Genomic DNA, 227,125 nt, shown 5'->3' with positions numbered 1-227,125 from the left:
ATCGGTCACGTTCCTCCGTCGCTAGGTGTCGTATGGGTGACCCCTCTGATCCCTTTGATGTGACAAGGAGACAGATCAAAGCCCATGAGCGACATACAGACCATCGTGGACCGCGTCGAGATCGAGGCGCTGCGCGGCGAGTTCACCGACGCGGGAATGATGCGCGACTACGACCGTTTCGCGGCGCTGTTCACCCAGGACGGCGCGTGGCGGATGCCCCACATCAATGTCGAGTTCGTCAGCCGGGAGGAGATCCGCGCCGCGATCGAGCGGCTGCAGGGTCTCTGGGAGTTCTTTGTGCAAACCGTGCACCCGGGCACGATCCGGCTTGAGGGCGACACGGCGGTCGGCCGTGCCTACACCGCGGAGTTCGGACGCATGCACGACGGACGCTCCAACCTGAACTACGCCATTTACCACGACCGCTACCAGCGCACCTCGGACGGCTGGAAGTTCGCGGAGCGCGTGTATGAGGTCAGATACCTCGACGCCACTCCGCTGGCCGGCTCGGCGCCGGGTCCGGTGCGCGAAGCATGACGACCACGACCGAGCTCGGCGAGCTGACCGGGGACTACCTCCTCGACACCGCCCACACGCGGATCGGGTTCGTCGCCAGGCACACGATGGCCACGAGGGTGCGCGGGCAGTTCGAGGAGTTCGAGGGCAGCGCACGCCTGGACGGCGACGACCCGTCGAAGTCGAGCGCCCGGCTCACGATCCAGGCGAAGAGCCTCCAGACCCGCAACCGGCAGCGCGACGACCAGTTGCGCAGCACGTTCCTGGACACCGACGACCACCCGGCCATCACCTTCACCTCGACACAGGTGAGGCAGGTCGACGGCACCGCCTTCAAGGTCACCGGTGACCTGACCATCCGCGGCGTGACCAAGCCCGTCACCGTGGACTTCGAGCTGACCCTCGCCGCGAACGATCCGCGGGGCGCCTTCCGGGTCGGCTTCCAGGGCAGCGTCACGATCAACCGCATGGACTGGGGCGTGAACTGGAACGCCGCCACCGGGGTCCTGGTCAGCCAGAAGGTAACGCTGGAGTTCGACGTCGCCGCGATCCGGCGGTCCTGACCGATGGCCGGGTGACGGCCGCCCGGCCGCGGGATGGGTCGCTGCCCGCGGCCGGGCCCGGCTCTGCGGCGCTCGCGGAGCGGGGCGTAGAGAGCGCGTCAATATTCAGGTTGCGGCCGTATGAAAGCCGTCAAGAACGGCAAAACCGCCTAACTCTCGGGATTTGCTTGCCTCGAGGCCGCCTGTTCGGGCGGCACATCATCATGTCCCGGAGTTGAGGAGTGGGGATGACCGACGTCATCTTCGTGGCCCTGACCATCGCGATTTTCGTGGTCTTGGGGCTGGTCGTCAAGGCGGTGGAGGGCCTGTGAGCGCTGTCAATGCCGCAGGTCTGGTCGTGGTCACCGGCCTGGTGGTCTTCATGGTGGCGGCGCTACTGTTCCCGGAACGGTTCTGATGTCCCCTGCCTTGGCCGGAATCCTGTTCATCGCGTCCCTGCTGGTGGCCCTGGCCGTGTGTTACAGGCCGCTGGGCGACTACATGTACCGCGTCTACACCGCCACCAGGCATAACGCCGTCGAACGGGTGACCTACCGCCTGGTCGGCGTGCAGCCCGGCAGCGAGCAGCGCTGGGGCGTCTACGCGCGGAGCGTGCTGGCGTTCTCGGTGATCTCGATCCTGTTCCTGTACGGCCTGCAGCGGCTGCAGAGCCATCTGTTCCTGTCCCTGGGCATGGAGCCGGTGGAGCCGGCGCTGGCCTGGAACACCGCGGTCAGCTTCGTCACCAACACCAACTGGCAGGCCTATTCGGGCGAGTCGACGATGGGGCACCTGGTGCAGACCGCGGGTCTGGCCGTGCAGAACTTCGTCTCCTCCGCCGTCGGCATGGCGGTGGCCATCGCCCTGGTCCGCGGGTTCGCCCGCAGCAAGACCGACACGCTGGGCAACTTCTGGGTCGACCTGGTCCGCGGCACTGTCCGCATCCTGCTGCCGATCTCCTTCGTGGCGGCGCTGGCGCTGGTGGCAGGTGGAGCGATCCAGACCCTCGGTGACCACCATGTGTGGTCGACGCTGACCGGCGGCGAGCAGACGTTCACACCGGGCGCGGTCGCGTCGCAGGAGGCGATCAAGGACCTGGGCACGAACGGCGGCGGCATCTTCAACGTCAACTCGGCCCACCCGTTCGAGAACCCCACGTCGTGGACGAACTGGGTGGAGATCTTCCTGCTCCTGGTGATCGCGTTCAGCCTGCCGCGCACGTTCGGCCGCATGGTGGGCGACAACCGGCAGGGGTACGCGATCGTGAGCGTGATGGCCATCATCGCCATCATCAGCATCGGCGCGACCCAGTGGGCCGAACTGTCCGCCGGCGGCACCGTGCCCCAGGCCATCGGGGCGGCGATGGAAGGCCGCGAAACACGCTTCGGCACCTCGAACTCGGCCATGTTCGCCAGCTCCACCACGCTGACGAGCACCGGCTCGGTGAACTCCTTCCACGACTCCTACACCGCGCTCGGCGGCGGCATGCTGATCTTCAACATGCTGCTCGGCGAGGTCGCGCCCGGCGGGGTCGGCGCCGGCTTGTACGGCATGCTGATCCTGGCCGTGATCACGGTGTTCGTGGCGGGCCTGATGGTCGGTCGCACCCCCGAATACCTGGGCAAGAAGATCGGCGCCCGCGAGATCAAGCTCGCCTCGCTGTACTTCCTCATCACCCCGATGCTGGTGCTGATCGGCACGGCGGTGGCGATGGCCACCGAGGTCGGCCGCTCGGCGATGCTGAACAGCGGCCCGCACGGCCTGTCGGAGATCCTGTACGCCTACACCAGCGCCTCCAACAACAACGGCTCGGCGTTCGCCGGCGTCAGCGTCAACACCGCCTTCCACAACACCACGCTCGGGCTGTGCATGGCCTTCGGCCGGTTCGTGCCGATCGTGCTGGTGCTGGCGCTGGCCGGTTCGCTGGCCCAGCAGGCGCCGGTGCCCGCCTCCGCCGGCACCCTGCCCACCCACCGGCCGCAGTTCGTCGGCATGGTGGTCGGCGTGACGATCATCCTGGTGGCGCTCACGTTCCTCCCGGCGCTGGCGCTCGGACCGCTCGCAGAAGGAATCCACTAGAACATGTCCACCCAGACACTGAAGGCACCGGGCCGTACCCCGTCCGGCCAGGGCGGGAAGGTCGGCGGCGGGCTGCTCGACCCCAAGCAGATGATCAAGTCGCTGCCGGACGCGCTGAAGAAGCTCAACCCGGTGACCATGTGGCGTAACCCGGTGATGTTCATCGTGGAGATCGGCGCGGTGTTCACCACCCTGCTGGCGATCGGTGACCCGTCGTGGTTCGCCTGGGCGATCGTGGTGTGGCTGTGGCTGACCGTGGTGTTCGCGAACCTGGCCGAGGCCGTGGCCGAGGGCCGCGGCAAGGCGCAGGCCGCCACGCTGCGTGCGGCCAAGCGGGAGACCACCGCCCGCCGGCTGAAGAGCCCGACGTCGCGTGAGTGGGACGTGGTCGGCGCACCGGAGCTCCAGCAGGGCGATGTCGTGATCGTCGAGGCCGGGGAGATCATCCCCGGGGACGGCGACGTCATCGACGGCATCGCGAGCGTGGACGAGTCGGCCATCACCGGCGAGTCCGCCCCCGTGATCCGCGAGTCCGGCGGCGACCGGTCCGCGGTGACCAGCGGCACCAAGGTGCTCTCCGACAAGATCATCGTGCAGATCACCCAGAAGCCCGGCGAGAGCTTCGTGGACCGGATGATCGCCCTGGTGGAGGGCGCGAATCGGCAGAGGACGCCGAACGAGATCGCGCTCAACATCCTGCTCGCCGCGCTGACCATCATCTTCCTGGTGGCCACCGCGACGATGCAGCCGCTGGCGATCTTCTCCAAGTCCATCAACCCGGGCGTGCCGGACTCGCTCGCCCTGACCGGCGACGGTGTCACCGGGATCGTGCTGGTGTCGCTGATCGTCTGCCTGATCCCGACCACGATCGGGGCGCTGCTGTCGGCCATCGGCATCGCCGGCATGGACCGCCTGGTGCAACGCAACGTGCTGGCCATGTCCGGCCGCGCGGTCGAGGCCGCCGGGGACGTGTCCACGTTACTGCTGGACAAGACCGGCACGATCACCCTGGGCAACCGGCAGGCGAGCGAGTTCGTCCCCGTGAACGGCGTGAGCCAGGCCGCGCTCGCCGAGGCCGCGCAGCTGTCCAGCCTGGCCGACGAGACACCCGAGGGCCGCTCCATCGTCGTCTACGCCAAGCAGGCGCACGGGCTGCGCGAACGCCGGCCGGGCGAGCTGGCGCATGCCGCGTGGGTGCCCTTCACCGCGCAGACCCGCATGTCGGGTGTCGACTTGGCGCCGGACTCGGGCGCGTTGGGTACTGCGCCGGACTCGGGCGCATCGCATACTGCGCCGGACTCGGGCGCCGCCGGCCGCAAGGTCCGCAAGGGCGCCGCGACCGCGGTGATGAAGTGGGTACGCGATCACGGCGGCCACCCCACCGACGAGGTCGGCCACCTGGTCGACGGCATCTCCGGCTCCGGCGGCACGCCGCTGGTGGTCGGCGAGATCAAGGACGGCGTCGCGCATGTCCTGGGCGTCATCCACCTCAAGGACGTGGTCAAGGCGGGCATGCGGGAACGCTTCGACGAGATGCGCCGCATGGGCATCCGCACCGTCATGATCACCGGTGACAACCCGCTGACCGCCAAGGCCATCGCCGACGAGGCGGGGGTGGACGACTTCCTGGCCGAGGCCACGCCCGAGGACAAGCTCGCGCTCATCAGGAAGGAGCAGGAGGGCGGCCGCCTGGTCGCGATGACCGGCGACGGCACCAACGACGCCCCCGCCCTGGCCCAATCCGACGTCGGCGTGGCCATGAACACCGGCACCAGCGCCGCCAAGGAAGCCGGGAACATGGTCGACCTGGACTCCAACCCGACCAAGCTGATCGAGATCGTCGAGATCGGCAAACAGCTGCTCATCACCCGGGGCGCGCTGACGACGTTCTCCATCGCCAACGACATCGCCAAATACTTCGCGATCATCCCGGCGATGTTCGCGGCGGTCTATCCGGGCCTGGACGCGCTCAACATCATGCGCCTGGCCAGCCCGCAGTCCGCGGTCCTGTCGGCGGTGATCTTCAACGCGCTGGTGATCATCGCGCTGATCCCGCTCGCCCTGCGCGGGGTGCGCTACCGGCCCTCCAGCGCCTCCAAGCTGCTGTCGCGCAACCTGTACGTCTACGGCCTGGGCGGGATCATCGTCCCGTTCATCGGCATCAAAATCATCGACCTGCTGATCCAGTTCCTTCCGGGGATGTCATAAATGAACCGCATGCCCAGCTGGGTCCGCCAGCACCTGGCCGCGCTACGGGCGCTGCTCGTGCTCACGATGGTCACCGGCGTCATCTACCCGCTCCTGGCCACCGGGGTGGCTCAGGCGCTGTTCACCGGCAAGGCCAACGGCTCGCTGGTGGAAAAGGACGGCAAGACCGTCGGCAGCGCGATCGTCGGCCAGTCGTTCACCGACGCCGGCGGCAACCCGGTCAGGACGTACTTCCAGTCCCGCCCGTCGGCCGCCGGCGACGGCTACGACCTGACCTCCACCGCGGCCAGCAACCTCGGCCCCGAGGACATCATCGACACGCTGCCGGACCCCGGCGGCGCCGATGAGGCCGCCAAGGAAGGCAAGCAGTCGCTGCTCACCCAGGTCTGCGCCCGCTCCAAGGCGGTCGGCGAGCTGGAGGGCGTCAGCGGCGCCCGCCCGTACTGCACCCCGGACGGGGTCGGCGCGGTGCTCAAGGTCTTCCCCGACCACGCCGTCAGCGTCAACCAGGCCTGCCCCGCCGCCCCCTTCATCGCCACCTACCAGGGGCTGAAGGTGGAGTGCGCCCAGCCCGGCGCGGACTACGCGGCCGGCAGGACCGTGCCGATCCGCGGAAACGTGACCACGGTGCAGGTGCCGGCGGACGCGGTCACGGCCAGCGGCTCCGGCCTGGACCCGCACATCTCCTCCGCCTACGCCGAGCTCCAGGCGCCGCGCGTGGCCAAGGAGCGCAGGCTACCGCTGGAGCGGGTGAAGGCGCTGATCGCCGAGCACACCACGGCCCGCGCCCTCGGCTTCATGGGCGAGCCCGCCGTCAACGTGCTGGAGCTCAACCTGGCGCTGGACCGCTCATGAGAAGGGGCCGCCTGCGGGTCTACCTCGGGGCGGCCCCCGGGGTGGGCAAGACCTACGCGATGCTCTGCGAGGGCCGCCGTGGCCTGGAGCGCGGCCGGGACGTGGTCGTGGGGTTCGTCGAGACCCACGGCCGCCCCCGCACGGCCGCCCTGCTGGAGGACATGGAGATCATCCCCCGCGAGACGCTGACCTACCGGGGAGCGACCTTCACCGAGCTCGACACCGATGCCGTCATCGCGCGCAAGCCGAAGGTGGCGCTGGTGGACGAGCTGGCGCACACCAACGTGCCCGGCTCGAAGAACGCCAAGCGCTGGCAGGACATCGAGGAGATCCTGGACGCCGGCATCGATGTGATCTCCACCGTGAACGTCCAGCATCTGGAGTCCGTCAACGACGTCGTCCAGCAGATCACCGGCATCCCGCAGCGCGAGACCGTGCCGGATGAGGTGGTGCGGCGGGCGAACCAGATCGAGCTGGTCGACATGTCCCCCGAGGCGCTGCGCCGCCGCATGGCGCACGGCAACGTCTACGGCCCCGAGAAGGTCGACGCGGCGCTGTCGAACTACTTCCGGGTCGGCAACCTCACCGCGCTGCGCGAGCTGGCCCTGCTGTGGGTCGCGGGCAAGGTCGACGACCAGCTCGACCGCTACCGGGCCGAGCACGGCATCGCGGGCACGTGGGAGGCGCGCGAGCGCGTCGTCGTCGCGCTGACCGGCGGTCCGGAAGGCGACACCCTCGTCCGCCGGGCCGCCCGCATCGCCGCCCGCACCAAGGGCGCCGACCTGCTGGCCGTCCACGTCACCAGCGCCGACGGACTGGCCGGTGGCGACCCGGCCAGTCTGGCCCGCCAGCGCTCGCTCGTGGAGAGCATGGGCGGCAGCTATCACCAGGTGGTCGGCGACGACGTCCCGCGGGCGCTGCTCGACTTCGCCCGCGGCGTCAACGCCACCCAGCTCGTCCTCGGCGCTTCCCGGCGCGGCCGCTTCGCGCAGATCCTCTCCCGTGGGGTGGGCGTGGAGACCACCGCCCTGTCCGGCCCCATCGACGTGCACCTGGTCACTCATGAGGAGGCCAAGAAGGGCCGCCGCCCCGAACGCTCCCGGGCGGCGCTCACGAGAAAACGCCGGCTGACCGGCTGGGCGACCGCGGCTATGGGGCTGCCGCTGCTGACCGCCGCGCTCGCCCCGTTCCGCGACGTGATCTCGCTGCCCAGCGAGATCCTGGTGTTCCTGTGCCTGGTCATCGCCGTCGCGCTGATCGGCGGCACCTGGCCGGCGATCAGCGCGGCGGTGGCCGGCTCGCTCCTGCTCAACTGGTTCTTCACCCCGCCGGTCGGACAGCTCACCATCGCCGACCCGGAGAACCTGCTGGCGTTGATCGTGTTCGTGCTGGTCGCCGCCGCGGTCAGCACGATCGTCGACCTGGCGGCACGGCGTACCAGGGAGGCGGCGCGGGCGCGCGCCGACGCCGAGGCGCTGTCCACGCTGGCCGGGCACGTGCTGCGCGGCGAGGCGGCGCTGCCCACGCTGCTCAGCCGCCTGCGTGAGACGTTCGCCCTGGAGTCCGTCACGCTGCTCGAACGCCTCGGCGAGCCCACCCCCGACGACACCTCCGAACCCGCCGCCTGGCGCATCATCGCCACCTCCGGCGCCGCCCCCTGCACCGCCCCCGCCACGGCCGACACCGACGTCGCCATCGACGACCGGCTCGTGCTCGCCGCCCGCGGCCGGCTGCTGGACGCCAGCGACCGGCGGGTGCTGGAGGCCTTCGCCGCCGAAGCCGCCGTCGCGCTCCGCCAGGAACGCCTCCAGCAGGAGGCCGACCAGGCCAAACCCCTGGCCGAAGCCGACAAGATGCGCACCGCGCTGCTCGCCGCCGTCAGCCATGACCTGCGCACCCCGCTGGCGGCCGCCAAGGCCGCCGTCGAGAGCCTGCGCAGCCGCGACATCACCTGGACCGCCGAGGACCGCGAGGAACTGCTGGAAACCGCCGACGAATCCCTTGACCGGCTCGACCGGCTGGTGGAGAACCTCCTCGACATGAGCCGCCTGCAGGCCGGCGTGCTCGGCCTGTCCCTCCAGCCCACCGCCCTGGACGAGATCATCCCCCGCGCCATCGACGACCTCGGCCCGCTCCGCGACCGCGTCGACGGCGACGTCCCCTTTGACCTCCCGGAGATCGTCGCCGACCCGGCGCTGCTCGAGCGCGTCCTGGTCAACCTCATGAGCAACGCCGCACGCTTCAGCCCGCCCGGCCAGAGGGCGCTGATCAGCGCCAGCCGGCACGACGACGTGGTGGAGATCCGCGTCGTCGACCGCGGCCCGGGCATCCCGCCCGAGGCCCACCAGCGGGTCTTCCAGCCGTTCCAGCGGCTCGGCGACCGCGATCCGCATTCCGGGGTCGGCCTCGGGCTTGCGCTGTCACGCGGGCTCGCCGAGGCCATGGGCGGGACCCTCACCCCCGACGAAACCCCGGGAGGCGGCCTCACCATGATCGTGACCATGCCGATCGCCTCGCTCGCGCGGTGACGGCACGCCAACCGGCGGGTCTATCCCTGAGGCAGGCCCGCGCACAGCTCGGCGAAGCGGCGGACGTCGATGTTGCCGCCGGAGACGATCAGGCCGATCCGGGGCGGCACGCGGTCCAGGCGGCCGGCCAGCAACGCGGCCAGCGGGGTGGCGCCGCTCGGCTCGATGACGATCTTCATGCGCTCGAACGCCATCCGCATCGCCTCCCGGATCTCGTCGTCGGAGACCAGCACGATCTCATCGACCAGATGCCTGTTGATCGAGAAGGTCAGCTCGCCCGGGATCTCCGCCGCCTGGCCGTCGGCGATCGTGCGCGGGACGGGGACCGACACCCGCCGGCCCGCGCTCAGCGACCGCTTGGTGTCGTCGCCCGCCTCGGGCTCGACGCCGATCATCCGGATGCCGGGGTGCAGGCCCTTGGCCGCCGTCGCGCTGCCCGCGATCAGGCCCCCGCCGCCGACGGGCACCAGCAGCGCGTCCAGCTCGCCGACCTCCTCGAGGAGCTCCAGCGTGGCGGTGCCCTGCCCGGCGATGACGTGCGGATGCTCGTAGGGAGGGATCAGCGCCAGCCCGCGCTCGGCGGCCAGCGCCTCACCGATGGCCACCCGGTCGCCGGTGTAGCGGTCATAGGTGACGATCTCGGCGCCGTACGCGGCGGTGGCCTCCACCTTGGAGCGGGGCGTGTCCTCGGGCATGACGATCACCGCGGTGCTGCCCAGCTCGCGGGCGGCCAGGGCGACGGCCTGGGCGTGGTTGCCGGAGGAGTAGGCGGCGATGCCCCTGGCCAGCTGCTCGGGTGAGAGCCGGGAGACGGCGTTGTAAGCGCCACGGAACTTGAACGCGCCGATGCGCTGGAAGTTCTCGCACTTGACGAAGACCTCCGCCCCGGCCAGGGCGTCCAGCGTGCGGGAGCGCAGGACGGGCGTGCGGTGGGCGACGCCCTTGAGCCGGGCGGCGGCGTCGTGGACGTCGTCCAGGGTGACCGGGAGTGCGGTGGTCATGCGTGCTCCTCGTGCGCGGTGTCTTCGGATGGGCGGTGACGGTCAGGCCCGGGCAGGATCACTCTGCCAGGCGCCGACGTCGTCGCCAAACGTCATGGGCGGCGCATTCCGAGCAGGTTCATGATCCGCCTCGGCCACCTCCGTACGCGTGCGCAGACGCGCGTCCCGCAGGAGCATGAGGGACTCTCGGCCGGTCCGCCTTGATGCCAGGAAGATCCCGGCTCGCGGGGTGGAGGCAGGTACCGGCGGTGATGGCGGTCCCCAGGCAATGGTGAAGGGCACGGTGGACGGCGGCGGCGCGGTCGGGCCCGGGGATCTCGTGGCCGGCCTGTTCGCGTGCGTACAGGCGGATGAGGTCGTGGAGCCGGTAGCGGCGGGAGCCTGCCGATTCGAGGAGGCCGGCGTTGCGGAGGCGGTCGAGGGCCGCCTCCGCCCGGTGTTCCGGCCAGCCGGCGAGCGCGGCGGCGGCCGCCGGTGTGTGCGTGGGCGTGTCGAGCAGGCCGAGCAGCGACAGCAGGCGCGCCGCGTCCCGGCCGGTGGGTTCCTCCCGCAGGTGCTGGTGGCTGAGCGCGATGCCCGCGCGTACGGCCAGGTCGGCGTACTGGAGCAGATCGAGGCGGCGCGGGGCGTCGGCCAGCCGCTCGGCCAGGCAGGCCAGGGTCCAGCCGGGACGGGAGGCCAGCCGGGCGCCCACGATGCGGACGGCGAGCGGCAGTCCACCGCAGAGCCGGACGATCTGGGCTGCCGGCTCCGGCTCGGCCTGGACGCGTGCCGGTCCCGCGGTGCGCGCCAGCAGGGTGGCGGCGTCGGCGTCGGCAAGGCCGGCGAGGTGCAGGTGGTGCGCGTTCTCCAGGGTCTCGAGGACATCGCGGCTGGTGATGACGACGGCGCAGTCCGCTCCGGTCGGGATCAACGGGCGCACCTGTGCGGCGTTGCGCGCGTTGTCGAGAATGACGAGCAGGTTGCAGGCCGCGGTGAGCGAGCGGTAGCGAGCCGCGGCCTCGTCCGGCTCCGCTGGTACGGCGGCGCCGTCGAGCCCCAGCGAGCGCAGCAGCCGCCGCAGCGCCTCGATCGAGGAGAGCGGCGTGAGCCCCGTGGTGGCTCCCTGCAGGTTGACGTAGACGACTCCGTCGGTGAACCGGTCGGCGATGGCGTGTGTGGCATGGACGGCCAGCGCGGACTTGCCGATGCCGCCGGGACCGTCGATGGCGGCCACGGCGGGCATCCCCTGGGCGGGTCGGGTGAGCACCTCGCGCAGCCAGGCGACCTCGTCGGTGCGGGCGGTGAACGCCTGCGTGTCAGCGGGCAGTTCGGCCGGGATGATCGGATCTCCGAGCACGGTCTCCTGCGCGGGCGAGGCCAGGTCGAGCACGGGATCGCCGGCCAGCACGGCGCGATGCAGCCTCTGCAGCTCGGCACCCGGCTCTATGCCCAGTTCGGCGACGGCGACGCGCCGGGCCTCCTGATAGACCTCGAGCGCTTCCGACGGACGGGCCGCCCGATACAGCGCCAGCATGAGCTGAGCACGTGGACGCTCCCGCAAGGGATTGGCCTCGACGTGGGGCACGAGGTCGGGCACCGCCGTGTGGTGACCGCCGGTGGCCAGGCGCAGGTCGACGTGGTCCTCGAAGGCCGCCAGGCGTTCCTCTTCCAGCCGGACGGACTCGATCTGGGCCCACGGCGCGCTCACCTCGGCGAGCGCCGTGCCCCGCCACAGGGCGAGGGCCTGCCGGAACAGGCTGTCCGCGGCGGCCGTACCCTCCTGTGTCCTGGCGGCACGTGCCCGCCGGACCAGGCGAGTGAACAGGTGAGCGTCGATGTTGTCGCGGGGCAGGGTGAGGACATATCCACCGGGAACGGTCTCGATGATCTCGTTGCCCGCGTGGGGCGCGAGCAGTTCCCGGAGTTTCGACACCACGATATGGAGCTGCTTGTCGGCGGTCGCGGCCCAGCTCTCCGCCCACACGTCAGTGATGAGTTGTTTCGCGGTGACCGGCTGCCCGGCGCTGATCGCGAGCCTGGCCAGCACCCCGATCCGCCGCTGCCCGGTCAGCCGCAGCGGCTCCCCGCCGGCCAGCACCTGCCACGGGCCGAGAATCTTGATGTCCAGCTCCATCGGGAGCGCTCCCCTTGTTCTCCTGCGCGGCAAAGGCATCTCCCTGCCCTGTGAACCGCCGCGGAGCTGCGCCGAGGTGTCATCGCCCGCCACCCCTGGCGGGCACGCGCGCGGCTTGGCCGCGACCGATCGCCACTCTACGAAGACCAAGGGCCCGCCGGTGTCCGGTGAACGCCCTACAACGGGGACGCCGTCTCGTTGAGCTCAGCGAGCGTGATGAGTCCGTCGTCAAGGGCACGCCCGACGAGCTCGCTCTTGGTACGGGCCGCCCGCCCCACATTGGCGTACTTCACCCGTACACGCGCGATATAGGTGTCAACGGTCTTGACGGTGATGTTGAGCTTCGCGGCGACCAGGTCCTTCGACGAGGACACGAACCACGCCCGCAGCACCTCGGTCTCGCGCTGGGACAGCCGCGGCCGGCCGGGGGTGTCGTCGGCGATGAGCGCGCCGGACAGCGACGGCGCGGTGTAGGGCTCGCCCCGCGCGGCCGCCCGGATGGCCGGTACGAGATGGTCGGGTCCCTCGCGCTTGGTCAGGTAGGCGAGCGCGCCGAGATCGACGCATTTGATCGCGATCGCATCGTCGGTGTGCTGCGAATACACGATCACGCGCCTGCCGTTGTCGACCAGCCTGCGAAGCTCGCCGAAGTCCGGTCTGCGCGGCACCAGCTCCAAGTCGAAGATCACCACGTCGGCGGCGGCGCCCGGTCCGGTCCAGACGTCGCCGAGCCGGTCCCCCGCGTCGATGAGATGGATCGGCGGCACGGCTTCAGAGCACCAGGAGCGGACGCCGGCGGCGATGGCCGCGTGATCATCCACGATCACCGCAGTGATCAATTCGTCCGCTGCAGCGTCGGCTGCCATGTGACCTCCATCCAGACCGTGTCGTCGTTGGTCAACGCCTCGACCCGTACGCCCGGTGTCGCCGGGCTCGGCACGTCCACCTCGCCGCAGTCCGCGACGACACTGACCGACACCAGGTCCGCACCGCCCACGACGGTGACCCGCGCCCGTGAGGCGGCGGTGGCGAGCACGGTGAGCACCGCCTCGGTGAGATCGCGCCGTACGGCCACGGGCGGCGCGGGCCATCGGCCGCGCGCGTCCAGTTCCACCACGACGCCCTTGCGGTCGGCCACGTCGGCGCAGTGGCGCAGCTCGTGGAGCAGGGGATTCTCGACGGTGTCGGACTCGGCGAACAGCCGCCGCATCCTGGCCGCCTCGATGGCGCAGCGCCGCTGAACCTCCGGGTCCTCCGGGCACAGCGAGCCGTCGGCGAGTCCTTCGAGCAGCGGAACGGTGGCCACGGACAGCTCGGCGAAGCGCTGCCGCCTGCGGCGGTGGGACTCCGCCGCGACGGCCTCGGCGACGCGTACCCGCTCGATCTCCCTGCGGGAGGTCGCAGCGGCCGCGCTGAGGCGGCGCAGGACGGCCGCCACCACGGCCATGCACAGCGGGAAGCCGACCACGCTCACCGAGCCCGTGGCGAACCGGGCCAGCGCCGGCCGGCTGGGGTCGTCGAACAGGAGCAGGTGCAGCAGGGCCGTGAGCTCGTGGGCGATCAGGAAGGCCGCCGCAGACCGCAGTGGACGGTCGAGCAGCACGACGACGCCCACCCAGTTGGCGGCACCGAAGATCCAGTCCGTGCCGCTCGAGGTGCGCCCGTCCGGCAGGGTCGCATACGACAGCGCGGACGCGGCGAGCACCACGGCGATGGCGGGCCCGCGCAGCCGGCCCCATGCCCGCCCCCGGACGAGGAGCACAGCCTCGCCGACGATCACGGACCCCAGCGCGGCGAAGGCGGCCAGCTGCGCCGGCGCCGACTCATAGACGTCCAGGCGGGGCAGCAGGTTAGCCAGGCCGAGCACGAACACGGTCGCCGCGGCGACGAGCAGCGTCGCGATCCGCAGCCCGTGCCCCAGCTGCGCCCGCGCCCGCTCCTCCACGACGTCAGTCATCGGCGGCGCTCCACTCCAGCCGTACGAGGGTGCCCTGGCCCTCGGCCGACGTGATCGTAGCCGTGCCGCCGAGGCGGCTCATCCTGCCGCGCACGGACTCGCGCAGGCCGCGCCGGGTGGCCGATACGTCTTCCGGCGAGAATCCCCTGCCCTGGTCGGCGATGTCGAGCCGCAGCGACCGGGCGTCCCCGCGCAGCCGGACCGTCGCCCGGGTCGTGCCCGCGTGGCGGCGCACGTTGGTGAGGGACTCCCGCGCCGCGTCGGCGATCGCCCTGGCGACCTCGAACGGAAGCCGCAGCCGCGCCGGGGCGTCGAACTCCACGGTCAGCTGCACGGCGTCGAGGTCGGCCCGTAATAGGTCGACGAGGTCGGCGTGCCGGGGCGCGCGCCCGTCGTCGGAGCGCAGCCTGTCCAGATCGCGGCGTGCCTGCGGCGCCAGCCAGTCCGCGTCCGACCGCACCTGCCCGATCCCGACCATCAGCAGGGTCGTCGCCGCGGTGTCGTGCAACGCGTTGGCGAGCTCACGCTCCTCGGCACGGACGGCCGCGGCCACCAGCGACTCGGCATGTGCCCGCGCGGCCTCGGCCGCCATCCGGTCGGCCCGTTGCGCGGCGCGGTGAACGAGCACCCAGGCCGCTCTGGACAGCGCGGCGGCCGGTATCGCCCACATCACCCCTGTGACCAGGGTGCTGTCCGCCTGCACCGCTCCCGCCGCGGTGAGGAGGGCCACCGCACCGCCTCCTGCCGCCACCGCCGCCACGCCGCCCGCGAGCGGCGAGGTGTGCCACTGGCACGTCACGCAGGCGAAAGTGATCAGGAGCCGCAGCCACCCGGTGTTGCGGTCCTCGACGGCGTCAGTCCAGAAGATGCTCGCGCACAGACCCAGCAGGACGACCACGTCGAGGGCGACCGGCGCGGTCCCCTGGCCCGCCCGCAGCCACCACGCATATCCGCAGGTCCAGGCCGCCGCGACGCCGGCAGCCACCGCGGTGGCCGTCAAATGCTCGGGCGGGGCGCGGAACAGGGCGATCGCGCAGATGGGGACGAGCGTCGCCAGGCGCACGGCGGCCGCGTACCGGCGGCCGAACCGCACCAGCAGCCGCGCCGCCTCTCCCGCCACCCCGTCACCTCGCAGTCGCCCGCTCGCGATCTCACCGTGACGCAGCTTAACCACTCACCGTAAGATGATCGACTCCACGGTGACGCTCTTCGCCACGTGGAGGCGCCAGGTCGCCGTGATCAGTGGACGTGGGGTTCAGGCCTGATCTCTGAGCCGGGCGTAGGCCGCGGGTGGCATGCCGACCGCGGCGGTGAAGTCGCGCGTCAAGTGAGCCTGGTCGGTGTAGCCGAGCTCGGCGGCCAGCGTGGCGAGGTCGAGGCCCTGGTAGACCCGCTCCGCGGCCTCGTGCAGCCGGAAGCGGCGGATCACCCACTTGGGGCCGATGCCGACATACTCCCGGAACAGCCGCTGCAGCGAGCGCACCGACCGCCCTGATCGGGCGGCCAGCTCATCGACCCTGGTCATGGACACGTCGTTCTCCGCCATCGCCACCAGTGCCGCGACCTCGTCCGTCAGCGGATCCTGCTCCGGCCCGAGACTCAGCAGGAACGTCTCGACGTGCGCGATGGCGGCCCTGGCGTCGGGTTCGGCCACGACCTGTTCGACCAGGGTCGCGCCCGCCGCGCCGTACATCTCGCCGATTTCCGTGAAGCGGCCGGTCAGCTCGGACACCGGGCCGCCGAGGAACGGCCGGAAGCCGCCGGGGCGGAAGCGCGTGCCGAGCGCGCGGCCGCTGCCCCGCATCGTGTAGGAGAACCCTCCCTTGATCACTCCCGCGACTTGGTGGAAGTCCTCGGTGATGGTCAGGTTGACGGTGGGGTGCGAGACGATGCGCTGTTCGTACGGCTCGGCGAGGTCGGTCCACGTGACAACCCAGAAGTGCTCCACATACGCCGAAATCTCGGGCGATGGCGCCTGCCGGACGTAATCGAAGGCCCTGAGCCCCGCATATGGGTTGACCCAGCCGCGCTGTCGCGTTTTTACAAGCCGCCCCGAGGGCTGGCGGGACACGATGGCTGCCATGGAAGACATGATGCCGCTGATGACGCGCGCCGCCGAACGGACCGCGGGAGTGGTGCGCGCGGTGCGTCCGGAGCAGTTCGGGCTCTCGACGCCCTGCGCCAAGTTCGACGTCAAGGACCTGATCAACCACCTCGAGTGGGTGGCGGAGATGTTCGAGTCGCTGGGTCGCAAAGGGCCGAGCATCGAGCAGGGGCCCTACGCGGGCGACTTCCCCGAGCGCGCGGAGCGCATGCTGAGCGCCTGGTCGCGGCGCGAGGCGTGGGAGGGCACCAGCCCCGCCATGGGCCTGCCGATGACCGCGCTGGCCCAGATGTACCTCGTCGACATGGTGGTGCACGCCTGGGATCTGGCCAGAGCCACGGGGCAGGAGTACGAGCCGGACCCGGCGGCGCTCTCCCAGGCTATGGACTTCACCGCGCAGATGGTGGAGATGGGCAGGCAACGCGGCGCCTTCGGCCCGCCGGTGGCCGTGGCGGACGACGCCCCGCAGTTCGACCGCCTGCTCGGCATGATCGGCCGCGATCCAGCCTGGACACCGTGACGGCCGTCCGGCGAGCCTGAAGCGCGCATGGCCACGCGCCGGCCCGCCGGATGAAGGTCATTCCCGGCACCCACACAGTGCTCACATCTTCCGGCCGACCCCGCCGTAGGCGTCGAGCTCACGGCCGTCCGAGCGCCAGTGGTTGACCGTCACCACGCCCGGCTCGACCAGCTCCAAGCCGTCGAAGAAGCGTGCGATCTCCGCGGGAGTGCGCTGAATGTAGGCCACGGCGCCGCTGTCGTTGTACTGCTCCTGAGCCTCCGCCCCCGCGGCGCTGTGGACGTTCGTGCCGTCGTTCAGTGCCAGATAGCTGCCCGGCGTCAAGGCGCCCATCAGCCGGGCGACGATCGACAAAGCCTCGTCCAGGTCGGCGATGTGGCCCATGATGCCGCTGAGGTTGAGCGCCACGGGCTTGCCGAAGTCCAGCGTCTTCGCGGCGGTCGTCAAGATGGTCTCGGTGTCGCGCACGTCCGCGTCGATGTAGTCGGTGGCGCCCTCCGGCGCGCCGACCAGCAGGGCACGGGCGTGGACCAGCACCAAAGGGTCGTTGTCGACATAGACGATCCGCGACTCGGGGGCGATGCGCTGGGCGATCTCGTGGGTGTTGTCCACCGTCGGCAGGCCGGTGCCGATGTCCAGGAACTGCCTGATGCCCGCCTCCTCGGTCAGGTAGGTGACGGACCGGGCAAGGAACGCCCTGGACGCCCGGGCGAGCTCGACGACCTCGGGGAAGATCTTCTTGTACTCCTCCCCCGCGATCCGGTCGACCTCATAGTTGTCCTTGCCACCCAGCCAGTAGTTCCAGATGCGAGCGGAGTGCGGCACGTCAGTGTCGATCATGAAGTTCTCCTTCCGGGGGAGCTGCCGTTCAGGCACCTGATTCTCGCCTGGGATCCATCTGCCCAAGGAGACGTTGCGCTTCTTCGAGACGCGATGGAGACGGCATGGTGATCATGCTAGCCCGTGAAGCGTGGGATTCTCGTGCTCGTCCTCGTACGTCGCATGCTTCTCGTGCTTGTGCCCCTGCGGCGCTCCGCCGGCGTCGGCGTCTCCGTCGCGGCCACCGTCGTCGGTATCGGGGGACGTGAGCGTGGAAATGTGGTTGAGGGTCGCCGAGTTGATGTTCAGCACATTCTGAGCCCTTGGCGTCAAGCGGATCTTGACAGTGCTGCCCGGCGGAATGGCGCCTTGATCGGGGAAGGGAAATTCGTTTCCGTCCAGCAGGGTGACGTCGTTCGGGCACGCGGCCAGGCCGGTGCTGCGCTCGCGGAATTGGTCGAAGACGATCACCTGGACGGGGCCGACGGAATCCTCCGGCTGGCTCACCGACAGCTCGACCCTCGGGGTCGTGTCGCGTGAATCAACGTCTGAATCCGCGGATTTCACGCGTTCACGGGCGGCTCATGCGTGCCGGTGTCACGGCGCTCACCAGCTCACCGGAAGTGCGGTCAGCCCGGCGGTGAGCACCCGCGGGTCGACATGCACCTCCTCCACGCCTACGGCCAGAGTCAGCGTGGGGAAGCGGGCGATGAGCTGGGAGAACACGACGCCCAGCTCCAGCCGGGCCAGCGGGGCGCCGATGCAATATCGGGCGCCGTGGCCGAAGCTGAGATGACCGGCCTCCCGGCGGGCGATGTCGAACCGGTAAGGCTCGGTGTAGACCCCGGCGTCGTGATTGGCCGCGCCGGTGTCCAGCAGCACCAGGTCTCCCTCGTGAATGCGCACACCCGCGATTTCCATGCTGGTGCGGGCGTAGCGGGGAATGCCACCGCCGCCCAGCCTTGGGGCCCGCAGAATCTCCTCCACGGCCACGTCGATCCCGGACGGGTCGGCTATGAGCGCCTGCCACTGGTCAGGGTTGGCGAGGAGCCACAGCACACCCATGCCGATCGCGACCACCGTGGTCTCGTGGCCGGCGAACAGGAGGAACATGCCCATCATGGCCGCCTCGTCGTCGCTCACCCCTTCGGTCATGGCCAGGCGGCTGATCACATCCGTTTCGCCGTCGTTGATCCGGCCTTCGCGCCGCCTGCGTGCCACCAGCCGCTGGCCATAACCGAAGAGCTCGGCCAGCCCCTGCTCGGAGCGCGCCTGATCGGTGACGTCGGCCGCGGCCTGGGTCCACGTGCGAAACTGCGCCCGGTCGTCGTACGGGACCCCGAGCAGCTCACAGATCACCGCGATCGGCAGCGGCACCGCCAGCGCCCCGTGCAGGTCGGCGGGCGGCTCCTGGGCTGCCAGCTCATCCAGGAGCGCGCTGGTCAGGGCCTCCACCCGGGGGCGCAGTGCCCGCATCCGCTTGGGAGAGAAGTGCGGCTGCAGCAACGCTCGCATCCGCCGATGATCGGCCTGTTCGGTGTCGAAGCCGCCCAGCGCCCCGCCGAAGAGAGCCGACTTGCCCGTACGGGACGCCGTTTCGGGCGTGCGGTGGGAGCGGCCGAGGCGGTCGTCGTCCAGCAGTGCCTGCACCAGCTCGTATCCGGTGACCAGCCAGGCCGGATCACCGACGGCGGTGCGGATGGGGTGGATCGGCCCTTGTTCCTGCAGCCGGCGCAGGAGCGGTGCCGGCTGCAACGGTCCCGGCTGTTCGAAGGGCAGCTGGAAAGCAGTCGTCATGCTGATCTCCTTGGTAGACGGAGGTTTGTAGACTTCTATGTATACAAAGCTACTTGTAGACTGTGGATTCGACAAGAAAGGACGAGATGACGTCGACCAGCGGGCAGACACCGGTGCGCCGGCTGCGCAGGACAGAGCGGCGGGAGCAGATTCTCGATGCGGCCACGCAGGCCTTCGCCCGCTCCGGTTATGCCGCCACGAGCCTTGACGACGTCGCCAGGGAGGCGAGCCTGACGCGGGCGCTGCTGTATCGGCACTTCGACTCGAAGGCCGACCTTTACCGCGCCGTGCTGGATCGCGCGTGCCAGCGGCTGGTCGAGACCGTGGGCGAAGACGACTTCGACGAGACCTCGATTCCGTCGCTCCTGCGTGCCGCCGCAGCCGACCCGGACGCCTTCCGGCTGCTGTTCCATCACGCGGCGCGGGAGCCGGAGTTCCGCGAGCTGATCGACTCGATCACGACGGCCTCGGCCGAGATCGCCCGGAGCAACCTGGCCAAACGCGTCCCCGCGGGTCCTTGGCTGGAGTGGGCCTCCCGTCTGATCCCCACGCTGACGATCGAGGCCGTGATCGCCTGGCTCGACTCCGGTCAGCCGGATCCGGAACAGGCCGCCGCACGGGTCGACCAGGCCGTGAAGGGCGTCATCGCGGCCGCTCAGCCGCGTTGACGCAGAGCTCCCCGCAGCCTGCGGTCCGCTGAAGCTCCAAATGTCCCTGAAAAAAGCGCATGGGCAGACGGTCCAGGAAGCCCGCCGGTGGGCTAATTTAGTTGCTAGATAGCAACCAGTGTGGGTGAGCACATGAATTTCCGGCAACGCCTGATCGAGGTGACCACCTCGATGCAGCGCGACCTGCTGCCGTCGCTGACGCGGATGTACGAGGGCGACGACCTGCGGGTGCTGGATCGCGTCGTGCTTCAGGTGCTCGACCGGGACACCGCGCCGACCGTCAAGGAGCTGGCCGCCCTGATCGGGCGTTCGGTCTCGTGGACCAGCCGCCTCGTTGACTCGCTTGTCCGGCGCGGGCTGGCCGAGCGGCACGAGGACGAGGCGGACCGCCGGGTGCGCAGGGTTCGCCAGAGCGAGAAGGGGGCAGCGCTGCTGCGCAGGAGCTTGGAGATCCGGGTCGACGTGCAGATGGCGCTCTGGAATCACTTCACGGAGGAGGAGCGGGAGGTCGTCCTCCGCTCACTGGAGATCTACGCAGAGGCCGCGAGGAGGATACGGGATGAAACTCATCCATCTATCTGAGATCGACTCTTCCATGATCGATCTCGTGGGTGGCAAGGCCGCCGGGCTCGGCGAGATGATCAAGGCGGGTGAGCGGGTTCCGGACGGCTTCTGCCTGACCGTCGAGTCCTACACCTCCAGAGATCTCCCGGAGAGTGAGCTGATCGCCGCCTACGCGCGGCTCGGCGGCGGGCGCGTGGCCGTGCGTTCCAGCGCCACCGCCGAGGACCTGCCGGACGCCAGCTTCGCCGGCCAGCAGGACACCTATCTCAACGTCGAAGGCGCCGATGCGCTCATCGATGCGGTCCGCAGGTGCTGGGACTCCCTGCACACCGAACGGGCCGTGGCCTACCGCGCCACGGCGGGCGTCGCGGACGCCTCCATGGCCGTGGTGGTCCAGCGCATGATCGACCCCGTGGTCGCGGGTGTGCTGTTCACCGCCAACCCGATCAGCGGCTGCCGCACCGAGATGGTCGTCGACGCCGCCCCCGGGCTGGGCACCGCCATCGTCGAGGGCACGGTCGTCCCCGACCACTACGTCTTCGGTCACCAGGCGCCGGCCGTGCCGAACGGCGACGGATGCCTCGGCGAGGCGCAACTCGACGAGCTGCGGGACGCCGGGCGGCGGTTGGGAGAGCACTTCGGCTCGCCGCAGGACATCGAGTGGGCGATCGATGCGGACGGCACGCTGTGGCTGCTGCAGTCCCGGCCGATCACCACCCTGTTCCCGGCCCCGCCTGACACCGGCGACATGCGGCTCTACCTCGAGTTCGGCCACCTCCAAGGGATGCTCAGGCCGACCACGCCGATGGGGGTGTCGCTGCTCAAGACGGGGTCGGGCATGTGGTTCACGGAGATGGGCGCCTCCATCGATCCGCGCGATCCGCTGCCTCGGCTGATCCCCATCGGCGGGCGGCTCTACTTCGATCTGACCGACTTCATGCGCAACACGTCGATGCGGAGGCGGCTGGGGACTTCTCTGCAGGTGTACGGCCCGCGGGTGCAGGGCGCCGTGGAGCGCATGCTGGACGATCCGCGGTTCGCCCCGCGGCCCGGCCTGCCGTTCCATCTCGGCAATGCCGTGAAGATGACGGCACGGCTGGCGCCCCGCGCGATCGCCGGCATCGTCAGGAGCCTGGCGCGTCCGGACACGGCCCGGGCCAGGGCCTATCGCGCCGTGGCGGAGATCAGGCGCCAGATCACGCCGCCGGCCGAGCCGGCCACGTCGGCCGAGCGGCTCCGCTGGGTGATCGAGGACTCCCACAAGCCGGTCATGGGTCCCGGCATGCTGCGGCTGGTGTGGCCGCTGATAGCCGGGATGATCGCCGGCACGGCGCCCTCAGGGCTGCTCGACGGCGTCGCCGCCGACGACGAGCTGGACGTCGTCCTCGGCGGGATGCCCTACAACGTGACCACGGAGATGGACCTCGCCCTCTGGAGGATCGCGGTTCACGCGCGGGACCACCGCGACCTGTTCCTCGGCACCCCGCCGGCGGAACTCGCCGCGAGGTATCACGCGGAGGACCTCCCCGACATCGGGATGGCCGGCTTTCTCGACAGATACGGCATACGCGCGGCCGCCGAGATCGACGTCGGCATGCCCCGCTGGGAGGAGGACCCCGCTCCCCTCTTCGCCACGATCGCCAACTACCTTCGCGTGGACGACCCCGAACAGGCGCCCGACCGGCGGTTCGAGCAGGCCGCCCAGAAGGCGGAGCAGATGATCGACACGCTGTCGCGGCGAGCGCGGCGCACGCGACCGGTACGCGGGCGGCTCGCGACGTTCCTGATGCGCCGCTCGCGCAAGCTCACCGGGCTCCGGGAGATCGGGAAGTTCGCCTGGCTGCCGGCGATCCAGGGCGCGCGGCGGCAACTCCTGCTCATCGGAACCGACCTGGCCGCGCGCGGCCTGCTGGAGCGCGCCGGCGACATCATGTTCCTCGACCTCTTCGAGGCCCGCGCCGCCGTACACGAGGGAGCCGACCATCGGGATCTGGTCGCGGCGCGCCGCGCCGAGTACGAGCGGGAGCTGCGGCGACCCACCGTCCCGGGAGCCCTCCTGTCGGACGGGACCGACGTGGAGGCGCTCGCCCCGCAGGGACCCGTGGAAGAGGGGGTGCTGACCGGGATGGCAGGGGCCGCCGGCAGGGCGACCGGCAGGGCGCGGGTGATCCGCGACCCGGCCGGCGCGCACATCGAGCCGGGCGAGATCCTCGTGGCCCCCACGACGGATCCCGGCTGGACCCCGTTGTTCATGACGACGGCGGGACTGGTGACCGAGACGGGCTCGCCGGTGGCACACGGTCCCACCGTGGCCAGGGAGTACGGCATCCCAGCGGTCATCTGCGTCCGCAACGCCACACACGAGATCAAGACGGGTCAGCTGATCACGATCGACGGGACCGCGGGCACGGTGCGGGTGGAGGAGAACGGCTGACGGCTGACGGCTCAGTCGGATAGCCGGCGCGTTTTCGGGATAGGGGGTGTGTGGGGGATGATGCGAGATGGCACGCACCAACGACGACGTGGCCGCCGTGCTGGAGGAGTACGCTGATCTGCTCGCCATCACCGGTCATGAGGATTTCAAGGTCCGCGTTTACCAGAAGGCGGCCCGGTCCGTGGGCGCCTATCCGGACGACATCGCCGGCTACGACGCCGGCGCGCTGCGGCGGATCCCTAACGTAGGCGAGTCGATCGCCGCCAAAGTGGCCGAATACCTGCGCTCCGGCACTATGCCGAAGCTCGAGGAGCTGCGCACCCGCATTCCCGCCGGGGTCCGCGCACTCACCCATATCCCCGCGCTCGGCCCCAAGCGGGCGATGGTGCTGCACGAGAGCCTGGGCGTGGACTCCCCGGAAAGCCTGGAGTCCGCGATCACCGCGGGCGCCCTGCGGGACCTGCCGGGATTCGGCGCCAAGACCGAGGAGAACCTGCTGCACGGCATCGCCCTGCTGCGTGAGGCGGGCCGGCGGGTCCACATCGGCGTGGCCATGCCGCTGGCCGAGGACATCGTGGCGGCGCTGCAGGACGTAGGGGGCTGCCGGCGCTGCGGCTACGCCGGGTCACTGCGCCGCATGAAGGACACCATCGGCGACATCGACGTCCTGGCCACGTCCAACCGGCCGAAGGTGCTGATGGACGCCTTTGCCGGGCTACCGTGCGTGACCGAGGTCATCGTACGCGGCGACAAGAAGACCTCGCTCCGCACGGACCAGGGGCTGCAGGTGGACCTCCGCGTCGTGCCGCCGGACGCGTGGGGCGCGGCCGTGCAGTACTTCACCGGCGCCAAGGCGCACAACATCCGCACCCGCGAGATCGCCCAGCACCACAAGCTCAAGCTGTCGGAGTACGGCCTGTTCGACGCCGTCACCGATGAGAAGATCGTCTCCCGCACCGAGGAGGAGGTCTACCAGCGGCTCGGCCTGCCGTGGATCCCGCCGACCCTGCGCGAGGACACCGGCGAGATCGAGGTCGCGCTGGCCGGAGACCTGCCCGAGCTGGTCACCGAGGAGGACCTGCGCGGGGACCTGCACACCCACACCGACCTCACCGACGGCCACGCCTCGCTCGAGGACATGGTCGCCGCCGCGGCCGCACGCGGGTACGCCTACTACGCCGTCACCGACCACGGGCCCGACCTGTACATGCAGCGCATGACTCTGGACAAGGCCCTCGCGCAACGCGAGCGGCTGCGCGCGCTGGAGGGCACGTCCGGGCTGCGGCTGCTGCACGGCGTCGAGCTCAACATCGGCCCCGACGGCCAGGTGGACTGGCCGTCCGACGTGCTGGCCGGGTTCGACGTGTGCGTGGCCTCGGTGCACTCCCACTTCGACCTGCCGCGGGCCAAGATGACCCGGCGGCTGGTACGCGCCGCGCGGAACCCGCACGTCCACATCATCGGCCATCCCAGCGCCCGCCTGATCGGCCACCGCCCGCCGATCGAGGTGGACTGGGATCAGGTCTTCCAGGCCTGCGCGCGCTCCGGTACCGCGCTGGAGATCAATGCCTTCCCCGACCGCCTGGACCTGGCCGCCGACCTGATCCGGCAGGCGCATGGGTACGGCGTGAAGTTCGCCGTCGACAGCGACTCTCATGCGGTCGGTCACCTGGCCAACATGCGCTACGGCATCGGGACGGCCCAGCGCGGCTGGCTCACCGCGGAGGACGTGATCAACACGTGGCCGTGGGACCGCCTGACCGCCTTCCTCCACAAGGGCCGCTAGGCGTGCCGGCGCCTCCCCCTTCGCGGGCAAGGGCGGGTTGTGCCGGCCGTCAGTCAGCGATGTAGGTGATCGAGCCGACCTCGTAGCCGGTGGTCTTGGAGCCGCGCACGTGCATCACCATCGCACCGCCGTCGTAGGAGTAGGCGCACGAGTAGCCCTTCGGCTCCTTGCTGCAGCCCTGGAAGTAGTGGGTGACGCCGTGCGGGTCGTACTTCACCTTGAACAGCGTCTTCACCGCCCCCACGCTGCCGACCTCGAGCCCGCTGTACCGGTCGCCCCGCTTCCAGGCGGCGAGCAGGTGCGCGGCCACCTTGGACGGCGTGACGACGTGCCGCGACAGGTAGACCTTGGTGACCTTCGAGCCGGTCACGACCATCGCGATGCCGTCGAGCCCGCCGGGCACCCGCACGCTGGTGTGGACGAACCGGCACACGTTGCCGGAGCAGCCGCCGAAACGGTCGGGGGCGCGATAGGCATAGGTGAAGATCGTGTTCACCGCCGCGGGGGTGGCCGCCTTGGCGGCAGCCGTGCGGTCCGCGGCCAGCCAGGCGCGCAACAGCTTGTTCGCCACCTTGCCGGGCGCGGGCGCCCCGGCCGCGGCAGGAGCGCCGGAAGCAGCGGAGGCGGGATTGACGGAGGCGAGCGTCAGGCTTGCGACCGCCGCGAGGGCGGCGCCGCCGAGAAGAATCAGTCGTTTGGACACACCCCGACGCTAAAGACGGCGCCTTGCGCGGGAATTGACCTCGGCTTGCAGCGGTCCGGCGCCGGCATCTCAGTCCTTGGGGAAGGTGAGACGGATCAGGCTCCAGGACGCGGCCGGGAGCACGGCACGCAACTCTCCCCCGTCGAGCCGTGCGTTGGTCAGGGGGACGACGGCCACCTCGGTCGCATGCGGGTCGGCGCCGGCCGCCAGCAGGTGTGTCTCCGCCACCCGGAGCGGACCGGCGGAGCGCAGGTCGGCGGTCAGGTCGAGTTCCTCGTGGGCGCTTCGGTTGACCGCGATCACCGTCACACCCTCCTCGTCGAGGGTGGCGACGCTGGACAGCTGCGCCGCTTCGCCATACCTGGAGGTGTCCAGCAGGGGCGAGCGCGGCTCCACCCGTAGCACGGTGCCACGAGCGTGGCGGGCGGTCAGCGCGAACGGGTGGAAGATCGTCTGCCGCCAGGCCGGACCTCCTGGTGAGGTGCGGATCGGCGCGATGATGTTGGCCAGCTGCGCTTGGCAGGCCACGCTCACCCGGTCGGCGTGGCGCAGCAGCGTGATGAGGAAGTCACCGACCACCACGGCGTCGGCGCCCGTGAAGGTGTCCTCGATGAGCTCTGGCGCCTCGTCGAAGTCGCCCTGCTCACGTCCTTCGAAGCGGGACTGGTTCCAGACGTTCCACTCGTCGAACGACAACTTGATCGACTTGTTCCTGCGCAGCTTGGCCCGGACGTGGTCGGCGGTCGCGACCACCGACGAGATGAAGCGGTCCATGTCGACCGCCGCCGCGAGGAAGCTGTCGAGGTCGCCGTTCTCCTCGTAGTAGGCGTGCAGCGAGAGGTAGTCGACCGCGTCGTAGGCGTGCTCCAGCACGGTCGCCTCCCACGCCCCGAACGTGGGCATCTGGCTGTTGGAACTGCCGCACAACACCAGCTCGACCCCCGGATCCACCAGGCGCATGGCCCTGGCGGTCTCGTTGGCCAGCCGGCCGTACTCCTCCGCGGTCTTGTGCCCGATCTGCCAGGGCCCGTCCATCTCGTTGCCCAGACACCAGAGCTTGATCCCGTACGGCTCCGCGACGCCGTGCTTGACGCGCAGGTCCGACCAGTGCGTGCCGGACGCGTGGTTGGCGTACTCCAGCAGGTCGCACGCCTCCTGGATGCCCCTGGTGCCGAGGTTGACGGCCATCATCGGCTCGACCCCGGCCCTCCTGGTCCAGGTCATGAACTCGTTGAGCCCGAACCGGTTCGTCTCGATCTGCCGCCAGGCCAGGTCGAGCCGGGTGGGCCGGTCGGGGCCGACGCCGTCCTCCCAGCGGTAGCCGGAGACGAAGTTGCCGCCCGGGTAACGCACCACGCTGACGCCCATTTCGCGGGTCAGCTCCAGGACGTCGGTGCGGAAGCCGTGCTCGTCGGCGCGCGGGTGTCCCGGCTCGAAGATCCCGGTGTAGACGCAGCGGCCCATGTGCTCCACGAATGAGCCGAACAGCCGCCGGTTCACGGGAGCGATCTCGAAGGCCGGATCGAGGGTCAGTCGTGCGTTCTTCACAGGGCGGCTCCTCACGCGTGCGGGTCCCACCACTTCTACAACGTCGTATGCAACGTTGTAAATGGCCATTGTTCTATCGTTGGAAATCTGGCTGTAGAGTGCTTTCCGAGCTGGAGAGGGGGGATCATGCGGCCACGGCTGAAGGACGTCGCCGAGCACGCCGGAGTGTCCGTCAAAACCGTCTCCAACGTCGTGAACGGCTACCCGCACGTCAGCCACGACACCCGTACCAAGGTCGAGGCGGCGATCGCCGAGCTGGCCTACCGGCCCAACCTGTCGGCGCGCAACCTGCGCCAGGGCCGATCAGGCGTGATCGCGCTGGCCGTCCCCGACCTGTCCATCCCCTACTTCGCCGAGCTCGCCACCCGGGTGATCGAGGCGGCCGACCGGCACGGGTGGACCGTGCTCATCGACCAGACCCAGGGCGAGCGGGCCAAGGAGCTGCTGGTGGTGTCGGGCATCAGGGCCCAGCTCATCGACGGCCTGCTGTTCAGCCCGCTCGCGCTCACCCGCGCCGATCTGGCGGCCAGGACGGACCACACGCCGATGGTCCTGCTCGGCGAGCGGGTCGGCCGCTCGCGGCTCGACCACATCGCGGTGGACAACATCGCGGCGGCGCGGCTGGCCACGACACACCTGATCGAGCTCGGCCGCCGCCGCATCGCCGCCATCGGGGCCCAGCGCTCGGCTTCGGCCATGACGGCCAAGCAGCGGTTGCGCGGGTTCCAGAGCGCGCTGGCCGACTCCTCGCTGACGGCGCACGCGGTGGCGTACGTGCGCGACTTCCACCGCTCGGACGGGGCGGCCGCGATGGCGCGGCTGCTCGAGTCGGGTTCGCCGCCCGACGCGGTCTTCTGTTTCAACGACACGCTGGCGCTGGGCGCGCTGCGCACGCTGCTGTCCAGAGGGGTGCGGGTGCCACAGGACGTGGCGCTGATCGGGTTCGACGACATCGAGGACGGCCGCTTCTCCACTCCCAGCCTGTCGACGATCGCGCCGGACAAGACCCACATCGCCGAATCCGCCGTCGATCTCCTCGCCACCCGCCTGGCCGGCATCTCCGGGCCACCGCCCCAGGAGCTCTGCGCCCCTCACCGCCTCCTCGCCCGCGAAACCACCTCCCCCTAGCCACTCGCCCGGCCTCTCGTGCCCCCTGGCGGCACGTCCCCGCCCCCGATGGGCTGCTCACGGCGGTGTCCGGCATGCGCGCGGGCAGAGGACGGGCCCGGTTTACAACGCTGTAACGAACCCCGGCGGCGCTGTTTACAACGTTAGATACAACGATGTAGAACGAGGCATCACCATATGGGTCAGGAGTGTGATGCAGATGTCCCTGGACAACCTCACCCGGCGACGCGCGCTCGGCCTCGGCCTCGGAGCCCTCGTTCTCACCGGTTGCGGCGGGGGCGGCGGGCCGAGACAGGCCGCTCAGCAGCCGGCGACGACGGCGGCCCCGACGACGTACACGGGCCCGGCGGTCTCCCTCTCGTTCTGGAACGGCTTCACCGGCGGCGACGGCCCGTTCATGAAGCGGTTGATCGAGCAGTTCAACGCCGCCCACCCCACCATCAAAGTGACCATGAACGTCTACCAGTGGGCGGACTACTACGCGAAGGTCCCCGCGGCGGTGGCCGCCGGCCAGGGCCCCGACCTCGGCATCATGCACGTGGACAGCGTCGCCACCAACGCCGCTCGCCAGGTGGTGCTGCCCCTCGACGACGTGGCCACGGCACTCACGCTGACCGAGGCCGACTTCTCCCCGCCGGTCTGGCAGGCCGGCGTCTACAAGGGCGCTCGCTACTCCATTCCGCTCGACGTGCACCCGCTCGGCATGTTCTACAACAAGACCGTCCTGTCCAAGGCCGGGCTGGACCCCGACAACCCGCCCAAGACCGGCGAGGAATACCTGGCCGCGCTCGAAGCGCTGAAGAAGGCCGGCATCCAGGGGCACTGGGCGACGCCGTTCCCGTTCACCGGCAGCATGCAGTTCGGCAGCCTGCTCTACCAGCACGGCGGGCAGTTGTTCGCCGACGACGCCAGCGTCTCCCGCTTCGCCGAGGAGCCCGGTGTGCAGGCGCTGACCTGGCTGGTCGAGCTGGTCAACAAGGGCTACAGCCCCAAGAACGTGGGGCAGGACGCCGACCTCATCGCCCTCCAGAACGGCAAGAACGCCTTCAACTGGAACGGCATCTGGTCCATCAACACGCTGCGCGCGGTCAAGGACCTGGAGTGGGGCGTGGCGCCACTCCCCCAGATCGGCACGAAACCCGCCGCCTGGGCGGGCTCCCACCAGTTCGTGGTCTTCAAGCAGCGCACATCCGATCAGAACAAGCTGACCGCGGCCAAGGTCTTCATCAACTGGATCAGCGGACACTCCATCGAATGGGCCAAGGCGGGGCAGGTGCCGGCGCGCAAGTCCATCCGCGACGGCGCCGAGTTCCAGGCGCTCACGGAGCAGGCGGCCATCGGCTCCCAGATCGACAACCTGTACTTCCTGCCGTCCGTAGCCGGCATCGGCGACGCCTCCGCCGTCGTGGACCAGGCCATCAACGCGGCGATCCTGCTGAAGAAGAGCCCCAAGGACGCGCTCACCGAGGCGTCCGCCAAAGCGGACAAGATCCTCGAGCAGAACCGGAAGAAGTACGGCGCCTGATGGCCACGCTCACCGCGAAGGCCTCCACGGCCAGGGCGGCGACGCCCGTCGCCTGGTCGGGGTGGGCCACTCCGTATTTGTTCATGGCCCCGTACCTGGTGTTGTTCTGCGTGTTCGTCCTGGCGCCCGCGATCTACGGCGTATGGGTGAGCCTGCACGACTGGGACTTCCTGCTCGAGGGCAGGCCGTTCGTGGGGCTGGACAACTACACCGCGCTCTTCGATCCCGCCTCGGCCGTCTACGCCGACTTCTGGATGTCGATGCGGGCCACCGGCTTGTTCACGCTGTTCAGCGTGCCGTTTCTGGTGGTGCTGCCGCTCGGGGTCGCGTTGCTGCTCAACCGGTCCTTCCGGGGCAGGACGTTCTTCCGCGGGCTGTTCTTCGCGCCGTACGTGCTGGGGGTCGCGGTCGTCTGCCTGATGTGGCGGCTGCTGCTCGATCCGAACCTTGGACTCGTCGACTGGCTGCTCGGCACCGACATCGCGTGGACGACGTCGTTGCCGTGGGGGTGGGTCGCGCTGGTCGGCGTCACCGTGTGGTGGACGCTGGGGTTCAACGGCGTGATCTATCTGGCGGGCATGCAGGACATCCCGCGCGACCTGTACGACGCCGCCAAGGTGGACGGGGCCGGCCGGTGGGCCGAGTTCCGGAACGTGACGCTGCCCGGGCTGCGGCCCGTCATGTTGTTCGTGATCACCACGACCATCCTGGCCTCGGCGAACATGTTCGGCCAGTCGTATCTGCTCACCCAGGGCGCGCCGGGCGGCGAGACCAGGACCGCGATCGTGTACATTCTCGACCAGGGCCTCGGTCAGTACAAAATGGGCAGCGCCTCGGCCATGAGCTACGTGCTCACGCTCGCCCTGATCGTGGTCAGCGTGATCAACTTCCGGCTGTTCCGGGGGCGATCATGAGGCGGTACACCGTCCTGGTCGCGCTGGCGGTGGTATTCGTGGCGCCGCTGCTGTGGGCGCTCGGCACCTCGCTGAAGAGCCAGACCGAGGCCACCCGCGTCCCGCCCACGGTCTGGCCGGCCGAGCCGACCGCCCGGGCGTACGGCACCCTGTTCGAGGGCACGACGCAGACGCCGGTGCTGCGGTGGTTCGCCAACAGCCTCATCGCCGCGACCGGGCAGATGCTGCTCGTGCTGGTCGTGTCGTCGCTGGCCGCGTACGCGCTGGCCCGGCTGGAGTTCCGGGGCAAGCGGCTGATGTTCGGCGTCATCGTGGGGACGCTGCTGGTGCCGGGGTTCGTCTTTCTTATTCCGGCGTTCCTCATCGTGGACGCGCTGGGGTGGCTCGACAGCCTGACCGCGTTGATCGTGCCGGGGGCGGCGGGTGCGTTCGGGGTGTTCTTCCTGCGGCAGTTCTTCCTGGGGTTGCCGCGGGAGCTGGACGAGGCGGCGCTCATGGAAGGGGCCAACCACTGGCACATCTTCCTGCGGATCACGCTGCCGCTGTCGAAGCCCGCCCTGGCCACGCTCGCGGTGCTGAGCTTCCTGAGCAACTGGAACGACTTCATCTGGCCGATCTTCGTCATCTTCAGCCCGGACTACTTCACCTTGCCGCCCGGGCTGTCCATCCTGCAGGGCGCGTACACGATCGACTATCCGGTGATCATGGCGGGGGCCGTGCTGGCCAGTGTGCCGGTGCTGATCCTGTTCGCGCTGACGCAGCGCTACGTCATCGAAGGCATCTCCCGTAGTGGGCTGAAGGGCTGATACATGCGCATCACAGCGGTTGCCTCGCTGGTCCTGTCCTTACTGTCCGGTCCCTCCTCCTCGTACGCCAACCCCGTGTCGGCCGGCTTCGCCGACACCTTCGCCGATCCGGCGGTCATCCGCGGGCTCGACGGCTACTGGTACTCCTACGGAACCTCCGATCCGCTACGGGAAGGGGAGGGCAGGCACCACCGGCTGCCCATCGCCCGCTCCAGCGATCTCGTGGAGTGGACGTACGTGGGTGACGCGTTCGGGGAGGACAACCTGCCGCCGTACGCCGCGCCCGGCAGCCTGCTGTGGGCGCCGGAGGTCCGGTATCTCGACGGGCGGTACGTCATGTACTTCACCGTCACCAACACCGCGAGCACCCCGCATCCGTGGGACTTCTCGATCGGGGTCGCCACGGCGCCGTCGCCGACCGGGCCATGGACGCATCAGGCCGCTCCCGTGGTGCCGCCGCGGCCGGCCGGGGACTCGTACTGGAACACGATCGACCCGGCGCAGTTCACGGACGTGGATGGGCGAAAATATCTCTACTTTGGCGGATTTTTCGGGGGATTGTGGGTTACGGAGCTCACCCCTGACGGGCTGCGGACCGTGGGACAGCCGACCCACGTGGCCATCGACAACAAGTTCGAGGGCGCGTACGTCGTACGGCGTGACGGGTTCTACTACCTGCTGGCCTCGTCCGCGAACTGCTGCGCCGGACCCACGACCGGATACTCGGTCCTGGCCGGGCGAGCCACCAGCCCGCGCGGGCCGTTCGTCGATCGCGACGGGCAGCCGCTGCTCGCCTCCCGTGCCGGCGGCACCCCCGTCCTGGATCAGAACGGCAACCGCTGGATCGGGACCGGCCATCACTCGCAGCTGACGGACCTGTCCGGGCAGGACTGGATGTTGTACCACGCGATCGATCGGGCGGATCCGTTCCTGGACGAGCCCTACGGGATCAACGAGCGGCCCATGCTGCTGGACCGGCTGGACTGGATCGACGACTGGCCGGTGGTGCGGGCGGGCGCCGGGCCATCGGAGCGGTCGGGAGAAGCGCCGGTCACGCGCGGGACCGTGGACGAGCGTTTCACGGGTGATCTGTCGGGATGGCGTGGCTCCGACGGCTGGACCGTACAGGATGGATATGCCCGGCATGGCACCGGAAACGGCAAGGCTGCAACGCTGATTGCCCGCCGAGGCGTCAGCGGCGACCTGCGTGCCGAGACGGACCTCCGGGTGACCGGCCGGTCGGGAGGCCTGCGCATCGGCGGGGCGACCGTGCTGGTGTCCGGCGACGAGCTGGTCGTGACCGCAGGCGGGGCCCGGCGCACGGCCGCCCTGCCGGGTGGCGCGGCGACCTGGCGCAACCTGGCCGTCACGGTCAAGGGCCGGACGATCAGCGCTCAGGTCGGCTCGGCCGATCGGCTCGGCGACCCGCGCGCCACCGTGGCCCTCCACTCCCCCGTCCCGTTGTCCGGCACGTTCGGGCTGGTCGCCGAGGGCACGGCCGACTTCGACAACGTCAGCGTGGCGCGGCTCTTCACCCCGGTCACCCGCCCGGCGGCGGTCCCTCGCCCCGGCACGCTGCTCGACGCCGACGAGTTCGGCAGCGAGGACGGCAAGGGCTGGCAGTGGGTACGCGAGGACACCTCGGCCCGCGTCACCGGCGGCGTGCTCCGCTGGCCGGTCCAGGGATCTGACCTGGTCGGCACGGCCAACACCGCCGGCGTGCTGCTCCGCACCCCGCCCGAGGGCGACTACATCGTCGAGACCAAGGTGACCCTCGACCTGGGCGAGGACACGGTACGCAACTACCAGCAGGCCGGTCTGGTCGCGTACGTCTCCGACGACGACTTCGCCCGCCTCTGCCAGGTGGCCATCTGGAACACCCGCCAGGTGGAGTACGGCAGGGAGCTCCCGTTCGCCGGCCGCCTGTCGTACGGCGGCAACATCGCCGGCCCGCCCGCGAAGACCACGTGGCTCAGGCTCGCGCACCACGTCGACCCGGCGAACGGCGAGCACGAGTTCCGCGCCGGCTCCAGCCGCGACGGCAAGACGTGGACGTGGGCCGGCGTGTGGACGTTCCCGAAGGACACGGCGCCGCGGATCGGCCTGGTCGCCCATGGAGGCGCGCAGCCGGCCGTCAACGCCGAGTTCGACTACGTGCGCGTCTACCGGAGCAAGTGATCGTCCCGGAGCCCGTCACCGGGCTCCGGACCCGGTTCTTCCCGCCCGAACGGTCAATGCGCGGGCGAAGGTCGTGGCGGTGGCGTCCGCCCGGCTGACGGTGGGCACCATGCGCACGTCGGTGCGCCATTCGTGCTCGTCAAGCCGGCACGTGACGTAGCCGCGGCGGTCGCCGTCGAAGAACTTGATGTGCGGATTCCACTTGTTGATCATGGGCCCGTAGTAGGGCCCATAGCGATCACGTTCCACCGGGCCTTGGACGCGTACAGTCCGTCCAGGAGCCACCGCTCCTGCGTGGTGCCGAGCATGGTGCCCTTGGCCGGGTCGTTCCCGGCCGCGCACGCGGGGGCCTCGCCCCAGCCGCACGGCGGCGCGCTGCGGTACTGCCGGGTGTCCAGCAGGTCGTCGCGGTCTTGCGCATGCCGCCATCGGCGGGGACTGGCTGCAGCCCGTCCACCGGCACCGCACGGCTCGGCATGCCGCCGTCGGGGCTGAACGGATCAAGCACCAGGCGGGTCCACAACACCACGCCACCCGGCGTCGGGTCGCCCGAGGAATCCGTGACGCCGGAGGGCATCAGCCACGGCGGCCGACCAGCAGGTCGACGAACAGCGGCAGGTGGTCCGAGGCATCGCTCGCGACGACGGCGGCCGACTCGACCCGGACGTCGGCCGAGGCGAACACGTAGTCGATGCGCGCGTTCGGGCTCGCCACCGGGTAGGTGTAGCCCTCACCCGCGCCCGCCCGCGGCCAGGTGTCGGTCAGGGTGTCGGACAGGGCGCGGATCTCCGGCGCGTCGGGGCGGGCGTTGAGGTCCCCGGTGAGCACCACCGGCTCCTCGCGCGCGCCGACCAGGGGTTGGATGGCGCGCACCTGCTCCAGGCGCTCGTTGGCGTTGTTGTGCTGCAGGTGGGTGTTGAACACCTGCACGCGCACTCCGCGCACCTGAACCAGGGCCCGCAGGAGGCCACGCTGCTCGTGGCCGTCGTAACGCGGCAGCAGGGTGTTGTCCCAGTCGAGGATGGGGTAGCGGGACAGGATCGCGGTGCCGTACTGGCGGCGCGGCGCGCCGGGGGTGGCCGGGTCGAGGTCGAGGTTGGCGCCGTAGACCACGTGCATGTGCAGCCGCTCGGCCAGCCAGGACGCCTGGTCGGCGAACTCGCTCCGCTCGGACCAGTGCCGGTCGACCTCCTGCAGGCCCACGATGTCGGCCTCGCCGGTGCGGATCACATCGGCGACGCGCTCCAGGTTCAGCTTGTCGTCCACGCCCTGGGCGTGGTGGATGTTGAAGGTCGCGACCCTGATGCGACGATCGGGCACGTCCGAGGCGGCGTTCGCCGTGGTGGTGGCGGCCGTGATCACGAGGACGGCGGCCGCGGCGATTCCCGCGGTACGGCGGGCTACCTGTGCTAAGCGTGACGCGAACATGCCGAGATCATGACGGCCGGCCGTGACTTCCGCGTGGCGGATCGGTGACGGCGTGGCACCCGGCACATGACCGCCCTGCTCACGGCCACCCGGCTGCCGTGACGGTCAGCGGCCCGTTCGCGGATCTCCACGATGGATCGCGTTGTGAAGCTTTGCCATGGACATCGTCAGCGTGCGGGCGATAGAACCGCTTGCGGACTTCTCGGCGTACCTGGCTCCCGCCTGAGCGTCCCGATCAGAGCGGTGAAGAAAGACAGTAAAGGGCGGGAAAGAGTGCTGGTCAGGTTGGGTGCGGGGCTCGCGAGCGCGATCGTCGTCGGAGTGGCGGCAGGCGTGGCCTTCACCCGCCGCCGCCGCGGATTGATCCCGCTGGTGCTGTGCTCGGGCCTGCTGTGTGTCCTGGGGACCGGCGTCGCCATCCAGGATCTGAGCGCGGTCAGTGACCAGGCCATTCCGAGCACGTTCGAATGGACGCTCGCCGGCACCGCGGCCCTCGGTATCCTCGCGGCCGTGCTCGCCATGCCGGCGCTGATCGCCCGCCTCCTGCGCCGCGTCCGGCAGCCTGAGCGGGCCTGACCAAAGGACGGCCAAAGAACTTTGACCGTAGGCAGGGTCGTCTTCCGCGACCGGCGAGGGAAATGATAGCCGTGAGCTGCAAGATTGCCTTTCATAGGCACCACGGACAGGACAACGTGAGGTGGCGCGGGATCTGGCGCCTCTCAGCGGACGTCAGGTGCCAGGTGCCGGATGGACACGCCGACGGCAGGAAAGGCGGGAACATCGAGAGCTGAACGTGTCTGGCGCCTTCTCCGAGGCCGGCAGACACCGGAAAGGTCGCAAAGTGTCGTTTCCCCGTCGCCTTTCTGTCCAGGCGACGCTGACCTTGGCAACGGGGCTCTTGTCGCTGCTGGCTCTCAGCGCCGTGGGAATCGTCGCGGATTTCTCGATCCGCGTCGACGTGGAGCAGCGTGTCTTCGAAGACACCGAGCGGGCGGCGGTCGACTGGATCGGAGCGATGAACGAGGCACGGCCCCCGCCCCCGGTCACCGCCTCGGACGTCAACCTGATCCAGCTGGTCAACTCATCCGGCGAGGTCGAGTCGGCCAGCAGAGCAGTTGCCGGCCGCCCGGCGCTGAGCAAATATTGGCCCTCATCCGATGATCGCATCCAGCATCGCACGGAATGTTCCGCCACCCAGTGCGTGATGTTCACGGCCGTCAGGCCCTCGCCGCAAGAGGAGCAACTGCTGTGGGGCGGCGAATCCCACATCGTGTACGCCGGTCGCGCGCAACCCGCGATCCTGGCCACGCACACCTTGGAGCTTCTCCTCGGCGCCGCCGTCCTGCTGGCCAGCGGGTTGTTCGCGGGCGTGGCCTGGATTCTGGTCCGGCAGGCGTTGCGCCCGGTGGAGGCGATAAGCAGGCGGATCGCCCAGGTCACCGTGACTGACTTGAGCATGCGCGTGCCGCAGCCGTCCGGGCAGGACGCGATCGCACTGCTGGCCCGCACCGCCAACGAGACGCTGTCGCGGCTGCAGGAGGCGGTCGACCATCAGCGTCACTTCGCCTCGATGGTGTCTCACGAGTTGCGCACCCCGCTGACCGGACTGCGTACTCAGTTGGAAGAGGCTCAGCTGTATTCCGACGTGGACCCGCGTACGGCGATAGACGATGCGCTGGCCACGCTGGAGCGCTGCCAGCTGATCATCGATGAGATGCTGGCGCTGACCCGCGTGCGCACCTCGTCGCACACGCCCCAGCGGGTGGATCTCACCGCGTTGGCACGCGAGGAGGTCGCACGACGGGGCGGGAAGGTGCCGATCCGCATCCACGCCGACGAGAACGTGGCGGTGTTCGGCAACCCCGTCCAGATCGCCGAGGTGCTGGTGAACCTGCTCGTGAACGCCCAGCGTCACGCTCTGACCCGTGTCGAGGTGAGCGTGGTGCGCGCGGACGGGCACGCGACGGTCAGTGTGCTCGACGACGGCGCCGGCATCCCGCCGGCCGACCGCGAGCGGATCTTCACGCCCTTCGTCCGCCTGACCGAAGGGCGCCGGCGCGATCCGCACGGCAGTGGTCTCGGCCTCGCCATCTCGCGGGCCATCGCGCAGACGCATCAAGGCATGCTGACCGTGGAGGACTCGCCGCGGGGCGCCAACTTCGTCCTGCGCCTGCCACTGGCGCCGGACTGAAGCCGGCCCGGGATGGGCGGCCATCGACCTGTTGGGGTTGCGGATATACCGACATATGGCTCGTCGGCTTGATAAATTTCTTCAGCATGCCCCCTTCTCTGAAGCGACTGCGGCAAACCATCGCTATCGGGATGATGCGCGCGGCGAGGGCGGCGAACAGGAGCCGGCTGACCCGCACCGTGCTAGGGGGCCGGAGCATCCGGCGGTTCCCGCTGGTCAACCGGATTTACCACATGGTGTTCCGGGTAGGCGTGGCCGCCGGCGATCGAGATGTGAAGGTGCACTACCGAGGCATCGTGCTGACCGGTCCGGCGTGGGACGCGACGATCATGCCGTCGATCTCGGCGGGCTATTACGAGGAGTTCGAGGTCCGCGTCTTCGAGCGGCTGGCCTCGGTGAGCCGTTCGATCGTCGACGTCGGAGCGAACATCGGCGTCTACGCCTGTACGGGCGCTGTGCGGTTGCCGCGGGACGGACGGTTGATCGCTTTCGAGCCGGTTCCGGAGAACGTCGCCTACCTGCGGCGCAACGTCGAGGGCAACGAGCTGGCCGGCCGCGTGACCGTAGAAGAGATGGCCGTCGGGTCCGCACCCGGTGAGTTGACCCTCCACCTGTCAGGCGAGCAGTCCGGCAAACACTCGGCCGCCGTGGCGAATGTGGGAACGCCTGCCGGTGCCGTCACCGTACCCATGACATCGATCGACGCTTACCTCGACGGCAGCGGCCTCGGGCCGCCCGACGTCATCAAGATCGATGTCGAGGGGTACGAGGGCTTCGTGCTCCAAGGTGCGGCTCAGACCCTGGCCTCGTCGCCGACGCTGCTGTTCGAGCTGCATCCCGAGCTCCAGGCCAACTGCGGCGGCGACGCGGGTGCCCTGCTCGACCTCGTCTTCGGCCGCTATCGCTGGGTCTTGCTGGTGGACGAGCTGGACAATGTCCTGCGTTCGTGCACCCGAGCCGACCTCGACGCCCCTGGCACGATCGGCCTCTACCGCTCCAATCTCGTGGCCATCGGCCGCCAGGAGCACCTGGACGCAGTCCGGCAATGGCACGGCCTCTAGCCGGCGCTGCGCAGGAGGTCGGCGACCTCCTCGTCGTCGACCTGGCGGAAGTCGTGGTACCACTGGCTGATGCCGCCGAGATCGCCGGGTGTCTCCATGCAGATCACCTCGTCGGCGTCGGCGCGCAACTGCTCGGCCGCCTCGGGCGGGCACACCGGCACGGCCAGGACGACGCGGGAGGCCCCCTGGGCGCGGGCGACCTGGCATGCGGCGCGGGCGGTGGCTCCGGTGGCGATCCCGTCGTCGACGATGAGCGCGATCCGGCCGGTCAGGGGCAGCTTCGGCCGTCCGGCGCGGACCTGCTCCACCCGGCGGCCGAGCACCTCGCGTTCGTGCTCCTCCACCTGTTCCATGTCGCCGGCGGTCAGGCGGGCGGTATCCACGATCGCCGGGTTGATGACGCGTACGCCGTCCTCACCGATCGCCCCGAACCCCAGCTCGGGCTGGATCGGGACGCCCAGCTTGCGGACCAGGATGACATCCAGCGGCGCCCCGAGCTCCCGGGCCACCTCGAACGCCACCGCCACCCCGCCGCGCGGCAGGCCGAGGACCACGACGTCCTGCCCGCGCAGGTGCTGCAGGCGTGCCGCCAGACGGCGTCCGGCGTCCGTGCGGTCAGCGAACATGCTTGATCACCTCAGCTGGGATCCGGCGGAAGTCCTTGGTCGCGAGGAAGCCCATGAGGCCACCCTGCCCGCCGGCCGCAGCAGTCAACATCGAACCGTGGCCGGGCCTCCTGACCTGGGGTGATAGCCCGGCCCTGGCACGGGTAGCGGACTGATGACATCGGTCGAGATCATGGAGGCACATCATGTCCCCGTCCCCGCTCCCGGCCTGGAGCTACCCGCCGGACCGCTACTACTACGGCTGGCGGGACCAGCACCCGGCCGTGCCGACCGACCGCGAGATCAAGTCCCAGCTGGTCGATCGACTACGGGACAACCCGCACACCAAGGACGCCGACATCCGGGTGGACGTCAAGCAGCGGGTCGTCATTCTGGGTGGTGACGTGAGCACCTGGCTGGCCAAGCGCGCGGCCGGCGATGACGCCTGGGACACGCCGGGCGTGGTTGACGTCAGCAACCAGCTCGTGATCCGCCAGAGTGGCGCTCCCTAGGAAACGGTGAGCCCGGCCTATCGTCCGTACGTGCCGACCAGCGTGCCCGAGGCGAGCACGTTTCCCTTGGTAGCGCGCCGGAACTCCGCGGCGGAGAAGCCGTCGGCCAGGCCGGTCGGCGCGGGCAGGGCATAGAGGCGGAAGAAGTAGCGATGCGGAGCATCGCCCGGCGGCGGATGCGGCCCACCGTATCCCTGCGTGCCGAAGTCGTTACGGCCGACGGTGAAGGCCTTCAGCTCGTCACCTGCTTCCAGACCGGAGGCGTCCGGCGGGATGCCGGCGACCAGCCAGTGGGTGAAGGTGCCGCCGGGGGCGTCGGGATCCTCGCACAGCAGCGCCAGCTCGGCCGCCTCGTCCGGCACGCCGGCTCACTCCAACGCCGGGGAGACGTCGCCGGCCTCGTGGGAGTGTTCGCGTGGGATCATCGCATGATCACTGAATGCGCTGCTCCGCAGTGTTATTCCAGCCATGCCCACCCGTTGCCCCACGAATGAGGCTCCACACCTGCCTCAACCCCACCTCGGCGGCGGCGCAGGTGACCGGCGAGGCCTTCGGCGCGGTGGACACACAGCGGGCTCAGAGATGAGGCGGGGCTGCGTGGGCAGGGCTTTCCTCATGCCGGAACTTCCTGACGTGGAGGGCTTCCGCAGGGTGCTGTCCGAGCACACCGGCGAGCCGATCAGGGGCGTGCGCGTGCGCGACCCCGGGGTCCTTCGCGGCATCGGCGCGCGGCAACTGGCCGGGGCACTGCGGGGACACCGGTTCGAGCGGCCGCGACGGCACGGCAAGTGGCTGATCGCCCCGGCCGGCGGGCCGGTCCTGATGCTGCACTTCGGCATGACCGGCTCACTGTCCTGGCATCCGCCCGGCGAGCCGTTGCACCGGCATGACCGGGTCGTCTGGCAGTTCGACGACGGTGAGCTGCGCTTTCGTGACATGCGGAAACTCCAGGGCATCCGCCTTGCCGGCGACGAGACTCAGGTCGAGCGGGTGCTCGGCGAGCTCGGCCCGGACGCGCGCGAGGTGTCACGCGAGCGCTTCGACGAGCTGCTGTCGGGTCGCCGGGGGCGGCTCAAGTCGGTGCTGACCGACCAGACGTTCATCGCCGGCCTGGGCAACCTGCTCGCCGACGAAATTTGCTGGCATGCCCGGATCTATCCGCTGCGTGCCGTGGGAGATCTGGACGAAGGCGAACACGCCGCGTTGTACGAGGCGATGCGCCGGGTCCTGCGAGAGGCGATCAAGGCCGAATGCGTGCCCGCGCGTGACACCTGGCTCACCGGGATCCGCGACGAGCCCGATGGCCCCTGCCCGCGCTGCGGCACGCCCTTGTCCAGCCGCCGTATCGCGGGCCGTACAACCGTCTGGTGCCCCCGCTGCCAACCTTCCTGACCGGCCGCTGCCACGCCGGGAGCCTGCGCAAGATCGCTTGTGTTCACCTCTGAGCCACGTGCGTGCAATACCGCACCGCCGCACGTACGCCAGGATTTGAGCAGGATGGCGGAGCGAGCTCGGGGAGCAGGACTGTGACAATCGATCAGGAGCGCCGTGGCGCCGGCAGCGGTCGATTCCTGTGGGAATTCGTCAGGTCGCCGCTGCGCACGGCTTCCGTGCTGCCGAGCTCGGCGCGGCTGGCGGCGCAAATGGTGGTGGGCGTCCCGGAGCGCGGCGAGCCGGTGGTGGTCGAGCTCGGCGCGGGGACGGGCGCCTTCACCTCTGCCATCCAGCGACGGCTGGGCGGTTGCGGCAGGCACATCGTGGTCGAGCTCAACGACCGGTTCGCGGCGGAGATCGCGCGGGCGTACCCGTCGGTCGAGGTGGTGTGCGAGGACGCCGCACACCTGCCCGGCCTGCTCGCCAGGCTCGGCGTCGGGCCGGTGGACGTGGTGGTCAGCGGCCTGCCGTGGGTCGCCTACGCCGGGCAGCCCCCTCTGATCGAGTCGGTGGCCCGCGTGCTCTCCCCGGCGGGGGTCTATACGCAGTTCGCCTACAACTGGACGCGCTGGGCCGCCCCGGCGAGGCGGCTGCTCGGCGGCCTGCGGACAGAGTTCGAGGAGGTCGTGACGAGCACGACCGTCTGGCGCAACCTGCCACCCGCGGTGGTCTACCTAGCCCGCCGTCCCCGGGCGAGGCGGGCCGTCGGCGACGGTGACTAGTCGCGTATGAGCGGTGGCCACCCTCGCCCTGAGCCTGACCGCCCTGTCCGCGCCGGCCGGCGCCACCGCTGGTAGCGAGGTCATCCTGATCAACCGGCTGACCGGTAAATGCGTCACCGTCGCCGGCGGCGTCGCCACCTGGAACAACGTCGGTCTCGTCCAGTACGACTGCGACAGCGACCGGTCACGGCAGTGGTACATGCACGTGGTGACCGGCTAACCACCGACGGGTTAGTCGACGAAGGCAGCTCGGTGTTGCTCGGCCCATGAGGCGAAGGTGCGCGCGGGATGCCCGGTCAACTCTTCGACGACCGTGGTGAGCTCGGCCGGCCGGCCGTCGCAGCTCTGCCAGTAGTCCAGGAGCGCGTCGGCGACGGGCCCGTCGATGTACTGGGCCATCTCGGCCTTCCACTCCTGCCGGGTGACGTGCTTGACGGAAATGTCACGCCCGGTGACGCGGGACAGGATGCCGATCTGGTCGGTGAACGTGAGCGACTGCGGCCCGGTCAGCGTGTACGGCCGGCCGCCGAGCGCGGGGTCGGCGAGCACGGCGGCGGCCACCGCGGCGACGTCGGCCTCGTGGACGGCATCGATGTGCGCATCCGGGTACGGCAGGCTGATCGGCGTCCCGGATTTGACCGGCCACGACCATGCCATCGCGTTGCCGCAGAAGGTGCCGGGCCGCAGCGACGTGCTCCGCACCGGCGAGGCGGCCACGGCGCGTTCCGCGTCGATGTGGGACTTGGCCAGCGGGCCGGCGTCGGGATCGGGCGTGAGCACGGCCGATGAGGACAGCAGCACGATGTGCTCGACTCCGGCCGCGGCGGCCGTTTCGGCGAATTCGACGGCGTGCGAGGGCTCGGCGTACAGGAACACCGACGTCACGCCCGCGAGGGCGGCGGTGAAGGTGGACGGGTCGCTCAAGTCGCACTTGACGACCGACGGGTCGGCGGGGGCCTTGGAGGCCGGGCGGACGGGCCGCCCCTGCTCGCGCAGGAGGCCGATGAGCGCGCTGGCGACGGCACCGCGGGCGCCGGTGACAAGAGTGGTCATTTCTGTTGATATCCCTTCGAGTGGAGGGTCTGCGGTGTGCTCGGCAGGAGCCACACCAGGCAGGAGCGGGCGAGACGCGCGGACGAGCATGCGGGTCTCCCGCTAGGATGAAGGCGTGACGCACACTTTGATCCACGCAAAGTTTGCATGATGCAAATTATTAGAAGCATGGAGCGGCCTGTGTCAAACCGAGCCGAGACGTTGAAGCGCATCGCCGATGAGAGCCAGCGCCATTACGCGGCCTACACGCTGTTCAACCAGGCCATGGCCGACCGGCTCGGCATCCACCCCACCGACCTGCAGTGCGTGGCGCTGCTCGACCTGGAGTCGGGCCCCGTGAGCAGTGGCGAGATCGCCCGCCTCACCGGCCTGACCCCCAGCGCGGCCACCCGCCTGATCGACCGCCTGGACAAAGCAGGCCTCGTCGTGCGACAGGCCGACCCCGGCGACCGCAGGCGGGCCCTGGTCGCCCTCGCCCCCGAAGCCCGCGCGCAGATCGGCTCGGCTTGGGAGATCCCGGGCAGGGCGTTCGCCGAGGCGCTCGACCGCTACAACGACGCGGAGCTGGCCCTGATCGCCGACTTTCTCCACCGGGCGGCCGCGGTCGGCCGTGCGCAGGCGCAGCGGCTCACCGCGGACTCGTGAGCCCGGAACGCGACGAGCCCGCGCGACGATTCAGCCCGTGATGCGGGTCTGCCGTCACACGTTCCAGTCCTCATGTTTCGGCGTTCCGTACGGGTCGTGCGGCGTGTCGGCGTAGGCCCACTGGTGGTCGCGGGCGTGACGGCAGGCCATCTCGACGTCACCGGCGCGCATGACGTCCAGGAGCTCGCGGTGCTCATCGGCGACCCGCTCGAGCTCCGGCCTGGTGACCATCAGGGCGATGGCCGTGCGCGCCTCGATCTGCAGCGCCTCCCAGGCGCGGGTCAGCAGCCCGTTGCCGCCGGCCTGGACGACGTGCCGGTGAAACCGCGCGCTGGCAAGGCCGATGCCGTGCACGTCGTTGTCCCGGGCGCAGCGGTACATCTCCTCGACCGCCTCCCCCAGCCGGTCGAAGGGGAGGGTTCCGGCCAGCATGGCGAGCCGCGTCGCCGTCTCCTCCAGTGCCGCCCGTACGATGTACGCCTCGCGGATCGTCTGCTCGGCGAAGGGAAGCACCCGGCTGCCGTGACGAGGCTGGCCCTCGATGAGGCCGAGGCCCTCGAGCTGCCGAAGCGCCTCCCGGACCGGGGCCTGGCTGGTGCCGAACTCGATGGCGATCTTCGTCTCGATCAGCCGGTCCCCCTCGCCGAGCTCGCCGGCGACGATCCGCTGCAGCAGACCGTCGCGGATCTGCTGGCTCAGCGTCGGCCGCGCGGAGCGCGGGACGAGGTTTTCCGACAACAAGCCTCCTGTGACGTTGAGGGCCCAGAGCGCCCTTGACTCTTAGATCATGCCACCTATGCTCAAATTATCGATATCGATAATGGGAGTGCGCATGCTGATATCGGTTCAGATGCCGGAGAGCGCCGAGGCGGCTCATGCGGCGCTTCAGGCGGGGGCCCTGCCCCTCGGCGGCGGCACCCATCTGATGGCCCGGCTGAACGATCAAGCCGGCGGCGACCTGCGGCTGGTCAGCCTGCGCAGGGCGGGACTTTCCGGCATCGACGTCGCCGGCGCCACCGTGACCCTAGGGGCGGCCACCACACTCGCGGACATCGAGGACGACGCCCGGTTGAGCTACCTGTCCGGCTGTGTCCGCTCGATCGCCTCCCCGCCGGTCCGCAGCCTCGCCACCGTGGCCGGCAACCTTTTCGTGCCGCAGCCGTACGGCGACCTGGCGGCGGCTCTGCTGGCCCTGGACGCGGAGCTGGACGTGCTCGGCGCCGACGGCGCGCGCCGCGAGCCGCTCGAGCGGGTCGTCACCGACGGCCCGCGGCCGGGCGAGTTGGTGACCCGTGTCCGGTTCACCGCTCCGGCGAAGGACGCGTTCCGGTTTTACAAGGCGGCTCGGCGGCGTCTCAACTCGGGATCCATCGTCACGGTGGCGGCCCGGATCACGATCGAAGATGGCCTGGTCGGCGACGTGCGTCTCGTGCTCGGCGGCCTCGCGCGCCGCCTGGTGCGCGCGGTCGGCGCCGAGCGCGTTCTGCTGGGCGCGCCGCTGAACGCCGAAGTCATCGCCCGGGCGGCCGAAGCGGACGTCATCGAGCCGTTCGACGACGCCTACGCCTCCGCCTGGTACCGCGCTCGGGTCTACCCCGTCCACCTGCGTCGCGCCCTGCTCGGGGCATGAAAGGGAGTCGTATGCCCTCGACAATCGTCACGCTCAAGCTGAACGGCAGCGAGCGGGAGCTGATCGCCCGGCCGTCGACGACGTTGCTGAACGCCCTGCGCGAGACGTTCGGGCTGATGGGGGTCAAGCGCGGCTGCGCGCAAGGGGGCTGCGGCAGCTGCACGGTGCTGCTGGATGGCCGGCCCGTGGTCTCGTGCCTGATCCCCGTCGTGACGGTCGACGGCTCTGCCGTGGAGACGATCGAGGGCTTGGCCGACGGAGACCGGCTCAGCGACGTCCAGCAGGCGTTCGTCGACCTCTTCGCGACGCAGTGCGGGTTCTGCACCCCCGGGATGATCATGTCAGCCACGGCGCTGCTCAACCGGAAGCCGGATCCGACCCGTCAGGAGGTCACCGAGGCGATCTGCGGCAACGTCTGCCGCTGCACCGGATACGAGCCGATCATCTCCGCCGTCCTCACCGCCGCCGAGCGCCGCCGCGGCGCCCGAGTCGAGCCCGTGGAGGCCGAGGTCTGATGGCACGCCTCACCCCGATCGACGTCGCGTACTTCAGGGCCGAGCGTGCGGGCGACTTCGACGTCATCGGCTCCGCGGTCCAGCGCTCGGACGCCCGCGGTCACGTCACCGGCCGCACGGTCTTCTTCGAGGACATGACGCTGCCGGGGATGACACATGTCAAGATCCACCGGTCCACGCGGCACCACGCCCTCATCAATCGGGTCGACGTCTCCGGCGCCCTCGCGGTGCCGGGCGTGCTGCGCGTCATCACCCACGATGACGTGCCGGGCAACTGGTACGTCGTGCTGCGCCTGATCGGCGTGGGACCCGACGACGAGCCGGTGCTGGCCGAGGACCGGGTCCTCTATCGCGGCGAGCCGATCGTCGCCGTGGTCGCCGAGACCGAGGACGCCGCCCGCGAGGGAGCGGCCCGGGTCGTGGTCGACTACACCGACCTGCCCGCCGTTCTCGACGTCGAGGAGGCGCTGGCCGACGGCGCCCCGATCATCAAGCAGGCGGGCACCAACCACTTCGTGTACGAGGGACATCATTGCCGCCGGGTCCGCTTCGGCGACGTCGAGCGGGGCTTCGCGGAGGCGGACCGCATCATCGAGGGCGGCTACAGCTCCTCCCCGATCGAACACGCGCCGACCGAGCCGACCGGCTGCATCGTCGTCCCCCAGGGCGACGGCAGGCTGCGGATCCACAGCAACACCCAGGCCGCCTTCTTCACCCTCGACAACACCGCGCTCATCCTCGGCGTCCCGCCCACCAGCCTGCGCGTCGTCGGGGGCACCGTCGGGGGCGGGTTCGGAGGCAAGGTCGACGTCATCGTCGAGCCGCTCGCCTGCATCGCCGCCACGCTCACCGGCCGGCCCGCCAAGTACGTCTACAGCCGCGCCGAGGAGATGCAGGTGTCGTCCACACGCGCGGCCGAGCGCATCGTCATCAAGGACGGCGTCATGGACGACGGCCGGATCGTCGCCCGCAAGATCACGCTCTACGTGGACGCGGGCGCGTACTCCCGGCACAGCCCGTACGGCACCACCAAGGCGGCGGCGCACATGCCCGGCCCGTACACGATCCCGAACGTCCACGTCGACGCCTACTGCGTCTACACGAACCGGACACCGTCCAGCGCCATGCGCGGGTTCGGCGTCACGATCGGCGACTTCGCGCTGGAGTCGCACATGGACCGCATCGCCCGGGAGCTGAACATGGACCCGCTGCAGCTTCGGCTCAAGAACGCCTACCGGGACGGCGACATGAAAGCGCATCGCAAGATCGCGTCCGGCACGGCGCTGGTCGAGGTGATCCAGAGCGCCGCTGACCTGGTGGGGCACGACCTTCCGCCGGATTACCGGGCGATGTCGTCGACCGAGCGATCGGAGGGCTGAGCGATGGCGTTACATCATGGGCGCGGATACGCGGCGGTCAACTACCCGACCGGGATGAACCTCGGCGGCGACCCGTCGCAGGCACTCGTCCACGCCACCACGATGGGCGGATTCGTCGTCACGCTCTCCTCGGTGGATCTCGGCCAGGGGCTGCGGACGGTCGTCGCCCAATGCGCGGCGGAGACGCTCGGCATCCCGATCGAGAACATCATCGTCGACACCGCCGACACCGACACCGGCCCGCACTGCATGGGGACGTTCGCCAGCCGCGGCACCCACCGGGTCGGCAATGCCGTGATCATGGCGGCGCGCGAGGCCAGGGACGTCATGCTCCAGGTCGCCGCCGACGAGCTGGAAGTCGACGCGGAGGATCTGGAGACCGACGGCACGGGCTTCATCCGCCTCAAAGGATCATCGGAAAAGAAGATCCACATCAGCGAGGTCGCGCTCGCCGCGCACTTCCGGCAGGGCCGGACCATCTCCGGCCGGGGCATCTTCCTCAAGGAGCCGAGCACCCCGGTGCCGGAGACCGGCGAGATGGACCCGGACTCCTGCCAGGCGCACGCGTGCACGGTGGCCGAGGTCGAGGTCGACGATGAGACCGGCGTGATCGAGGTGCTGCGGCTCTACAACACCTACGAGATCGGCCGGGCGCTCAACCCGGCCATCGCGACGCAGCAGGTCGAGGGCGGCGCCTGGATGGGCCTGTCGCACGCGCTGTTCGAGTCGACCGAGCCGTACTATCCGGGCTCGCGCGAGCACGGCCCTGTCGATTTCACCGAATACCTGATGCCGGGGCCGGCCGACATCCCGGTGCAAACCAGCGTGTTCCTCGAACGGCCCGCCGACAACGGGCCGTTCGGCGCGAAGGGAATCGGTGAGATGACGGCGAACGCGCCGATCCCCGCGATCGCCAACGCCGTGTACGACGCGGTCGGCGTACGGCTGACGAGCATGCCGTTCACCCCGGAGAAGGTGCTGCGCGGACTCGACGAGCTGCGGGCCGGCCGTGCCGGCTGATCAGGACGTGCTGGATCGGCGGCTGGCCGCGGAGGGCTACCTCGCCGACGAGGGCTTGCTCACCGCCGTCCACCTGGCCGGCGTGCTCGGGCTGCCGCTCCTGCTGGAGGGTGAGCCGGGGGTCGGCAAGACCGAGGTCGCGAACGTCCTGGCCCGGGTCCTCGACCGCGAGCTGATCCGGCTGCAGTGCTACGAGGGGCTGGACGCCTCCCAGGCCCTGTACGAGTGGGACTATCCGAAGCAGCTGCTGTCCCTGCGGGCCGCCGAGGTGGAGGGGCGCGGCGTCGGCGACCTGTACCGCGAGGAGTTCCTGCTGCAGCGCCCGCTGCTGCGGTCGCTGCGGGCGGCATCCGGGGCGGTGCTGCTGATCGACGAGATCGATCGTGCGGACAGCGAGTTCGAGGCGTTTCTCCTGGAGTTCCTCGGCGACTTCCAGATCACCATCCCGGAGATCGGCACCATCAGGGCGGCGAGCGCTCCGTTCGTCATCCTCACCTCGAACCGGACGCGCGAACTGCACGACGCGCTCAAGCGCCGGTGCCTTTACCACTGGATCCCCTTCCCCGACGCCGAACGGGAGCGAGCGATCATCCGGGCACAGGCACCGGGTCTGGACGAAAGGAGCGCGGCCCGCCTGGTGGCCGCCGTGCATCACATCCGCGGACTGGCCTTGCTGAAGCGCCCCGGCATCGCGGAGTCGGTCTCCTGGGCCCGCGGCGTGCAGGCGCTGGCCCGCGAGGGCTCGAGCTGGCTGGAGGCGATGCGCCGGTCCGCGGGGCTGCTCGTCAAGCACGAGGAGGACCTGGCCCTCGTCGGCCGCCATGCCGCGGACGTGTTCCGTGACTGAGCGGTCCCTCGTCGCGCGCATCGGCGATCATGTGCACGGGTTCCTGCGGGACCTGCACGATCAGGGCCTGCGCGTGCCGGTGCACCGACAGCGGGTCTTCCTTCAGGCGATCGAGGCCGCCGGCCCGCGCGACGCCACGCACCTCTACTGGATCGGGGCGGCCACGCTCACCACCTCCAGCGAGGACCTGGAGGTCTACTCCCCCACGTTCGAGCGCTGGTTCGGGGAGGTCGCGGCACGGCCCGTCCGCGATCAGGAGTCCCCCGACGACGAGACCCCCGCGCCGGGCGGAGAGGGGGACGAAGCTCCTTTCACGGCGACGTTCGGCGGGGAGGCGGGCCTCAAGGCCGGCTCCTCGGAGCGCGAGAGACGCCCGGTGTTCGGCCCGGCGAGCGAGGACGACCGGGCAGTGCTCTCGCTGCTGCGGCGGAAACTGCCTGGGGCGGTGCCGACGGTCCGGTCACGCCGCCGCCGGCCAGCCCGGCGAGGTCCGTGGATCGACGTCGCCAGGGTCTGCCGTGAGTCCTGGCGCGGCCACGGCGAGATCGTGACGTTGCGGCGGCGGAGCCGTCCGCGGCGGCAGCGCCGCGTGCTGCTGCTCATCGACGTGTCCGGGTCGATGAAGCAGCACAGCTCCGACTACCTCCGCTTCGCCCACGCCGTGGTCGGACGCCTCGAACGCGCCGAGGTGTTCACCTTCGGCACCCGGCTGACCCGCGTCACCGGGCCGCTGCGCGCCCGGGACGTCGATGCGGCCGTGGGCTCGCTGAGCGACGTCGTCCTGGACGCCGAGGGCGGGACGCGGATCGGCGCCTCGCTCCAGGAGTTCCTCGGCAACGCCCGCTATGTCACCGTGGCGCGCGGCGCCCTCGTGATCGTGCTCTCGGACGGCCTGGAACGCGGCGACTGCGGGCCCATGCAGGCGGCCGTGCGGCGGTTGTCGCTGCTGAGCCACCGGTTGCTGTGGTGGTCGCCGCTCGCCTGCGACCCGGCGTACCGGCCGGTCACCCGCGGCATGTCGGCCGTGCTCGGCAGTGTGGACGCACTTGCCGGCGTACGCGACCTGCGTACGGCGTACGAGCAGGTACAGACCTTGGTCAGGGAGTGATCGTCATGTCGGAGACGACCCGCTACACGGGCGACATCGTCGACTCGCACCATCACATCTGGCGGGCCGGGGACCTGCCGTGGCTGTCCGGCCCGATGGTGCCGCGGATCTTCGGACCTTACGAGCCGATCAGGCGGGATTACCTGATCGACGAGTACATCGCCGACGCCACGGCCTCGGGCATCAGCGAGTCGGTCTACGTACAGACGAACTGGCCGCTCGACCGGGTCGTGGACGAAGTGCGATGGCTCCGCGAGGTTCATCAGGAGACGGGCTGGCCGATGGCCGTCATCGGGTCGGCCGACATGTTCGACGAGGCCGCTCCGGAGATCATGCGACGGCAGGCTGCGCTCACCCCGCTGATCCGGGGGATCCGGCAGCAACTGCACTGGCACGAGCGGCCGGAGTTCCGGTTCGCCACGGCGCCCGACCGCATGAAGGATCCGATCTTCCGTAAGAACATCGGCGCGCTCGCCGACCTCGGCTGGCTGTTCGAACTGCAGGTCTTTCCCGAACAGATGCCGGATGCGGTCGATTTGGCGGCCGCCTTCCCGGACGTCACCTTCGTCCTCGTGCACGCGGGCATGCTCATCGGTCACGAGTGGCTCGAGCCGTGGCGGGCCGGGATGGCCGCGCTGGCCGAGCGGCCGAACATCGTCGTCAAGCTCACCGGACAGGGCACCTTCGTCCACCGCGTGGATCCCGATCTCATCTCCATGGTCGCCGACCAGGTGATCGGCTGGTTCGGCACCGACCGGGCCATGTTCGGCACCAACTTCCCGGTCGAGAAGATCTGGACCACCATGCCGCAGTTGGTCGGCACGTGGAAGGACGCGCTGGCCCACCTCCCGCCCGCCGGCCAACGCGACGTCTTCGCCGGCAACGCACGACGGGTGTACGGGCTGGGAGGCCTCGACGGGCAACGTCAGACGGTCCCGGTCGTCCAACAGTAGAAACAGCGGAAAAGGAGCATCTCGGCATGGCACTGTTCGTCCTGACCTACGGCTACAACGACACCCCACTGAGAGCGGAGCGCCGCGAGGACCATCTCGCACACCTGAACAAGCTCCTGGAGCAGGGCAGCCTCGTCGCGGCCGGCCCTTACACGGACCTGACGGCCGGCATGATCGTCCTGCAGGCGGCGGACGAGACCGCGGCGCAGGCGCTCGTCGACCAGGACCCCTACACACAGCTGCAGGTCACCAAGGATCGCGAGCTGCGCGAGTGGCGTGTGACGGTCGGCTCGCTCGGCTCCGGCTAGAGCCGCTCAGGGCGAGGCACGCCTGCAGGGCGGAGTGCTGTTCGTTCAGAGAAGGCCTCGGGATGCGAAGGCCTCGCGGACTGCGGTGGCGGCGGCGGCGCCGTGGCGTTGCGCCGTGGCCACCGTCGCCTCAGCGGCGGCACGGAACGTGGTGTCCTTGGCGAAGTCGAACTGGGCATCAATGATGATCGTGCTGCCTAGGCTGTCACCCAGGCGGGCACGGATGTCGTACAGGGCCGCCGACCAGATCTCACCGTCGCGGTGGACCTCGCCCACCGCGTCCTGCGGGTAATGCTTGGTACCGTCGAGGCGGCGCAGGCAGTGTGGGGTGGTAGAGGTGTAGGAAACCGCATCCCAGTCGGCGACGCAGGCCTCCGGCGCGTTGGCGGGCACGCCGGTCTTCCAGCTCGTCACGGCGACGGCGAGGTAGTCGCTGAAGCCCTCGCCGATCGCGCCGGACTCCAGCGTGGTGCCGAAGCCAGGCACCTGACCGTCCTGCACCGAGTGACCGTACTCGTGGACGATCACCTCGGCGTCCTCCGCGTCGTCCACGCCTCCCTTACCGAGGGTGATGTTGGCCTTGTCCTCGCGGAAGAAGGAGTTGTCGGGACCGTACTGGTTGATCCGCAACTCGATCTGGCGCTGATTGACCGGGCGCAGCCGGGAGCCGAAGCCGAGCGACTGCAGGTAGTGCTGGGCGGTGGTGACCCAGTAGTACCCCATCACCTGCTCGAACTGGTCGGTGTCGCGGTGGAAGGAGAAGGTGCCCCTCGCCGGCTTGCCGGTCTCGCTCTTGACCCGGACGTAACGCCCGGTGAGGGTTCCGGAGCCGTCCAGGTCGGTGAGAGTGACGGTGCGGTAGGCGAGGGCGAAGGCCGCGCTGTCGCGGTCCTTGTCGTCCGTCAGTAACTGGTTGCCGAGGGTCTGGACCGGGTTGGGGTAGAAGACCGTCGCGGTGGGGTCGGTGCCGGCGTGGGCGGTGCCGGGGACGAGCAGCGCGGCGGCGGTAGCGACAGTGAGGCAGGCGGTGGTCCGGCGGTGCCGGGGGGTGAACATCAACACTCTCGTACTATGGCGCCAAGGGACTGCGCCGTCGACCAGCCGCGGCCTGCGGGCGAGCGGCGGCTTCGGCGTCCATGCCACGCGTCGGCCGCCGAGAAGCGGATGAGTATAGGACTTGGTCAGGCGGGGCCTCGGTAGCCAGGGGGCGGGTCTTGGCCCTCGTAGGCGGGCACCGCACGGCCGGACAGAAACGCCCGCAGCAGCCCGAGATACGCCTCGCTCTGATACGTGCCGCCGCCGAGGTAGGCGAGCCTGGCCGAGGGCAGCGCCCGCCGGAACTCCATGGCCGACGCCCAGCTCTGCTCATCGCACTGGCCCTTGACGATCAGCACGGGCACCGTCACCATCGCCAGGCTCGGCCGGAGCGAGCCCGGCGCGGCCCGCCCGGTCAGGCCGACATACCCACCAGAACCGGGTGCGGCCGCGGGGCACGGATGCGGGGCTCCCTCGCGGACGAGGTCGAGGTAGGCGTCCAGTTCCCGGTCGCCCGCGAACGCGTGTGCCGCCCGCGGGTCCACCCGCAACAGCGTGGAGACGGCGAGCAGGCGCGGGTCCGGTGTCCCGTCGCGTCCGAACACCGCCGCCACCTCGACCTTCCCGTCCGCCTCTCGCCCTTGGGGCTGCCAGGCGGGCGCTCCCCGGGACGGTCCGGCAGGGGAGAGTCCGGCCGGGGAGGAGAGCACCGCCCTCGCGACGCGGTCCGGGTGCGCAGTCAGGTAGGCGGCCGCGAGCTGGGCCCCATAATCCTGGGCGATCAGGTTCAGCCGCTCGGCGCCCACCGCCTGGCGGATGGCCTCCAGATCCGCCACGTCGCGCGTCAGGCCGTACCCCCCAGGGTCCCGCAGCCGCGCCGAGCGCCCGGCCCCGAGCTGGTCATAGACGTACACCTGGTAGCCGTCTGCCGCCAGCTTCCCGAAGAACGCCGAGGACGCCGCCAGATCGGCCACGCCCGGGCCGCCATGCAGGAACACCACGGGGTCGGGCCGGGTGACCCGCTTCGGCGCGAGCCGCGCGTACGCCAGCACCGAGCCCGTCGGCAGCCGCCACTCGCGCTGCCCGGCCACCGGCGCCGGTGAAGCATGAGACGGAGCCGGGCGCAAGGTGGCCACACTGACGTGCCAGACCACCGTCGCCTCCACCCCGAGGATCAAGACCGCGCGTAACCATCGCCCCCACGCCACCCTCGGCCTCGGCACGCACAGCAGCAGGCCCAGAAAGAACACCGACGCGAACACCGCCAGGCCCGTCACCGCGAACGCCGTCGGCTCCGCGCCCACCATCGCCATCCCGGCCAGCGTGGCCAGCCCCAGGACCGGCGACAGCGCCAGCACTCCGGCGCCCGCCACCGCCCGTCCGGTCAGCCTGGCGAAAGTAGCCATAAGGGGACGCTAGTGCACGCACCGCCCCCACTTCTCATGCTTGCGTAAGGCGTGCCACAGGTGGCGTGCGTTCCAGTGCAGGCAGCGACTGGGCCCCGGGCTTGGCTGGCGTGGGCCGCGCCCGGGGCGAGGGCGTGGTCCGGCCGGGGGGCGCCATTCCCGTCGGCCAGGCCGTGGCCCGCGGCCCTTTTCTTTCAGGGCCGTCGTCCGAGTGGCAGGATTCGAACCTGCGATGCTCCTGCTCCCAAGGCAGGCGGGCGACCACGCTACCCCACACTCGGATATGTGATGTCGTGCATGAAAAGAGCCGCCTCGGATATGGTCGAGACGGCTTTCCTGGTAGTCCTCGGGGACTATCCGGAAAACCTGCGCGGCGGCGGCTCGGGGCAGACCGCGAGCGGCCGGGAAGTGCTCAGGTCGCGCATTCTTCGCCGCCTTCCTCCGCTTGCTCTTCTTGGGTGGACGGTTACTACGGTAAACCGGTGATCGGCGCGCGGGCCACCCATTTATTTCTCCGCGTGTTCCCAGGGCAAACCGACCCTGGTCTCCGGGGATTCGACGCGGAAGCGGGGCAGGGATTCCGGGAAGTTGTCCCTGACGTAGTCGACGAGGAATTCTCGTACGTCGCACTTGAGGTCCCAGGAGGACGGCGAGTCGGCGGCGCTCATGAGGGCGCGGAGCTCGACCAGTCCGTTGGGCAGCACATCGGTGACCTGGAGCGTCCAGTCCTTCTGGTCCCACAGCGGGTTGCCCTGCAAGAACTTGTACAGGGCCTCGCGGAGCTTTTTCACCGGCACCGACCAGTCCACGCGCAGGAACACGACGGCGAGGACGCGGCTGCCGTGCCGGGTCCAGTTCTCGAACGGGGTCTGGGTGAAATAGCTGACCGGCAGGACGAGCCGGCGCTCGTCCCACAGGCGCAGCACGACGTACGTGAGGGTGAGCTCCTCGACCCTGCCCCATTCATCCTCCACCACGACGACGTCGTCGAGGCGGAGCGCGTCGCTGAAGGCGAGTTGGAGGCCGGCGAGCATGTTGCCGATGGTGGGCTGCGCGGCGATGCCGACGATGGCGCCCGCGATGCCGGCCGAGGCGAGCAGGCCGGCGCCGAGGGCCCGCACCTGCGGGAAGGAGAAGAGCATCGCGCCGACCGCGACCACGATGATGATCGCGCCGGCGACCCGGCGGACCAGCGCGATCTGGGTCATGATCCGCCGCGCCCGGCGGTTGCGCTCGCCCTCGACCTGCACCAGCCGGTCGAGGATGACGTCCGTCAGCGCGTACGTGGCCTGCACGATCAGCCAGGTGATCGCGGCGATCGAGACGAGGCCGAGCACCCGCTCGACCGTGCCGGCGAGGCTCCGCTCGGACGGCGAGTCGCCGAACATGCCGGGGCCGAACACCAGGTTGAACGCCAGGACGGCGGCCACCGTGAACGCGGGCCACGTGCAGTGCTCCACCAGATGCCGGGCGAGCGCGAATTTACGCCCGATCCTGTTCAGCGTCCGGCGGACCGCCTCGACCAGGATGATCGCCCCGATCACCGAGATTACGAGAATGGGCCAGTCCGACGGAGACTGCACGCTGAATGCCCCCTTTGTCTTAAAACGTCTCATCAAAGGTCACATTGCCCTCAACCGCCACTTGGTAAGCGGAGACACGCCGTTCGAAGAAGTTGGCCAGCTCCTGGACGTCCTGCAGCTCCATGAAGGCGAAGGGGTTGGCGGAGCCGTAGTGGCGGGGCAGGCCCAGCCTGGCCAGGCGCTGGTCGGCGACGTACTCCAGGTATTGGCGCATCTGGTCCACGCTCATGCCGGCCATGCCGTCGCCGCACAGGTCCTCGGCGAAGGCCAGCTCGGCCGCCACGGCCTCCTCCAGCATGGCGGTGACCTGCTTGCCCAGCTCGTCGTCGAACAACGACGGCTCTTCGGCCCGGACCGTGTCCACCACGCTGAAGGCGAACTCCATGTGCATGGACTCGTCCCTGAACACCCAGTTCGTGCCGGTGGCCAGGCCCCCGAGGAGGCCTCGGGAGCGGAACCAGTACACGTAGGCGAAGGCGCCGTAGAAGAACAGGCCCTCGATGCAGGCGGCGAAGCAGATGAGGTTGAGGAGGAATCGACGGCGCTCGGCAGCGGTTTCCAGGCGCTCCAGGCCGTTGATGGAGTCGATCCACTTGAAGCAGAATTCCGCCTTGTCGCGGATCGCCGGGATGTGCTCGATGGCGGCGAACGCCTTCACCCGCTCGTCGGGGTCGGGGAGGTAGGTGTCGAGCAGGGTCAGGTAAAACTGCACGTGGACGGCTTCCTCGAACAGTTGCCTGCTGAGATAGAGGCGGGCCTCGGGGGCGTTGACGTGCTGGTAGAGGTTGAGCACCAAGTTGTTGGCCACGATGGAGTCGCCGGTGGCGAAGAAGGCGACCAGGCGGTTGATGAGGTGCCGCTCCTGCTGCGTCATCTTCGTCAGGTCGGCGAGGTCGGAGTGCAGGTCCACCTCCTCCACCGTCCACGTGTTCCGGATGGCGGCGCGGTAGCGCTCGTAGAAGTCCGGATAGCGCATCGGGCGGAGTGTGAGGTCCATGCCGGGGTCGAGCAGCAACGTTTTCTCCTCAAAACATTTCTTCACGGGGTGCGCGCCGTGACGAGCGCATCGTTGGCCGCGTTCTTCGGTGAAGCGGTCACCGGATCACTGGCAGGCTTCGCAGACCTCTGGGTTCTCCAGTGAGCACGCGACGGCCTCCACCACGGCCTCCGGAGCGGAGGCGGCCACCGTGGTCTGGGCGATGCGGGTCGCGGGGCGCGAGCGCAGGTAATAGGTGGTCTTCAGGCCCTTTTTCCAGGCGTAGGCGTACATCGAGGAGAGCTTGCCGATGGTCGGGCTGGCCATGAAGAGGTTGAGCGACTGCGACTGGTCGATGTACGGCTGCCGCGCCGCCGCCAGGTCGATCAGCGCCTTCTGCGGCAGCTCCCAGGCGGTCCGGTAGAGCGACTTCAGGTCCTCGGGGATGCCGGGGACGTCCTGGATCGAGCCGTCGGCGCGCTTGATCGCGTCCCGCAGCTGCTGCGTCCACAGCCCTCGTGCCTGCAGGTCGGCCACCAGGTAGCGGTTGACCTGGAGGAACTCCCCGGACAGGGTCTCGCGCTTGAACACGTTGGACACCTGCGGCTCGATGCACTCGTAGCAGCCGGCGATGGAGGCGATCGTGGCGGTCGGCGCGATGGCGATCATGAGGGAGTTGCGGAGGCCGTTGATCGCGATCTTCTGACGCAGGGCGTCCCAGGGCGGCGTGCTCGCCACGTAGTGGTCCGGGTGCAGGACTCCCCCGGCCGCCCGGGTGTCGGCGTACGACGGGTGCCTGCCGCGCTCGGCGGCCAGGTCGGCCGAGGTGTCGTACGCGGCCAGCGCGATCTCCTCGGCGATCCGCGTGGACAGGGCGAGGGCCTGCGGGGAGTCGAACGGCAGCCGCAGGGTGAAGTAGACATCGGCCAGGCCCATCACGCCGAGGCCGATCGGCCGCCACCGCTTGTTGGCCGCCTCGGCCTCGGGCGTCGGGTAGAAGCCCAGGTCGATGGTGCGGTCAAGGAAGCGCACCGCGGTGCGGACGGTGCGGCGCAGCCGCTCCCAGTCCATGTCCCCGGCGGTCAGGTGGGCCGCCAGGTTGATCGAGCCGAGGTTGCACACGGCGGTCTCGCCGTCGCTGGTGACCTCGAGGATCTCGGTGCACAGGTTCGACAGGTGGATGACGTTCTCGGGGCGGGCGGTCTGGTTGGAGGTGCGGTTGGCGGCGTCCTTGAACGTCATCCAGCCGTTGCCGGTCTGGGCGAGGGTGCGCATCATGCGGCCGTACAGGGTGCGGGCAGGGATCTGCCGGACATATCGCCCGGCGGCCTCGTACGCCCGGTACGCGGCCGTGAACGCCTCCCCGTACAGGTCCGTGAGGTCGGGCACCTCCTTCGGGTCGAACAACGACCAGACCTCATCGGCCTCCACCCGGCGCATGAACTCGTCGGGCACCCAGTTGGCCAGGTTGAGGTTGTGGGTGCGGCGCGCGTCCTCGCCGGTGTTGTCGCGCAGCTCCAGGAACTCCTCGATGTCGGCGTGCCAGGTCTCCAGGTAGACGCAGGCCGCGCCCTTGCGCCGGCCGCCCTGGTTGACCGCCGCGACCGAGGAGTCGAGGGTACGCAGCCACGGGACGATGCCGTTGGAGTGGCCGTTCGTGCCCCTGATCAGGGAGCCGCGCGAGCGCACCCGGGTCCAGGAGATGCCGATGCCGCCGGCGTACTTCGACAGCCGCGCCACCTGGCCGTACCGGTCGTAGATCGACTCCAGCTCGTCGCGCGGCGAGTCGAGCAGGAAACACGACGACAGCTGCGGCCGTCGGGCGCCGGAGTTGAACAATGTGGGCGAGCTGGGCAGGTAGGACAGCGTGGACATCAGGGCATAGAGCTCGGCGGCCTCCCCCACCGTCTCCGACAGCCCGCAGGCCACGCGCAGAAAGAAGTGTTGCGGCCGCTCGAGCACGGCCCGCGTCTCGGGGTGGCGCAGCAGGTAGCGGTCGTAAACGGTGCGCAGGCCGAAGTACTCGAACCGGCCGTCGGCCTCCTCCGAGATCAGCGCGTCCAGCTCGGCGGCGTGCGTGGCGACGAACGTGGCCAGCCCGTCCTGGATCAGCCCGGCCGCGTGGGTGGCGGCGATGGACTCGGAGAACGTCCGCACCCCGTGCCCGGCCGCCTCGTCGGCGATCTCCTCGGCCAGCAGCCGGGCGGCGACCCTGGAGTTGGCCGGGTCGGTGATCACCCGGGCCGCGGCCTCCTCGATGGCCAGCCGGCGGTCGATCTCAATGACCTGCGTCACGTGCTCTCTCCTCGCGAGCTCATCCCCGTGAGGGCAGCGCGAGAGCACGGCGGGTCCCCGTCGCTCCGCGGCCCTCCCTCGAGGCCATGGACACTGCACGCCACTGGCAGGTCTTCGGGCTCGCGGGCGCGCTCAAAGGCTCCTAATGGCCGTCGCTTCCCAGATCGCTCCAGTGCTCATGACGGCGGTCGTTCCCGCTCACCGCTGCGGGGCAGCCCCGGAATCGCACCGGGTTCCCTTTTGCTTCGCCTCCGGGGAGGCGAACCAGCGACGATCAGGATCCTACATCTAGTGGCCGTTCCCGCAACTACCCCAGCATGTTGTGGCTTTGGTCGCGTCCACGAGGCCGAAGTCCCGCAGGACGGCGCGGGTGCGCTCCACCTCGGAGCCGAGCCATCGCGCGAAGTCGTCGCCGCTGAGCGGGATCGAGATCCAGCCGGCTGCCCGGCAGGCGGCCCGCCAGCCGGGCGAGGCGGTGACGTCCTCGCACATGCGAATGGCCGATGCGCGGCTCTCCTCCGGCATGTCGTCGGGCCCGAAGGCGGCCGTCCAGTCGGCGAAGTCCACGCGTACGCCGGACTCCAGCAACGTCGGCACGTCGAAGTCGGGCACCCGGACGGCGGAGGAGACCGCCAGCGCCCGCACCCGGCCCTGGCCGATGCTCCCACGCCAGTCCGGGAGCAGCCCGGCGGCGGCCGCGGCCTTGCCGGACAGCAGCGCGATCATGGCCTCCTGGCTGCTGGGATAGCCGGTGTAGTCGACCTGCCTGGTGTCCGCGCCGAGCCCCTTGGCGATCAGTCCGAACAGCAGGTGGTCGGGCGCCCCCTCCGGCCCGCCCGCCAGCGGCGTCTGACCCGGCCAGGCCAGCAGGTGGGCGCCGAAGTCGGCGAAGTCCTTGAAGCGGGAGTTCGCGGGCACGACCACGACCTCCACGTCGCCGGCCAGCCTGGACAGCGGCGTGGAGGTGTCGAGCAGCGTCTCGGCATTGTTCAACTCGGCGGCGGCCAGCGCGGGCAGGCCGGTCACGGTGACCCTCGTCCCGGTGCCGGTCTCGTACCCGGAGGTGCGGGCCGCGCCGGCGAACGCCTGCCCGACCCGGTCCCAGCGGCGCCCGCCCGGGTTGATCGAGAACTCGGCCCGCCGGCCCGCCCCGCCGCCGCCGCCGGGGACGTGCCCGGTCCCGCAGCCGGCCGCGATCGCGGCCACGCCCAGCCCCCATGCGACGAACCGCCGACGGCGCATGTGCCTCTCCTTCGCCCGACCCTCCTTACCCTAAGTTATTCACCCATTACAGAGAGATGCACACGTACGTGTTGAGATCACGCCAAAGACAGATGCCGAAATAGCAGGATTTATTCGGTCAAACAGCTACTTTTTCGCTGCTACCTTTTTCGCCACGCCCGCCATCAGTGACGACGGCAACGACCAGTCCCCCACCAGTTTGGGCCGGTCAGGACGCCAGTCGACGGCTTGCACCAGCCCCGGCGGCTCCAGTACGAAATCGCCGAAGAACGCGCGGATCTCGGCGGGCGTACGATCGCCGCCACTCGCCGCCGGGCCCTGCGCCCGCTCCTCCTCCAGCCGTCCTCGGGTGGTGGCGTGGGTGATCACGAGATGGCTGCCGGGGGGCATCCGCTCGCGCAGCGCGGCCACCGCCCGCTGCGGCTGCGCGGAGTCGGGCAGGAAGTGCAGGATCGACACCAGCAGCACCCCGACCGGCTCGGCCAGGTCGAGGAACCGCCCGGCCTGGGCCAGCACGTCGTCGGGGTCCAGCAGGTCGGCCTCGACCACGACGGCCCTGCCCGGAGCTCGCGGAGCTCGTGCTTCGGCGAGCTCCGCGAGCAGGGCCTTGGCGTGCGTGGCGACCACCGGGTCGCGGTCGACGTAGACGACCTGGGCCGCGGGTGCGACCTCGTGCGCGCTGCCCTGGGTCGGCAGCCCGCTGCCCAGGTCGAGGAACTGGCGTACCCCGGCGGCGGCCACGTACCGAACGGCACGCTGCAGGAAGGCCCGGTTGGCGCGGGCCAGCGGGACCGCCTCCGGGATCAGCTCCGCGAGCTGCTCAATGGCCTCCCGGTCGACCGCGTAGTTGGCCGACCCGCCGAGCATGTAGTCGTACATGCGTGCGGGATTGGGCCTGTGTTGGTCGAACGGCCGCACACCACTGAATTTATGTCGTTCGCAGCGGAATAACGAGGTTTGCGGCTGAATTAGAGCCGATTACTCGACAGTTACGCTCTTCGCAAGATTGCGTGGCTTGTCCACATCGCGTTCGAGCGCGACCGCGGCGTGGTAGGCGAGCAACTGGAGCGGGATCGTGAGCAGGATCGGGTCGAGCTCGATCTCGTTCTTGGGGATCACGATCACGTCGTCGGCCAGCTTGTGCTCGGGCTCGCGATGGCCCACCATCAGCACCCGGCCGCCGCGGGTGCGGATCTCTCCGAGCGTGGTGAGGTTCTTGTCGAGCAGCTCGTCGTCGGGGACGATCGCGACCGTCGGCATATCGGGGCCGATCAACGCGAGCGGGCCGTGCTTGAGCTCGCTGGCCGGGTAGGCCTCGGCGTGCACGTACGAGATCTCCTTGAGCTTCTGCGCGCCCTCCCTGGCCACCGGGTAGCCACGCACGCGGCCGACGAACATCATGCTCGGGTGCTTGGCGTATTTGCGCGCCAGCTCGGCGATCTTGTCGCCCTGGGTGAGGATCTCCTCGATCTGCCCTGGCAGCCGGCGCAGGCCCTCCACGATGCGCCGCCCGTCGGCCGGCGACAGGTCGCGCACTCGGCCCAGGTGCAGCGCGAGCAGCGCGAACGCGATCGCGGTCGAGGTGAACGCCTTGGTCGAGGCGACGGAGACCTCCGGCCCTGCGTGCAGGTAGATGCCGCCGTCCACCTCGCGGGCGATGGCGCTGCCCACGGCGTTGACGATGCCGATGACCCGGCCTCCCTTGCGCTTGAGCTCCTGCACGGCGGCGAGCGTGTCGTAGGTCTCGCCCGACTGGCTGATCGCGACGTAGAGCGTGTCGGGGTCGACGACCGGGTTGCGATAGCGGAACTCGCTGGCCGGCTCGGCGTCGGACGGGATGCGCGCCAGCTCCTCGATGAGCTGCGCGCCGATCTGCCCCGAGTAGTACGCCGACCCACAGCCGATGATCTTCACACGCCGGAAGCCGCGCGTCTCACGGGCGTCCATGTTGAGCCCGCCCAGGTGGGCCACGTGGAAGCGCTCGTCGAGCCGGCCGCTCATCGTGCGGGTGATCGTCTCGGGCTGCTCGGAGATCTCCTTGAGCAGGTAGTGCTCGTAGCCGCCGGTGTCGTAGTGGCCGGCGTCCCAGTCGACGGTCAGCGGCTCCTTGGCCGTCTCGCGGGCGTCGCTGGCGAAGGTGTGGAAGCCGTCGGCCTTGAGCACGGCCAGCTCGCCGTCCTCCAGGTGCACGACCTGGCGGGTGTAGCGGACCAGGGCGGCCACGTCGGAGGCGGCGAACATCTCCTTCTCGCCGATGCCGAGCACGATCGGGCTGCCGTTGCGCGCCACGACCACCTCGCCGGGCCGCTCGGCGTCGATGACCGCGATGCCGTAGGTGCCGACGATGCTCTTGAGCGTCTTCCTGACCGCCTCCTCCAGGGAGTCGTTCTCGTCGACGGCGTGGGCGATCAGGTGGGCGAGCACCTCGGTGTCGGTCTCCGAGGCGAACTCGACACCGTCGGCGATCAGCTTGGCGCGCAGCTCGCCGGCGTTTTCGATGATGCCGTTGTGCACGACCGCGATGCGCTGGTCGGCCGACAGGTGCGGGTGGGCGTTCTCGTCGCTGGGCACACCGTGCGTGGCCCATCGGGTGTGCCCGATGCCCAGGCCGCCCTTGAACCGCGTGGGCACGACCTTGGCCAGGTCGGCCACCCGGCCCTTGCACTTGCGGACCTTCAGCCCTTTGTTGGACACCACGATCCCCGCCGAATCGTAGCCCCGGTACTCAAGCCGCTGCATGCCCTCCAGCAGGATGGGCGCTGCGTCCTTGGGGCCTACGTAGGCCACGATTCCGCACATCGAGGTCCTCCTCTTTATCCGTAAACGATTCTGCGAAGCTGCCGGAGCGACAGCTCTGGGGCGGCCACGCGGCGGCCGCGTAACTCGGCGGCGATCCTGGGGAAGATCTCGTCGTTGGTGAGGCCGCGGGACTTCAGCTCGCCGTGGCGGCGGCGGACGTACTCCTCGACGGACTCGAAGAAGTACGACAGCACGTCGGCGACCACCCGAGCGGCCTCTCCAGGCCCCAGCGGGCTCGTCCTGGTGAGGTGCGCGATGAGATCTTCGTACGGATGTCGTGCCGTGGACACAGAGGAGGACACTACGGCTCTGGAACGAGACACGCCAACATCCTGCCCGATATCGGGCAGGATTTAACTCCGCCACGCGGTATGGAACAGCGACCTCATCCGTATCACCTGTCCCGTCTGACACATCCCTTTCTGGGAACAGTTACGCTGAGTAGTCAGATCGTGACGTTGCACGGGGGAGATGCCATGCAGATCTTGCTCGCCGCCATCCTTGCCGCCGGTGTGCTCACCGCGCCCGGGGAGGACCTCGCCTCGGAGCGGCAGCACGATTTCGTGGCCGCCGCCCGCGAATTCGGGGTGCCGGTGAGCGTGCTGCTCGGGGTCGCGTACCTGGGGTCCCGGTGGGACACGCACGGAGGGTGGCCGAGCACCGCCGGCGGTTACGGGCCGATGCACCTCGTGGACGCGATCCCCGCGGGCTCTACGATGATCGGCGACGCGCTGGGAGACGCCCGGGGGGACGAGGCCCGGCCGATGCCGCCACACCGGGGCCAGGCCACCGCAGCGCCGCCCGCCGCGGCGCTGCGGACCGCCCATGCGGCGCCACGGACGATCCAGACGACGCCGCGGACGGTCCAGGCGACGCTGCCGACCACACTGCCCGAGGCGGGGCGGCTGGCCGGCGTGGAGCCGGCCCGGCTGCGGACCGACCCTTCCGCGAACATCCGCGCCGGCGCCGCCCTGCTCGCCTCCTACCAGCACCGCCCCAGCACCGACCCGGCCGACTGGTACGACGCGGTCGCCCGATACTCGGGAGCGGAGGACCCGGCAGCGGCGCGGGAGTTCGCCGACGAGGTGTTCGCGGTGATCCAGGAGGGGATGCACCGCCGCACCGACGACGGGCACGTGGTGCGGCTGGACCCCGTGCCGGGCCTGCGCGTTCCGTACACCGGCACGGAGGCCCAGTCCTCCGGCGCCGGCGAGGGTGCCCAGCCGGCGGCGGGCAACCCTCCGCTGCCGGACGTCAATGACCAGCCGGCGGCAGGCTATCCACCGCTGCCAGACGTCGATGCCCAGCCGGCGGGAGGCGACGCCCCGCAGGCGGCAACCGGCACCCAGCCGGTCGGCAGCGCCGACGGGCAGACGGTCGGCGGGGCCGACGGGCAGACGGTCGGCGGGGCCGACGGGCAGCCCGTCCTCGGTGCGGACGGCGACGGACTGCCGTCCATGAACAGCGCTCCCCTGTCCCAGGATTGGTCTGCCGAGCAGGCGGAACCGCCGGTGGAAAGGCCCGCGACGGCGGAGTGCCCGGCCTCCCTCGCCTGCGCCTGGATGCCCGCCGCCTACCAGCGCTTCGGCAAGAAGAACAACAGGGACTACGGCAACCACGACCGCCTGCTGCGCCCCCGATCCGTCGACTACATCGTCATCCACGACACGGAAGGCACCTTCCAGGGCATCCCCGCCATGATCGGCGACCCGAAGTACGTGAGCTGGCACTACACGATCCGCTCCCGTGACGGCCATGTCGCCCAGCACGTGGCGACGAGGGACATCGCCTGGCATGCGGGCAACTGGGACGTCAACACCCGTTCCATCGGCATTGAGCACGAGGGGTACCTGGCGAAGGGAGGGACGTGGTACACGGAGGCGATGTACCGGGCGTCCGCCAAGCTCGTCCGTTATCTGGCCGACAAGTACGGCATCCCGCTCGATCGCGCCCACATCCTGGGCCACGACAACGTCCCGGGCACCACCCCGAAGTCCGTCGCCGGCATGCACAACGACCCCGGCCCTTACTGGGACTGGGCCCACTACTTCGATCTGATGGGCAGTCCGCTCACGGCCGTGAAGGGCGGCGACTCCGTCATGATCCGCCCGTCCTACGAGACCAACCGCCCTCGCTTCACCGGCTGCGTCGCCACCAAGAGCGACCAGGCCCCCGCCGCTAAAAGCGCCCAGGGCCGCACCGCCCAGAGCGCTCCGGGCCTCGTCGTTCCCATGAGCGACCAGGGCCCCGCCGCTCCCCGAGGCGGCCGAGGCATCGCCGCCCCTCAAGGCGGCCAGGGCCCCGCCACCACAAGCGGCCAGGACTGCCCGCCGCACGGCGCCGCAACCGTCTGGCTGCACACGGCGCCGAGCGAGACCGCCCCGCTGGTCACCGACGTGGGCAAGCACGGGGGCAAGCCCGGCTCCTACAGCGTGCACGACCACTCCGCCCGCGCCTCGACGGGTCAGCGCTTCGCCGTCGCCGAGCGGCAGGGCGATTGGACGGCCATCTGGTACCTGGGCCAGAAGGCGTGGTTCCACAACCCGGCCGCGAGCCCCACCGCTGTCCCGGCCAAGGGCCAACTGGTCACACCGTTGAAACCCAACACCAAGGTGTACGGCCGCGCATATCCCGAAAAGTCTGCCTATACGCGGGACCCTTCGTCGTACCAGCCCTTGACCCCACTCCAGTACACGATCTCCCCCGGGCAGACGTACGCGGTGGACGACACCATCACCGGCTCCTACTACGCCACCGGCGCGTTCCACCCGTCCAAGCACGTCACGACCACCGGCAAAACCCGCTACCACCAGATCCAGCTGGGCCATCGGGTGATGTTCGTGATGACGAAGGACGTCCGCCTGATCCCTTGAATTTCGCGGTGCGCACCTTCGAGTGCGCACGGGCACTCCGCGGAGACGATATGGTTTTCCCGTGGCCCGGCGCACGTCGCCGGGGGTTCACGCGGAAGTGGCTCAGTGGTAGAGCATCACCTTGCCAAGGTGAGGGTCGCGGGTTCGAATCCCGTCTTCCGCTCGGAGCGAGACTCCTGGTGGAGTGGCCGAGAGGCGAGGCAGCGGCCTGCAAAGCCGTCTACACGGGTTCGAATCCCGTCTCCACCTCGGCGACCGGCGGACCCTCCAGGATCCGCTAAAGTAAAGTGCAACGCCATGCGGAAGTGGCTCAGTGGTAGAGCATCACCTTGCCAAGGTGAGGGTCGCGGGTTCGAATCCCGTCTTCCGCTCTGAGTGATAACTCAATACGGACGATTAGCTCAGCGGGAGAGCGCTTCCCTGACACGGAAGAGGTCACTGGTTCAATCCCAGTATCGTCCACCACTCAAAGACCCCAGCTCACGGCACACCCGGAGCCTGGGGTTTCTTGTTGTTCAGGGGAGATCCTCTGAGCCCGCCCTGCTCAAAAGGTGCCGTACGCGCGGCGGCCGGCTCCCATCTGGTCGCCTGCCGTGAAGTTCGTCCCGCACGGCGTGACCAAGCTACTGCCGCCCTTCGTGCGCCGGCCTCAGGGCACATGGGGCAGGAAGAGGCGGCGCCAGGTGTGGCCTGACCATCACCGGCAAGCTGTCTGGCTCCTCCTGACCCACTGAAGGGCGCGGTCAGGGGATCTGGAGCAGGCCGTGGTAGGAGAGATCCTCGGTCACCTGCGCGTCCCGTTCCTTCGCCTTGAGCAGTTGGTGGCTGAGCGTCTCGTACAGCCATGCCTTGTATTCGGGCACGCTCCAGCCCGCGTCGCCGGTCAGGCCGAGGAAGGTCTCGTGGCTGCAGAGCACGACCATGATGTCGGTGGCACGTTGCGGGTCCAGCCCGGGGCGGAGGTGACCGTGGCCGGCGAGGCCGGCGATCAGCTGGTTCATGCCGGCGCGGCGAGACTGGGTGACACCTTGCCAGAAGACGTCGATGTCGGGGTCGGACGCCGCCGCGGTGTGGATAGTGGCGGTGAGCGGGGCGACACGGGCATAGATGTCCACGCCATGTTCGATGGTGAGAGCCAGGGCGCGGTGCCCGTCCGGCGATGCGAGGGCCTGCTTCATCCAGGACCGCTGTCCCACCGGTGGCGGGTCGTATTCGCCGGCGGCGGCGCTCTCGATGACCTCTCGCAGCAGTGCGGCCTTGGTACGGAACACGTAGTAGACGGTCTGCACTGCGACGTCGGCAGCGGCGGCGATCGCGTCCATCGTGGTCGATGGATAGCCGTTCTCGCAGAACAGACGGTAGGCGGTATCGATGATCTTGCACCGGGTGGCCTTGGCACGGTCGCGGCGGGCTTGTCCGGGTCGGGCATTGACATCGCTCATAGCGGAGTCCGAGACTACTAGATGTGCTTACTAGTGGTTACCACTAGTGGCTCACTACAAACCAAGCCTCGAGAGGCAGGCCGGACATGGTGGTACTGGAGAACTCGGTCGACATCGCGCTGCCACCGGCGAAGGTCTTCGACTACCTCAGCGACCTGCGCAACGAGAAGGAGTGGAACCCGAAGATGCGCTCCGTGCGGCTGTTGACCGGCGAGCCGATCGGGCCCGGGTCGAGGTATCAGGCCAGGTGGGCGGGCAGCCCGGACAACATCGTGGAATACACCCGGTTCGACCGGCCCCATGAGTGGGCATCGGTCGCCGAGTCGAAGATGATGACGGTCCGCTTCTCGGCACGCGTGACGCCGGCACCTGCCGGTGCCCATCTGGCAGTGCGGATGGAGCTGGTTCCGCATGGGCCGATGAGGCTGTTACAGCCGATCCTGCGCCACTGGATGCAAGCCCAAGAGGTCGACAACATGCGCTACATCAAAACCGCGATGGAATCGCTGGCCACGCGATGAGCAGACCCACGGCCGGCTACAAGCGTGCTCCCTGGATGGCGGCCGGAGGACCCGGGCCGCCTTCATCGCTGGATCGCGGCGGCGATGATCGTGTGGATCCAGCGCTCCCACTGCTCGGGCGTCCACCCGCGTACGCCGGTGAGCAACAGGTAGACCTCGAAGCTGACCAGGGTGAAGATAATGTCGGCCGCCTCCTCGGTCGAAAGGTCCGGGCGCAGGGCCTGCTTGTCGGCGAGGGTGCGGTGGCCGTCGGGCTTGTCGCGCACCTGCTCCACCCAAGGCCGGTCCAGCACCGGTATCGGCTCGTCATCGCCGACCGACAGCACGTCGATGATCTCTTTGAGAACCGTGGCCTTGTTGCCGAAGTGGAAGTACACCGTCTGCACCGCGCCTGGGCGGCGCGGCGGGTGCCGCGTCCGGCGCTCAACGGCTTCCACCACGTCAAACTCCCGGTGACGGACGTCCGGCGCAGCCGCGACTGGTACGAGCGTGTGTTAGGCCTGCGCCTGTACATCGAGTTCGTCGAAGACGGCACACTCATGGGCGTCGCCCTCCGCGATGCCAACAGCACCCTTGATGTGGCACTACGCCACGACCCGGTACGGGCCGCCGCGATGGCCAGATTCGACCCGATGGCCCTACGCGTACCAACCCTGCGCGACCTGAAGGCCTGGCAGCAGCGACTCGACGACCTGGCCGAGCCACACGACGGCATCATCACCGGCCACGTCGGCCAGGCGCTCATCGGCCTGAACGATCCCGACCCCATCGAGACCCGCTTCTACCACCCCGCCCACAGCCAGCCCGAGGACGCCCGATGAGCTTCGACCCCAGCGGCTACCCCCTCACCCCACCGACGGGCCGCACCTGTGATTCCTGGCACCCGGATGGCGGTGAAGACCGGCGCCGATCAGACCGGCGGCGCCTTCACCCTCATCGAGTGGTCCGCACCGGCCGGCTTCGGACTACCCCAGCACATCCACGACCGCGAAGACGAGGCGTTCTACATCCTCGAGGGAAAGATCGCCATCGACTGCGGCGACCACCACTGGACCGCCGGACCCGGCGACTTCGCCTTCCTGCCCCGCCACATCCCGCACTCCTTCATCGTCACCGACGAACCAGTACGCGGCCTGCAGATCCTCGGCCCGCCACCCACGTGACCCATACCAGGAACGTTCCAAACCACCGGGCTCACCACCGCCGCGAGCGCCCCCGACACCTGCATCTCGGGCTTCGTCTGGCGCGAGGCGCGCCCCAGCGACCACGTCTGCGTCACCCCGGCCGGCCGCCGCGCCTCCTCCAGCCCGCCGCGCACCTGAAGGCGGCGGGGCCTGAGAGCCGCCCCGTCACGGCCAGGTGTTGGCCTCGGCTTCGAACACCTCCCTGTCGCTCTCCACGGGCAGCACGCACAGCAGGTGCCCGCCGGGAGCGCGCAAGGTCCGGCACTCCATCCACTGCGACACCGGGGTCGCGCCGAGCGCCAGCAGGCGCGCCGTCTCGGCCTCCACGTCGTCGGTCTCGATGTCGAGGTGGAAGCGGGGCGCGTCGCCGACCGCCTGGACGGCCGTGACCAGGCCGGGAATGGCCTGGTGGAGCGAGATGAACTGTTCCTCGCCCTGGAGGGGACGGGCGGTGGCCCCGAGCGCGGCCGCCCAGAAGGCCGCGGCCTGGTCGGCTTCGGGCGAGGGGGTGTCGATGAGAAGGGCGTAGACGCGGCTGCGATGCACGACCGCTCACCCTAGCGAAGCCGTCGAGCGACCGTTTACGCATCCCTTGCCGTCCACATGCCAACCCCCGGTGAAATGTCGCCGAACGCGCAGTTTTGGTGTCGCTGCGTGCATAGACCGTTTCGGTACGGGTAGCGCCGTGGCATTGACTCCTCGGAGGAGGAAACCGTGGACATCAACATAGGCCAGGGCATCCAAGACGCCTGGCGGCAAATAGCGACGTTCGTTCCCAGGCTGGTCGCGTTCCTGGTGATTCTCTTCATCGGGTGGATCGTGGCCAAGGCCCTGGAGAAGATCGTCAACAAGATCCTGGACCGGGTGGGGTTCGAGCGGGCGGTGGAGCGCAGTGGCGTACGCCGCTGGCTGGAACGCAGCAGGTACGACGCCAGCAGCCTGCTGGCGAGAATCGTCTTCTACGCGATCATCCTGGTCACCCTGCAGATAGCGTTCAGCGTGTTCGGCCCGAACCCGATCTCGGCGCTGCTGACCGCCGTGGTGGCCTGGCTGCCCATGGCCCTCGTCGCCATCGTGATCATCGTGGTGGCGGGCGCCATCGCCAGGGGCGTCAGGGACATCCTGAACGGGGCGCTCGGCGGGCTGTCGTACGGCCGCTGGATCGCCACCGCCGCGGCGGTGTTCATCTGGGCGCTGGGCATCATCGCGGCGCTCAACCAGATCGGCGTGGCCACCACGGTCACGACTCCGGTGCTGATCACCGTGCTCGCCACCATAGGGGCCATCGCGGCCATCGGCGTCGGCGGCGGGCTCGTCCGGCCGATGCAGCAGCGCTGGGAGCGCTGGCTGGGCCGGATCGAGGAGGAGGCGCCGCAGGCCAAGGCGCACGCGGAGGCGTACCAGCGTGGGCGCCAGGACGCCGCGGCGATGACCGAGGAGACGGCGCCTATCCGTACCACTCCGGGCGCTCCGTCCCGGCCGGACATGCCGCCGACGTCGGGTCCGCCCCGCCCGGACATGCCGCCGTCCTCGGGTCCGCCCCGTTCGGACATGCCTCCCGAGTGACCCGCCGGCGGACGTGCCTTCCGGCTGACCCGGCGTCGGACCTGCCGCACGGCCGGCCCGGACGGCGACCCGCCCACTCGGCCCCCTCCGAGCCGAGCGGGGCGGGTGGCTCGCCGGTCGGCGGGGCAGGTGGGCCGCCGGTCAGGCGGGAAGTTCGTCGTTCAGGAAGCCGAGTTCGCGGGCGAGCCAGCAGACCGCCGTCAGCCGCAGGGCCGCGGCATCGGGCTCGCCGGTGAAGGCCCAGCCGCGGTGGCGGAGCTCGTCGAGGAAGCCGAGCAGGTAGTCGCCCAGGGTCTCGCGATCCATCGGGATCGCATCACGCAGCACCGCGGCATGCTGGTCCACGGCCGCGACGAGCCCGGGCTCGCTGCCCATCCGCGCGAGCTGGGTATCGCCCAGCTCACCCATCAACCACCGAAAGGGCGAAGTCGCCCAACCTTCCTCAAAGAACACCAAACAACCCTAAAGCATGTTCCAAGGTCAGCGGCCATATGGCAGGCCCACGTAGTTCTCCGCGAGCGTCGTGGCCGCCGCCTCCGACGAGGTGACGTAGTCCAGATACGACAACTGCAGCCGCCGCCCGTAGGCGTCGTCGTCCTCGAACGTGTGCAGCAACGTCGTCATCCACCACGAAAAGTGTTGCGCTCGCCACACCCGCTTCAGGCACGCCTCCGAGTACCCGTCCAGCAGCGCCGTGGAGCCCTCCGAGAAGTACGCGGCCAGCGCCTCGGTGAGCACGCGCACGTCGGCCACGGCCAGGTTGAGCCCCTTCGCCCCGGTGGGCGGCACGATGTGGGCGGCGTCCCCGGCCAGGTAGAGCCGCCCGTACTGCATGGGTTCGACCACGAAGGACCGCATCGGCGTGACGCCCTTCTCGGTGATCTCCCCGGTGGTCAGCGTGAAGCCGGGCACGCTCTCCAGCCGCTCCTTCAGCTCGTCCCAGATCCGCTCGTCCGGCCAGTCCTCGATCCGGGTGTCGGCGGGAACCTGCAGGTAGAAGCGGCTGACGGTGGGTGAGCGCATACTGTGCAGCGCGAAGCCGCGCTCGGTCCTCGTGTAGATCAGCTCCTCCGATGACGGCGTGACGTTGGCCAGGATGCCGAGCCAGGCGAAGGGATATTCGCGCTCGAAGACGCTCAGAACGCCCTCGGGGATGGACGGCCGGGTCACGCCGTGGAAGCCGTCGCAGCCGGCGATCACGTCGCAGTCGAGCCGCTCGCCACCGAAGGTCACGTACGGTTCGGAGTCCAGCCCGTGCACGGCCACGTCCTCCACCTCGAACCGCACGTCGCCGCCCGCCGCCAGCCTGGCTGCGATGAGGTCCTTGACCACCTCCTGCTGCCCGTACACGGTGATCGACCTGCCGGGGACGAGCTTCTCGAACGGGATGCGGTGACCGGAGCCGCCGTACCTGAGCTCGATGCCGTGGTGCGGCAGCCCTTCGCGCAGCATGCGCTCTCCGACGCCCGCCTCGACGAGCGTGTCGACCGTGCCCTGCTCCAGCACGCCGGCCCGCACCCGCCGCTCGACGTAGTCGCGGCTGCGCTTCTCCAGCACCACGGAGGAGATGCCGCGGAGGTGGAGCAAATGAGACAGCAGCAGGCCAGCGGGGCCCGCGCCGATGATCCCGACCTGAGTTCGCATGAGGGAAGCATCCTGCCTCGAGCGGGGTAAGCCGAGCGCCTGCTTCCACTGAGTGGAATAACTGTGTGGAATGATGACGGGCATGTCAGGCGGATCCCGTGAGCCAGGCCGCACCGTGACGTCCAAGGTGCTGGCCCTGCTCGGCGCGTTCGACGCCGCCCATCCTCAGCTCACGCTGACGGACCTGGCCCGGCGCAGCGGGGTGTCGCTGAGCACGGCGCACCGGCTGGTGGCCGAGCTGGAGGAGTGGCAGGCGCTCAGCCGCGACCCCGACGGGCGGCTGCGGGTGGGGCTGCGGCTGTGGGAGCTGGGCCAGCTCGCCCCGGACCGGCTGCTCGGCCTGGCGCATCCGTGGTTGCAGGAGCTGTTCGTCACCACGGGCGAGAACGTGCACCTGGCGGTCCGCGACGGGCTCGAGGTGCTGTACGTGGACAAGGTCTACGGCCGGCGCGCGGTGCCCATCGTCTCCAGGACCGGCGGCCGGCTGCCGATGCACCCGACGGGCGTGGGCAAGGCGCTGCTGGCGTACGAGCCGGACTGGTTCGTCAAGTCCTACCTGGCCCGCAAGCTCGAGCGTCCCACCCGGCACACGATCACGGAGCCGGGCCGGCTGGCCAGGGAGCTGGCGGCGGTCCGGGCCCAGGGCTACGCGCTCACGTACGAGGAGATGACGCTCGGCTCGTGCTCGGCCGCGGCCCCGATCCTGGTGGACGGCCGGCCCGTGGCGGCGGTGGGCATCGTGGTGGCCTCCCGGCGCGCCCGCGAGCTGCCCCGCCTCATCGATCCCCTGCTCAACGCCGCGGCCGGCATCGCGAAGGCTAGTCCCCCAGCTTCTGGATCCGGTCCTTGAACAACGTGGTGGCGATAGCGGCCCGGTGCGGCTGCCCCTTGAGGAACGCCTGGGCGAAGTTCCTGGCCTGCTCGTAGGAGACCTTGGCGGGCATGGGCGGCTCGTTGGGGTTGACGTCCACGTCCACCAGCGCCGGGCCGTCGTGCGCGAGCGCCTGCCCGATCGTCAGGGCCACGTCGTCCGACTTGGTCACTTTGGCCCCGAACCCGCCGCACGAGCGGGCCCAGGCCGAGAAGTCGGCCTCCGGCTCGGCGTAACGCACGCCGTGCTCCGGGTAGCCGAGCACCATCTGCTCCCACAGGATCTGGCCGAGCGAGTTGTTGTTGTTGACGATCACCTTGATCGGCAGCCGCTGCTGGACGGCCGTCAGGAACTCGGCCATCAGCATCGAGAAGCCGCCGTCGCCGACGTACGCGATGACCTGCCGGCCGGGGTGGGCGTGCTGCATCGCGATCGCGTACGGCAGCCCGTTCGCCATCGTGGCCAGCGTCCCCGACAGGTAGAACTCGCGCCCGCCGCGGATCGTCCAGTGCCGGGCCGCCCAGGTGGCGACGGTGCCGCTGTCGCACGTCATGATGGCGTCATCGGCGGCGAGCTCGTCGAGGACGGAGACGGGATACTGCGGCGCGATCGGGTCGCGCTCGGGGTTCTCCAGCGCGTCCATGTCGGCCCGCCACTGGGTCATCATGCGCTGATATTTCTCCAGATGAGCGGTGTCGTCCCGGCGGGACAGCAGCGGCAGCAGCGCCGCCAGCCCTTCCTTGGCGTCGCACACGACCGGCACGTCGGTCGCGATCCGTGCCCCCGCCCTGGCCGGCTCCGCCTCGAACTGCACTACGCGCGCCTTGCCGGGCTCCGGCAGGAACTTCGAATACGGGAAGTTCGTGCCCACCATGAGCAGCACGTCGGCGTCGTCCATCAGCTCCTCGCTCGGCCCGGTGCCGAGCAGCCCGATCCCGCCCGTCGTGTACGGCGAGTCGTCCGGGATGACGGCCTTGCCGGGCAGCGTCTTGACCACCGGCGCGCCGAGTTCCTCGGCCACGGCCAGCACCTCCTGCCTGGCGTGCAGCGCGCCCTGCCCGACCAGCATGGCCGGGCGCTCGGCGTGGTTGAGCACCTCGGCCGCCCACTCGACGTCCTCCTGCCGGGGGATGCCGGACGGCTGCAGGTAGACGGGCGTGGTCTGCGGCAGCCTGACCGGCGCGACGTGCTTGTACGGGTCCGCGTCCGCCTCGGCCACCTGGATGTCGTTGGGCAGGGTCAGATGGGAGACCCCGCGCCGCGCGTACGCCGTCCTGACCGCCTGGTCCACCAGCGACGGCAGCTGCGCGGGATTGCTGATCATCATGCTGTACTCGGCGACGTCGGCGAACACCTTGTCCAGGTGGACCTCCTGCTGGTAGCCGGTGCCGAGCACGGACGTCTCCTGCATGCCGGTGATCGCCAGCACGGGCACGTGGTCGAGCTTGGCGTCGTAGAGTCCGTTGAGCAGGTGGATGCCGCCTGGCCCCGAGGTGGCCAGGCAGACGCCGATGCGCCCGGTGGCCTTGGCGTAGCCGGTGGCCATGAAGGCCGCGGCCTCCTCGTGGTGGACGAGGACGAAGCGCACCCGGTCGCGATGGCGCCGCAGCCCCTCCATGATGCCGTTGATGCCGTCGCCCGGCAGGCCGAAGACGGTGTCCACGCCCCACTCGGCGAGCCGTTCGATCAGGGATTCCGATGCGATTCGAGCCATGCGAGCGGCCCTACCCCACTTCGCGGCACCCATGTCAAGGGTGCGGATTCGAGGGTAGAGGGGCGGCATGCGCATTTTGGTCACGGGAGCCACGGGCACGCTGGGCAGGGCCTTGGTGCCCGCGCTGGTCAAGGCGGGTCACCAGGTGCGGGCGCTGAGCCGTACCAAGAGGGAGAGCCGCGGGAACGTCGAGTGGATGTGGGGCGACCTGTTCTCCGGCCACGGCGTCACGGAGGCCGTCGCCGGCATGGAGGCGATCGCGCACCTGGCCACGAGCGGCCGCAAGGGGCGCGGCGCCGTAGACATCCCGGGCACTCGGCTGCTCATGATGGCCGCCCGCGACGCCGGGGTCGGGCACGTGCTGCTGACCTCGATGGTCGGCGCGGACCGCGCGCCTGTCGGCTATCTCCGGTACAAGCTGGAGGCCGAGCGCCTGGTCGAAGAGAGCGGCCTGGGCTGGACGATCCTCCGCTCCACCCCGTTCCATCAGTGGCTTCACCAGCGGCTGCGTGACTTCTCCGCGCTGCCGGTGCTGCCGGTCGACCCGACCGTGCCCTGGCAGCCGGTCCACACGGGCGAGGTCGCCGCACGAGCCGCGGACCTGCTCGCCGGCGGCCCGCAGGGCACAGAGATCGAGTACGGCGGCCCAGAGGTGCTCGACACCGCGGAGCTGACCAGGACCTGGCTGCGTGCCCAGCACCTGCGCCGCGCCTGCCTGCCGGTCCGCTACCCCGGCCGCCTGTACGCGTCCATGCGCGCCGATCTCCTGACCACGGACGCGACGCCCAAGGGCGAGATCACCTGGCAGGACTACCTGGCCCCGCCCCCGCCGGTGCCCTCGGACGACTTCGCCTCCGAGCACACCGCCTCCCCCACGAGCCCGGCCACCCAGCCTGAGATGGACCCGGACCGGCACGTCTACGGCGGCGACGAGGGTTACGAGCGCCCGACCCGCGGTTGACGCCGCTTCTACACGCTCGTTACGCCTTGCCCCCTTGATGGGTCGTCACTGGGTGCGCGCATCCGCGCCTACCGCGCCATGCGCCGCATGACCGTGCGCGCCCGCGTCCTCGGGCACCCGGGGCGCCCGCGTCCTCGAGCACCCGGGGGCGCGCCGTTAGCCGCCCGGGGCGGGCTCGTCGTCAGCCGCGGGGCGGGCCGGAGGCGCCGCCCCACGGGTCGTAGTCAACCTCCAGCGGCTCCTGCGGCGGCCGCTCCCCCTCCGGCACGTGCTGCAGGTTGACGCGGATGCGATACCACACGCTGCTGCGCCCCCGCATCCCGTCCACCAGCACGTCGGCGGGCTCCAGTTGGGCCGCCACCTCGGGATGCCTGGCCTTCCACCGCTCGAACCCCGCCATCGCCTCGTCCTTGTGCTCCGCCCGGGCGATCTCGATGACGGGCATCGTCTGCTGCCTGCGCCCGCTGCCCTTGGGCGGCTTGGGCGCGGGCCCGAGCTCCTCGGCGAGCGCCAGCAGCCCGTCCAGGGACCCGGCGTGCAGATCCATGTCCTCCCAGGGGTCGCCGATCTCGGCGAGCCGCCGGGGCACCGTGTCGATGGTGAAGAGCTCCGGCTGGCACCCGGGCACCTCGTCCCAGGTCAGCGGCGTGGACACGCGGGCGTCCTGGACGGCGCGCACCGAATAGGCGGAGGCCACGGTCCGGTCGTAAGCGTTTTGGTTGAAGTCCACGAACACGCCGTGCCGCTCCTCCTTCCACCACCGGCTCGTGGCCAGGTCGGGGGCCCGCCGCTCGACCTCCCGCGCGACCGTCTCGGCCGCCTTGCGCACCTTCGCGAACGGCCAGCGCCGCTCGATCCGCGCGTACACATGGAACCCGCGCGACCCGGACGTCTTGGGCCAGGCCACCAGCCCGTGGTCGGCCAGCACCTCCCGCGCGACCTGCGCGGTCTTCAACACATCGGCCCACTCGACGCCCGGCACCGGATCGAGATCGATCCGCAGCTCATCGGGCCTGGCGAGATCGTCGGAGCGCACCGGATGCGGGTTGAGGTCGACACACCCCAGGTTGACCACCCACAGCAGCTGCGCCAGGTCGGTGCACACGACCTCCTCGGCACTGAGCCCCGACCGGTATTTGAGCTCGGCCACCTCGATCCAGTCGGGCCGCTTGGCCGGGGCGCGCTTCTGGAAGAACGCCTCCTGCTCGATCCCGTGCACGAACCGCTTGAGCACCATCGGCCGCCCGTGCACGCCGCGCAGCACCGCCTCGCCGACGCTCTCGTAGTAGCGGATCAGGTCGAGCTTGGTGTGCCCGGCCTGGGAAAAGACCACCTTGTCGGGGCTGGTGATGCGGACCTCACGCCCGGCGACCTCGATGTCAGGCATAGGCTCACCCTACGCGGCGGCCCTCTCAATTCTTCGTGTCATCCGCGCCCGGCGGCACGCGGCAGGCTCAGCAGGGCTCCGCTCCTCCAGGTCAGCTGTCCCTCCGTACGGCTGCGATGACCTCATCCAGGTCGATGGGATGGCCGGGGGGCATCGCCCGCCTGGACACGGCACGATCGTTGATCTCCATGGTGAGTCCCAGCACGCCCAGCGTCCGCATGACCAGGCCGAGTTCCAGCGTGTTCCGGCCGGCCTCCAGCCGGACGATCCACTGACGGCTCACTCCGACCTCGTCAGCCACTGCCTGCTGGGTCCGGCCGAGCGCGCGGCGCCGCTCGCGTATGAGCGCGCCAAGCTCTATCGGAGTTCTCGCGTACACGGCACCTCACGGGTTGTCAGCGTTCGGCGACATCAGCCTACTTGTCGCCGTACGATGACACCAGCGCCGTGGCGGCCGACGCCCGGCGGCAAAGCGGGCCGCTCCCTCAGTGGCGTCGGGCAGGGAAATCAGGCCATGGCACAGCTCGTTCCGCATGGCCTCCTCCTCGCCGGGCCCATCCTGCTCCAGCACCGACAGCCGGTCGCCGCGCAGGCAGAGCTGCCGGAAGCGGGCGATCTCACGGGCCAGCTCCTCGGCGTGCCACCGGGCCGTCCCAGTGCCCGTATTGCCCTATATCGTTTGGTTTGTATTGGACTCATCGTCCAGTAGTGGTCTAACCTCATCCCAGCAGGGTGACCCTGGCGCTGACCGCCGTCCCATCGTGGACTCGCTCGCGGGGCATGCGGCCAAGTCGATCGGCTTGAAGGAACTACGCACGGAGGGCACGATCAGGATCGCGTTCGTCCGGCACGGCGGTGTGATCATCCTGCTGCTGGCCCACCGCGACAAGCGGCACAAGAACAGCGCCAAGTTCTACGCCCAGCTGATCGACGAGGCGGTGGAGCGGTTCGGCAAGTGGCTGGCCGACAGGGACGACAAGGAAGGCATGTGATGGCTGATCTTCTGGAGGAGCTGCTGACTCCCGAGGAATTGGCGGTGGTGAGACAGCGGGCGGCTCGCCGAGTGGCGGGGCTGCGGCTGGGCGAAATCCGTAAGCGGCTGGGTCTGACGCAGAAGGATGTGGCCGACCACATGGGTGTCACGCAGCGGCGAGTGTCGGCGATCGAGGGGGGAAACGTGAGGGACCTGAAGGTGTCCACGTTGCTGGCCTACGCCAAGGCTCTGGGCGGGCACGCCGAGGTGTCGGTGGACGTGGATGGCTTGCACCTGGAGTTGACGGCGGGCGAGACGTCGGCGGCGTAGTGGTGAGGCCTACAGCCGGACGATCCACTGACGGCTCACTCCGACCTTGTCAGCCACTGCCTGCTGGGTCCGGCCAAGCGCGCGCGACCACCAACCGGTCCCCCTACCACGCCCATCGGTCGAGCAACTACCGCTAGATCGCGCCGAAGTCGCCGTGGCGTCCGGCGCCGGCGGCGAAGCGGGCGGCTCCCTCAGCGGCGTCGGGCAGGGAAACCAGGCCATGGCGCAGCTCGTTCCGCATGGCCTCCTCCTCGCCGAGCCCGTCCTGCTCCAGCACCGACAGCCGGTCTCCGCGCAGGCAAGCCTGCGGGAAGCGGGCGATCTCGCGCGCCAGCTCCTCGGCGTGCCGCCGGCCCGTCCCGGTGGGGACGAGCCGGTTGGCCAGCCCCATCTCGTACGCCTCCCGCCCGCCCACCGGCCGCCCGGTGAGGATCATGTCCATGGCCCGGGACGCCCCGATGAGCCTGGGCAGGCGCACGGTGCCACCGTCGATCAGCGGCACGCCCCACCGGCGGCAGAACACGCCGAACACCGCGTCCTCCTCCGCCACCCGCAGATCACACCAGAGCGCGAGCTCGAGCCCGCCCGCGACCGCGTGCCCGGCCACCGCGGCGATGACCGGCTTGCCCAGGCGCATCCTGGTCGGCCCCATCGGCCCGTCGCCCTCCTCGCCGACATGGTTGTCGAGCGCCTTGAGGTCGGCCCCGGCGCAGAACGTACCCCCTTCACCCCACAGCACCGCCACGTCGGCGTCGGAGTCCTCGAAGTCCCTGAACGCCTCCGCCAGCGCGTCGGCGGTCTTGCGATCGACGGCGTTGCGCGCCTCCGGCCTGCTGATCACCACGGTGGTGACGGGACCTTGGCGCTCCACGCGTACGGTCATGTCGGTCCTCCTCCGGGAACGTGCGGATGGTCCTCGGGGAAACGTGCCGAGCGTACGCCGAGGCCGGGGTTCGGGCCAGCGACAAGCCGCACCGATCGCCCGCGGGCGTGGATGCCGCGCCGCGAACTGACTTGCGATCTCTGACCGTGGGGGGATGGCGGGTATCACTCAGGTGGATGTGCGTGGAGCCGGCCGTTCCTACGATGGGCGGGTGGTGGTGGCTCCCCGCTGGCTGTTACCGGCCGGCCTTGGGCTGCTGATGCTGCTGGTCGGCCGCCGTACCCTCCAGGAGGTCCGCCGCGGGAGCGCGCGGCATGATGACCGCAGGCGGTGACCGCGTTTCGCATCGATGTGAGGAGGCATCCCAGTGGATGTGGAGCGATTGTTCGCCGAGCTGGCAGACTGGTCCGACCAGCATGACGTTCCCGTGGAGACACATCGTTACGGGCCGCTACCCGATCATGAAGCCGATCTGCGGCTCCCGCCCGATGCGGCACCGCGCGGGCTCGCTGTCGTGGTCCACGGTGGCTTCTGGCGCGCCCACTACGGGCGTGAGACGACCCGGGCGCTCTGCGCCGATCTCGCCTTGCGGGGGTGGGCGAGCTGGAATGTGGAGTACCGGCGGGTGGGCACGGGTGGAGGCGTGCCCGCGACGCTTGACGACATTGCGGCCGCCCTTCGGCGCCTTGACGAGGTGAGGCCGGTCGGCGACGTGCCGCTCCTGGTGCTAGGGCACTCGGCCGGCGGCCACCTGGCGTTGTGGGCGGCGGGGACGCGACCGGTCGCCGCCGTCGTGTCACTCGGCGGCGTCTGCGATCTGACCGAGGCGGCCCGGCTGGGCATCGGAGACGGCGCCGCGCTCGACTTCGTCGGCGGCACGCCGGAGCAGCGGCCCGAGCTCTATGACCTGGCCGATCCGGCGCGCCGCCTGCCGATCGGCTCTCCGGCGCTCATTGTGCACGGCACCGACGACGATCGTGTCCCGCCTGAGCTCAGCCGCCGGTACGCGCAGGCCGCACACGAAGCCGGGGACCCCTGCCAGCTGCTCGAACTGGAGGACATCGGCCACTTCGAGGTCATCGATCCGCGGACCGCGACATGGTCCACGATCGTCCAGGGGTTCGAGGTCGTGGTGAAAATGGGCTAGAGCGTCACCACCCACGTGGTGATCGCCTTGCGGAGGTCCTCGAACCTCACCCAAGCCGGGCGGGATCTGGTCGACGGCAGCCCCGCGGTCGACGTCCGGGAGAAGGAGGAGTTCTCCGTTGCCGGTGCTCTTTGGAAACCATCCGTCCGAAACTCTCACCAGACGATCATGGCGTTATCGTGTAGTGAGACCTGGATCAGTGGGAGTGCGGGGACGGGGTGGAGGGGCTTGGGGACCCGGTGGAGCCGCCAAAGCCATGGTCTTCGACCGTTCCCCCGAGTTTCTTGCTCAATTCCTGCATGAAGGACTTGGACTTGGCCGACAGCACCCATCGATCGCCCGCAAGGTAGACGCCGCCGTACATCTCGGCGTAGTCAAGCCACTCGCGCTGACCTTCGGCCGTATCGAAGTCGAGGAACACATAGGCGATCCCGTCGCTGGTGCATTCCCCCTGCCGGTAATCCAGAGCCTTGACGGTGATCTTGGCGGTGCAGCCGATGACGGACGCCAGCTGCTGGACGGTGTAGGTCCGGGGAGCCGGCTTCCGCCCGCTGTCCGCCTCGACTTGTTCGCTGCAACCGGTAAGCGCGATGGCCAGCAGCGACAGGACGATACCTCCGTAGCCTCGCCTCCTGACCACGTCGGTTACACCACCTCCGGCTCCTGGTGCAGTGCCCTGAGTGCATCGCGGATATGAGAAACCAGCCACGATCTCGCCCTTTCTCGCAGCCGATGCAGCTTTTCTCTTAGCGATACGCAGGGGCCACGGTCATAGTTCACAACCGAATCCCGAGGCCGCGCATGAGGACGGCGCCGCCAGTCACCTGGCCGCGCCGAGCTCGTCTCCTGTGCGGAATCCTGCTGGATTCAGGGTCAGCGGCAGCGCCTGCCGCTGTTGATGCAATCGACGACCTGCTGCATCTGCTGTTCATTCATCAGGCTGATGAAGTCGCTGTGATCGGTGATCGGCTTGTGCAGTTCCTCAGGGAAGCCGTCGACGGCGAAGTTGGGGCCCTGCGGCACGTTGTAGACCAGCCGGTGTTCCAGCGCCGGGATGGGTTGGAAGCCCTGCGGGCAGTTGCCGTCAGCCTGGGGGAAGGCGACGTGGGTCCGGTGGTTGGCGCTGTCGATGTTTTGACCGTCCCAGCAGCTCTGGAAGTCGAAGACCCGTACGAGCCTGCTCCCTCGCGGGCAGAGCGGGTACTTGTCCGTCAGCTGGCGATTCTCGAACCCGGTGCAGGTCCACCCCGCGTTGGGGTCGGCCCCGCCGACCCGGGCGTTACCGGTGATGATGCGGAGGAACTGCGGAGCCGGCACGACCTTGGCGGTCGGGTTGCCCTTGAAGGTGATCTGCACCTGAACCGGGGTGAGGATCTTGCCGACGTTCAGGTCGAGTCCGCCACCGCGCCGGTTGGCGTCGAACTCCTCCTGACCCAGCGCCCTCAGCACTGGCCAGTAGTGCGTGGACTTGTCACCGTTGCGGCAGGTGGTGCCGGCCGCAAGCAGGCTCTCATTGGTGGACTGGTTGTTGGTGGACACGTTCCCGACGTAGTCGTGCGTGTGCTGCGCACCGTTGGACACGCCGGGCGCCACGATGACGTTGTCAGAGTTGAAGATCCGCCTCTCGTTGCGCCCGCAGTCCACGCTGAAGGTTCCTCTGGAGCCGTTCTGCTGCGTGCGGGGGGTTCTCACGTTCGGCCGCACCGTACGGATGTCGACGAAGTCCTCGGGGACGGGTCCCCTGGCCTGGTTTTCGCCGTCGCCGTCGCCGCCGTTGTTACCGCCGTTGTTACCGCCGTTGTTGTTTCCGTTTCCTGCTCCGCCGTTCCTGAGCTCGCAGGTGGCCAGGGTCTGCAGGCTGGCCGGCGGTCGGGCGCCGGCACGCTGGAAGGCGATCTGGATCCGCTGGAGGGTGGCTACCCGCTTGTCCCGCAGCGGGCCGAGGATCGCGTTCTGGACGAAGTTAGGGCCGCCTTGCCCCGCAGAGTTCGCCAGCCGCTGATTCGCCTCAGCGATCTGGTTCTCCAGCTGCTGCAGGTTCCGCTGGACCTCCGCCTGCGCACGAGCGGGGACCTGATCCAGCCTGTCCGCCACGGCGGGGCAGACGATCTGACCGGCTTCGCCACCGTTGTCCTGGTTGCCGGCGTCCTGGTCGCCAGTGTCCTGGTCGCCAGTGTCCTGGTTGTTGCCGGTGCCTTGGTTGTTGCCGGTGTCCTGGTCCCCGGTGCCCCCCTGGTCGCCGGTGTCCTGGTCCCCCGTGCCTCCCTGGTCGCCGTTGTCCTGGTTGTCGTTGTTGTTCCCGCTCCCGTCATCCTGCACAACGCACGTGGCCAGGCCCTGCAGGCCGGCTGGCGGCTGGGCGCCGGCACGCTGGAAAGCGATCTGGATCCGCTGGATGGCGGCCACCCGCTTGTCCCGCAGCGGGCCGAGGATCGCGTTCTGCACGAAATTGGAGCCGCCTTGCCCCGCAGAGTTCGCCAGCCGCTGATTCGCCTCAGCGATCTGGTTCTCCAACTGCTGCAGGTTCCGCTGGACTTCCGCCTGCGCACGAGCGGGGGCTTCGCCCACCCTGTCCGCCACAGAGGGGCAGGCGATGGTCGGCGCGAAGGCCGTGCCGGATGCCGCGCTCGCCGCTGCCTCGACGGCGCCGACCGTGAGGCCACTGCTGGTGACAGCAAGGGCCGCGAGGATGACCACCGTCCTTCTGCGGAAGCGTAAGCCTTTTTGGCGTCTCATCATGATCCCTCTCTTCGCGTGCAGAAGCGACCCGGCCGTCATGCTCTGTCCATGCGGCCGCCTCGGCCTGCAGATCGACGAGCCCGTGTTCGCCTTCGAGTGCAGATACGCATGCGACTGCCGCGAAGGATCAGGTGAACACCGCATCTTTCTCAAGAAACTGACCACGAAGTGTGATCGTGCGACCACGCCGACCTGGTTCGACAGCGAGGGCGACGGCTGTCTCACCTGCTACAGGTCACTGCTGCAGGGTCGGCGGCACACCGCCGGATTCCCGGTCGGCAGGCCGATTACGGGCGAAGCTTCAGAGCGCGACGGCTCCCTCCAGGAGATCGTCGAAGAACTCCAGTTCCTGCCCCGCACCGTCGATCCCGCGCAGCGGTCCGGGCTCGCCGAGGTGCGCATGGGCGTACAGGCGGGCGACGAGCGCCTTGCGCCCGTCGTCGAGCCCCCAGCCTGCCTGCTCCTCCAGGAGCGCGGCGGCGTACACGTCCGCCATGAACTGCGCCAGCGGGTACAGCCGCGCCTCGGCCACCGCCGCATCCAGCGCCGACCACGCCGTGATGGCCTTGGTCAGGTCGTCGATGCGAGCGTGCACCAGATCGGAGGTGGCCGCGGCGCGCAGCCGGTCGAGGAAGGGCACGTGGGCCTGCTCCTTGGCCATGGCCCGCCGAACGTCCAGGCACAGGATGTTGTCGCCGCCCTCCCAGATGGGGTTGACCTGGGCGTCGCGCAGGAGTCTGGCGACCGGCCACTGCTCGATGTAGCCGTTGCCGCCGTGTATCTCGATCGCGTCGCTGGCGGCCGTCACGCCGAGCCGGGCCGCGCGCAGCTTGATCAGGGCGGGCGCCAGGCGCAGCCGGGGGCCGACGTGGCCGTCGAAGACGAGCGCCTGCGCGGCCTCGACCTCGACGATCAGCTCGGCCAGCTTGCGGCGCACGAGCGGCTGGTCGATGAGCGGGCGGCCGAACGCCTCGCGGGCATGGGCGTAGCAGATCGACTCCACCAGCGCGCGCCTGGCCACGCCGAGACCCATCATGGCCACGCCGAGCCTGGAGGAGTTGGTGAGCTTCATCATGGTCCCGAGCCCTGACCCGGAGCCCTGCCCGGCCAGCAGGAACGCCTCCGCGTCGGCGAACTCGACCTCGGCCGAGGCGACCGAGCGGGTGCCGAGTTTGTCCTTGAGCCGCCTGATCCGCACTCCGTTGCGGGTGCCGTCCCGCCGTTCCCACAACACCAGGAACGGCGCCACGGCCCCCTCGGGGAGCCGGGCGAGCACCACGAACGCGGATCCGTTGGCGTTGGAGGCGAACCATTTGAAGCCGGTCAGCTGCCAGGCGTCCCCCGACGGCACGGCCGCGGTCTCCAGGGCCGCCAGGTCCGAGCCGCCCGTCCGCTCGGTGAACATCTGAGCGGCCTCGCCGGAGTAGAAGCCGTTCGCGAAGATCTCCCGCACCCGATCGCGTACGTCCGGCGGCGCGTGCTTCTCGGCGAGCTGCACCACCATGTCGCCGCCGGTGCCGAGCGCGCAGCCCATCCCGATGTCGGCCTGGTCGAGCAGGTACGTCCACGCCGCGGCGAGCGCCGCCGGATCCGCCCCGTGTGCCCGGGCCTCTTCGGCGAACGACGGCGCGGTGAAGTTGTCCTCCATGAGCGCCTGCCGGGCGGCCTGGAACGACGGCGGCATGACGACCTGGCTGACGTCTCTGCCCCACTTGTCGTACTTCTCCAGCCGTGGCGGATGGCGGTCGGTCTCCTCGGCGCACTCGGCCACGAGCCCGCCCATGAGCGCGCCCAGCCGGTGGAGGTGCGGCTCGGCCCAGGTGAAGCCCTCGCCCAGGTGCCGCCGCAGGAGCAGGTGCAGCGTGGGATCGCAGGCCCACCAATTGCGCCCGGCCGCGCCCTGGTAGCGCTCGGTGGCGTAGCGGTCGCTGTGGTCGAAAGGTTCTACGAGATAGCGCCCCATGTCTGCGAGTGTTACATATACTCGACATGCGATGGAAGAGCGTAATAAAAGCTTGAGTGCGCGGTCGGCCGTCCTGAGCGCGCTGCTGGGCCACCATCCCCCGCGCCTGCCGGCCCGCCACCTGGTGCGCATCGGGGCGTTGTTCGGCATCGCCGAGGGCACCGTACGCGTCGCGCTGTCCCGCATGGTGGCGGCGGGAGACCTGATCCAGGAGGACCGCTTCTACACGTTGTCGGAGCGGCTCGTCGAGCGCCAGGCCAGGCAGGACGAGAGCCGCGACCCGCACACCAGGCCGTGGGACGGCACCTGGGAGGTGGCCGTCGTCACCGCGGAGCGGCGGGCACCCGCCGACCGGGCCGCGTTCCGGCACACGATGACCACGCTGCGCCTGGCCGAGCTGCGCGAGGGCACCTGGCTGCGGCCCGCCAACCTGGTGCGCGCGTGGCCGGAGAGCGTCACCGCGCAGTGCACGCGCATCGACGGCCGCCCGTATCCCGACCCCACTCCCCTGCTGTGGGACCTCGACGGCTGGGCGGCCGAGGCCCGGCGCCTGGAGCGGGAGGTGGAGCGCGCCGACGGGCTGGCCGAGGGCTTCCTGGTGTCGGCCGCGGTGCTGCGCCACCTGCTGGCCGACCCGCTGCTCCCGGAGGAGCTGCTGCCGGCAGGCTGGCCGGGTGCGGAGCTTCGGGCCCTTTACGACGACTTCGACACCCGCTACCGCGAGGTCCTGCTCCGCCATCTCAAAGACTGATCGGAGGCGGCGCCTCAGAGACCGACCCCGAAGATCACCCGCTTGTTCCTGAACTCGGTGACGCTCCACACCTTGCCGTCCTGCACGGTCAGGTCCTCGGGCCCGATGGGGAACGGCCTGGTCTGCAGCTTCTGGTCGGCGTAGACGAGCAGCTTGCCGTTGGTGGTGGCGCTGGCCGCCTGGCTGAGGTACCACTTCCCGCCGTGCGAGATCGCCCCCTGGATCTTGGGGTGCCCCATGACGAAGGCCTCGTTGGGCTCGCCGCCGGAGAAGGCGAGGTCCCAGTGCGCCACCCAGCCACCCGGATCGTCCTCCCGGTACTCTCCCGTGATCAACCGCGGCGTCCCGCCGCTGCGGTCGATCGACACGAACGAGAAGTGCGGCCCGCGCTGCCCGACCCGCCAGAAGTCGGTCTGGGGAATGATGTACCGGTAGCCGAAGGCGTGGAACCTGCCGTCGTGCCGGCCGATCCGCGTGGGGTCGCCCAGGTCGTTCTGCGCGGTCCGCAGGTCGAGCAGGTTGCTCAGGTCGAAGACGCGCAGGCCCCTGACCGTGTCGGCGACGTAGAGCAGGTCGCCGTCGAGCGCGATGCCGCCCGCGTGGATGTCGATCGGCGTGTACGAGCCGTCCGGCTTGGCCGTCACCAGCAACGCGTGCTGATACTTCAGGGTGCGCGGGCTCAGGAACGACACCCTGATCCCCCGCTCGCCGGCCTCCGGTTTGAAATACCAGCTCGCCACGAACACCGGCACCCCGATGGAGCCGGACTCCTCACCGCAGGTCAGACCCTGGGGATACCAGTCGGCGGTGTCCTGGTCCTTGGCGTCGAAGGCGTACCACTCGGCCGGCCTGGGCTGCATGGAGCCGAGCGCGCCGGCGGCTCCTCTGCGGGCCGCGGTCCTGTTGGCCTGCGCCAGCAGGGCCTCCACGCCGGTGCCGCCGATCTCCTGCGCGAGCTTGGCGGCCCCCTCGGTCAGGTCCCCCGTCGCCCGGTTCAGCACGTACGGCGCCTTCTCGGTGGGAGCCATCCCCGTTTCCGCCATATCTCCCTCACCTTTCCCGTTTCTTTACCTAGTGTGACGGAACGGGAACGGCAATGGTTGCGGGTCAGCGCCACAAATGCACAGGAAGTCCCGACAACGCCAGCTCGCGATAGCGCCGCACGAGTCGCTCCCGGTCGCCGCCGAAGCGCGCCAGCGCCTCCCGCTGCCACACCGACCCCGTGCGGCGCAGCCGCGTCCGCTGCTCGATGATGCCCAGCGCGCGGTCGGCGTCGCTCGGGATCACCCCGGCTCCGAGCAGCCCCGCCCGCGCCTCGGGCAGCAGGGTGAGCACCAGGTCGGCGGCCCCGAACTCGCCGTCCTCCCCCGGCCAGGACAGCTTGGCGTCCAGCCCGTGCATGGCGGCCCGGTAGAAGTTCTGGTACGCCTCCGCGAACCGGTAACCGGTCAGGTCCCGCTCGGCCTGCGACAACGTCAGCCCCAGCAGGAACGCCGTGTTGGCGGCCATGTCCGCGCACGAGGGCCCGGCCGGCAGCGCCCGCATCTCGATCCGCAGGTGCCCGCCGTCGGCCGGGTCGTAGACGGGCCGGTTCCACTGCCAGATCGTGCCCTGGTGCAGCCGCAGCTCGGGCACCTCGCGCGGCCCGGCATCGTCGTGGAGGTCGGGGACGATCGGCTCGTAGTCGCGCACATACCGCTCGAACAGCTCGTGCGCGCCCTCGCGCACCCAGTCGGAGCCGAACGTGACCCGCCCGTCCCTGCGCCCGCGCCGCTCCACGTCCCGGTCGTCGGCGGCCTCCTCCATCAGCGCGATCCGCGTCTCCTCCCACAACTGCCTGCCCAGGAAGAACGGCGAGTTGCCGCACGCGGCCAGCACCGGCCCGATGGCGAGCTGGGCGGCGTTGAACAGCCGGGCGAAGCGCTCGGGCGGCGTGCGGATGTGCACCTGCCAGGAGGTGTTGGCGGCCTCGAGGATCACATCCTCCACCGCCAGCTCCAGCTCGTCGATCTTGACCAGGAACGGCTCCAGCCGCAGCCGCCGGATGCCCCTGCTCAAGGCGCGATAGCGGTTCTGGTCGCTCATGGCGTTGACGGTGAAGTCATCGGTGCCGAGGGTGGGCAGGATCCCGATGGGCAGCGCGCCGCCGCCCTCGACCGCGCCGTCCACCTTCGTCATCGTCTCCTGGACCTCACCGCTCATCACCTCGAACGGCCGGCCCTCGAGCGGCGTCGGGGTCAGGTTGACCTCGACGTTGTAGCGGCCCAGCTCCAGCACCACGCGCGGGTCGCCGAGCGCCTCCAGCACCTGGCTGTTGCGCGGCAACGGCCGCCCGCCCTCGTCGATGAGGAACAGCTCCAGCTCGGCCCCGATCGTGGCCGGGCCCGCGCCGAAGCCTGGGGTATCGAGCAGCTCGCGCAGGACGCCGAGCTGCTCCTGGAGGCGTTCCCCGAAGCGGACGTACTCCGCCTCAGTGAATCGCTCTTTATCCAGATCTCGTCCCATCACCCCCTTCTGTCCGCTTCGCCAGATTTGACACCTCACCAGGGGAGCGCGCCGTCATCCTGCAGGTACGCGCCCGTCGGACCGTCCTCCCCCAGCGTCGCGAGCCGCACGGCGACCGCCGCGCCCTGCTCGGCCGTACGGAAACCGGCGTGGCCGTTGAGGTCGGTGGCGCAGTAGCCGGGGTTGGCGGCGTTCACCTTGATCGCGGTGTCCTTGAGCTCCCTGGCGTAGAGAACCGTGATCATGTTGAGCGCGCTCTTGGAGGAGTTGTACGCGAGGAACGTGGCCTCCGCGAAGGGGCTGTCCGGGGCCGCGGCCATGCTCAGTGAGCCGAGCTCGCTCGACATGTTCACGATCCGGCCCGCCGCCGAGGTGCGCAGCAGCGGCAGCATGGCGTTGGTCACGGTGACGACGCCGAACACGTTCGTCTCGTAGACGTCCCTGAGCGCCTGCGCCAAGGCGGTGCTGGGCACGACCTGGTTGAGGTCGCCGGCGATCCCGGCGTTGTTGACCAGGATGTCGAGCGTGCCGTACTCCTGCTCGATCCACTTCGCGGCGGCGACCACACTGTCCTCGTCGGTCACGTCGACCCGCACGTACGGCAGCCCGAGCCGCTCGCCCGCGGCCCGCCCGCGCTCCTCGTCGCGCGCTCCCACGATCGCGGTGACGCCCTGCTCGGCGAGCAGCCGCGCGATCTCGTAACCGATTCCCTTGTTGGCACCCGTGATAAGAGCGATCTTCGTCATGCCTCCACGTTCGCCCAGGCGAGACCGGGTGCGGGAGAGACCTGCGGAAGCTGGGATCGGCAGTACCACCCACGACCGCGCGGTCATGGCCGAGGATGGAGGCATGAACCGGGACCAACTCGCAGAGTTCCTCCGCAGCAGGCGTGCCCGCGTCAGCCCCGCCGACGTGGGACTGCCCAGCGGCGAGCGCCGCCGCACGCCGGGCCTGCGCAGGCAGGAGATCGCGCAGCTGGCCGGCATGTCGATCGACTACTACATCCGGCTGGAGCAGGGCCGCGGCCCGCATCCGTCGCGGCAGATCCTCAACGCGCTGGCCAGGGCGCTGATGCTGACCCAGGACGAGCGCGCCTACCTGTTCGACCTGGCTGGGCAGCCCCTGGAGGCGCCGTCGATCAGGGAGGACGTGCCCGGCGGCGTGCTGCACCTGCTGGCGTTCCTGGAGGAGGTGCCCACCTACGTCCTCAACGCCCGCTACGACATCCTCGCCTGGAACCCGATGGCCAACGTCATCATGCGCGACCTCGACAACCAGCCGCCCGAGGACAGGAACGTCATCCGCTGGGTCTTCATGTCCCCCGACATCGCCGATTACCTCAACGACGAGGAGAAGGGCCGCTTCGCCCGCGCCTCGGTCGCCGACCTGCGCGCCGCCCTGGGGCGCTACCCGGACGACCGCAGGCTGCGGGCGCTGGTCGCCGAGATGCTCGCGCTCAGCCCCGAGTTCGCCGAGTTGTGGTCCCGGCACGAGGTCGAGATCCGCAGGGAGCAGCGCAAGCGCATCACGCACCCGCTCGTCGGCGTGATCGACATGATCTGCCAGGTCATGCCGGTGCCCGACCGCGACGACCTCCGTCTCGTGCTCTACACCACCGAACCCGGCTCCCCTTCGCACCAGGCCTTGCGCGAGCTGCGGCAACTGACTCTTCGCTGATCAGATGACCGCCGTGGAGATCCCGCCTTCATGCGAGGCGACGGCGTACGGCCGCCATGATTCCTGCTTAAAGGTGTAGGCATATCCGTCCGCCCGTTGCAGCAGGCGGACGTGTCGGTGGCTGATGCCTTGGACGATGCCGTGGGCGGTGGTGATGTTGAAACTGCCGGTGGCACGGACGGCAACACGACCGGTGTGGGTTCCTTGCTTCTTTCCAGTGGGGACGACGGCCGTAACCAGGTCACCGGTGGCGTAGGCGAAGAATCTCTTCTGCCGGGGCAGGCGGAGGCGGGGAAAGCCGTGCCTATCGGTGCGGGTGCGGGTATGAGTGCCGCGACCTGTACATCTGGCGACCAGCACCGTGGACACCGTTTCGGTGATGGCATCGAGCTTGCCCACGGCCAGGGCATCGAAAGCGTGCGTCTTGGGCAGGCGGTTGCGCGTGCGATTCCACTTCGTCCGGCCCCCAGAGGCCACGTGCGTGGGCAGGCGGGCATCGAGTTCCCGCCACAGCGCCCAGCGGGTGGACTGGACCGCAGCAGCGTCCCGGAGTGGAGCGTTGGCCTGGGCCAGGACGGTGGCGAGCAGCTTCGGCTTGCCCGCCAGGAACTCCTTGATCGGCCGATTGGACTTCGCTTCGTTGCATGGCACGCAGGCCAGGGTCAGATTGGAGATCCGGTCGGTGCCGCCTCGGCTGCGTGGGTGGATGTGGTCAATGTTCAACGGTGTCCCGCTGGCGGCGCAGTAAGCACAGCGCCGCCCCCACTTGGCCAGCAGGTACTCGCGGACCTCGGTCCCGTGCAGGGTGCCGTGCTGGTACTCGACACCTTCCAGGGGCCTTCCGGCAGCGATGGCGTGGGTGTCGAAGGCGACCCGCTCTACATGCACAGCGCGCACCGGTGCCCAGCGAGCCAGCCGGTCCACCCACGAGACGATGGTGGCCACGCGATGTCGCAGAGATGGCGGGAGCCACCCCGAAGGTCGGGCCCGGTTGGCGAAGCGCGACTTGCGATAGCGCACTTTCCGGGTGCGGCGACCGCGCCGATAGGCGGCCCGCTGCGAGTGGCACTCACGTGCCTCCTCCCGAACCGGGCGGTCCGGGGTGACGCCCCCGGCGGCGGGTGAACTACCGGGAGTCTCCTCTCGCACATGTCCCGCGCCGGGTGCTGCCTCGCGGCGGCCCTCTGCCCCCGTTTCGTCCCTGATCCCGGGGTTGTCTGCTGGGCCGAGTTCCAGAGCAGGCTGCTGAGGAGGCACAGCCTGGTGGGTCATCTGTCCTACGCGGAACGTAGCCAACTTCGGTCACCTCCTACACGGTGTTGGCTGGTGCTGGTAACACACGGGCCTCCAACCCACATGGGGCTGAAAAGCCCCCGCGCTTATGCGGGGGATCCGGTTACAGCTGCACCACCAACGGCAGGCCATCGCGCTTGGAGTGGCGGATCGCCATCGCACACCTCCTGTCACGAGAGCCTCACGCATCGCACACACTACTCTACGTGACCGAGCTTTTCCATACTGTTTTCGAAAGGAGGGTTGTGGTTCACCCTATTACCAGGCCTTGCGCGACCTCGGGCGCCGACTCTAAGGCTAGGCTGCTCAGATGCGAGCGGTTGCGTTTGACATCTTCGGGGGCGAGCTAGATGTACGTGAGCTGGCCGACCCAGCCCCGGCCGCGCACGGAGCGGTGATCAGGGTCGAGGCGACGGGACTGTGCCGCTCCGACTGGCACGGCTGGCACGGGCACGATCCCGACATCAAGGCCCTGCCGCACGTGCCGGGGCACGAGTTCGCGGGCGTGGTCGAGGCCGTCGGCTCCGACGTGCGCGGGTGGCGGGCGGGGGCGCGCGTGACCGTGCCGTTCATCTGCGCCTGCGGCACGTGCGCATCGTGCTCCGCCGGTGACCAGCAGGTGTGCGAGCGGCAGACCCAGCCGGGGTTCACCCACTGGGGCTCCTTCGCCGAGTACGTCGCCGTCGACCACGCCGACGTCAACCTGATCGCGATCCCCGAGGACATGGCCTTCGCCACGGCGGCCGGGCTGGGCTGCCGCTTCGCCACCGCGTTCCGCGCCGTGTCCCAGGTGGGCGAGGTGCGCCCGGGCGAATGGGTGGCGGTGCACGGCTGCGGCGGCGTGGGACTGTCCGCGGTGATGATCGCGACGGCCGCCGGCGCCCGCGTGGTGGCCGTCGACATCAGCAGCGACGCGCTGCACCTGGCTGAGCTGGCGGGCGCCACGCATTTCGTCAACGGGTCGAGAGGAGACGCGGCGGCCCAGGTCAGGGAGCTGACCCGGGGCGGGGCGCACGTGTCCATCGACGCGCTGGGCAGCCCGGCGACGTGCGCCGCCTCCATCGAGAGCCTGCGCCGCCGGGGCCGGCACGTCCAGGTGGGGCTGCTGCCCGGCGGGGCGACGCCGGTGCCGATGGACCGGGTGATCGGCCACGAGCTGCGGCTGCTGGGCAGCCATGGCATGGCCGCGCACGCGTACCCGCCGATGCTGGAGATGATCCGGGGCGGCATCTTGCATCCCGACCAGCTCGTCACTCGCACGATCGGGCTCTCCGACGTCGGCAAGGCACTGGCCTCGATGGGCTCGGTCCCAGGCGTGACGATCATCACTCCTCGATCGTCGCTCTGAGCGTCTCGGCTGCGCTGTTTGGGCGGTCCTCGACCGAGCGGCTTGGGTGAGGCCCGAGCACGGAGGGGCACGACGGTTGACGAGTGCGTGGGCGGCCTAGGGTGGGCGGCATGGATTACATGCGACTTGGTGACACGGGCTTGAAGGTCTCGCGGGTGTGCCTGGGCATGATGAGCTACGGCGATCCGGCCCGGCAGGAGTGGGCGCTGCCGCAGGACCAGGCCGAGCCGATCGTGCGCAGGGCGGCCGACGCGGGCGTGACGTTCTTCGACACCGCCGACGTCTACAGCCGCGGCGAGAGCGAGGTCGTGACCGGCAACGTGCTGCGCGGAACCTTCCCCAGGCGCGAGGATTACGTGCTGGCGACCAAGGTCTATTTCCCGATGAGCAGGGGCGTCAACGACCGCGGCCTGTCCCGCAAGCACATCCTCGCCGCCATTGACGCCTCGCTCGACCGGCTGGGCACCGACTATGTGGACCTCTACCAGATCCACCGATGGGACGACGAGACGCCCATCGAGGAGACCATGGAGGCGCTGCATGACGTGGTCAGGGCGGGCAAGGCCCGCTACCTCGGCGCGTCCAGCATGTGGGCCTGGCAGTTCGCCAAGGCGCAGCAGGTGGCCGAGCGCAACGGGTGGACGAGGTTCGTCGCCATGCAAAATCACTACAACCTGCTTTATCGGGAGGAAGAGCGCGAGATGCTGCCGCTCTGCCTCGACCAAGGTGTGGGCGTGATCCCGTGGAGTCCGCTGGCGCGGGGCGTGCTGGCCCGGGCCGGCTCGGCGGCCACCACGACCAGGACGGAGTCGGACGAGCGCATCGACGCCCTGTACGACCCGGAGAACGACAAGCTGATCCTCGACCGGGTGGCGCAGGTGGCGGCCGAGCGCGGGCTGCCCGCTGCCCAGGTCGCGCTGGCCTGGCTGCTGCACCAGCCGGCCGTGACGGCGCCGATCGTCGGGGCCACGAAGGACCGGCACGTCGACGACGCGGTGGCGGCCGTGGACGTGGCGTTGTCGGAGGCGGAGCTGGCCTTCCTCGGCGAGCCGTACCGGCCGCGTGAGGTGCGGTTCTGACCATCCCGGATTGTCGGTCCGAGCCCCTAGGGTTGGGGCATGCGGGCTAATGAGGAGGCGGCGTCGGCGCTGCAGGAATACGCGGAGTTGTTCGCGCTCTGCGGCGGCGACGCCTTCCGGGTGCGGAGCTACCAGAAGGCGGCCAAGGCCATCGCCGGGTTCCCCGAGGACATCTCGGTCGTCGACGTGCGCAATGTCCCCGGCGTCGGCGAGGCGATCGCCAAGAAGATGGAGGAGTTCCTGCAGCGCGGGAGCTTCCGGCAGCTCGACGACCTGCGGGCGCGCGTCCCCGACGGCGTGCGCAGGCTGACGCGGGTGCCGACCCTGGGCCCCAAGACGGCGATCATGCTGTTCGAGGACTACGGCGTCGACTCCACCGACGCGCTGCGCGAAGCGATCTCCTCTGGCCGCCTCGACGGCGTCAAGGGCCTCGGCCCCAAGACCCTGGCCAATCTGCTCAAGGGCATCGAGCAGCTCGAGCAGTCCGGCCGCCGCGTGCACATCGGCGTCGCCATGTCGCTGGCCGAGCAGGTGATGGCCTCGCTGCCGGCCGAGCGGATCGCGTACGCGGGATCGCTGCGGCGGATGAAGGACACGATCGGCGACATCGACATCCTCGCGGTCGCGCCGGAGTCGATCATGGAGGAGTTCCGGGCGCAGCCCTACGTCGCCGACGTCATCGCGGCGGGCGACAAGAAGACTTCGATTCGCACCACGTCCGGCATCCAGGTGGACCTGCGGGTGGTCCCGGCCGAGTCGTGGGGCGCGGCCATGCAATATTTCACGGGCTCCAAGGAGCACAACGTCGCCATCAGGGAGATGGCGGTGAAGAAGGGCTGGAAGCTCTCGGAATACGGATTGTTCGAGGGCGAGCGGGTGATCGCCGCCGAGTCCGAGGAGGACATCTACGCCGCGCTCGGCATGCGGTTCGTGCCGCCGCCGATGCGGGAGGACGGCGGCGAGGTCAAGGCGGCGCTGCGGGGCGAGCTGCCTGTGCTCGTGGAGCTGCCCGACCTCAAGGGCGACCTGCACACGCACACCGATCTCACGGACGGGATCGCGTCGCTGGAGGACATGGTGGCGGCCGGACACGCCCGCGGCTACGCCTACTACGCGGTGACCGACCACGCGCCGGACCTGGCGATGCAGCGGATGACGTTGGACAAGGCGCTGGAGCAGCGGGGACGGGTGGCCGAGCTCCAGCGGAAATATCCGGACATGCGCCTGCTGCACGGCACCGAGCTCAACATCGCGCCCGACGGCTCGGTGGACTGGCCCGGGGAGATCCTGCGGGAGTTCGACGTGTGCGTGGCTTCGGTGCACTCCCATTTCGGGATGTCGCGGGAGGAGATGACGCGCCGTTTCATCGCCGCCTGCGAAAACCCGTACGTGGACATCATCGGGCATCCGACGACGCGGAAGATCGGCAAGCGGGCGGCGGTGGACGCGGACTGGGAAGCCGTCTTCCGCGCGGCGGCCCGCACGGGCACCGCGATGGAGATCGACTCATTCCCCGACCGCTCTGACCTGCCGTCGGATCTGGTGCGGCTGGCCAAGCACCACGGGGTCAAGTTCTCGATCGACAGCGACTCCCACGCGATTCCCCACTTGGCGAACCAGCGCTTTGGGATCGGGATCGCGCAGCGGGCGTGGTTGACGACGGACGACGTCATCAACACCTGGCCCCTGGACCGGCTCCAGGCCTTCCTGGGCCGCTGACCACGCCGCCCGGCCTCCCTGTGGTTGCTCGAACGTCTCAACGCCGCGCCTTCATCGTGCCGTCAGCCGCTGGACCTGTTTGACGCGGACCCGGTTTCCCTGAGGGCCGGCAAGCCTGGCGCCGGCCGGTTCTGCAGGTGGGGGGCCGGGTAGAAGGGCCCGAGGAGAGCTTGGAACGTTCCCGATGCGATGGGCGGGGTCAGGGTCGGCAAAGAGGGATGCCGAAGCCAAGCGAGGGGAGATTAAATGGTTTCCAGGTAGGGAATATCTCTTGTGAGGTGAGATCGATGGAGCAAGCCACTGCGACGATCGTGAAGCCGCTGCCCGACCACCTGTTCCGGGTGCACGGCGCGAGTGCCGAGATGCGGTGGGAGGCCATGGCGGGGCAGGGATACCACACGCCGACCGACCGGTTCTTCGTGCGCAGCCACACCTCCACGCCGCTCATCGACGTCACGACCTGGCGGCTGCGACTGCACGGCGCGGGCATCCGAAGTCCGCGCGAGTTCGACTACGACGAGCTCCGGGCCATGCCGTCCCGGACCTACGACCTGGCGATCGAGTGCGCGGGCAACGGGCGGCGCTTCTACGGCACGCAACAGCACGACCCCGCCCCGGGGACGCAGTGGGGCCTGGGGGCGATCGGGGTCGCACGGTGGCGCGGGGTGCCGTTGAAATACCTGCTCAAGCAAGTCGGCGTGCGTCCCGAGGCCGTGGACGTGTTGCCCTCGGGGCTGGACGCGCCGTTCGAGGATTACGGTCACGTACGCAGGCCGCTGCCGATCGACAAGGCCATGGACGACGTGCTGGTGGCCTACGAGATGAACGACGAGCCGCTGCCTCCCGATCACGGATTTCCGGTGCGATTGGTGGTGCCGGGATGGGTGGGAATAGCATCCATCAAATGGTTGGGCGACATCGAAGTTTCCACGACCAAGCTCTTCACTCCGTGGAACACGGTCTTTTACGCGGATGTCACCACGCAGCCCGTGAAGAGCGCTTTCGAGCTCGCCTGGAATGCCGTCCTGCCCATCACCGGGCCGCACATCCTGCACGGCCGGTCCTGGTCGGGGCGGGGCAGGATCGTGCGGGCCGAGGTGAGCTTCGACGGCGGGTTCCACTGGCGCGCAGCGGAGCACCACGGGCATCACCTGGTCGGAGCCTGGCTGCCGTGGCACATCGCGTGGGCTCCCCGCCGCACGGGGCGATATGTGCTCATGGCCAGGGCGACCGACGAGACGGGCGCCACGCAGCCCATGGTCACGCCCCGGCATCCCTCCGGCTATCACTTCGACGCCGTCGTGCAACACCCCATTCACGTTGTCATCGGATAGGTAATTGTCACCGATCCCGGCTGAGCTGGCGATTTCCTTTACCACGGTCCGGCGCACCTGAATTCATCTGAAAGACTCTCGCGGAAACCTTTCGGAAATGCCCTCATGTGATGCTGCACACAGGCCGGAAAAAGGAGAGCAGATGCGCCAGCTGACCGCACTCGACGCTCAGTTCCTCAATGTCGAGACGGCGACCACCGCCGCGCACGTGGCCGGGCTGGCGATACTCGACTCGGCGAACGGGTCGCTCAACCGGGACGCGCTCGCGGAGTTGCTGCTCGACCGGATCCACTTGTCCCCCGCGCTCAGCCTGCGGCTGGCCGAGGTGCCGTTGGGACTGGACCATCCCTACTGGGCACCCGATCCCGGCTTCGACATCGGCAACCACCTGTTCGAGCTGACGTTGCCCGAGCCGGGGAACGACTGGCAGCTGGCCGACGCCGTGGCGGAGATCCACGCCCGCAGGCTCGACCGGGCGCATCCGCTGTGGGAGATGCATCTGATCAATGGGCTGCCCGACGGGCGGGTGGCCATCTACACGAAGGTGCACCACGCCGCCATCGACGGCATCTCGGGCGCGGAGACCCTGGCCACCCTGCTCGATCTCACCCCGGACGGCCACCTCACCCGCCGGAAGCTCCCCACGACGGTCCAGCCGGTCAGCGCGAACGGCAGCCACGTGCCCAGCGCCGCCCTGCCCGCGGCCGGCCAGCGCGATCACGCCTCCGTCAACGGCCACGTCAAGGCCCTAGCCAAGACAGCCGGCCACGTCAACGGCCGGTCCGCCAAGCCAAGCGCCGGCACTGCCGACGGCCAGGTCGGGTCATGCGGCGTCCCCGACGGCGACCGGCTGCTGCCGGCCGATGGGCACGGGCAGAAGGCGCCCGGGCTGATCGACATGCTGGCCGGCGCCGCCCTGCGCACCGCCACCCACCCCGTCCGCGCCGTGCGATCGGTCGTCAGAGCGGCCGGAGACCTGGACGCCATCCCGCTGGCGGCCACCGTGCCGGGCGCGAAGCTGATCGCCAAGGCCGCACGGGTGGTCGCCCGCGACCGGCCCAACCGCCCCGAGCTGCCGAGCCTCGCCGTTCCCCGCACCCCCTTCAACGGCCCCATCAGCGCCCGCCGCCACCTGTCCTTCGGCTCGCTGTCGCTCAAGGACGTCAAGAAGGTGGCCACCTCCAACGGCATGAGCGTCAACGACGTCGTCATGACCCTGTGCACGTCGGCGCTCCGCTCGTGGCTGCGCGAGCGCGACGCGTTGCCGGAGGCGCCGCTGATCGTCGCCGTCCCGGTCGCGTTCCGTACGGCCGACGCCAAGGACCTGGTCGGCAACCAGATCTCCGCCATGATCGCCCCCATGCCCACCAACGTCTCCGACCCGCACGAGCGCCTGCGGGCGGTCGGCGCGACCATGGGCAGGGCCAAGCGGCGTTTCGCGCTGGCGCCCGCGACCTGGCTGAGCGAGCTGTGCTCGGTGCTGCCCGCTCCGGTCACGAGCCTGGCCACGCCGGCGATCTTCCGGCTGGCGGGCATGGCGTTCCCGCCGATCAACCTGATCATCAGCAACGTGCCAGGACCGCAGTTCCCGCTGTACCTGTGCGGCGGGAGGGTGCTGTCGTACTATCCGCTGTCCGTCCTGACCGACATGAGCGGCGGCCTGAACATCACCTGCTTCTCCTACGACGGCATGCTCGACTTCGGCATCGTCGCCTGCCCCGAGCGCGTCGACGACGTGTGGGGCCTGCTCCGGCACCTGCGTACGGCGCTGGATGAGCTGCTAGACGAGCGAGTGGGCGATGAGTTCCGCGACGGCCTCGGGGTCGATCTGGTGGCCCGTTAGCTGCCAGAGGTTCTCCTGGTAGAGCAGGATGGCGGCGAACGTGGCCGCCGCCACCTCCAGCCTGGCCGCGTCCCCCCGCGCCCCGGGCAGCGCCAGCTCCAGCGCGAACCTGGCCCGCCTGATCAGCTCCCCGTTGAGACGGCTGAGCCGTTCCTTGACCGAGCCGTGCGTGTCGGCCTCGCGGAACAGGATGCGCCGCATCGCCGGTGAGGCCCGCAGCGGCAGCCCGCGTGCGAGCCTGGCCAGCGTGCCCGCCGGGTCGCCGGGGACCGCGTCGACGTCGCGGCCCTCCTCGATGTGCGTACGCTCATTGACGAGAGCGACCAGTACGTCGATCTTGCGCGGGAAGTAGTCGGAGATCAGCCCTTTGGGCACTTTCGCGAGCCTGGCGATGACCGCAGTCGGAGTGGCCTCGTAACCGGAGCCCGCGAACAGCTCCTCTGCCGCGTCCAGGATGCGCGTGCGCGCGTCACCCGTCACCACAGCACGAACCATAACCCCACCTGCGGCTTCATCGCCATGCCGGGAAGCGTGGCGCTTTCCTGTCCTCGCCGATACGAGGCACATGAGGGCGGCGATCCAGCACCTCAACAGGGACCCGTCCGCCTCCATGGCGCAGCTCGCCGATGCGGTCGGGATCAGCAGGGCCACGCTGCACCGGCAGTTCAGCAGCCGCGACGAGCTGATGATTGCCCTGGCCCGCCGCGGCCACGACGAGTGGGAGCGGGTGCAGCTGGCCGCCGGTCTGGACGCCGCGCGCGCCTCAGGGGACGCGGCGAGGCTGGAGAAGGCGTTGAACGCGCTGCTCACCGGTCTGATCGAGGTCGCCGACGAATACGGTTTCGGCCTCACCGACTACGCACTGGCCGTCCACCCCGAGTTGTCGCGCCGCGTCGAGGAGCTGGAGGAACGCGAGATCGCGTTCTACACCGCCGCCCAGCGCGCGGGCCTGCTGAGCGCCCAGCTGCCCGTCCGCTGGATCAGCGACGCCGTCTACGGCCTGCTCGTGGCCGTGCGAGACGGCCTGCGCCGCGGCGACATCGCCCGCCGGGATGCCCCCCGGCTGCTCCTCGAGATGTTCCTGCACGGAACCGCGGCGCGGAGGCCAGCATGACGATCACCACGTCGCCGGTCTCGGCGAAGCGGCGGTGGGCCTGCCTGGCCGTGTTGTCGGGCGCCGTGCTGCTCGTGGTCATGGACATGACCGTGCTCAACGTCGCGCTGCCGGCCATCTCCGAGGACCTGCGGCCCAGTTCCATCGAGCTGTTGTGGATAGTGGACGCGTACGGGCTCGTGCTGGCGGGGCTGCTGGTCACGGTCCATGATCATGCCGTCCACGCTGTCCATGATCCGTAACTTGTTCCCCGACCCCGGCGAGCGGGCCAAGGTGCTGGGCCTATGGTCGGCGATGGCCGCGGTGGGCGCCGCGTTGGGACCGATCCTGGCCGGGCTGCTGCTGGAGCGTTTCACGTGGCATGCGGCGTTCCTGGTGAACGTGCCGGTCATGGCGGCGGCGATCGGCGCGGGGCTGGTGCTGCTGCCCGAGTCCAGGAACCCCAGCCCCGGCCGCTGGGACGCGCTCGCCACGGTGTTGTCGATGACCGGCATGGTGACGCTGGTGTACGCCGTCAAAACCTTCGGCAAGTACGGCCCCGCCTCGGCCGGCGCCCTGCTGGCGACCGCGGTCGCGGCGGTGACACTGGGCTGGTTCGTGCTGCGCTGCCTGCGCCGGCCGGATCCCCTCCTGGGACTCCGGCTGTTCCGCAGCGGCCCCTTCTCCGCCGGGGTGACGACGGCGCTGACCACAGCGATAGCGATGGGCGCGGTGCTGTTGCTGCTCGCGCGGTGGATGCAGCTGGTGCGGGGCTACTCGCCGCTGGAGACGGGCGTGCGACTGCTGCCGGCGGCGCTGGCCGCGCTCGCGGCCTCGCCGCCGGCTCCGTCGCTGGCGGCCAGGATCGGCGCCCGTACAGTGCTGGCGGGCGGCCTGGCGGTGACGGCGGCGGGGTTCCTGCTGCTCTTCCTGGCGCCGGCGCCACTGGACTACTGGCCGGTGGCGGGCGCGCTGACGCTGATCGGCATCGGGAACGGCGCTCTGGCGATCGCCGCCGCGGTGATCATGTCAGGCACGCCGGCGGCGAAGTCGGGCAGCGCGGCGGCCATCGAGGAGACCAGTTACGACATCGGCGGGGCGCTCGGCGTGGCCGTGCTCGGCAGCGTGGCGGCTGCCGTCTACCGCGGCGGGCTGGACTACGACGGGCCGGCCGCCGGGGTCGCGCGGGAGTCCCTGGGCGGCGCGATCGACGTGGCCAGGGAGCTGGGCGCGGAAGGTGCCCGGCTAGGCGCGGAAGGTGCCCGGCTGGGCGCGGAAGGCTTTCAGCTGAGCGCGGAGGGCGTGCGGCTGGCCGAGCAGGCGATGGCGGCCTTCACCCACTCACTCGCTCTGACCAGCGGGGCAGGCGCGGCGTTGATGCTGGCAGGCGCGGTGCTGGTGTGGTTGCTGACGCCGCGCGGCCTCGACCTGTCCGCCGGTCATCGCTGAGCCGCATCCGAGGCGTGCCGCTGCGCGGGGCCGCCGGGGACCGGCGCGCCGACCAGGCAATCGCGTCATCGGAGTGCCATCGAAGCCTCCTCATGGGATGCGCGGATAATGGCGGGATGAGATCAGTAGGTACCACGGACCTGTCCGTTTTCCCGATAGCGCTCGGCACCAATGTCTTCGGCTGGACGGCGGACAAGGAGACGTCGTTCGCGGTCCTCGACGAGTACGTCGAGAACGGCGGCAATTTCCTCGACACCGCCGACGTCTATCCGTACTGGGCGACCGGCGACTCCGCGTCCGAGATGATCATCGGTGAGTGGCTGGCCCACCGGCACAATCGCGACTCACTCGTCCTGTCCACCAAGGTCGGCATGCTCGAAGGGCTCCGGGGCCTGGCCCCGGCGACCATCCGCACGGCGGTCGAGGACTCGTTGCGGCGGCTCCGTACCGACTACATCGACCTTTACTGGGCGCACGTGGACGACCACGACACGCCGATGGTGGAGTCGCTGGCCGTCTTCGACGCGCTGGTGCGCGAGGGCAAGATCCGCTACGCCGGCGCGTCCAACCACAGCGCCGCCCGGCTGGCGGAGGCACTCAAGATCTCCGACGAGGAGGGGCTGGTCAGATACGTCGCGCTGCAGCAGGAGTACAACCTGGTCGAGCGTGGCTACGAGGGCGAGCTACGGGATGTGGTGGCCAGGGAGAGGCTGGGCAGCACGCCGTACTTCGGGCTGGCGCGCGGCTTCCTGACGGGCAAGTACGCGCCGGGCGTCACCGTCGAGAGCCCGCGGGCGGGCAAGGCCGGCGAATACCTGGCCACGGAGCACGGGCGGCGCACCCTGGAGGCGCTGACCAAGGTGGCGGCCGAGCGTGTGGTCCACCCGGCCTCGGTGGCGCTGGCCTGGCTCGCCGCCCAGCCGACGATCACGGCGCCGATCGCCAGCGCGCGCAGCGTCGAGCAACTGCAGGCCCTGATCACGGCCGCCGAGCTGACGCTGAGCGCGGAAGAGCTCGCCCTCCTCGACGAGGCCTCGCGCCCCTGACCCTGCCGCGCCGCCCGGGTATGACTCGGGCGGCTGGGTTCAGTGGATGCGATTCACCAGGCCGTGACACAACGTGCGCAGTTCGGTCGCGTCGGGGAGGCATTCGTCCAGGATGTCCACGGCCGACGCCACGTAGCGATCCGCCATCGCAAGCGCGGCGGCCCGCCCGCCCGCCTCCTCCACCAACCGGGCGGCCCGGCGTACCGACTCCTCGTCCGCGACCCCGGACGACAGGACCTCGGACAGCTCACGCGCGGCGGGATTCTCGGCCGCGAGGGCGGCCAGCACGGGAAGCGTCTTCTTGGCCCGCCGCAGATCATTGTGCACGGGCTTGCCGGTGACGTTCGGATCTCCCCAGATGCCGAGCATGTCGTCCACGACCTGGAAGGCCACCCCCAGCTGGCGCCCCGCCTCCCACATCCGGTCGGCGAGCTCGGGCGCGCCCCCCAGCGCCACCCCCGCCGCCGCGGCCGCTCCCAGCAGGCCGCCCGTCTTGCCCGCCGCCATCCGCGTGTACTCCTCGACACCGACCGCCTCGGGACCGCGCCACGGCCGGGTCTCGAAGGCCATGTCGGCGCTCTGTCCCTGGACGAGCTCGATCAGCGCCGCCGACAGGTATCTCATCGCCTCGGGCTGCCCGGCGAGTTGCCCGACGGCCAGAGCCAGGAGTGCGTCGCCGGTCAGCAGCGCGGGCCCGACGCCGTACGCCTTCCACAGCGTCTCCTGATGCCTGCGCCGCTCGTCGTTGTCGATGATGTCGTCGTGGGCCAGGGAGAACACGTGCACCAGCTCCACCGCCACCGCAGCCGGCAGGGCCGCCTCCGCGGCGCCGCCGACGGCCTCGGCGCTGAGCATGGCGATGACGGGCCGCAATCCCTTGCCGCCGTCCCCTTGGCGCGGCCGGCCGTCGGCGTCCGACCAGCCGAGCGCGAACCCGGCCATCCTGGCGCCCCAGGGATGCAGCGTCGAGACCGCCGCGCGCAGGGCGGGTTCGAGGAGCCGCCGGTAGCGGGCGATGGCGTCGGTGTTCAGCGGGCCGGCGGTGGGATGGCTGAGAATCACTTGGCGCTCCTACCCGGTGCGATCTTGAATCTACATGCAGATGCATGTGACAATCCACACATAGATCGACATTTGTCAGAAAATGTCCGAGATGTGAGATAAGCGCCGCAGGCACAAGAGAAACACTCCGCAGTCAACACCACGCCGACCGCCGGCCTCTCCATCAGGCGGGACGCGAAAGGGCCCCCTATGGGCCGGACCGCCCCACCTTCCCCCGTTTGATCATCAGCCCGCACGTATGTGAGAATACACAAACAATCACATAAGCGACTTATGGCTACATATCGCACCGGAGCAGGGGATCGCCACCATGCCGCACGCCATAGGCACCTCCGCGCCCAGCGCGAGAGTCAGCCAAAGCTACAAGGCCGTCCCTCTGATCGTAAAGGCCTCAGTCAACGGGCTGACCGTGTGAGGCAGATGCCATGGAGGTCCGCGGTGTCGCTCGCCGGCGAGACGACGCATCAAGCCAGAACCGTCCCCTTCCTCCGTCCGCTGGCCCGGCACGCGCGCATCCCGATCCGTGCCTTCGAGGAGGCCAGCGACCGCTCCGGCGGCGAGCTCGTCAGGCTGAACATGGGGCCCTTCCGCCCGTACCTGGTCACGCACCCGGACCACGTCCAGCATGTGCTGAAGACCAACCAGCCCAACTACGTCCGTGCCGGCATGTTCTGGGACCCGCTGGCCCCGCTCATCGGCCAGGGCATCCTGGGGGACGGCGCGGGCTGGGCGGCGAGCAGGAAGATCCTCCAGCCGCTCTTCACGGCGCGGTACGTCGACTCGCTCACCGAGCGCATGGCGGAGATCATCAACGAGCTGATCGACACCAAGCTCGGCCCCGGCAGGACCGTCGACGTGGGGATGGTCATCTCGGCGCTGATCCACCCCGCGATCGTCCGGCTGTTCCTGGGCGCGACGATCTCCGACGCGGACATCGAACGGCTGGCCCCCGCGTATGACACGGGCGTGACCGCCAGGTCCATCAGGCTGCTGCTCCCATTCGTCCCGCAGCGTATCCCGTTACCCGGCGACCGGGCGTTCAAGCAGGCGATCAAGACCATCGACGACGTCGTCTACCCGCGCATCCGGCACGCCAGGTCACGCGGCGACGAGACGGCCGACCTGGTCTCCCGGCTGGTCGGGGTCCGCGGGGACGAGCCGGACGCGGACCGGCTGATCAGGGACGACATGGTGGCCATCCACGGGGCCGCCACCGAGACCTCCGTCACCGCACTCAGCTGGGTCTGGCCGGTGCTGGACGCGCACCCGGAGATCGCCGCGAAGGTCTACGAGGAGGTGGAACGGGTTGTGGGTAACGGGCCCGTCACCGTCGCGCACCTGCCGCGGCTGACCTATCTGCGCATGTTCGTAGACGAGCTGGTACGCCTCTACCCGCCGGGCTGGATCCTGCCCCGCACCGCGTTACGCACCGACGCCATCGGCGGAGTGGAGATCGCGGCGGGATCCACGGTGGTGATGAGCCCGTACCTGACGCATCGGCTGTCCGCGTTCTGGGATCGGCCGCTGATGTTCGCCCCCGAACGGTTCTCGCCGGAGAACGAGCGGGCCCGGCACCGGTACGCCTACTTCCCGTACGCCGCCGGACCGCACGTCTGCCTGGGACCGCGTCTCTTCATGATGGAGGCGCTGCTGCTGATCGCCGGAATCCTGTGCAGGTACCGGCCGGTGCTGCAGACCAGCAGGCCGATCGCCCCCCGGCTGGCCTCGACGCTGCGGCCGGGAACCGAGCTGTCCATGACCCTCGTCCCGGCGCGCCACGCATGACCGGCGACGCTCGTCCCGATCCGACGCGCACGACCGGCGACGCTCGTCCCGGCGTGACGCGCACGGCCGGCCTCGGCACGGCGGCCGAGCTCGGCAGGACCAGCGCGCTTGCGGTGGCGTGCGCGCGGGATCTGGCCCGCTACGCCGCCGGGCATCCGGATCTCTTCCCCGCCAGGCCGTTCGACGGGGGGTTCTTCCACTCGCTCGGGCTGGTCGGCGCGTTCGGCTCCCCGTGGGCCACGGCGGACGAGCTGCGCGCGGTCAACCGGGCAGCGCTGTGGGTGTTCGCCGTGGACCTGCTCATCGACCACGCCGCCACGTCCCGCGACGAGGTGGACGCGCTGGTCGCGGACTGCCTGGCGGTGGCCGCCGGGGAGGAGCCGCGCACACCCCTCGCCCAGGTCCTGGCCGGCCTCCGCGACGATGCCGGCCAGGACCCCCGCTGGTGCGACCAGCTCGGGCGCATGCTCACGGCCATGACGCGGGAGTGGCAATGGCGCGAGTCCAAGGCCGTGCCCGGCCTGGATGAATACGTCTCGAACGCCGACAGCTGCGGCGCCTCCTTCGTCAACCTCTCGCACTGGCTGTACACCGGCGACCCGTGGACGCTGACCCACCTCGATCTGGTCCGCGAGACGGGCGACGAGGTGCAGCGCTACCTGCGGCTGCTGAACGACCTGGCCACGTACGACAGGGAAGCGCGCTGGGGCGACGCGAACGCGCTGACGCTGGGGGCCGGGCGCGCCGAGGTGACCGAGCGGATGGCCGGCCACGCGCGCACGGCCGGCGAGCTGATCGCCCGGCTGAGCCAGTCCAGTCCCCGGACGGGGCTGTACCTGGAACGGCAGATCGGCTTCAACACCGGCTTCTACGGGATGTCCGATTATTGGGGAGAGTTGTGAACGCAGCCCGCGAGGCCGACGCCCTGGTCGCCACGCTGATGGCCACACCGTGGGGCCAGGTGTCCCCGTCCGTCTACGAGACCGGGCGGCTGGTCACGCTGGCGCCGTGGCTGACCGGACACCGTGAGCGCATCGACTTCCTGCTCAGGACCCAGCGCCCGGACGGGTCGTGGGGCGCCCCTGACGGCTACGGCGTGGTGCCGACGCTGAGCGCCACGGAAGCCCTGCTCACCGCGGGCGAGGCGGAGGCCGCCCACCGCGGCCTGGCCGCGCTGCGCGAGCGACTGCGGCGGGTGGCAGGCCTGCCGGACATGCCGGCCGTGGACCTGATCGTCCCATCGCTGATCGCGCTGATCAACGCGCGCCGCACGGGCGAGCCGCTCCCCCTGCCTGCAGGCCTCGACCACTCGCGCGTCGAACGCGTCCGCCGGGTGGTGTCCTCCGGCGCGGCGCTGCCGGAGAAGCTGCTGCACGCGCTGGAGGTGACGGGCGTGGCGGCGGGCGGCGCCTCGTCGGTGCGGCCGACGGTGATCGGCACGATCGGCGCCTCCCCCGCCGCCACCGCCGCCTGGCTCGGCAACGCCGCCCCGCTGGAGGCCGACTTCGCCAGGAGGCACCTGGAGGCAGTCGTCACCAGGTACGGCGGCCCGGTCCCCGTGGGGCTGCCGATCACCGTGTTCGAGCGCGGCTGGGTCCTGAGCTGGCTGGCCAGGGCAGGCGTCCCGGTCACCGTGCCCCCAGAGATGCTGGCCGATCTCCGGGCGGCGATCGGCCCGACCGGCACGCCCGCGGGGCCGGGGCTGCCCGCCGACGCCGACACGACGTCCGTCGCGCTGCACGCGCTGGCGCTGCATGGCCTGCCGGTCGATCCGGAGAGTCTGCTGGCCTTCGACACGGGCGCCCACTTCTGCACCTGGCAGGGTGAGGACGGCTTCTCCATCAGCGTGAACGCCCACGTGCTCGACGCCTTCGGCGCATACGCGGCCTCCCGGCCGGAGCGGGCCGAGGCCTACGCAGCGCAGCGGCGGCGGGTGGCGGGGCTCCTGGCCGAGCGGCAGCGGCCGGACGGAAGCTGGGACGACCGCTGGCACGCCTCGCCGTACTACGCGACGTTGAGCTGCGTGCTCGCGCTCGGCGAGTACGGGGGCGGCCCTGTCCACGCGACGGCCGTGGCCAGGGCGCGCGAGTGGGTGCTCGCCACGCAACGCCCGGACGGATCGTGGGGGCGTTGGGAGGGCACTGCGGAGGAGACCGCGTACGCGATGCTGGCGTTGCTGCTGCCCGAAGCTGAGCAGCGGCGTAAGGTGGAGCAACGGTTCGGGCAGGCCGCCGCCCTGGGGCAGGAATATACGCAGCGTACGGGCGAAATGTCGGAATATCCCGCGTTATGGCATGACAAGGACCTTTACACCCCGCTGGCAGTTGTCAGATCTGCCATCCTGGCTGCACGCCACCTCACTAAAACCTACCTGAAGTCCCACAAATATGGACTAATTGCCACGTAGCGGCAACTGCGCGCCTTGAGTGGCGTATGAGGCATTGCTAAGGTGTCCGAGTGCCGATCAAGAAATACTCAGGTATGCCTTGACATCCGGCTTAACGCGACCCCTGACCTGGACGGCTCATTATGCGTTTGCGCAACTTCGGCGTGCGGACAAAGGTGACAGCCTTGCTGGTGTCGCTGGTCGCGCTGTGGGGGTTCGCCGCCTGGGTCACGCTTCGCGAAGGCGTGAACCTGCTCGGCGCCACCACGGTCGACAGCGGCGCTGTGCAGCCCAGCGAGCGCCTGCTCGCCGAGCTCCAGCGCGAACGCCGCCTCACCGTGGTGCTGCTCGGCACCGGCGGGCGAGCGCCCGACCGGATGCTGCGCGAGCAGCGGGCCAGGACCGACGCGGCGCACCAGGCGCTGCGGGAGTCCGCGACGAGCGCGAGCGTGCAGTTCGCGGCCGACGCGCCGCTGATCCGCCGCATCGACGAGATGCTGCAGAGCACGCAGGGGATCGCCGCGCTCAGGAAGACGATCGACGCGGGCCGATCCGACAGGGCACAGGCGATCGACTCCTACAACACGGTCATCGACGCGCTCTACCGCATGTTCGACTCAGTGGCCTCGCTGGACGACAAGGAGATCGCCAGGGACGCCCGCACCATGCTCGCGATCAGCCGGTCGAGCGAATTCCTGGCCCGCGAGGACGCGCTCGTCGCCGGCGCGCTGGCCAAGGGTGGGTTCACGCCGGCGGAGCACACCGAGTTCATGCGACTGTCCGGCTTCTACCGCATCTCGCTGGAGCAGGCCGCGGCCCAGCTCCAGCCGGAGGACGCGGCCGCGTACGCCGTCTGGGCGAAGAGCCGCACCGTGAGCCAGCTGAATACGCTGGAGCAGCGGATCGCCGAGGAGCCGGGCACCGGGCAGGCACCCGTGACCAGCACGGAGTGGCGTTCGGCCACCGAGCCGGCCCGGGCCTCGCTGGAGAAGCTCATCTCCGACGGCGGCGACCGCCTCGTCGAGCGGGCCGTGCCCGGCGCCGTGGCCGTGATCATCCGCCTCGTGCTGGCCGGCGGCCTCGGTCTCGTCGCGGTCGTGGCTTCGATCATCCTGTCGATCACCACCACGAGGTCGCTCCTGGCCCAGCTCAGGAAGCTGCGTGACGCCGCCCACGAGCTGTCGGATGACCGGCTTCCCGGCATCGTCGAGCGGATCGGCCGGGGCGAGGAGGTCGACGTGGCCGCCGAGGCGCCGCCGCTGCAGTTCGGCGACGACGAGATCGGCCAGGTGGGCCAGGCGTTCAACACCGTGCAGCGCACCGCGATCAGCGTCGCGGCCGAGCAGGCCGAGCTGCGCCGCAGCATCCGCGACATCCTGCTCAGCCTCGCCCGCAGGACGCAGGGCCTGGTGCACCGGCAGCTCACCGTGCTCGACGTGATGGAGCGCCGCGAGACCGACCCCGAGGAGCTGAAGGAGCTCTTCCGGCTGGACCACCTGGCCATCCGCATGCGGCGCAACGCGGAGAACCTCATCGTGCTCTCCGGTTCCTCCCCCGCCCGCACGTGGCGCCGGTCGGTCCCCATGGTCGACGTCGTGCGCGGCGCGCTGGCCGAGGTCGAGGACTACACCCGGGTCACACTGCTGCCGATGGGCGAGGTCGTGCTCATCGGCCGGGCCGTCGGTGACGTCGTGCACCTGCTGGCCGAGCTCATCGAGAACGCCGTGTCGTTCTCGCCTCCTTACACGAACGTGCAGGTCAGCGGCCAGCTCGTGGCCAACGGGTACGTGATCGAGATCGAGGACCGGGGCCTGGGCATGAAGCCCGAGGACCTGGAGGCCGCGAACGAGCGCATCGCGAACCCGCCCGAGTTCCGCATCACGGGCACCGCCCGCCTGGGCCTCTATGTGGTCAGCCAACTGGCCAAGCGGCACGACATCCAGGTGGTGCTCAAGGCGTCGCCGTACGGCGGGACCACGGTCGTGGTGCTGTTGCCGCAGGAGCTCGTCCAGCTCGACCCCAGGCCGGAGCCGCAGCGCGGCGACGGCGGGGAGCGGCTGCCGCGCCGGCCGACGGCGGTGGCCACAGTGGCCCGCCCCGTCGCGGGAGAGGCGGCTGCCCGCCCCGTCGCCGGAGAGATGGCGCGCCCCGCCGCCGGGGAGAACGTGCGCACGCTCAAGCCCGCCCGCCCGGTCCCCGCCTCCGTTCCCGAGCCGGCCCCCGCACCTGCACCCGAGCCGGCCCTCGCATCAGTACCCGAGCCGCCAGCCGAACCGGAGCAGCAGCCCGTGGCCGAATTCACACCGTCGGGGCTGCCGCTCCGCGTGCCCCAGGCGAACCTCGCGGCGGCGCTGCGCGAGGACACGCCCACGCTGCCAGACCACGAGGAGGACGATGACGAGCGCTCCCCGGAGGAGATCCGCGCGATGATGGGATCTCTTCAGTCAGGCACCCGCCTTGGCCGTACGCAGGCGGCCAAGATGCTGGATGAACAGCCGGGAGGCGACGCACCATGACCCCCACCGCGGGCACCGATCTCAATTGGTTGCTCGACGACCTCGTCAGCCGCGTCAAGGAGGCCGACCACGCCATCGTGCTGTCCTCCGACGGCCTGCTGATGGCCTCCTCGGCCGGGTTGCAGCGCACCGACGGCGAGCATCTGTCCGCCGTGGCCTCCGGGCTGCAGAGCCTGGCCAAGGGCATCTCGGAGCACATCTCCGGCGGCGCGGTGCGGCAGACGGTCGTGGAGTGGAAGAGCCAGTTCCTCATCGTGACCACGGCGGGCGAGCGTGCCTGCCTGGCCGTGTTGTGCGCGCAGAACGCCGACATCGGGCTGATCGCGTACGAGATGGCCATGCTGGTCGCGCGGGTGGGCCAATATCTCACCTCGGGCGCTCGCAACGCCGAGGCCATCGCCAGGAGCGAGCGGTGACAGGCGCCGACGGTCCGAGGGATGAGCACTGGGTCGACCCGGAGATCGTCCGGCCCTACGTCGTGACGCGGGGCCGGACCCAGCCGGCGCACGGCAAGTTCGACCTGATCTCCATGGCCCTGGCGGTGGGCGGCCCGCCGGGCCCGGACGCCGGGCTGGACCCCGAGCACCTGCGGATCCTCCAGATCTGCCGCGAGCCCAAGTCCGTCGCCGAGATCGCCGCGCATCTCGACCTGCCCGCCGGCACGATCCGCGTGCTGCTCGGCGACCTGTTCGACCGCGAACTCGTCTCTGCCCAGGAACCACAATCCGAGGTGGACATGCGTGACATGAAGATGTACAGGGCGGTGCTCGATGGTCTTCGCTCGCTCTGACCGCCCGCGCCTGCCGACGGCGATCAAGATCTTGGTCGCCGGCGGGTTCGGCGCGGGAAAGACGACGATGGTCGGCGCGGTCTCCGAGACCCGGCCGCTGCGGACGGAGGAGGTGCTCACCGACCGCGGGATCGGTGTGGACGACCTCTCCTCGGTGGAGGCCAAGCGCACCACCACGGTGGCGATGGACTTCGGCCGGATCACGCTGAACAACGACTACGTGCTCTATTTGTTCGGCACGCCCGGGCAGGAGCGGTTCTGGTTTGTGTGGGACGAGCTGGCGGAGGGTGCGCTGGGCGCCGTGATCCTGGCGGACACGCGGCGGCTGGCGGACTGCTTCCCGTCGGTGGACTATTTCGAGCGGCGGAACACGCCGTTCGTGGTCGCGGTCAACTGTTTCGAGGGGGCGCCGACGTTCGAGCTGGACGAGGTGCGTCTCGCGCTCCAGCTCGACCCGTCGATCCCCATGATCATGTGCGACGCCAGGAAACGGGAGTCGAGCAGGGAGGTCCTGATCGCCCTGGTGAAGCACTCGGCGAGGCTGCGCGCGGAGCCGGTCGGCAGCTGAGCGCAGCCTTGTCAGGTTGCGGTGTGGCGGAGGTAGGCGTCGAGTTCGGCGGCGCCGCTCAGCATCGCGCGCCCGCGGGTGGACAGCCGGCCGTGCCAGTCCCGCAGGGCGGCCTCCAGGGGCGCCAGCCCGCCGGCCGCGCGCACCTGCTCGATCAGTGGCGCGATCTGCTCCAGCAGGTATCCGCCCCGTCTGAGCTGGTGCGCGAGCTGGGCATCCCGTACGTCGGCCGCGGTGTAGACCCGGTAACCGGTCTGCCGGTCGCGTCGTGGCCGCACCAGCCCGGCCTGCTCCCATTTGCGCAGCGTCGCGGGCCGGATCCCGAGTTTCCTGGCCAGGGGACCGATGAACGTGACACCCGGTCCAGGAGGGGCGGAGGGCGCCAGGTCGCGGAGCGCGTTCTCGACGGCCAGCAGGGTCCGGCGGTCGTCGAGGAGCTGGGCGTGGCTCTCGTCGATGATCTTCAGGGCGTCCTCGACCGCGTCCCGGTTCACCGCCTGCATGATCGAGGTCGCGGTCTGGTGGCCGTGGGCGGGCACCAGGGCGAGGAACGCGCGGAGGGCTTGCGCGTGCCGCACGGTGTAGGTGCGATAGCCATGGGGCGTGCGGCCGGCGCCAGGGAGGATGCCGGCCTGCTCGTAGTTCCTGATCGCCTGCGTGGACAGGCCGTGTTCGCGGGCGAGGTCCACCGGCCTCAGCCGTTCGCGGGATGCCATAGGTGCGTCACCGTATTGAGGGTCGGCCCAGGTGGGCATGAGCGTGTTGCGCGGAAAGCTTACACATTAAGTTCAACGATATCGTTGAGGGCATGTCGTCATCGAGGAGACCAGACCCGCTCGTCCAGGACGCCGCGACCTCTCTCGACGGCGAGAGCGTCGCCGCCGTCACGAAGCTCCTGCGGACTCTTCCCTGCCGGCCCCGCCTGCTCGGGCTCGGCGAGGCCACGCACGGCGAGGAGGCGCTGCCGGAGCTGCGTAACGAGATCTTCCGGCATCTCGTCGAGCACGAGGGCTACCGATCGTTCGCCATCGAGAGCGACTGCCTCATGGGCCTGGCCGTCGACGACTACGTCAGGGCGGGCACGGGCACGCTCGACGACGTCATGGAGGGCGGCTTCAGCCACGGGTTCGGCGCGTCGGCGGCCAACCGGGAGCTCGTGCGCTGGATGCGCGCGTACAACGAGGGCCGGCCCGCCGCGGAGCGGCTGCGTTTCTTCGGGTTCGACGCCCCGCTGGAGATGACCGGGGCCGCCAGTCCCCGCCAGGCGTTGACCGCGCTGCACGGCTACCTCGCGGCCTGGCTGGACGCGGGTCTGCTCCCCTGTGCCGCGGACGCCCTCGACCGCCTGATCGGGGGCGACGACCGGTGGACCAATCCCGCGGCGGCCATGGACGCCTCCCAGTCCGTGGGCCGGTCCGCCGAGGTCAGGGAGCTGCGACTGCTCGCGGACGAGCTCGTGACGCTGCTGGAGGCGTTCGCGCCGCACCTGATCGCGTCGACCTCGCGGGAGGAGTGGTGGCGGGCGAGCACCTACGGGCGCACCGCCGCCGGGCTGCTCCGCTACCACTTCTGGATGGCCGACACGTCCCCTGGCAGGGTCTGGCGGCTGATGGCCCTGCGGGATGCGATGATGGCCGGCAACCTCCAGGCCATCGCCGAGCACGGCCCGGCACTCGTCTACGCCCACAACCGCCACCTGCAGCGGGACAAGAGCACCTGGCAACTGGCCGACATGGCGCTGGAGTGGTGGAGCGCCGGCGCGATTGTCAGCGCCCGTCTGGGCGGCCAGTACGCCTTCCTGGCCTCGGCGCTCGGCGCCATCCCGCATCAGGCGCTTCCCGCTCCCCACCCCGAGACTCTGGAGGGACTGCTGTACACGCTGCCGGGCAACCGCTCCCTCATCGACGCCCGCCGGCTGGCCGCGGCCCTCGCCGAGGCGGGCACGAAGCCGGTCCCGCGGACCGATATATCTGCCAATTACGGCTATTTCGCGCTCGACCCGGCCCACCTCGGCGAGAACGACGGGATCGTCTTCATCAAGGACGTGCCCGCCTAACCCGTCGGCAGCCGTTCGCCCCACCGCCACGCCACCGTGCCCGGCTCGGGCGCCTCGACGGCCAGCTCGCCGCCGTCGGGGTCGGCGATGATCACCATGCTTCCACCGTGAACGCGCCCTTGCTGGTGGTCAGCTCGACGAGGTTCGTCTCGACCGCGGAGAGCGGATCGTCGAGCGGGATCCGGAACGTACGGAGCTGGCTCGGCCCGAAGTCCGCCGTGAGCCGGACCCCGGCGAGCGGGATGTCGAAGGTGGCCACGCCGGCCCGCCCGGTGGTCTCGACGGCGCGGACGACGAGGTCGCGTGGGGTGTCCTCGTGCGCCTTCACCGCGGTCACCATGATCTGGCCGCCGCCGTCGTCGAGGTAGCCGCGGGCGGCGGGGAGCGCGCCGTCGTGGAAGCTCTCCAGCATGGCGCGCACCGGGGCGCCGAGCAGCGCGGCCCGCCGCGCGAGCCCGGCGGCCCGCCAGTCGCCGGCGTGCGGCACCAGCAGGTACGTGAACCGCTGCGTCCCCTGGTCCTGGTAGGAGTAGTACCCTTCCGGGTCCAGCAGCCGCGGGTCGTGCCAGGCGTAGACGGGGCTGCGCACGGCGGTGATGCCGATGCTGGGGCTGCGGCCGGGGTCGCCGGGTGAGACGTCGTAGCCGTGCTTGGCGTTGTTCACGACGGCGAGGCCGGCGTCGGCCCCCGACAGATCCACCCACGACTGCGCCGGCTCCTCGGCCCCGTCGAGTGGCCTGCTCAAGTGCCCGAACGGGACCTCATAGGTGGCGGCCGGGGACTCCAGCGCGACCGGGAAACGCAGCTTCATCAGGTGGGCCTGCTCCCGCCAGTCGATGGTGACCCGCACCTCGACCGCGTCGTCGCCGCCCGCGCCCAGGATGAACTCCTCGACCATCGTCGAGCGGCCCCACTCCCGCTCCACCCGGATGCGGGCACGCAGCGGACCCTGCTCGCGCAGCACGATGTTCGTGACCGCCATCGCCTCGCCCGGCCAGTCGTAGGAGATGACGCGGTGCCCCCAGGTGTCGGTCGGGTCCTCGCAGATGACCGTGTGCTCGCCGGCCGCCCCTGCCACCAGGTCGACGCCGGTGCGCTTGTCGAGCAGGCTGGACAGCCAGCCGGTCGCGGGGTCGAGCTCCAGGCGCAGCACGTCGTTCTCGATGTGGGTCTCGCCGCACGACAGGCCGCTCGGGGCCGTCGCGGCGCCCTGGCGCAGGCGGTAGAGGCGGTAGCCCAGCGGCGGCAGCTCGGCCTGGAAGACCGTGGCGCCGCGGCCCTTGTCGTCGGTGGTGGCGACCGACTGCGTGCGCTGGCAGGGCACGTCGGCGCCGTCGGCGTCCACCACCTGCACGCCTGCCGGCGCGAGGCCGTACTGCATCTCGACCCGGGTCGTGACCGGCCACGGGTGCGGGTTGAAGACGACCACCGGCTGGGTGCCGTCCTCCTGCGGGATGCGGATGTCGCGGGCGATCACGTTGTGGGCCCGGGCGATGATCCGCTTGGCGATGGCGACGGCCTCGCCGAGCTGGTCGCGGGCGTCGTCGTAGGCGGGCTCGATCGCCGAGCCCGGCAGCACGTCGTGGAACTGGTTGAACAGCACCTGCTTCCAGGCCCGCTCCAGGTCCGCGCGCACGTCGTGGCCGGCGACGGCCGCCCACCGCTCGGCCGACAGGACCGCGGCCTGCGCCCGGCGCTGCCACGCCTTGACGCCGGAGTGCGAGGAGTAGCAGCCGGCGGCGTGATGCTGCAGATCGTCGCGCCACACCGGCAGCTCGGCCAGGCCCTGCTCGCCCAGGCGCTTGGCCATCTCGTCGAAGTAGCGGCGCGGCGAGGACATCGTCAGCTCGCCGAAGGTGCCCATCCGGTCGTAGCGGTGGATGGACTCGATGTTGGCCTTGGTGGGGCCGCCGCCGTGGTTACCCACCCCGTAGAAGATCATCAAATCGCCGAGCGAGCGGTCGAGCTGTCCCAGGGCCTTCTCGGTCTGACCGGCGACCTCGCCGGGCGGGCTGCAGTATTCGAACGGGATCCGGTACACCAGCACGCGGCTGCCGTCGGGGCTCTCCCACCAGAACATCGTGCCGGGCAGGTCGGCCTCGTGCGGTCCGGGGCGCAGGAAGCAGTAGGAGTCCATGCCCTGGCCGCGCAGGATCGCGGGCAGCATGGCGTTGTGGCCGAACGGGTCGACGTTCATGCCGACCGTCGCGGTGACGCCGAACTTCTCCTTCAGGTAGCGCTGCCCGTACAGGCCCTGGCGGACGAACGACTCGCCGGAGGGCATGTTGCAGTCGGGCTCCACCCACCAGCCGCCGGCCATCGCCCAGCGGCCTTCCGCCACCTTCTCCTGGATCCTGGCGAACAGCTCCGGGTCCGACTCCTCCACCCAGGACAGCAGCACGACCTGGTCACAGGTGAAGACGAAGTCGGGATATTCGTCCATGCGGTGGATGGCCGACCAGAACGTCGCGCGGGCCTCCTGGTATCCCTCCTGCCAGGGCCAGAGCCAGACCGGGTCGAGATGCGCGTTGCCGATCATGTGCAGGGTGCGGCCGGGGGTGGCCGCCGGGCGGGGGGCACGCGGCAGGCCGGACGGCTGGGCGCCGGAGGGCGCGTTGGCCATGGGGGCGGGGCGTCTGGTCATGAGGCCGCCCATACGTCGACCTTCTCGCTGATCATGTGCAGCATCAGTGTGTGGATCTCCTGGATGCGCGGCGTCTCTGAGGAGGGGGCGAGGAGGAGGTGGTCGGCGTGCTCGGCGGCGGCGCCTCCGTCTTTGCCGCCGAACAATACTGTCGCCGCGCCCTTGCTCCGTGCGGCCTTGAGCGCGCTGATGACGTTGGGCGAGTTGCCGCTGGTGGTGAATGCGGCCACCACGTCGCCCGGGCGGGCCAGCGCCTGCACCTGGCGGGCGAACACGTTCTCGTAGGCGTAGTCGTTGGCGATGCACGTCATGACCGTGGCGTCGGTCGTGAGCGTCACCGTGGGCAGCGGGCGGCGCTCGCGCTTGTAGTGGCCGATCAGCTCGCCGGTGAGGTGCTGGGCGTCGGCCGCGCTGCCGCCGTTGCCCATCGTGTAGAGGGTGCCGCCGTGCGCGAACGTCGCGATGATCAGGTCCGCGGCGGCCTCCACGTCCGGGATCAGCGCCGCCATGCCCCGCGCGGCGGCGAGATGTCCTTCGACGTGTGCCGCGAGCACCGCCGGCAGCGGCCCGCTGTGCGCCCGGGCCGGGTCTGCGCCAACGTGCTCCATGGGGCCTCCGACGGGAACGGCTGCCGCGTCAAGGGCTTGTGACATCGTTCCCACAGCGGATCCTAGGGCGACCTCTCCCGTCCGGTCAACGCACACAATGGGTGAAATGTCAGATTATGGGCGGTGATGCGGTGGATTCGCGGGCCACGAGCTGCACGGTGAGCACAGTCGTGACGGAGTCCGCCTCCGGCATCCCAATCCGTTCGTCCAGCCTGCGTATCGCCGTCGCACCCAGGCCGAAGGTGTCCTGCGAGACGGTGGTGACCATGGGCGAGACCATGCTCATCCAGGGCGCGTCGTCGAAGGCGACCAGGCTGATGTCGTCCGGCACCCTCAGCCCCAGCTCGCGGATGGACCGCCAGACACCCTCGGCGAGCACGTTGTTGGCGGCGAACACGGCGGTCGGCCGGTCGGGTCCGCGCAACATGTCGAGCGCCCGGCGCCGCGAGTCCGCCACGTCCCAGCCGGACGAGACGACCAAGCCGGGATCCACCTTGATGTCACCGGCGCCGAGCGCCTCGAGGTAACCCTGGTAACGCTCGTAGCCGGTGGTCCAGTCGGTCTCGTCGATGAACAGCGCGATCCTGCGGTGCCCCAGCCCGACCAGGTGCGCGGTGGCCGTACGGGCGCCAACGCGGTTGCCCACCACGACCCCGTCCGTCGAACCGGCCGTGAACTGCCGGTCCACCTCCACCACCGGGATGTGGTGGGAGGCGAGGTAGGTGGACACGGCCGAGGAGTTGGGCGTCACGACCACCCCGGCCACCCTGAGCGCGACGAGCGCCTCGGCGGCCTCCCTCTCCGCCTCCGCCGACAGGCTCGTGTCCGCCAGCACCATCGTGTAGCCGCGCTGCCGGGCCTCCCTGCTGGCCCCTGCCGCGAGCTCCGCGTAGAACGGGTTGCGCAGGTCGCTCACCAGGACCCCGACGGACCTGCTGACCTGCTGTTTGAGCGTGCGGGCCATGACGTCGGGCACGTATCCGAGCTCGGCGGCCACCCGCATGACCCGCTCACGCACGTCGCTCGCGGCGTACCCACGGCCGGTCAGCGCGCGGGAGACGGTGGAGCGGGAGACGCCGGCGGCCTCCGCGACGTCTTTGATGGTGGGCCGCCGGGAACGGCTGAGGGGGGTACGCCGCTCTGTGGTCATCGAGGCCCTTCCCCGACCACGTCAACCAGCGCCTCGGCGTGCTGCCCGAGACGCAGATCGCCGATGGTCACGTCGACTGCCAGGCGAACGCGGCGTCGCGGCACGACGTCGGCGCCGAGACGCAGATGCACCTGCTCCATACCCCCTCCCGGCAGCCTTAGCGTCAGGGACCCTTGCTCCCGCTGCCAGCCTGGGGGAACGACGGGCTCGATGGTGGCCACGACCTTGTCCGGGAACGGGTTGCGCACGGTGGCCGTGAGCACCAGCTCGCCGCCCGCGGGAACGCTCGCATAGTAGGGCGTCAGGCGGCACAGCACCCCGTCCGCCCCCAGGTCCAGGTGCTCCAGCGGGAGCAGGTCGTTGTGGAGGGCGACGAGCTCCTCGCCGCGTTCGGTCAGCATGTGCAGATAGTCGTCGTCCACCCAGCGGGGGCGCCAGTGGCCGCTGACCATGAGGTCGGGGCGCAGGCGCCGGTAGAGTGCGGCGCTCTTGCGGTAGTCCTCGATCCTGAATCTGTTCTTGTACTGGAAGTTCAGGCTCTCCTGGCGTTCGCCGGGGATGCCCATGCCGTCCTGCTGGTCGCCGGTGACCAGCACCCGGTGGCCATCCACCTGGAACTCGTACGCCGCCGCGAACAACGTGTGCCCCGGCAGGTCGTGCACCGTGATCTCGTACTCCCGCCACCGCACGGTCTCCCCCAGCTCCAGCACCCGGTCGGAGGGGATGGGGTCGAACCACTGGCAGGGCAGATCATGGTGGAGCGGGGTGGCCAGGATGGGGGCCATGTGGGACGGGGTCCAGATCTGCGTGCCCTCGACGTCGCGCAGCAGCGGCATGCCGGCCACGTGGTCGTCGTGGTAGTGGGTGGGGAGGGCGACCTCGATGCTGGTGACGCCGTAGTGCTCACGCAGGGCGGGGAGCGAGGCCAGCCAGGGGCGGCGGGCCGCGCGTGAGGTGTTGTGCACCAGACCGGTGGACATGTCGTAGCCGAAGTCGAAGACCATGGCGGCGCCGGAGTCCGACAGCAGGACGTAGCTGTGGGAATTGGCGCTCCTGTTCATCAGCAGGTGGGAGGTCACCTCGACGAAGGGGTTGTGGAGGAGTCCGCGCACGTCCCAGGGGTGGGGGCGGCGGAAGTTCACATACCGCTGCATGGACTGGGAGAGCTGCCGGAGCGCGTCGTGCAGGTCGGTCATCGGCTCGCCGTGCGACGGCAGTAACACCTCGAGCTCCTCCCGCTGGAGGAGCTCGGAGCTCAGGATGACCATGGCCGGACCCTCGTTCTCGGTGTACGACCACTGGGTCGCGGCCAGAGACCACACCTTGCCCGGGGCGTAGATGAGGTCGCCGGTGAAGGCGGCCTTGCCGACGACGTAGGTCACGGAGCCGGGGGTGTGCCCTGGGGTGGGCAGCACGCGCACCTGCACGCCGCCGTACGTCGCCGTCCGGTATTCGGGCACGACGCCGGCCACCGGTACCGGGTCGAGCAGCGAGAACCGGTCGTCGCGCAGGTCGTAGTCGTTGCTGATCTGGCGCCCCGCCCACATCTCGCCGACCTTCTCGAACAGGTCGCGCTCGACCGGCGGAACGTGGATCGGGATGCCCGCGCCGACCGCTCTCGCCAGGCCCTGGGCCTGGTCGCGGTGGTGGTGGGTCATCAGGACGTGGGTGAGGCGGTCGATCCCCATCTCGGGCAGGAGGTCGAGCACGCGGCCGGAACCGAAGTCGATCGCGATCCCGGTGCGCTCCTCCCCCGCCAGCACGGGGGCCGCCACGACGTAAACGTGGCAGGTGTCCGCAACGCGGAACACCCCGGGCACGACTTCGGTCACATCACTGCTCATCGAGGCGCGATTCTATCCGGTATCGTTCCCACAATCGATGCCCTGGCGGCCCGCCTCATCGCCGCCACCACCTCGCGACCAGTTCGAGGTCCGCTCCGGTGATCTCCTCCAGGGAGTTGTCGATGCGCTCGGCGTAGTACAGCGCGGGCACGCCGAGCGACGGCTGCGCCTCGGCGTAGGCCAGCCAGTCCGCCCTGCTCGGCATCGGCCACTGGTCGGTGTCGATCAGATGGCCGGGCATGGCGTGGGCGGCGACCGCATGGCGGAAGCGGAGCTGGTCGACGGCCGGCACGAGCTCGCCACGGGCGTCGTACTCGAGCACGTCGTTGAGCCGGACCATGTCGGTGACGTCCCCGAAGGCGGGATGCGGCGTGTGAGTGACCATCAGCGCATCGGGTTTGACGCGTTTGGCGGCGTCGTACATGGTGGCGAGCAGCTCGTGCAGGAGGGCCAGGCCCCAGGTCGAGCCGTACGACTTCAGATGCGACCCGCTGGGGAACCACTGCGTGAAGTCGATCTTGAAGCCGTCGGCCCCGAGGTCGCCCAGCAGCCGCTCCATGATCCGCTGGACGCGGAGCCGGTAGGCGGGGTTCGATGGGTCAGCGGCCACGGCCCGGCCGCCGGCGTCGAGCACGCACTCCTCGGCCGGCAGCCCGTCGGCCGACCAGGCCCGCCACCACAGCAGCACCCGCTGCCCGCGTGCATGCCTGGCCGCGATCCACTCGCGCAGCGCGGGCCATTTCGCCGGATCGGGCTCCATGTCCCCGTACGTCAGCTGCCAGCGGTCGTCGATGACGACGGTCCCCGGCACGACGCCGTGGCGTTCGAGCCTGGCCAGCCACTCGTCGTAGAGGTCCTGTCGGGACAGGTCCACCGGCGACCGCCCATCCGCTCTGCGAGCTCCGGCGCACTGCGCCCCCCAGCCGCAGAAGATCGGCTCGCTCCACCAGTCGTGCCGCTCGTGGACGGGCCCGGAGGGCGCCAGGCCGTGCGCGACCAGGTCGTCGCGGTGCTGCGCGATCGCCTCCCACGGGGAGGACGCGGTGCGGAAGACGACCGCGGGTGACGTCCATGAGCCGCGCACCACCGTGTGGCACTCGTAGTCGAAGCGCAGCATCACCCCGCCGTCGAGCGGCTCGTACGCGAGCTCGGTGAAGGTCAGGTCGGCGACCCCGGCGCGTACCGAGGCCCCCAGCCACGGCCCGTCCGGCACGGCGGTCGCGCCGTCCGGCTCCTCCTTGGTGAAGGCCAGGACCAGCGGCGGCGGCGAGAAGACCGCGTGCAGCCGGCCCGGCGAGGCGTCGCCGATCACGGTGAGCGCGAGCGGCACGGACACCGGCCGCACGACCTGCACGGGATGGGTGGGGGTGGGGTTGAAGACGCCACGGGCATGCAGCCCGCTGCGGAACGTGCCGGCCGCGCCCCTGTTGAGCACGGCCCGCCCGCCCATCAGCGTCACGTCGCCGAGCACGCCGTCGCCCTCGACCCGCACCTCCAGCGCGATCGTCTCGGGGGTGCAGGTCAGCCGGACGATCTTCGTCTCCCACGCGGTCGTGCGCTGCGGGACATCGAAGATCGCCACGTTGCCGCGCTCGACGAGCACGGTCGGGAGCGTCTCGTACGTCTCGTCCCGCCCGTTCGCGGTGCCGACGGAGGCGAGGAGGCTGAGCGTCATCCAGCCTTCCAGCTCGGCGCTGGGGTCGGTACGGGAGACGGTCAGCCGGTAGTGCCCGCTGTCCAGGTGATAGGCCTGGTCGGTGGTGGTGATGCGCATGTGTTGGCCGAATGCCTCGATCCTGGGCAGGTCGGGAGCGGTGCCGCCCCCTGCGATGAGCCTGGCGTAGTATCACCCGGAATTCTTGATGGTCCGTACGCCGGTCGCGTAGTCGATGTGGATAAGCCTGAACCCGGGCCGGTCGCAGCACACGCCTGGTGGGGAGTGGAAGAGCAGGAGGGCCCGGCCTCGCGAGGAGGCCGGGCCCTCGGCGCGGAAGACGCCCCGGGCGGGGGGTGGGGCGCCTTCGGCGGGGAGGCGCCTCAGGGCAGGTGGCGCCTCGTTGGGGGGCAGGGACTCAGTGCTGGACGGCCTTCTCCGCACCGACGCCGGTCAGCGAGCGGACCTCGATCTCGGCGTACTTGGCGGCGTTGTACTCCTTGCTCATGATCGTGCCGAGGTAGCCGCACAGGAAGCCGATCGGGATGGACAGGATGCCCGGGTTGCTCAGCGGGAACCAGGCGAAGTCGGCCGTCTTGAAGAGCGCCGTCTCGCCGCCGGACACCACCGGCGAGAAGATCACCAGCACCAGGGCGGAGACGAGGCCACCGTAGATCGCCGACACGGCGCCCGCCGTGTTGAACCGCTTCCAGAACAGGCTGTAGAGGATCGCGGGCAGGTTGCCCGAGGCCGCCACAGCGAACGCCAGCGCCACCAGGAACGCCACGTTCTGACCCTGGGCGAGGATGCCCAGGCCGATCGCGACGGCGCCGATGACCAGCGCGGAGATGCGGGCCACCACGACCTCCTGCCGCTCCGTCGCATTGCCGCGCTTGAAGACGTGCGCGTACAGGTCGTGGGAGAAGCTGGAGGAGGAGGCGAGGGTGAGGCCGGCGACCACGGCCAGGATCGTGGCGAAGGCCACGGCCCCGATGAGCGCCAGCAGGAGCGTGCCGCCGACATCGCCGAAGATGTCCTGGCCGACGGCCTGGGCCAGCAGGGGCGCCGCGGTGTTGCCCGCCTTGTCGCCCGCGACGATGGCGTCCTTGCCGACCAGGGCCGCCGCACCGAAGCCGAGGATGAGGGTCAGCAGGTAGAACGTGCCGATGATGCCGATGCCCCACAGGACCGACTTGCGGGCGTCCTTGGCGGTGGGGACGGTGTAGAAGCGGATGAGGATGTGCGGCAGGCCCGCCGTCCCGAGCACCAGCGCCAGACCCAAGCTGATGAGGTCGATCTTGCCGGCCAGACCCTGGGCGTCAGTGCCGTATTTCAGCCCGGGGATGAGGAAGTTGCCGGGGTTGGCCTTCGGGCCGCTGGTGGTGGCGGCCTGGCCGAGCAGCGCCGACAGGTTGAAGCCGAACTTGCCCAGCACCAGCGCCGTCACCAGCGCGGCACCGCTCATCAGCAGCACGGCCTTGACGATCTGGACCCAGGTGGTGCCCTTCATGCCGCCGAACACCACGTACACGATCATCAGCGCGCCCACGCCGACGATCGTCCACGCCTTGCCCGCCGGAGTGGTGATGCCGAGCAGCAGGCCGACCAGCGCGCCCGCGCCGACCATCTGCGCCAGCAGGTAGAAGATGCTCACCACGATCGTGGACACGCCGGCGGCGGTGCGGACCGGCCGCGGGCTCATCCTGAACGCCAGCACGTCGGCCATGGTGAACTTGCCGGAGTTCCGCATCAGCTCGGCCACCAGCAGCAACGCCACGAGCCAGGCGACGAGGAACCCGATCGAGTACAGGAACCCGTCATAGCCGGACAAGGCGATGATGCCCGCGATGCCGAGGAAGGACGCGGCCGACATGTAGTCGCCGCCGATGGCCAGGCCGTTCTGCACGCCGGTGAACGACCGGCCGCCCGCGTAGTAGTCGGCGGCCGTCTTCGTCTGGCGGCTCGCCCAGAACGTGATCCCCAGCGTCGCGGCGACGAAGGTGAGGAAGAGGATCATTCCCAGCGTGGTCGAGCTCACTTGGACTTCTCCTCAACCTCGTGACGCAGCTTGTCGGCGATCGGGTCCAGCTTCTTCTCGGCGTGCCTCGCGTACGCCCACGCGATCCAGAACGTGGACAGGAACTGGAGCAAGCCGAAGATGAGTCCGACGTTGATCTCCCCGAACAGCTTGATCCCCATGAAGTCGCGCGCCCACCCGGACAGCACGACGTACAGCAGGTACCACGCGAGGAACGCCACGGTCATGGGGAAAGTCCAGGCGCGGAATCGTTTCTTCAGATCTTGGAACTCGGTGCTCTCCTGGACTTGTTCGTATACCGATGCATCATGTTCTCTTGTTGTCACGGGACCCTCCACTGTGATGCGGATCACGCTCAAGGTAAGAGCGCAACCTACCCGGCGTGGAGATCTGTAGCTGGGTTGTTCGCTGAGCCGACGGCGTGCGGCGATTAGTTGGTCCGGGTCTGCGATGAAAGGTCCTTCCTGCACGACGAACGGTCGGCTATTCCTTTCCATCACATGCCGGCTGCCCCCTTGCTCGGCCACCGCTTGCAACCGAGCGCGGCACAGGTGCGCCGTGAGCCGCTGTGGCGGGTCCTGGTCGCGACCGGGCTGCCGGCACCGTGCAGGGCATCCGTCATGCGTCAGCCCTTGACCGCTCCGGCCGTCAGCCCTTCGACGATGTAGCGGCGGATGGCGGCGAACATCACGAGCGTGGGCAAGACCGACACCACAGTCGCGGCGGCCATAGATCCCCAATCAATGTCGTATTGGGTGATGAAGGAGTTCATGGCCACCGGGATCGTCTTGGCGTCCTCGCTGTCGATAAACGTGATCGCCAGGAACAACTCGTTCCAACATTGCACGAAGGCGAAGATGAACGTCGCCGCGATGCCCGGCAGCATGACCGGCATCACCACCCGGACCATGGCCACCAGGCGCGACGCCCCGTCCACCTGCGCGGCTTCTTCCAGCGCGACCGGCACCCGCTCGTAGAAGCCGCGCATGATGATCGTGGAGAACGGCACCAGCATGGCGACGTACACGAGCATGAGCCCGGCGAGCCGGTTGAGCAGGTCGAGGTCGGACATCAGCAGGTAGAGCGGGCCGAGCGCGATGAACAGCGGGATCATCTGGGTGACCAGGAACGCCAGCATCAGCATCCCCCGGCCGGGGTAGGCGAAGCGGGCCAGGGTGTAGCCGCCGAGCACTCCGATGGCCGTCACCGACCCGGCCGCCACGAGGGAGACCATGAGGCTGTTGAGCAGATACGTCCCGAAGTCGGCGAAGGAGAACAGCTCGGCGTAGTGCTCGAACGTCACCGTGCCGGGCCAGTACTTGAGCGGCACCGCGAAGATCTCGGGCTTGGGCTTGAGCGAGGTGATGACGATCCAGTAGAGGGGGAAGAGGGTGATCAGCAGCCAGGCGGTCAGCACGACCACTTTGGCGAGCGTCGCGACACGTCTCATCGGGACTTCTCGAATCTCGTGGCGTTGAGGTAGAAGACGCTGAAGGACAGCAGCAGACCCAGGATCAGCAGGCCCACCGCGCCGGCCCGGCCGTAGTCTCCGCCGATGACCTGCTGGATGAGGAAGGTCGTGATGATGTCGGTGCTGCCGGCGGGGCCGCCGCCGGTCATCGAATAGATGAGATCCGGGAAGTTCAGGATCCAGATGATCCGCAGCAACACGATGAGCGCCAGCGTGGGCCGGATGTGCGGCAGCGTCACGTGCCAGAACTGCCGCAGCCGCGAGGCCCCGTCCACGGATGCCGCCTCGTACAGCTCCTTCGGGACCGACTGCAGCGCGGCCATGATCATGATGGCGAAGAACGTCACGCCGTACCAGACGTTGGCCACGATCACCGACGTCATCGCCCACCCCGGCGAGGCCAGGAAGCCGATGCGCTGGTCGATGATCCCCGTCTTGAGCAGCAGGTCGTTGATCACGCCGAACTGCCCGTTGAACATCCACCGCCACAGGAGCCCGATGAGGAACCCGGACATGGCCCACGGGAAGAACACCCACGCCTGGTAGAGGCCGCGCCCCCGGAAGTGCCGCCGCAGCAGCAGCGCCAGCCCGAACCCCAGGAAGAACTGGAAGAACAGCGACACGACCACCCACGTGCCGGTGTTCCGCAGCGCCGTCCAGAACCGGTCCTCGCCCAGCACGGCACGGAAGTTCTCCAGTCCGACGAAGGGCGTCGAGGTGAGGTCGAACAGGTTGTACTGCTGGAAGGCCATCACCGCGCCGCGGAGCACCGGGTAGTACGTGAACAGCGCCACGAACACGACGCCCGGCAGCAGGCACAGCGCGATGAACCTGGCCCTTCGGACGTTGAAGGTCCTCATGAAACCTTCTTGGCCTGATCCGTCCAGAAGGCGTCCCACGACTTGAGCACGTCGGCGACGGTCGTCTTGCCGGTGATCAGCGCCTGGACGTCACGGTCGGAGTCGACGAGGAACTGGCTCCAGCCGGGGTAGTCGACCGGCCTGATCGTGATCACCTGCTTGGGGTCCTGCTGCGCTTGCAGGTAGGCCTTCCACGCACCCTGCGAGAACTGCGGGTCGCTCTGCGCCTGCTTGGAGATGGGGATGAGCGAGTTGCCCTTGGCGAAGGCGATGCTCTGCTTGGCCTCCGACAGGAACTGCACGAGCTTGACCGCCTCCTTGGGGTGCTTGGTGAAGGAGGTGGCGCCCCAGCCGGCGTAGCCGACGGGCTGGAAGGCGTACCCGGTGGGGCCCTTGGGGATGGGGGCGGTGGACCAGGCGGTGACGCCGCTGTCCTCGACCGTCTTGATCACTTCCGGGTCCTGGATGAGCATGCCGGTGACGCCCGAGGTGAAGCCCTGGACCATCTCGGGGTAGCCCCAGGACACCGAGTCGGGCGGCGACGCCTCCTTGAAGATCTTGACGTAGAGCTCCATGGCCTGGGCGGCCTCGGGCGTGGAGAAGATCGTGCGCTTGTCCTTCAGGTAGAAGGACTTCTCGGGGTTGAGGGACTCGCCGTTGTACGCGCTGATCATCATCACCGCGTAGTCAGCGCCACCCTTGCCGCCCCTGAAGGAGTAGCCGTAGCGGTCGCCCGAGGTCATCTGCTTGCCGGCCGCGTAGAGCTCCTCCCAGGTCGTCGGGGGCTGGGTCATGCCGTAGTCCGTACGGTAGAACAGCGTGCGCTGGTAGAAGCCGTACGGGATCAGGTATGCCTTGCCCCCGACCTCCACGGCCTTCTTCTGGGCCAGCTCGGTCAGGTCCGACCAGCCGGGCCACTCGACGGTGGGCAGCTCGGCCAGCCAGCCGTTGTTGGAGAAGGACTTGGCCGTGTGGTCGCGTACTTCCAGCACGTCCAGATCCTTCTTGGTCTGCAGGATCTGGGTGATCTTCTGGTCGGCGCTGTCGAGCGGCGGCGAGACGAGCTCGACCGTGACGCCCGGGTTGGCCTTCTCGAAGTCGGCGATGAGGGTCTTGATGAGCTTCGTGCGTTCGGGGCTGGTCAAACTCTCGATCATGCGGAGTCGTACCTCTCCCGAGGACGACGAGCCGGAGCCGGAGCCGCAGCCGGTGAGCACCAGCGTGGTGGCGACCGCGGCCGCCAGGAGGGGCTTTGTCATGGGGAGCCTCCCGCGTGTTGCTGACAGCGCTGGTTTGGACAGCGCTGTCAGTCACGCTAGGCGACCCACGCCTTCCAGCGCTAGACCGAGATCCTTGATCAAAGTGTCCGCCGGCTCCAGGCCGACCGAGAGGCGGACGAGGCCGACCGGGATGCCCATGGTGGCCCGTACGCTCTCCTCGGTGGACAGGGCGGGTGCGTTCACCAGACTCTCGAACCCACCCCAGGACACGCCGATTCTGAAATGTCGCAATTTATCGAGAAAGATCGCGACCTCTTCCCGCGATTCGGTCGCCAGCTCGATGCTGAACAAGCTGGAGAACCCCGACATCTGCCGCAGGGCGACGGCATGCCCCGGGTGTGACGGCAACCCCGGATGGTTGACCACCCGCACGGCCGGATGATCGGCCAGAAAGCCCGCCACCGCCAGCCCTCGCTCCTGGTGCGCCGCCATCCGCACGGGCAGCGTGCGCAACCCCTTGATCACCTTGGCCGCGTCGTGCGGCGACATCGCGGCCCCGTACAGCTGGTATTCCGTCAGCGCCAGCGGCCGGATCAGCCGCGAGGGACCCACGACCACGCCGCCGACGAGATCGCTGTGCCCGCCGATGTACTTCGACAACGAGTGCACGACCAGGTCGACGCCCATCGTCAGCGGCTTCTGGAAGATCGGCGTGGACCAGGTGTTGTCCATCACGGTCACCAGCCCGCGCTCGCGCGCCCACCCCGTCACCTCGGCGATGTCGACGACCGCGTAGGCCATGTAGGAGGGGGACTCGAAGTAGAGTAGGCGCGTGTCCGCCCTGATAGCGCTGTCACCCTCCGCGAGGTCGCCGACGTGCGTATGCGTGACGCCGAACTTCTCCAGGTAACGCAGGAACTGCGTGGTCGGCCCATACACCGCGCCCAGCACCAGCACGTGGTCGCCGGCCGACACGAGCGACGAGATCGTCGCCGAGATGGCGCCCATCCCGGAGCCGAAACACTTGGCCCGCTCTCCCCGCTCCAGCGCGGCCAGCTTACGCTGGGCGAGATCGACCGTCGGGTTGGTCCCCCGCCAGTAGACGTACCGCTCGTCCTCGTTCCTGACCGCCTCGCCGAGCTCCTGCGCGGTCGCGAACGTGAACAGCGAGTTCTCGAACACCGGCGGGTTGATCGCGCCCAGCACCCAGGGCTCGTCCTCGCCCAACCGGCCACAGATCCATTCGTCATCCATGGGGGCAGAGTATGACAACACGCAAGCCGACCATGGCGGACGTGGCCCAGCACGCGGGGGTGAGCCTGAAGACCGTCTCCCGGGTCGTCAACCAGGAGCCGCACGTCCGGGCGTCGCTGCAGCAGCGGGTGCAGGCGGCCATCAGCGCGCTCGGCTACCGCCGCAACGAGGCCGCCGCCCGCCTGGCCAGGGGCGCGACGATGCTGACGCTGGGCCTGGTGATGGAGAACATCTCCAACGAGTTCTACTCGCGCCTGGCCGCCGCCGTGGAGGCCGCCGCGGCCGAGCACGAGGCGCTGGTGGTGTTCGGCTCGTACGAGGAGAGCCCGGACAAGGAACGCATGCTCATCGAGTCCATGTCCGCACGCGGCGTCGACTCCCTGATCGTGGTCCCTTCGGCGGCCGACCACGCCTGGCTGGCCGAGCACACGACCCTGCGCATGGTCTTCGTGGACCGCGTGCCGCGGGGGCTCGAGGCGGCGGACGTCGTCGTCCTCGACGACGTACGGGGCGGCCGCGCGGCCACCGAGCACCTGCTGGCCCGCGGGCATCGCCGGATCGCGCTGATCTCCGACGACGACGGGCTGAGCTCGGTGCACGACCGGGCCACCGGCTTCCGCACGGCGCTCGACGCGGCCGGGGTGACCGCAGACGAGACGCTGGTGGTGCGGGGGGTCTTCGATCCGTGGCGGGTGTCCCGCGAGGTCACCAGGCTTTTGGACCTGGAGGATCCGCCGACGGCGTTCTTCGCCACCAACAACCGGGCCGCGATCGGGATCCTGCATGCGCTGCGGGAGCGGCCGGAGCGGCCGGCGTACGTGGGGTTCGACGACTTCGCGCTCGCGGATGTGTTCAACCCGGGGGTGACGGTGGTCCGCTACGACGTGGCCCGCCTGGCTCACAGCGCGGTGGACCTCCTGCTGAACCCCTCGCCGGCGCCACGCCGGGTGAAGGTGCCGGTGGAACTGGTGGCCAGGGGCTCGGGCGAGCTGCCACCTCCCTGACCTCACGCGAAAGAGAGCCCGGATATGCCGCGTAGCGGCTCAGATGTCCCCCGGGGCCGGCTTGAGTGCGCTTCCTTGTCCGGGCGCGGTGCTCACCCCGCTACAGTCGGTTCGTGCCTCTTGTGACCGCCGACCTCACCCGTCTCCTTCGCAACAGGCCGGAGCTGGCCGTGGCGCCCTCGCTGGAGGTGCTCGAACGCCTGCTGGCCAGGCCCGACCTGGCCATCCCCGTCCTGCTCGACCTGGACGCCGACTGCCACACCGTCAGCCAGGCCATACAGGCCGCCGATGGCGAGACCACCCGCGCCGAGCTGGCCGCGAGCCTGCGCGACCCCGGTGGACGGCTCGACGACGTGCTCGGCACGCTGGCCGGCCGCGGCCTGATCGTGCTCGACGGCGACGCCGTACGTTCGCCGCACCCCACGGGCCTCTGGGCGTACCCGTTCGGGCTGGGCCGGCCGCTGGGCGCGTTCACGAAGAAGCTCACCGCCGAGGCATTGAAGGCCATGGTGAAGGCGCTCGGCGGCCACCCCCAGGGCCGCAAGGCCGACCTGGTGACGCAGGCCGAGGAGCTGCTACGCGACGGCGCGTCCGTACGGGCCCTGGCCGCCCGCCTGCCCGGCCAGGCCTCAGAGCTCCTCAAGACCCTGGTAGCCGGGCCCCCGGTCTTGGAGCAGCTGTACTACGGATCCTCGGCGCATCCGGTGCAGCGTCTGGTCCAGGCCGGCTTCGTGGTACGCGACGGCTGGAACTACGAGATGCCCAGGGAGGTGGCGCTGGCCCTGCGCGGCGACGACTGGAAACCGGCGCTGACCGGTCAGCCCGACGTGCCGACCGGCCCGCGCGCGGAGTCCGACGGCGTGGCCGCCGCGCTGCCGGCGATCGACCGCGTTGAGGCCCTGGTCGAGCTGGCCGCGACGGACCCGATCACGGAGCTCAAGTCCGGCGGTGTAGGCGTCCGCGAGCTCAAGCGCGTCTCCAAGGCACTCGGCGTGCCCGAGCAGGAGGCCGTTCTGTGGCTGGACATCGCGTATGCCGCCGACCTGCTCGCCTCGGAGTCGGACGAACGGCTCGTCAGCACCACACTGGTGGACGAGTGGCTGGCGCGCACCCCCGACGCCCGGTGGCGGGCCCTGGCCGACGCCTGGCTCCGGCTGCCGCAGGCGGCGACATACCGGGTCTTGGGGTGTTGTGCAGACCATACGGAGCTGATCCCGCCACCTTACGAGTTCGAGTGCGGGGCGGGCCGGATCCGGCGCGCGGTACTCAACGTGCTCCGCTCCCTGCCGTCCGGTCTGGGCACGGACGCCGCGGGGCTGCGGGCGCCGGTGGGCTGGCGTACGCGGGCCTTGGCGGACTCCGCGCACGCGGCCGACGAGTTCGTGTCCGCGGCACTCCGCGAGGGCGAACTACTGGGCATCGTCGCCGGCGGCGCCTTGACCCGGCTGGGCAGCGCCCTGCTGTCCGCCCCGTCCTCAGGGAGCGATCTGGCCGGGTTGTTCCCCACGCCCTCGGCCACCGCCACGCTGCAGAACGACCTGACCGCGATCGTCTCCGGCCTTCCCGCCCCGGACCTGGCCGCCTTCCTGAACGCCTGCGCCGACCTGGAGTCGCGCGACCGGGCCAGCGTGTGGCGTTTCTCGGAGCAGAGCGTACGAAGGGCGCTGGACGGGGGCGCGGACGCCGACACCCTGCTCGCCGGCCTCGCCCGCTACTCCGCCAAGACGATCCCCCAGCCGCTGCGCTACCTCGTCACCGACACGGCACGCAAGCACGGCACGATCAAGGTCGCCGCCACCCCGTGCGTGATCATCGCCAGCGACCCGGCCGTCATCGCCGAGTTGTGCGGCGCCAGGGCGCTCCGCAAGCTGAGCCTGCGGCAGATCGCCCCCACGGTCGCCCTGGGCGCCCTGCCACCCGAGGAGACCCTGCGGCTGCTCCGCCGGTCGGGCCACGCGCCGGTCGCCGTGTCCGCAGACGGGACGATCAAGGCGGAGTCCGCCCGTCGCCGGCGCCTCCCGGTGGAGGCCGCCTACCGGCACGACGACGCCGCCTCCGCGGCGACCGGGATCCTCCAGGGCGGCAAGACGAGCACGACCGACGAGGCACTGGCCATGGCCGCCGTTACCGGCGAAGTGATCGTCATCGTGTGGCGGCGCCGCGAGCACTACATCGAGGACCTCACCATCGGCGGCACCGTGGTGAGCGGCTACTGCCACGACTGCGATGCGGACCACAGCTTCGAACGCACCGAGATCAACAAGGCGTACCTGCTCTAGGAGTTAGTGTCCCAAGCCGTTAATCCGGTGAGGAAGTCGGCCGAGTGATTCGAGGATCTCTTGGGCGGTCTTGGTCCGGATGAACGGGCGAGGATGTCGGCATAAGCCGACTCCCATGTGTCATCCAAGCGCGGCGGCGCGCCTCACCACCTCGACCACCTCAGCATCACTGAAATCATCGGCTGTCTACGCCCTCAGCAGTTCCTGCTCCCACGCCCTCACGAGCTGCTCCACCTCGGCAAGCTCGACCGCAAGGCCAGCTCCTTACACGCGCATCACTGGACCGAACGCTGCAGCGAAGGGACGACGCAGAGCGATCACAGCTACGACCATGGCCAACGGCCATGCAAGACAGCTGGCCAACGACGCGACGAGCTGTAATCCGGACACGATCTGATCATCGTTAAGGCTCTCCGGATCGTTACCCGTCCCGGTGAACTCGCGGCCCGCTCAACTCACAGAGAACTCAGAGGTTCCATCGCGACCTGCGTGAACCTCTCGAACATCTGGACGGATAGCAAACTCCAACAGCTTACACAAGCATTGCCTTGCAGTTGATTGCCATCGTAGCCTTACGTCGGCTCTAGACGATCTTGTGGAAAGGATAGTCAAGTGCGCCATTCCCCTCCGCGCGCTCCCGCAGGTTACGCCTCGCCATGGCCAGCGGATTGCTCGTCACAGGCGCCGTTGCTGTGCAGTTAGCGCATTCGGCGGCGATATCAAGAAGCGCAAGCTGAGCTGATCTCGAAAGGGCGCATAAATGACTGGTGCCGCTCGGGCATCTAGGTACCTTGTTGCGGCAGTCACTGTTGCCCTTGCCTTGAGTTCATGTGGCCGCCAACCGGCCTGGTTCGACATCGAGTCCGCAACGATATCCCCCGATGGGAAGACGATCAATGCCACCATTTTGACCATGCGTCCGGATTCACAAGGGAATTCCTGTGAAGAAATAACCGGCCAAACCGTATCTGAGTATGCGGCAGAGGTGGCAATAGGGATAGAAGTTCGTGATAACTGCGAACCGCTGTTCCCTTGGGAGGAAGGAATAGACACCACTGACTTTGGTCACGCGCGCACGATCCAACTGCGTCTCAAGAGCCCGCTGGGTGATCGACGGCTGGTAGACCTGGCGACGCAGCAGGAGGTCCCGATATTCGAATAGCGGAAGGCTTGTTGTGCGAGCGCGCCAGCATGCGCTCGCACAACAACTGCGTGGAAACCAGAGGTGGTGGGGGTTGGAGTGCGGCAGAGCTCTGACCTCGCCACGTAGCCACCCGAAAACTGTCGGCCACGCCATCTCATCGACCAGGACATCCAGACGCTTGAGGGCGAACCGGATGCGCCATTTGCCCGCCGTGGTGGGATGGATCCCGAGTTCGGCGGCGACCAGCCGGTGTTCAAGCCGTCAGCGCATGCCAGCACGACATTGCAACGCTGGGCCAGCGCTTGCGCTGAGTTTGCCCGCCGCGCCCACCGCTCCAGCGTCGCCCGCTCGTCATCTGAAAGGAAAGGGTCACCGACGCCGAGGAGGCGACCCGCCGAGCCTTGGCCGAGCGCCTGCCCGGCGAGTCCGACGTCGATTTGGTGGCACGAGCCATGCTCTTGGGCCTCACGGCGGGCGACCCCGAACACACCATGCGCGCCTACCGGCTGGTCCAGAGCGTTCCCGCGCTCCAGGCACGCCTGTTCCGGCTCGTATGGTGCGGTGGCCAGGAACACTTCGAAGCCCTGCTCGCGCACGAGCCCCGAACCCACGACGCCGAGCTGAGGGCCCACGTGATCACCCACGCCGTCACCGACGCCATGCGCGTCGCCGCCGCCTTCTGGCTCCGATCAACCCGGCAGACCACCCTCAGCGACGAGTGCGCCAAGGCGCTGTCCTACCTACGCGAAGCGTTCACTGCCCCGAGCGACTAGCTAGCGAGACGCCACGTTCCACAGCCCATGCTCAGCCCAGCAGGCCGAGATACTGGGCGAGACGGCCCTGGACTTGGGTGAGCAAATCCTCCTCCAGAGTGCCGGTCCGATCCTCCAACGCCGTCTTCAGGAGGGGCTGAACGGCGGGGATCCGGATCCAGCACTTCTTGATGACGCCGCCCTGCCCCCTAGCAAGCTGAACGTCGAATCGAGTGCGCCGCGACGTCGAGCCGGAGATCGGGCAGGCGAGGACGAACGGCCATGTGGGATCGCCGTTGGAGTCACCGCCCGTGACGACGACCACCGGGCGACGCTCATCGTGGATAACGCGCTCTTCCTCTGGGATGAGGCGTACGGCCTTGTCGCTGACGAGGTAGACGCCACCAGCCACATAGGGACCCGGCACTATTCCTCCAGAAGGTGCCGGGTCGCGTCGTCCCGGTGCTCGGCGAGTTGGCGGCTCTCCACGACCAAGTCATCCACGCCGCCAGGCTCGTCCTCGGGCAGGGGATTGCGCTTGGCCCAGGCGTGCAAACGCGCCAGGCTGGAGCCGAGGTCGGGGAGCGGCGGTCCACCGGCCAAATCAAGCCGCACCTCACGTTGGTTCTGCTTGATCGCCTCCTGCATGGGAGCCGTCTGATAGGTGAGATCACGTAGCTGGCCGGCCGACCATCGCCCGTACTCAGCGAGAACACCGTCCACGATCTCGGCGAACTCGGAATCGATGACAATCTGCGGCACGTCGATCAAGTGGACCGTGCATTCGCGATATCCGGCGAAAGGATCGGCGCTCTCCTCGACCTGGATGACACCCGCTTCGGACAAGTCCCGTTCGACCTCTGAGAGGCGGAGACTGTGCGGACCGTAGTGACGCCAACGCCATTCGACGCCGGATCCCGGCGGGAGCCCCTTATCGACGGCGCGAAGATCAGCAAGGTAGAGAAGCTTGGCGAGCTTGGTGTGGTTGACGCGCATGCCGCTGGCGCGAGCAGTTGCCAGCAGATAGGCAACGGCTGCGGCGGGGCCGCGGAGAGGCGCAGAGACCGACACAATGTCCAGTGTAGAGACCGGATGAGCCACAATCAGCGCCCCCCAACCACCTCAGCTATCGAACGCACATTCTATGCTAACTCTCTGATACTCATGAGGCTACCCTGAGTTGCAGGCGAGATCCGCCTGAATGCCGAACTCCCTACGCCCCCTCTATGACGAACGCGGGCGCCAGTCGCCGCGGTCGAGGTCGAGGTTCTCCGGGGTGTGCAACCTGACCATCGTCCTGGCCACGCCGGACGGCACCCGGTGCGGGGTCAGGAACGACACCGCCACCATCACCGCGAACGCGATAGGCACCGTCCACGCGGCGGGCTGGGCCAGCAGCGCGGCCGTGAAGCCGCTCGGGGCGCCCGTGATCGTGGCCAGCACCGCGGCGCAGGCCAGCCCGCCGCCCACGAAGAGCCCGGCCAGCGCCCCCGTGGTGGTGAGCCGGCGCCACCAGATGCCCAGCACGAGCAGCGGGCAGAACGACGAGGCGGCCACCGCGAACGCCAGCCCCACCACGTCCGCCACCGGCAGCGCCCGCGCCCACAACGCCAGGACCAGCGGCACCGCCACCGCCATCAGCGTGGCGATCCTGAACGAGCGCACGCTGCCCTTGAGCAGGTCCTGGGCGATCACTCCCGCCACGGACACGGTCAGTCCCGACGACGTGGACAGGAACGCGGCGAACGCCCCGGCGGTGACCAGGGCGGTCAGCACGTCGCCCAGGGTGCCGCCGATCATCTGGGCGGGCAGCGTCAGCACGACCGTGTCCGTGCGCGCCAGGCCGGGCGTGTAGAGGCGGCCGAGCCAGCCGTATACGGCCGGGAGCAGGTAGAAGGCGCCGAGCAGCGACAGCACCACCAGCGTCGTACGCCGGGCGGCCCGGCCGTCGGGGTTGGTGTAGAAGCGCACGAGCACGTGCGGCAATCCCATGGTGCCCAGGAAAGTGGCCAGGATCAGCGAGTACGTCGAGTACAGCCCGTATTCCTTGGCTCCGGCCAGCGGCACCTGCCAGGTGGCGGCGTCGGCCGCGCTGACGCCGGGCGCGCCGTCGGCGTGCCAGGCCATCAGCAGGAACACCAGCGGCACCGCCAGCGCCGTCAGCTTGAGCCAGTACTGGAACGCCTGCACGAACGTGATCGACCGCATGCCGCCCGACAACACGTTCACCGCCACGACGACGGCGACCAGCAGCCCGCCGACCCAGACGGGCGCGCCGGTAATCGTCCGCAGCACCAGCCCGGCGCTCTGGAACTGCGGCATCAGGTAGAGCCAGCCGATCAGCACGACGAGCACGCTGGCCGTGCGGCGCACGGTCATCGACTCGAGCCTGGCCTCGGCGAAGTCGGGCAGCGTGTACGCCCCGGAGCGGCGCAGCGGCGCCGACACCAGCACCAGCAGCACCAGGTAGCCGCCGGTCCAGCCGACGGGCAACCACAACATGTCCACGCCGAAGGACAGGATGAGCCCGGCGATGCCGAGGAAGGAGGCCCCCGACAGGTACTCGCCGCCGATGGCCGAGGCGTTCCAGAGCGGGCTGACGGTGCGGGAGGCGACGTAGAAGTCGGAGGTGGTGCGGGAGACCCTGATGCCGAACGCCCCGATGAGCACGGCCGCCACGACCACGACGAGGACCGCGGTCAGGCTCATGCGATCGGCTCCGCCGGCCGCACGAGCCCCAGCTTGACGATGCGCTCGATCATCGGCGTTCGACCAGTTCGGCGAAGTGGCGTTCGTTGCGCTCGGCCTGGCGGACGTACCACCAGGCGCCGATGACGAAGGCGGGGTAGATGAGGCCGGCGAGCACCGCCCACGGGAGCGGCACGCCGAGCAGGTGCACCTCGCGCAGCTCCGGGATGAGCAGGAACAGCAGCGGCAGGCCGCCGACCACGCAGGCCAGCAAGGTGCAGACGAACAACGCCAGCCGGAACTGGGTGCGCAGCAGGGAGCGCATGTAGACCTCGCCGAGCCGGGTCTGCTCGTCGATCTCGCGGGTGGCGGGGAAGCGGGGACGGCGGGCGGCGGCGGTGCGCGGGCTCGTCACGGCCACCCGGCGCGGCGCCTCACGCATGATGCGGCGTGCCGGACGCGGCTCTGGGCTCATTCCTGCCTGCCCTTCCTGGCCCGGCGGACCAGCAGGTCGCGCAGCTCGCGCGTGTGCCTGCGGCTGACCGGGATCTCCGTGTCGCCCACCCGCACGGTGCACTTGCCCGAGTCGATGTGCAACTCCTCGATGTGCTTGACGGCGACCAGGTGGCTGCGGTGCACCCGGACGAACCCGGCCGAGGCCCAGCGTTCCTCCAGCGTGGCCAGGGGGATGCGGACGAGGTGGCTGCCGGCCGCGGTGTGCAGCCGCGCGTAGTCGCCGTGCGCCTCCACGTAGATCACGTCGGCGCTGGACACGAACCGCGTCACCCCGCCCAGCTCGACCGGGATCGTGTCGGTCTCGCCGCTCTCCACGGGCACGTCGGCCGACACCGCGACCCGCCGGATCGCCTCGGCCAGCCGCTCCGGGCGTACCGGTTTGAGCAGGTAGTCCTCGGCCTTGATCTCGAAGGCGTCCACGGCGTGCTCCTCGTACGCCGTCACGAACACCACCCGGGGCGGGTTGGCGAACTGCGACAGCAGCCGCCCGAGCACCACGCCGTCGAGCCCGCGCATCCTGATGTCGAGGAACACCGCGTCGATGGGCCGGCCGTCGGCGATGGCGCGGTCGAGCAGCCGCAGCGCCGCGGCGCCGTCCCTGGCGGTGGCCACTTCGCCGATGCGCGGGTCGGCGCGCAGCAGGTACGACAGGTCTTCGAGGGCGGGCAGCTCGTCATCGACCGCGAGAACCCGGAGTTGTGCCATAGATAGTGATAAAACCGACAACAAAGATCGAGGTCAACGGGCAGAGACGCCTGGGTGATACTTCGGCAATCTTATGTTGACTTTTGTACCCGCGCCGGCGCCGGTTTCGACGACCAGGCCATACTCGTCGCCGTACACCTGGCGCAGCCGCTCGTCCACGTTGGCCAGCCCCACGCCGCCCGCCGAGGCGATGTCACCGGCGAGGATGCGGCGCAGTCGCTCGGGGTCCATGCCGAGCCCGTCGTCCTCGACGCTGATGCGGCACTCGGCTCCGGCGTCCTCGGCGATGATCGTGATGCGGCCGACGCCGTTGCGGCTCTCCAGCCCGTGTCTGACGGCGTTCTCCACCAGCGGCTGCAGGCACAGGAACGGCACCGCGACCGGCAGCACCTCGGGTGCAATCCGCAGCGTGACCTGCAGCTGGTCGCCGAACCTGGCCCGCTCCAAGATCAGGTAACGGTCGATCGAGCGCAGCTCCTCGGCCAGCGTGGTGAACTCGCCGTGCCTGCGGAAGGAGTAGCGGGTGAAGTCGGCGAACTCCAGCAGCAGCTCCCTGGCCCGCTCCGGGTCGGTGCGCACGAACGAGGCGATCGTGGTGAGCGAGTTGTAGATGAAGTGCGGCGAGATCTGCGCCCGCAGCGCCCGCACCTCGGCCTCCATGAGCAACGTGCGCGAGCGGTCGAGCTCGGCCAGCTCCAGCTGCGAGTCCACCCATCCGGCCACCTCCTGGGCGGCCCTGACCAGCCCGGCCGAGGCGTTCTGCCCGTAGGCGGCCAGCGCGCCGACGACCCGGTCGTCGGTGGTGAGCGGCACCACGACGGCGTGCCTGATCGGGCATTCGAGCAGGTCGCAGTCGATGGTCAGGACCTGCGTGCGGCCGTCCTTCAACGTGGCCGCCGCGTGCTCGAACGCCTGGTCGGCGTGGTGGTCGCCGGCGCCGTCGTAGACGAGCAGCCGCTCGCCGTCGGTGATGGCCAGCGCCGCCGAGCCCAGCAGCGCGCGCAGGTGCCGCGAGGCGCGCTCGGCGCCGTCGGCGGTGAGTCCGGCGCGCAGCGGCGGCCCGGCCAGCGAGGCGGTGTGCAGGGTCACGAACGTGGCCCGCTCGGCCGGGCTCGTGCCCAGCTCGCGGCGGCCCCGCATGACGCGCCACAACACGATCGCGGGCACGCCGAGGAGCACCGCGACCACGGCGACCCCGACCAGGTACTCCACGGGGTCAGAGCCTAACTCAGAGGGCCTTGGCGATGACGTCCCGGTACGACTCTGCCTCCTCGGCGGAGTCGTACGTCGTCCGCGGCCAGAAGAACCCGCGCAGCCCGTCCTTCTTGTTGCGCGGCACCACATGGACGTGGAGGTGGGCCACGCTCTGGCTGACGCGGTTGTTCATGGCCACGAACGTGCCGCCCGCCTCGAGCGCCGCCTCGACGGCTCTGGCCATGGCCTGGACCCGCTCGAAGAACGGCCCGACCTCGGCGAGGTCGGCCAGCGTCTCCACGTGGACCCTGGGCACGACGAGCACGTGTCCCTTGAAGACCGGCCGGGCGTCGAGGAAGGAGACCGCCACCTCGTCGGAGCTCACCACGTGGGCGGACCGCTCCCCCGCGATGATCTCGCAGAACAGGTCGTTGCTCACCGTTTGACCCTATCGGCGAAGGCCGTCCAGCTCGTCATGTTCCGCCCGGACTCTTCCTCGGGCGCGTGCAGGAACCGCTCCCCCACGCGCTCGCGCAGCCGCGCGGGCACCTCGGGCACCTTGGCGCCCCGGCAGTGGTAGACCAGCCCGCCGCCGCGCTGCCCCATCGCCATCCAGGGCAGCCACGGCGACACCCGGCACCAGGAGAATACGCACGGCACGTCGGGCATCCCCGACTCCAGATCCTTCGCAGCGGCGAAGAACTGGAACAACTCCAGCGCCCGGTACGTGTCGCTCGCCGAGTTCTCCGGGTAGTCGGCGACCTTGAGCGGCGACGGGTAGGCCAGCCGCACGTCGACGTTGTAGACCACCTGGTCGCCCAGCCGCGTCACCGGCACGGGGTAGGCGCCGAGCCGCTGGTTGACCGGGTCGTTGAAGACATGGAGCACCTCGACCGCCCGCCCGGTGAACGGGTTGTCCCACGTGTCGAGCACCTCCCTCGTCCGGGGGTCGAGGTAGAGCGCCGCCTCCCTGGTGAGCAGCCGCCAGCCGTCGTCGGCCTGGACCGCCCTGGCCACGTTGATCCCTTCGAACCCGAACAGGTGGTGCGGGCCATCGTCGTCCTGCCAGCCGTAGACGTCGCCGGTCCAGTACGAGATCGTCTCCGCCCCGTCGGCGGAGGCGCGTACCCGAATGAAGTCCATGATCCGCAGGCTACTTCACAGTGACCGCGAAGATCGCCTCACCGGACTGCCGCCTGCTCTCCTCGGTCGCCGGTGTCCGGTCCTGGCCGCAGCGCCAGCAGTTGAACAACCGGATCTCGGTCGTGCCCGGCCGCTTGGGGTTGAAGACGAAGTACGTCGTGCCGCCGGAGCCGGGGCCGCCGCCCTCGCTCTCGTGCTCCTCACTGATGAACGAGGCCACCTTCGTGTCCGGCACCGCCACCAGCGACCAGTCGTCGCCTACCGACGGGTTGTCGGCCACGGCCAACGAGAACCGCTGCCCGGGCCGCACCTCGACGGCCACGGTCGTCCCCTTGGCGCCCTTGACCACCATGCCGTAGTCGCTCACGGCCGTCCCGCCGCCGCATCCCGCGACGGCCAGCACGGCGAGCCAGGTGGCCGCTCGAAGCCTCATTCCGGCAGGCTATCGGCCTCCGGCCGGTCCCGGGGCTCCGGGCGGCACCGTCCGCCCTACTTGCCCTTGCGGCGCCTCATGATGCGGCGCACCACGAAGGCGGCCACGGCTCCGGCGGCGGCGATGAGCAGCACGGGCCGCTTCTTCGCCTCCTCGGCGGCGTCAGTGGCGGTGGTCTTCACGGCCTCGGCGGCGTCGCCCGCCTTGGACTTCACGGCCTCGACCGCCTCGCCCGCCTTGTCCTTGGCCGTCTCGACCGCCTCGCCCGCCTTGTCCTTGGCGGTCTCGGCGGCGTTGCTCGCCTTGCCTTTCAGGTCGGCCTTGCCGGCCAGCGCGCCGACCGTGTCGCCCAGTTCCTGCCGCGTTTCCTTGATGTCTTTACGCACGTCGCCCTCTCCCTGGTCATCGGCGTCCCCGTGCGTCCGCTGCAGCGACTCCTCCTCGGTACGCAGGCTTTCCGTTGCCTCGGATCGTTCGTCGCGGATGGGGGCTTCCGGAATGAATGTCTCGTGTTCCTCACGGGCGGCCTCCGCCCGCTGCGCGTTCTCGGCCGCGCCGGGCCTCGTCGGTGGCACGTTGATCGACTCACGCTCGGTCGGCGTGCCCACCCTCGCCCTGCGGGCGCCGACGTCGCCCGCGTGGTGCTCGCTGTCGTATCCGGGGTCGGTCTCGCTCATCGCCGTACCCTCCCCTTGACCATGTCGATATCGGCCTTGACGCTCGCGACGGTCTCTTGGGGGACCAGCGGCGCGGCTCGTTTCACCTGGTTCTTACCGATCAGGCCGAGCACGGCGGCGACGACGAACAACGCTCCCGCCACGATCGCGGCAGCCGCCCACCCGGGCATGATCAGAGCGAGGAGCAAGACGACGGCCGCCACCAGTGTGCCGCCACCGAGGAACGCGACCGTGCCGGCCGCGCCGAACAGGCCCGCGCCGAAGCCCGCGCGCTTGCCTTTCTCCGCGAGTTCCATCCTGGCCAGGCGGAACTCGTCCTTGACGAGCCTGGAGACCTGCTCGGAGAGATCGTTGACCAACCTGTGGGTGTCGTTCACGACGCTCGCCTCCTCCGCTGAGGAAGGCGACTACCCAGGCGGAAGGCCTTCTATCACACGCCGCTACTTCCGCTTGCCGCCCTTGAGCAGGAGGCCCAGAACCGAGAGAACGGGGTCCTTCGGCACATCGCACCAGTTGTCCGGTTGCCGCGGCTTACTCCACGGGGACGGGAGCTCGCACGGCGGGGCCTGCGGCTTCGGCCGTTCACACCACGATCCGGGAGGGTTCATACCTCCATGCTAACTCCCGGACCTCTCGCAGAGGAGGTGGATCAGCGGGGCCACGTCGAAGGCCCGCCGCGCCTCCGGCCAGCCGCCCATCAGCGCGGGTCGCAGGGCCAGTGCGTCGCCTTTGCGGACGAGCAGTGATAACGGACCTGATCTTCCGTTCTCGGAGGTAACCTGCCGTGGTGCTGGTACACGGGGTCTGGGCGGCTGATGGGCTCGCTTTCTGGGCGGAGAACGGCGACGACGCTTCCGCGGCACCCGCCCCAGCGCGGAGCGGTGAGCCGCGGCCGCATCCGTTCGCCGCGCCCGCGTCCGGCGTCGCGGCCGTGCTCGGGCTCGACGACGTGCCGGGGCGGACGCTGGAGTTGTTGCTGCCCGGCTCGGTCAAGGAGCCGTTGCCGTCGCCGGAGACGGGCCGGCTCCCGGCGGTCACCCGGCCGCGGCTGCGTCTGTGGCAGGTGCCCGCGGTTCTGCCGCCCGCCGCGGCGACGCTGCGGGTGCTGGCCGGGCACACCGGCACTGCCACCGTGCGCCACTGGGCCGCCGTCGCCGACTTCGCCCGCGACCTGGTACGCCGCGGCCGCGTCATCCCCCAGCTCGTGCCACCGGTCGCAGGGCATGTGGACGGCGACATGTGGGGGGTTCCCCAGGCCGACGCGCGGGCCGTGTGGCGGCCCGTGGTGACCGGGGTGGATGCCGGATATTTCCGGGAGCTGGCGCTGGCCATGCCGCCCGCGTGCCGTACGTCCCGCACCGAGCGCCCCTCCGCCGGCGTGCTCCGCGAGGCACTCGAAGCCTTCACCGACGCGCTCGTGCGCCAGACGCTCACCGAGCCCCTCGTCGCCCGCCCCAAGACCCTCCAGGACCGCTGGCTGGCCGCGCTGACCGGCGCGGACCCCGCCTGCCCCGACGTTCCCGACCTGCGCCGGGAGCTGGAGAAGTGGCACGACGCCGCGACGGCGGCCGAGGGCGCGGCACGGGTGTGCTTCCGGCTGCTGGAGCCGGCGGACACCGACGACTGGCGCGTGGAGCTGGCGCTGCAGGCCGCCGACGACCCGAGCCTCTACGTCCCCGCGGCGGAGGTGTGGCGCGGCACGCGGATGCCCGGCCTGCCGCCGATCCCGGAGCGCGAGCTCCTGACCGGGCTGGGCCGGGCGGTCCGGCTCTACCCGGAGCTGGACCGGGCCCTGCGCGTGCCGGAGCCGAGCGAGCTGGCGCTGGACACGGCGGGGGCGTTCGGGTTCCTGCGGCAGGCGGCGCCGCTGTTGCAGGCGGCCGGGTTCGGGGTGCAGCTGCCCCGCTGGGCCGGACGCACCAAACTGGGGCTCAAGCTCACCACCAGGACCAAGGCGCAGACGGCGGCCGTGAGCCAGGGGTTCGGGATGCGGCAGCTGGTCGACTTCCGCATCGACCTGGCGGTGGGCGACGAGACGATCAGTGAGGCGGAGCTGGCCGAGCTGGCCAGGCTCAAGGTGCCCCTGGTCCGGGTGCGTGGCCAGTGGGTGGAGCTGGACGACCGGCAGCTGAAGGCGGCCCTGAGGGCCGTGGAGGGCGAGCGCACGGGCGAGGTGACGGCCGCCGACATCCTCCAGCACGTGGTCGGCGCCGATCTCTGGGGCGACGACGAGCTGGCGCTGCTGGAGGTCGACGCCGACGGTGTGCTCGGCGACCTGCTGTCCGGCCAGGCCGAGCGGCGGCTCGAGCCGCTCGCGACCCCCGCCGGCCTGGACGCCATGCTCCGGCCCTACCAGGAGCGCGGCCTGGCGTGGCTGAGCTTCCTGTCACAGCTGGGCCTCGGCGGCGTGCTGGCGGACGACATGGGGCTGGGCAAGACGATCACCACGCTGGCCCTGCTCGTGCACGAGCGGTCGGAGGTGCCGACACTGCTGGTGTGCCCGATGTCGCTGGTGGGCAACTGGCAGCGGGAGGCGGCCAGGTTCGCGCCGGGGTTGCGGGTCTACGTGCACCACGGCAGCGGCAGGGACGCGGCCGAGATCGGGCGCGCCGACCTGGTGATCACCACGTACGGCACCACGCAACGCGACCTGGAGACCCTCAAGCAGCACGAATGGCGCAGGGTCGTGTGCGACGAGGCTCAGGCGATCAAGAACAGCGGGACGCTGCAGGCCCAGGCCGTACGGTCCATCCCGGCGCCCACCAGGCTGGCCCTGACCGGCACCCCGGTGGAAAACCACCTGGCCGAGCTCTGGTCGATCATGGAATTCGCCAACCCGGGACTGCTGGGGTCGCGCTCGCGCTTCAGGACCCGGTTCCAGGAGCCCATCGAGGCCCGACAGGACGAGCAGGCCGCCCGGGCGCTCAAGCGGGCGACGGGTCCGTTCATCCTCCGCCGCCTCAAGACCGACAAGTCCATCATCACCGATCTGCCGGAGAAGATGGAGGTCAAGGAGTGGTGCCCGCTCACGCCCGAGCAGGCCTCGCTCTACCAGGCGGTCGTGGACGACATGCTGGCCAAGATCGACGACAGCGAGGGCATCGAGCGGCGCGGCCTCGTGCTGGCGACCATGGCCAAGCTCAAGCAGGTCTGCAACCATCCGGCCCACCTGCTCAAGGACGGCTCCCGGCTGGCGGGCCGGTCGGGCAAGCTGGCCCGTCTTGAGCAGCTGGCCGAGGAGATCCTGGCCGAGGGCGAGAAGGCGCTGCTCTTCACCCAATACGCCGAGTTCGGGACGATGCTCCAGCCCTATCTGGCGCAGCGGCTGGACCGCCCGGTGCTGTGGCTGCACGGCGGCCTGCCGAAGAAGACCCGCGACCGGCTGGTCGAGCGGTTCCAGCAGGACCCGGAGCCGATGTTGTTCGTGTTGTCACTCAAGGCGGCCGGCGTCGGGCTCAACCTGACGGCCGCCAATCACGTCGTGCACGTGGACCGCTGGTGGAACCCGGCCGTCGAGGACCAGGCCACCGATCGCGCCTTCCGGATCGGGCAGCGCAAGAATGTGCAGGTGCGCAAGCTGATCTGCGCGGGCACCCTGGAGGAGCGCGTGGACGAGATGATCGAGCGCAAGAAGGCCCTGGCCGAGCGGGTGGTCGGCACCGGCGAGGAGTGGCTCACGGACCTGTCGACCGACGAGCTGCGCGAGGTGTTCCGCCTGACCGCGGAGGGGGTGAGCTGACGTGGCGTGGTTCGACGGCGGCAGGCCGATCAAGGTCGACGGCGGCATCAGGGCCCGCACGCAACGCGGCACGATCGGCTCGACGTGGTGGTCCAGGCGGTTCATCGACATCCTGGAGCGCATCTGCGACAAGGGGCGGCTCTCGCGCGGCCGGGCCTACGCCCGGCAGGGCCAGGTCCTGTCGATCGACCTGTCCGCGGGCGAGGTCAGGGCCGCCGTGCAGGGCTCGCGGCCGGATCCGTACGAGGTCGTGATCAGAGTCGACGTGTACGACGAGAGCCGGTGGGCCGCGCTCGAGGAGGCCATCGCGGCGCAGGCCGTCTACCGGGCCAAGCTGCTGGCCGGGGAGATGCCGGTCGAGATCGAGGAGCTGTTCGCCGCGATGGGGGTCGACCTGTTCCCGCGCGACCTGGACATGGACTGCTCGTGCCCGGACTGGGGCTTCCCGTGCAAGCACCTGTCGGCGGCGCTCTACCTGCTGGCCGAGTCGTTCGACGACGACCCGTTCCTGGTGCTGGCCTGGCGCGGGCGCACCCGCGAGCAGCTGCTCGGCTCCCTGGCCGGCGAGGCCGCGGAGGAGCTGCAGGTCGAGGACGTGCCGTTCGCCGACCGGCTGGCCGACTTCTACGCCCCCGGCGCCACCGCGCACCGGCCCGAGCGCCGCCCCGCGGCCGCCGCCCCTGACCTGCTGCTGCGGGTCTTCCCGCCGCCCGCCGACCTGGCGCGGGTGCTCGGTCCGGCGTATCGGCAGCTGGGTTAGCGGTCCTCGAACGAGGCGGGCACCATGACGCGCACGCCGTTGGGCACCACGCGGAGCCTGATCGGGGTGCGCAGCCGCACCTCGCCGTCCACGTCGGCGGCCATCGGCGGGTCGGTCTCCAGATACATCTCCCGCCCGACCACGAACGGCCCGCCCGCGAGGCTGCGCCAGCGGCCGGTGGTCGCCCTGAGCAGGGTCTCGCCGAGCAGCCGCAGCTTCTTGCCCGAGCCGAGCTGGTAGGCCACCAGCAGGCCGTTGTCGATGCTGATGTCCTTGGCCACCTGCCAGCCGCCGTGGAAGCGGCCGTTGGCGATGTTGAGCTGGTGGGTCAGCAGCTCGTGGCGCTGCCCCTCGACCGTGATGTAGGCCCGGAACGGCTTGTGGCCCGGCAGGATCGTCAGCGCCGTCAGCGGATAGGCGGGCCGGCCCACGATGCGCTTGAGCCACGGCTTGACCTTGCCCGCCACCTCCACCGACACCCCGAAGCTGGCCAGGTTGGCGAACTCCCGGTCGCCGGCCATGCCCAGGTCGATGTCGGCCACCTTGCCGGTGGCGAACACCTTGATCGCCCCGGCCAGGTCGAGCGGCAGGCCGAGGCTGCGGGCGAAGTTATTGGTGGTGCCGAGCGGCAGCACGCCGAGCGCCACGTCGCGGTGCGCCACGTGGCGCACCGCCGAGGAGAGCGTGCCGTCGCCGCCGCCCACGATGAGCAGGTCCGGCTTGGTCGCCAGGGCGGTGTCGAGCAGGTCGCGCAGCCGCTTGGGGTTGTAGACCGACAGCTCGGCCAGCGGCTCGAACCCGAGGTTGTGGATCTGCTCGATCACCTCGAAGTAGTGGCGGCGGCCCCGGCGCGAGCGAGTGTTCACCACCACGGCCACCCGGCGATCCCTCAGGATCGCCTCGGTGTGCTCGGTCTTGGTGCGCAGTTCGCTCATGGTCATCAATCGTAGGGCCGCCGGGGTACCTCGGCGGCCCTACGAATTTACTTCTTGGGCGGGACTACCTGAACAATCGCACCCAGGTTGCCCGGCAGCGGGGAGATCAGCTTGAACTGCACGCCGAGCGCCTTGCTCTCGTCACCGGGGTTGCCGGTGCCGAGCACGGAGCCCGCGGCCACCTGGCCGTACAGCTCCGTGGCGGGCGTGCCGTCGGCGTGCACCACGCGGGTGGTGTACGTCTGGTCGCCCTTGGAGGGCACGACCACCGAGGCGTCGAAGTCGCGGAAGGCGAGCGCGCCGTTGAGCACCTCGATGCCCGGGTACCAGGTCTTGGCGTCGGTGAAGTGCGAGACGCCCTTCTGCGCGGGGAAGTCCGTGCAGTACTCGCTGAACGGCTCGTCCGGTGCCTCCAGGCACTCCTTGAACGGGTACGTCTTGCCGAACCCGAACGCGGCGTTGGACGTCTGCACCCGCCCCTGGAGGTTCTTGTTGGCCGTCGGGTCCTTCTCGGCCGCGGTCCCGGTGCGGCGCAGCGGCTCGTAGTGCGAGTCCACGACCAGCAGGCTGCCCTTGGGCCCGACGCTCGGCGGGAGCCGCAGGGTGCTGAGGAGGTTGTTGTTGACGAACGTGGAGTCGCGGTACCACACCAGCAGGCCCGGCGCGTTGTACTTCAGCTTCTGCACCTTCCACGCCCCGTCGCGGAGGTAGTCGGTGTCGTAGGTGTACTGCAGGCCCTTGTCGAAGCCGTCGAAGTTACGCCACTCGGCCAGGTAGAACCGGGAGATCTCGCGCTCGCCGTTGTTGCGCGTCCAGCCCTGGCCGCTGGTGTTGGTGAACGTGCCGCCGACGGGCTTCCACCCGTTGTCGCCGCCTTCGACGTCGTCGCTCCACACGGCGGTGCCGCCGTTGGTGAGCTGGAAGTCGTCGGCGTGCCAGCCACGCTCCTGGAAGGCGGCGTCGGTGTTGAACGCCAGCCGGAGTTTGATCGTCTGGCCGGCGAACGGCGTCAGATTCACGTAGTCGTGGCGCCAGCCGCCGCTGTCCCCGGTGAGTCCGTACTTCTTGTCGCCGAAGGCCGTGAGGTTGTGGTTCGGGTCCGGGTAGTCGTCAGGCGTGCTGACCTCGGCGCCGGCCTCGTCGTAGACCTTCTGCTGGGCCCACGTCTCGCCGCCGTCGGTGGAGACCTCGACGAAGCCGAAGTCCCAGTCCTGCTCGATCACGTAGTTGTTCCACATCCAGAGCCTGAGATCGGTCCCGGCGGGCACGGGCAGGTCGCGGGTCAGCGTGAGGTTCGCCCAGTCCTGGTCCAGGCCGGTCCACCAGGCGTTCGAGCCGCTGTGGACGTCGATCATCTTCTGCGGTGTGGAGGCCAGGTTCACCCGGACGCCGTCGGCGGTGAGCTTGGGCGTGCGCGAGGACTGGCCGACCGTGACGATTTTGGCGGCGTCGCCGGGGTTGAGCGTGGTCGGGTTCGCCCAGCCGAGCACCCACTTGTCCCACAGGCCCATGTGGGTCGGCATGGACTGGAAGATCGGGCCGGAGTGGGAGCCGCTGGACATCAGGTCCCAGAAGTCCACCGCCGAGCTGGCCTGGCCTGAGGTGTCGTACAGGTCGGGCAGGCCCAGGTCGTGGCCGTACTCGTGGGCGAAGACGCCGACGCCGGAGTCCTCCGGCTGCACGATGTAGTTGGAGATCTTCTTGTCGGTGCCGGGGACCTTGTAGCCGCCGGCGACCGCGCTGGAGTGGGCCCAGATGGCGTAGGTGCCCTCGGCGCCGCCGTCGGAGGACTTGTCCTTTCCTGCGTGCACCAGCACCAGGTGGTCGATGACGCCGTCGGGCTCCTGGTGGTTGCCGTCGCCGTCGGCGTCGGAGATGTCCTCGACGTCGTAGTCGGCCCACGGGAAGTCCGGCTGGGTCTGGGCGAGGGTGGTCACAGAGTCGATGGCCAGCTGCTGGGCTCCGAGCGGGTTGTCCGGGTGACCGGACATGTCCTGGGGCGCGCCGCCACAGGCCGCGGCGCCGTACCAGGCCTCGGAGTGCGGGACCTTGATCCAGCCGACCGCCGAGCCGGTGACGGAGTAGGCGCCCTTCGACATCTCCTCGTACATCTTCTTCATCGTGAAGCCGGAGATGTCGATGCCGGGCCTGCCGTCGCGCGGGTCCTTCAGGTCGGGGCGGACGCGCTCGGTGATGCCCCTGTCGGTGTAGAGCATCTTGTTGAAGTGCTCGGGGCTGAAGTCCTTGACCCAGAAGGAGTTGTTGTCCTTGTGCGGGAGCGTTGCCGGGTCCGGGATGTTGTTGTGCAGGGGGCCGTTCTTGAGCGTGCCCGGCGGCTCGACCAGGCAGTCGTCCGGTCCGCTGTTGACCGTGCGCAGCCGGTTGAAACCGGAGAAGTCGTCGCCGGCCTGCTCGTTGAATTCGACCAGCAGGGTCAGGAGCTTGGCGGTGCGGGTCTGCTTGGAGTTCTTGAATATCCATTCAGCCGGATTGCGGCCGGTCCTGATGGCCTCGTTCTCCCGCGCGGCGAGAATGCGGCCGGAGGCCGGATTCCCGTTGGAGAACTTCCTGTCGAACTTCTGCGCCGGAGTGAGCGAGCGTGCGCTCACATCGGTCAGACGCGGCTGCTCCGGGTCCTTTCCGACCGTGGGCGGCGCGTAGTTGATGTAGAAGTCCGAGGCCGCTGTCTCGTAATGGGCGACGGACGCCGCTTGAGCGCTGGGCACGGACAGGGCGGCGCCGAGAAGGGCGACCGCCGGGAAGGCTGATAATAAGCGCTTCGTACTGGGCACCAGGAACCCTCTCTGCCCGGGATCGCCGGGCGCATGGCCATAGGGGTGTGCAATGCCGGACGTTAGAGCGTCAATCAACCGACCGTAAAGCACGTTGTTGAAACGTGATCAAACTACGACATTCAGAACATCAAACGGGCGGCCACCACTCCGCCCGCGACCGCGCCGCCATAGCAGATCACCGCGATCACCAGATCGAACCTGGCGATCCCGAGCAGCTCTTCGCTGGTGAACCTGATCCGGTGCGCCGCGTGGAACAGGCACAGCACGACGACCACGAGCAGCGCGAGCCGCACCAGCACGTGGCCGGCCAGCGCGCGCAGGTCCTCGGCGGCGGGCCAGTCCAGCACGCCGAGCGGCATGAGCACCCCGAACAGCAGCACGAGCACCGGCAGCACCAGCGCCGCCACCACTCCCCCGCCGCTGAACAACAACCACAGGTACGGCTCCAGCGTGCGCTTCATGGCGACCTCAGCACGAAGTAGGCGATCACCGCGGAGACCAGCAACCAGAGCGAATGGTTGCCGCCCTGGATCATCCAGGCGGGCACCCGCCAGCCGTCCAGGCGGACGACGGTGGCCTTGGGCGCGAGGTTGAGGAACGTGATGGCATGGAAGCAGGTGGCGGCGAGGGCGACCACGTTGATCGCGATCATCCACGGCTGCCCGGCCAGCGCGATGAACTCCGGCAGGCTCCCGCCGACGACGGCGTCGAGGAACATCAGCAGGAAGACGATCGACCAGGCCACGAAGACGCTGGTGAGCTCGCGCAGGACGAAGATCGTGTAGTTGCGGGTGCGGGCGAACCACAGGTTGTCGCGGCGCGGCCGGTAGGCGGTCGTCATCGTCTGCTCCAGGGCAGCACCGAGCGCATGGCGGCGGTCAGCTTGTAACGCTGAATGGCCTCGGCCGGGTCGACGTGCTTGGGGCAGACCCGGGTGCACTCGCCGACGAACGTGCACCCCCACACCGCGTCGTCCAGATTGAGCACGTCGAACCGGTCGTCCATGTCCCGCGAGTCCAGGTTGTAGCGCTGGGCGAGGGCGATGGCGGCCGGGCCGAGGAAGTCGGGGTCGAGCACGTAGACCGGGCAGGCCGAGTAACACAGCAGGCAGTTGATGCACATGCTGTACTGCTTGTACGCCTCCAGCTGCGCGGGCGTCTGGGCGTACTCGGTGCTCAGCGGCAGCTCCTCGCCCTCTCTGACCAGCCAGGGCCGCACGGACGACAGCTTGGCCAGGAAGTCGTCGATGTCCACGACCAGGTCCTTGATCACCGGGAAGCCCTTGAGCGGCTCGATCCGCACCGGCCCGTCGCCGAACTCCGACAGGAAGGTGCCGCAGGTCAGGCGAGGCTCGCCGTTGACGTTCATGCCGCAGGAGCCGCACACGCCCATCCGGCACGACCAGCGGTAGGTCAGGCTGCCGTCGAGGTGATCCTTGACGTAGTTGAGCCCGTCGAGCACGGCCCAGTCCTCCATGAGCGGCACGTCGTAGGCCTCGAAGGACGGCGCGTCGTCCTCGCCGGGCCGGTAACGCGTGACCTCCAGCCGGATGGTCTTCGACGCGGTCCGCTCAATGGCTTCTTTCGTCTCAGTCACGGCCATAGACCCTTTCTCCCGGCGGCCAGCGGGTGATCGTTACGGGGAGCAGGGTCACCGACGGGGTGCCGTCGGGGGCGCGGTGCACCAGTGAGTGCGCCAGGTAGGCGGCGTCGTCCCTGGAGGCGAAGTCGGTGCGCTGGTGCGCGCCGCGCGACTCCTGCCTGTTCAGCGCGCAGGCCACGATCGTCTGCGCGACGTCCAGCATGGTATGCAGCTCCTGCAGGTTGATCAGCTCGGTGTTGAAGGCGGCGCCGGTGTCGTCGAAACACACCTCCTCGGCGCGTTCGCGCAGCTCGGCGAGCGTGTCGACGGCCTTGGCCAGCACGTCTCCGTTGCGGTAGATGCCGGCCGCGCCCTCCAGCGTGTGCTGCATCTGCTCACGCAGGTCGGCGACCCGCTCGCCGGTCCTCCTGCCCTCGCGCGCCCGCTCCAAGCGCCGCCGCTCGTCCGCGCCCTGGCTGCGGACGGCCGCCGCCTCGCCGGCCCGGTGGGATCGGGCGAACTCGGCGGCGGCGGTCCCGGCGCGGCGGCCGAAGACGAGGATCTCGGGCAGGGAGTTCGAGCCGAGCCGGTTGGCGCCGTTGATGCTCACGCAGGCGGTCTCGCCGGCCGCGTACAGGCCGGCGACGGGGGTGGCGCCGTCGATGTCGGTGTGGACGCCGCCCATCATGTAGTGCACGACCGGGCGCACCGGGATGAGGTCGGTGGCCGGGTCGAGGTTCTGGTAGCTCTTGCACAGCTCGCGCACGAACGGGATGCGGGTGTCGATCTTGCCTTCGCCGAGGTGGCGCAGGTCCAGGTAGACGACAGGACCGTACGGGGTGTCGACGGTGCGGCCCATCTCCTGCTCGTGCACGAACGCCTGGGACAGCCGGTCGCGCGGGCCCAGCTCCATGCTGCGCAGCTTCGGCGTGGGCGTGGGCGTGCCGAGGTCGTAGTCCTGCAGGTAGCGGTAGCCGTCCTTGTTGATCAGCCAGCCGCCCTCCGCCCTGGCCGCCTCGGTGATGAGGATGCCGGTGAAGGGCAGGCCGGTCGGGTGGTACTGGACGAACTCCATGTCCTTCAGCGGCGCGCCCGCGTGGTAGGCCAGGGCCATGCCGTCGCCGGTCTTGATGGCGGCGTTGGTGGTGAAGGGGAAGACCCGCCCGCAGCCGCCGGTGGCCAGGATGACCGTCCTGGCGGGGATGGTCTCGATGCGGCCGGTCCTGATCTCCACGGCCACGACGCCGTGGACGCGGCCGTCGTCGACGACGAGCTTGGTCACGAACCACTCGTCGTACCTGACGATGTCCTGGTATTTCAGAGTCGTCTGGAACAGGGTGTGCAGCAGGTGGAAGCCGGTCTTGTCGGCGGCGTACCAGGTGCGCATCTTCTTCATGCCGCCGAACGGCCGGACGGCCACCCGGCCGTCCGGCTCGCGGCTCCACGGGCAGCCCCAGTGCTCGAGCTGCATCAGCTCGCGCGGCGCCTCGTACACGAACGCCTCGACCGCGTCCTGGTCGGGCAGCCAGTCGCCGCCGGAGATCGTGTCGTAGCAGTGCTCGTCGAGCGTGTCGTCGAGGCCGATCACTCCCGCCGCGCCGCCCTCGGCGGAGACGGTGTGGCTGCGCATCGGATAGACCTTCGACACGACCGCCACCTTCAAGGACGGGTCCGACTCGGCGACCGCGATGGCCGCGCGCAGGCCCGCCCCGCCTCCCCCGACGATCAGCACGTCGATCATTTGATGCCTCAGCTCCCGTGGTCGGGTTGGATCGGGTCCTTCACCCGCTTGCCGTCGTGGCGGATGGCGGACAGGTGGATGCTTCCGTCGTGGTACTCGTGGCGGATCCGGCGGCAGCCGCAGTCGAAGAACTGGTCACGGATCAGCAGGCCGTAGCCGTCGTCGTCGACGAGGCGCTCACCTCCGGACTTCTTGCCACAGGGGGCCGTCTCGGGGTCGAAGGGGATCTTCGTGCCTGTCATCGCCGATCTCCTTAGATGGGCGAAACGTCATCTCCACACAAGCACCGCGATCTGTTTCGGGAAAGGTCAGTCGGATGTGTCCTGGCGGGGCGACACCTCGGCCTCGCCGCCCTCCCCCACCGCCGAGGGGCGCTCCTCGAGCTGCCGGGGGTAGTGCAGGTCGAAGGCGGGCCGCTCGGAGCGGATGGGCGGAATGCTGGTGAAGTTGTGCCGGGGCGGCGGGCAGGAGGTCGCCCACTCCAGGGAGTTGCCGTACCCCCACGGGTCGTCGAGCGTGACCTTGGGGGCGTGCCTGACGGTCTTGAACACGTTGTAGAGGAACGGCAGCGTGGAGGCGCCCAGCAGGAACGCGCCGACGGAGGAGACCTGGTTGAGCCAGGTGAAGCCGTCGGCCACCCCGTAGTCGGCGTAGCGCCTGGGCATGCCGAGCTGCCCCAGCCAGTGCTGCACCAGGAACGTGGTGTGGAAGCCGATGAACAACGTCCAGAAGTGCACCTTGCCGAGCCGGTCGTCGAGCATCCTGCCGGTCATCTTCGGCCACCAGAAGTAGAACCCGGCGAACATCGCGAACACGACGGTCCCGAACACCACGTAGTGGAAGTGGGCGACCACGAAGTAGGTGTCGCTGATGTGGAAGTCGAGCGGCGGCGAGGCCAGGATGATCCCGGTGAGCCCGCCGATCAGGAACGTCACCAGGAAACCCACCGAGAACAACATCGGCGACTCGAACGACAGATGCCCCCGCCACATGGTCCCGGTCCAGTTGAAGAACTTCACCCCGGTCGGCACCGCGATGAGGAACGTCATGAACGAGAAGAACGGCAGCAGCACCTGGCCGGTCGCGAACATGTGGTGCGCCCACACCGTCATCGACAGCCCGGCGATCGCGATCGTGGCGCCGACCATCCCCAGATAGCCGAAGAGCGGCTTGCGGCTGAAGACCGGAATCACCTCGGTGATGATCCCGAAGAACGGCAGCGCGATGATGTACACCTCGGGGTGGCCGAAGAACCAGAACAAGTGCTGCCAGATCAACGGCCCGCCGTTCTCGCTCACGAAGATCTGCGTGCCCAGCTTGCGGTCCGACTCGAGCGCGAGGAGCGCGGCGGCCAGCACCGGGAACGCCAGCAGCACCATCACGCTGGTCAGCAGGACGTTCCAGGTGAAGATCGGCACACGGAACATGGTCATGCCGGGCGCCCGCATGCCGATGATCGTGGTGATGAAGTTGACCGCGCCGAGGATGGTGCCGAGCCCCGACAGCACCAGCCCCATGATCCACAGATCGCCGCCGACCTGCGAGGAGTAGATCGACGACGACAGCGGCGTGTACGCGAACCACCCGAAGTCGGCCGCCCCGCCCGGCGTGAAGAACCCGGCCAGCACCATGAGCCCGCCGAACAGGAACAACCAGTACGCCACCGCGTTCAGCCGCGGGAAGGCCACGTCCGGCGCGCCGATCTGCAGCGGCATCACCACGTTGGCGAAGCCGGCGAACAGCGGCGTGGCGAACAGCAGCAGCATGATCGTGCCGTGCATGGTGAACAGCTGGTTGTACATCTGCTGGCTGATCAGATCCATGCCCGGCTGCGCGAGCTCGGCCCGGATGATCATCGCCATGATCCCGGCCGCGAGGAAGAACCCGAACGAGGTGATCAGATAGAGGTATCCGATGACCTTGTGGTCGGTCGTCGACAACCAGGAGGCGATGACGGTCCCGGTACGGCGGCGCCGGACCTGCTCGATCGAGGGCTCGCGAACGGTCGTCACGGCTGCTCCCTCCAGTGCGGAGTTGGGCCTGCCCCGATCTACCCATTCCACGCCAACCGCAGCCGCGCGGGAAGTCGTTCTTTGACATTGGCGGCCGATGATTTTGCCCGCGGCTGGTCGCATGAGGCAGACCGGCGGCGGTGCCGCGTCCGGAGTTCTTCTATCCTTGCGGTCTGGGACCGATTCCAAGGAGAGATCTCTGTGACCGCTCAGCGTGACTACGCCGCCCTCGTCCAGCGGGGGCTCTCGCTCGACCTCACCCGAGGCAAGCCGTCGCCGCGCCAGCTGGACCTCTCCAACGACATGCTCACACTGCCGTCGTCCTACAAGGCGGCCGACGGCACCGACGGCCGCAACTACGGCAACCTGCAGGGCCTCGCCGAGCTGCGCGCGTTGTTCGCGCCGCTGATCCAGGTGCCCGCCGAGCAGCTCGTCGTGGGCGGCAACGCCAGCCTGGCGCTCATGCACGACACGGTGGTCCACGCGCTGCTGTCCAAGGTCCCCGGTGCCGAGCGGCGCTGGATCGAGGAGCCGGAGATCACGTTCCTCTGCCCGGTGCCCGGCTATGACCGGCATTTCACGATCTGCGAGCGGTTCGGGATCAAGATGGTCCCCGTGCCGATGAACGCCGACGGCCCCGACATGGACGTCGTGGAGCGCCTCGTCGCCGCCGACGCGAGCGTCAAGGGCATGTGGTGCGTGCCGAAGTACAGCAACCCGTCCGGCATCGTCTACAGCGACGAGACGGTCCGCAGGCTGGCCGCCATGCCTGCCGCCGCCCCCGACTTCCGGATCTTCTGGGACAACGCCTACGCGGTGCACCACCTCACCGACGCCCCGGCCGAGCTGGCCGACCTGCTGGCGCTGGCCGCCGCGGCCGGCAACGCCGACCGGGTGTTCGTCTACGCCTCCACCTCCAAGGTGACGCTGGCCGGGGCCGGCGTGTCGTTCTTCGGCTCCTCGCCGGCCAACGCCGAGTGGTTCCTCCACAACACCGCCAAGCAGTCCATCGGCCCCGACAAGATCAACCAGCTGCGTCACGTGGAGTTCCTGCGCGACGGCGCGGGCGTGGCCGCGCACATGCGGCGGCACGCCGAGCTGATCGGGCCGAAGTTCGAGCTGGTGGACAAGGTGCTGACCGAGCAGCTCGGCGGCCTGGCCACCTGGACCAGCCCCAAGGGCGGCTACTTCATCAGCCTGGAGGTGCCGCACGCGGCCGAGGTGGTGGCCAGGGCCAAGGCCGCGGGCATCGCGCTGACGCCGGCCGGCGCCACGCACCCCTACGGCAAGGACCCGGACGACCGCACGATCAGGATCGCGCCGACCTACCCGGACCTGGACGAGCTCGAGCAGGCCATCAACGGCCTGGCCGTGTGCGTGCGCCTGGTCGCCGAGGAGCGCGGCTGACCGCCTAGCGGCCCGGCCTGAAGCCGAAGATGTAGTCGCGCGTCTCGCTCGGGTGGAACGAGACGCCGATCTCCGGCTCGAAGACGACGTTGTCGCGGGCGCAGTAGTAAAGGCCCTCCCAGACGGCCAGGGCCTTCTCCCTGGCCGGGGCCTCGACGTGGTCGCGCTTGCGCGCGCCGTACGCGCCGAGCACGTTCAGCAGCCCGAACCCCCAGAACAGCCCGGTCAGGCAGAACGGGGCGAGCAGGACCTCGCCCCACTGCGGATCCTGCCCCATCGCGATCACCAGTGACACGACCAGGTGCACCAGCGCCGCCGCGCACAACATGATGTAGCCCTGGTTCCTCGCCCACGGGGTGTAGTGGCGGCTGGGGAACGACAGCCAGACCGCGAGCTGCGTGCGGCTCATCACGTGCTTGGACGCCCCCAGCGTCGCCGCGGTGGGCAGATCGGCGACCTCCCGCGTGCCCGGCAGCCTGACCCGCCCGATCTTGTACGTGGTCCCCGCGGCGACCGCTCCGGGGACCGCGACGACCTGGTCAGTACGCGAGCACACCGGACACCTGACTTCCACCTGGGCAGTTTGTCCTTAAGGAGCACTCTGCGCAAACCATAAGCTGCATGATGTGAGACCGATTGATGCCTTGGTGAGCGCCCTGCCCGACGGCCGCGTCCTGACCGACCCCGACGTGATCGACTCCTACGCCCGTGACCGGACGTTCCTGGAGCCCGGCAAGCCGCTCGGCGTGGTCCTCGCGGCCTCTCGTGACGACGTGGTCACCACGATGACGTGGGCGAGCGAGCACCGGGTGCCGGTCGTGCCGCGAGGCGGAGGCACGGGCCTGGCGGGCGCGTCCGTCGCCGGCGACGGCGCGATCATCCTGTCGCTGGCCAAGATGACGGCGATCAAGGAGCTCTCCCCCGCCGACGAGATCGCCGTCGTCGAGCCCGGGGTCATCACCGCCGACCTGGACCGGGCCGCCAGGGAGCACGGCCTCATGTACGCGCCGGACCCGTCGTCGTACCAGATCTCCACGATCGGCGGGAACCTGGCGACCAACGCCGGCGGGCTGCGGTGCGTGAAGTACGGCGTGACCAGGGACTCGGCGCTCGGCCTCGAGGTCGTGCTGGCCGACGGACGGGTGCTGAACACTGGCCGGCGCACCATGAAGGGCGTCACCGGCTACGACCTGACCGGCCTGTTCGTCGGCTCGGAGGGCACGCTGGGCGTGATCACCGCGGCCACGGTGCGGCTGCGGCGGGCGCCGGCCGCGCCGCCCGCGACGTTCGCCGCCGAGTTCGGCTCGCTCAGGGACGCGGGGGCGGCGGTGTCGGCGATCATGGCGGCCGGCTGCCAGCCGTCGCTCATGGAGCTGCTCGACCGCGCGACGCTGGAGGCCATCAACGACCTGCGCAACTTCGGCCTGGAGGCCGAGACGACGGCCATGCTCATCGGCCAGTCCGACGCGGCCGACGGGCAGGCGGTGGCCGAGCGCATGGAGCAGATCTGCATGGACAACGGCGCCTCGTTCGTGGCCGTGTCCTCCAGCCCGCAGGAGGCCGAGGAGCTGATCGGGCTGCGCAGGATGGCCTACGACGCCAAGGAGCGGCTCGGGGCGTGCCTGGTGGAGGACGTCTGCGTGCCGCGATCGGTGCTGCCCGACATGATCACCGCGGTCGAGGCGGCGGCGGCCCGGCACGGGGTGAAGATCTGCACGGTCGCGCACGCCGGGGACGGCAACCTGCACCCGGTCTTCATCTTCGACCGCGGGTCGCTGGAGCCGCCCGCCGAGGTGTGGGCGGCGGCGGACGAGATCTTCACCCACGCGCTGGAACTGGGCGGCACGCTCACCGGGGAACACGGCGTGGGGCTGCTCAAGCAGCGCTGGCTGGCGATGGAGTCCGGGCCGGTGGCCGCCGAGGTCCAGCGCGGCATCAAGGCCGTCTTCGACCCGCTGGGCATCCTCAACCCGGGCAAGGCCATCTGAGCCGCTCTTGACCAAGCCGTGACCTTGGACGTCGCCACGCACACGACCTGCGCCGAAAGGCTGACTAGGCACGTCAAAAGATGAAACTTCTGATTGGTCCGGCAGACGCCCCAAGCGTCACGCTGGTAGCGTTTTGCCTCATCTATTGGGTTGTGATGGGGGTCCGACGTGAATCAGTTCCAGCCGTTGGCGGCGGACGACCCGCGACGGCTGGGGGCGTACGACATCGTCGCCCGGCTCGGCGAGGGCGGCCAGGGCGTTGTCTATCTCGGCAAGAGCGACTCCGGGGAACAGGTCGCGGTCAAGCTGCTGCACCACGCCCTGGTGGCCGATGCCGACGCCAGGACCCGGTTCCTGCGCGAGGTGGCGGTGGCGCAGCGGGTGGCCAGGTTCTGCACCGCCCCCGTGCTCCACGCCGACCTGGACGGGAGCCGGCCGTACATCGTGAGCGAGTACGTTCCCGGGCCCTCCCTGCGTGAGCTGGTCATCAACGAGGGGCCGCGGCGGGGCGCGGCGCTGGAACGACTCGCGATCAGCACGGCCACCGCGCTCGCCGCCATCCACCGGGCGGGGATCCTGCATCGCGACTTCAAGCCCGCCAACGTGCTCATGGGCCCCGAGGGTCCCGTCGTGATCGACTTCGGCATCGCCCGCGCCCTGGACTCGCCGGGCGCGACGGCCACGGGGATGGCGATGGGGACGCCGTCGTACCTGGCGCCGGAGCAGCTGAGCGGCGCGGCGGTCTCGGAGGCGGCCGACGTGTTCGCGTGGGGCGTCACGATGGTGTACGCCGCGACCGGCAAGCCCGCGTTCGGCGCGGACTCCATTCCGGTGGTGATGAACCGGATCCTGAACGAGGAGCCGGAGCTCGGAAAGATGGAGGGCGAGCTGGGCGCCCTGGTGGCCGCCTGCCTGTCCAAGGACCCGACCCAGCGCCCGAGCGCCGACGACCTCATCCTGCGCCTCACGGGCCAGCCCGTGCCGAAGTCGGCCATCGAGCCGGTGACGGGGCAGCAGCTCGGGGTCGCCGCCGGCGCGCAGCCGCACGCCGGCGGGCCCCACGCGGGCCAGGACGCCTACTCCGGGCCCTGGCAGGCCGCTCAACCCTCGGTGCCCGGCACACCGCCGCAAACAGGCCCCTACGGTGTCCCTGCGGCCGCCCAGAACGGCCCCGGTCAGGGCGGCTCCCCCATGATGGGGACCACCCCCGGAGGCGGCTCAGCCCACGGCCACCCGCACCCCGGGACACCTGGTGGCCCGCAGCTTGGGACACCGGGCAGCCCTCAGCTCGGCGGCCCGCAGCCTGGAACGCCCGGCGGCCCGCAGCTCGGCGGCGCCTCAGCCGGGACGCCCGGCGGGCTCCAGTCCGGAACCGCCGGCTCCCAGAACGCGACGCCCGGCAACGGTCAGCACCCCGGATCGCCCCAGGGTGGCGCCCCGCATGGCGGCGGCCCCCGGAGCGCTCCCACTAGCGGCCCTCAGGGCGCCGCCTCCGGCTCCCAGCACGCGATGCCCGGCCATGGCCCGCACCCGGGATCGCCCCAGGGTGGCGCCCCGCATGGCGGCGCCGCCCGGAGCGCTCCCACCAGCGGGCCTCAGGCCGCCGCCGGCCCGTTCCAAGGCGGAGCCCCGGGCGGGCACAGCGGCCCGGGTGGTCCAGGTGGTCCGGCTGGGCATGGTGGCCCGGGCGGTCACGGTGGCCCTGGCGGGCGCATCGGGTCTTCACAGCCTGGTGACGGCGCGCCCGCGAGGCAGCGCCGTACCCTGACCCTGGCCCTGTCCGGTGCCGCCGCGGCGGCACTGCTCGTGGTCGCCGGTGCCGTGGTGGTTCAGGCGAATAGCAAGACGGTCCCGGTGGTGGCCGTGGGCGACTCGAGCGCGAGCACCCCTGGCGACGGCTCGGGCGCCGGCCAGCCCGGCGAACCTCCGACCACCGAACAGAGCCCCGCCCCGGTCGTTCCCACTGACACCTCGGATCCGGTCCCCACCATGGACATCGAGGTGCCGGAGGAGACCAAGAAGCCGAAGAAGCAGACCAAGCAGCCGGTCGCCCAAGTTCCGACGACCCCGGCCGAGACGCAGGCGCCGAGGCCTCAGACCTCGACGAAGCGGCCCGAGCCCTCGCCGACTCCTACCAAGAAGAAAAAGGAGACCGAGGTCGATCCGGGAACGGAGCCGACCGACCCGCCGACCTCCGACGTGCCGTCGAATCCCACCAACGTGCCCGTGCCGAGCCAGAAGCCCACCACCGCCAAACCCACCGCGTCGCCGAAGCCGAACCCGTACAAGGCGACCGCGGTGTGCGGCGCGGGCTACAAGATCATCAATTCGCGCCGCGTGTCGCACGCCACGATCTACCTCTTGTACAACTCGGGCGTAGGCAAGAACTGCGTGGTCACGCTGGCCAACCTGATCTACCCGGGCAAGGTCCAGATGAACGCGATCCTCCAGGTCAAGGGTGGATCCAGCGCGAGCAACCCCGGCTACTTCAGCGCCTATGCGGGCCCGGTGCGCCTGCCCGCGAAGGGCAAGTGTGTGATCTGGGGCGGCGCGTACAGCGGGCAGAGCTGGAAGTCCGGCTGGAGCCACTGCAAGTAGGCTCGCGGGCGACCGTGTCGCCCGCGACGGCTACCCCTTCCCGTCACCCGACCTGGCGGCTACCGTAGTTGACGTGATCGTCAGGTCGTCGCCGGTACTGACGCCGCGCGGCAAGCGGACGCGGGCCGTGTTGCTGGAGGTGGGGCGTGCGGCGTTCGAGGAGCACGGATACGACGCCGTGCGGATCGACGACGTGTGCCGCCGCGCCGGAGTCTCGCACGGCTCCTTCTACACCTACTTCGGCTCCAAGGAAGCGCTGTTCGGCGAGGTGGCGGAGGCCGTGGTCGGGGAGATGTTCGCGGCCAGCGTCGTCGGGGACACGACCTCAGGCGACGCGTACGCGCGCATCGAGGCGGCCAACCGGCTCTATCTGCGGGCGTGGGCGGCGAACTCGCGGCTGGTCCGGATGGTGGAGCAGGCGGCCGTGGCCGAGGACAGGTTCGGCAGGTTACTGCTGGAGCTGCGCGAGGTGTTCGTGCGGCGCGGGGCGGACGGGCTGCGGCGGCTGCAGGAGCAGGGGCTGGCCGATCCGGCGCTGGATCCGAGGCTCACCGCCATCATGCTGGGCGGGATGGTGGAGCATTTCGCGCATGTCTGGCTTGATCTCGGCGAACAGGCTGACGAGGAGCTGGCCGTCGATCATCTGACGCGGCTGTGGGCCCAGGCCATCGGGTTGACGCGACCGTCAACTACGGAGGGCTCATGATCAGGAGCAGGATCGACCCGCACGGCGACGAATACCGGCAGCGGCGCGAGGCGATGTTGGCCAAGCTGGCCGAGCTCGACGCCGAGCACGCCAAGGCGGTGGCCGGGGGCGGGGAGACGTACGTCGAGCGGCACCGCAGGCGGGGCAAGCTGCCGGCCAGGGAGCGCATCGAGCTGCTCGTCGACCCGGACTCACCGTTCCTCGAGCTGTCGCCGCTGGCGGCCTGGGGCAGCGAGTTCCAGGTCGGAGCCGGGATGGTCGCCGGGATCGGGGTGATCGAAGGGGTCGAATGCGTGATCACGGCCAACGACCCCACGGTCCGCGGCGGGGCGTCGAATCCGTGGACGCTGAAGAAGTCGCTGCGGGCCGCGGACATCGCGCTGCAGAACCGCCTCCCCTACGTGAACCTGGTCGAGAGCGGCGGCGCGGATCTGCCGACGCAGAAGGAGATCTTCATCCCGGGCGGGCGCGTCTTCCGGGACCTGACGAGGCTGTCGGCCGCCGGGATCCCGACGCTCGCGCTGGTCTTCGGCAACTCCACGGCCGGCGGCGCGTACGTGCCCGGAATGAGCGACTACGTGGTGATGGTGCGGGATCGCGCAAAGGTGTTCCTGGGCGGCCCGCCGCTGGTCAAGATGGCGACCGGGGAGGAGTCCGACGACGAGTCGCTGGGCGGGGCGGAGATGCACGCCAGGGTCAGCGGGCTCGCCGACTACCTCGCCCAGGACGAGCACGACGCGCTCAGGATCGGGCGGCGCGTCATACGGTCGCTCAACTGGCGCAAGCAAGGACTCACCCCACTCCCCGTGCGGGATCCGGAATATCCGGCTGACGAGCTGCTGGGCATCGTGCCCGAGGACCTCAAGGTGCCGTTCGACCCGCGCGAGGTGATCGCCAGGGTGGTGGACGGGAGCGACTTCGAGGAGTTCAAGCCGCTGTACGGGGCCTCGCTGGTGACGGGATGGGCGCGGATCCACGGCTACCCGGTGGGCGTGCTGGCCAACGCGCGCGGCGTGTTGTTCAGCGAGGAGTCGCAGAAGGCCACCCAGTTCATCCAGTTGGCGAACCAGTCCCGCACCCCACTGCTCTTCCTGCAGAACACGACCGGCTACATGGTCGGCAAGGATTACGAGCAGGGCGGCATCATCAAGCACGGCGCCATGATGATCAACGCGGTCTCCAACTCGACCGTCCCGCACCTGACGATCGTGATGGGAGCCTCGTACGGCGCGGGCAACTACGGCATGTGCGGGCGCGCCTACGAGCCCCGCTTCCTGTTCAGCTGGCCGAGCGCCAAGTCGGCGGTGATGGGCCCGGCGCAGCTGGCGGGGGTGTTGTCCCTCGTGGGGCGGGCGTCAGCGCAGGCCAAGGGGCAGGTCTACGACGAGGAGGCCGACGCGGCGATGCGTGCCATGGTGGAGGCCCAGATCGAGGCGGAGTCGCTGCCGTTCTTCCTGTCGGGACGGCTCTACGACGACGGCGTGATCGATCCGCGCGACACGCGTACGGTGCTGGGCATGTGCCTGTCGGCGATCAACAGCGCCCCGGTCCCGGAGCCCAAGGGATTCGGGGTGTTCCGGCCATGATCACCCGTCTGCTCGTCGCGAACCGGGGCGAGATCGCCCGCCGCGTCTTCCGTACCTGCAGGTCGCTCGGCATCTCCACGGTCGCCGTCTTCGCCGACCCCGACGCGGACGCGCCGCACGTGGCCGAGGCCGACCTCGCGGTACGGCTGCGCGGCGCCCGCCCCGCCGACACCTACCTGGCCGCGGACCGCATTCTCGAGGCCTGCCGGGCGTCCGGGGCGGACGCGGTGCATCCCGGTTACGGCTTCCTGTCGGAGAACGCCGCGTTCGCGCAGGCGGTGCTGGCGGCGGGGCTGACCTGGGTGGGCCCGCCGCCCGCGGCCATCGAGGCCATGGGGACGAAGATCACGGCGAAGCGGCTGATGGAGGAGGCCGGGGTCCCGGTCCTGCCCTCGCTCGACCTGACCGCGCCCGCCGAGTTCCCGCTGCTGGTGAAGGCGTCGGCCGGTGGGGGCGGACGCGGCATGCGGATCGTACGGGAGGCCCGCGAGCTGGCGCGGGAGGTCGAGTCCGCGCGGCGGGAGGCGGAGTCGGCCTTCGGCGACCCGGCCGTGTTCGCCGAGCCGCTGCTGGAGCGGGCCAGGCACGTCGAGGTGCAGGTGCTGGCCGACACGCACGGGAGCGTGTGGGCGCTGGGCGAACGCGAGTGCAGCGTGCAGCGGCGGCACCAGAAGGTGGTCGAGGAGTGCCCCTCGCCGGGCATCTCGCCCGAGCTGCGGGAGCGGCTGTGCGAGGCCGCGGTCAGGGCGGCGCGCACGATCGGGTACGTCGGGGCCGGGACGGTGGAATTCCTGGTCAAGGGCGATCGGGTGGCGTTCCTGGAGATGAACACCAGGCTTCAGGTCGAGCATCCGGTCACCGAGCTGGTCTACGGTGTCGACCTCGTGCGGTTGCAGCTGGAGGTGGCCGAGGGCGCCGCGCTGCCGCCCGTGCCGCCCGATCCGTCCGGGCATGCCGTGGAGGTGCGGCTGTATGCGGAGGACGGAGAGTATCTGCCGCAGTCGGGGGTGTTGCGGCGGTTCGAGATCGGCGGGGACGTGCGGGTGGATTCGGGGGTCGAGTCGGGATCGGTCGTCTCGCCGTACTACGACCCGATGCTGGCCAAGGTGATCGCGCACGGCTCGTCCCGGGCGGCGGCGGTGCGGAAGCTGGTGGCGGCGCTGCGGGGAGCGCGGCTGCACGGCCTCACCACCAATCGCGATTTGTTGCTGAAAATCCTGACAAATCCCGCTTTCGTGGCCGGTGACACCCACACCGGCTTCCTGGCTCCCGGTGGTCCCGTCGGTTGTGACGCCCTGGCTCCCGGCGGTCCCGTCGGCGCTGACGCCGCTGAGCCGGCCGACGAGTTGCCCGCGCTGGCCGCCGCCCTCGCCCTGGCCGCCGCGAACCGCCGCCGCGCCGGCGTGCTGGCCGGCCTGCCGAGCGGCTGGCGCAACGTTCGTTCCCAGCCCCGCAGGGCGGGCTTCGCCGGAACAGAGGTCGTCTACGACCCGCTGCCCGGCGGCGTCGTCACGATCAGCGCCGAGCCGCACCGGGTGGTCCTGGAACGCGACGGCGTCCGGCACACGTTCGAGATCGCCCAGTACGACGAGGGCGGCACCGTCTACGTGGATCATCCCGGCGGCCACGCCGAGCTGACCCCGGTGCCGCGCCTGCCCGAGCCCGTCGAGCGCGTCGCGCCGGGATCCCTGCTGGCCCCGATGCCGGGCAGCGTGCTCAGAGTCGAGGTGGCGGCCGGCGACCGCGTGACGAAGGGCCAGTCGGTGCTGGTGCTGGAGGCGATGAAGATGGAGCATCGGATCGCCGCCCCGGCCGACGGCGTGGTCTCCGGCGTGCACGTCGAGAAGGGACAGCAGGTCGACGCGGGCGCCGTACTGGCGATCATTCAGGAGGGGGACCAATGACGAGCCTCGTGCGCAAGGACCTGGCGGACGGCGTCGCCACCGTCACGCTGGACTCGCCGCACAACCGCAACGCCCTGTCCGCACGCCTGCTCGCCGACCTCATGGAGGGGCTCACCTGGGCGGTGGCCGAGCCCGCGGCCAGGGTGGTCGTGCTGACCGCCACCGGGACCGTGTTCTGCTCGGGCGCCGATCTGAAGGAGCAGAAGGGGGCGGGCGCACCGGTGACGGCGTCGCTCCCGGAGATCTTCACGCTGCTCTGGGAGAGCCCGAAGCCGGTCGTCTGCCGGCTGAACGGCACCGCCCGGGCAGGCGGCTTGGGGCTGGTGGCCTCCTGCGACTTCGCGATCGCGCCGCTGACGGCGTCGTTCGCGTTCACGGAGGTACGCCTCGGCGTCGTGCCCGCCATGATCTCCGTACCGGTGCTCAGGCGGCTCGATGCCCGGGCGGCCGCTGAATACTTCCTGACCGGCGAGGTGTTCGACGCCGCCAGGGCCGCCGAGATCGGGTTGCTGTCACGGGCCGTGCCGGAGGAGCAGCTGGACGCGACCGTCGCGCACTACGCCGAGCTGCTGATCAAGGGCGGACCGGAGGCGCTGGCGATCACCAAGCGGCTGGTCAGGGAGGTGCCTCAGCTGTCGTTCGCGGACGGGCTGCGACGCATGGCGGAGCTGTCCGCCGAGCGGTTCACCTCGGAGGAGGGCCAGGAGGGCATCGCCGCGTTCTGGGACAAACGCCCGCCGAAGTGGGCGTCCCCGTGACGCTGCGGATCGCGAACTGCAGCGGGTTCTACGGCGACCGGCTCTCGGCGGCGCGGGAGATGGTCGAGGGCGGGCCTATCGACGTGCTGACCGGGGACTGGCTGGCCGAGCTGACCATGCTCATCCTGGCGGGCAACCGGCTCAAGGGCCGTCCCGGCTACGCGCCCACCTTCCTGCGGCAGCTGGAGGACGTCCTCGGCCCTTGCCTCGACCGAGGCATCAAGATCGTCTCGAACGCGGGCGGCCTGGACCCGGCGGGGTGCGCCGAGGCCGTGCATGAGCTGGCCGCCCGGCTCGGCCTGGCCCCCAGGGTCGCGCACGTCACCGGCGACGACCTCACCGGCCGGCCGCTCGACCTGGTCAACGCCGACACCGATGAGCGGCTCGACGCGACCCCGCTGACCGCGAACGCGTACCTGGGCGGGCGCCCCATCGCGGCCGCATTGTCGGCGGGGGCGGACGTGGTGGTGACCGGCAGGGTGACGGACGCGGCGCTGGTCACCGGGCCGGGCATGTGGCGGTACGGCTGGGGTCCCGGCGATCTGGACGCGCTGGCCGGCTCGGTGGTCGCCGGGCACGTCATCGAGTGCGGCTGTCAGGCGACCGGGGGCAACTACGCGTTCTTCCAACGGGTGCCCGACCTGGCTCACTGCGGCTTCCCGATCGCCGAGCTGCGGGCCGACGGATCGGCCGTGATCACCAAGCATCCGGGCACGGGTGGCCTGGTCTCGATCGGCACGGTGACCGCGCAGCTCGTCTACGAGATCGGCGGCCCGCGTTATCCCGGTCCGGATGTGGTGGCGAGGTTCGACACGATCACGTTGTCCGAGGACGGGCCGGACCGGGTGCTCGTGTCCGGGGTCCGGGGGGAGGCGCCGCCGGACACGCTCAAGGTCGCGGTCAACTACCTGGCCGGCTACCGCAACACGATGACGCTCGTGCTGACGGGGCTGGACGTGGAGGCGAAGGCCAGGGTCGCGGAGGAGGCGATCTGGGCGCGGATCCCGCGTGAGTCGTTCGACCAGGTGGACGTGACGCTGACCGACGGCGGGCTGCTGCGGATCACGGTCATGGACGCCGACCGGCGCACGGCCGGCCGGGCCTTCTCCTCGGCCGTGGTGGAGACGGGGCTGTCCAGCTATCCGGGCTTCTACGGGCTGACGCCGCCGGGCGACGCATCGCCGTACGGCGTGTACTGGCCGGTCCTCGTCCCGGCCGCCGAGGTCCGGCCTCGGGTGTTCATGAACGGCGACGAGCTGACCCTCGCTGACGCGGCCTCCCACACCGCGACGGCCGCGGAGCCGCTCCCGGCCCCCGCGCGGCGCGACGTGACGTCCAGGGTCGAGGGTCCCGTGGTGCGGGCGCCGCTGGGGCGGGTCGCCGGCGCTCGGTCGGGCGACAAAGGCGGCAACGCGAACCTGGGGGTCTGGGCGGACACCGCCGACCGGTACGGCTGGCTGGCCGGCCATCTCACGATCGCCACGCTCAAGAAACTGCTCCCGGCCCTGACCCCGTACCGGATCGAGCGTTTCGAGCTGCCGAACATCCTGGCGCTCAACTTCGTCGTCCACGGCCTGCTGGGCCGGGGCGTGGCGGCGAGCCCGCGGATGGACCCGCAGGCCAAGGCCCTGGGCGAGGAACTACGCGCCCAGCTCACCGATATCCCCGCCGTGCTCCTGCCCGGCCCCTGAGGGCCGGGTCGCCCCGCCCGGCCGGCCTGTGTTCAGCGAGCGACCGTGCGTTGCGCCCGCCACCCCAGCAGCCCCGCCCCCAGCAGGCCGGCCTGCACGCCGAGCCGGGAGGCGCGCACGTCCGGAGCGGGACGGAAGGCGAGGCGCTCGGCCAGGCGGGCCCGTACCGGCTCCAGCAGGACCTCACCCGCCTGCGACAGGCCGCCGCCGATGACGACGAGTGCCGGATCCAGCAGCAGCGTGTACGTGGCCAGCGCCAGGGCGAGCGCCTCGACCGCCTCCCGCCATACCTCGGCCGCTGCCTCGTCCCCCTGCCGCATCCTGCGGAGAACGTGCTCGGCCGACGGCTCGCCGCATCGCGCCGCGATGGCCCCGGCCGATGCGTAGGCCGCCAGGCAGCCTCGCTGCCCGCACCCGCACGGCAGCCCGTCCGGCCGGACCGGGATATGCCCGATCTGCCCCGCCCATCCGCCCGCGCCCCCGTACGGGGAGCCCGACAGGACGACCGCGCCCGCGATGCCCGTGCCGATGGGCAGGAACAACACATCCCTGCCGCCCACTCCGTAGACCAGCTCGGCCTCCCCCGCGGCCCGCACGTCATGCCCCAGCACCACGGGCAGGTCGACGTCCGTGAACGCGGAGACCGGAACGTCTCGCCACCCGAACGCCGCAGAGAAGACCGCGTGCGTGGCCGTGACGAGCCCCGGCACCGCCAGCCCCACGGCCACCGGCCGCATCCCGACCCGCGGACTGGAAAGGTCGCCGACGAAGGCCGAGATGGCGGCGATCACCCGCTCCGCCCCCTCCACGCGGGGCGTGGGCCGGCGCTCGGCGTAGAGGATCGTCCCATCACGGGCGACAAGTCCACCTTTCATGGTGGTCCCGCCGACATCGACCGCCGCAACGCATTCCATCCCGCCCTCCAACAATCACTTTGAGATCAGCATCCCCCATAGAGAAAGATGTCCCCTATGACCCCTCGCCGTCTCACTCTCGACGACCTGGACGACTGCACGCGTCTGGCCAAGGACCGCGGCTGGCTGCCCGAACAGCACAAGTGGCGCCTGCTGCTCGAGGTCGGCGAGCCGTACGGCATCGACGCGCCGGACGGCGACGGCTTGGCCGCGACGAACATCCTGACCTCCTACGGCGACGACCACGCCGTGATCAGCATGGTGCTCACGGCTTCCAGGTTCGGCATGAGGCGCGGCCTGGGCCGCCGCCTCATGGAGCACGTGCTGGAGCGGGCCGGGGACCGGACGGTCTCCCTCTACGCCACCGAGTACGGCCGCCCGCTCTACGAACGACTCGGCTTCCGCGTCGTCGGCACGGCGGGCAAGCACGCGGGCCACTTCAGCGGCGAGCCCTCCGGCCGGACGCGCCCGGCCACCTCGGACGACCTCGGCACGATCCTGGCACTGGACGCCGAGGCGTTGGGCACGGACAGGTCCGCGGTGTTGCGCCGCATGTTCACCTTCGGCGAGGAGGTCAGGATCGCCGACGGCGGTTTCGGTCACCGCTGGCGCAACGACGACAACACGGTCATCGGCCCCGTCGTGGCGCGGGACGAGGAGACCGCGCGGGCGCTCATCGGTGACCTGGCTTTGGGGGCGGAGGGCGAGGTGCGGATGGACTTCGACCTCACCCACGAGTCCGTGATCAGGTGGGCGGCCGAGCACGGCGTCACCAGTTCGTGGCAGGTCTCGCGCATGGTGCGTGGCAGCGGCCTGCCCGGCGATCCCGCCCGCCAGTTTCTGCCGTTCATGCAGGCCCTGGGTTGACCGGGGCGCGGCGCCTTCGTAGGGTCACCACCAGAATATCGTTCTGTCCGGAAGTCGGCCGGTCGGCGGCGGCTCGGCGGCTTTGTGCATGCGCGAACTGGCCTTCGAGGGGCGGTACATGACCTCCACCCACATCGACGTCGGCGCCATCGACTTCGACGCGCTCGGCGCGTGGATGGACGGCCAAGGGTTGCCTGGGGGCCCGATCACGGGTGTGGCGCCGGTCCTGGGCGGCACACAGAACGTCATGGTGCGGCTCGAACGCGGCGGCCGCCCGTACATCCTGCGCCGCCCGCCCCTGCACGCCCGGCAGAAGAGCAACGAGGTGCTGCGCCGCGAGGCGCGGCTGCTGACGGCGCTGCGTGACACGCCGGTCCCCGCGCCCGTGCTGGTGGCCGCGCAGACGGCGCGGGAGCCGGTCTTCTACCTGATGGAGCCGGTCGACGGGTTCAACCCGTCGGTGGGGCTTCCCGAGCCGCACGCGTCCGACCCGGCGATCAGGCACCGGATGGGGCTCGAGGCCGCCGCCGCGCTGGCCGAGCTGGGGCGGGTCGATCCGGGGGTGCTGCCGGGGTTCGGCCGGCCCGACGGTTTCCTGGAGCGGCAGGTGCCGCGCTGGCTCAAGGAGCTCGACTCCTACGGCGACCTCGACGGCTACCCCGGCCCCGACATCCCCGGCCTGCGCGAGACCGCCGACTGGCTGACCCGCCACCTGCCCCGATCGTTCACGCCCGGCATCATGCACGGCGACTTCCACTTCGCGAACCTCATGTTCGCCTGCGACGGCCCCCGCGTGGCCGCGATCGTGGACTGGGAGATGTGCACGATCGGCGACCCGCTGCTCGACCTGGGCTGGCTGCTGGCCACCTGGCCCGTCAACAACGGGCACGTGCCCGGGCTGCCGTCGCCGCAGGAGCTCGTCGCCTACTACGCGGCGCTGTCCGAGCGCGACCTGTCGGCGATCGACTGGTACGCGGTCATGGCCTGCTTCAAGCTCGGCATCGTGCTGGAGGGCACGCACGCCCGGGCGTTCGCCGGCAAGGCGCCCAAGGACATCGGCGACCTGCTGCACGCGACGACGCTGGAGTTGTTCGAGCGGGCGCGGGAGTTCAGGGACGGCGTTCTCGGCTGACCGTATATCGCAATTTTCGGAAAGCACGATCATCCCTCCTCTCCGAGACGTACAATTGCGCGCAATTGCACTGATATTTCGGGGAAGGATCGTCATGCGCATGCGGTTTCTCGGCTCCACCTCGGAGGCGGGCGCCTGTCCCACCCTGTACGAGACCGACCGCGGCACCATCGTCATACAAGGACTCGAGGTCACCGACGCGGAGGCGCTCGCGGACCTCCGCGACGTCCTCGACGGCGAGACCGCGGTCGAGGTCCCCCGCGAACTCATCACCGAAATCGCCCGCCGGGTCCTGCCCGACGGCGCGGCAACCGCTTTCCCGACCAGCGGAGAAACACCCACGGCAACCGGTTGATCACAATTGCGGCGGGCACTGGCATGATCGACGCAATCGGGACTAGCCTCTTGCGGCGTGACCTCGTTTCAGCAGGCGCGCATCGACCTCGGCGGTCAGCTACGGCAGCTGCGCGAGGCCGTCCACCTGTCGGGCAAAGAGCTGGCCGAGCGGCTGCGCTGGCAGCCGTCCAAGGTCTCACGGCTGGAGAACGCCCGGCAGACGCCTACCGAGGATGACGTGGTCGCGTGGGCGCAGGCGGTCAGCGCCACGCCCGACACGACCGACGAGCTGATCAGGCAGGTCATCGCCCTGGCGGAGCGGCACGACAGCTGGAAGCAGCGCTACCGCAGCGGCCTGGCCGCCATTCAGGAGGACATGCGGGACCTCGAGGCCCGGACCAAACTGTTCCGGGCCTTCGAGCCCGGCATCGTCGTGGGCCTGCTCCAGACCGCCGAATACGCCAGGCACGTCTTCCGCAAGGTCAAGCGCCTCTACAGCGCCGCCGACCAGATCGACGCGGCGGTGCGGGTGCGCATGCAGCGCCAGGAGATCCTGTACGACCGGAGCAGGACCTTCAGGTTCGTGGTGCCGGAGTCTGCGCTGCACACCACGCTGGCCCCGGCGGACGTCATGCGCGGCCAGCTTGATCGATTGCTCGCGGTCAGCACATTGCCGAACGTCGAGTTCGGCGTGATCCCCTTCGGCACCGAGCTGCCGTCCGCGCCGATCAACGGGTTCTGGATCTACAACGACGCCATGGTAGGCGTGGCCACCATGACGAAAGACCTGGTCCTACGCGATCCCGATGACATCGCCTTCTACGTCAACGCGTTCGACGCCTATGCGAAAGTGGCCGAGTTCGATGAGGGCGGGAGGGAGGTTCTGATCCGCATTCTTCACGCTTACCGTAAACAAGGCCCACATTAACTGCCGCAATTGCTTGCCTCCCACCGCAAGATCGTGCAATTCTGGCGCGAGACGATGCGGAGGTGACACATGATGCTTGATACCGCGCTCAGCCTCGAGCGGTTCGCCTGGCACGCAGGTCGTCACGCCGACCTGTCCGTCCAGACCCTGGCGCTGTCGAGCGACCCGGCCTACGTATCGGTCCGCAACCGCTTCTCGGCCACGCTCGCGGAGACCGTGACGTGTTCGGACGAGGGGGCGTTCATTACGTCGTGGGGTTACCGCTTGGGCACGACCGACGACGTGGAATCCGCCGCCGCCCGCCTCGCCTTCCTCCTCGCGGCCCTGCCCGCCTGACGTCGGCTGTTGAGAAGAGCGGGCCCGTGGCACAGACGGGCCCGCTCTTCGGCATGGGGATGCGTTAGTTGAGGTCGGCCTTGTCGATGTCGGGCCGGTCGATGTCGAGCTTGCGCTGGATGGCGACGAGGATCTGCATCATCTCCGTCTGATTACCCTGCATCGCGGTGACCTTGGTGTCGAGGTTGTCGACCTTGGTGTCGAGGTTGTCGACCTTGTCCTCGACCCGGGCGACCCGCTCGTCGAGCATGTCGACCTTGTCCTCGACCCGGGCGACCCGCTCGTCGAGCATGTCGACCTTGACCTCGACCCTGGTAACCCGCTCGTCGAGCCTGGCGACCTTGGTGTCGAGCTTGTCGACCTTGTCTTCGACCCGAGTGACCCGCTCATCGAGCACGGTCACCTTCCCGTCGAGGGTCTTGACGCGGCTGGCCACGCCGTTGATCCGCTCGGTGAGGTCCTGTGCCAACTCGGCGTGGTCTGCGCGCACCTGGATGAAGTCGTTGTCGAGGGAGGTGAAGAGTGCGCAGCCCATTTCCTTGTAACCCAAGATGATCTCCCATAGGTTGGGGGGAGGGACCGGGGATACGAGTCATCTCCGGTCCCGTCGACTGCGTCGAGAATACTCCGCTGATCGTCGGCAGGAAACGAATCCGAAAAAAGTTTCTCCAGGTCAGAGGGCTAATCGCGGCACTAAATCCGGACCCATCCGCCTATATCGGGGCGAAAATAATTGGGGCGCCGACCGCGCGGCGCCCCTTGTGTAATTACGTCGTGCAGTCGTATAGACCGTCCTGCCCATCCACCGCTGTGCAGTTCTCCTGCACCCAACTCGTCACCTCGGCGTTCCCCCGGCCACCGGGCCCACCCTGATCACCACCCGCCATGACATAACGGAGCTGTCCCGACGACACGAGCTCCTTGAGCCGCTCCACCGTCATGGCCGGATCGCTGCCCGTGAAGCCGCCCATGGCGATCACGGGCTTGCCGGTGGACAAGATCAGCGACGACGCCTGCTGTGCGCTGCTCACCGCGACCAGCCACGTGGCCTTGCCTTGGTTGGCGACGAGGTATTTGGCGACGGTGTCGCTCACCCCGCCCCCAGGCCCACCTCGCATGGAAGCACCGGTAGGCCGCTGCGTGGTCCCGTCCTGTCCGGGCGGGCGGCCGGGGAACTGACCGCCGCCGGGCATGCCACCCGCCCGCCCGAAGCCGCCCGTCGCCGGCCCGGCCGTCGGGTTGGTCCCGTTCACCTGCGACTGCAGCGGCGTCACCGCGTACGCGGCCGGCCCCGCCAGCCCGGCGATCACGGTGGCCGCCAGCGCGATCGCCGCCACCTTGACCGTGACCTGCGCCCGCATCCGGGCCAGGACGAGCACCACCACGGCCACCAGGGTCGCCCCGAGCACGACCCAGGCCAGCCACGGCGCCCAGTCCGGCGTACGACGCAGCACCGTGAACGACCAGCCACCGGTCACGGCCACCGCGAGCGGCAGCACCCACGCCCAGGCCCGGGACCGCCGGTACGCCCGCCACATGACGATCACGCCCATCCCGCTCAGCGCGGCCACGGCAGGCGCCATGGCGGTCGTGTAGTACGGATGGAAGGTGCCGCTGGAGAAGCTGAACACCACGTAGTGGACGACGAGCCAGCCGCCCCACACCAGCCACGCCGCCCCCGAGGGCGCGTCCTCGGACGGCATGCGCCGCACCCGCATCACGACCGCGAACGCGAGCGCCGCCACGCAGAACGGCAGCAGCCAGGAGATCTGCCCGGCCATGATGTCGTTGAACAGCCGCCCGGCCCCGGACTCCCCGCCGAAGCCGGCACCGCCGCCGCCCCCGCCGCCGCCCCCGCCCTGGCCGAAGATCCGGCCGAGGCCGTTGTAGCCGATGACCAGGTCCCAGACGGAGTTGTCGGTCGAGCCGCCGATGTAGGGCCGCGACTCGGCCGGCCACAGGTCCACGATGACCATCCACCAGACGCTGGACACCAGCAGCACCGCGCCCGCGGTCAGCAGATGCCCCACGCGCTTGAGCCACGACACCCGGGCGCACGCCAGGTACGCCACGCCGAACGCCGGCACCACCAGGTACGCCTGCAACATCTTGGCGTTGAACGCCAGCCCCACGAACAAGGCGGCGAACAGCAGCGACCGCAGCCGCCCGGTCCGCAGCGACTCCAGGCAGAACCAGGCGGCCAGCACCAGCAGCAGCACGAGCACCGTGTCGGGGTTGTTGTCCCGGTTGATCGCCACAGTGATCGGCGTGAGCGTCATGACGACGGCCGCGACCAGCGCGGCCACGTGTCCCGCCCGTACCCCCGCCGGCGGGAAGGCCCGCCGCACGGCGGAGTGGACCAGCCCGACGGCCGCCACGCCGGCCAGGGCCTGCGGGATCAGCATGCTCCACGTGCTGTAGCCGAAGATCCGCGCCGACAGCCCCATGACCCACAGGGCCAGCGGCGGCTTGTCCACGGTGATGAAGGACCCGGCGTCGAGCGCGCCGAAGAAGAACGCCTTCCAGCTCTGGGTCCCCGAGACGATGGCGGCGGCGTAGTAAGCGTTGGCGTTGCCGCTCAGCGCCCAGGTGTAGAGCACGGACGCGGTCGCCAGCACCGCCCACAACGCGGGTCGCGACCAGCGAGGATCTCCCTCGGCGCCCAGGAACAGGCGGGCGGGCAGGGAACGGCTCTCGGCGGCCCGGTGCGCGGGCCGCAGCGCGGTGGCGGTCATCGTACGGTCCTCCGCTTCGGGTTGAAGACCCACACGCGCAGGAGCAGGAAGCGCACGAGCGTGGCGGCGGCGTTCGCGACGATGACCGCGAGCAGCTCCACCCCGTGCGAGACCCCGTCAGGCAGCAGCGACAGGCTGCCCGACGTGAGCGCCAGCCCGACCAGGAAGGCGATCAGCCCTTCGAACTGGTGCCGCATCGCCCCGGCCGAGCCGGTGACGCCGAAGGTGAAGCGCCGGTTGGCGGCAGTGTTGGCCACGGCCGTGACCAGCAGCGCTACCGCGTTGGCGGCCAGCGGCGATACCAGCTGCCGCAGCAGCGAGTACAGCGCCAGGTACGCCAGCGTGCTGACCACCCCGACGATCGCGAACCTGGGCAGTTGCCTGGCCATCCCCTTCGGCAGCTCGGCCCGCTGCACCCGCGTGGGCACGGGGATGCGCGCGGCCCCGGACAGCGTCCTGCGCGCCACCCGGGCCACGCCACGCAGGTCGTCGAGGGCGGTCCGGAGGACGTCGACCCGGCTGTCCGGATCGTCCACCCAGTCCACGGGCACCTCGTGGATGCGCAGCCCGTGGCGCTCGGCCAGCAGCAGCAGCTCGGTGTCGAAGAACCACTCCTCGTCCTCGACACCGGGCAGCAGGGCCTGGGCGATCTCCGTACGGACGGCCTTGAAGCCGCACTGCGCGTCCGAGAACCCGGCCCCCATCACCGAGCGGAGCAGCAGGTTGTACGAGCGGGAGATGAACTCGCGCTTGGGGCCGCGTTCGACCCGCGACGCGCGTGCCAGCCGGGTGCCGATGGCCAGGTCGCTGTGGCCCGACAGCAGCGGCGCCACAAGCGGCAGGAACGCGTCCAGATCGGTGGACAGGTCCACGTCCATGTAGCTGACGACGTCGGCGTCGCTCTGCGACCAGACCCGCCGCAGGGCCCGCCCGCGGCCCTTCTCCTCGAGGTGCACGACCCGCACGTGCGGGAGCTCCCCCGCCAGCTCGGCGGCGATCTGCCAGGTGTTGTCGGTGCTGGCGTTGTCCGCGATGGTGATCCGGAACCCGTAGGGGAAGTTCCCGGTCAGGTAGGCGTGCAGACGGGTGACGCTCGCGCGCAACGCCCGCTGCTCGTTGTAGACCGGGACGACCACCTCGACCAGGCGCGTCTTTATTGCTGTCGTGTGCATGCATCCAGCACACGGTTCACGCCTTTAACGCGACTTATCCGACTCTGAGGTACGGATGAGAGTTCCGGAGGATTCCAGCGTCTCCGATTCCGAGCCTCGGCTGAGAGTTCCCGGGAGATCCATCGTCGCGATCGCCCCGCCGCCCGGCGCGTTCGCCAGGCTGACCTTGCCGCCGGCCTCCTGGACGGACTGGGCGACGATCGCCAGCCCGAGCCCGGATCCGGGCAGGCCACGGGCGGAGGGTGAGCGCCAGAACCGCTCGAAGACGTGCGGCAGCTCCTCCTCGGGCAGTCCCGGGCCGTGGTCGCGCACGGTGAGCCTGCCGCCCTTCAGCGACACCTCGACCTGGCTGTCGGGGCTGAACTTGGCGGCGTTGTCGATGAGGTTGAGCACGGCGCGTTCGAGCGAGGCGGCGCTGCCGACGACGTACCAAGGGGTGAGGTCCGTGACGACCTCGGCACCGCGCAGCCTGGCCCGTTCCACGGCCGCCGTCACCACCTCATGGAAGGGCAGCTCGACGTGCGGCTCGTGCTCGGTGTCACCCCTGGCCAGCTGGAGCAGGTCGGCGACCAGCGTCGTCAGCTCGGCGAACTGCGCCTTCACGTTGACCAGCAGGCGCCGCTTGGCGTCGGGGTCGAGGCTGCGGCCGGTCTGCTCGCTGCGCAGCAGCAGGTCGATGTTGGTACGGAGGGTCGTCAGGGGTGTGCGCAGCTCATGCCCGGCGTCGGCGACCAGCTGTTTCTGTCGTTCGCGAGAACCGGCGAGCGCGGTGGTCATGGCGTTGAAGGAGGAGCTGAGCCGGGCGATCTCGTCGTTGCCCTTGACGGGGATGCGCGTGTCGAGGTCCTCGGTCTGCGCGATGTGCTCGACGGCGCGGGTGAGCCGTCCCACGGGACGCAGGGCCGTGCGGGCGATGAGCAGGCCGGCGGTGGCCGCGCCCAGCACGCCGAGCGCGGAGACGAAACCGAGCAGCATCGCGACATTGCGCAGGGTGTCCTGCAGGTGACCGATCGGCCGGGCGTCCATGACCGCCATGCCCGGGCCGACGTGGATGGTGACGATGCGCATGGGGGTGCCGTCCTCGGCGACCCCGTTGTGCATGTGAGGCCTGCCGTCCTCCCGCGCGATCCGGATATCGTCCGGCGTGACCTTCAGCGCCACGCCGTAGTAGCAAGTGGGGCGGCCGTCGCTGTAGATGATCTGGGTCGACTGCGGCGGGCCGTAAGGGCCGGCGGGCGCGGGGTCCGGCCCGCATTTCTCCATCAGCCAGGGCAGGCTGTTGCTGGCCTTCGGCTTCAGTTCCCGTTCCACCTGGTCGTAGAGCTGCTTGCGCACGATCATGAAGCATGCGCCCGCGCTGATCGCGATGGCCAGTGCGACCGCGGCCGCGACCAGGAAGGTGAGCCGGGTACGCAGGCTGCGCCAGATCACGGCGACGTCCGGAGCACATAACCCACCCCGCGCACCGTGTGGATCACCCGTGGCTCACCCTCGGCCTCGGTCTTGCGCCGCAGATACATCACGTACACGTCGAGTGAGTTGGACGTCGGCTCGAAGTCGAACCCCCACACCTCGCTCAGGATCTGATCCCGCGTCAGCACCTGACGCGGATGTGCCAGGAACAGCTCCATCAGCAGGTATTCGGTCCTGGTCAGGTCGAGCCGGCGCGCTCCCCGGGTGACCTCCCTGGTCGCCGGGTCCATGCGCAGGTCGCCGTACGACAGCGTGCCGTCCTCCTCGGGACCCGTGCTGAGCGCGCCGCGCCGCAGCAGGGCGCGGACCCGGGCCAGCAGTTCGTCCAGCTCGAACGGCTTGACCAGGTAGTCGTCGGCGCCGGCGTCCAGCCCGGACACGCGGTCGCCGACCGCGTCGCGGGCCGTGAGCATGAGGACGGGGATGTGGTTGCCCGAGCCGCGCAGCCTTCGGCACGCGGTCAGCCCGTCGAGGCGGGGCATCATGACGTCGAGCAGCACGGCGTCATAGGACTCGCGGGCGAGCTCGTCCAGCGCCGCCTGCCCGTCGTTGGCCGTGACGATCTTGTAGCCTTCAAACTCCAGGCTCGACTGCAGCGCCTCGCGCAACGCGGGCTCGTCGTCCACCACCAGCAACCGTGCGGGCTCACTCATGGTGCAAACGCTAAGGGCTCATCATGAAAAGCTCATAAACGCGCTCACCCATGTTTCCTGAGGATCAGGACGTGAGGAGGGCCATCGCGGCGTTGTGGCCGCCGATGCCGCTCACGCCGCCGCCTCTGCGGGCGCCCGCGCCGCACATGAGGATACGCTCGTGCTCGGTCTCCACACCCCATCCACCCTGGCCTTCTTCGGCGTACGGCCAGCTCAGGTCGGTGTGGAAGATGTGGCCGCCGGGCAGCCCGGCCTCCCGTTCCAGGTCCACTGGGCTCTTGGCCTCCACGCACGGGGTGCCGTCGGGGGCTTGGAGCAGGCAGTCCTCGATGGGCTCGGCGAGGACGGAATTGATGGAGGCGAAGGTGGCGCGGAGAGCATCGTCACGCGCCTGATCGGGATTTTTCCGGAAAAGCCGGGCGGGCATGTGCAGCCCGAACAACGTCATCGTCTCCGCCCTCCCCCTCAACCCGGGCCCGAGGATCGACGGGTCGGTCAGCGAATGGCAGTAGACCTCGGCCGGCGGCAGCGCCGGGATCTCCCCTCGCGCCGCCTGCGCGTACGCCGTCGCCAACTGGTCGCGCCCCTCGTTGATGTGGAACGTCCCGCTGAAGGCCGCCCGCGGATCGACGGAGGTGTCCTTCAGCCTCGGCAGCCTGCTGAGGACCATGTTGACCTTCAGCTGCGCTCCTTCGGGCACCGCCTCCGGCCTGCCGAGCAGCCGGTCCAGAACTGCGGGCGGCAGGTTGACCAGCACATGCCCGCCGTTCACCGCGTGCTCGCCGTCCGCGTCCACGAACGCGACCTCACCGGACGGCGAGATCCCGATGATCTCCGCACCGGTCCTGATCTCGGCGCTCGCCCGCCGGGCCGCCGCCTCGAGCGCCCCGGATACCGCGCCCATGCCGCCGACGGGCACGTTCCACTCGCCGGTGCCGTCGCCGATCACGTGGTAGAGCAAACACCGGTTGGCCAGCAGATCGGTGGCCGGATCGGCGTACGTGCCGATGAGCGCGTCGGTGAGCACGACGCCGCGCACGGTGTCGTCGCCGAACCGCTCGTCGACGCTCTCGCCGATCGGCCGCTGGAACAGCTCACGCCACGCTTCGGCGCCGACCAGGCGCTCGATCTCGGCGGGGGTGCGCAGGGGTTCGAGCAGGGTGGGGGCCAGGGCCCGCGCCACCCGCGCGGTCATGGCGTAGAAGTCGTCCCAGGCCTTGTGATCGGCTCCGCCGCCGGTGACGGCCGCGAACGAGGCCGCCGTACGCGCCGCGTCCTCGTTGTCGACCAGCAGCCCGGTGTCGCCTGTGGGCGTGTACGAGGCGTAGCGGCGCCGCCGCAGCTCCAGGTCTAGCCCTAGATCGCGGACGATGCTCGAGGGCAGGAGGCTGACCAGGTAGGAGTAGCGCGACAGCCGCACGTCCACGCCGGGGAACGCCCGCGCCGAGATCGCCAGCCCGCCCGCGTGGTCCAGCCGCTCCAGCACCAGGACCCGCCGACCGGCCCCGGCCAGGTAGGCGGCCGCGACCAGCCCGTTGTGCCCGCCTCCTGCGACAATCACGTCATACGACCTCATCCCCGCACTTTAAAGCCCAAACCACGACCCTCGTCAACGCCGGGGGAGGGGTTTCTTGATCGGCTCGGGCTCGCGATGCGATGCTGCTCGGGACGGCACGTTCCAGGAAACATCACCTCACGGGGAACACCGAGGCTCGGCGACCGACGGATCCCGGGAAATGCCGTAAACTTCCACGTTCGCCCTGAGCAGGGCAAGGATCACGCGAGGAGCACGAAACCGACCATGCGCCGCACCACCGACTCCGTACTCCAGCCGTCCGACGAGGTGGCCGAGGCTCTGGCCAACGGCGCGCCCGTGGTCGCGCTGGAGTCCACGATCATCTCCCACGGACTGCCGCAGCCGCGCAACCTGGAGGTGGCACGTGAGCTGGAGGGAGTCGTCCGCGCCGCGGGAGCCGTGCCGGCCACGATCGCCGTGCTGGACGGCGTGCCCAGGATCGGCCTGACCGAGGTGGAGCTGGAGCGCATCGCGACCGAGTCCGGGCTGCGCAAGCTGGGCCAGCGGGACCTGCCCGTGGCGGCGGCGCTGAAGGCCAGCGGCGCGACCACCGTGTCGGCCACGTCGTTCCTGGCCGCGCGCGCCGGGATCCGGGTGTTCGCCACCGGCGGGCTCGGCGGCGTGCACCGTGGCTGGACCGAGGATCAGGACGAGTCCGCCGACCTCGACACGCTGGCCCGTACCCGCATCACGGTCGTGTGCGCGGGCGTGAAGTCCATCCTCGACGTGCCGGCGACGCTGCAGCGGCTGGAGACCAGGGGCGTGAGCGTGGTGGGCTACCGCACCGACACCTTCCCCGGTTTCTACCTGCACTCTTCCGGCCAGCCGATCGACTGGCGGATCGAGTCGCCCGAGGAGGCGGCGGAGATCATGCGCGGCCAGGACACGCTCGGCGGCCAGGAGACGGCGCTGATCGTCGCCAACCCGGTCCCCGAGGACCTGCAGCTCGACCCCGAGCTGCACGACCGCGTGCTGGCCGAGGCGCTGGCCGCCGCCGAGCGCGAGGGCGTCAAGGGTCAGGCGATCACCCCGTTCCTGCTGGGCTACCTGGTGAACGGCACCGGCGGCGCGTCCTTGGAGGCGAACCTGGCCGCCGTCCGCGGCAACACCGCCCTGGCCACCCGGATCGCCCTTGCCTGGGCGCGACGGTGACATCTGAGGCCGCTGTGACGGACCGCGGCCTGCTGGTCATCGGCGACGTGGTCACCGATGTGGTGGCGTTGCACGGTTCGCCGGTCATGTCGGGCACCGACACGGCCGCCGACATCGTGCTGCGCCCCGGCGGCTCCGGCGCGAACACCGCCGCCTGGGCCGCCTGCCTGGGCGCCGATACCCGCCTGCTGGCCAGGCTCGGCTACGACAGCAGCGACTGGCACACCGCCGAACTGGTCAAGGCCGGGGTGTGCCCCCACGTGAGGGTGGATCCCGGCCATCCCACCGCCGTGGTGATCGCGATGGTGGACAGAAGCGGCGAGCGTTCGATGCTCACCAACCGCGGCGCGGGCGGCCTGATCTCCGACGAGGACTGGGACCCCGCCCTGCTGGACGGCGTCGGCCGGCTCCATCTGTCCGGATACGTGTTCTTCACCGCGCCTGGTCTGCGCCTGGCCAGGGTCGCCATGGCGGACGCGGCGGCCGCGGGCGTGGCGATCAGCGTCGACCCGGCCTCGACGGGACCGCTGCGCGACTTCGGCGTTGAACGTTTCCTCTGCGAGAGCGCCGCTGCCGACCTGGTCATCCCCAACCTCGACGAAGCCCTTCTGCTCACCGGCGCGTCAACCGCGGAGCGCGCCGCCGTACTGCTGAGTGAGAGATATGGCACAGCGGTCGTGAAGCAGGGCGCCGAGGGCGCGCTGGCCGCTGTGGACGGCGCGATCGTGGCAACCGCCCCCGCCTTGCCCGCCGAGGTCGTAGACTCCACCGGAGCAGGTGACGCCTTCGCCGCGGGGTTTCTCACAGCAAGTTTGCAGGGGGTCGGCGAGCGGGGCGCTTTGGAGTCAGGTTGCCGTGCGGGTGCCGCATGTGTGGCCCAGGTGGGCGGCCGTCCACGGTACGGTTTGGACCTGAACCGTCTTTACCCTATTCACACTGATTGATAGCTTGCCGCGTAGGCTGCACCATTAGCCACATGCGTAACGGGCGCCACCACGCGGCTCACTGGGGAGGATAAGGTCCGCCGATGGAAGTCGAGTCATCGATCTGCCTGAGCGACCTAGTCCCTGCTCTGCGCTGGAGCCGACCACAGCAGGTGGCCGAGGCGCTGGGCGATCCGCGCCTGCCCGCGGGGTGGTGGTCCTCGCTCGCCCTGTCGAAGGCGCTCGGCATGGCGGGCCTCGACTGGATCTGCGAACGTCTCGCCAGGCTGGCCTTCTCTCGCTGGGACCACCTGCCGCTGATCGACCTGCTGCCCGCGCTGACGGTCCACCAGGTCGACCCGGCGTTGCCCGGCTGGCCCGAGGCCACCCGTACGGCGATCACCGGTCTCGGCGGCTGGCAGCGGCTGCGCCGCCTGTCCCCCAGCGACCTGAGCACCCCGTCCGCGACGCCCGAAGTCGTGATCGGCTCGATCTTCCGCGAGATCCTCGGCCGCATCCCCGTCCAGCGCCAGGCCGGACAGCCGGATCATCCGGAGGTGACGCGCCCGCTGCAGCGCGGCGCCACCCCCGCACAGGACGAGACCAGAAGGACGGGGCCGGAGCCCCAGACCGGCTCGTTCGCCGCCCAGAGTGGTCCGTTCGCCCCCGCCCAGGGTGGTTCCCCCGCGGCGCGGCCCGAAGGCCCCGCGCGGCAACCGCAAACCGCCGGCCCCTTCGCCGCCGCCCAGGGTGACGGCCCGCCGCAACGCCAGAACGCCGGCTTCCCCGGCCAGCCGCCGGAGCGTCCGGCGAGCTCCTTCCCTGCCGCGGACGCCGGCTCCCAGCACCAGACGGCGCCTCCATCGGACGGCGGGCGTCCGACCGGGTCCGTCCCCGCCCAGCAGGAGAGCGGCCCGCAGCGTCAGGCGGGGTCTTTCCCGGCGCAGCAGGAGAGCGGCCCACAGCGCCAGACCGGGTCCTTCCCGGCACAGCCGGAGAGCGGCCCACAGCGCCAGACCGGGTCCTTCCCCGCGCAGCCGCAGGGCGGCGGCAGCCCGCGCCAGGGCCAAGCCGGCGAGAGCGGCCTCCCCCAGCGCCCCGGTCAGCCCGAACGCCTCCCGCAGCGCCCCGCAGGCCCTCAACCCGGCCGCCAGGACACCGGCTCCCTGCCCCGCATCCCAACCTCGGGCGGGCCCGTTCCCGGCGGTCCGAGCACGGGGTCGTTCCCGGCCATCCCCGGCGGTCCGAGCACCGGGTCGTTCCCAGCCATCCCCGGCGGTCCGAGCACCGGGTCGTTCCCAGCCATCCCGGGCGGTCCGAGCACCGGATCGTTGCCCGCCGTCCCTGGGGAGGACGCCTCCAAGGGCGGCGCCCCGCGGACTCCCGCGTACCCGACGCCCGGCACGGCATCCGCCGGCCCCGTACCGTCCGACACCGACCACGCCATGGTGCGAGTGGTGGACAACCTGTTCCGCGGCCTGGACAAACTCGAGTTGGCGGTGGCCGTGCAGCGGCTGTTCGCCGAGGACCCGGTCAGCCTGCGCACGCTCGCACACAAGATGCTGGTCGAGCGGGATGCGCTCTCGCATGCCCAGCGCACCGCTGAGGAGCGTGTTCTGCACTGGCTGCGCTCGTCGGAGTCCGCCCCGGTCACGGGACACATGTTCCGCCTGACCGAGTGGCTCGGCGCCGCCGCCACGGAAGACCAGCTCATCGGCGCCGACCCGGCCCACCCGGTGACGGTGCCGTCGCTGCGTACCCCGCTGTGGCGGGTGCTGGTCACGCTCATGCCCGACCGGCGCCTCCAGGACGGCTGGCTGGTGGTGGGCGATATCCACGGCCTGCAGGCCCGTACGCGGCAACTCCTGGCCTCCAGCCCGCCCGACGCCGACGTCGTCGAGCTGATGGCGGAGCTGGGCATCCGCGCCCACTCGGCCCAGGCGTGGCTCGACGCCCTGCCTTCCGAGACCGCGACCGACCCGGTCGCCTCGTCCCCGTCGCCGGCCCAGCCTCTGCCTCGCCGCACCCCGGGCGTCAACGGCCACCACCACCGGGGTGGTCAGCCCATCCCACCCGCGACCACCGCTTCCATCGACCCGTCCGCCGCTCTGGCCACGCTGTCGGCGCTGTCGGGCGGCCGTTCCGGCATGTTGCCCGTGGCGGGCGCCCCGGCCACCCCGCCCCCGCCGCTGCCGAGCCCATCCTCGGACCCGCGCCGCTGGCAGCGCATAGAGGTCACCCCCGAGCACCTGCGCGGCGGCCCGGTACCGGTGCCCGAGGGCTACGCCGCGCAACTCGGCATGCGTCCCGGCACCCTGCTGTCGGTCACCGGTCCCGGCGACAACGCCATCGTCCTGGTCTGGCAAGGTCACCAGCCGGTCTTCGACTCGCTCCAGCCGGTGCTCATGCGGCTGAACGCGCGCCCGGGTGACCAGGTGTACGTCACGGTGGACGGCTATCGCCTGGAAGCCCAGCTGACCGCCTGAGCGCTCACCACGGCCATCGGGTCCGGTGCGCACGTAACGGCGCCCGGCCCCGTGCGGGGTCAGAGGGCGTTTTCCTGGAGGCCCCCGGCCACGTGCGGCGGTCCACGTGGCGAAGCCGTACAAGATGGGGGTGGAACGGAAAGCCCGCGTCTGGAGAGCGGCGGCCGCCGACGCGCGCCGTCGACCCCAGCGGCAACGGCGCGCAGCCGTGCCATGAGACGAGCCACAGCCCGGCACGACGCAGAAGCACCGAACCACGCCCCGCACGAAGCCACACCGCCGCGTGACGCAAGGTGCGAAATCGGACGCGCTGCCGAAGCGCGAGCAACGAGCGACGCAACGGCTGCACGGCCCGCACAAAGCCAAACCACCAAGCCAGCGGGAGTCCAGCGTGGGACCAACGCGGCCCAGCACGAGACGGCACGGGCCAGCACAACACGGGCCAGCACGGGCACGGACCAGCACGCGGGCCAGCACGGGCACGGACCAGCACGGGCACGGACCAGATGGGCAGGGCCAGCACAGACACGGCCAGCACGAGGCAGACGGACACGGGGTAGCACGGACACGTCCGGCACGGGCCAGCCAGCACGAGGCAGACGGACACGGGGCAGCACGGACACGTCCGGCACGGGCCAGCCAGCACGAGGCAGACGGGCACGGGGCAGCATGGGCATGGGCAGGCCAGCATGGCCAGCACGGGCACGGACCAGACAGGCCGGGCCAGCACGGGCGGGCCAGCACGGGGCCTGCACGGGTCATGGACGCGGCGGGCGATAGGCGGGCGGTAGATAGCACGAGCGGCCGTTCGGCGCGGGAGGTGCGCCCGTCACGGGGCGTCGAAGAGGTGGAGGCGGTGGGCGGTGGCAGCGGCCTCGCCGCGGGTGGCGGCCCCGAGCTTGGCCAGGATGTTCGATACGTGCACGCTCACCGTCTTGACCGAGATGAACAGCACCTCGGCGATCTCCCGGTTGCTCCGCCCGTTCGCCACCTCGCGCAGCACCTCCAGCTCCCGCGCCGTCAGACCCAGCGTCGGCTGCCCGCCCGCGGCCGACTCCTCGGAGCCCCCGATCCTGGCCCGCCGCCCGAAGACGTCGATCTGCTCCAGTAGCGGCGTGGCCCCAAGGTGCGCGGCCAGCTCCCGCGCCCGCGTCAGGCGCACGGCTGTCTCCTGCCGGTCCCCGGTCGCCAGCGCCGCCTGCGCGGCCCCCAGCGTGCTCCTCGCCTCCGCGTACGGCTGTCGCAGCGCCGCCCACGCCCCCGCCGCCAGATCCCATGCCTTGACCTGCCAGGCGGCCAGCTCCGCCGCGTCCTCGATCGGGGTCTCCGGCCCGGTCAACGCGCTGAACGTGAGCCGGTGCGCCTGCTGCAGATCCCCCACGACCGCGAGCCCCTGCCCCAGCGCCCGCAGCCGCGGCAGGAGCGCCAGACCGAACTGCGCGAGCGCGCCGGAAGCGTGCGCCGTGCCCACACCCGCGGCGGAGCCGGACTGAGCGCCTCCGCCAGTGCCCGGCTGAGCGCCCCCGCCAGTGCCCGGCTGAGCGCCCCCGCCGGTGCCCGGCTGAGCAGCGCCCACACCGGCACCGGACTGGGCGAGACCGGCGGTGGACCAGGAGCGCAGCGCGGGCGGCACGACGGCCAGCAGGAGCCGGGCGAAGGTCACCAGCACCGGCCAGACATAACGCGGACTGGACACCAGATCGCGCTCCTCCAGCACGCGCGCGGCCACGCGTACCGCCTCCTCCATCTGCCCCCGCCCCTGCAGCAGCTGCACCTCCCTGCACAGATGCGGCAGCACCGTCTGATCCCGGTATGTCCCCCGCGACAACACGCTGCGCGAGGCCCCCAGCATCTGCTCCGCCCGGTCGAACTGCCCACGTGCGAGGGCGATGTCCGTGACGAATCCCTGCAGGCTGGCCCGGTAGGGAGCCGGCGGTGTGAGGTCGAGCGCGTGCTCGATGACCTGGAGCGCCTCGTCCCACCGCCCGAGCGACACCAGCGGCTCGGCCAGGTTGATCGCCAGGAACGTGCCCGACGTGCGGGCCAGTCCGTAGTGGGCGGCCTCCTCGGCGCCGTCCCTGGCGACCTGGGCGGCTCGCTCGTGCCAGCCCGCGCCCTCCAGCGCGTCGGACTCGGAGATGGCCCAGCGCATCAGCGCGTTGTACGCGCCCCCGCCGGCGGCGATGCCTCGCGCCTCGGCGAAGGCCGCCATCTGGGCTTCGACCTCGGAATAGCCGAAGCGCGCCCAGGCGAGATTGATGAGGGCGTGCGCCTCGACGTTGGCGTCGCCCACCTCCCGGGCGATCTGCCTGGCCTGCTCGGCCGTGGCGATCTTCTCCGGCCAGTCCTCGGGCCCGTGGAGCATGCGTGACAGGGTCTCGAGCACCTGCCCGCGGAGCTTGCTCGGCGGGTCGGCGGGCACCAGCTCGGCGGCGCGGCGCAGGTCGTCGAGGTAGCCGGAGCGTCCCAGGTCGTAGCGGGTCAGCCCGCGCTGGCGCAGCACGACGGCGGTCCTGATCGGGTCGGCCTCCTGGTCCAGCTCGGCCAGCGCGGCGCTGGCCAGGGCGATGGACCGCTCGTACTCGCCGGCGAGGTGAGCCACCGTGGCGATCTGCTTGAGCACGTCGAGCCGGTCGCAGCCGATGCGCTCGGCCGCGTCGGGCACCTGGTCCCACAGCTCCAGCACCCTGGACAACATGCCGAGCTGCTCGTCGTAGGCGGTGGACTTGCGGGCGGCGGCGGCCGCGTGCCATGCGCTGACCAGCGCCCAGGTGGAGTCGTGGGCGGAGTGCCAGTGGTGGGCCAGCTCGATCGCGCCGCGCGGGGCGGGCAGGATCGACAGGTCGCGCTCCAGCGCTTCGGCGTAGCGCACGTGCAGGCGGGTGTGCTCGCCGGGCAGCAGGTCGTCGTGGAGCGCCTCGCGGATGAGCGCGTGCCTGAAGCTGTAGCCCTCGCCGTCGACCACCAGCACGTTGCCCGCCACGGCGGGCCGCAGCGCGCGCGAGAGCGCGCTCTCGTCGAGCCCGGCGACCGCGGAGAGCAGGTCGTGCTCGAGGCGCTGGCCGCCCGCGCTGGCCACCCGCAGCAGCTCCTGGGTCTCCTCCGGCAGCCGCTCGACGCTGGCGAGCAGCAGGTCGCGCAGCGACTCGGGCAGCGCGTCACCGCCACCGGCCTCGCTGAGCAGCGCCTCGACGAACAGCGGGTTGCCTTCGCTGCGCGCGTAGATCAGGTCCATGTCGGCGGGGGACGGCTCCCGCTCCAGGATGCTGGCCGCCTGGGCGACCGCCTCCCTGCGGGTCAGCCTGCGCAGGTCGGCCCTGGCCACCCACTCCACCCGGCTCAGCTCGGCGAGCATCGGCCGCAGTGGGTGGGTGCGGTGCAGCTCGTCGGTGCGGTAGGTGACCACGATCAGTAACCGGCCGGCGGTGCGCTGGTAGCGGACCAGGAACGACAGCAGGTCACGGGTGGACCGGTCGGCCCAGTGCGCGTCCTCGACCACGAGCACGACGGCGCGCTCCTCGGCCAGCCGCTCCAGCACCCCCAGCACCAGCTCGAACAGTCGGGCCCTGGCCTCAGGGCCGTCCTTGTCCGGCTCGCCGAACTCGGGCAGCAGCCGCGCCAGACCCCCCGTCGCGCCTCCGGGCACGAGCGCCGCGACCCCGTCGCGGCCCAGCTCCCGCACGAGCCCGCGCAGAACGGCGGTGAACGGCGCGAACGGCAGGCCCTCCGTGCCCAGCTCCAGGCAGCCGCCGACGAGCACCCTGGCGTCGTCGGCCCGGCCGGCGAACTCGCCGACCAACCGCGTCTTGCCGACCCCGGCCTCGCCGCCGACCAGCACGGTGGACGGCACCCCGGCACGCGCTCTGGCCAGAGCGTCGCCGAGCACGGCGAGCTCGCGGGCACGCCCAACGAACAAGGGGCTCACGGCGTGGATACTCACGTAGGCAAGGATGCCATCCGTCTCCGACAGAAGTTCCGGCCCGCCAGCCCTTGAGACGGCCGCACTCCGGTGACGGCCCATGAGACGGCCGCGCTCTGGTGGCGGTCCTGGCCGGCGGCCGGCGCCGGGTGCGGGAAGCAGGAGCTAGCGCAGCACCTTGCGGAAGAACGTGGCCGAGGCCTCGTATCCGAGCGCGTGGTAGAACTCCGGCGCCCGCCGCGTCGCCATGGCCACGTATCCCGCCTGGCGTGAGCGGGCCCACCGCTCGAACTCCTCCAGCAGCGCCCGCCCGAGCCCCTGCCGGCGCGACCCCGGCTGGACCATGGCCTCCTCGACCCAGGCGACGGGCCCGTTCGCGAACAACGTCAAGTGCACGAACCCCAGCAGGTAACCGTGGACGTGCCCGTTCACGACGGCCGTGAGCAGCAGGGCGTCGTGGTTCGCCAGCAGCTCGGGCAGGGCGGCGTCGAAAGCCTCGCGCTCGGGCCGGAACGTCAGCCCGAAGTCGCGCGCCAACGCGAACACCTCGTCCGCGTCCGACTTATCCGCCCTCCTGATGAGAAGATCGTCAGCCGTCATGAGCAATGACATTAGACGGTGCTGCATTGCCTGCGCAAATACCCCCTACAGGTCGCCGAGGCCGAGCTGGCGGGCGATGAGCATGCGCTGGACCTCGCTCGTGCCCTCCCCGATCTCCAGGATCTTGGCGTCGCGGTAGAAGCGGCCGACGGGGAACTCGTTCATGAACCCGTACCCCCCGAACACCTGCGTGGCCTCGCGGGAGTTGTCCATGGCCGCGTTGGACGCCACCAGCTTGGCGATCGCCGCCTCCTTCTTGAACGGCTGCCCGGCCAGCATGCGCTCGGCCGCGTGGTAGTAGGCCAGACGGGCGGTGTGGGCCCGCGCCTCCATGTCGGCGATCTTGAACTGGATGGCCTGGTAGTGGCCGATCGGATGGCCGAACGCCTTCCTGTCCCTGACGTACTTCAGGCACTCGTCCACGCAGCCCTGGGCCAGTCCCACGCTGAGCGCGGCGATCGCGATGCGGCCCTCGTCCAGGATCTGGAGGAACTGCGCGTAGCCGCGGCCGCGCTCGCCGAGGAGGTTGCCGGCGGGCACGCGGCAGTCGGCGAAGGACAGCTCGCGGGTGTCTGAGGCGTTCCAGCCGACCTTGGAGTACTTCTTGGAGACGGTGAAGCCCGGGGTGCCGCGGGGGACGAGGATCGTGGAGATCTCCCGTTCGCCGGTGAGCGCGGCCACGCCGACGACGCTGGTGATGTCGGTGCCGGAGTTCGTGATGAACGCCTTCGTCCCGTTGATCACCCATTCCGCGCCGTCCAGCACGGCCGTGGTCCGCATCCCGCCGGGCACGTCCGTGCCGCCGCCCGGCTCGGTCAGGCCGAAGGCGCCCAGCTCGGCGCCGGAGGTGAGCCTGGGCAGCCAGTGCGCGCGCTGCTCCTCGGTGCCGAACCGGTAGATCGGCATCGCGCCCAGCGACACCGCCGCCTCCAGGGTGATCGACACGCTGGAGTCGACGCGGGCCAGCTCCTCCAGGGCCAGGCACAGGGCGAAGTAGTCGCCGCCCATCCCGCCGTACTCCTCGGGGAACGGCAGGCCGAACAGGCCCATCGCGCCCATCTGACGCACGATGTCGTACGGGAACTCCTCGCGCTCGTAATAGTCGCCGATCACGGGCGCCACCACGTCGCGGGCGAACGCCTCGACCGTCTTGCGCAGCTCTTCGTACTCGTCCTTGAGCATGTCAGCCTTTCGACAGCGCTTATTTCGACAGGGCCTATTTCGACAGCGCCTATTTGGACAGGGCCTGCACGACGCGGGATGGGCTGGGCCGGCCGAGCAGCTCCGCCAGCCAGGTGCTGGTGGCGACGAGCTTGCCCAGGTCCAGCCCGGTCTCGATGCCGAGTCCGCGCAGCATCCACACGAGATCTTCGGTGGCGAGGTTGCCGGTGGCGGACTCGGCGTATGGGCAGCCGCCGATGCCGCCCGTGGAGGCGTCCACGGTGGTCACGCCCGCCCGCAGCGCGGCCAGCGTGTTGGCGAGCGCCTGGCCGTAGGTGTCGTGGAAGTGCACGGCGAGCCGGTCCGGCCGGCGGAACGCCTTGATCAGCGCCGTCACGTGGCCGGGCGTGCCGACGCCGATGGTGTCGCCGAGCGACAGCTCGTAGCAGCCGAGCCCGAGCAGCCGCTCGCCGACCGTGACCACCTGCGAGATAGGCGTCGGCCCCTCCCAGGGGTCGCCGAAGCACATCGACACGTACGCCCGCACCTGGACGCCGTTGTCCACCGCCCTGGCGACGACCGGCTCGAACATCTCGAACTGGCTCTCCAGGCTCCGGTTGAGGTTCTTGGCCGCGAACGTCTCGGTGGCGCTGGCGAAGATCGCGATCTCGTCCACGCCCCGGTCGAGCGCCCGATCCAGGCCGCGCAGGTTCGGGACCAGCACCGGGTAGCGCACGCCCGGCCTGCGGTGCAGCCTGGTGAGCAGCTCGTCGGAGTCGGCCAGTTGCGGCACCCACTTCGGGTGCACGAAGCTGGTCGCCTCGATCACCTTGTGCCCCGCGTCCGCGAGCCGGTCGATGAACTCGGCCTTGACCTCGACGGGCACGACCGCGGACTCGTTCTGCAGCCCGTCGCGCGGCCCGACCTCGTAGATCGTGACCTGCTGCGGAAGGCCTTCCATCGGGTACGGCATCACGCCTCCTCGCTGGTAACCACGGCCAGGACGGCATCCATGTCGACCGGCCGGCCGGGCTCCACGGACAGCTCGGAGACCACGCCGTCGCACGGGGCGGTGACCGTGTGCTCCATCTTCATCGCCTCCACGATGACCAGCGCCTGCCCCTCGCTCACCCGCTCGCCGACCTGCGCCTTGACGACCAGGACGGTGCCCGGCATGGGGCTCCTGACCACGCCGTCGCCGGCCGCCGCCGCGCCTGGGCGGTCGCCGGGGTCGCCGATGAGGTGACGGGTGAACGCCCACGCCCGGCCGTCCTTGCCGAGCCAGAGCGTGTCGGCGTCGCGGACATGCAGGTAGTGCTCGGTACGGCCGCCGACGCTGACCGCCAGCCCGGCCTGTTCACCGCTGCCCTTCCGGATCCGCGCGGCCACCCTCTCACCGTTGATCAGGACTTCGGCGGACTCTTCGGGCAGGCCGCGCACCTGGACCGCGTGCACGCCGTCCCGGGACTCCAGCCGCCAGGTCGTCCACGCGGGCTCGCCGACGCGCCAGCCGTCGGTGACCTCCCACGGGTCGTCGCCCTGCGGGAGGGCGTGGAAGACCAGCGCGGCGGCGGCGAGCACCTCGTCCGGCACCTCAACGCCGGGAATCAGGCCCGGGAGGACGCGCTCGACCAGGCCGGTGTCCAGCTCGCCCGCCACGACGCCCGGGTGGGCGGCCAGAGCGCGCAGGAACGGGACATTGGTGACCACGCCCAGGACGGCCGTGCCGGCCAGGGCCCGATCGAGGGCCCCGAGCGCCGCCTCCCTGTCCGGCGCCCAGGCCACGACCTTGGACAACATCGGGTCGAACTCGCTGCCCACGACCCCGCCTTCGACCAGCCCGGAGTCCACCCGCACGACCGACGCCGCCGCCCTGCGCCAACCGGCCTGAGCCGGCCCGCCCGAGCCCCCCGCCGGCGGCCCGAGCGGCGCGTCGCCAGGTGTGCGCGAAGGGTCGCCAGGCGCGCGCGAAGGAACGCCGCCGGGAGGGAGGTGACCAGGTTCGCGGAGGAGAAGGACGCGGCCGCCCGTGGGGAGGAAACCGCGGGCCGGGTCCTCGGCGTACACCCGGGCCTCGACCGCGTGCCCGTCGAGCCGGACGTCCTCCTGCGAGAACGGCAGTCGCTCACCCGCCGCCGCCCGCAGCTGCAGCTCCACCAGGTCCACACCGGTGACCAGTTCCGTGACGGGGTGCTCGACCTGCAGGCGCGTGTTCATCTCCATGAAGTGGTAGGCCCCGGTGGAGCCGTCCACGATGAACTCGACCGTGCCGGCGCCGACGTACCCGACCGCCCGCGCGGCCTCCACCGCCGCCGCCCCCATCCGGGCGCGCATCGGCGGCGTCACGAAGGGCGACGGCGCCTCTTCGATGATCTTCTGATGCCTGCGCTGCAGGCTGCATTCGCGCTCGCCCAGGTGCACGACGTTGCCGTGGCCGTCGGCCAGGATCTGGATCTCGATGTGGCGGGGGCGCTCGACGAACCGCTCGATCAGCAGGGTGCCGTCCCCGAAGGCGGCCCGTGCCGTACGGCGGGCCGACTCCAGCGCGTCGGGCAGCTCGGCGGCCGATCGCACCAGCACCATGCCCTTGCCACCGCCGCCGGCGGACGGCTTGATGAGCGCGGGGAAGTCCCGCCAGCTCTCCAGCGCCTCGTCCGGCTCGGCCGCGCCCGGCACCACCGGCACTCCGGCGGCCGACACGGTGGCCTTGGCGCGGATCTTGTCGCCCATCGCCTCGATGGCCTCGGCCGGCGGGCCGACGAAGACCAGCCCGGCCGCGGCGCACCGCCGCGCGAACTCGGCGTTCTCGGCGAGAAACCCGTATCCGGGATGGATGGCGTGCGCCCCGGAATCCCGAGCCGCCCCAACAATCGCCTCAATATCGAGATATTTCGGCACCTGAAGGGCTATGTCGGCTTCGAGCACGTGCTTGGCGCCCGCGTCGGACGCCGTGTGCACGGCCACCGATGTCAGGCCGAGCCCGCGCAAGGTGCGCACGATCCGTACGGCGATCTCGCCCCTGTTGGCGATGAGAACACGGTCGAACAACATGGTCACATCCGTCACATCCGAAAGATGCCGTAGCCTGCTGGCTCGAGCGGGGCGTTGGCCGCGGCGGACAGCGCCAGGCCGAGAACGGTGCGGGTGTCGAGCGGGTCGATCACGCCGTCGTCCCAGAGCCTGGCCGTGGAGTAGTACGGGTTCCCCTGGTGCTCGTACTGGGCCCTGATCGCATCGGCGTCGGCGTTGCCGACAGTGGTGAGGACGTTCGCGGCCTGCTCTCCGCCCATGACCGAGATGCGGGCGTTCGGCCACATCCACAGGAACCTGGGCGCGTACGCCCGCCCGGCCATCGCATAGTTCCCGGCCCCGAACGACCCGCCGATCACGATCGTGAACTTGGGCACTCGCGCGCAGGACACGGCGGTGACCATCTTGGCGCCGTGCTTGGCGATGCCGCCCGCCTCGTACGCCTTGCCGACCATGAACCCGCTGATGTTCTGCAGGAAGACCAGGGGGATGCGGCGCTGGTCGCACAGCTCGATGAAGTGCGCGCCCTTCATGGCGGACTCGCTGAACAGAATGCCGTTGTTCGCCACGATCCCCACCGGGTGGCCGTGAACGTGGGCGAACCCGGTCACGAGCGTCGAGCCGTACTCCGCCTTGAACTCCAGGAAACGCGAGCCGTCCACGATCCTGGCGATCACCTCGCGCACGTCGTACGGCTGCCGCGTGTCGCCGGGAACGATCCCGTACAGGTCGCGCGGGTCGTGCCGGGGAGGCTCCGGCGCGATCGTCTCCCACGGCCGAGGGGGGCGCGGGGCCAGCGTGGAGACGATGTCGCGGACGATGGCGAGGGCGTGGGCGTCGTCCTCGGCCAGGTGGTCGGTGACGCCGCTGACCCGCGCGTGCAGGTCGCCGCCGCCGAGCTCCTCGGCCGTGACCTCCTCGCCGGTGGCCGCCTTCACCAGCGGCGGGCCCCCCAGGAAGATCGTGCCCTGGCCGCGCACGATGACGGCCTCGTCGCTCATCGCGGGCACGTACGCGCCGCCCGCCGTGCAGGAGCCGAGCACCGCGGCGATCTGCGGGATGCCGCGAGCCGACATCGTGGCCTGGTTGTAGAAGATGCGCCCGAAGTGCTCGCGGTCCGGGAACACCTCGTCCTGCTTGGGCAGGAACGCTCCACCGGAGTCCACGAGATACACGCACGGCAGGTGGTTGTGCAGGGCCACCTCCTGCGCGCGCAGGTGCTTCTTGACGGTGATCGGGTAGTAGGTGCCTCCCTTGACGGTGGCGTCGTTGGCGACGATCACACATTCACGGCCGGAGACCCGGCCGACCCCGGTGATGATCCCGGCGGCGGGCGCCTGGTCGTCGTAGAGGCCGTTCGCGGCCAGCGGCGACAGCTCCAGGAAGCGGGAGCCCGGGTCCAGCAGGCCGTCGACGCGGTCGCGCGGCAGCAGCTTGCCGCGCTCGACATGCCGCTGCCGGGACCGCTCGGGGCCGCCGAGCGCGGCGGCGGCGAGGCGTTCGAGCAGCTCGGCGGCGAGCCGCTCGTTGAGCTCGGCGTTGTGTTTGTACGCCTCACTCCCCGGGTCGGCGACCGACTTCAGCACCGGCCAGTCGCTGCTCATGAGTCCCCTCTCATGGCACGGATGTTAGTCATCATTAACGTAGTCGTCTAGTATGTGAGACGTGACCACGGCTCCCACCACCTCTACCCGCCCTCGGCGCAACAGGCGCGCGGAGATCCTGGACGCGGCCGCCCGACTGTTCGCGGCACGCGGCTTCCACGGCGTCTCGATCGAGGACATCGGCGGCGCGGTGGGCGTCTCGGGTCCGGCCCTCTACCGGCACTTCAGCGGCAAGGACGCGTTGCTCGCCGAGATGCTCCTGGACATCAGCTCGCGGCTGCGCGAGTCGGCCGTCGCGGTCGCCACGTCCGCCCCGGACCCGCGGCAGGCCCTCGACGCATTGCTCAACGTGCAGATCACCTTCTCCATCGAGCAGCCGGCGCTGATCACCGTGCACGACAGGGAACTGGGCAACGTGCCCGAGCCGCAGCGGCGGCAGATCAGGCGGCTGCAGCGGCTTTACGTCGAGGAGTGGGTGACCGTGCTGGCCGAGCTGCACCCCGGGTGCCCGGCGGCCCGCCTGCGCGCCGCCACCCACGCCGTCTTCGGCCTGCTCAACTCGACCCCGCACAGCGCGGGCGAGCTGCCGGGCCGGGACATGCGGCCGCTGCTGCACGCGATGGCGAAGGCGGCCATCGCCGCCGCTGTTAGCGAACGCTAACTCATCTGCTTCGTCGATAAAGGCCTTGTTGGCCCAACTATCTAGATATATCGTCACGGTATCTCGATAGTTGGAGGACGTCATGCGAGATCCAGATTTCTGGGACGCCCCGCCGCCCCCTGTCCCTCCCACTCCCCCGTTCCCGCCGGGACCGCCGGGCCCACCGCCCGGCCCGGAGAGGTTACGGCGGGCGGCGTTCGGGCCTGACCACCCGTTCGCACCGCCTGCGCCGGAGTTCGGCGCGATGATCCACTGGGAGGCGCCCGCGCCGCGCGTACGCCGCGGCGACGTCCGGGCGGCCCTGCTGGCCCTGCTCCTGGAGGGGCCACAGAACGGCTACCAGATGATCCAGGACATCGAACAACGGAGCCGCGGCGTGTGGCGCCCCAGCCCCGGCTCGGTCTACCCGGCGCTCCAGCAGCTGGAGGACGAGGGGCTGGTGACGGCGAACGAGTCGGGCGGCAGCCGCACGTACCAGCTGACGGAGGGGGGCCGCGAGCAGGCCGCCCGGCACGCCGAGGAGGCGCCGTGGGAGGAGGTCGCGAGGTCGGTTCCGGCCGACCGCCACGAGCTGCGCCTGCTGTGGGCCCAGCTCAACGAGGCCTTCGCCCACCTGGTGCGCACGGCCGGGGACCGGCAGGTGGAGGAGGCCAAACAGTTGATCAAGAAGACCCGCAAAGCCGTTTTCCAGATTCTGGCGGAGGACTGATGAGCGGCGAACCGGCCGTCGCCGTACGGGGCCTGAGAAAGACATACGGGAAGGTCGAGGCCGTCAAGGGCGTCGATTTCGAGGTGCGTCCCGGTGAGGTGTTCGGCTTCCTCGGCCCGAACGGCGCCGGCAAGACCACCACCATCAGCATGCTCTGCACCCTGGTCAACCCCACCGGCGGCAGCGCGACCGTGGCCGGGCACGACGTCGTGCGCGAGCGTGACGAGGTACGCAGGAACATCGGCCTCGTCTTCCAGGACCCCACCCTCGACGGCTACCTGAGCGCCGAGCAGAACCTGCGTTTCCACGCCGAGCTGTACGGCGTGCCGAAGGACGTCGTCGGCGACCGCATCCGCCAGGTGATGGAGATGGTCGCGCTGTGGGACCGCAAGGACGCCAAGGTCATGACCTTCTCCGGCGGCATGAAGCGCCGGCTGGAGATCGCCCGCGGCCTGCTGCACTCCCCGCGGGTGTTGTTCCTGGACGAGCCGACCGTCGGTCTGGACCCGCAGACCCGCTCGGCCATCTGGGGGTGCATCAACCAGCTGCGTCTCACCGAGGACATCACCATCTTCATGACCACGCACTACATGGACGAGGCCGAGTACTGCGACAGGATCGCCATCATCGACCACGGCGAGGTCGTGGTGATCGACTCGCCTGAGGCGCTGAAGGCCAGCGTCGGCAAGGACCGCGTGCAGATCCACACCCTCGATGATGCCAAGGCCATCGAGGCGTTGCGGGAGCGGTTCGGGCTGGAGGCGGCCGTGCGCGAGGGGGCGGTGACGTTCGCGGTCGCGTCGGGCGAAGAGTTCGTGCCCAGGCTGTTCGCGGAGCTCGGCATGCCGATCAAGGCGGTGAGCGTGGCGCGGCCGTCCCTGGACGACGTGTTCATGTCCTACACCGGCTCCACGATCCGCGACGCCGAGGCAGGCGACGGCAACATGGCCTTCATGCGCGCGATGGCGAGGCGATGACGTCATGGCTACTGAGGCGATAAGCGTCCGGGTGCCCGCGCGCAGCGCCGGGCACGACCTGCGGGCCATCAAGATCGTGCTCCACCGCGAGATCCTGCGCTTCGTCAACGACCGCACCCGCATGCTCTCGATGCTGGTGCAGCCCGTGCTGTGGCTGTTCGTCATGGGCACTGGGCTGGGGTCGCTGGTGCAGGGCTCGATCCCTGGGATCGACTTCCGGACGTTCATGTATCCCGGCATGATCTCGATGACCGTGATCATGACGGGCATGTTCTCGGCCGGGTCCATCGTGTGGGACCGCGAGTTCGGCTTCCTGCGGGAGATGCTGGTCGCGCCGGTCTCGCGCGGGGCGATCGTGGTCGGCAAGTGCCTGGGCGGCGCGCTCGTCGCCACGGCGCAGGGCATCATCATCCTCGCCATGGCGGGGCTGGTGGGGGTGCCCTACTCGCCCGTGCTGATGGTGACGCTGCTGGCCGAGATGTTCCTGGCGGCGTTCACGATCACGGCCTTCGGGGTGATGCTGGCCGCGCGGATGAAGAACATGCAGACCTTCTTCGGGCTGATGCAGATGGCGATCATGCCGATGATGTTCCTGTCGGGGGCGATGTTCCCGCTGGCGAACCTGCCCTCGTGGCTGCACGTGCTGACCGTGGTCAATCCGATGACGTACGCGGTGGATCCGATGCGGCAGGCGGTCTTCGCCCATCTGGACGTGCCGCCGCAGGTGAACGCGATGCTCAACCCGGGGGTGCAGTGGTTCGGCTACCAGGTGCCGGTGCCGCTGGAGCTGGGGGTCGTGGCGGCGCTGGGTGCCGTGCTGCTGGGGATCGGGATCGCGGAGTTCCGGCGGGCGGAATAGGACGGGCTTTCGCGTTCGGGCTGCGCTGGAGAAGGCTACTGTTAGTGGCGTGCCTGGCAACAGCATCGCCGAACGCTTCGACGGGCTCCACAACCGTGTCAGCCTCGTCGGGCAGAACATCCTCGCCAAGATCGACGAAAAGGCCGCCGAAATCACGACGCAGATGAGCAAGGGTTTCAACGATGTCGATCAGCGGATGAGCGAAGGCGTCAGCACCGTCGATGAGGAGATCCGCGACATGAGTCGGCGGATCGACGGCTTGACGACGGCAACGGCGTCGAGGCTGGATCGAGTCGACGGCGACATCTCGAGAGTCGAGTTGCGGCTCGACAAGGTCAACGTCCGGCTGGACCAGCACGATGGGCGCTTCCAGCACCTCGAAGCGCTCATCGAGAAGCAGGCCCGCCAGGTGAACGAGCGGTTCAAGTCGGTGGACGAGCGGTTCAACGCCGTGGACAAGCAGTTCGACGCCGTGGACAAGCGGTTCAACGCCGTCGATGGCGAGATCGCCGACATCAAGGCCATCCTGGTCCGCATCGAGGGCAAGCTGCCCGACCAGCAGGTTAACTAAGCCGGGCAAGGCTGAGGCCCGGGGTGGTGTGCCCCGGGCCTCAGCTCATTTCATGACCTTCAGCGCTTCACGCGGACATAGTCCTTGCGGCTGCTGGAGCCGTAGGTGTCCTCGTCACCGCCGAACACGAACCTCCAGTGCCCGGAGTTCCAGGCCTTGACCTTGGTGTAAAGCCGCCCGCTGTCGCTGGACCAGAACGACTTCACGTACTGCCACTTCTTCGACTTGAGCGGCTTGAAGAACAGCGCCACCTTGCCCGAGTAGGCCTCCCAGGACCCCTCGTCGTCGATCTGCAGCTTGCCCGTGAACTTCAGGTACCGGCCGCGCTTGATCGGCTCAGGATAGGCGTTGAACTTGATCAGCCGCGTGTCCGCCTTCTCCACGGGCGGCGGGGCGGGCTGCTCGACCGTGACCCAGTCGCCCGCGCTGACCGAGCCGTTGACGCCGCGCGTGCCCGCGTACTCGGCGCGCCACCAGCCGGAGGTGACGGCCTCGGCGGAGGCCCAGAATCGGCCGTGGCGGCCGGTCACGTCACTGGTGACGTACTCCCACCTGGACGAGCCACCGGCCTTGAAGAAGATCGACACGCGCTCGCCGGCCACGCCGCCGCGGCCCTCGACCAGCAGGGCGCCGGTGAAGGAGAGCTTGTCGCCCTTGTCCACGGGCTCGGGCCTGGCGTCGAAGCCGACGATCTTGCTACCGAGGTTGCGGCGCTTGACGTCGACCCGGTCGGCGTCGCTGACGGAGGGCTTGGCCGCGGACGTGCCCGCGAACTCGGCCCGCCACCAGCCGGTGGCGTTGGCCCGCACGGTGGCGCCGAACCATCCGCCGCGGCCGGTCGTCACCTTGGTGACCTCGCGGTAGGTGTCGGAGCCGCGCTCGCGGAAGGTGATCGAGACGCTCTGACCGGGGTAGCCCTCGCCGTCGGCCACGAGCCGGCCGGAGACCTTGATCAGGTCACCCCGGTCGACGAGGTCCGGGCGGGCGTCGAAGTCGACGATCTTGGTGTCGAGCACCTTCTTGACGACGACCTCGAACGTGCCGCTGCGGGAGGCGTCGCCATCGCCCTGGGCGAGGGCGCGCCAGCTCCACTTGCCGGCGTTCGCGGAGTCGAAGGACTTGGTGCCGGTCCACTTCGTCCAGGTGCCGTGCGGGGACGGCGTCAGCGTGACGGGCGACTCGACGCTCACCTCGCCGGGCGGCTTGAGCATGAGCTCCGCCTTCCCCGCGTTCTTGGTGAGGAAGCTGAACGTCGCCGTGACCGCGCCCTTGGTGACGTCGATCGGCGGGCTGGGACTGATGCCCACGGGAGTGAGGATGGGTGCCGGGGCCGCCGTCGCGGCGGTCGGTGCGAGGGCTACCAGGGCCCCCGCGCCGACTATGACGGCGAGGGCGGCGACACGGATGCGTTGTAACATGTGGGTTCCTTTCTGGAGACCCCTGTCGTCCAACGCGGCATTGAGGGTGCCACGTGTGTCATCTCAGTAGACGTGCACGCGGCCGAGAAAGTTGTGGATACTGACAAACCGTTATTGATCGGGGTCAATAACACCGCTCCACAACATGTCACCGGCGTCCAGCAGACGGCAGCGCCGATCAAAGACATAATCGATGGTGTGGCGCGCGACACTGTTGAGACTCATTTCACCCAGACGGTTGCAACGCTGACGGCAGGTCCCGCGCGAGATCCCGGTCTGCCGGTCCGCGCGGGCACGGCGCTGACCGGCGAGCAGTGCAGGTCACTGTTCCGCCGCCAGCTCGAGAGCCGCCTGCTCGACATCGCCGCCCGCTGGCTGCGCGAGCAGGACGAGGGCTTCTACACGATCGGCTCGGCCGGCCACGAGGGCAACGCCGCCGTCGCCGCCGCGCTGCGGCCCGGCGACCCCGCGTTGCTCCACTACCGTTCCGGCGCGTTCTACCTGACCCGGTCGGAGCAGGTGGAGCGGGTCCCCGAGCAGGGCATCAGGGATGTGCTCATGGGCCTGGCCGCATCGGCGGAAGAGCCGATCGCGGGCGGCAGGCACAAGGTGTTCGGCCACCCCGACCTGGCCGTCATCCCGCAGACCTCGACGATCGCCAGCCATCTGCCCAGGGCTGTGGGAGTGGCCTTCGCCATCGAGCGGGCCAGGGCCCTCGGCACGCCCTCCCGGTGGAAGCAGGACGACGCGATCGTGGTGTGCAGCTTCGGCGACGCCTCGATCAACCACGCGAGCGCGCTGTCCGGCTTCAACACCGCCTCCTACGCGACCTTCCAGGGGCAGCCGCTGCCGATCCTGTTCGTGTGCGAGGACAACGGCATCGGCATCAGCGTCCGCACGCCCAAGGGCTGGGTGGAGGCGGCCGCGCGGCGTCCTGGCATCGAATACTTCGCCGCCGACGGCTGCGACCTGGCCGACGCCTATGACGTCGCCGTACGCGCCGTCGAGCATGTGCGCACCCACCGCTCCCCCGCGTTCCTGCACCTGTCCATGGTGCGGCTGATGGGGCACGCCGGGTCCGACGTCGAGGTGGCCTACCGCACGCAGCGCGAGATCAGGGCCGACCTCGAGCGCGACCCGCTGGTGCGCACGGCGGCGCTACTGGTCGAGGCGGGACTGGAGACTCCGGAGGAGCTGCTCAAGACCTACGAGTCCATGCGCGAGCACGTCCTGCGCATCGCGCTGGAGACCACGCGCAGCCCGCGGCTGGGCACCGCCAGGGAGATCATGGAGCCGATCGCGCCGCGCAACCCCGAGCTGATCGCCAAGATCAGCCCGATGGCGGCGTCGGGTCAGGCCAGGGAAAAGGCGTTCGCCGGGTCGCTGCCGGAGAACGACAAGCCGATGACGCTCTCGATGGCGATCAACCGTACGCTGGCCGACGCGCTGACCGTCTACCCGGACATGACGGTGTTCGGCGAGGACGTCGCCAAGAAGGGCGGCGTCTACGGCGTGACCCGAGGGCTGCAGAAGCGGTTCGGGGCGGCGCGGGTGTTCGACACGCTGCTGGACGAGCAGGCCATCCTGGGGCTGGCGCTCGGCGCCGGCGTGTCCGGCCTGCTGCCGGTCCCGGAGATCCAATACCTGGCCTACCTGCACAACGCGCTCGACCAGATCCGCGGCGAGGCGGCCACGCTGTCGTTCTTCTCGCGCCACGCCTACCGCAACCCGATGGTGGTGCGGGTGGCCGGCTACGCCTACCAGAAGGGGTTCGGCGGGCATTTCCACAACGACAACGCGATCGCCGCGCTGCGCGACATCCCGGGGCTGGTCATCGCCTCGCCGTCACGGCCGGACGACGCGGCGGCGATGCTCCGCACCTGCCTGGCGGCGGCGCAGACGTGCGGGTCGGTGTGCGTGTTCCTGGAGCCGATCGCGCTCTACCACACGCGGGATCTGTTCGACGACGGCGACGGGGGGTGGCTGTCGCCCTACGTGCCGCCCGCGCGGTGGGCGGAGACACACGTGCCGATCGGGCGGGCGCGCTCCTACGGTGATGGGCGCGACCTGACGATCGTGACGTTCGGCAACGGGCTGCGGATGAGCCTGCGGGCCGCCGTGCGGCTGACCCAGGAGGGATACGGCTGCCGCGTCCTCGACCTGCGCTGGCTGGCGCCGCTGCCGCTGGACGACCTGCTGCGGGCCGCCGAGCTGACGGGCAAGGTGCTGATCGCCGACGAGACCCGGCACACCGGGGCCGTCTCGGAGGGCATCATGGCCGAGCTGGCCGACGCCGGATACACCGGGTCGGTGGCCCGGGTGACCTCGGCCGACAGCTTCATCCCTCTGGGGGCGGCGGCCGATCACGTGCTGCTGTCGGAGGAGGAGATCGAGCAGGCGGCACGCAAGCTCCTCGGCTGAGGCCCGTGCACCTCTCGCCGTGCTGCGGGTGAGCGTGTGCGAACGTCCGGGGCTAGAGCGGATTCATGAGATATCCACCGAAGACCGCGGCCGTGAGGGACACCAGAAAGAAGAAGAACACGTAAAAGCCGCCCGGCAAGAACGTCAGCCGCGCCAGCTGGTCGGCGTCGGAGTCCCTCGCCTGCCGCCTGCGCCGCTTCTGCTGCAGCTCGATGATCGGCCGGATCCCGCCCAGCAGCAGGAACCACACCGCGACCAGGGCGACGACCTGCTGGATCTCGGCGGCCGCGTACATGATCAGGGCGAACACGGCGCCGCCCGTCGCCAGGAGGATCAGCGCGCCGTAGAGGTTGCGGATCAGCAGCAGCATGCAGACCAGGAACAACAGGACGGTCCAGATCAGCAGCGTGATGCGTCCCTGCGCGGTGAGCCAGGCGGCGGCCAGCCCGAGCAGCGGCGGCGCCAGATAGCCCGCCAGCGCGGTCAGGATCATGCCGGGCCCGGTGGGCCGGCCCCGCGTCAACGTCACGCCGGAGGTGTCGGAGTGCAGGCGGATGCCTTCGAGCTTGCGCCGGGTGACCAGCGCCATCAGCGCGTGGCCGCCCTCGTGGGCGATCGTGATCAGGCCCCGGGACAGCTGCCAGGACATGCGGAAACCAACGATCACGAGCGCGACCAGAGCCGAGACCACCACGACCCAAGGGTCGGGGTCAGGCTGAACCTTGATCAGGTGGGCCCAGAAGTTGTCCATCGAGGAGAAACCCTATCCGGGCGAAGTCTCGGCCGCGGCCACAGAACAACATTCTGGCCGGGTGTGGACCACGGGCAGGTAGTCCGGGATGGATGGCGAAATCGACGCACAGTTCAGATTCGACGACAATCTGATTGTCCGCCATCACGACAAGCTCGAGGTCCGGCACTGGTCGCGGCCGGCCGCACGGACTGCTCTTCGGGTGGACGCCGATGTGACGCAAGACCATCAGGGACCGGACCACGCAGCAACTCGGCCCCGCATAGCAGTCGTTCGGGAGTGTGAACATGGCCAGGGTCAGAGGTTTCAGGCGCAGCGGCGAGGCCCGCGAGGAGGCGCCCGAACACTCGATGGACCCACGCGCCGCAGAAGAGCGTCCGTACCGGCCGACGGTCATCGACAACGCGATCTACCAGGACGGCGAGCGCGTCGACAACCCCGGCTCGCTGGCCGACGCCTTCGAACGCCTCAAGGAGATGCCGGGCAGCATGGCCTGGATCGGGCTGTACCGGCCCAAGGAGTGGGAGCTGGTCAAGCTCGGCGAGGAGTTCGAGCTGCACGAGCTGGCGCTGGAGGACGCCATCGTCGGCTCTCAGCGACCCAAGGCCGACCGCTACGGCGACACGCTGTTCGTGGTGCTGCGCGCCGCCCGCTACCTGGACGACGTGGAGGAGGTCGCCTTCGGCGAGGTGCACGTCTTCATCGGCCCCAACTTCGTGATCACCGTACGGCATGCCGAGGCGCCCGATCTGCACGCGGTGCGCAAGCGCATGGAGTCCGACCCCGACCTGCTCCGGCAGGGCCCGCAGGCGGTGCTCTACGCGATACTCGACACCGTGGTCGACGGCTACGCGCCAGTGGTGGCCGGGCTGCAGAAGGACATCGAGGAGATCGAGGTCCAGGTCTTCGGCGGGGACCCGTCGGTGTCGCGCCGCGTGTACGAGCTGTCCGGCGAGGTCATCGAGTTCCAGCGAGCCACCGCGCCACTGGTCGGGATGATTCACGGCCTCATCGCGGGTGCCGCGAAATACGGAGTCAACGACGAGCTGCAGAGCTACCTGCGCGACGTGGCCGACCACGCGATCACGGTCGCGGAGCGGATCTCGGCCTTCCGGCAGATGCTGCAGAACATCCTGGTCGTCAACTCGACACTGGTGACGCAGGCGCAGAACGCGGAGATGGCGCGCATGACGGAGGCGAGCATCCAGCAGGGCGAAGAGGTCAAGAAGATCTCCGCCTGGGCGGCCATCCTGTTCGCGCCGACTTTGGTGGGGACCATTTACGGGATGAATTTCGACTTCATGCCGGAAACCCACTGGGCGTTCGGCTATCCGTTCGCCATCCTGCTCATGGCCGTCGTCTGTCTCGTCCTCTACGTGGTCTTCAAACGGCGGGATTGGCTCTAGTATGCACGCTCATGATCAATCGTGTATTAGCGGGGACGGCCGCCTGCCTGGCGCTGCTTTCCGGTACGGCCGCAGCGCACGCCGAGCCCATCAAGGGCGCCCCTGAGCTGACCCACAACGAGCTCTACAAGGCGGCCAAGCTTCCGAAGGTCTCCTGCAAGCTGAGCAAGGGCACGAGCTCCGCCTCGACCAGGAAATACGTCACCAAGCTTGTCGGCTGCCTGAACACGGCGTGGAAGCCGGCCATCAAGGATTTCAAGCCGGTCGAGGTGACATTCAAGGGGACCTCCGACAAACGGTCCTGCTCCACCGGCATGGACCTCTCGGGCTCCATGTCGGAGATCTGCGCCACCACCATCAGCGTGCGGCTGGCCGATGACTGGATCAAGGCCAAGGACGATCTCAAGGTGTTCACGTCCATCGTCAGGACGTGGAGCGGGGTCGTCACCGGCCAGACCGGCATCGGCGAGGCATGGTGGTCGCTGGAGAACGGCGCCGTGGAATCCGTCATGGATGAGCACAACCGCCGGTATTACCTGCAGATCGACTGCTTCGCGGGGGTCTCGGCGAAGAGCGTGGGGCGGGTGGTCAAGGACTGGAAGCCCGTCATCAAGGTGCCGGACTTCTGGAAGAACCGATTCCACGGCACGACCGCCAACCGCCTCTCCTGGATCAAGAAGGGGTACGAGTCGGGCCGGCCGGGCGCGTGCAACACCTGGACGGCCGCCGCTTCCAAGGTCGCGTGACAGGGGCGATGGCGTCTATCGAGAAGTCGAGTAATGATCGCCATGAGGCGCGACACCGGTTCCGGTTCCGCAAAGGAGAGTCTCATGGCCGACCATCCGACCAACGACGCCATCGCGCTCATCAGCGGCGCGTTCTGGGGCCGTAACCCGCACGACGAGCTGCGGTGGATGCGGGAGAACGCCCCGGTGTACCGGGATGACGAATCCAACGCGTGGGGCCTGGCCAAACACCGCGACGTGCGATACGCGTCGCTGCACCCGGAGATCTTCTCCAGTGCCGGAGGCATCCGGGTAGAGACCGGCCGGCTGCCCATGATGATCGACATGGACGACCCCGAGCATCTCAGCCGGCGCAGGCTGGTGAACCGCGGCTTCACACCACGCCGGGTCGCCGCGCAGGAGGACCGGATCCGGATGATCTGCGATGGCCTCATCGACCGGGTCTGTGAGCGCGGCACCTGCGACTTCGTGTGGGACCTCGCCGCGCCGCTGCCGCTGATCGTGATCGGTGACGCCCTCGGGGTCGCGCCGGAAGACCGCGAGGACCTCATGAGGTGGTCCGACGACATGTTGCGCGGGTTGACGGGGATCTCCGACGACATGGCGCTGAGCCGCGCGGGTGAGGCGTTCGAGGAATACCAGGCCTACGTGAGCACGGTGATCGCCGATCGCCGCGCGGGGCCGCGGGAGGACCTGATCAGCGTGCTGGTGCACGCCGAGACCGACGGCGAGCGGCTCGACCACGACTCGCTCGTGTACGAGTCGCTGCTCATTCTGATCGGCGGGGACGAGACCACCCGGCACGTCCTGTCCGGAGGCGCGTACCAGCTCTTTCAGCATCCGGAGCAGCGCCGGAAGCTGATCGACGATCCGGAGGGCATTCCCGTCGCGGTGGAGGAGATGCTGCGCTGGGTGTCACCGATCAAGAACATGAACCGCACCGCCACCCGGGACGTCGAGCTGGGCGGCCAGCTCATCCGCAAGGGTGACAACGTCCTGCTGCTCTACCCCTCGGCCAACGGCGACGCCGACGTCTTCCCCGCCCCGGACCGCTTCGATGTGGGACGGCGGCCCAACGACCACATCGCGTTCGGGCTCGGCGGCCACTTCTGTCTCGGCAACAGCCTGGCCCGGCTGGAGTTACGGGTGATGTTCGAGCGGTTGCTGTCCCGCCTCCCGGACATGGAGCCGGTCGAGGAGGAAGAGCCCGCCTACCGCGCCGCCAACTTCGTCTCCGGGTACGAGTCCATGCCCGTGCGCTTCACCCCCGCTCCTCCGGTGGGCGACGGCGGATAGCCGGGGGTGAGCGCGAGCTCGTTCTTCACAGCAGAACGCTGATGCGGCGCGCGGAACGCATCTCATAGCGTGGGGGCCCATGACGCTCCTATTCGACGGCACGCCCCAAGGAGGGCTCGGGTGAGGCTCGCGACACTGCGGCTGCCGCGCCGGACGACGGCCGCCCGCATCGACGGTGACCACGCTGTGGAGATCGGCGCGCCCGACGTCGGCGCGTTGCTGGCCGATCCGCAGTGGCGGGAGATCGCGGCCACCGCCGACGGCCCCAGGCATCCGCTGTCCACGGCCGATCTCGCGCCCGTGGTGCCCCGGCCCGGGAAGATCATCTGCGTGGGGCTCAACTACCGCAACCACATCCTGGAGATGGGGCGGGAGCTGCCCGAGCATCCGACGGTGTTCGCGAAGTTCGCCGAGGCGCTGATCGGGCCGTATGACGACATCGTGCTGCCGGCCGTCTCCCAGGCCATGGACTGGGAGGCCGAGCTAGCGGTGATCATCGGTACGACGGCGCGGCACGTGCCCGCCGAGCAGGCGCCGGCGTGCATCGCGGGCTACTCGGTGTTCAACGACGTGACGGCCCGGGACTACCAGAACCGCACGCTGCAGTGGCTCCAGGGGAAGACGTTCGAGGCCACCACGCCGTTCGGCCCCTATCTCGTGACACCGGACGAGGTGGACGGGGCTCCGATGACCATGGTGTGCGAGGTGGACGGGGAGGGGATGCAGCAGGCGGACGTCGGCGACCTGGTGTTCTCGCCCGCGGAGCTGATCGCCTACCTGTCGGAGATCCTCACGTTGCGGCCGGGCGACGTCATCGCCACCGGCACGCCCGGCGGCGTGGGGCATGCCCGCAAGCCGCCGCGCTACCTGGCGGACGGCAGCAAGGTCGTGACGCGGATCGCCGGGGTCGGGGAGCTGGTGAACACCGCCCGCCGCCATGGCCGATGAGTGCCGACCGGCGCGCGGGAGACAGGTGTGGTCGTGAGTGAGGTGCTGGTCGTCGGCGGTGGGATCGGCGGGCTGGCGGCGGCCTTCGCGCAGGCCAGGGCCGGGCGGTCGGTGCGGGTGCTGGAGCGCTCGCCCGAGTTCGGCGAGGTCGGCGCGGGCCTGCAACTGGGCCCGAACGCCACGCGCGTGCTGGCCACCTGGGGCCTGCTCGACCGGGTGGTCGCGGCCGGGGTGCTGCCCCGGCGGCTGGTCTTCCGCGACGCCCTGACCGGCGAGGAGCTCACGCACCTGGACCTGGGCGAGGAGTTCAGGCGGCGGTACGGGGCGCCATACGTCGTGGCACACCGCAGCGACCTGCACGCCATCCTGCTCGACGCCTGCGCCGAGGCAGGCGTCGAGCTGCTGAACGGGCAGCACGTCGAGCGGGTGACGACCGAGGGCGAGCGGGCGCGTGCCCACTGCGTGGACGGGTCGGTGCACGAGGGCAGCGTGGTGGTGGCGGCGGACGGGCTGCAGTCGGGTCTGCGCGCACAGCTGGCGTCCGACGAACCCGAGAATTCCGGATATGTCGCCTACAGAGGCACGTGTCCGCTTCCGGAGGACTTCGACACCGCGGACGTGGTCGCGTACATCGGGCCCGAGTGCCACTTCGTCCAGTACGCCCTGCGCGGCGGCGAGCTGCTCAACCAGGTCGCCGTCTTCCGCGGCCCCGGCGAGCTGGAAGCGACCTTCGACGGCTGCTGCGCGGAGATCGGCAAGGGCCTGCCCTACCTGTGGCGGGACCGCCACTGGCCCATGCTCGACCGGCCGCCCATCGACACGTGGGTACGGGGACGGCTGGCCCTGCTCGGGGACGCGGCCCACCCGATGTTGCAGTACCTGGCCCAGGGCGCCTGCCAGGCGATCGAGGACGCCCACGTCCTGGCCGAGCAGGCGGCGGGCGGGGACTGGGACCGGGCGCTGGCCGCCTACCAGGAGATCCGCGTCCCGCGCACGGCGCGGGTCCAGACCACGGCCCGGCTGTGGGGCGACATCTGGCACGTGGACGGGGTGGCGAGGGTGCTGCGTAACGAGTTGTTCCGCACCAGGGACATGGCGAGCCACACCTACGTCGACTGGCTGTACGGCAGCTGAACGGGGCCGTCCGGCGTGTGGACGGTCACGACGTCTCCGGATGCGGACAGCCTGGCCTCGCCCGGGACGATCATCGTCAGCACGCCGGGCGCCTCGGGGGACAGCACGGTGACCGCCTCCGCGGTACGCAGGTACCCGGTGCACACCAGCCCGGGACGCACCGCCTGCCCGTCCCCCGGCAGCTGGAGCAGCGTCACCCGCCGGTCCCCGTCGCCGAGCACCACCGCGCCGTCGCCCCGGGAGACCACCTCCAGCGCCGGGTCGAAGTGCCACAGGCTGCGAAGCGTCCCGCGCCGGACGGTGTCGCGCACGGCCATCAGGTCGGGCCCGTGGTTGACGAGGACGTGCCGGGTCCTCCGCACCCCGTAGGCCTCGTCGGCCAGCTCGAAGGCCTGGCGCGACGGCCCGATCGTGGAGCCGGTCAGGCGGGTGGCCGTGCCGGGCCTGAAGGTCCCGGTGACGACCGGCACGTTGTGCGCCTCGGGCGAGCGGGTCCACTCCACGAAGCCGGTCCGCTCGTAGGAGTGGAACCCCGCCTCCACCAGGATCCGGCGGCCTTGGGCGCTGTAGGTGACGCCCAGGTGATCCTCGTGCCCGTGCAGCCGCCGCCCCGCGCCGAACCTGATCGAGTAGTAGGCGGCATGCGGATCGTCCCAGGCGGTCCGCCCGAAGACGTACCCGCCGTCGAACACCCGCACCACCGGCCCGTCATGGGGAAACCCGTCCGCGCGCACGTCGGCCGGGCTGTCGCCGATGGGGACGAGCCGGCCGTCCGGCTGGGTGGCGTGCGCGATGTACGCCTCCAGCGCCGTCCGCCTGGCCACCAGCCGCTCCGGCGGCTCGGCGCCGCTCTCGCGGATGGCCCGCAGGGCGATGCCGAGCCGGCGGTGCACGTACAGGCCGTAACGGGGGGCCTGCTCGTGCAGCACGCCCTGGGCATCGATGGCCAGCTCGGCGGAGGCCGTCATCCTGCGCACGGCCAGGTCCCGCCAGCGGGCGCGGCCCAGCCGGCAGCCGACGACCAGCAGCCCGATGTCCTGGTCCAGGCCGTGGTTGTGGCCGGCCCGGTAGAGCGCGGGGTCGGCGAAGATCTCGCCGTGCTCGGCCAGGCTGTCCCACAGGACGCCGGTGCGGAGGTGTTCGCTGAGACACACCAGCACCGGGGCGCGCAGGGCGACCGCGTGCTCGGCCCACGCCCACGGGCTGATCCCGTGGCCGCCGCGCGGGTTCTCGCGGATCCAGTGCTCGGCCAGGGCGCGGGCGCGGTCCAGGTACGCGCTCTCGCCGGTCCGCTCGTACGCGGCGACCAGGCCGCCCAGCCAGCGCAGGGTGTGCAGGTTGAGCGCCCAGGAGCGGTTGCCGAGCGGGTTCGCGGTCCAGTCGACGTCGGCGCCGAGCTCGACGGGCGGCAGCCCGGCGAACGTGACCCGGCCGCGCATCACCTCCTCCACCTTGATCACGGGAAACCGGTCGCTCAGGCAGATGGCCCTGCCTGAGGTCGTGCGGGCACGCCAGAACACCTCGCGGCTCCTGTTGCGGGGGGAAGGGTCAGGGAAGGTCGGGGCCGCGGTCGGTCCAGCCCGCGCCGAGCACGATCTCGGAGCGGCCGCCGCTGTCCACGCTGGACAACACCTGTGAGGTGGCCTGGTCGATGATCAGGGTGCGCCGGCCGCCGGAGGGCAGGCCGAAGGAGAACGCCTCACCGGCGCGGCCCCGCGTGTCCGTACGGGCGCCGAGGTAGCGGACCTCGGGCAGGTCGGCGAGCGCCCGGTAGGCGGCGGCGCGCACGGCCGGAGCGGACGGCTTGGTCCACAGCAGGCCGGCGAGCGCGTCGGCGAGGAGCCGTTCCGAGCCGGTGGGCAACATCGCGGCAACCCGCTTCCGCAGCGCGCCCGGCTCGGCCGGGAGGCTCTGGATCTGCTGGACCGTCAGGTCCCGCCCGGCCATGCTGAACGGCGACCTGCCGGTCACGCGCGTGATCCTGCCCTGTTCGGCGGCCCATGCCTGGCCCTGCCTGGTCACCCAGAGCTCGGTCACCCGGCCGTCATCGTGCAGCTTCTTGACGTGCCAGTACGTCCCGCCCGATCCGGAGGCGGCCGTGGTGGCCGCCGCGAGCAGGATCGACCGGCCGGACAGCTCTTGGGGCTGGTGGACGGTGAAGACCAGGGCGAGCGCCGCCGCCACGGCCGGGACGACCGCCAGCCATGACAGCCGCCGGCGGCGGCGCCGGGCCACCACCCGCCGCCACACCCGGTCCTGGGCGTCCGGGCCGGGCCGCGGCCGGCCGTACAGGTCGCGGACGAGCTCGAGGTCATCCATGGACCAGCACCGCCTCACCGAGCAGGGCGCGCAGCTTCTTCCGTGCCCGGCTCAGCCGGGAGCCGACGGTGCCGTACGGGATGCCGAGCGCGGTGGCGATCTCGTCGTGGCTCAGCCCGGCGAGCGCGACCAGCAGCAGCACGTCCCGGTCGCGCCGGTCCAGCTCCGCGAGGGCGGCGGCCAGCTCGGGGCGCAGGCTCTGGGCGCTGACCCGGACAGCGACCGCGTCCTCATGCCCCGGGGAGTCCCCGTCGGGGCCGCAGCGGCCGAGCGCGCGCAGGGCGCGGGCCTCGAGGCGGCGGTGTTTGCCGATGAGCTTGGTGGCGATGCCGTATAACCAGGTGCGTACGGCCGCGCGGGACGGGTCATAGGTGGCGCGCTTGCGGAACGCGATGAGGAACGTCTCCGCGACGACGTCCTCGGCGTGGTCGGGGCCGAGCCGTTGGGCGACATAGGTGTGGATCTCCCCGAAGTAGGCGCCGAACACCTCGGCGAACCCGTCGGCGTGCAGGGCCCCGGGCGCGCGGGCGGCCCACGGCACCGCCGTCGCGATGGTCTCCCCCGTCATGTGCAACCTTCCGATGTATCAGTGGTCGTTTGTTATCTCCCGATACACCGGTTTGCTTTCACGGCTCCCCCGCGAGGAAGCGGCGCACGTCGGCGATCTCGTCGTCGAGCAGGCCGGCCGGCAGCGCCTCGAACGGCCGCACGCTCACCTGCGCGCCCTTCCTCCCCCAGACACCCTTGATCACGCCGTCCACCAGCACGACGGGCCGCAGGACGCCGCCGCCGGGGAACACCTGCTTCGCGTGCTCGGCGGCCAGGATCGGGTCCCTGCTCCGCCAGCCCATCAGGTATTCGTCGAACGCGGGCAGCAAGCGTGCCCCCGGCCCTTCGCGGTCGGGCGGCGGCTCCTCCGCGCTCAGGCCCCAGGCCGCGCGGGCCTGGCCGAGCGGCAGGCCCGCCCAGGCGGCCAGGTCCTCGGGCGCGGCGGGGTGGTGGGCACGGCGGTAGCGGATGGCCAGCTCTTTGAGCGCGCGTTCGCGGTCAGGCTCGGGGACGATGGGAGCGCCCAGCCAGTCGGCCGCGTGCACGTAGGTGGGTTTGCCCGCGCGGAGCGGGCCCAGCACGGCCAGTCCGTGGTACGCGGCCAGCGCCACGAGGGCGACGATCCCCTGGCCGTGGGCGCGGCCGGCCAGGCGGTCCTCCAGGTCGGCCTTGGTGAGCGGGCCCTGGCCGTCGAGCGTTCCCGCGATGAGGCCGAGGGGGTCGTCGGCGGTGACGCCTTCCTCGCGCAGGCGGCGCAGGATGTGCGTGTCGCGCCTGGTCAGTGCGTGGACCCAGGGCAGGTCGTCGATGTGGGCGAAGTGGAGTGTGCCGCGCGGGCCCCAGGTCCTGACGATCTCGCGACCGTGCCAGGCGGCCTCGACGTCCGCCGGGCTGAGGGTGGCCGAGCGGGCGCGGAAGGCCAGAAGGGCGGCGGGCACGTCCTGGGCCTGCACGGCCCCCAGGCGTCGGACGATCTCGCCCGCGGTCAGGCCGGACGGGCGGTGCAGGAGTTGTGCCTCGATGCTTCTCATCGCGTGGATCATCGTAGGAGCAGTCGCCGGCGCAGGCGAGTGGTGGGCACCCGCTGCGCCGCCGGCGTACGCGTACCGGCTGGTAGCCGCGTTGGGTTCCGTGAGTGTCGGTCGGACGCCGTACCTTAGTGCGCGTGCCCGAACAGCCCTTGACCCTCGACGCCGTCCTCACCGACGAGGCGGTGCTGTCCACCTACCGCCGCATGTTCGCCGCGCTGGCCCGCGACAGCGGCGCCGTGGTGGACGACCCGGCCCTGGTGGACATCGCCGAGACGCTGTTCGCGGCGTTCGCGGAGGCGGGCGAGGAGTGGCTGACGCACGAGCAGATGCGCTTCGCCTGCCGGGCCTACCCGAGCGACCAGTTCGACAACCGGCTGCGGGCGCTCAAGGGGCTGGGCGCGATCCGCGAGGTGTTCCCCAAGCCCAACCAGCTGCGTTATCGGGCGTCGTTCACGAGCGTGGTCGGGCTGATGTTCATCCGCCGGATGATGGACGACGGCGGGCAGTCGGAGATGCACCGGCTGCTGGCCCTCGAGGACCTCAATGTCGCCGACCCGCGCACCACGATGGAGGAGGCCAGGCAGAGCGCGGTCAACCTGGCGCGGGCGTTCCGGCTGTGGGCGCTGGAGCTGATCACGCTCACCACGGGCACCATCGAGGAGCTGCGCGAGCAGGCGCCCAAGCTATGGGGCACCGAGGAGATCGCCCGGCGCGCGCAGGGGCTGCATGGCACGATCCTGACCCGCTGGCCCGAGCTCGACCGGGTGTGCACCGATCTGCGGGCGGCGATCTACTCCTACAGCGACGCCTCCCGCCGGGCCGCCGGTCGCCTGGCCGACTCGGCGGGCACCACGCGCAATCTGACGTTGCTGCCGACGGAGACGTGGCGGACGTTCGCGCAGACCGCCACGAAGGAGCGGCTGGCCGCCGTGCTCGACGGGTTCGTGTTCGACGCGCCGGCGCCGTGGCACGACCCGGCCGCCATCGCCCGCGCCGTGGACGAGGCGCCGCGACCGGCACCAGCCCAGCCCACTCCCCCGCGCTCCACCCTGCCCGATCCCGGGCCTTCCGACGCGCTCGACTCCTCACCGGGCGCGGCGATGGAGCGGCTTCGATCGGTGGCCGAGTCGTTGCTGGGCGGCGCCTCCCGGGTGGCGCTCGCCGACGTGCTCGGCCCCGACTGGCCGTCGGCCCGCCGCCTCCTGGCCGACCTGACCACGGTCGACCTGCGTCCCGAGCTGCCCTACCGGCTGGCCTGGTCCGATGAGCTGACGATCGATCCCGGCCGCGAGCCGGCGTGGTTGTCGCACGGATGGCTGGAGCGGGTCCAATGAGCACGACGGACAAGCCCGGCGCCGCGCAGACGCTTGCCGGGGCGATCGAGGGGCAGGTCGCGCATGCGCGGGCCCGTTCGGGCGGGCCGCTGCCGCTCGGGGCCTCGGTGGCCGCGCCCGCCGGGATGGTGCGCCTGACGTGGCCGGACTCCACCGGGCATGCCGTGCCGGTGTGGCCCGACGGGGTGACGCCGTCGTTGCTGGACGAATACCAGGTGGCGGCCGTCCCCGTGGAGCGGGCCGGCGAGACCAGACGGGTTCTGGCCGCCGTGCTGAAGTGTTGCTGGACGGACCTGTCCGTGGATCCGTGGCCGGGGGATCCGGCGCCCGTGGAGCTGGTGCTGGACACCTACCGGGCGTTGATCGGGCGTACCGACGATCTGATGCGCAACTGGGCGATCGGGGCGCTGCGTCGCCTGCACGACTCGGCGTGGATCGTCCTGGACGACGGCGTGGTGGTGCTGGGCCCGCGTTGCGCCCTGTGGCCGGTGGAGTCGCACGCGCAGCTCCAGGAGCTGGTGCGGCGCCTGCCCGAGCCGGAGCGGCCCGATCTCACCGTGGTGCGCGACGCCGACATCGTGGCCGCCGCCCGCCCCACCGAGGCGGCCCCTTCTCCGGAGGCGGAGGCCGGAGTGCGCGCCGAGGGCGGCACGGCCGAGTTCGACGATCTGCTGGGCGGCTACGACGAGCGGCGGCGAGCCGAGCTGGTGGCGGCGTTCATGGTGGTGGAGCACGCCGCCGAGCCGGTGCAGGAAGTCCGCTTCGCCGCCCTGCGCGACCCTGCGCTGCGCCGCACGCTGGGCGAGATGCTGGCCCGGCGCGGCCGCACCCTCATCCAGCACCGCGACCGCTGGATCTCCGGCTACGACGACGCCCTCACCACCGTGGAGCCTGGCGCAACGCCGTTGGGGGTGAGCGAGCGGGCGGTGCTGACGCTGGTGCTGGTGCACTCGGTGGCCATTCCGCGGGCCGAAGGTCTGCTGCCCGAGGACTCGTGGTTGTCGCCGCACCCCACCCCGGCCGACGAGCTGCGCCGTCACACGCAACTGCCGATCGGCGAGCTGGAGGCGGCGCTTCGGACGCTGCGGCACGCCGGGCTGCTGAGCCAGGTGAAGGCGGGTGAGGAGGCGGGCGGCTATGTGCCGGGGCCGCAGTTCCACCGGCTCACCCCGGCGGCGCGGCGGCGGCTGCAGGAGGAGCTGATCCTGGCGGCGGGGCCGAACACGCCGCTGGCGGTCGCTGTCCGGGCGCGGAGGTCCGCGCAATGAGCATGTTCTCTGGAAGGTCTACGGGGGTCACAGGTGTCGCAGGTGGAGAACGTCGTCGGGGACCGGGTGCTGATCGCCGTGCAGGCGGTCAACATTTCGCGGCTGTCGACCCATCCGGTGCCCACCGTCCCCGGCACGCTCATCGTCGTGGCGGGCGCCGGGCCGAAGGACTCCAACGGCGCCGGTAAGTCGTCGTTCATCGCCTCGATCACAGCGCTGCTCGGGGACGAGCAGTGGCGCTTCGCCTCGGGCGCCAAGGCGGTGTCGGAGCTGCTGTTCAACGCCGAGCTGGCCAGCGGGGCGGGCGCCCGCCAGTGGGCGAGCGCCGACCACGGCTACATCGTGGGCGTCTTCGCCCCGCCCGGCATGGAGGGCTTTCCCGCCGAGGCCTACGGCACGCGAGCGGTTGCCGGCCTCAGCACGTCCGCCGCAGGGGCGTCGAGCTTGCCCGCCCTCACGACGCCTCCCAGCTCCACGGCCGTCGCCGTCGCCACGCCTCCCGGCTCCGCGGACGGCGCGGGCGTCGCGACCGGCGCGGGCGTCGCGACCGGCGCGGGCGGCGGGACGGGCGCGGGCGTCGAGAGCGGGGCGGGTGGCGCCGCTGCGGGGGCGGATCGCGGGGCGGAGGACCCCGGGGAGCTTGTTCTGGGAGGGCCCGATGGCGAGGGGGCGGGGGAGCTGTTCGAGGTGCCGGACACCTCCGGCGGCGCACTCACCGTCTGGTTGAAGGTCAACCAGGAGGCCCCGCACCTGGAGATCCGCTGGCGGGAAGGTGTGCACCTGGCGGCCGCACCGTCGGAGGCGGAGCGGGTGGCGCGGGCCGACGAGATCTGGGCGTCGCTGCCCAGGTCGGCCGGGCGGCGCGACGTGGTGGCCCGCGACCTCACCAAGGTCCTCTACGGCGACCGGATCAGGTGTGTGTCGTTCCTGTCCACGTCCGTGCGTAGCAAGGTGGCCACCAACCTGCTCTCCCAGCCGCTCAACGAGATCTCCCCCGAGCGGGTCTTCGAGGCCATCGCCGCGCTCACCGGCCTGGACGCCGAGCTGGAGCAGGAACGCGAGGCCCGCAGGGACGAGCACGCCAAGCGGGTGCGCGCGGCGCAGGCGGGCGACCGGCTGGCCGAGTTCGAGGCGGAGTCGAAGGCGTTGCTGACGACGTTCGACCGGCGGGATCAGGCGAGGATCCGCCTGGCGGACGCGTTGCGGTGCTGGCGCGGCAGGCAGGCGCGCAGGCTGGCCGACGCGGCGGCCAAGGACGAGTCGCTGGCCGCCGACCTCGAAAGGCACCGCGCGGCCGGCGAGACGGCGGCCGAGGCGATCGCCATGGTGAAGGCCGAGATCACCACGCTGAGGGAGGACACGCTGGACCGGCAGGTGTCGCAGGCCCGCAAGGAGCTGGCGTCGCTGCAGGCCAGAGCCGCCAAGCTGGACGCGGACCGCGCCGTGGCCGAAAACTCCGCCGACGAGCTGCGCGGCCAGACCCAGGCCCTCGAGGAGACCCGCAGGTTCGCCGACGGGCGTGACGTGCCCACGGCCGAGGGGGAGCTGCGGGAGGTCCGGCTCCGTCTCAACGAGGCGCTGAAGGCGTTGGGCGTGGCCGACCAGGAGATGCACTCCGCCCAGGCGGCGCTGGACGACGCGGAGGGAGGCCCGGCGGCGGCCCAGCTCAACGCGCTGGCGGCGGCGGGCGTCGGCGCGACCGGCCTGCTGGACGCGCTGGACGTGGCCGAGCAGGCGCGTGAGGCCGGGCAGCCGGACGGCCTGCGCGGGTGGCCGCACGAGCACGCCGTGATCGTGGATGCCGCCCAGCTCTCCTCGGCGGCCGACGCCCTCGCGGCGTTGCCCGGGTCGGTGCTGGTCAGCGCGGCCGGGGTGAGCGTGGTGGGGGCGTTCGACGGGGTGGCGACCGGGCGGGAGGCCCGGATCAAGGCGGCCGAGCAGCGGCTGCACCGGGCCAAGGACACGCAGGAGACGGCGGCGCAGGCCGTACGCGATGGGGAGGAGGCCGTCGCGGAGGCGCAGCGGCGGCTGGAGGGGGCCAGGGCCGGGGTGCGGCTGGCCGAGGTCGAGGCGAAGCTGAGCGAACGGCGGATCCGGCTCGGCGAGCTCAACACCGCGATCGAGGAGCTGGCTCCTAAGGTCGCCGAGGCGGAGCGGCTGGCGGGGGCGCTGGACTTCCGGGCCCGTACGCGGGACATGGAGATCGAACGGCTGGAGGGCCGGCGGCAGCGGCACGAGAGCGAGCGGGCGCAGGCCCGCGACCAGGAGACGAAGGTCGCCGCCGAGCGGGAGGCGCTCAAGCTCGCGGCGTTGGCCGCCGACTGGGGCGGCACGGTGGAGACCGCCCGCGAATGGCTGGACACGCTGGCGGAGGAGGAGCGGCCGCGCACGGCCGAGGAGTGGTGGCGGATCGCCGAGCGGCACTTCGATCAGGCGTTGCGCGACACGTTCCCAGAGGAGGACGCGGAGATCCCTGAGGAGCTGCGGTTCCTGCTGAGCGAGCGGGGCGGGAGCACGGCGCGGGAGCAGGCGACGTTCGCGGCGGTGTGCGGCGCGCTGGCGTCGTACCTGCGAGGTCAGGAGGAGTACGAGCGGCACCAGCGGCGGCAGATCGAGGCGCAGATCGTCTCCAGGCAGCGCGACCTGGCGGCGGCGGCCAGGGGCGCGGAGGAAGCGGCGCAGTCGACGGCCGTGCACCGGGCGGCGCTCACGGCGGCGATCAAGGCGCGGCTGACGCGGGTGGCGGAGGAGTTCGAGAAGCTCGACACGTCCTACGGCGGTTACGGCGCGACGTTGGAGTTCCCCGTGCCCCCCGCGCCTGCCGATCCCGAGCAGCGCTGGCAGTGGCGCGTGACGCCGAAGTGGCGGCGCGGCGAGGGGCAGGGGTTCGTGCCCTACAACCGGCGGGCCAACACCGCGCTCATGGACGAGAAGGCCGTCAAGCTGGTGTGCGCGGCGGCCATCGCGTCGTCCGGGGGCGGGCATCTGTGCCTGGTGCTCGACGAGCTGGGCCGCAACCTGGGCAAGGAGCACCGCAGGGAGGCGGTGGCGCTGTTCAGGAGGATCGGCGAGACCTACGGGATCACGGTGATCGGGGCGTTGCAGGACGACATGGAGCCGTACGCGATCGACGCCTGCGGCCAATACGTCAAGCTGCGGCGCTCGTCGGACGCGATGCCGTACAACGAGCCTCCGGTGATCGTCGGGCACGACCAGCACGCGGAGCGGGTGCGAGCGCTGGCGGCGTACGTCGACCGCAGCTGACGCGGCCTCCCAAGAGGTCACGCGCCGCGGACCGGCGGGCCGGTGTAGGAGGCGCGCAGGCGCAGGAGGGTGCCTCGCTCATACTCCTCCATCGCGTGCGCCAGCCACCCCGCCACCCTGGCGACCGCGAAGACGGCCTCCCCTGCGCCCCTGACCATTCCGCTGACGGCGGCGAGGATGGCGAGGGCGAAGTCGATGTTGCGCTCGGGGAGCCGCCGCCGGCGCATCTCCGCCAGCACGGCCATGCCCGCGGCGATTCGCTCATGTCCCGGCGCGGCCTCCTTGACCAGGTCGAGCAGGAGGCCGCCGCGACCGTCGCCGTTCTTGTAGATGCTGTGGCCGAAGCCGGGGATGCGCTCGCCGCGCCGCACCCGCTCGGCGACCGCCCGCGCGGCCTGGCCGGGCTCGGCGATCTCGGCGAGCAGCCGCTCGGCTCCGTACGACGCGCCGCCGTGCAAGGGGCCGCCGAGCACGCCGAACCCTGTCAGGACCACGGCGTACGGGTCGGCCTTCGCGGAGGCGGCGACCCTGGCGGCCAGCGTCGAGGCGGCCAGCTCGTGGTCGGCGAGCAGCACGAGCGCGGCCCGCAACGCGTCGAGCAGGGCCGGCGGAGCGGGGTGCGGGCACAGGCGGGACCACAGGCGCTCGGCGATCGACTCCCCCTGCGGCTCGCTGAGCTGGGGCAGCGCATCGACCAGCCCGGCGATCAGGCGGCGGCCGGTGGCGGCGACGGAGGCGGGGTCGAGCTGGTAACGCAGGGAGTCTGACGCGCCGAGGACCGTGGTGATCACTTGCAGGCGGTCGAGAGGCAGGAGGTCGTCCGGGAGCCCGCGCTGGGCCACGACCGCAGCCTGCAACGCGCCCGGCTCGCACCGCCACGACATCACCCCGGCATCGGGCGCTGGGCCGGGGTCGCGCTGCCGCGCCATCGCGGGCGAACCGGCGGACGCGCGATGTCGCGGCTGCTGCCCGTCGCCCTGTGGCTCCGCAGGGGCAGCCGGCCGCCCTCGGCGTGGGCCCGGCAGCACGCTGGGGTCGGCGGTCCAAAGCCATTCTGCGACCGATTCAAAGGCGGTCGTCCCGGCCAGCTCCAGCGCGTCGACCCCCCGGTAGTAGGGACGGTCGACGCCGAGGGCGGTGACGGCCGACTCGATGACGAGCTCCGGCGGCTGGCTGCGCGGCCGTCCCCGCCGGGCGAGCCGTTCGATCTCCTCAGCGGAGAAGAGGCTGCGCCGCCCGTCGTCGCTTCGCCGCCGCTGCAGCACTCCCCTGCTCACGTACGCGTAGAGCGTGGCGGGCTTGACCCCGAGCCGTTCGGCCGCCGTGGCCGCGTCGATCCACTCCACTCTAGCCTCCATATTGATGAAAATCAATATTGATCCATGTTGAGCACGCGTGTCAACGTGGGGGCATGCCAAAGGTTCATTTCCTGGATGTGACCAACCGGGACGGCGTGCAGACCGCGCGCACCGGCCTGTCGAAGTTCGGCAAGACCATGGTCAACTTCTATCTGGCCAGGCTCGGGGTGGCGCAGTCCGAGATCGGTTTCCCGTTCCTCTTCCACGAGGTCCCGTACGTGAAGGCGCAGCTGGCGCTGGCCGAGGCGGGGGCGTTCGGTGAGCTGCGGTTGTCCGGCTGGTGCCGGGGCGTGCCGCAGGACGTGGAGCGGGCGGCGCCGCTCGGACTCAAGCACTACAACCTGTCCATCTCGACGTCCGACTACATGATCCAGAACAAGTTCCGCGGCCGGCTGGACAGCGGCGCGATCATCAGGGAGATGACGGCGGCGGTCCGTGTGGCCAAGGACGCGGGCGCGCTGACCGTGGGGGTGAACGCCGAGGACGGCTCGCGTACCGATGACGGCTTCCTGCTGGAGTTCGCGCTGGCGGCCAAGCAGGCGGGCGCCGACCGGGTGCGCTACTGCGACACGATCGGCGGCGACACGCCCGACCGGATCCGCGAGCGCTTCGCGAAGCTGGCCTCGGCCACCGCGATGCCGGTCGAGACGCACTGCCACAACGACCTGGGCCTGGCCGTGGCCAACTCGGTGTCCGGCGCGCTCGGCGACCTGGACGCCGGGCAGGACGCGTGGATCAACACGTGCGTGAACGGCATCGGCGAACGTTCCGGCAACGCCGACCTGCTGTCCACCATCCTGGCCTTCGAGCACGGCTTCGGGCTGAACGCCGAGATCGGTGACGCGCTCGACCTGTCCTGGGCACGCCGGTTCGGGTTGTGGGCGAGTTACGCGTTCGGGCAGCCGCTGCCGTACAACCAGGTGGGGGTGGGGCGCAATGCGTTCGCGCACGAGTCGGGCATTCACGCCGACGGCGCGCTGAAGGATCATGGTAACTACGAGCTGTACGACGAGGCGACGCTGGGCCCGTTCCCCGAGGACTGGCACGCGAGGAGCGGGCGGGTCGTGCTGACCGGCGAGTACGGCGGGAAGGCCGGGTTCCGGCACGTCATGGAGGGGCTCGGGGTCGAGGTGGCAGAGGACGAGGATCTGGCGTTCCGGCTGGTCCAGCTCTGCAACGCCATGACCGGCAGGCCGCTCACCGACGATGAGCTGCGCCTGATCGCGACTTATCCCCGCGAGTTGTCCCTGCTCTTCCCCGGCTACGAAGGCGACTGACAACACGACGGGCCGGCAGCGTGCCCTGCGAAGTCACGCCGCCGGGGCGGGCGAGCAGGCCCTCAACCGCGGCTGACGTTGGCGATGAGCAAGCGGAGCAGGTGTCTGACGGTGGTGTGCTGTTCGGGGGTCAGGCCCATGGCGTCGCCGATGGCGAGGGGCACCGTGCGCGCTCGTTCGCGAAGCCTCGTGCCCGCCTCCGTGAGCGTGATGGCCACTGATCGCTCATCGTCGGCGCGTCGTTCGCGGCGGATCAGGTTGCCGGCTTCGAGGCGCTTGAGGAGAGGGGACAGCGTGCTGGACTCCAGCTGGAGTGCGGCGCCCAGCTCCCGCACCGATACCGAGCCCTGCTCCCACAGCACGAGCATGACCAGGTATTGGGGATAGGTCAGCCCGAGCTCCTCCAGCAGGGGGCGGTATCGCGCGGTGACCGACCGCGAGGCGGCGTCGTTCCGCTGGTGCAGCAGGTGCTCTTCTACCCGGTCACCGACGCGAGCTTCGACACCGGCTCCTACCACCGGTTCGCCACCGGCTACTTCCTGCGCCGCGACGCCATGCAGTGGTTCTGGGACCAGTACACCACCGACGACCTGGCCGGCCTGCCACCGGCCCTGGTCATCACCGCTGAGGCCGACGTCCTCCGCGACGAGGGCGAGGCGTACGCCAACAAGCTGCGCCAGGCCGGTGTCCCCGTCACGGCCGTCCGCTACCTGGGCATCATCCACGACTTCGTCATGCTCAACGCCCTGCGCGAAACCCATGCCGCCGACGCCGCCATCAACCAGGCCATCAGCACACTGCGCACCGCCCTCGGCAGCGCATGAACCAGGCCACCTGTGCGGAACAGGGGCCCGCACAGGTGGAGGGGCACCCGCCCGCAGCCCCTCTGGGCCGGACTAGAGCGCCCCGTCGCACCCTTCCGTGAGGCCCTTGGCCGGGTTGGTGCTGGTGCCGGTGCTCTTCTTCGGGGTCTTCTTCGGGGCCGGGCTGGACGGCACACCGGGCGAGGCGGTGGCGGCGAGGGCCGGCTTGGGCGCGGACGAGTCGCGGATGGCCTTGGCCGAGATGGTGCGGATCTTCTCCCAGTCGGGGTACCCGGTGTTGATCAGCGGCGGCACGAACTGCACGCTCGTCACCTTCGCGTTCTTGACCTTCAGCGCCAGCGGCACGAGGTGCGTGAGCCAGCGCCGCGGGATGTCGGTCCTGATCAGCTCTTTGGTGGCCAGCGCGATCTTGTTGAACCTGGTCAGCACCGTCCCCGGATCCGCCTGGTCGAGCAGGGCGCCCAGCACGCAGCGCTGGCGGCGCATCCGGGTGTAGTCGTCGCTGTTGGTGCGCGAGCGGGCGTACCACATGGCGTCGGCGCCCTTCAGCTTGCGCGTGCCGGCCTTGACGAGGCCCTCGTTGTACTTGCCGAAGACGACGTCCGTCTCGACGTTGATCGTGATGCCGCCGATGGCGTCGATGAGGCGGGCGAAGCCCCACATGTTGACCAGGGCGTACCAGTCGACCTTGACGCCGAGGGTGTAGCCGATCGTGTCCATCAGGACCTTGGGGCCCTGGTGCTGCCTGCCGCCGAAGATCTCCGGGTGCGCGTCGGCGTACTCCCAGACGCTGTTGAGCAGGTCGCTGCGCCCGCCGGCGGCGTCGGGCGGCAGCCGGAACCCGTTGGGGAACCGCACGGCCATGGGCGTGCCCGGCCGGAACCGCACGTTCTCCAGGTTGCGCGGCAGGCTGAACAGCACGGTGTTGCCGGTCTTCACGTCCACACTGGCCAGGTTCATGCTGTCGGTACGCACGCCGACCCGGTGATCGTCGGCGTCGCCGCCGAGGAGCAGGATGTTGACCCGCTGCCGCCCCGCCCACGGATCCTCGGGCTTCGGCTGGGCCAGGGCCGGCGACTCGCCGTCGGACGGGTTTTCCTGGAAGATGTCGTTGAGCGTCTGCTGCGAGGTCCACACGAACTGGCCGACCCACCCGAACGGCAGCATCACCACGACCGCGAGCAGCCCGGCCACCGTGCCGCTGACGATCTGCCCGTTCTGCGGCAGCCGCCCCGGCCGCAGCACCACGAACGAGTGCACGATCAGACCGAACCACGCCAGCCCGAGGATCCCGGCGCCGACGATGATCGCGGTCAGCCGGGAGTTGTCGATCAGCGAGCCTGCGAGGTTGTCGAGGTCGTTCATCAGCCACACCGCGAGCAGCGCCAGCAGCCCCGCGGCGTAGCAGGAGATCAGGACGAGGCCAGTCTTGCGCCAGCCGGCGCGCAGGTGAGCCGCCCCCGGCGCCAGTGCCGAGAGCATCAGCCAGCCGAGGACCTCACCGGCACTCACCGGTCCCTTCGCCTGCTGCACGCCATCCCCGTTTCCCCGTGTGCCGACCCTAGGCATGAATTGAGTCGGCAGCCTACGCATGGAATACGAAATATGTCTTTATCGGAGAGTGAACATCAGTAACCGAATAAAGTTCGGACATGCCCTTCTCTGAGATCGAGTACGGCGTGGCCGATCGCATCGCTACCATCACATTGAACCGCCCCGATCGCCTCAACGCGTTGACCTTCGCGATGCGCGGCGAGTTGGCCGAGGCGTTCGACCTCGCCGACGCCGACGACGAGGAGGCGAACTTCCCGATGAAGGTGAGCCGGGATCTGCCGTCGGGTGTGCCGTTCTGGCCGGAAAATCCTTATCGTGGCTAACATGTACGAGGTCACCACGCTGCGACTCCCGGACGACTTCGAGGGCGAGGTCGTCGCGACGCTGGTCTCCAGGACGGCCGGATCCCGCAAGGCAGTGCTCTACCTGCACGGGTTCACCGACTACTTCTTCCAGGACCACCTGGCCGACTACTACCTTCAGCGCGGCGTCGACTTCTACGCGCTCGACCTGCGTAAATACGGCCGCTCATTGCTGCCGCACCAGACCAGGGGCCTGATCAGGAGCGTCACCGACTACTTCCCCGAGATCGACGAGGCCGTACGGATCATCAGGCGGGACCACGACGAGCTGACGATCAACGCGCACTCGACCGGCGGCCTGATCGCCCCGCTGTGGGCCGACCGGGTGCGCGGCCGCGGCCTGGTGCAGGGTCTCGTGCTCAATAGCCCGTTCTTCGACCTCAACGTGCCCGCGCCGCTCCGCGTGGCCGCCGACCTGCTCAAGACGCCGATGTCGTACACGCGCAGGGCGCTCCCGCTGGGCATCAGCACCGCGTACGGGCAGACCCTGCACCGCGATCACCACGGCGAATGGGACTACGACCTGGAGCTCAAGCCACTGGGCGGGTTCGCGGTGCACGCCACGTGGCTGGCCGCCATCCGCCGCGCCCAGCGCCGCCTGCACGCGGGTCTCGCGGTTGACGTGCCCGTCCTGGTGCTCTGCTCGACGACGGGCCTGAAGGTGCGCGACTTCGTCCCGGAGGCGCGCTCGGCCGACGTCGTGCTCGACCCGCGGCAGATCGCCCGCTGGGCCACCTCCGTCGGGCCGCACGTCACGTGCGTCCGCATCCAGGACGGCGTGCACGACCTGGTGTTGTCGGCCGAGCCCGTGCGCAAGCAGGTGTTCGCCGAGCTCGACCGCTGGATGAACGCCTTCGTCTACCAGGGGAACGAGAACAGCCCGTAGTAGGCCGCCGCCACCATCAGCAGCCCGGTGCCGCCCAGCACGCCCGCGACCGCGACGTGCTGCCAGCGGCTCGGCTGCATGCCCTCGCGCAGCGCCGACACGAACGCCGCCACCGCCGTGACCTCCTGGATCAGCATGAGCACGGCCAGCACTCGCACGACCAGCCACCCGGCCAGCACGGCCGGCCAGGCCCCGGCCTGGTTGATCGAGAACATCACCAGCAGCGCGATGAACGCCACCACCGACACCAGCAGGCCCAGGCTGGTCCACGCGATCCTGACCAGCCGCCGCCTGATCGGCCGCCACAGGCGGGCGTTGCTCTCGACGGTCAGGTGGCCGCGGCCGCGCAGCCGTACGAGGACGGCGGCGACGGGTCCGGCCACGTAGCCGACCGCGGCCAGGCAGATCGTCAGGCCCAGCATCGTGCCGCCCGCGTACCAGGGGGCCTCGGGCACGTCGCTGGCCTCGAACCGCTGCACCGGGGTGGCGCCCGCCATGTGGATCGCGGGCTTGGCGGTGGTGGGCAGGCCGGTGATCCAGTTGGTGAGGGTCTCCAGGTAGCCCTGGGTGAACGGGCCGCCCTGGACCCGCATGGCGTGGTCGCCCTTGGCCATGAACCGGATCGTGTAGTGGTCGTTGTCCGCCTTGTCCATGGCTGTGATGAGCGCCTTTGTGGACTCGACGAAGGGGATCGAGGGGTCGGTGGTGCCGTAGAACGCCAGGACCGGCTGCTTGATCTGGCTTAAAGCGGGCATCGCGTCGTAACGCAGGAAGTTGAAGCCGACCCCGCCCATCGCCCTGGTCAGCAGGTCGCGCGCGCCGACCGGGGCACGCAGCCTGAGCAGCTGCTCGTTCAGCGCCCAGGCGACCTGACGCAGCGGCGAGACGTTCGGCGAGGACACCAGCACCACGAAGCCCACCGCCGCGCTCTTGGCGGCCGCGATCGGGACCACCCAGCCGCCCTCGCTGACGCCCCAGATCCCGACCCGCGTGGGATCCACCTCGGGCAGCGTGCGCAGATACTCCACCATGCGCAGCGCGTCGTCGGCGAGCAGCCCGAAGTCGCGCTCGCGGAAGTTGTAGCCGATCGTGCGCTTGTCGAACGCGATCGTCACCACGCCCGCCTTGGCCAGGAACTCCGCCTGCGGCGTGAACTCCGTACGCGAGCCGTTGCCCGACCCCGACACGAACACCATCGCCGGATGCCGCCCGGGCGTCGTGGGCATCCGCAGCGTGCCTTCCAGTCGCTGGCTTTCGGCGGGAAGCGAGATCTCCTGCCTGCGGACAGGCGCGAGCGCCACCACCGGCCGCACTTCGCCCGCCGGCTGCGGCGCGATCGCCTGGAAAGCTGGATCCACCTTGAGCGGCGGCGGATCGAACGCGGGCGGCAACACATAGCCGACCGTCGCAAGAGCCACCAGCACCAGACCGGCGGCTACGCTCAAGGTGCCACGGCCTGTGCGCATCGGCCTCCCCATGTGCGTTGTTTTGCCCGCTCCGATCTTCCAGCCTACTCCTGGCGGGTGGGGCGACAGGGACCGCTTTTGTCGGTGAGAACTGTTAGCTTCCTGCGACATGCGGATCCTGCACACCTCCGACTGGCATCTGGGGCGCACCTTCCACCGCGAGAGCCTGCTCGCCGCACAGGCGGCGTTCGTCGATCACCTGGTGGAGACGGTGCGGGCCGAGCGGGTCGACGTGGTCGCGGTCGCCGGCGACGTCTACGACCGGGCGTTGCCGCCGGTCGACGCGGTCGCCCTGCTGGACGAGGCGCTCGGCCGGCTGGTGTCGGCGGGGGCGCGGGTGGTGCTGATCAGCGGCAACCACGACTCGGCGCTGCGGTTGCGGTTCGGCTCGGCGTTGTTCGAGGCGGCCGGGGTGCACGTGCGCACGGCGCCGGATCTCGCCTGGGAGCCGGTGCTGGTGGACGGGGTGGCCTTCTACGGCATCCCCTACCTGGAGCCGGAGCTGGTCCGCGCGCCGTGGGAGCTGGCCGACCGCAGTCACACCGCCGCGATCACGTACGCGATGGACCGGGTCAGGGCCGATTCCGCACGCCGTCGCGCGTCGGTGGTGCTGGCCCACTGCTTCGTGACCGGAGGGCAGGCCAGCGACAGCGAGCGGGACATCAGTGTCGGCGGGGTGGCCCACGTGCCGCTGGCGGCCTTCGACGGGGTGGACTACGTGGCGCTGGGGCACCTGCACGGGCGGCAGCGCATGGCGGAGACCGTGCGTTACTCGGGGTCGCCGCTGGCCTACTCCTTCTCCGAGGTGGGGCAGGTCAAGGGGTCGTGGCTGGTGGAGCTGGGCTCTTCGATCGCGTTCGTGCCGGCGCCGGTGCCCCGGCCCGTCGGGCGGCTGCGCGGGGCGTTGGAAGAGCTGCTGACAAACCCGAAATATGCCGATCTCGAAGGTCATTGGCTGCAGATCACCCTCACCGACGCCGTCCGCCCCAAGTCCGCCATGGACCGGTTGCGCGCCCGCTTCCCCCACACCCTCGCCCTCTCCTTCGACCCCGTCGGCGCGGTGCCGTCGGCCCAGCCCCTGCGCGTGAGCGGGCGGCCCGAGGCGGAGGTGGCGCTCGATTTCGTCAAGGAGGTCCGCGGCGAGCCTGCCGCACCTGAGGAGGAAGACCTGCTAAGACAGGCGATCGAGGCGTCGAGGGCGAAGGAGACGATGGCATAGATGCGGCCGCACCGGCTCACGCTGACGGCGTTCGGGTCCTTCCCCGGCACCGAGACGGTCGATTTCGACGCCCTGGCCGAGGCCGGCCTCTTCCTCGTCCACGGACCCACCGGGGCGGGCAAGACCACAATCCTCGACGCGTTGTGCTTCGCCCTCTACGGACAGGTCCCCGGGCAACGCAACAGCGCCCGCAGCCTGCGCTGCGACCACGCCCCGTCCTCGGCCGGGCCGTCGGTCACCCTGGAGGTGTCGATCCGCGGCCGCTTACTCCGCATCCAGCGCTCGCCCTCCTGGCAGCGGCCCAAACTGCGGGGCACGGGGTTCACGGAGGAGAAGGCCAAGGTCGTCGTCTCGGAGCGGCGCGGGACCTCTTGGCATGGCCTGACGACCCGGCTGGACGAGGCGGGAGATCTGGTGGGCGGGCTGCTCGGCATGAACGCCGACCAGTTCTGGCAGGTGGCCATGCTGCCCCAGGGGGATTTCGCCAAGTTCCTGCGGGCGGACGGGGAGGAGAGGGCGAAGCTGCTGGAGCGGCTGTTCACGGTCAAGGTGTTCACGGCGGCGGAGTCGTGGCTGGCCGAGCAGCGCAAGCTGGCCTGGCGAGCGGCCCAGGACCTGCGGCAACAGGTGGACTTCGCCATCCAGCGGGTGGAGGAGGCAGCGGGCGACGACCTCCGCATCCAGCGCGTGGAGGAGGCGGCAGGCGACGACCTCCGCATCCAGCGCGAAGAGGAGGCGGCAGGCGACGACCTCCGCACCGCACTCACGCCCGCGCCCCTCCCCCCGACCGGGCCCCCACAGGCTCTCTTCGACGTGCCATCGGCTTCCGGCGCCGGCCCGGCCGGTCGGTCCGGCGACGGTGGCGATGTGCCGCCGACACCTGACGCGGACCCGTTGCGATGGGCCGGGGCGTTGCTCGACGCCGCGCGGGCCGCCGTGGTGCGGACTGATGAGGACCACGAGACGGCGGGGCAGGTGTTGCGTGCGGCACGGCTGCGCTTCGACCAGGCCGCCGCCCTCGCCGACCGGCAACGCCGCTACGGCGAGGCACTCACCGCCCGCCGCAGGCTCGACGAGCGCGCCGACGAACGAGCCGACCTGCAGGCCATCCTCGACGACGCCGCCCGAGCCGACCGCGTGATGCCCCTCATCACCGCGACCAGGCAACGCGAGGAGGCCGCCGCCAAGACCCGCACCATGGCCGCCGACGCCCTATCCCGAGCCCGTCCCCTCCTGTCCGGCACCTTTGCCGCCGACGCCCAGGCCCGTGCCCACCCCCTCCCGCCGGACGCCCCTCCGGACTCCGACGTCTCGTCCCAGGCCCGGCCCTTCTTGGCCGACGCTCTCCCGAACCCCGGCCCAGGCCCCGACCTCGGCCTCGCAAACGGCCGCACTGCCCGGGCAGGCGGCGCGTTCCGTGCCGATGGCGCTGGCCGTGCGGAAGGCGCTGGCCGTGCCGACGGCGCGTTCTGTGCCGACGGCGCTAGCCGTGCCGACGGC

Annotated in this window: 206 protein-coding genes, 5 tRNA genes and 1 riboswitch (1 of these 212 cut by a window edge); of the genes, 109 read left to right on the top strand and 102 right to left on the bottom strand. The window is 70.2% G+C overall.

The genetic code is table 11. The annotated features are described in order from the left end of the window. A protein-coding gene (sigJ, locus tag ACTWQA_RS12985) for an RNA polymerase sigma factor SigJ (RefSeq protein ID WP_443159475.1) crosses the window boundary here: on the bottom strand, positions 1-2 show a 2-nt sliver of it. The gene continues 886 nt to the left of window position 1, outside the view; only 2 of the gene's 888 nt are visible here; only part of the start codon is in view: it crosses the left edge, with 2 bases visible at positions 1-2; its stop codon lies off the left edge, out of view. An 82-nt stretch (positions 3-84) separates the two neighbouring features. Between sigJ and ACTWQA_RS12980 the strand changes: the two genes are divergently transcribed. The 7 genes from ACTWQA_RS12980 (at position 85) to ACTWQA_RS12950 (ending at position 8,728) form a co-directional block, all read left to right on the top strand. Beyond that, positions 85-537 (top strand): nuclear transport factor 2 family protein, encoded by a 453-nt coding sequence (locus ACTWQA_RS12980; protein ID WP_443159474.1) that lies wholly within the window; start codon positions 85-87, stop codon positions 535-537. Further along, positions 534-1,079 (top strand): YceI family protein, encoded by a 546-nt coding sequence (locus ACTWQA_RS12975; RefSeq protein ID WP_443159473.1) that lies wholly within the window; start codon positions 534-536, stop codon positions 1,077-1,079. The genes ACTWQA_RS12980 and ACTWQA_RS12975 overlap by 4 nt, the downstream gene beginning before the upstream one ends. A gap of 307 nt (positions 1,080-1,386) precedes the next feature. Then, positions 1,387-1,476 carry a K(+)-transporting ATPase subunit F gene (gene kdpF, locus ACTWQA_RS12970; RefSeq protein WP_305923456.1) on the top strand — a complete coding sequence of 30 codons (90 nt, stop codon included), beginning with the start codon at positions 1,387-1,389 and terminating at the stop codon, positions 1,474-1,476. Next, entirely contained in the window at positions 1,476-3,137 is a 1,662-nt protein-coding gene (gene kdpA / locus ACTWQA_RS12965; protein ID WP_443159472.1) for a potassium-transporting ATPase subunit KdpA, read from the top strand. The genes kdpF and kdpA overlap by 1 nt, the downstream gene beginning before the upstream one ends. 3 nt (positions 3,138-3,140) lie before the next feature. Continuing rightward, complete coding sequence (kdpB, locus tag ACTWQA_RS12960) at positions 3,141-5,345, top strand: potassium-transporting ATPase subunit KdpB (protein WP_443159471.1); 2,205 nt, start codon at positions 3,141-3,143, stop codon at positions 5,343-5,345. Further along, positions 5,346-6,200 (top strand): potassium-transporting ATPase subunit C, encoded by an 855-nt coding sequence (locus ACTWQA_RS12955; RefSeq protein WP_443159470.1) that lies wholly within the window; start codon positions 5,346-5,348, stop codon positions 6,198-6,200. Next, on the top strand, positions 6,197-8,728 hold the full coding sequence (locus ACTWQA_RS12950; protein ID WP_443159469.1) for a DUF4118 domain-containing protein: 2,532 nt from the start codon (positions 6,197-6,199) through the stop codon (positions 8,726-8,728). Before ACTWQA_RS12955 ends, ACTWQA_RS12950 begins: the two co-directional genes overlap by 4 nt. 20 nt (positions 8,729-8,748) lie before the next feature. On the opposite strand, the gene ACTWQA_RS12945 is transcribed toward ACTWQA_RS12950, so the two are convergent. The 6 genes from ACTWQA_RS12945 to ACTWQA_RS12920 all read right to left on the bottom strand — a co-directional run bounded on the left by ACTWQA_RS12945 (position 8,749) and on the right by ACTWQA_RS12920 (position 15,885). Continuing rightward, on the bottom strand, positions 8,749-9,729 hold the full coding sequence (locus tag ACTWQA_RS12945) for a threo-3-hydroxy-L-aspartate ammonia-lyase (RefSeq protein ID WP_443159468.1): 981 nt from the start codon (positions 9,727-9,729) through the stop codon (positions 8,749-8,751). A 118-nt stretch (positions 9,730-9,847) separates the two neighbouring features. Next, positions 9,848-11,845, bottom strand: a complete 1,998-nt coding sequence (locus ACTWQA_RS12940) for a BTAD domain-containing putative transcriptional regulator (protein WP_443159467.1) — start codon at positions 11,843-11,845, stop codon at positions 9,848-9,850. A gap of 176 nt (positions 11,846-12,021) precedes the next feature. Next, entirely contained in the window at positions 12,022-12,711 is a 690-nt protein-coding gene (locus ACTWQA_RS12935; RefSeq protein WP_443159466.1) for a response regulator, read from the bottom strand. Continuing rightward, positions 12,681-13,802, bottom strand: coding sequence for a hypothetical protein (locus tag ACTWQA_RS12930; RefSeq protein ID WP_443159465.1), 1,122 nt, complete (start codon positions 13,800-13,802; stop codon positions 12,681-12,683). The genes ACTWQA_RS12935 and ACTWQA_RS12930 overlap by 31 nt, the downstream gene beginning before the upstream one ends. After that, positions 13,795-14,976 (bottom strand): sensor histidine kinase, encoded by a 1,182-nt coding sequence (locus tag ACTWQA_RS12925; protein WP_443159464.1) that lies wholly within the window; start codon positions 14,974-14,976, stop codon positions 13,795-13,797. Before ACTWQA_RS12925 ends, ACTWQA_RS12930 begins: the two co-directional genes overlap by 8 nt. Positions 14,977-15,057: 81 nt before the next feature. Further along, positions 15,058-15,885, bottom strand: a complete 828-nt coding sequence (locus ACTWQA_RS12920) for an AraC family transcriptional regulator (protein WP_443159463.1) — start codon at positions 15,883-15,885, stop codon at positions 15,058-15,060. Here ACTWQA_RS12920 and ACTWQA_RS12915 point away from each other — a divergent pair. Next, positions 15,884-16,426 carry a TIGR03086 family metal-binding protein gene (locus tag ACTWQA_RS12915; protein ID WP_443159462.1) on the top strand — a complete coding sequence of 181 codons (543 nt, stop codon included), beginning with the start codon at positions 15,884-15,886 and terminating at the stop codon, positions 16,424-16,426. The two genes, ACTWQA_RS12920 and ACTWQA_RS12915, sit on opposite strands and share 2 nt — an antisense overlap. 81 nt (positions 16,427-16,507) lie before the next feature. Here the strand turns inward: ACTWQA_RS12915 and ACTWQA_RS12910 are convergent, their stop codons facing one another. The 3 genes from ACTWQA_RS12910 to ACTWQA_RS12900 all read right to left on the bottom strand — a co-directional run bounded on the left by ACTWQA_RS12910 (position 16,508) and on the right by ACTWQA_RS12900 (position 19,042). Further along, positions 16,508-17,266 (bottom strand): SAM-dependent methyltransferase, encoded by a 759-nt coding sequence (locus ACTWQA_RS12910; RefSeq protein ID WP_443159461.1) that lies wholly within the window; start codon positions 17,264-17,266, stop codon positions 16,508-16,510. A 111-nt stretch (positions 17,267-17,377) separates the two neighbouring features. Beyond that, the gene (locus ACTWQA_RS12905; protein ID WP_443159460.1) at positions 17,378-17,752 is read right to left on the bottom strand and encodes a hypothetical protein; all 375 of its coding nucleotides are present in this window, start codon (positions 17,750-17,752) and stop codon (positions 17,378-17,380) included. 99 nt (positions 17,753-17,851) lie between these two features. Then, on the bottom strand, positions 17,852-19,042 hold the full coding sequence (locus ACTWQA_RS12900) for a cytochrome P450 (RefSeq protein WP_443159459.1): 1,191 nt from the start codon (positions 19,040-19,042) through the stop codon (positions 17,852-17,854). An 86-nt stretch (positions 19,043-19,128) separates the two neighbouring features. On the opposite strand from ACTWQA_RS12900, the gene ACTWQA_RS12895 reads away from it, so the two are divergent. From ACTWQA_RS12895 to polX (ACTWQA_RS12880), 4 genes are all read left to right on the top strand, one after another. Continuing rightward, positions 19,129-19,710 (top strand): TetR/AcrR family transcriptional regulator, encoded by a 582-nt coding sequence (locus tag ACTWQA_RS12895; RefSeq protein WP_443159458.1) that lies wholly within the window; start codon positions 19,129-19,131, stop codon positions 19,708-19,710. 132 nt (positions 19,711-19,842) lie between these two features. Beyond that, on the top strand, positions 19,843-20,292 hold the full coding sequence (locus ACTWQA_RS12890; RefSeq protein ID WP_443159457.1) for a MarR family winged helix-turn-helix transcriptional regulator: 450 nt from the start codon (positions 19,843-19,845) through the stop codon (positions 20,290-20,292). Further along, a complete protein-coding gene (locus ACTWQA_RS12885; RefSeq protein WP_443159456.1) occupies positions 20,270-22,708 on the top strand; it encodes a PEP/pyruvate-binding domain-containing protein in 2,439 nt (812 codons plus the stop codon). The genes ACTWQA_RS12890 and ACTWQA_RS12885 overlap by 23 nt, the downstream gene beginning before the upstream one ends. A gap of 67 nt (positions 22,709-22,775) precedes the next feature. Then, positions 22,776-24,494 (top strand): DNA polymerase/3'-5' exonuclease PolX, encoded by a 1,719-nt coding sequence (gene polX / locus ACTWQA_RS12880; protein WP_443159455.1) that lies wholly within the window; start codon positions 22,776-22,778, stop codon positions 24,492-24,494. A 49-nt stretch (positions 24,495-24,543) separates the two neighbouring features. On the opposite strand, the gene ACTWQA_RS12875 is transcribed toward polX (ACTWQA_RS12880), so the two are convergent. Both ACTWQA_RS12875 and arfA read right to left on the bottom strand, forming a co-directional pair. Further along, positions 24,544-25,197, bottom strand: coding sequence for a hypothetical protein (locus tag ACTWQA_RS12875; RefSeq protein ID WP_443159454.1), 654 nt, complete (start codon positions 25,195-25,197; stop codon positions 24,544-24,546). 69 nt (positions 25,198-25,266) lie between these two features. After that, the gene (gene arfA, locus ACTWQA_RS12870) at positions 25,267-26,745 is read right to left on the bottom strand and encodes an arabinosylfuranosidase ArfA (RefSeq protein WP_443159453.1); all 1,479 of its coding nucleotides are present in this window, start codon (positions 26,743-26,745) and stop codon (positions 25,267-25,269) included. A gap of 126 nt (positions 26,746-26,871) precedes the next feature. Between arfA and ACTWQA_RS12865 the strand changes: the two genes are divergently transcribed. From ACTWQA_RS12865 to ACTWQA_RS12845, 5 genes are all read left to right on the top strand, one after another. Further along, on the top strand, positions 26,872-27,873 hold the full coding sequence (locus ACTWQA_RS12865) for a LacI family DNA-binding transcriptional regulator (protein WP_305921987.1): 1,002 nt from the start codon (positions 26,872-26,874) through the stop codon (positions 27,871-27,873). Positions 27,874-28,066: 193 nt separating this feature from the next. Then, complete coding sequence (locus ACTWQA_RS12860) at positions 28,067-29,398, top strand: ABC transporter substrate-binding protein (RefSeq protein WP_305921986.1); 1,332 nt, start codon at positions 28,067-28,069, stop codon at positions 29,396-29,398. Continuing rightward, positions 29,398-30,312 (top strand): carbohydrate ABC transporter permease, encoded by a 915-nt coding sequence (locus ACTWQA_RS12855; RefSeq protein WP_443159452.1) that lies wholly within the window; start codon positions 29,398-29,400, stop codon positions 30,310-30,312. Before ACTWQA_RS12860 ends, ACTWQA_RS12855 begins: the two co-directional genes overlap by 1 nt. After that, positions 30,309-31,118, top strand: a complete 810-nt coding sequence (locus ACTWQA_RS12850; RefSeq protein WP_443159451.1) for a carbohydrate ABC transporter permease — start codon at positions 30,309-30,311, stop codon at positions 31,116-31,118. The genes ACTWQA_RS12855 and ACTWQA_RS12850 overlap by 4 nt, the downstream gene beginning before the upstream one ends. Positions 31,119-31,121: 3 nt before the next feature. After that, positions 31,122-33,296 carry a family 43 glycosylhydrolase gene (locus ACTWQA_RS12845; RefSeq protein WP_443159450.1) on the top strand — a complete coding sequence of 725 codons (2,175 nt, stop codon included), beginning with the start codon at positions 31,122-31,124 and terminating at the stop codon, positions 33,294-33,296. 15 nt (positions 33,297-33,311) lie between these two features. On the opposite strand, the gene ACTWQA_RS12840 is transcribed toward ACTWQA_RS12845, so the two are convergent. The 3 genes from ACTWQA_RS12840 to ACTWQA_RS12830 all read right to left on the bottom strand — a co-directional run bounded on the left by ACTWQA_RS12840 (position 33,312) and on the right by ACTWQA_RS12830 (position 34,724). Further along, on the bottom strand, positions 33,312-33,509 hold the full coding sequence (locus ACTWQA_RS12840; RefSeq protein WP_443159449.1) for a hypothetical protein: 198 nt from the start codon (positions 33,507-33,509) through the stop codon (positions 33,312-33,314). Continuing rightward, on the bottom strand, positions 33,506-33,694 hold the full coding sequence (locus tag ACTWQA_RS12835; RefSeq protein WP_443159574.1) for an alkaline phosphatase D family protein: 189 nt from the start codon (positions 33,692-33,694) through the stop codon (positions 33,506-33,508). The genes ACTWQA_RS12840 and ACTWQA_RS12835 overlap by 4 nt, the downstream gene beginning before the upstream one ends. A gap of 178 nt (positions 33,695-33,872) precedes the next feature. Beyond that, complete coding sequence (locus ACTWQA_RS12830) at positions 33,873-34,724, bottom strand: endonuclease/exonuclease/phosphatase family protein (protein WP_443159448.1); 852 nt, start codon at positions 34,722-34,724, stop codon at positions 33,873-33,875. Between the two features lie 273 nt (positions 34,725-34,997). On the opposite strand from ACTWQA_RS12830, the gene ACTWQA_RS12825 reads away from it, so the two are divergent. The 3 genes from ACTWQA_RS12825 (at position 34,998) to ACTWQA_RS12815 (ending at position 37,976) form a co-directional block, all read left to right on the top strand. After that, positions 34,998-35,300 carry a hypothetical protein gene (locus ACTWQA_RS12825; protein ID WP_443159447.1) on the top strand — a complete coding sequence of 101 codons (303 nt, stop codon included), beginning with the start codon at positions 34,998-35,000 and terminating at the stop codon, positions 35,298-35,300. A 265-nt stretch (positions 35,301-35,565) separates the two neighbouring features. After that, entirely contained in the window at positions 35,566-36,915 is a 1,350-nt protein-coding gene (locus ACTWQA_RS12820) for a sensor histidine kinase (RefSeq protein WP_443159446.1), read from the top strand. 86 nt (positions 36,916-37,001) lie between these two features. Further along, positions 37,002-37,976: an FkbM family methyltransferase gene (locus ACTWQA_RS12815; RefSeq protein ID WP_443159445.1), complete on the top strand. Its 975-nt coding sequence runs from the start codon at positions 37,002-37,004 to the stop codon at positions 37,974-37,976. Here the strand turns inward: ACTWQA_RS12815 and ACTWQA_RS12810 are convergent. Beyond that, positions 37,973-38,602: a phosphoribosyltransferase gene (locus ACTWQA_RS12810; RefSeq protein WP_443159444.1), complete on the bottom strand. Its 630-nt coding sequence runs from the start codon at positions 38,600-38,602 to the stop codon at positions 37,973-37,975. The two genes, ACTWQA_RS12815 and ACTWQA_RS12810, sit on opposite strands and share 4 nt — an antisense overlap. Before the next feature lie 185 nt (positions 38,603-38,787). On the opposite strand from ACTWQA_RS12810, the gene ACTWQA_RS12805 reads away from it, so the two are divergent. Continuing rightward, positions 38,788-39,093, top strand: a complete 306-nt coding sequence (locus tag ACTWQA_RS12805) for a BON domain-containing protein (protein WP_305921978.1) — start codon at positions 38,788-38,790, stop codon at positions 39,091-39,093. 17 nt (positions 39,094-39,110) lie between these two features. Here ACTWQA_RS12805 and ACTWQA_RS12800 read toward each other — a convergent pair whose 3' ends face one another. Next, positions 39,111-39,455, bottom strand: a complete 345-nt coding sequence (locus ACTWQA_RS12800) for a YbhB/YbcL family Raf kinase inhibitor-like protein (protein ID WP_443159443.1) — start codon at positions 39,453-39,455, stop codon at positions 39,111-39,113. A 253-nt stretch (positions 39,456-39,708) separates the two neighbouring features. Here ACTWQA_RS12800 and ACTWQA_RS12795 point away from each other — a divergent pair, with 253 nt between their 5' ends. The 3 genes from ACTWQA_RS12795 to ACTWQA_RS12785 all read left to right on the top strand — a co-directional run bounded on the left by ACTWQA_RS12795 (position 39,709) and on the right by ACTWQA_RS12785 (position 41,469). Beyond that, positions 39,709-40,485 (top strand): Fpg/Nei family DNA glycosylase, encoded by a 777-nt coding sequence (locus ACTWQA_RS12795; RefSeq protein WP_443159442.1) that lies wholly within the window; start codon positions 39,709-39,711, stop codon positions 40,483-40,485. Between the two features lie 134 nt (positions 40,486-40,619). Continuing rightward, positions 40,620-41,249, top strand: coding sequence for a class I SAM-dependent methyltransferase (locus tag ACTWQA_RS12790; protein WP_305921975.1), 630 nt, complete (start codon positions 40,620-40,622; stop codon positions 41,247-41,249). A gap of 13 nt (positions 41,250-41,262) precedes the next feature. Beyond that, a complete protein-coding gene (locus ACTWQA_RS12785; protein WP_443159441.1) occupies positions 41,263-41,469 on the top strand; it encodes a hypothetical protein in 207 nt (68 codons plus the stop codon). 11 nt (positions 41,470-41,480) lie between these two features. On the opposite strand, the gene ACTWQA_RS12780 is transcribed toward ACTWQA_RS12785, so the two are convergent. Further along, on the bottom strand, positions 41,481-42,302 hold the full coding sequence (locus ACTWQA_RS12780; RefSeq protein WP_443159440.1) for an NAD(P)H-binding protein: 822 nt from the start codon (positions 42,300-42,302) through the stop codon (positions 41,481-41,483). A 180-nt stretch (positions 42,303-42,482) separates the two neighbouring features. Between ACTWQA_RS12780 and ACTWQA_RS12775 the strand changes: the two genes are divergently transcribed. Beyond that, the gene (locus ACTWQA_RS12775; protein WP_443159439.1) at positions 42,483-42,947 is read left to right on the top strand and encodes a MarR family winged helix-turn-helix transcriptional regulator; all 465 of its coding nucleotides are present in this window, start codon (positions 42,483-42,485) and stop codon (positions 42,945-42,947) included. 54 nt (positions 42,948-43,001) lie between these two features. Here the strand turns inward: ACTWQA_RS12775 and ACTWQA_RS12770 are convergent, their stop codons facing one another. Then, positions 43,002-43,685: a GntR family transcriptional regulator gene (locus ACTWQA_RS12770; protein WP_443159438.1), complete on the bottom strand. Its 684-nt coding sequence runs from the start codon at positions 43,683-43,685 to the stop codon at positions 43,002-43,004. A gap of 94 nt (positions 43,686-43,779) precedes the next feature. On the opposite strand from ACTWQA_RS12770, the gene ACTWQA_RS12765 reads away from it, so the two are divergent. The 8 genes from ACTWQA_RS12765 to ACTWQA_RS12730 are packed head-to-tail and all read left to right on the top strand — an operon-like array spanning position 43,780 to position 50,707. Beyond that, positions 43,780-44,577, top strand: coding sequence for an FAD binding domain-containing protein (locus ACTWQA_RS12765; protein ID WP_443159437.1), 798 nt, complete (start codon positions 43,780-43,782; stop codon positions 44,575-44,577). 11 nt (positions 44,578-44,588) lie between these two features. After that, positions 44,589-45,092 (top strand): (2Fe-2S)-binding protein, encoded by a 504-nt coding sequence (locus ACTWQA_RS12760; protein ID WP_443159436.1) that lies wholly within the window; start codon positions 44,589-44,591, stop codon positions 45,090-45,092. Continuing rightward, a complete protein-coding gene (locus ACTWQA_RS12755) occupies positions 45,092-46,471 on the top strand; it encodes a xanthine dehydrogenase family protein molybdopterin-binding subunit (protein ID WP_443159435.1) in 1,380 nt (459 codons plus the stop codon). The genes ACTWQA_RS12760 and ACTWQA_RS12755 overlap by 1 nt, the downstream gene beginning before the upstream one ends. Before the next feature lie 3 nt (positions 46,472-46,474). Continuing rightward, positions 46,475-47,491, top strand: a complete 1,017-nt coding sequence (locus ACTWQA_RS12750; RefSeq protein WP_443159434.1) for a xanthine dehydrogenase family protein molybdopterin-binding subunit — start codon at positions 46,475-46,477, stop codon at positions 47,489-47,491. Next, a complete protein-coding gene (locus ACTWQA_RS12745) occupies positions 47,481-48,338 on the top strand; it encodes an AAA family ATPase (RefSeq protein ID WP_443159433.1) in 858 nt (285 codons plus the stop codon). Before ACTWQA_RS12750 ends, ACTWQA_RS12745 begins: the two co-directional genes overlap by 11 nt. Then, entirely contained in the window at positions 48,331-49,446 is a 1,116-nt protein-coding gene (locus ACTWQA_RS12740) for a vWA domain-containing protein (protein ID WP_443159432.1), read from the top strand. Before ACTWQA_RS12745 ends, ACTWQA_RS12740 begins: the two co-directional genes overlap by 8 nt. Positions 49,447-49,451: 5 nt before the next feature. Beyond that, positions 49,452-50,399, top strand: a complete 948-nt coding sequence (locus tag ACTWQA_RS12735; protein ID WP_443159431.1) for an amidohydrolase family protein — start codon at positions 49,452-49,454, stop codon at positions 50,397-50,399. A 26-nt stretch (positions 50,400-50,425) separates the two neighbouring features. Continuing rightward, entirely contained in the window at positions 50,426-50,707 is a 282-nt protein-coding gene (locus tag ACTWQA_RS12730; RefSeq protein WP_443159430.1) for a YciI family protein, read from the top strand. A 45-nt stretch (positions 50,708-50,752) separates the two neighbouring features. Here the strand turns inward: ACTWQA_RS12730 and ACTWQA_RS12725 are convergent, their stop codons facing one another. The 10 genes from ACTWQA_RS12725 to ACTWQA_RS12680 all read right to left on the bottom strand — a co-directional run bounded on the left by ACTWQA_RS12725 (position 50,753) and on the right by ACTWQA_RS12680 (position 62,333). Then, positions 50,753-51,763 carry a M36 family metallopeptidase gene (locus ACTWQA_RS12725; protein WP_443159573.1) on the bottom strand — a complete coding sequence of 337 codons (1,011 nt, stop codon included), beginning with the start codon at positions 51,761-51,763 and terminating at the stop codon, positions 50,753-50,755. A gap of 125 nt (positions 51,764-51,888) precedes the next feature. Beyond that, positions 51,889-53,148, bottom strand: coding sequence for an alpha/beta fold hydrolase (locus tag ACTWQA_RS12720; protein WP_443159429.1), 1,260 nt, complete (start codon positions 53,146-53,148; stop codon positions 51,889-51,891). 206 nt (positions 53,149-53,354) lie between these two features. Continuing rightward, a tRNA-Pro gene (locus ACTWQA_RS12715) sits at positions 53,355-53,429 on the bottom strand. A gap of 225 nt (positions 53,430-53,654) precedes the next feature. Further along, positions 53,655-54,692, bottom strand: a complete 1,038-nt coding sequence (locus tag ACTWQA_RS12710) for a mechanosensitive ion channel family protein (protein ID WP_443159428.1) — start codon at positions 54,690-54,692, stop codon at positions 53,655-53,657. Positions 54,693-54,750: 58 nt separating this feature from the next. Further along, on the bottom strand, positions 54,751-55,746 hold the full coding sequence (locus ACTWQA_RS12705; protein ID WP_443159427.1) for a ribonucleotide-diphosphate reductase subunit beta: 996 nt from the start codon (positions 55,744-55,746) through the stop codon (positions 54,751-54,753). Between the two features lie 87 nt (positions 55,747-55,833). Then, entirely contained in the window at positions 55,834-58,002 is a 2,169-nt protein-coding gene (locus ACTWQA_RS12700) for a ribonucleoside-diphosphate reductase subunit alpha (protein ID WP_443159426.1), read from the bottom strand. An 88-nt stretch (positions 58,003-58,090) separates the two neighbouring features. Continuing rightward, positions 58,091-58,286: riboswitch (cobalamin riboswitch) on the bottom strand. Positions 58,287-58,290: 4 nt separating this feature from the next. Next, complete coding sequence (locus ACTWQA_RS12695; RefSeq protein ID WP_443159425.1) at positions 58,291-59,244, bottom strand: tripartite tricarboxylate transporter substrate-binding protein; 954 nt, start codon at positions 59,242-59,244, stop codon at positions 58,291-58,293. Between the two features lie 126 nt (positions 59,245-59,370). Next, a complete protein-coding gene (locus tag ACTWQA_RS12690; RefSeq protein ID WP_443159424.1) occupies positions 59,371-60,162 on the bottom strand; it encodes an SAM-dependent methyltransferase in 792 nt (263 codons plus the stop codon). Positions 60,163-60,222: 60 nt separating this feature from the next. Next, entirely contained in the window at positions 60,223-62,043 is a 1,821-nt protein-coding gene (gene glmS / locus ACTWQA_RS12685) for a glutamine--fructose-6-phosphate transaminase (isomerizing) (protein WP_443159423.1), read from the bottom strand. 14 nt (positions 62,044-62,057) lie between these two features. Then, a complete protein-coding gene (locus ACTWQA_RS12680) occupies positions 62,058-62,333 on the bottom strand; it encodes a hypothetical protein (RefSeq protein WP_305921957.1) in 276 nt (91 codons plus the stop codon). Between the two features lie 186 nt (positions 62,334-62,519). On the opposite strand from ACTWQA_RS12680, the gene ACTWQA_RS12675 reads away from it, so the two are divergent. The 5 genes from ACTWQA_RS12675 to ACTWQA_RS12655 all read left to right on the top strand — a co-directional run bounded on the left by ACTWQA_RS12675 (position 62,520) and on the right by ACTWQA_RS12655 (position 65,381). Then, positions 62,520-64,916, top strand: a complete 2,397-nt coding sequence (locus ACTWQA_RS12675; RefSeq protein ID WP_443159422.1) for an N-acetylmuramoyl-L-alanine amidase — start codon at positions 62,520-62,522, stop codon at positions 64,914-64,916. 91 nt (positions 64,917-65,007) lie between these two features. Then, positions 65,008-65,079, top strand: a tRNA-Gly gene (locus ACTWQA_RS12670). A 15-nt stretch (positions 65,080-65,094) separates the two neighbouring features. Beyond that, a tRNA-Cys gene (locus tag ACTWQA_RS12665) sits at positions 65,095-65,165 on the top strand. Between the two features lie 50 nt (positions 65,166-65,215). Next, positions 65,216-65,287, top strand: a tRNA-Gly gene (locus tag ACTWQA_RS12660). 19 nt (positions 65,288-65,306) lie between these two features. Beyond that, positions 65,307-65,381: transfer RNA gene (locus tag ACTWQA_RS12655), tRNA-Val, on the top strand. Positions 65,382-65,659: 278 nt separating this feature from the next. Here the strand turns inward: ACTWQA_RS12655 and ACTWQA_RS12650 are convergent. Next, the gene (locus tag ACTWQA_RS12650) at positions 65,660-66,358 is read right to left on the bottom strand and encodes a TetR/AcrR family transcriptional regulator (RefSeq protein ID WP_443159421.1); all 699 of its coding nucleotides are present in this window, start codon (positions 66,356-66,358) and stop codon (positions 65,660-65,662) included. 86 nt (positions 66,359-66,444) lie between these two features. On the opposite strand from ACTWQA_RS12650, the gene ACTWQA_RS12645 reads away from it, so the two are divergent. Then, on the top strand, positions 66,445-66,879 hold the full coding sequence (locus ACTWQA_RS12645; protein ID WP_443159420.1) for an SRPBCC family protein: 435 nt from the start codon (positions 66,445-66,447) through the stop codon (positions 66,877-66,879). 62 nt (positions 66,880-66,941) lie between these two features. Here ACTWQA_RS12645 and ACTWQA_RS12640 read toward each other — a convergent pair whose 3' ends face one another. After that, positions 66,942-67,256 carry a hypothetical protein gene (locus tag ACTWQA_RS12640; RefSeq protein WP_443159419.1) on the bottom strand — a complete coding sequence of 105 codons (315 nt, stop codon included), beginning with the start codon at positions 67,254-67,256 and terminating at the stop codon, positions 66,942-66,944. On the opposite strand from ACTWQA_RS12640, the gene ACTWQA_RS12635 reads away from it, so the two are divergent. Together ACTWQA_RS12635 and ACTWQA_RS12630 are read left to right on the top strand one after the other, a co-directional pair. Then, complete coding sequence (locus tag ACTWQA_RS12635) at positions 67,245-67,700, top strand: VOC family protein (RefSeq protein WP_443159418.1); 456 nt, start codon at positions 67,245-67,247, stop codon at positions 67,698-67,700. The two genes, ACTWQA_RS12640 and ACTWQA_RS12635, sit on opposite strands and share 12 nt — an antisense overlap. 48 nt (positions 67,701-67,748) lie before the next feature. Beyond that, positions 67,749-68,042 (top strand): cupin domain-containing protein, encoded by a 294-nt coding sequence (locus tag ACTWQA_RS12630; protein WP_443159417.1) that lies wholly within the window; start codon positions 67,749-67,751, stop codon positions 68,040-68,042. Between the two features lie 186 nt (positions 68,043-68,228). Here ACTWQA_RS12630 and ACTWQA_RS12625 read toward each other — a convergent pair whose 3' ends face one another. Continuing rightward, positions 68,229-68,609, bottom strand: a complete 381-nt coding sequence (locus ACTWQA_RS12625) for a VOC family protein (protein WP_443159416.1) — start codon at positions 68,607-68,609, stop codon at positions 68,229-68,231. Positions 68,610-68,783: 174 nt separating this feature from the next. On the opposite strand from ACTWQA_RS12625, the gene ACTWQA_RS12620 reads away from it, so the two are divergent. After that, complete coding sequence (locus ACTWQA_RS12620; protein WP_443159572.1) at positions 68,784-69,629, top strand: mechanosensitive ion channel family protein; 846 nt, start codon at positions 68,784-68,786, stop codon at positions 69,627-69,629. Positions 69,630-69,770: 141 nt separating this feature from the next. Here ACTWQA_RS12620 and ACTWQA_RS12615 read toward each other — a convergent pair whose 3' ends face one another. Together ACTWQA_RS12615 and pobA are read right to left on the bottom strand one after the other, a co-directional pair. After that, positions 69,771-70,082 (bottom strand): DUF6401 family natural product biosynthesis protein, encoded by a 312-nt coding sequence (locus tag ACTWQA_RS12615; RefSeq protein ID WP_443159415.1) that lies wholly within the window; start codon positions 70,080-70,082, stop codon positions 69,771-69,773. Between the two features lie 27 nt (positions 70,083-70,109). After that, positions 70,110-71,273: a 4-hydroxybenzoate 3-monooxygenase gene (pobA, locus tag ACTWQA_RS12610; RefSeq protein ID WP_443159414.1), complete on the bottom strand. Its 1,164-nt coding sequence runs from the start codon at positions 71,271-71,273 to the stop codon at positions 70,110-70,112. An 82-nt stretch (positions 71,274-71,355) separates the two neighbouring features. On the opposite strand from pobA, the gene ACTWQA_RS12605 reads away from it, so the two are divergent. Further along, a complete protein-coding gene (locus ACTWQA_RS12605) occupies positions 71,356-72,123 on the top strand; it encodes an IclR family transcriptional regulator (protein WP_443159413.1) in 768 nt (255 codons plus the stop codon). Here ACTWQA_RS12605 and ACTWQA_RS12600 read toward each other — a convergent pair. Then, complete coding sequence (locus tag ACTWQA_RS12600) at positions 72,092-73,858, bottom strand: thiamine pyrophosphate-dependent enzyme (protein ID WP_443159412.1); 1,767 nt, start codon at positions 73,856-73,858, stop codon at positions 72,092-72,094. The genes ACTWQA_RS12605 and ACTWQA_RS12600 overlap by 32 nt on opposite strands. A 67-nt stretch (positions 73,859-73,925) precedes the next feature. On the opposite strand from ACTWQA_RS12600, the gene ACTWQA_RS12595 reads away from it, so the two are divergent. Continuing rightward, positions 73,926-74,819: an SDR family oxidoreductase gene (locus ACTWQA_RS12595; RefSeq protein WP_327590879.1), complete on the top strand. Its 894-nt coding sequence runs from the start codon at positions 73,926-73,928 to the stop codon at positions 74,817-74,819. 181 nt (positions 74,820-75,000) lie between these two features. On the opposite strand, the gene ligD is transcribed toward ACTWQA_RS12595, so the two are convergent. Both ligD and ACTWQA_RS12585 read right to left on the bottom strand, forming a co-directional pair. Further along, positions 75,001-76,206, bottom strand: coding sequence for a non-homologous end-joining DNA ligase (gene ligD / locus ACTWQA_RS12590; protein ID WP_443159411.1), 1,206 nt, complete (start codon positions 76,204-76,206; stop codon positions 75,001-75,003). A gap of 91 nt (positions 76,207-76,297) precedes the next feature. Continuing rightward, positions 76,298-76,585, bottom strand: a complete 288-nt coding sequence (locus ACTWQA_RS12585; RefSeq protein ID WP_443159410.1) for a helix-turn-helix domain-containing protein — start codon at positions 76,583-76,585, stop codon at positions 76,298-76,300. 154 nt (positions 76,586-76,739) lie between these two features. On the opposite strand from ACTWQA_RS12585, the gene ACTWQA_RS12580 reads away from it, so the two are divergent. Both ACTWQA_RS12580 and ACTWQA_RS12575 read left to right on the top strand, forming a co-directional pair. Further along, on the top strand, positions 76,740-77,198 hold the full coding sequence (locus tag ACTWQA_RS12580) for a type II toxin-antitoxin system RelE/ParE family toxin (RefSeq protein ID WP_443159409.1): 459 nt from the start codon (positions 76,740-76,742) through the stop codon (positions 77,196-77,198). Further along, positions 77,198-77,509, top strand: a complete 312-nt coding sequence (locus ACTWQA_RS12575) for a helix-turn-helix domain-containing protein (protein ID WP_443159408.1) — start codon at positions 77,198-77,200, stop codon at positions 77,507-77,509. Before ACTWQA_RS12580 ends, ACTWQA_RS12575 begins: the two co-directional genes overlap by 1 nt. 133 nt (positions 77,510-77,642) lie before the next feature. Here the strand turns inward: ACTWQA_RS12575 and ACTWQA_RS12570 are convergent, their stop codons facing one another. Next, a complete protein-coding gene (locus ACTWQA_RS12570; protein WP_443159407.1) occupies positions 77,643-78,392 on the bottom strand; it encodes a crotonase/enoyl-CoA hydratase family protein in 750 nt (249 codons plus the stop codon). Positions 78,393-78,546: 154 nt separating this feature from the next. On the opposite strand from ACTWQA_RS12570, the gene ACTWQA_RS12565 reads away from it, so the two are divergent. Beyond that, a complete protein-coding gene (locus ACTWQA_RS12565; protein ID WP_443159406.1) occupies positions 78,547-78,726 on the top strand; it encodes a hypothetical protein in 180 nt (59 codons plus the stop codon). A 33-nt stretch (positions 78,727-78,759) separates the two neighbouring features. After that, positions 78,760-79,539: an alpha/beta hydrolase family protein gene (locus tag ACTWQA_RS12560; protein WP_443159405.1), complete on the top strand. Its 780-nt coding sequence runs from the start codon at positions 78,760-78,762 to the stop codon at positions 79,537-79,539. A gap of 196 nt (positions 79,540-79,735) precedes the next feature. Here ACTWQA_RS12560 and ACTWQA_RS12555 read toward each other — a convergent pair whose 3' ends face one another. The 3 genes from ACTWQA_RS12555 to ACTWQA_RS12545 form a co-directional block, all read right to left on the bottom strand. Continuing rightward, positions 79,736-80,179, bottom strand: a complete 444-nt coding sequence (locus ACTWQA_RS12555; RefSeq protein ID WP_443159404.1) for a hypothetical protein — start codon at positions 80,177-80,179, stop codon at positions 79,736-79,738. 233 nt (positions 80,180-80,412) lie between these two features. Beyond that, on the bottom strand, positions 80,413-82,236 hold the full coding sequence (locus tag ACTWQA_RS12550) for a DUF1996 domain-containing protein (RefSeq protein ID WP_443159403.1): 1,824 nt from the start codon (positions 82,234-82,236) through the stop codon (positions 80,413-80,415). Between the two features lie 343 nt (positions 82,237-82,579). Further along, positions 82,580-84,241 (bottom strand): acyl-CoA dehydrogenase family protein, encoded by a 1,662-nt coding sequence (locus ACTWQA_RS12545; protein ID WP_443159402.1) that lies wholly within the window; start codon positions 84,239-84,241, stop codon positions 82,580-82,582. 52 nt (positions 84,242-84,293) lie between these two features. Here ACTWQA_RS12545 and ACTWQA_RS12540 point away from each other — a divergent pair, with 52 nt between their 5' ends. Continuing rightward, positions 84,294-84,992: a PaaX family transcriptional regulator C-terminal domain-containing protein gene (locus tag ACTWQA_RS12540; RefSeq protein ID WP_443159401.1), complete on the top strand. Its 699-nt coding sequence runs from the start codon at positions 84,294-84,296 to the stop codon at positions 84,990-84,992. 14 nt (positions 84,993-85,006) lie between these two features. On the opposite strand, the gene ACTWQA_RS12535 is transcribed toward ACTWQA_RS12540, so the two are convergent. From ACTWQA_RS12535 to ACTWQA_RS12525, 3 genes are all read right to left on the bottom strand, one after another. Next, positions 85,007-86,020, bottom strand: coding sequence for a hypothetical protein (locus ACTWQA_RS12535; RefSeq protein ID WP_443159400.1), 1,014 nt, complete (start codon positions 86,018-86,020; stop codon positions 85,007-85,009). A 79-nt stretch (positions 86,021-86,099) separates the two neighbouring features. Continuing rightward, complete coding sequence (locus ACTWQA_RS12530) at positions 86,100-87,497, bottom strand: glutamate--cysteine ligase (protein WP_443159399.1); 1,398 nt, start codon at positions 87,495-87,497, stop codon at positions 86,100-86,102. A 35-nt stretch (positions 87,498-87,532) separates the two neighbouring features. Then, positions 87,533-88,243: an SDR family oxidoreductase gene (locus tag ACTWQA_RS12525; protein ID WP_443159398.1), complete on the bottom strand. Its 711-nt coding sequence runs from the start codon at positions 88,241-88,243 to the stop codon at positions 87,533-87,535. Between the two features lie 103 nt (positions 88,244-88,346). Here ACTWQA_RS12525 and ACTWQA_RS12520 point away from each other — a divergent pair, with 103 nt between their 5' ends. Then, entirely contained in the window at positions 88,347-89,174 is an 828-nt protein-coding gene (locus ACTWQA_RS12520; RefSeq protein ID WP_443159397.1) for a helix-turn-helix transcriptional regulator, read from the top strand. On the opposite strand, the gene iscB is transcribed toward ACTWQA_RS12520, so the two are convergent. Beyond that, a complete protein-coding gene (gene iscB, locus ACTWQA_RS12515; protein WP_443159396.1) occupies positions 89,175-90,446 on the bottom strand; it encodes an RNA-guided endonuclease IscB in 1,272 nt (423 codons plus the stop codon). A gap of 331 nt (positions 90,447-90,777) precedes the next feature. On the opposite strand from iscB, the gene ACTWQA_RS12510 reads away from it, so the two are divergent. From ACTWQA_RS12510 to ACTWQA_RS12490, 5 genes are all read left to right on the top strand, one after another. Further along, positions 90,778-91,815, top strand: coding sequence for a zinc-dependent alcohol dehydrogenase family protein (locus ACTWQA_RS12510; RefSeq protein WP_443159395.1), 1,038 nt, complete (start codon positions 90,778-90,780; stop codon positions 91,813-91,815). Between the two features lie 110 nt (positions 91,816-91,925). After that, positions 91,926-92,894, top strand: coding sequence for an aldo/keto reductase (locus tag ACTWQA_RS12505; protein WP_443159394.1), 969 nt, complete (start codon positions 91,926-91,928; stop codon positions 92,892-92,894). 39 nt (positions 92,895-92,933) lie between these two features. Continuing rightward, positions 92,934-94,613 carry a DNA polymerase/3'-5' exonuclease PolX gene (gene polX / locus ACTWQA_RS12500; protein WP_443159393.1) on the top strand — a complete coding sequence of 560 codons (1,680 nt, stop codon included), beginning with the start codon at positions 92,934-92,936 and terminating at the stop codon, positions 94,611-94,613. Between the two features lie 287 nt (positions 94,614-94,900). Continuing rightward, positions 94,901-95,947: a sulfite oxidase gene (locus tag ACTWQA_RS12495; protein WP_443159392.1), complete on the top strand. Its 1,047-nt coding sequence runs from the start codon at positions 94,901-94,903 to the stop codon at positions 95,945-95,947. A 142-nt stretch (positions 95,948-96,089) separates the two neighbouring features. Beyond that, positions 96,090-97,790 (top strand): wax ester/triacylglycerol synthase domain-containing protein, encoded by a 1,701-nt coding sequence (locus ACTWQA_RS12490; RefSeq protein ID WP_443159391.1) that lies wholly within the window; start codon positions 96,090-96,092, stop codon positions 97,788-97,790. On the opposite strand, the gene ACTWQA_RS12485 is transcribed toward ACTWQA_RS12490, so the two are convergent. Further along, positions 97,728-98,273, bottom strand: coding sequence for a TetR/AcrR family transcriptional regulator (locus tag ACTWQA_RS12485; RefSeq protein ID WP_443159390.1), 546 nt, complete (start codon positions 98,271-98,273; stop codon positions 97,728-97,730). The genes ACTWQA_RS12490 and ACTWQA_RS12485 overlap by 63 nt on opposite strands. Before the next feature lie 82 nt (positions 98,274-98,355). On the opposite strand from ACTWQA_RS12485, the gene ACTWQA_RS12480 reads away from it, so the two are divergent. From ACTWQA_RS12480 to ACTWQA_RS12465, 4 genes are all read left to right on the top strand, one after another. Then, positions 98,356-98,904 (top strand): TetR/AcrR family transcriptional regulator, encoded by a 549-nt coding sequence (locus ACTWQA_RS12480; RefSeq protein ID WP_443159389.1) that lies wholly within the window; start codon positions 98,356-98,358, stop codon positions 98,902-98,904. Then, complete coding sequence (locus tag ACTWQA_RS12475; protein WP_443159388.1) at positions 98,901-99,146, top strand: hypothetical protein; 246 nt, start codon at positions 98,901-98,903, stop codon at positions 99,144-99,146. The genes ACTWQA_RS12480 and ACTWQA_RS12475 overlap by 4 nt, the downstream gene beginning before the upstream one ends. Further along, positions 99,136-100,332 (top strand): MFS transporter, encoded by a 1,197-nt coding sequence (locus ACTWQA_RS12470; protein ID WP_443159387.1) that lies wholly within the window; start codon positions 99,136-99,138, stop codon positions 100,330-100,332. Before ACTWQA_RS12475 ends, ACTWQA_RS12470 begins: the two co-directional genes overlap by 11 nt. 116 nt (positions 100,333-100,448) lie before the next feature. Then, on the top strand, positions 100,449-101,378 hold the full coding sequence (locus ACTWQA_RS12465) for an aldo/keto reductase (protein WP_443159386.1): 930 nt from the start codon (positions 100,449-100,451) through the stop codon (positions 101,376-101,378). Between the two features lie 39 nt (positions 101,379-101,417). Here ACTWQA_RS12465 and ACTWQA_RS12460 read toward each other — a convergent pair whose 3' ends face one another. Next, entirely contained in the window at positions 101,418-102,440 is a 1,023-nt protein-coding gene (locus ACTWQA_RS12460) for a polyprenyl synthetase family protein (protein ID WP_443159385.1), read from the bottom strand. 438 nt (positions 102,441-102,878) lie between these two features. Here ACTWQA_RS12460 and ACTWQA_RS12455 point away from each other — a divergent pair, with 438 nt between their 5' ends. The 7 genes from ACTWQA_RS12455 to ACTWQA_RS12425 all read left to right on the top strand — a co-directional run bounded on the left by ACTWQA_RS12455 (position 102,879) and on the right by ACTWQA_RS12425 (position 110,485). Further along, the gene (locus ACTWQA_RS12455) at positions 102,879-104,225 is read left to right on the top strand and encodes a cytochrome P450 (RefSeq protein ID WP_443159384.1); all 1,347 of its coding nucleotides are present in this window, start codon (positions 102,879-102,881) and stop codon (positions 104,223-104,225) included. After that, positions 104,222-105,127 carry a terpene synthase family protein gene (locus tag ACTWQA_RS12450; RefSeq protein ID WP_443159383.1) on the top strand — a complete coding sequence of 302 codons (906 nt, stop codon included), beginning with the start codon at positions 104,222-104,224 and terminating at the stop codon, positions 105,125-105,127. The genes ACTWQA_RS12455 and ACTWQA_RS12450 overlap by 4 nt, the downstream gene beginning before the upstream one ends. After that, the gene (locus ACTWQA_RS12445) at positions 105,124-106,632 is read left to right on the top strand and encodes a prenyltransferase/squalene oxidase repeat-containing protein (RefSeq protein WP_443159382.1); all 1,509 of its coding nucleotides are present in this window, start codon (positions 105,124-105,126) and stop codon (positions 106,630-106,632) included. The genes ACTWQA_RS12450 and ACTWQA_RS12445 overlap by 4 nt, the downstream gene beginning before the upstream one ends. 170 nt (positions 106,633-106,802) lie before the next feature. Continuing rightward, positions 106,803-109,127: a nitrate- and nitrite sensing domain-containing protein gene (locus ACTWQA_RS12440; RefSeq protein WP_443159571.1), complete on the top strand. Its 2,325-nt coding sequence runs from the start codon at positions 106,803-106,805 to the stop codon at positions 109,125-109,127. Further along, positions 109,124-109,543 (top strand): roadblock/LC7 domain-containing protein, encoded by a 420-nt coding sequence (locus ACTWQA_RS12435; RefSeq protein WP_443159381.1) that lies wholly within the window; start codon positions 109,124-109,126, stop codon positions 109,541-109,543. Before ACTWQA_RS12440 ends, ACTWQA_RS12435 begins: the two co-directional genes overlap by 4 nt. After that, positions 109,540-109,917: a DUF742 domain-containing protein gene (locus ACTWQA_RS12430; RefSeq protein ID WP_305921909.1), complete on the top strand. Its 378-nt coding sequence runs from the start codon at positions 109,540-109,542 to the stop codon at positions 109,915-109,917. Before ACTWQA_RS12435 ends, ACTWQA_RS12430 begins: the two co-directional genes overlap by 4 nt. Further along, positions 109,898-110,485 carry a GTP-binding protein gene (locus ACTWQA_RS12425; protein WP_443159380.1) on the top strand — a complete coding sequence of 196 codons (588 nt, stop codon included), beginning with the start codon at positions 109,898-109,900 and terminating at the stop codon, positions 110,483-110,485. The genes ACTWQA_RS12430 and ACTWQA_RS12425 overlap by 20 nt, the downstream gene beginning before the upstream one ends. 11 nt (positions 110,486-110,496) lie before the next feature. Here ACTWQA_RS12425 and ACTWQA_RS12420 read toward each other — a convergent pair whose 3' ends face one another. Further along, positions 110,497-111,201, bottom strand: coding sequence for a TioE family transcriptional regulator (locus ACTWQA_RS12420; RefSeq protein WP_443159379.1), 705 nt, complete (start codon positions 111,199-111,201; stop codon positions 110,497-110,499). Between the two features lie 92 nt (positions 111,202-111,293). On the opposite strand from ACTWQA_RS12420, the gene ACTWQA_RS12415 reads away from it, so the two are divergent. Next, on the top strand, positions 111,294-112,541 hold the full coding sequence (locus ACTWQA_RS12415; protein ID WP_443159378.1) for an erythromycin esterase family protein: 1,248 nt from the start codon (positions 111,294-111,296) through the stop codon (positions 112,539-112,541). Positions 112,542-112,632: 91 nt separating this feature from the next. Here the strand turns inward: ACTWQA_RS12415 and ACTWQA_RS12410 are convergent, their stop codons facing one another. The 11 genes from ACTWQA_RS12410 to ACTWQA_RS12360 all read right to left on the bottom strand — a co-directional run bounded on the left by ACTWQA_RS12410 (position 112,633) and on the right by ACTWQA_RS12360 (position 127,284). Continuing rightward, on the bottom strand, positions 112,633-115,185 hold the full coding sequence (locus tag ACTWQA_RS12410) for an alpha-mannosidase (RefSeq protein WP_443159377.1): 2,553 nt from the start codon (positions 115,183-115,185) through the stop codon (positions 112,633-112,635). Beyond that, the gene (locus tag ACTWQA_RS12405) at positions 115,182-115,793 is read right to left on the bottom strand and encodes a D-sedoheptulose-7-phosphate isomerase (protein ID WP_443159376.1); all 612 of its coding nucleotides are present in this window, start codon (positions 115,791-115,793) and stop codon (positions 115,182-115,184) included. The genes ACTWQA_RS12410 and ACTWQA_RS12405 overlap by 4 nt, the downstream gene beginning before the upstream one ends. A 109-nt stretch (positions 115,794-115,902) precedes the next feature. Continuing rightward, on the bottom strand, positions 115,903-116,943 hold the full coding sequence (locus tag ACTWQA_RS12400; protein WP_443159375.1) for a LacI family DNA-binding transcriptional regulator: 1,041 nt from the start codon (positions 116,941-116,943) through the stop codon (positions 115,903-115,905). Then, positions 116,940-118,787, bottom strand: a complete 1,848-nt coding sequence (locus ACTWQA_RS12395) for an MBL fold metallo-hydrolase (protein WP_443159374.1) — start codon at positions 118,785-118,787, stop codon at positions 116,940-116,942. Before ACTWQA_RS12395 ends, ACTWQA_RS12400 begins: the two co-directional genes overlap by 4 nt. 55 nt (positions 118,788-118,842) lie before the next feature. After that, positions 118,843-120,561, bottom strand: a complete 1,719-nt coding sequence (locus ACTWQA_RS12390; protein WP_443159373.1) for a hypothetical protein — start codon at positions 120,559-120,561, stop codon at positions 118,843-118,845. A 298-nt stretch (positions 120,562-120,859) separates the two neighbouring features. Beyond that, a complete protein-coding gene (locus ACTWQA_RS12385; protein WP_443159570.1) occupies positions 120,860-122,458 on the bottom strand; it encodes a solute symporter family protein in 1,599 nt (532 codons plus the stop codon). Between the two features lie 17 nt (positions 122,459-122,475). Further along, on the bottom strand, positions 122,476-122,976 hold the full coding sequence (locus ACTWQA_RS12380) for a DUF485 domain-containing protein (protein ID WP_443159569.1): 501 nt from the start codon (positions 122,974-122,976) through the stop codon (positions 122,476-122,478). 128 nt (positions 122,977-123,104) lie between these two features. Next, positions 123,105-123,929: a carbohydrate ABC transporter permease gene (locus tag ACTWQA_RS12375; RefSeq protein ID WP_443159372.1), complete on the bottom strand. Its 825-nt coding sequence runs from the start codon at positions 123,927-123,929 to the stop codon at positions 123,105-123,107. Next, positions 123,926-124,810 (bottom strand): carbohydrate ABC transporter permease, encoded by an 885-nt coding sequence (locus ACTWQA_RS12370; protein WP_305921890.1) that lies wholly within the window; start codon positions 124,808-124,810, stop codon positions 123,926-123,928. Before ACTWQA_RS12370 ends, ACTWQA_RS12375 begins: the two co-directional genes overlap by 4 nt. Further along, on the bottom strand, positions 124,807-126,069 hold the full coding sequence (locus tag ACTWQA_RS12365) for an ABC transporter substrate-binding protein (protein ID WP_443159371.1): 1,263 nt from the start codon (positions 126,067-126,069) through the stop codon (positions 124,807-124,809). Before ACTWQA_RS12365 ends, ACTWQA_RS12370 begins: the two co-directional genes overlap by 4 nt. Positions 126,070-126,120: 51 nt before the next feature. Continuing rightward, positions 126,121-127,284 carry a trans-sulfuration enzyme family protein gene (locus tag ACTWQA_RS12360; RefSeq protein ID WP_443159370.1) on the bottom strand — a complete coding sequence of 388 codons (1,164 nt, stop codon included), beginning with the start codon at positions 127,282-127,284 and terminating at the stop codon, positions 126,121-126,123. Between the two features lie 11 nt (positions 127,285-127,295). Here ACTWQA_RS12360 and ACTWQA_RS12355 point away from each other — a divergent pair, with 11 nt between their 5' ends. The 4 genes from ACTWQA_RS12355 (at position 127,296) to ACTWQA_RS12340 (ending at position 132,484) form a co-directional block, all read left to right on the top strand. After that, a complete protein-coding gene (locus ACTWQA_RS12355) occupies positions 127,296-128,288 on the top strand; it encodes a LacI family DNA-binding transcriptional regulator (RefSeq protein WP_443159369.1) in 993 nt (330 codons plus the stop codon). Positions 128,289-128,401: 113 nt separating this feature from the next. Continuing rightward, a complete protein-coding gene (locus ACTWQA_RS12350) occupies positions 128,402-130,567 on the top strand; it encodes a helicase-associated domain-containing protein (RefSeq protein WP_443159368.1) in 2,166 nt (721 codons plus the stop codon). Between the two features lie 760 nt (positions 130,568-131,327). Continuing rightward, positions 131,328-131,729, top strand: a complete 402-nt coding sequence (locus ACTWQA_RS12345; RefSeq protein WP_443159367.1) for a hypothetical protein — start codon at positions 131,328-131,330, stop codon at positions 131,727-131,729. A gap of 383 nt (positions 131,730-132,112) precedes the next feature. Then, positions 132,113-132,484: an acyl-CoA-like ligand-binding transcription factor gene (locus ACTWQA_RS12340; RefSeq protein ID WP_443159366.1), complete on the top strand. Its 372-nt coding sequence runs from the start codon at positions 132,113-132,115 to the stop codon at positions 132,482-132,484. A gap of 31 nt (positions 132,485-132,515) precedes the next feature. Here the strand turns inward: ACTWQA_RS12340 and ACTWQA_RS12335 are convergent, their stop codons facing one another. The 11 genes from ACTWQA_RS12335 to ACTWQA_RS12285 all read right to left on the bottom strand — a co-directional run bounded on the left by ACTWQA_RS12335 (position 132,516) and on the right by ACTWQA_RS12285 (position 140,196). Continuing rightward, positions 132,516-132,890 (bottom strand): type II toxin-antitoxin system PemK/MazF family toxin, encoded by a 375-nt coding sequence (locus ACTWQA_RS12335; RefSeq protein ID WP_443159365.1) that lies wholly within the window; start codon positions 132,888-132,890, stop codon positions 132,516-132,518. After that, complete coding sequence (locus ACTWQA_RS12330) at positions 132,890-133,534, bottom strand: type II toxin-antitoxin system antitoxin SocA domain-containing protein (protein WP_443159364.1); 645 nt, start codon at positions 133,532-133,534, stop codon at positions 132,890-132,892. The genes ACTWQA_RS12335 and ACTWQA_RS12330 overlap by 1 nt, the downstream gene beginning before the upstream one ends. A 153-nt stretch (positions 133,535-133,687) precedes the next feature. Next, positions 133,688-135,172, bottom strand: a complete 1,485-nt coding sequence (locus tag ACTWQA_RS12325; RefSeq protein ID WP_327590824.1) for a sodium/solute symporter — start codon at positions 135,170-135,172, stop codon at positions 133,688-133,690. Between the two features lie 49 nt (positions 135,173-135,221). Then, positions 135,222-135,626 (bottom strand): hypothetical protein, encoded by a 405-nt coding sequence (locus tag ACTWQA_RS12320; protein WP_327590823.1) that lies wholly within the window; start codon positions 135,624-135,626, stop codon positions 135,222-135,224. Beyond that, positions 135,623-136,372 (bottom strand): LytR/AlgR family response regulator transcription factor, encoded by a 750-nt coding sequence (locus ACTWQA_RS12315; protein ID WP_443159363.1) that lies wholly within the window; start codon positions 136,370-136,372, stop codon positions 135,623-135,625. Before ACTWQA_RS12315 ends, ACTWQA_RS12320 begins: the two co-directional genes overlap by 4 nt. A gap of 33 nt (positions 136,373-136,405) precedes the next feature. Further along, entirely contained in the window at positions 136,406-137,584 is a 1,179-nt protein-coding gene (locus ACTWQA_RS12310; protein WP_443159362.1) for a histidine kinase, read from the bottom strand. A gap of 16 nt (positions 137,585-137,600) precedes the next feature. Beyond that, on the bottom strand, positions 137,601-138,005 hold the full coding sequence (locus ACTWQA_RS12305; RefSeq protein ID WP_443159361.1) for an HIT family protein: 405 nt from the start codon (positions 138,003-138,005) through the stop codon (positions 137,601-137,603). Next, positions 138,002-138,709 (bottom strand): DUF1838 family protein, encoded by a 708-nt coding sequence (locus ACTWQA_RS12300; RefSeq protein ID WP_443159360.1) that lies wholly within the window; start codon positions 138,707-138,709, stop codon positions 138,002-138,004. Before ACTWQA_RS12300 ends, ACTWQA_RS12305 begins: the two co-directional genes overlap by 4 nt. Before the next feature lie 10 nt (positions 138,710-138,719). Further along, a complete protein-coding gene (locus tag ACTWQA_RS12295) occupies positions 138,720-139,142 on the bottom strand; it encodes a protease inhibitor I42 family protein (protein ID WP_443159359.1) in 423 nt (140 codons plus the stop codon). A 56-nt stretch (positions 139,143-139,198) separates the two neighbouring features. Continuing rightward, positions 139,199-139,819 (bottom strand): DUF3618 domain-containing protein, encoded by a 621-nt coding sequence (locus tag ACTWQA_RS12290; RefSeq protein ID WP_443159358.1) that lies wholly within the window; start codon positions 139,817-139,819, stop codon positions 139,199-139,201. Further along, positions 139,816-140,196 (bottom strand): phage holin family protein, encoded by a 381-nt coding sequence (locus tag ACTWQA_RS12285; protein ID WP_443159357.1) that lies wholly within the window; start codon positions 140,194-140,196, stop codon positions 139,816-139,818. Before ACTWQA_RS12285 ends, ACTWQA_RS12290 begins: the two co-directional genes overlap by 4 nt. Positions 140,197-140,603: 407 nt before the next feature. Here ACTWQA_RS12285 and ACTWQA_RS12280 point away from each other — a divergent pair, with 407 nt between their 5' ends. Both ACTWQA_RS12280 and ACTWQA_RS12275 read left to right on the top strand, forming a co-directional pair. Next, entirely contained in the window at positions 140,604-143,558 is a 2,955-nt protein-coding gene (locus ACTWQA_RS12280; RefSeq protein ID WP_443159356.1) for a DEAD/DEAH box helicase, read from the top strand. A 1-nt stretch (position 143,559) separates the two neighbouring features. Beyond that, a complete protein-coding gene (locus ACTWQA_RS12275; protein WP_443159355.1) occupies positions 143,560-144,318 on the top strand; it encodes an SWIM zinc finger family protein in 759 nt (252 codons plus the stop codon). Here ACTWQA_RS12275 and ACTWQA_RS12270 read toward each other — a convergent pair. From ACTWQA_RS12270 to ctaD, 8 genes are all read right to left on the bottom strand, one after another. Continuing rightward, positions 144,315-145,253 carry a diacylglycerol/lipid kinase family protein gene (locus ACTWQA_RS12270; RefSeq protein WP_443159354.1) on the bottom strand — a complete coding sequence of 313 codons (939 nt, stop codon included), beginning with the start codon at positions 145,251-145,253 and terminating at the stop codon, positions 144,315-144,317. The two genes, ACTWQA_RS12275 and ACTWQA_RS12270, sit on opposite strands and share 4 nt — an antisense overlap. A 47-nt stretch (positions 145,254-145,300) precedes the next feature. Then, the gene (locus tag ACTWQA_RS12265) at positions 145,301-148,045 is read right to left on the bottom strand and encodes an immune inhibitor A domain-containing protein (protein WP_443159353.1); all 2,745 of its coding nucleotides are present in this window, start codon (positions 148,043-148,045) and stop codon (positions 145,301-145,303) included. A gap of 122 nt (positions 148,046-148,167) precedes the next feature. Then, positions 148,168-148,509: a fumarate reductase subunit FrdD gene (gene frdD / locus ACTWQA_RS12260; RefSeq protein WP_305921872.1), complete on the bottom strand. Its 342-nt coding sequence runs from the start codon at positions 148,507-148,509 to the stop codon at positions 148,168-148,170. Further along, positions 148,506-148,889 (bottom strand): hypothetical protein, encoded by a 384-nt coding sequence (locus ACTWQA_RS12255; protein WP_305921871.1) that lies wholly within the window; start codon positions 148,887-148,889, stop codon positions 148,506-148,508. Before ACTWQA_RS12255 ends, frdD begins: the two co-directional genes overlap by 4 nt. Then, complete coding sequence (gene sdhB / locus ACTWQA_RS12250; RefSeq protein ID WP_327590812.1) at positions 148,886-149,644, bottom strand: succinate dehydrogenase iron-sulfur subunit; 759 nt, start codon at positions 149,642-149,644, stop codon at positions 148,886-148,888. Before sdhB ends, ACTWQA_RS12255 begins: the two co-directional genes overlap by 4 nt. Further along, positions 149,637-151,370 (bottom strand): fumarate reductase (quinol) flavoprotein subunit, encoded by a 1,734-nt coding sequence (gene frdA, locus ACTWQA_RS12245; RefSeq protein WP_443159352.1) that lies wholly within the window; start codon positions 151,368-151,370, stop codon positions 149,637-149,639. The genes sdhB and frdA overlap by 8 nt, the downstream gene beginning before the upstream one ends. 8 nt (positions 151,371-151,378) lie before the next feature. Continuing rightward, on the bottom strand, positions 151,379-151,612 hold the full coding sequence (locus ACTWQA_RS12240) for a hypothetical protein (protein ID WP_305921868.1): 234 nt from the start codon (positions 151,610-151,612) through the stop codon (positions 151,379-151,381). Positions 151,613-151,678: 66 nt separating this feature from the next. After that, positions 151,679-153,382 carry an aa3-type cytochrome oxidase subunit I gene (gene ctaD, locus ACTWQA_RS12235; protein WP_443159351.1) on the bottom strand — a complete coding sequence of 568 codons (1,704 nt, stop codon included), beginning with the start codon at positions 153,380-153,382 and terminating at the stop codon, positions 151,679-151,681. A gap of 201 nt (positions 153,383-153,583) precedes the next feature. Here ctaD and ACTWQA_RS12230 point away from each other — a divergent pair, with 201 nt between their 5' ends. After that, positions 153,584-154,789 carry an aminotransferase class I/II-fold pyridoxal phosphate-dependent enzyme gene (locus ACTWQA_RS12230; RefSeq protein ID WP_443159350.1) on the top strand — a complete coding sequence of 402 codons (1,206 nt, stop codon included), beginning with the start codon at positions 153,584-153,586 and terminating at the stop codon, positions 154,787-154,789. Between the two features lie 4 nt (positions 154,790-154,793). On the opposite strand, the gene ACTWQA_RS12225 is transcribed toward ACTWQA_RS12230, so the two are convergent. Further along, on the bottom strand, positions 154,794-155,345 hold the full coding sequence (locus ACTWQA_RS12225; protein WP_443159349.1) for a hypothetical protein: 552 nt from the start codon (positions 155,343-155,345) through the stop codon (positions 154,794-154,796). Positions 155,346-155,415: 70 nt separating this feature from the next. On the opposite strand from ACTWQA_RS12225, the gene ACTWQA_RS12220 reads away from it, so the two are divergent. From ACTWQA_RS12220 to ACTWQA_RS12190, 7 genes are all read left to right on the top strand, one after another. Next, positions 155,416-156,777, top strand: coding sequence for an FAD-binding oxidoreductase (locus ACTWQA_RS12220; protein WP_443159348.1), 1,362 nt, complete (start codon positions 155,416-155,418; stop codon positions 156,775-156,777). A gap of 168 nt (positions 156,778-156,945) precedes the next feature. After that, the gene (locus ACTWQA_RS12215; protein WP_443159347.1) at positions 156,946-159,375 is read left to right on the top strand and encodes a protein kinase domain-containing protein; all 2,430 of its coding nucleotides are present in this window, start codon (positions 156,946-156,948) and stop codon (positions 159,373-159,375) included. A gap of 73 nt (positions 159,376-159,448) precedes the next feature. Next, positions 159,449-160,081 carry a TetR/AcrR family transcriptional regulator gene (locus ACTWQA_RS12210; protein ID WP_443159346.1) on the top strand — a complete coding sequence of 211 codons (633 nt, stop codon included), beginning with the start codon at positions 159,449-159,451 and terminating at the stop codon, positions 160,079-160,081. Then, entirely contained in the window at positions 160,078-161,667 is a 1,590-nt protein-coding gene (locus ACTWQA_RS12205; RefSeq protein WP_443159345.1) for an acyl-CoA carboxylase subunit beta, read from the top strand. Before ACTWQA_RS12210 ends, ACTWQA_RS12205 begins: the two co-directional genes overlap by 4 nt. Beyond that, positions 161,664-163,571: an ATP-binding protein gene (locus ACTWQA_RS12200; RefSeq protein WP_443159344.1), complete on the top strand. Its 1,908-nt coding sequence runs from the start codon at positions 161,664-161,666 to the stop codon at positions 163,569-163,571. The genes ACTWQA_RS12205 and ACTWQA_RS12200 overlap by 4 nt, the downstream gene beginning before the upstream one ends. Next, positions 163,568-164,329: an enoyl-CoA hydratase-related protein gene (locus ACTWQA_RS12195; RefSeq protein WP_443159343.1), complete on the top strand. Its 762-nt coding sequence runs from the start codon at positions 163,568-163,570 to the stop codon at positions 164,327-164,329. Before ACTWQA_RS12200 ends, ACTWQA_RS12195 begins: the two co-directional genes overlap by 4 nt. After that, positions 164,326-166,020: an acyclic terpene utilization AtuA family protein gene (locus tag ACTWQA_RS12190; protein WP_443159342.1), complete on the top strand. Its 1,695-nt coding sequence runs from the start codon at positions 164,326-164,328 to the stop codon at positions 166,018-166,020. Before ACTWQA_RS12195 ends, ACTWQA_RS12190 begins: the two co-directional genes overlap by 4 nt. Before the next feature lie 32 nt (positions 166,021-166,052). Here the strand turns inward: ACTWQA_RS12190 and ACTWQA_RS12185 are convergent, their stop codons facing one another. Further along, a complete protein-coding gene (locus ACTWQA_RS12185; protein ID WP_443159341.1) occupies positions 166,053-166,934 on the bottom strand; it encodes an ROK family protein in 882 nt (293 codons plus the stop codon). A gap of 57 nt (positions 166,935-166,991) precedes the next feature. Between ACTWQA_RS12185 and ACTWQA_RS12180 the strand changes: the two genes are divergently transcribed. The 5 genes from ACTWQA_RS12180 (at position 166,992) to ACTWQA_RS12160 (ending at position 170,533) form a co-directional block, all read left to right on the top strand. Further along, on the top strand, positions 166,992-167,801 hold the full coding sequence (locus ACTWQA_RS12180) for a GNAT family N-acetyltransferase (protein ID WP_443159340.1): 810 nt from the start codon (positions 166,992-166,994) through the stop codon (positions 167,799-167,801). Between the two features lie 118 nt (positions 167,802-167,919). Continuing rightward, positions 167,920-168,933: a phosphotransferase family protein gene (locus ACTWQA_RS12175; protein ID WP_443159339.1), complete on the top strand. Its 1,014-nt coding sequence runs from the start codon at positions 167,920-167,922 to the stop codon at positions 168,931-168,933. Between the two features lie 94 nt (positions 168,934-169,027). Then, a complete protein-coding gene (locus tag ACTWQA_RS12170; RefSeq protein ID WP_305921854.1) occupies positions 169,028-169,288 on the top strand; it encodes a hypothetical protein in 261 nt (86 codons plus the stop codon). A gap of 57 nt (positions 169,289-169,345) precedes the next feature. Next, positions 169,346-170,197 (top strand): helix-turn-helix domain-containing protein, encoded by an 852-nt coding sequence (locus ACTWQA_RS12165; protein ID WP_443159338.1) that lies wholly within the window; start codon positions 169,346-169,348, stop codon positions 170,195-170,197. A 69-nt stretch (positions 170,198-170,266) separates the two neighbouring features. Then, positions 170,267-170,533, top strand: coding sequence for a hypothetical protein (locus tag ACTWQA_RS12160; protein WP_305921852.1), 267 nt, complete (start codon positions 170,267-170,269; stop codon positions 170,531-170,533). A gap of 64 nt (positions 170,534-170,597) precedes the next feature. Here the strand turns inward: ACTWQA_RS12160 and ACTWQA_RS12155 are convergent, their stop codons facing one another. The 6 genes from ACTWQA_RS12155 to ACTWQA_RS12130 all read right to left on the bottom strand — a co-directional run bounded on the left by ACTWQA_RS12155 (position 170,598) and on the right by ACTWQA_RS12130 (position 178,127). Then, a complete protein-coding gene (locus tag ACTWQA_RS12155) occupies positions 170,598-171,083 on the bottom strand; it encodes a hypothetical protein (RefSeq protein ID WP_443159337.1) in 486 nt (161 codons plus the stop codon). 217 nt (positions 171,084-171,300) lie between these two features. Next, a complete protein-coding gene (locus ACTWQA_RS12150) occupies positions 171,301-173,268 on the bottom strand; it encodes a glycosyltransferase family 39 protein (protein ID WP_443159336.1) in 1,968 nt (655 codons plus the stop codon). Next, a complete protein-coding gene (locus tag ACTWQA_RS12145; RefSeq protein ID WP_443159335.1) occupies positions 173,265-174,440 on the bottom strand; it encodes a glycosyltransferase in 1,176 nt (391 codons plus the stop codon). The genes ACTWQA_RS12150 and ACTWQA_RS12145 overlap by 4 nt, the downstream gene beginning before the upstream one ends. Positions 174,441-174,464: 24 nt before the next feature. Next, a complete protein-coding gene (locus tag ACTWQA_RS12140) occupies positions 174,465-175,871 on the bottom strand; it encodes a sensor histidine kinase (RefSeq protein ID WP_443159334.1) in 1,407 nt (468 codons plus the stop codon). Then, entirely contained in the window at positions 175,868-176,566 is a 699-nt protein-coding gene (locus ACTWQA_RS12135; RefSeq protein WP_443159333.1) for a response regulator transcription factor, read from the bottom strand. The genes ACTWQA_RS12140 and ACTWQA_RS12135 overlap by 4 nt, the downstream gene beginning before the upstream one ends. 64 nt (positions 176,567-176,630) lie before the next feature. Continuing rightward, a complete protein-coding gene (locus ACTWQA_RS12130; RefSeq protein ID WP_443159332.1) occupies positions 176,631-178,127 on the bottom strand; it encodes a phytoene desaturase family protein in 1,497 nt (498 codons plus the stop codon). 240 nt (positions 178,128-178,367) lie between these two features. Between ACTWQA_RS12130 and ACTWQA_RS12125 the strand changes: the two genes are divergently transcribed. From ACTWQA_RS12125 to ACTWQA_RS12115, 3 genes are all read left to right on the top strand, one after another. Continuing rightward, a complete protein-coding gene (locus tag ACTWQA_RS12125) occupies positions 178,368-179,294 on the top strand; it encodes a pseudouridine-5'-phosphate glycosidase (protein WP_443159331.1) in 927 nt (308 codons plus the stop codon). A 14-nt stretch (positions 179,295-179,308) separates the two neighbouring features. Continuing rightward, positions 179,309-180,238 (top strand): carbohydrate kinase family protein, encoded by a 930-nt coding sequence (locus ACTWQA_RS12120; RefSeq protein WP_443159330.1) that lies wholly within the window; start codon positions 179,309-179,311, stop codon positions 180,236-180,238. A gap of 83 nt (positions 180,239-180,321) precedes the next feature. After that, entirely contained in the window at positions 180,322-182,703 is a 2,382-nt protein-coding gene (locus ACTWQA_RS12115; protein WP_443159329.1) for a hypothetical protein, read from the top strand. 829 nt (positions 182,704-183,532) lie between these two features. On the opposite strand, the gene ACTWQA_RS12110 is transcribed toward ACTWQA_RS12115, so the two are convergent. The 6 genes from ACTWQA_RS12110 to ACTWQA_RS12085 all read right to left on the bottom strand — a co-directional run bounded on the left by ACTWQA_RS12110 (position 183,533) and on the right by ACTWQA_RS12085 (position 193,017). Beyond that, on the bottom strand, positions 183,533-186,643 hold the full coding sequence (locus ACTWQA_RS12110; protein ID WP_443159328.1) for a helix-turn-helix transcriptional regulator: 3,111 nt from the start codon (positions 186,641-186,643) through the stop codon (positions 183,533-183,535). A 144-nt stretch (positions 186,644-186,787) separates the two neighbouring features. Further along, positions 186,788-187,222: a GNAT family N-acetyltransferase gene (locus ACTWQA_RS12105; RefSeq protein ID WP_443159327.1), complete on the bottom strand. Its 435-nt coding sequence runs from the start codon at positions 187,220-187,222 to the stop codon at positions 186,788-186,790. Between the two features lie 45 nt (positions 187,223-187,267). Continuing rightward, positions 187,268-188,404 carry an acyl-CoA dehydrogenase family protein gene (locus ACTWQA_RS12100; RefSeq protein WP_443159326.1) on the bottom strand — a complete coding sequence of 379 codons (1,137 nt, stop codon included), beginning with the start codon at positions 188,402-188,404 and terminating at the stop codon, positions 187,268-187,270. A gap of 49 nt (positions 188,405-188,453) precedes the next feature. Next, positions 188,454-189,356 (bottom strand): hydroxymethylglutaryl-CoA lyase, encoded by a 903-nt coding sequence (locus ACTWQA_RS12095; protein ID WP_443159325.1) that lies wholly within the window; start codon positions 189,354-189,356, stop codon positions 188,454-188,456. Beyond that, positions 189,356-191,434, bottom strand: coding sequence for an acetyl/propionyl/methylcrotonyl-CoA carboxylase subunit alpha (locus tag ACTWQA_RS12090; RefSeq protein ID WP_443159568.1), 2,079 nt, complete (start codon positions 191,432-191,434; stop codon positions 189,356-189,358). Before ACTWQA_RS12090 ends, ACTWQA_RS12095 begins: the two co-directional genes overlap by 1 nt. Before the next feature lie 11 nt (positions 191,435-191,445). Continuing rightward, positions 191,446-193,017, bottom strand: a complete 1,572-nt coding sequence (locus ACTWQA_RS12085) for a carboxyl transferase domain-containing protein (RefSeq protein ID WP_443159324.1) — start codon at positions 193,015-193,017, stop codon at positions 191,446-191,448. 61 nt (positions 193,018-193,078) lie between these two features. Between ACTWQA_RS12085 and ACTWQA_RS12080 the strand changes: the two genes are divergently transcribed. The 5 genes from ACTWQA_RS12080 to ACTWQA_RS12060 all read left to right on the top strand — a co-directional run bounded on the left by ACTWQA_RS12080 (position 193,079) and on the right by ACTWQA_RS12060 (position 196,794). Next, positions 193,079-193,678 carry an SACE_7040 family transcriptional regulator gene (locus tag ACTWQA_RS12080; RefSeq protein ID WP_305921837.1) on the top strand — a complete coding sequence of 200 codons (600 nt, stop codon included), beginning with the start codon at positions 193,079-193,081 and terminating at the stop codon, positions 193,676-193,678. Positions 193,679-193,760: 82 nt separating this feature from the next. Continuing rightward, on the top strand, positions 193,761-194,387 hold the full coding sequence (locus ACTWQA_RS12075; RefSeq protein WP_443159323.1) for a PadR family transcriptional regulator: 627 nt from the start codon (positions 193,761-193,763) through the stop codon (positions 194,385-194,387). Continuing rightward, complete coding sequence (locus ACTWQA_RS12070) at positions 194,387-195,364, top strand: ATP-binding cassette domain-containing protein (protein WP_443159322.1); 978 nt, start codon at positions 194,387-194,389, stop codon at positions 195,362-195,364. The genes ACTWQA_RS12075 and ACTWQA_RS12070 overlap by 1 nt, the downstream gene beginning before the upstream one ends. Before the next feature lie 4 nt (positions 195,365-195,368). Beyond that, positions 195,369-196,223, top strand: a complete 855-nt coding sequence (locus ACTWQA_RS12065) for an ABC transporter permease (protein ID WP_305921834.1) — start codon at positions 195,369-195,371, stop codon at positions 196,221-196,223. A 49-nt stretch (positions 196,224-196,272) separates the two neighbouring features. Further along, a complete protein-coding gene (locus tag ACTWQA_RS12060) occupies positions 196,273-196,794 on the top strand; it encodes a hypothetical protein (protein ID WP_443159321.1) in 522 nt (173 codons plus the stop codon). Between the two features lie 59 nt (positions 196,795-196,853). Here the strand turns inward: ACTWQA_RS12060 and ACTWQA_RS12055 are convergent, their stop codons facing one another. Next, positions 196,854-198,212 carry a hypothetical protein gene (locus tag ACTWQA_RS12055; protein WP_443159320.1) on the bottom strand — a complete coding sequence of 453 codons (1,359 nt, stop codon included), beginning with the start codon at positions 198,210-198,212 and terminating at the stop codon, positions 196,854-196,856. Positions 198,213-198,410: 198 nt separating this feature from the next. On the opposite strand from ACTWQA_RS12055, the gene ACTWQA_RS12050 reads away from it, so the two are divergent. Then, complete coding sequence (locus ACTWQA_RS12050; protein ID WP_443159319.1) at positions 198,411-200,633, top strand: thiamine pyrophosphate-dependent enzyme; 2,223 nt, start codon at positions 198,411-198,413, stop codon at positions 200,631-200,633. Between the two features lie 52 nt (positions 200,634-200,685). Here the strand turns inward: ACTWQA_RS12050 and ACTWQA_RS12045 are convergent, their stop codons facing one another. Further along, complete coding sequence (locus ACTWQA_RS12045; RefSeq protein WP_305921830.1) at positions 200,686-201,384, bottom strand: M50 family metallopeptidase; 699 nt, start codon at positions 201,382-201,384, stop codon at positions 200,686-200,688. Between the two features lie 287 nt (positions 201,385-201,671). Here ACTWQA_RS12045 and corA point away from each other — a divergent pair, with 287 nt between their 5' ends. The 5 genes from corA (at position 201,672) to ACTWQA_RS12020 (ending at position 206,914) form a co-directional block, all read left to right on the top strand. Then, positions 201,672-202,790, top strand: a complete 1,119-nt coding sequence (gene corA, locus ACTWQA_RS12040) for a magnesium/cobalt transporter CorA (RefSeq protein WP_443159318.1) — start codon at positions 201,672-201,674, stop codon at positions 202,788-202,790. A gap of 11 nt (positions 202,791-202,801) precedes the next feature. Then, complete coding sequence (locus ACTWQA_RS12035) at positions 202,802-203,536, top strand: hypothetical protein (protein WP_443159317.1); 735 nt, start codon at positions 202,802-202,804, stop codon at positions 203,534-203,536. A gap of 84 nt (positions 203,537-203,620) precedes the next feature. Beyond that, positions 203,621-204,832, top strand: coding sequence for a cytochrome P450 (locus tag ACTWQA_RS12030; protein WP_443159316.1), 1,212 nt, complete (start codon positions 203,621-203,623; stop codon positions 204,830-204,832). A gap of 120 nt (positions 204,833-204,952) precedes the next feature. Then, positions 204,953-205,780: a fumarylacetoacetate hydrolase family protein gene (locus tag ACTWQA_RS12025; protein WP_443159315.1), complete on the top strand. Its 828-nt coding sequence runs from the start codon at positions 204,953-204,955 to the stop codon at positions 205,778-205,780. A gap of 33 nt (positions 205,781-205,813) precedes the next feature. Beyond that, entirely contained in the window at positions 205,814-206,914 is a 1,101-nt protein-coding gene (locus ACTWQA_RS12020; RefSeq protein WP_443159314.1) for an FAD-dependent monooxygenase, read from the top strand. Here the strand turns inward: ACTWQA_RS12020 and ACTWQA_RS12015 are convergent. From ACTWQA_RS12015 to ACTWQA_RS12000, 4 genes are read right to left on the bottom strand one after another with little or no spacing between them, the layout of a single operon-like run. Then, positions 206,887-208,434 carry a heparinase II/III domain-containing protein gene (locus ACTWQA_RS12015; RefSeq protein WP_443159313.1) on the bottom strand — a complete coding sequence of 516 codons (1,548 nt, stop codon included), beginning with the start codon at positions 208,432-208,434 and terminating at the stop codon, positions 206,887-206,889. The two genes, ACTWQA_RS12020 and ACTWQA_RS12015, sit on opposite strands and share 28 nt — an antisense overlap. Before the next feature lie 28 nt (positions 208,435-208,462). Then, positions 208,463-209,233, bottom strand: coding sequence for a hypothetical protein (locus ACTWQA_RS12010; RefSeq protein ID WP_443159312.1), 771 nt, complete (start codon positions 209,231-209,233; stop codon positions 208,463-208,465). Next, a complete protein-coding gene (locus ACTWQA_RS12005) occupies positions 209,226-209,801 on the bottom strand; it encodes an RNA polymerase sigma factor (protein ID WP_305921822.1) in 576 nt (191 codons plus the stop codon). Before ACTWQA_RS12005 ends, ACTWQA_RS12010 begins: the two co-directional genes overlap by 8 nt. A 58-nt stretch (positions 209,802-209,859) precedes the next feature. After that, on the bottom strand, positions 209,860-210,813 hold the full coding sequence (locus ACTWQA_RS12000) for a winged helix DNA-binding domain-containing protein (protein WP_443159311.1): 954 nt from the start codon (positions 210,811-210,813) through the stop codon (positions 209,860-209,862). 134 nt (positions 210,814-210,947) lie between these two features. On the opposite strand from ACTWQA_RS12000, the gene ACTWQA_RS11995 reads away from it, so the two are divergent. Genes ACTWQA_RS11995 through ACTWQA_RS11985 form a run of 3 tightly spaced genes read left to right on the top strand, consistent with a single transcriptional unit; the run spans position 210,948 to position 216,679 of the window. Continuing rightward, the gene (locus ACTWQA_RS11995; RefSeq protein WP_443159310.1) at positions 210,948-212,147 is read left to right on the top strand and encodes a hypothetical protein; all 1,200 of its coding nucleotides are present in this window, start codon (positions 210,948-210,950) and stop codon (positions 212,145-212,147) included. After that, the gene (locus ACTWQA_RS11990; protein ID WP_443159309.1) at positions 212,144-213,415 is read left to right on the top strand and encodes a hypothetical protein; all 1,272 of its coding nucleotides are present in this window, start codon (positions 212,144-212,146) and stop codon (positions 213,413-213,415) included. Before ACTWQA_RS11995 ends, ACTWQA_RS11990 begins: the two co-directional genes overlap by 4 nt. A gap of 42 nt (positions 213,416-213,457) precedes the next feature. Further along, positions 213,458-216,679, top strand: a complete 3,222-nt coding sequence (locus ACTWQA_RS11985) for a chromosome partitioning protein ParA (RefSeq protein ID WP_443159308.1) — start codon at positions 213,458-213,460, stop codon at positions 216,677-216,679. Between the two features lie 17 nt (positions 216,680-216,696). Here ACTWQA_RS11985 and ACTWQA_RS11980 read toward each other — a convergent pair whose 3' ends face one another. After that, positions 216,697-218,025, bottom strand: a complete 1,329-nt coding sequence (locus ACTWQA_RS11980) for a citrate/2-methylcitrate synthase (protein WP_443159307.1) — start codon at positions 218,023-218,025, stop codon at positions 216,697-216,699. Positions 218,026-218,090: 65 nt separating this feature from the next. On the opposite strand from ACTWQA_RS11980, the gene ACTWQA_RS11975 reads away from it, so the two are divergent. Then, a complete protein-coding gene (locus ACTWQA_RS11975) occupies positions 218,091-219,314 on the top strand; it encodes a LeuA family protein (RefSeq protein ID WP_443159306.1) in 1,224 nt (407 codons plus the stop codon). A 62-nt stretch (positions 219,315-219,376) separates the two neighbouring features. Here ACTWQA_RS11975 and ACTWQA_RS11970 read toward each other — a convergent pair whose 3' ends face one another. Further along, positions 219,377-219,682, bottom strand: a complete 306-nt coding sequence (locus tag ACTWQA_RS11970; RefSeq protein ID WP_443159305.1) for a MarR family winged helix-turn-helix transcriptional regulator — start codon at positions 219,680-219,682, stop codon at positions 219,377-219,379. A 90-nt stretch (positions 219,683-219,772) separates the two neighbouring features. On the opposite strand from ACTWQA_RS11970, the gene ACTWQA_RS11965 reads away from it, so the two are divergent. Continuing rightward, positions 219,773-220,138, top strand: a complete 366-nt coding sequence (locus tag ACTWQA_RS11965) for an alpha/beta hydrolase fold domain-containing protein (protein WP_443159304.1) — start codon at positions 219,773-219,775, stop codon at positions 220,136-220,138. Between the two features lie 72 nt (positions 220,139-220,210). Here ACTWQA_RS11965 and ACTWQA_RS11960 read toward each other — a convergent pair whose 3' ends face one another. Next, positions 220,211-221,650, bottom strand: a complete 1,440-nt coding sequence (locus ACTWQA_RS11960; RefSeq protein ID WP_443159303.1) for an LCP family protein — start codon at positions 221,648-221,650, stop codon at positions 220,211-220,213. Positions 221,651-221,790: 140 nt separating this feature from the next. Here ACTWQA_RS11960 and ACTWQA_RS11955 point away from each other — a divergent pair, with 140 nt between their 5' ends. Further along, positions 221,791-222,015, top strand: a complete 225-nt coding sequence (locus ACTWQA_RS11955; protein WP_443159302.1) for a hypothetical protein — start codon at positions 221,791-221,793, stop codon at positions 222,013-222,015. Between the two features lies 1 nt (position 222,016). Then, positions 222,017-222,940, top strand: a complete 924-nt coding sequence (locus ACTWQA_RS11950; protein ID WP_443159301.1) for an alpha/beta hydrolase — start codon at positions 222,017-222,019, stop codon at positions 222,938-222,940. On the opposite strand, the gene ACTWQA_RS11945 is transcribed toward ACTWQA_RS11950, so the two are convergent. Further along, on the bottom strand, positions 222,913-224,406 hold the full coding sequence (locus ACTWQA_RS11945; RefSeq protein ID WP_443159300.1) for an alpha/beta hydrolase family protein: 1,494 nt from the start codon (positions 224,404-224,406) through the stop codon (positions 222,913-222,915). The genes ACTWQA_RS11950 and ACTWQA_RS11945 overlap by 28 nt on opposite strands. A 109-nt stretch (positions 224,407-224,515) precedes the next feature. On the opposite strand from ACTWQA_RS11945, the gene ACTWQA_RS11940 reads away from it, so the two are divergent. Both ACTWQA_RS11940 and ACTWQA_RS11935 read left to right on the top strand, forming a co-directional pair. Beyond that, complete coding sequence (locus ACTWQA_RS11940) at positions 224,516-225,625, top strand: exonuclease SbcCD subunit D (protein ID WP_443159299.1); 1,110 nt, start codon at positions 224,516-224,518, stop codon at positions 225,623-225,625. Then, on the top strand, positions 225,626-227,125 hold a 1,500-nt coding region (locus ACTWQA_RS11935; RefSeq protein WP_443159298.1), incomplete at its 3' end, for an AAA family ATPase.

The sequence above is a fragment of the Nonomuraea sp. 10N515B genome, from assembly GCF_052245915.1.
Lineage (GTDB): Bacteria > Actinomycetota > Actinomycetes > Streptosporangiales > Streptosporangiaceae > Nonomuraea.
Note: the sequence above shows the minus strand (reverse complement) of the source record. Positions and strands in the feature narration are given on the sequence as shown.

Bases quoted from the DNA above. Each gene is read 5' to 3' on its own strand.
- ACTWQA_RS12980 (WP_443159474.1), top strand. From the start codon at position 85: ATGAGCGACATACAGACCATCGTGGACCGCGTCGAGATCGAGGCGCTG.
- ACTWQA_RS12975 (WP_443159473.1), top strand. From the start codon at position 534: ATGACGACCACGACCGAGCTCGGCGAGCTGACCGGGGACTACCTCCTC.
- kdpA (WP_443159472.1), top strand. From the start codon at position 1,476: ATGTCCCCTGCCTTGGCCGGAATCCTGTTCATCGCGTCCCTGCTGGTG.
- kdpB (WP_443159471.1), top strand. From the start codon at position 3,141: ATGTCCACCCAGACACTGAAGGCACCGGGCCGTACCCCGTCCGGCCAG.
- ACTWQA_RS12955 (WP_443159470.1), top strand. From the start codon at position 5,346: ATGAACCGCATGCCCAGCTGGGTCCGCCAGCACCTGGCCGCGCTACGG.
- ACTWQA_RS12950 (WP_443159469.1), top strand. From the start codon at position 6,197: ATGAGAAGGGGCCGCCTGCGGGTCTACCTCGGGGCGGCCCCCGGGGTG.
- ACTWQA_RS12945 (WP_443159468.1), bottom strand. From the start codon at position 9,729: ATGACCACCGCACTCCCGGTCACCCTGGACGACGTCCACGACGCCGCC.
- ACTWQA_RS12940 (WP_443159467.1), bottom strand. From the start codon at position 11,845: ATGGAGCTGGACATCAAGATTCTCGGCCCGTGGCAGGTGCTGGCCGGC.
- ACTWQA_RS12935 (WP_443159466.1), bottom strand. From the start codon at position 12,711: ATGGCAGCCGACGCTGCAGCGGACGAATTGATCACTGCGGTGATCGTG.
- ACTWQA_RS12930 (WP_443159465.1), bottom strand. From the start codon at position 13,802: ATGACTGACGTCGTGGAGGAGCGGGCGCGGGCGCAGCTGGGGCACGGG.
- ACTWQA_RS12915 (WP_443159462.1), top strand. From the start codon at position 15,884: ATGGAAGACATGATGCCGCTGATGACGCGCGCCGCCGAACGGACCGCG.
- ACTWQA_RS12920 (WP_443159463.1), bottom strand. From the start codon at position 15,885: ATGGCAGCCATCGTGTCCCGCCAGCCCTCGGGGCGGCTTGTAAAAACG.
- ACTWQA_RS12910 (WP_443159461.1), bottom strand. From the start codon at position 17,266: ATGATCGACACTGACGTGCCGCACTCCGCTCGCATCTGGAACTACTGG.
- ACTWQA_RS12900 (WP_443159459.1), bottom strand. From the start codon at position 19,042: ATGACGACTGCTTTCCAGCTGCCCTTCGAACAGCCGGGACCGTTGCAG.
- ACTWQA_RS12895 (WP_443159458.1), top strand. From the start codon at position 19,129: ATGACGTCGACCAGCGGGCAGACACCGGTGCGCCGGCTGCGCAGGACA.
- ACTWQA_RS12890 (WP_443159457.1), top strand. From the start codon at position 19,843: ATGAATTTCCGGCAACGCCTGATCGAGGTGACCACCTCGATGCAGCGC.
- ACTWQA_RS12885 (WP_443159456.1), top strand. From the start codon at position 20,270: ATGAAACTCATCCATCTATCTGAGATCGACTCTTCCATGATCGATCTC.
- polX (WP_443159455.1), top strand. From the start codon at position 22,776: ATGGCACGCACCAACGACGACGTGGCCGCCGTGCTGGAGGAGTACGCT.
- ACTWQA_RS12865 (WP_305921987.1), top strand. From the start codon at position 26,872: ATGCGGCCACGGCTGAAGGACGTCGCCGAGCACGCCGGAGTGTCCGTC.
- ACTWQA_RS12860 (WP_305921986.1), top strand. From the start codon at position 28,067: ATGCAGATGTCCCTGGACAACCTCACCCGGCGACGCGCGCTCGGCCTC.
- ACTWQA_RS12855 (WP_443159452.1), top strand. From the start codon at position 29,398: ATGGCCACGCTCACCGCGAAGGCCTCCACGGCCAGGGCGGCGACGCCC.
- ACTWQA_RS12850 (WP_443159451.1), top strand. From the start codon at position 30,309: ATGAGGCGGTACACCGTCCTGGTCGCGCTGGCGGTGGTATTCGTGGCG.
- ACTWQA_RS12845 (WP_443159450.1), top strand. From the start codon at position 31,122: ATGCGCATCACAGCGGTTGCCTCGCTGGTCCTGTCCTTACTGTCCGGT.
- ACTWQA_RS12840 (WP_443159449.1), bottom strand. From the start codon at position 33,509: ATGATCAACAAGTGGAATCCGCACATCAAGTTCTTCGACGGCGACCGC.
- ACTWQA_RS12830 (WP_443159448.1), bottom strand. From the start codon at position 34,724: ATGTTCGCGTCACGCTTAGCACAGGTAGCCCGCCGTACCGCGGGAATC.
- ACTWQA_RS12815 (WP_443159445.1), top strand. From the start codon at position 37,002: ATGCCCCCTTCTCTGAAGCGACTGCGGCAAACCATCGCTATCGGGATG.
- ACTWQA_RS12810 (WP_443159444.1), bottom strand. From the start codon at position 38,602: ATGTTCGCTGACCGCACGGACGCCGGACGCCGTCTGGCGGCACGCCTG.
- ACTWQA_RS12805 (WP_305921978.1), top strand. From the start codon at position 38,788: ATGTCCCCGTCCCCGCTCCCGGCCTGGAGCTACCCGCCGGACCGCTAC.
- ACTWQA_RS12795 (WP_443159442.1), top strand. From the start codon at position 39,709: ATGCCGGAACTTCCTGACGTGGAGGGCTTCCGCAGGGTGCTGTCCGAG.
- ACTWQA_RS12780 (WP_443159440.1), bottom strand. From the start codon at position 42,302: ATGACCACTCTTGTCACCGGCGCCCGCGGTGCCGTCGCCAGCGCGCTC.
- ACTWQA_RS12765 (WP_443159437.1), top strand. From the start codon at position 43,780: ATGCTGATATCGGTTCAGATGCCGGAGAGCGCCGAGGCGGCTCATGCG.
- ACTWQA_RS12760 (WP_443159436.1), top strand. From the start codon at position 44,589: ATGCCCTCGACAATCGTCACGCTCAAGCTGAACGGCAGCGAGCGGGAG.
- ACTWQA_RS12755 (WP_443159435.1), top strand. From the start codon at position 45,092: ATGGCACGCCTCACCCCGATCGACGTCGCGTACTTCAGGGCCGAGCGT.
- ACTWQA_RS12750 (WP_443159434.1), top strand. From the start codon at position 46,475: ATGGCGTTACATCATGGGCGCGGATACGCGGCGGTCAACTACCCGACC.
- ACTWQA_RS12735 (WP_443159431.1), top strand. From the start codon at position 49,452: ATGTCGGAGACGACCCGCTACACGGGCGACATCGTCGACTCGCACCAT.
- ACTWQA_RS12730 (WP_443159430.1), top strand. From the start codon at position 50,426: ATGGCACTGTTCGTCCTGACCTACGGCTACAACGACACCCCACTGAGA.
- ACTWQA_RS12725 (WP_443159573.1), bottom strand. From the start codon at position 51,763: ATGTTCACCCCCCGGCACCGCCGGACCACCGCCTGCCTCACTGTCGCT.
- ACTWQA_RS12720 (WP_443159429.1), bottom strand. From the start codon at position 53,148: ATGGCTACTTTCGCCAGGCTGACCGGACGGGCGGTGGCGGGCGCCGGA.
- ACTWQA_RS12695 (WP_443159425.1), bottom strand. From the start codon at position 59,244: ATGCGCCGTCGGCGGTTCGTCGCATGGGGGCTGGGCGTGGCCGCGATC.
- glmS (WP_443159423.1), bottom strand. From the start codon at position 62,043: ATGTGCGGAATCGTGGCCTACGTAGGCCCCAAGGACGCAGCGCCCATC.
- ACTWQA_RS12675 (WP_443159422.1), top strand. From the start codon at position 62,520: ATGCAGATCTTGCTCGCCGCCATCCTTGCCGCCGGTGTGCTCACCGCG.
- ACTWQA_RS12650 (WP_443159421.1), bottom strand. From the start codon at position 66,358: ATGAGCGATGTCAATGCCCGACCCGGACAAGCCCGCCGCGACCGTGCC.
- ACTWQA_RS12645 (WP_443159420.1), top strand. From the start codon at position 66,445: ATGGTGGTACTGGAGAACTCGGTCGACATCGCGCTGCCACCGGCGAAG.
- pobA (WP_443159414.1), bottom strand. From the start codon at position 71,273: ATGCGAACTCAGGTCGGGATCATCGGCGCGGGCCCCGCTGGCCTGCTG.
- ACTWQA_RS12605 (WP_443159413.1), top strand. From the start codon at position 71,356: ATGTCAGGCGGATCCCGTGAGCCAGGCCGCACCGTGACGTCCAAGGTG.
- ACTWQA_RS12600 (WP_443159412.1), bottom strand. From the start codon at position 73,858: ATGGCTCGAATCGCATCGGAATCCCTGATCGAACGGCTCGCCGAGTGG.
- ACTWQA_RS12595 (WP_327590879.1), top strand. From the start codon at position 73,926: ATGCGCATTTTGGTCACGGGAGCCACGGGCACGCTGGGCAGGGCCTTG.
- ligD (WP_443159411.1), bottom strand. From the start codon at position 76,206: ATGCCTGACATCGAGGTCGCCGGGCGTGAGGTCCGCATCACCAGCCCC.
- ACTWQA_RS12580 (WP_443159409.1), top strand. From the start codon at position 76,740: ATGGCCTCCTCCTCGCCGGGCCCATCCTGCTCCAGCACCGACAGCCGG.
- ACTWQA_RS12575 (WP_443159408.1), top strand. From the start codon at position 77,198: ATGGCTGATCTTCTGGAGGAGCTGCTGACTCCCGAGGAATTGGCGGTG.
- ACTWQA_RS12570 (WP_443159407.1), bottom strand. From the start codon at position 78,392: ATGACCGTACGCGTGGAGCGCCAAGGTCCCGTCACCACCGTGGTGATC.
- ACTWQA_RS12565 (WP_443159406.1), top strand. From the start codon at position 78,547: ATGGCGGGTATCACTCAGGTGGATGTGCGTGGAGCCGGCCGTTCCTAC.
- ACTWQA_RS12545 (WP_443159402.1), bottom strand. From the start codon at position 84,241: ATGGGGCGCTATCTCGTAGAACCTTTCGACCACAGCGACCGCTACGCC.
- ACTWQA_RS12535 (WP_443159400.1), bottom strand. From the start codon at position 86,020: ATGGCTCCCACCGAGAAGGCGCCGTACGTGCTGAACCGGGCGACGGGG.
- ACTWQA_RS12530 (WP_443159399.1), bottom strand. From the start codon at position 87,497: ATGGGACGAGATCTGGATAAAGAGCGATTCACTGAGGCGGAGTACGTC.
- ACTWQA_RS12525 (WP_443159398.1), bottom strand. From the start codon at position 88,243: ATGACGAAGATCGCTCTTATCACGGGTGCCAACAAGGGAATCGGTTAC.
- ACTWQA_RS12520 (WP_443159397.1), top strand. From the start codon at position 88,347: ATGAACCGGGACCAACTCGCAGAGTTCCTCCGCAGCAGGCGTGCCCGC.
- iscB (WP_443159396.1), bottom strand. From the start codon at position 90,446: ATGACCCACCAGGCTGTGCCTCCTCAGCAGCCTGCTCTGGAACTCGGC.
- ACTWQA_RS12510 (WP_443159395.1), top strand. From the start codon at position 90,778: ATGCGAGCGGTTGCGTTTGACATCTTCGGGGGCGAGCTAGATGTACGT.
- ACTWQA_RS12505 (WP_443159394.1), top strand. From the start codon at position 91,926: ATGGATTACATGCGACTTGGTGACACGGGCTTGAAGGTCTCGCGGGTG.
- polX (WP_443159393.1), top strand. From the start codon at position 92,934: ATGCGGGCTAATGAGGAGGCGGCGTCGGCGCTGCAGGAATACGCGGAG.
- ACTWQA_RS12495 (WP_443159392.1), top strand. From the start codon at position 94,901: ATGGAGCAAGCCACTGCGACGATCGTGAAGCCGCTGCCCGACCACCTG.
- ACTWQA_RS12490 (WP_443159391.1), top strand. From the start codon at position 96,090: ATGCGCCAGCTGACCGCACTCGACGCTCAGTTCCTCAATGTCGAGACG.
- ACTWQA_RS12480 (WP_443159389.1), top strand. From the start codon at position 98,356: ATGAGGGCGGCGATCCAGCACCTCAACAGGGACCCGTCCGCCTCCATG.
- ACTWQA_RS12475 (WP_443159388.1), top strand. From the start codon at position 98,901: ATGACGATCACCACGTCGCCGGTCTCGGCGAAGCGGCGGTGGGCCTGC.
- ACTWQA_RS12470 (WP_443159387.1), top strand. From the start codon at position 99,136: ATGATCCGTAACTTGTTCCCCGACCCCGGCGAGCGGGCCAAGGTGCTG.
- ACTWQA_RS12465 (WP_443159386.1), top strand. From the start codon at position 100,449: ATGAGATCAGTAGGTACCACGGACCTGTCCGTTTTCCCGATAGCGCTC.
- ACTWQA_RS12450 (WP_443159383.1), top strand. From the start codon at position 104,222: ATGACCGGCGACGCTCGTCCCGATCCGACGCGCACGACCGGCGACGCT.
- ACTWQA_RS12435 (WP_443159381.1), top strand. From the start codon at position 109,124: ATGACCCCCACCGCGGGCACCGATCTCAATTGGTTGCTCGACGACCTC.
- ACTWQA_RS12425 (WP_443159380.1), top strand. From the start codon at position 109,898: ATGGTCTTCGCTCGCTCTGACCGCCCGCGCCTGCCGACGGCGATCAAG.
- ACTWQA_RS12420 (WP_443159379.1), bottom strand. From the start codon at position 111,201: ATGGCATCCCGCGAACGGCTGAGGCCGGTGGACCTCGCCCGCGAACAC.
- ACTWQA_RS12415 (WP_443159378.1), top strand. From the start codon at position 111,294: ATGTCGTCATCGAGGAGACCAGACCCGCTCGTCCAGGACGCCGCGACC.
- ACTWQA_RS12410 (WP_443159377.1), bottom strand. From the start codon at position 115,185: ATGACCAGACGCCCCGCCCCCATGGCCAACGCGCCCTCCGGCGCCCAG.
- ACTWQA_RS12405 (WP_443159376.1), bottom strand. From the start codon at position 115,793: ATGGAGCACGTTGGCGCAGACCCGGCCCGGGCGCACAGCGGGCCGCTG.
- ACTWQA_RS12400 (WP_443159375.1), bottom strand. From the start codon at position 116,943: ATGACCACAGAGCGGCGTACCCCCCTCAGCCGTTCCCGGCGGCCCACC.
- ACTWQA_RS12395 (WP_443159374.1), bottom strand. From the start codon at position 118,787: ATGAGCAGTGATGTGACCGAAGTCGTGCCCGGGGTGTTCCGCGTTGCG.
- ACTWQA_RS12390 (WP_443159373.1), bottom strand. From the start codon at position 120,561: ATGCGCATCACCACCACCGACCAGGCCTATCACCTGGACAGCGGGCAC.
- ACTWQA_RS12385 (WP_443159570.1), bottom strand. From the start codon at position 122,458: ATGATCCTCTTCCTCACCTTCGTCGCCGCGACGCTGGGGATCACGTTC.
- ACTWQA_RS12380 (WP_443159569.1), bottom strand. From the start codon at position 122,976: ATGGAAAGGAATAGCCGACCGTTCGTCGTGCAGGAAGGACCTTTCATC.
- ACTWQA_RS12375 (WP_443159372.1), bottom strand. From the start codon at position 123,929: ATGAGACGTGTCGCGACGCTCGCCAAAGTGGTCGTGCTGACCGCCTGG.
- ACTWQA_RS12370 (WP_305921890.1), bottom strand. From the start codon at position 124,810: ATGAGGACCTTCAACGTCCGAAGGGCCAGGTTCATCGCGCTGTGCCTG.
- ACTWQA_RS12365 (WP_443159371.1), bottom strand. From the start codon at position 126,069: ATGACAAAGCCCCTCCTGGCGGCCGCGGTCGCCACCACGCTGGTGCTC.
- ACTWQA_RS12360 (WP_443159370.1), bottom strand. From the start codon at position 127,284: ATGGATGACGAATGGATCTGTGGCCGGTTGGGCGAGGACGAGCCCTGG.
- ACTWQA_RS12355 (WP_443159369.1), top strand. From the start codon at position 127,296: ATGACAACACGCAAGCCGACCATGGCGGACGTGGCCCAGCACGCGGGG.
- ACTWQA_RS12345 (WP_443159367.1), top strand. From the start codon at position 131,328: ATGACTGGTGCCGCTCGGGCATCTAGGTACCTTGTTGCGGCAGTCACT.
- ACTWQA_RS12325 (WP_327590824.1), bottom strand. From the start codon at position 135,172: ATGAGCCTGACCGCGGTCCTCGTCGTGGTCGTGGCGGCCGTGCTCATC.
- ACTWQA_RS12320 (WP_327590823.1), bottom strand. From the start codon at position 135,626: ATGAGCCCAGAGCCGCGTCCGGCACGCCGCATCATGCGTGAGGCGCCG.
- ACTWQA_RS12315 (WP_443159363.1), bottom strand. From the start codon at position 136,372: ATGGCACAACTCCGGGTTCTCGCGGTCGATGACGAGCTGCCCGCCCTC.
- ACTWQA_RS12300 (WP_443159360.1), bottom strand. From the start codon at position 138,709: ATGGACTTCATTCGGGTACGCGCCTCCGCCGACGGGGCGGAGACGATC.
- ACTWQA_RS12295 (WP_443159359.1), bottom strand. From the start codon at position 139,142: ATGAGGCTTCGAGCGGCCACCTGGCTCGCCGTGCTGGCCGTCGCGGGA.
- ACTWQA_RS12290 (WP_443159358.1), bottom strand. From the start codon at position 139,819: ATGAGCGAGACCGACCCCGGATACGACAGCGAGCACCACGCGGGCGAC.
- ACTWQA_RS12270 (WP_443159354.1), bottom strand. From the start codon at position 145,253: ATGAGCGAACTGCGCACCAAGACCGAGCACACCGAGGCGATCCTGAGG.
- frdD (WP_305921872.1), bottom strand. From the start codon at position 148,509: ATGAAGCGCACGCTGGAGCCGTACCTGTGGTTGTTGTTCAGCGGCGGG.
- ACTWQA_RS12255 (WP_305921871.1), bottom strand. From the start codon at position 148,889: ATGACGACCGCCTACCGGCCGCGCCGCGACAACCTGTGGTTCGCCCGC.
- frdA (WP_443159352.1), bottom strand. From the start codon at position 151,370: ATGATCGACGTGCTGATCGTCGGGGGAGGCGGGGCGGGCCTGCGCGCG.
- ACTWQA_RS12240 (WP_305921868.1), bottom strand. From the start codon at position 151,612: ATGACAGGCACGAAGATCCCCTTCGACCCCGAGACGGCCCCCTGTGGC.
- ACTWQA_RS12205 (WP_443159345.1), top strand. From the start codon at position 160,078: ATGATCAGGAGCAGGATCGACCCGCACGGCGACGAATACCGGCAGCGG.
- ACTWQA_RS12200 (WP_443159344.1), top strand. From the start codon at position 161,664: ATGATCACCCGTCTGCTCGTCGCGAACCGGGGCGAGATCGCCCGCCGC.
- ACTWQA_RS12195 (WP_443159343.1), top strand. From the start codon at position 163,568: ATGACGAGCCTCGTGCGCAAGGACCTGGCGGACGGCGTCGCCACCGTC.
- ACTWQA_RS12185 (WP_443159341.1), bottom strand. From the start codon at position 166,934: ATGGAATGCGTTGCGGCGGTCGATGTCGGCGGGACCACCATGAAAGGT.
- ACTWQA_RS12180 (WP_443159340.1), top strand. From the start codon at position 166,992: ATGACCCCTCGCCGTCTCACTCTCGACGACCTGGACGACTGCACGCGT.
- ACTWQA_RS12175 (WP_443159339.1), top strand. From the start codon at position 167,920: ATGACCTCCACCCACATCGACGTCGGCGCCATCGACTTCGACGCGCTC.
- ACTWQA_RS12170 (WP_305921854.1), top strand. From the start codon at position 169,028: ATGCGCATGCGGTTTCTCGGCTCCACCTCGGAGGCGGGCGCCTGTCCC.
- ACTWQA_RS12160 (WP_305921852.1), top strand. From the start codon at position 170,267: ATGATGCTTGATACCGCGCTCAGCCTCGAGCGGTTCGCCTGGCACGCA.
- ACTWQA_RS12150 (WP_443159336.1), bottom strand. From the start codon at position 173,268: ATGACCGCCACCGCGCTGCGGCCCGCGCACCGGGCCGCCGAGAGCCGT.
- ACTWQA_RS12145 (WP_443159335.1), bottom strand. From the start codon at position 174,440: ATGCACACGACAGCAATAAAGACGCGCCTGGTCGAGGTGGTCGTCCCG.
- ACTWQA_RS12135 (WP_443159333.1), bottom strand. From the start codon at position 176,566: ATGAGTGAGCCCGCACGGTTGCTGGTGGTGGACGACGAGCCCGCGTTG.
- ACTWQA_RS12125 (WP_443159331.1), top strand. From the start codon at position 178,368: ATGCGCCGCACCACCGACTCCGTACTCCAGCCGTCCGACGAGGTGGCC.
- ACTWQA_RS12115 (WP_443159329.1), top strand. From the start codon at position 180,322: ATGGAAGTCGAGTCATCGATCTGCCTGAGCGACCTAGTCCCTGCTCTG.
- ACTWQA_RS12105 (WP_443159327.1), bottom strand. From the start codon at position 187,222: ATGACGGCTGACGATCTTCTCATCAGGAGGGCGGATAAGTCGGACGCG.
- ACTWQA_RS12100 (WP_443159326.1), bottom strand. From the start codon at position 188,404: ATGCTCAAGGACGAGTACGAAGAGCTGCGCAAGACGGTCGAGGCGTTC.
- ACTWQA_RS12095 (WP_443159325.1), bottom strand. From the start codon at position 189,356: ATGCCGTACCCGATGGAAGGCCTTCCGCAGCAGGTCACGATCTACGAG.
- ACTWQA_RS12090 (WP_443159568.1), bottom strand. From the start codon at position 191,434: ATGTTGTTCGACCGTGTTCTCATCGCCAACAGGGGCGAGATCGCCGTA.
- ACTWQA_RS12085 (WP_443159324.1), bottom strand. From the start codon at position 193,017: ATGAGCAGCGACTGGCCGGTGCTGAAGTCGGTCGCCGACCCGGGGAGT.
- ACTWQA_RS12075 (WP_443159323.1), top strand. From the start codon at position 193,761: ATGCGAGATCCAGATTTCTGGGACGCCCCGCCGCCCCCTGTCCCTCCC.
- ACTWQA_RS12070 (WP_443159322.1), top strand. From the start codon at position 194,387: ATGAGCGGCGAACCGGCCGTCGCCGTACGGGGCCTGAGAAAGACATAC.
- ACTWQA_RS12065 (WP_305921834.1), top strand. From the start codon at position 195,369: ATGGCTACTGAGGCGATAAGCGTCCGGGTGCCCGCGCGCAGCGCCGGG.
- ACTWQA_RS12055 (WP_443159320.1), bottom strand. From the start codon at position 198,212: ATGTTACAACGCATCCGTGTCGCCGCCCTCGCCGTCATAGTCGGCGCG.
- ACTWQA_RS12045 (WP_305921830.1), bottom strand. From the start codon at position 201,384: ATGGACAACTTCTGGGCCCACCTGATCAAGGTTCAGCCTGACCCCGAC.
- corA (WP_443159318.1), top strand. From the start codon at position 201,672: ATGGCCAGGGTCAGAGGTTTCAGGCGCAGCGGCGAGGCCCGCGAGGAG.
- ACTWQA_RS12035 (WP_443159317.1), top strand. From the start codon at position 202,802: ATGATCAATCGTGTATTAGCGGGGACGGCCGCCTGCCTGGCGCTGCTT.
- ACTWQA_RS12030 (WP_443159316.1), top strand. From the start codon at position 203,621: ATGGCCGACCATCCGACCAACGACGCCATCGCGCTCATCAGCGGCGCG.
- ACTWQA_RS12010 (WP_443159312.1), bottom strand. From the start codon at position 209,233: ATGGATGACCTCGAGCTCGTCCGCGACCTGTACGGCCGGCCGCGGCCC.
- ACTWQA_RS12005 (WP_305921822.1), bottom strand. From the start codon at position 209,801: ATGACGGGGGAGACCATCGCGACGGCGGTGCCGTGGGCCGCCCGCGCG.
- ACTWQA_RS12000 (WP_443159311.1), bottom strand. From the start codon at position 210,813: ATGAGAAGCATCGAGGCACAACTCCTGCACCGCCCGTCCGGCCTGACC.
- ACTWQA_RS11990 (WP_443159309.1), top strand. From the start codon at position 212,144: ATGAGCACGACGGACAAGCCCGGCGCCGCGCAGACGCTTGCCGGGGCG.
- ACTWQA_RS11975 (WP_443159306.1), top strand. From the start codon at position 218,091: ATGCCAAAGGTTCATTTCCTGGATGTGACCAACCGGGACGGCGTGCAG.
- ACTWQA_RS11970 (WP_443159305.1), bottom strand. From the start codon at position 219,682: ATGCTCGTGCTGTGGGAGCAGGGCTCGGTATCGGTGCGGGAGCTGGGC.
- ACTWQA_RS11955 (WP_443159302.1), top strand. From the start codon at position 221,791: ATGCCCTTCTCTGAGATCGAGTACGGCGTGGCCGATCGCATCGCTACC.
- ACTWQA_RS11950 (WP_443159301.1), top strand. From the start codon at position 222,017: ATGTACGAGGTCACCACGCTGCGACTCCCGGACGACTTCGAGGGCGAG.
- ACTWQA_RS11945 (WP_443159300.1), bottom strand. From the start codon at position 224,406: ATGCGCACAGGCCGTGGCACCTTGAGCGTAGCCGCCGGTCTGGTGCTG.
- ACTWQA_RS11940 (WP_443159299.1), top strand. From the start codon at position 224,516: ATGCGGATCCTGCACACCTCCGACTGGCATCTGGGGCGCACCTTCCAC.